At 51.2% G+C, this 230,686-nt stretch carries 213 protein-coding genes, 5 tRNA genes and 6 pseudogenes (2 of these 224 running past the window's edge); 109 read left to right on the top strand and 115 right to left on the bottom strand.

Annotation, left to right across the window (positions count from 1 at the left end; genetic code table 11):
• Positions 1-2,601, bottom strand: the 5' portion of a protein-coding gene (uvrA, locus tag HGD79_RS13755; RefSeq protein ID WP_000357740.1) for an excinuclease ABC subunit UvrA. It extends 222 nt beyond the left edge of the window; 2,601 of the gene's 2,823 nt are visible here — the first part of the coding sequence; its start codon is at positions 2,599-2,601; the stop codon falls past the left edge of the window.
• A gap of 253 nt (positions 2,602-2,854) precedes the next feature.
• Here uvrA and ssb1 point away from each other — a divergent pair, with 253 nt between their 5' ends.
• Positions 2,855-3,391 carry a single-stranded DNA-binding protein SSB1 gene (ssb1, locus tag HGD79_RS13750; protein WP_000168305.1) on the top strand — a complete coding sequence of 179 codons (537 nt, stop codon included), beginning with the start codon at positions 2,855-2,857 and terminating at the stop codon, positions 3,389-3,391.
• Positions 3,392-3,489: 98 nt separating this feature from the next.
• Here ssb1 and HGD79_RS13745 read toward each other — a convergent pair whose 3' ends face one another.
• Entirely contained in the window at positions 3,490-3,771 is a 282-nt protein-coding gene (locus HGD79_RS13745) for a YjcB family protein (RefSeq protein WP_001295689.1), read from the bottom strand.
• Between the two features lie 429 nt (positions 3,772-4,200).
• Here HGD79_RS13745 and pdeC point away from each other — a divergent pair, with 429 nt between their 5' ends.
• Positions 4,201-5,787 carry a c-di-GMP phosphodiesterase PdeC gene (pdeC, locus tag HGD79_RS13740; RefSeq protein WP_000019531.1) on the top strand — a complete coding sequence of 529 codons (1,587 nt, stop codon included), beginning with the start codon at positions 4,201-4,203 and terminating at the stop codon, positions 5,785-5,787.
• Positions 5,788-5,789: 2 nt separating this feature from the next.
• On the opposite strand, the gene soxS is transcribed toward pdeC, so the two are convergent.
• Entirely contained in the window at positions 5,790-6,113 is a 324-nt protein-coding gene (gene soxS / locus HGD79_RS13735) for a superoxide response transcriptional regulator SoxS (RefSeq protein WP_000019358.1), read from the bottom strand.
• An 85-nt stretch (positions 6,114-6,198) separates the two neighbouring features.
• On the opposite strand from soxS, the gene soxR reads away from it, so the two are divergent.
• From soxR to HGD79_RS13720, 3 genes are all read left to right on the top strand, one after another.
• Entirely contained in the window at positions 6,199-6,663 is a 465-nt protein-coding gene (soxR, locus tag HGD79_RS13730) for a redox-sensitive transcriptional activator SoxR (RefSeq protein ID WP_000412428.1), read from the top strand.
• A 545-nt stretch (positions 6,664-7,208) separates the two neighbouring features.
• Complete coding sequence (gene ghxP, locus HGD79_RS13725; RefSeq protein ID WP_000106882.1) at positions 7,209-8,558, top strand: guanine/hypoxanthine transporter GhxP; 1,350 nt, start codon at positions 7,209-7,211, stop codon at positions 8,556-8,558.
• 150 nt (positions 8,559-8,708) lie between these two features.
• Positions 8,709-10,358: a Na+/H+ antiporter gene (locus tag HGD79_RS13720; protein ID WP_000402207.1), complete on the top strand. Its 1,650-nt coding sequence runs from the start codon at positions 8,709-8,711 to the stop codon at positions 10,356-10,358.
• A gap of 153 nt (positions 10,359-10,511) precedes the next feature.
• Here the strand turns inward: HGD79_RS13720 and HGD79_RS13715 are convergent, their stop codons facing one another.
• The 4 genes from HGD79_RS13715 to acs all read right to left on the bottom strand — a co-directional run bounded on the left by HGD79_RS13715 (position 10,512) and on the right by acs (position 16,100).
• Positions 10,512-11,804 carry a pentapeptide repeat-containing protein gene (locus tag HGD79_RS13715; RefSeq protein ID WP_168848423.1) on the bottom strand — a complete coding sequence of 431 codons (1,293 nt, stop codon included), beginning with the start codon at positions 11,802-11,804 and terminating at the stop codon, positions 10,512-10,514.
• Positions 11,805-11,981: 177 nt separating this feature from the next.
• Positions 11,982-13,631, bottom strand: coding sequence for a cation/acetate symporter ActP (gene actP / locus HGD79_RS13710; RefSeq protein WP_000832572.1), 1,650 nt, complete (start codon positions 13,629-13,631; stop codon positions 11,982-11,984).
• Entirely contained in the window at positions 13,628-13,942 is a 315-nt protein-coding gene (locus tag HGD79_RS13705) for a DUF485 domain-containing protein (protein ID WP_001014565.1), read from the bottom strand. Before HGD79_RS13705 ends, actP begins: the two co-directional genes overlap by 4 nt.
• Before the next feature lie 199 nt (positions 13,943-14,141).
• The gene (gene acs / locus HGD79_RS13700) at positions 14,142-16,100 is read right to left on the bottom strand and encodes an acetate--CoA ligase (RefSeq protein WP_000078239.1); all 1,959 of its coding nucleotides are present in this window, start codon (positions 16,098-16,100) and stop codon (positions 14,142-14,144) included.
• A 391-nt stretch (positions 16,101-16,491) separates the two neighbouring features.
• Here acs and nrfA point away from each other — a divergent pair, with 391 nt between their 5' ends.
• The 8 genes from nrfA (at position 16,492) to gltP (ending at position 24,522) form a co-directional block, all read left to right on the top strand.
• Positions 16,492-17,928 carry an ammonia-forming nitrite reductase cytochrome c552 subunit gene (gene nrfA / locus HGD79_RS13695; protein ID WP_168848422.1) on the top strand — a complete coding sequence of 479 codons (1,437 nt, stop codon included), beginning with the start codon at positions 16,492-16,494 and terminating at the stop codon, positions 17,926-17,928.
• Between the two features lie 44 nt (positions 17,929-17,972).
• A complete protein-coding gene (nrfB, locus tag HGD79_RS13690; RefSeq protein WP_001298875.1) occupies positions 17,973-18,539 on the top strand; it encodes a cytochrome c nitrite reductase pentaheme subunit in 567 nt (188 codons plus the stop codon).
• Complete coding sequence (gene nrfC, locus HGD79_RS13685) at positions 18,536-19,207, top strand: cytochrome c nitrite reductase Fe-S protein (RefSeq protein WP_000220268.1); 672 nt, start codon at positions 18,536-18,538, stop codon at positions 19,205-19,207. The genes nrfB and nrfC overlap by 4 nt, the downstream gene beginning before the upstream one ends.
• Entirely contained in the window at positions 19,204-20,160 is a 957-nt protein-coding gene (gene nrfD / locus HGD79_RS13680) for a cytochrome c nitrite reductase subunit NrfD (protein ID WP_000195178.1), read from the top strand. The genes nrfC and nrfD overlap by 4 nt, the downstream gene beginning before the upstream one ends.
• 19 nt (positions 20,161-20,179) lie before the next feature.
• Positions 20,180-21,898, top strand: coding sequence for a heme lyase CcmF/NrfE family subunit (locus HGD79_RS13675; RefSeq protein ID WP_071524619.1), 1,719 nt, complete (start codon positions 20,180-20,182; stop codon positions 21,896-21,898).
• Positions 21,891-22,274 carry a heme lyase NrfEFG subunit NrfF gene (nrfF, locus tag HGD79_RS13670; protein WP_139496412.1) on the top strand — a complete coding sequence of 128 codons (384 nt, stop codon included), beginning with the start codon at positions 21,891-21,893 and terminating at the stop codon, positions 22,272-22,274. Before HGD79_RS13675 ends, nrfF begins: the two co-directional genes overlap by 8 nt.
• On the top strand, positions 22,271-22,867 hold the full coding sequence (gene nrfG / locus HGD79_RS13665) for a heme lyase NrfEFG subunit NrfG (RefSeq protein ID WP_000814373.1): 597 nt from the start codon (positions 22,271-22,273) through the stop codon (positions 22,865-22,867). The genes nrfF and nrfG overlap by 4 nt, the downstream gene beginning before the upstream one ends.
• A gap of 341 nt (positions 22,868-23,208) precedes the next feature.
• The gene (gene gltP, locus HGD79_RS13660) at positions 23,209-24,522 is read left to right on the top strand and encodes a glutamate/aspartate:proton symporter GltP (RefSeq protein ID WP_000789580.1); all 1,314 of its coding nucleotides are present in this window, start codon (positions 23,209-23,211) and stop codon (positions 24,520-24,522) included.
• 77 nt (positions 24,523-24,599) lie between these two features.
• On the opposite strand, the gene yjcO is transcribed toward gltP, so the two are convergent.
• The 13 genes from yjcO to alsR all read right to left on the bottom strand — a co-directional run bounded on the left by yjcO (position 24,600) and on the right by alsR (position 41,155).
• Positions 24,600-25,289, bottom strand: a complete 690-nt coding sequence (yjcO, locus tag HGD79_RS13655; protein WP_000719886.1) for a Sel1 family TPR-like repeat protein YjcO — start codon at positions 25,287-25,289, stop codon at positions 24,600-24,602.
• Between the two features lie 93 nt (positions 25,290-25,382).
• Entirely contained in the window at positions 25,383-27,530 is a 2,148-nt protein-coding gene (gene fdhF / locus HGD79_RS13650) for a formate dehydrogenase subunit alpha (RefSeq protein WP_001300547.1), read from the bottom strand.
• 197 nt (positions 27,531-27,727) lie between these two features.
• Entirely contained in the window at positions 27,728-29,194 is a 1,467-nt protein-coding gene (mdtP, locus tag HGD79_RS13645; RefSeq protein ID WP_000610574.1) for a multidrug efflux transporter outer membrane subunit MdtP, read from the bottom strand.
• Positions 29,191-31,242, bottom strand: a complete 2,052-nt coding sequence (mdtO, locus tag HGD79_RS13640) for a multidrug efflux transporter permease subunit MdtO (protein ID WP_168848421.1) — start codon at positions 31,240-31,242, stop codon at positions 29,191-29,193. Before mdtO ends, mdtP begins: the two co-directional genes overlap by 4 nt.
• Complete coding sequence (gene mdtN / locus HGD79_RS13635; protein WP_000446354.1) at positions 31,242-32,273, bottom strand: multidrug efflux transporter periplasmic adaptor subunit MdtN; 1,032 nt, start codon at positions 32,271-32,273, stop codon at positions 31,242-31,244. Before mdtN ends, mdtO begins: the two co-directional genes overlap by 1 nt.
• Before the next feature lie 18 nt (positions 32,274-32,291).
• On the bottom strand, positions 32,292-32,567 hold the full coding sequence (locus tag HGD79_RS13630) for a YtcA family lipoprotein (protein ID WP_001297587.1): 276 nt from the start codon (positions 32,565-32,567) through the stop codon (positions 32,292-32,294).
• 208 nt (positions 32,568-32,775) lie between these two features.
• The gene (yjcS, locus tag HGD79_RS13625) at positions 32,776-34,761 is read right to left on the bottom strand and encodes an alkyl sulfatase YjcS (protein ID WP_001300040.1); all 1,986 of its coding nucleotides are present in this window, start codon (positions 34,759-34,761) and stop codon (positions 32,776-32,778) included.
• A 272-nt stretch (positions 34,762-35,033) separates the two neighbouring features.
• Complete coding sequence (gene alsK / locus HGD79_RS13620) at positions 35,034-35,963, bottom strand: allose kinase (protein WP_139496411.1); 930 nt, start codon at positions 35,961-35,963, stop codon at positions 35,034-35,036.
• Positions 35,947-36,642, bottom strand: coding sequence for a D-allulose-6-phosphate 3-epimerase (gene alsE / locus HGD79_RS13615; RefSeq protein ID WP_001297586.1), 696 nt, complete (start codon positions 36,640-36,642; stop codon positions 35,947-35,949). The genes alsK and alsE overlap by 17 nt, the downstream gene beginning before the upstream one ends.
• A gap of 10 nt (positions 36,643-36,652) precedes the next feature.
• The gene (gene alsC, locus HGD79_RS13610) at positions 36,653-37,633 is read right to left on the bottom strand and encodes a D-allose ABC transporter permease (protein WP_000507106.1); all 981 of its coding nucleotides are present in this window, start codon (positions 37,631-37,633) and stop codon (positions 36,653-36,655) included.
• Positions 37,612-39,144 carry a D-allose ABC transporter ATP-binding protein AlsA gene (alsA, locus tag HGD79_RS13605; RefSeq protein ID WP_000235261.1) on the bottom strand — a complete coding sequence of 511 codons (1,533 nt, stop codon included), beginning with the start codon at positions 39,142-39,144 and terminating at the stop codon, positions 37,612-37,614. The genes alsC and alsA overlap by 22 nt, the downstream gene beginning before the upstream one ends.
• 126 nt (positions 39,145-39,270) lie before the next feature.
• Entirely contained in the window at positions 39,271-40,206 is a 936-nt protein-coding gene (gene alsB, locus HGD79_RS13600) for a D-allose transporter substrate-binding protein (protein WP_001046186.1), read from the bottom strand.
• 58 nt (positions 40,207-40,264) lie between these two features.
• Positions 40,265-41,155, bottom strand: coding sequence for a D-allose utilization transcriptional regulator AlsR (gene alsR / locus HGD79_RS13595; RefSeq protein WP_000083216.1), 891 nt, complete (start codon positions 41,153-41,155; stop codon positions 40,265-40,267).
• 358 nt (positions 41,156-41,513) lie between these two features.
• Between alsR and rpiB the strand changes: the two genes are divergently transcribed.
• On the top strand, positions 41,514-41,963 hold the full coding sequence (gene rpiB / locus HGD79_RS13590) for a bifunctional allose-6-phosphate isomerase/ribose-5-phosphate isomerase RpiB (protein ID WP_000716795.1): 450 nt from the start codon (positions 41,514-41,516) through the stop codon (positions 41,961-41,963).
• Positions 41,964-42,031: 68 nt separating this feature from the next.
• Complete coding sequence (gene yjdP, locus HGD79_RS13585) at positions 42,032-42,361, top strand: DDRRRQL repeat protein YjdP (protein ID WP_000819746.1); 330 nt, start codon at positions 42,032-42,034, stop codon at positions 42,359-42,361.
• Positions 42,362-42,507: 146 nt separating this feature from the next.
• Here yjdP and phnP read toward each other — a convergent pair whose 3' ends face one another.
• From phnP to HGD79_RS13505, 16 genes are all read right to left on the bottom strand, one after another.
• Positions 42,508-43,266 carry a phosphonate metabolism protein PhnP gene (gene phnP, locus HGD79_RS13580; RefSeq protein WP_000059938.1) on the bottom strand — a complete coding sequence of 253 codons (759 nt, stop codon included), beginning with the start codon at positions 43,264-43,266 and terminating at the stop codon, positions 42,508-42,510.
• Between the two features lies 1 nt (position 43,267).
• Positions 43,268-43,702 carry an aminoalkylphosphonate N-acetyltransferase gene (gene phnO, locus HGD79_RS13575; protein WP_001110490.1) on the bottom strand — a complete coding sequence of 145 codons (435 nt, stop codon included), beginning with the start codon at positions 43,700-43,702 and terminating at the stop codon, positions 43,268-43,270.
• Entirely contained in the window at positions 43,689-44,246 is a 558-nt protein-coding gene (gene phnN / locus HGD79_RS13570; RefSeq protein ID WP_000971883.1) for a ribose 1,5-bisphosphokinase, read from the bottom strand. Before phnN ends, phnO begins: the two co-directional genes overlap by 14 nt.
• Complete coding sequence (phnM, locus tag HGD79_RS13565) at positions 44,246-45,382, bottom strand: alpha-D-ribose 1-methylphosphonate 5-triphosphate diphosphatase (RefSeq protein ID WP_000586289.1); 1,137 nt, start codon at positions 45,380-45,382, stop codon at positions 44,246-44,248. Before phnM ends, phnN begins: the two co-directional genes overlap by 1 nt.
• Positions 45,379-46,059, bottom strand: coding sequence for a phosphonate C-P lyase system protein PhnL (gene phnL / locus HGD79_RS13560; RefSeq protein ID WP_000611405.1), 681 nt, complete (start codon positions 46,057-46,059; stop codon positions 45,379-45,381). The genes phnM and phnL overlap by 4 nt, the downstream gene beginning before the upstream one ends.
• Positions 46,060-46,169: 110 nt before the next feature.
• Positions 46,170-46,928: a phosphonate C-P lyase system protein PhnK gene (gene phnK / locus HGD79_RS13555; protein ID WP_001039799.1), complete on the bottom strand. Its 759-nt coding sequence runs from the start codon at positions 46,926-46,928 to the stop codon at positions 46,170-46,172.
• A complete protein-coding gene (phnJ, locus tag HGD79_RS13550) occupies positions 46,925-47,770 on the bottom strand; it encodes an alpha-D-ribose 1-methylphosphonate 5-phosphate C-P-lyase PhnJ (RefSeq protein ID WP_000002284.1) in 846 nt (281 codons plus the stop codon). The genes phnK and phnJ overlap by 4 nt, the downstream gene beginning before the upstream one ends.
• Positions 47,763-48,827, bottom strand: a complete 1,065-nt coding sequence (phnI, locus tag HGD79_RS13545; protein WP_001298870.1) for an alpha-D-ribose 1-methylphosphonate 5-triphosphate synthase subunit PhnI — start codon at positions 48,825-48,827, stop codon at positions 47,763-47,765. Before phnI ends, phnJ begins: the two co-directional genes overlap by 8 nt.
• The gene (gene phnH, locus HGD79_RS13540) at positions 48,827-49,411 is read right to left on the bottom strand and encodes a phosphonate C-P lyase system protein PhnH (protein ID WP_168848420.1); all 585 of its coding nucleotides are present in this window, start codon (positions 49,409-49,411) and stop codon (positions 48,827-48,829) included. The genes phnI and phnH overlap by 1 nt, the downstream gene beginning before the upstream one ends.
• Positions 49,408-49,860: a phosphonate C-P lyase system protein PhnG gene (phnG, locus tag HGD79_RS13535; protein ID WP_000542768.1), complete on the bottom strand. Its 453-nt coding sequence runs from the start codon at positions 49,858-49,860 to the stop codon at positions 49,408-49,410. The genes phnH and phnG overlap by 4 nt, the downstream gene beginning before the upstream one ends.
• Positions 49,861-50,586: a phosphonate metabolism transcriptional regulator PhnF gene (gene phnF / locus HGD79_RS13530; protein ID WP_001295387.1), complete on the bottom strand. Its 726-nt coding sequence runs from the start codon at positions 50,584-50,586 to the stop codon at positions 49,861-49,863.
• A gap of 20 nt (positions 50,587-50,606) precedes the next feature.
• A complete protein-coding gene (gene phnE / locus HGD79_RS13525; protein ID WP_001193500.1) occupies positions 50,607-51,386 on the bottom strand; it encodes a phosphonate ABC transporter, permease protein PhnE in 780 nt (259 codons plus the stop codon).
• 105 nt (positions 51,387-51,491) lie between these two features.
• A complete protein-coding gene (gene phnD, locus HGD79_RS13520; protein WP_000992002.1) occupies positions 51,492-52,508 on the bottom strand; it encodes a phosphonate ABC transporter substrate-binding protein in 1,017 nt (338 codons plus the stop codon).
• A 24-nt stretch (positions 52,509-52,532) separates the two neighbouring features.
• Positions 52,533-53,321 carry a phosphonate ABC transporter ATP-binding protein gene (gene phnC / locus HGD79_RS13515; RefSeq protein WP_001193391.1) on the bottom strand — a complete coding sequence of 263 codons (789 nt, stop codon included), beginning with the start codon at positions 53,319-53,321 and terminating at the stop codon, positions 52,533-52,535.
• A gap of 132 nt (positions 53,322-53,453) precedes the next feature.
• Entirely contained in the window at positions 53,454-53,897 is a 444-nt protein-coding gene (yjdN, locus tag HGD79_RS13510; protein WP_001131318.1) for a VOC family metalloprotein YjdN, read from the bottom strand.
• 159 nt (positions 53,898-54,056) lie between these two features.
• Entirely contained in the window at positions 54,057-54,392 is a 336-nt protein-coding gene (locus tag HGD79_RS13505) for a zinc ribbon domain-containing protein YjdM (RefSeq protein WP_001300891.1), read from the bottom strand.
• Positions 54,393-54,793: 401 nt separating this feature from the next.
• Here HGD79_RS13505 and crfC point away from each other — a divergent pair, with 401 nt between their 5' ends.
• The 4 genes from crfC (at position 54,794) to pmrR (ending at position 59,864) form a co-directional block, all read left to right on the top strand.
• Positions 54,794-57,022: a clamp-binding protein CrfC gene (gene crfC / locus HGD79_RS13500; protein ID WP_000288588.1), complete on the top strand. Its 2,229-nt coding sequence runs from the start codon at positions 54,794-54,796 to the stop codon at positions 57,020-57,022.
• Positions 57,019-57,897: a YjcZ-like family protein gene (locus tag HGD79_RS13495; protein WP_000169199.1), complete on the top strand. Its 879-nt coding sequence runs from the start codon at positions 57,019-57,021 to the stop codon at positions 57,895-57,897. Before crfC ends, HGD79_RS13495 begins: the two co-directional genes overlap by 4 nt.
• A gap of 263 nt (positions 57,898-58,160) precedes the next feature.
• A complete protein-coding gene (proP, locus tag HGD79_RS13490) occupies positions 58,161-59,663 on the top strand; it encodes a glycine betaine/L-proline transporter ProP (protein ID WP_001296882.1) in 1,503 nt (500 codons plus the stop codon).
• A 111-nt stretch (positions 59,664-59,774) separates the two neighbouring features.
• Entirely contained in the window at positions 59,775-59,864 is a 90-nt protein-coding gene (gene pmrR, locus HGD79_RS13485; RefSeq protein ID WP_000797656.1) for an LpxT activity modulator PmrR, read from the top strand.
• Here the strand turns inward: pmrR and pmrB are convergent.
• From pmrB to melR, 7 genes are all read right to left on the bottom strand, one after another.
• Entirely contained in the window at positions 59,840-60,940 is a 1,101-nt protein-coding gene (gene pmrB, locus HGD79_RS13480; protein WP_001051093.1) for a two-component system sensor histidine kinase PmrB, read from the bottom strand. The two genes, pmrR and pmrB, sit on opposite strands and share 25 nt — an antisense overlap.
• On the bottom strand, positions 60,941-61,609 hold the full coding sequence (gene basR, locus HGD79_RS13475; protein WP_000697915.1) for a two-component system response regulator BasR: 669 nt from the start codon (positions 61,607-61,609) through the stop codon (positions 60,941-60,943).
• Positions 61,606-63,249, bottom strand: coding sequence for a phosphoethanolamine transferase EptA (eptA, locus tag HGD79_RS13470; RefSeq protein ID WP_001298860.1), 1,644 nt, complete (start codon positions 63,247-63,249; stop codon positions 61,606-61,608). Before eptA ends, basR begins: the two co-directional genes overlap by 4 nt.
• A gap of 103 nt (positions 63,250-63,352) precedes the next feature.
• The gene (gene adiC, locus HGD79_RS13465) at positions 63,353-64,690 is read right to left on the bottom strand and encodes an arginine/agmatine antiporter (protein ID WP_000093154.1); all 1,338 of its coding nucleotides are present in this window, start codon (positions 64,688-64,690) and stop codon (positions 63,353-63,355) included.
• Positions 64,691-64,826: 136 nt separating this feature from the next.
• Entirely contained in the window at positions 64,827-65,588 is a 762-nt protein-coding gene (adiY, locus tag HGD79_RS13460; protein ID WP_001217059.1) for a DNA-binding transcriptional activator AdiY, read from the bottom strand.
• Positions 65,589-65,912: 324 nt separating this feature from the next.
• Complete coding sequence (gene adiA, locus HGD79_RS13455) at positions 65,913-68,180, bottom strand: arginine decarboxylase (RefSeq protein WP_168848537.1); 2,268 nt, start codon at positions 68,178-68,180, stop codon at positions 65,913-65,915.
• 198 nt (positions 68,181-68,378) lie between these two features.
• Positions 68,379-69,287: a transcriptional regulator MelR gene (melR, locus tag HGD79_RS13450; protein WP_001090758.1), complete on the bottom strand. Its 909-nt coding sequence runs from the start codon at positions 69,285-69,287 to the stop codon at positions 68,379-68,381.
• Between the two features lie 282 nt (positions 69,288-69,569).
• Here melR and melA point away from each other — a divergent pair, with 282 nt between their 5' ends.
• Both melA and melB read left to right on the top strand, forming a co-directional pair.
• Positions 69,570-70,925: an alpha-galactosidase gene (gene melA / locus HGD79_RS13445; RefSeq protein WP_000988016.1), complete on the top strand. Its 1,356-nt coding sequence runs from the start codon at positions 69,570-69,572 to the stop codon at positions 70,923-70,925.
• 102 nt (positions 70,926-71,027) lie between these two features.
• Entirely contained in the window at positions 71,028-72,449 is a 1,422-nt protein-coding gene (melB, locus tag HGD79_RS13440; protein WP_000028114.1) for a melibiose:sodium transporter MelB, read from the top strand.
• Between the two features lie 138 nt (positions 72,450-72,587).
• Here melB and HGD79_RS13435 read toward each other — a convergent pair whose 3' ends face one another.
• The 5 genes from HGD79_RS13435 to HGD79_RS13415 form a co-directional block, all read right to left on the bottom strand.
• Positions 72,588-73,217 (bottom strand): DUF2238 domain-containing protein, encoded by a 630-nt coding sequence (locus tag HGD79_RS13435; protein WP_000198740.1) that lies wholly within the window; start codon positions 73,215-73,217, stop codon positions 72,588-72,590.
• A 122-nt stretch (positions 73,218-73,339) separates the two neighbouring features.
• The gene (gene fumB / locus HGD79_RS13430) at positions 73,340-74,986 is read right to left on the bottom strand and encodes a class I fumarate hydratase (RefSeq protein ID WP_000066681.1); all 1,647 of its coding nucleotides are present in this window, start codon (positions 74,984-74,986) and stop codon (positions 73,340-73,342) included.
• A gap of 77 nt (positions 74,987-75,063) precedes the next feature.
• Positions 75,064-76,404: an anaerobic C4-dicarboxylate transporter DcuB gene (dcuB, locus tag HGD79_RS13425; RefSeq protein ID WP_000899522.1), complete on the bottom strand. Its 1,341-nt coding sequence runs from the start codon at positions 76,402-76,404 to the stop codon at positions 75,064-75,066.
• Positions 76,405-76,974: 570 nt separating this feature from the next.
• Positions 76,975-77,694, bottom strand: a complete 720-nt coding sequence (gene dcuR / locus HGD79_RS13420) for a two-component system response regulator DcuR (protein WP_000611288.1) — start codon at positions 77,692-77,694, stop codon at positions 76,975-76,977.
• Positions 77,691-79,322 carry a sensor histidine kinase gene (locus HGD79_RS13415; protein WP_001216487.1) on the bottom strand — a complete coding sequence of 544 codons (1,632 nt, stop codon included), beginning with the start codon at positions 79,320-79,322 and terminating at the stop codon, positions 77,691-77,693. Before HGD79_RS13415 ends, dcuR begins: the two co-directional genes overlap by 4 nt.
• A gap of 180 nt (positions 79,323-79,502) precedes the next feature.
• Between HGD79_RS13415 and yjdI the strand changes: the two genes are divergently transcribed.
• The 4 genes from yjdI to ghoT all read left to right on the top strand — a co-directional run bounded on the left by yjdI (position 79,503) and on the right by ghoT (position 80,741).
• A complete protein-coding gene (gene yjdI / locus HGD79_RS13410) occupies positions 79,503-79,733 on the top strand; it encodes a 4Fe-4S mono-cluster protein YjdI (protein ID WP_000371700.1) in 231 nt (76 codons plus the stop codon).
• An 11-nt stretch (positions 79,734-79,744) separates the two neighbouring features.
• A complete protein-coding gene (locus HGD79_RS13405; protein ID WP_000405647.1) occupies positions 79,745-80,017 on the top strand; it encodes a GNAT family N-acetyltransferase in 273 nt (90 codons plus the stop codon).
• Between the two features lie 226 nt (positions 80,018-80,243).
• Positions 80,244-80,540, top strand: a complete 297-nt coding sequence (ghoS, locus tag HGD79_RS13400; RefSeq protein WP_000398619.1) for a type V toxin-antitoxin system endoribonuclease antitoxin GhoS — start codon at positions 80,244-80,246, stop codon at positions 80,538-80,540.
• 27 nt (positions 80,541-80,567) lie between these two features.
• Entirely contained in the window at positions 80,568-80,741 is a 174-nt protein-coding gene (gene ghoT / locus HGD79_RS13395; RefSeq protein WP_001173343.1) for a type V toxin-antitoxin system toxin GhoT, read from the top strand.
• A 118-nt stretch (positions 80,742-80,859) separates the two neighbouring features.
• Here the strand turns inward: ghoT and lysS are convergent, their stop codons facing one another.
• The 12 genes and pseudogenes from lysS to aspA all read right to left on the bottom strand — a co-directional run bounded on the left by lysS (position 80,860) and on the right by aspA (position 95,988).
• On the bottom strand, positions 80,860-82,377 hold the full coding sequence (lysS, locus tag HGD79_RS13390; RefSeq protein WP_001295074.1) for a lysine--tRNA ligase: 1,518 nt from the start codon (positions 82,375-82,377) through the stop codon (positions 80,860-80,862).
• A 236-nt stretch (positions 82,378-82,613) separates the two neighbouring features.
• Complete coding sequence (gene dtpC / locus HGD79_RS13385; RefSeq protein WP_000856841.1) at positions 82,614-84,071, bottom strand: dipeptide/tripeptide permease DtpC; 1,458 nt, start codon at positions 84,069-84,071, stop codon at positions 82,614-82,616.
• A gap of 58 nt (positions 84,072-84,129) precedes the next feature.
• On the bottom strand, positions 84,130-86,277 hold the full coding sequence (gene cadA, locus HGD79_RS13380) for a lysine decarboxylase CadA (protein WP_001295383.1): 2,148 nt from the start codon (positions 86,275-86,277) through the stop codon (positions 84,130-84,132).
• A 79-nt stretch (positions 86,278-86,356) separates the two neighbouring features.
• Positions 86,357-87,691 (bottom strand): cadaverine/lysine antiporter, encoded by a 1,335-nt coding sequence (gene cadB, locus HGD79_RS13375; protein WP_000092909.1) that lies wholly within the window; start codon positions 87,689-87,691, stop codon positions 86,357-86,359.
• A 365-nt stretch (positions 87,692-88,056) separates the two neighbouring features.
• A complete protein-coding gene (gene cadC, locus HGD79_RS13370; RefSeq protein ID WP_001187177.1) occupies positions 88,057-89,595 on the bottom strand; it encodes a lysine decarboxylation/transport transcriptional activator CadC in 1,539 nt (512 codons plus the stop codon).
• A gap of 259 nt (positions 89,596-89,854) precedes the next feature.
• Positions 89,855-89,969 (bottom strand): annotated as a pseudogene (locus HGD79_RS26980) (integrase); the annotation flags it as partial.
• A 242-nt stretch (positions 89,970-90,211) separates the two neighbouring features.
• Positions 90,212-90,287, bottom strand: a tRNA-Phe gene (locus HGD79_RS13365).
• Between the two features lie 106 nt (positions 90,288-90,393).
• A complete protein-coding gene (locus tag HGD79_RS13360) occupies positions 90,394-90,969 on the bottom strand; it encodes a transcriptional regulator (protein ID WP_001188520.1) in 576 nt (191 codons plus the stop codon).
• Between the two features lie 36 nt (positions 90,970-91,005).
• On the bottom strand, positions 91,006-92,703 hold the full coding sequence (gene dsbD, locus HGD79_RS13355) for a protein-disulfide reductase DsbD (protein ID WP_000068978.1): 1,698 nt from the start codon (positions 92,701-92,703) through the stop codon (positions 91,006-91,008).
• The gene (gene cutA / locus HGD79_RS13350) at positions 92,679-93,017 is read right to left on the bottom strand and encodes a divalent cation tolerance protein CutA (protein ID WP_000883400.1); all 339 of its coding nucleotides are present in this window, start codon (positions 93,015-93,017) and stop codon (positions 92,679-92,681) included. Before cutA ends, dsbD begins: the two co-directional genes overlap by 25 nt.
• A gap of 115 nt (positions 93,018-93,132) precedes the next feature.
• Entirely contained in the window at positions 93,133-94,434 is a 1,302-nt protein-coding gene (gene dcuA, locus HGD79_RS13345; RefSeq protein WP_000961959.1) for an anaerobic C4-dicarboxylate transporter DcuA, read from the bottom strand.
• 117 nt (positions 94,435-94,551) lie between these two features.
• Complete coding sequence (gene aspA, locus HGD79_RS13340; RefSeq protein ID WP_000069437.1) at positions 94,552-95,988, bottom strand: aspartate ammonia-lyase; 1,437 nt, start codon at positions 95,986-95,988, stop codon at positions 94,552-94,554.
• 336 nt (positions 95,989-96,324) lie between these two features.
• Between aspA and HGD79_RS13335 the strand changes: the two genes are divergently transcribed.
• The gene (locus HGD79_RS13335) at positions 96,325-96,801 is read left to right on the top strand and encodes an FxsA family protein (RefSeq protein ID WP_001267448.1); all 477 of its coding nucleotides are present in this window, start codon (positions 96,325-96,327) and stop codon (positions 96,799-96,801) included.
• A 15-nt stretch (positions 96,802-96,816) separates the two neighbouring features.
• Here HGD79_RS13335 and yjeH read toward each other — a convergent pair whose 3' ends face one another.
• Positions 96,817-98,073 (bottom strand): L-methionine/branched-chain amino acid transporter, encoded by a 1,257-nt coding sequence (yjeH, locus tag HGD79_RS13330; RefSeq protein WP_000015837.1) that lies wholly within the window; start codon positions 98,071-98,073, stop codon positions 96,817-96,819.
• Between the two features lie 275 nt (positions 98,074-98,348).
• Between yjeH and HGD79_RS13325 the strand changes: the two genes are divergently transcribed.
• The 3 genes from HGD79_RS13325 (at position 98,349) to HGD79_RS13315 (ending at position 100,823) form a co-directional block, all read left to right on the top strand.
• Positions 98,349-98,642 carry a co-chaperone GroES gene (locus HGD79_RS13325; RefSeq protein WP_001026276.1) on the top strand — a complete coding sequence of 98 codons (294 nt, stop codon included), beginning with the start codon at positions 98,349-98,351 and terminating at the stop codon, positions 98,640-98,642.
• A 43-nt stretch (positions 98,643-98,685) separates the two neighbouring features.
• Positions 98,686-100,332 carry a chaperonin GroEL gene (groL, locus tag HGD79_RS13320; RefSeq protein ID WP_000729117.1) on the top strand — a complete coding sequence of 549 codons (1,647 nt, stop codon included), beginning with the start codon at positions 98,686-98,688 and terminating at the stop codon, positions 100,330-100,332.
• A 137-nt stretch (positions 100,333-100,469) separates the two neighbouring features.
• Positions 100,470-100,823: a DUF4156 domain-containing protein gene (locus HGD79_RS13315; RefSeq protein ID WP_000558209.1), complete on the top strand. Its 354-nt coding sequence runs from the start codon at positions 100,470-100,472 to the stop codon at positions 100,821-100,823.
• 202 nt (positions 100,824-101,025) lie between these two features.
• On the opposite strand, the gene HGD79_RS13310 is transcribed toward HGD79_RS13315, so the two are convergent.
• Together HGD79_RS13310 and epmB are read right to left on the bottom strand one after the other, a co-directional pair.
• Positions 101,026-101,895, bottom strand: coding sequence for a YjeJ family protein (locus HGD79_RS13310; protein ID WP_001008073.1), 870 nt, complete (start codon positions 101,893-101,895; stop codon positions 101,026-101,028).
• 389 nt (positions 101,896-102,284) lie between these two features.
• Positions 102,285-103,313: an EF-P beta-lysylation protein EpmB gene (epmB, locus tag HGD79_RS13305; protein WP_000940530.1), complete on the bottom strand. Its 1,029-nt coding sequence runs from the start codon at positions 103,311-103,313 to the stop codon at positions 102,285-102,287.
• Positions 103,314-103,354: 41 nt separating this feature from the next.
• Here epmB and efp point away from each other — a divergent pair, with 41 nt between their 5' ends.
• The 4 genes from efp (at position 103,355) to sugE (ending at position 104,854) form a co-directional block, all read left to right on the top strand.
• Positions 103,355-103,921, top strand: coding sequence for an elongation factor P (gene efp / locus HGD79_RS13300; protein ID WP_000257278.1), 567 nt, complete (start codon positions 103,355-103,357; stop codon positions 103,919-103,921).
• A gap of 51 nt (positions 103,922-103,972) precedes the next feature.
• Entirely contained in the window at positions 103,973-104,098 is a 126-nt protein-coding gene (gene ecnA / locus HGD79_RS13295; protein ID WP_000977757.1) for a lipoprotein antitoxin entericidin A, read from the top strand.
• Positions 104,099-104,208: 110 nt separating this feature from the next.
• On the top strand, positions 104,209-104,355 hold the full coding sequence (ecnB, locus tag HGD79_RS13290; protein WP_000239596.1) for a lipoprotein toxin entericidin B: 147 nt from the start codon (positions 104,209-104,211) through the stop codon (positions 104,353-104,355).
• A 181-nt stretch (positions 104,356-104,536) separates the two neighbouring features.
• Positions 104,537-104,854, top strand: coding sequence for a quaternary ammonium compound efflux SMR transporter SugE (gene sugE, locus HGD79_RS13285; RefSeq protein ID WP_000118482.1), 318 nt, complete (start codon positions 104,537-104,539; stop codon positions 104,852-104,854).
• Here the strand turns inward: sugE and blc are convergent.
• The 6 genes from blc to frdA all read right to left on the bottom strand — a co-directional run bounded on the left by blc (position 104,851) and on the right by frdA (position 109,980).
• A complete protein-coding gene (blc, locus tag HGD79_RS13280; RefSeq protein WP_001238378.1) occupies positions 104,851-105,384 on the bottom strand; it encodes a lipocalin Blc in 534 nt (177 codons plus the stop codon). The two genes, sugE and blc, sit on opposite strands and share 4 nt — an antisense overlap.
• Positions 105,385-105,472: 88 nt before the next feature.
• The gene (locus HGD79_RS13275; protein WP_001299193.1) at positions 105,473-106,606 is read right to left on the bottom strand and encodes a BlaEC family class C beta-lactamase; all 1,134 of its coding nucleotides are present in this window, start codon (positions 106,604-106,606) and stop codon (positions 105,473-105,475) included.
• Between the two features lie 62 nt (positions 106,607-106,668).
• Positions 106,669-107,028: a fumarate reductase subunit FrdD gene (gene frdD / locus HGD79_RS13270; protein ID WP_168848419.1), complete on the bottom strand. Its 360-nt coding sequence runs from the start codon at positions 107,026-107,028 to the stop codon at positions 106,669-106,671.
• A gap of 10 nt (positions 107,029-107,038) precedes the next feature.
• A complete protein-coding gene (frdC, locus tag HGD79_RS13265; RefSeq protein WP_000208757.1) occupies positions 107,039-107,434 on the bottom strand; it encodes a fumarate reductase subunit FrdC in 396 nt (131 codons plus the stop codon).
• A gap of 10 nt (positions 107,435-107,444) precedes the next feature.
• The gene (frdB, locus tag HGD79_RS13260) at positions 107,445-108,179 is read right to left on the bottom strand and encodes a fumarate reductase iron-sulfur protein (RefSeq protein ID WP_000829498.1); all 735 of its coding nucleotides are present in this window, start codon (positions 108,177-108,179) and stop codon (positions 107,445-107,447) included.
• Complete coding sequence (gene frdA / locus HGD79_RS13255) at positions 108,172-109,980, bottom strand: fumarate reductase (quinol) flavoprotein subunit (protein WP_001192973.1); 1,809 nt, start codon at positions 109,978-109,980, stop codon at positions 108,172-108,174. Before frdA ends, frdB begins: the two co-directional genes overlap by 8 nt.
• 324 nt (positions 109,981-110,304) lie before the next feature.
• Here frdA and epmA point away from each other — a divergent pair, with 324 nt between their 5' ends.
• Together epmA and yjeM are read left to right on the top strand one after the other, a co-directional pair.
• Positions 110,305-111,282 (top strand): elongation factor P--(R)-beta-lysine ligase, encoded by a 978-nt coding sequence (gene epmA / locus HGD79_RS13250; RefSeq protein ID WP_000004771.1) that lies wholly within the window; start codon positions 110,305-110,307, stop codon positions 111,280-111,282.
• 218 nt (positions 111,283-111,500) lie between these two features.
• Entirely contained in the window at positions 111,501-113,003 is a 1,503-nt protein-coding gene (gene yjeM / locus HGD79_RS13245) for a glutamate/gamma-aminobutyrate family transporter YjeM (RefSeq protein ID WP_001307536.1), read from the top strand.
• 150 nt (positions 113,004-113,153) lie between these two features.
• On the opposite strand, the gene mscM is transcribed toward yjeM, so the two are convergent.
• From mscM to rsgA, 3 genes are all read right to left on the bottom strand, one after another.
• Positions 113,154-116,477: a miniconductance mechanosensitive channel MscM gene (gene mscM / locus HGD79_RS13240; protein ID WP_001236813.1), complete on the bottom strand. Its 3,324-nt coding sequence runs from the start codon at positions 116,475-116,477 to the stop codon at positions 113,154-113,156.
• A 21-nt stretch (positions 116,478-116,498) separates the two neighbouring features.
• A complete protein-coding gene (asd, locus tag HGD79_RS13235; RefSeq protein WP_000934908.1) occupies positions 116,499-117,467 on the bottom strand; it encodes an archaetidylserine decarboxylase in 969 nt (322 codons plus the stop codon).
• Between the two features lie 96 nt (positions 117,468-117,563).
• Positions 117,564-118,616 carry a small ribosomal subunit biogenesis GTPase RsgA gene (rsgA, locus tag HGD79_RS13230; protein WP_000041970.1) on the bottom strand — a complete coding sequence of 351 codons (1,053 nt, stop codon included), beginning with the start codon at positions 118,614-118,616 and terminating at the stop codon, positions 117,564-117,566.
• A gap of 94 nt (positions 118,617-118,710) precedes the next feature.
• On the opposite strand from rsgA, the gene orn reads away from it, so the two are divergent.
• The 5 genes from orn (at position 118,711) to HGD79_RS13205 (ending at position 120,052) form a co-directional block, all read left to right on the top strand.
• A complete protein-coding gene (orn, locus tag HGD79_RS13225) occupies positions 118,711-119,256 on the top strand; it encodes an oligoribonuclease (protein WP_001295188.1) in 546 nt (181 codons plus the stop codon).
• Between the two features lie 210 nt (positions 119,257-119,466).
• Positions 119,467-119,542: transfer RNA gene (locus tag HGD79_RS13220), tRNA-Gly, on the top strand.
• Between the two features lie 36 nt (positions 119,543-119,578).
• A tRNA-Gly gene (locus HGD79_RS13215) sits at positions 119,579-119,654 on the top strand.
• 35 nt (positions 119,655-119,689) lie between these two features.
• A tRNA-Gly gene (locus HGD79_RS13210) sits at positions 119,690-119,765 on the top strand.
• 233 nt (positions 119,766-119,998) lie between these two features.
• Positions 119,999-120,052: a hypothetical protein gene (locus HGD79_RS13205; RefSeq protein ID WP_010723271.1), complete on the top strand. Its 54-nt coding sequence runs from the start codon at positions 119,999-120,001 to the stop codon at positions 120,050-120,052.
• Here the strand turns inward: HGD79_RS13205 and queG are convergent.
• Positions 120,035-121,174, bottom strand: coding sequence for a tRNA epoxyqueuosine(34) reductase QueG (queG, locus tag HGD79_RS13200; RefSeq protein ID WP_001294219.1), 1,140 nt, complete (start codon positions 121,172-121,174; stop codon positions 120,035-120,037). The two genes, HGD79_RS13205 and queG, sit on opposite strands and share 18 nt — an antisense overlap.
• Between queG and nnr the strand changes: the two genes are divergently transcribed.
• The 21 genes from nnr to HGD79_RS13095 all read left to right on the top strand — a co-directional run bounded on the left by nnr (position 121,173) and on the right by HGD79_RS13095 (position 143,008).
• The gene (nnr, locus tag HGD79_RS13195) at positions 121,173-122,720 is read left to right on the top strand and encodes a bifunctional ADP-dependent NAD(P)H-hydrate dehydratase/NAD(P)H-hydrate epimerase (RefSeq protein WP_001307537.1); all 1,548 of its coding nucleotides are present in this window, start codon (positions 121,173-121,175) and stop codon (positions 122,718-122,720) included. The two genes, queG and nnr, sit on opposite strands and share 2 nt — an antisense overlap.
• Positions 122,692-123,153, top strand: a complete 462-nt coding sequence (gene tsaE / locus HGD79_RS13190; protein ID WP_000981977.1) for a tRNA (adenosine(37)-N6)-threonylcarbamoyltransferase complex ATPase subunit type 1 TsaE — start codon at positions 122,692-122,694, stop codon at positions 123,151-123,153. Before nnr ends, tsaE begins: the two co-directional genes overlap by 29 nt.
• 18 nt (positions 123,154-123,171) lie before the next feature.
• Complete coding sequence (gene amiB / locus HGD79_RS13185; protein WP_000990321.1) at positions 123,172-124,509, top strand: N-acetylmuramoyl-L-alanine amidase AmiB; 1,338 nt, start codon at positions 123,172-123,174, stop codon at positions 124,507-124,509.
• Positions 124,510-124,518: 9 nt separating this feature from the next.
• A complete protein-coding gene (gene mutL, locus HGD79_RS13180) occupies positions 124,519-126,366 on the top strand; it encodes a DNA mismatch repair endonuclease MutL (RefSeq protein ID WP_096147609.1) in 1,848 nt (615 codons plus the stop codon).
• Positions 126,359-127,309: a tRNA (adenosine(37)-N6)-dimethylallyltransferase MiaA gene (miaA, locus tag HGD79_RS13175; RefSeq protein WP_001280345.1), complete on the top strand. Its 951-nt coding sequence runs from the start codon at positions 126,359-126,361 to the stop codon at positions 127,307-127,309. The genes mutL and miaA overlap by 8 nt, the downstream gene beginning before the upstream one ends.
• A gap of 85 nt (positions 127,310-127,394) precedes the next feature.
• Complete coding sequence (hfq, locus tag HGD79_RS13170; RefSeq protein WP_001051883.1) at positions 127,395-127,703, top strand: RNA chaperone Hfq; 309 nt, start codon at positions 127,395-127,397, stop codon at positions 127,701-127,703.
• Between the two features lie 76 nt (positions 127,704-127,779).
• On the top strand, positions 127,780-129,060 hold the full coding sequence (hflX, locus tag HGD79_RS13165) for a ribosome rescue GTPase HflX (protein ID WP_000460360.1): 1,281 nt from the start codon (positions 127,780-127,782) through the stop codon (positions 129,058-129,060).
• A gap of 85 nt (positions 129,061-129,145) precedes the next feature.
• Positions 129,146-130,405: an FtsH protease activity modulator HflK gene (gene hflK, locus HGD79_RS13160; RefSeq protein WP_063115851.1), complete on the top strand. Its 1,260-nt coding sequence runs from the start codon at positions 129,146-129,148 to the stop codon at positions 130,403-130,405.
• 2 nt (positions 130,406-130,407) lie between these two features.
• Complete coding sequence (hflC, locus tag HGD79_RS13155; RefSeq protein WP_001232412.1) at positions 130,408-131,412, top strand: protease modulator HflC; 1,005 nt, start codon at positions 130,408-130,410, stop codon at positions 131,410-131,412.
• Between the two features lie 81 nt (positions 131,413-131,493).
• Entirely contained in the window at positions 131,494-131,691 is a 198-nt protein-coding gene (locus HGD79_RS13150) for a DUF2065 domain-containing protein (protein WP_001089295.1), read from the top strand.
• A 103-nt stretch (positions 131,692-131,794) separates the two neighbouring features.
• Positions 131,795-133,093 carry an adenylosuccinate synthase gene (gene purA, locus HGD79_RS13145; RefSeq protein WP_000527955.1) on the top strand — a complete coding sequence of 433 codons (1,299 nt, stop codon included), beginning with the start codon at positions 131,795-131,797 and terminating at the stop codon, positions 133,091-133,093.
• A gap of 204 nt (positions 133,094-133,297) precedes the next feature.
• Positions 133,298-133,723 carry a nitric oxide-sensing transcriptional repressor NsrR gene (nsrR, locus tag HGD79_RS13140; protein ID WP_001177644.1) on the top strand — a complete coding sequence of 142 codons (426 nt, stop codon included), beginning with the start codon at positions 133,298-133,300 and terminating at the stop codon, positions 133,721-133,723.
• 38 nt (positions 133,724-133,761) lie between these two features.
• Positions 133,762-136,203, top strand: coding sequence for a ribonuclease R (gene rnr, locus HGD79_RS13135; protein ID WP_000076316.1), 2,442 nt, complete (start codon positions 133,762-133,764; stop codon positions 136,201-136,203).
• Positions 136,204-136,382: 179 nt separating this feature from the next.
• A complete protein-coding gene (gene rlmB, locus HGD79_RS13130) occupies positions 136,383-137,114 on the top strand; it encodes a 23S rRNA (guanosine(2251)-2'-O)-methyltransferase RlmB (RefSeq protein ID WP_001293282.1) in 732 nt (243 codons plus the stop codon).
• 126 nt (positions 137,115-137,240) lie between these two features.
• Positions 137,241-137,642 (top strand): DUF2170 family protein, encoded by a 402-nt coding sequence (locus HGD79_RS13125; RefSeq protein ID WP_000220137.1) that lies wholly within the window; start codon positions 137,241-137,243, stop codon positions 137,640-137,642.
• A gap of 18 nt (positions 137,643-137,660) precedes the next feature.
• On the top strand, positions 137,661-138,359 hold the full coding sequence (locus HGD79_RS13120) for a PspA/IM30 family protein (RefSeq protein WP_000511955.1): 699 nt from the start codon (positions 137,661-137,663) through the stop codon (positions 138,357-138,359).
• A gap of 50 nt (positions 138,360-138,409) precedes the next feature.
• On the top strand, positions 138,410-139,069 hold the full coding sequence (locus HGD79_RS13115) for a YjfK family protein (protein ID WP_000012553.1): 660 nt from the start codon (positions 138,410-138,412) through the stop codon (positions 139,067-139,069).
• 17 nt (positions 139,070-139,086) lie between these two features.
• Positions 139,087-139,485 carry a DUF350 domain-containing protein gene (locus HGD79_RS13110; RefSeq protein WP_000547755.1) on the top strand — a complete coding sequence of 133 codons (399 nt, stop codon included), beginning with the start codon at positions 139,087-139,089 and terminating at the stop codon, positions 139,483-139,485.
• A gap of 9 nt (positions 139,486-139,494) precedes the next feature.
• Positions 139,495-140,133 carry a DUF1190 domain-containing protein gene (locus HGD79_RS13105; protein WP_000101649.1) on the top strand — a complete coding sequence of 213 codons (639 nt, stop codon included), beginning with the start codon at positions 139,495-139,497 and terminating at the stop codon, positions 140,131-140,133.
• A 2-nt stretch (positions 140,134-140,135) separates the two neighbouring features.
• The gene (locus HGD79_RS13100; RefSeq protein ID WP_000943992.1) at positions 140,136-141,299 is read left to right on the top strand and encodes a glutathionylspermidine synthase family protein; all 1,164 of its coding nucleotides are present in this window, start codon (positions 140,136-140,138) and stop codon (positions 141,297-141,299) included.
• Between the two features lie 83 nt (positions 141,300-141,382).
• A complete protein-coding gene (locus HGD79_RS13095) occupies positions 141,383-143,008 on the top strand; it encodes an isovaleryl-CoA dehydrogenase (protein ID WP_096147610.1) in 1,626 nt (541 codons plus the stop codon).
• Positions 143,009-143,124: 116 nt separating this feature from the next.
• Here HGD79_RS13095 and yjfN read toward each other — a convergent pair whose 3' ends face one another.
• Together yjfN and bsmA are read right to left on the bottom strand one after the other, a co-directional pair.
• On the bottom strand, positions 143,125-143,400 hold the full coding sequence (gene yjfN / locus HGD79_RS13090) for a DUF1471 family protease activator YjfN (RefSeq protein WP_000811566.1): 276 nt from the start codon (positions 143,398-143,400) through the stop codon (positions 143,125-143,127).
• A gap of 148 nt (positions 143,401-143,548) precedes the next feature.
• Positions 143,549-143,878, bottom strand: a complete 330-nt coding sequence (bsmA, locus tag HGD79_RS13085) for a biofilm peroxide resistance protein BsmA (RefSeq protein WP_000254633.1) — start codon at positions 143,876-143,878, stop codon at positions 143,549-143,551.
• Between the two features lie 181 nt (positions 143,879-144,059).
• Here bsmA and yjfP point away from each other — a divergent pair, with 181 nt between their 5' ends.
• Positions 144,060-144,809, top strand: a complete 750-nt coding sequence (gene yjfP / locus HGD79_RS13080) for an esterase (RefSeq protein ID WP_168848418.1) — start codon at positions 144,060-144,062, stop codon at positions 144,807-144,809.
• Here the strand turns inward: yjfP and ulaR are convergent.
• Both ulaR and ulaG read right to left on the bottom strand, forming a co-directional pair.
• Positions 144,806-145,561: an HTH-type transcriptional regulator UlaR gene (gene ulaR / locus HGD79_RS13075; RefSeq protein WP_000133631.1), complete on the bottom strand. Its 756-nt coding sequence runs from the start codon at positions 145,559-145,561 to the stop codon at positions 144,806-144,808. The two genes, yjfP and ulaR, sit on opposite strands and share 4 nt — an antisense overlap.
• 107 nt (positions 145,562-145,668) lie before the next feature.
• A complete protein-coding gene (ulaG, locus tag HGD79_RS13070) occupies positions 145,669-146,733 on the bottom strand; it encodes an L-ascorbate 6-phosphate lactonase (protein WP_168848417.1) in 1,065 nt (354 codons plus the stop codon).
• A gap of 354 nt (positions 146,734-147,087) precedes the next feature.
• Between ulaG and ulaA the strand changes: the two genes are divergently transcribed.
• The 7 genes from ulaA (at position 147,088) to HGD79_RS13035 (ending at position 152,142) form a co-directional block, all read left to right on the top strand.
• Positions 147,088-148,485, top strand: a complete 1,398-nt coding sequence (ulaA, locus tag HGD79_RS13065) for a PTS ascorbate transporter subunit IIC (RefSeq protein WP_001300695.1) — start codon at positions 147,088-147,090, stop codon at positions 148,483-148,485.
• A 15-nt stretch (positions 148,486-148,500) separates the two neighbouring features.
• Positions 148,501-148,806 carry a PTS ascorbate transporter subunit IIB gene (gene ulaB / locus HGD79_RS13060; protein WP_000218360.1) on the top strand — a complete coding sequence of 102 codons (306 nt, stop codon included), beginning with the start codon at positions 148,501-148,503 and terminating at the stop codon, positions 148,804-148,806.
• A 9-nt stretch (positions 148,807-148,815) separates the two neighbouring features.
• The gene (ulaC, locus tag HGD79_RS13055) at positions 148,816-149,280 is read left to right on the top strand and encodes a PTS ascorbate transporter subunit IIA (protein ID WP_000776505.1); all 465 of its coding nucleotides are present in this window, start codon (positions 148,816-148,818) and stop codon (positions 149,278-149,280) included.
• 13 nt (positions 149,281-149,293) lie between these two features.
• On the top strand, positions 149,294-149,944 hold the full coding sequence (ulaD, locus tag HGD79_RS13050; protein WP_000056760.1) for a 3-keto-L-gulonate-6-phosphate decarboxylase UlaD: 651 nt from the start codon (positions 149,294-149,296) through the stop codon (positions 149,942-149,944).
• Positions 149,945-149,953: 9 nt separating this feature from the next.
• Complete coding sequence (gene ulaE / locus HGD79_RS13045) at positions 149,954-150,808, top strand: L-ribulose-5-phosphate 3-epimerase UlaE (RefSeq protein ID WP_000949539.1); 855 nt, start codon at positions 149,954-149,956, stop codon at positions 150,806-150,808.
• Positions 150,808-151,494: an L-ribulose-5-phosphate 4-epimerase UlaF gene (gene ulaF, locus HGD79_RS13040; protein WP_001170812.1), complete on the top strand. Its 687-nt coding sequence runs from the start codon at positions 150,808-150,810 to the stop codon at positions 151,492-151,494. The genes ulaE and ulaF overlap by 1 nt, the downstream gene beginning before the upstream one ends.
• 96 nt (positions 151,495-151,590) lie before the next feature.
• A complete protein-coding gene (locus HGD79_RS13035) occupies positions 151,591-152,142 on the top strand; it encodes a DUF1440 domain-containing protein (protein ID WP_000996726.1) in 552 nt (183 codons plus the stop codon).
• Positions 152,143-152,216: 74 nt separating this feature from the next.
• Here HGD79_RS13035 and yjfY read toward each other — a convergent pair whose 3' ends face one another.
• The gene (gene yjfY, locus HGD79_RS13030) at positions 152,217-152,492 is read right to left on the bottom strand and encodes a DUF1471 family protein YjfY (protein ID WP_000492914.1); all 276 of its coding nucleotides are present in this window, start codon (positions 152,490-152,492) and stop codon (positions 152,217-152,219) included.
• A 326-nt stretch (positions 152,493-152,818) separates the two neighbouring features.
• On the opposite strand from yjfY, the gene rpsF reads away from it, so the two are divergent.
• The 4 genes from rpsF to rplI are packed head-to-tail and all read left to right on the top strand — an operon-like array spanning position 152,819 to position 154,258.
• On the top strand, positions 152,819-153,214 hold the full coding sequence (rpsF, locus tag HGD79_RS13025; RefSeq protein WP_001216676.1) for a 30S ribosomal protein S6: 396 nt from the start codon (positions 152,819-152,821) through the stop codon (positions 153,212-153,214).
• A 6-nt stretch (positions 153,215-153,220) separates the two neighbouring features.
• On the top strand, positions 153,221-153,535 hold the full coding sequence (gene priB, locus HGD79_RS13020; protein ID WP_001296681.1) for a primosomal replication protein N: 315 nt from the start codon (positions 153,221-153,223) through the stop codon (positions 153,533-153,535).
• 4 nt (positions 153,536-153,539) lie between these two features.
• Positions 153,540-153,767, top strand: a complete 228-nt coding sequence (gene rpsR / locus HGD79_RS13015; protein WP_000135199.1) for a 30S ribosomal protein S18 — start codon at positions 153,540-153,542, stop codon at positions 153,765-153,767.
• 41 nt (positions 153,768-153,808) lie between these two features.
• Positions 153,809-154,258, top strand: coding sequence for a 50S ribosomal protein L9 (gene rplI, locus HGD79_RS13010; RefSeq protein WP_001196062.1), 450 nt, complete (start codon positions 153,809-153,811; stop codon positions 154,256-154,258).
• A gap of 70 nt (positions 154,259-154,328) precedes the next feature.
• Here the strand turns inward: rplI and HGD79_RS13005 are convergent, their stop codons facing one another.
• Positions 154,329-155,123, bottom strand: coding sequence for a DUF2686 family protein (locus HGD79_RS13005; RefSeq protein ID WP_001350063.1), 795 nt, complete (start codon positions 155,121-155,123; stop codon positions 154,329-154,331).
• A gap of 271 nt (positions 155,124-155,394) precedes the next feature.
• Between HGD79_RS13005 and HGD79_RS13000 the strand changes: the two are divergent.
• Positions 155,395-155,688: pseudogene (locus HGD79_RS13000) on the top strand (TetR/AcrR family transcriptional regulator); the annotation flags it as partial.
• 63 nt (positions 155,689-155,751) lie between these two features.
• Here HGD79_RS13000 and tnpA read toward each other — a convergent pair.
• Positions 155,752-156,177: pseudogene (gene tnpA, locus HGD79_RS12995) on the bottom strand (IS200/IS605 family transposase); the annotation flags it as partial.
• 7 nt (positions 156,178-156,184) lie between these two features.
• Here tnpA and HGD79_RS12990 point away from each other — a divergent pair.
• Both HGD79_RS12990 and HGD79_RS12985 read left to right on the top strand, forming a co-directional pair.
• Positions 156,185-157,393, top strand: a complete 1,209-nt coding sequence (locus HGD79_RS12990; RefSeq protein ID WP_168848416.1) for an RNA-guided endonuclease TnpB family protein — start codon at positions 156,185-156,187, stop codon at positions 157,391-157,393.
• Positions 157,394-157,436: 43 nt separating this feature from the next.
• Positions 157,437-157,544 (top strand): annotated as a pseudogene (locus HGD79_RS12985) (TetR/AcrR family transcriptional regulator); the annotation flags it as partial.
• Here the strand turns inward: HGD79_RS12985 and ytfB are convergent.
• Positions 157,528-158,166 carry a cell division protein YtfB gene (gene ytfB / locus HGD79_RS12980; RefSeq protein WP_001119478.1) on the bottom strand — a complete coding sequence of 213 codons (639 nt, stop codon included), beginning with the start codon at positions 158,164-158,166 and terminating at the stop codon, positions 157,528-157,530. The pseudogene HGD79_RS12985 and the gene ytfB overlap by 17 nt on opposite strands.
• Positions 158,167-158,384: 218 nt before the next feature.
• Between ytfB and fklB the strand changes: the two genes are divergently transcribed.
• Positions 158,385-159,005, top strand: coding sequence for an FKBP-type peptidyl-prolyl cis-trans isomerase (gene fklB / locus HGD79_RS12975; protein WP_000211225.1), 621 nt, complete (start codon positions 158,385-158,387; stop codon positions 159,003-159,005).
• A gap of 308 nt (positions 159,006-159,313) precedes the next feature.
• Positions 159,314-160,726, top strand: a complete 1,413-nt coding sequence (gene cycA, locus HGD79_RS12970; protein WP_000228346.1) for a D-serine/D-alanine/glycine transporter — start codon at positions 159,314-159,316, stop codon at positions 160,724-160,726.
• A 44-nt stretch (positions 160,727-160,770) separates the two neighbouring features.
• Here cycA and ytfE read toward each other — a convergent pair whose 3' ends face one another.
• The 3 genes from ytfE to qorB all read right to left on the bottom strand — a co-directional run bounded on the left by ytfE (position 160,771) and on the right by qorB (position 163,474).
• Positions 160,771-161,433: an iron-sulfur cluster repair protein YtfE gene (gene ytfE / locus HGD79_RS12965; RefSeq protein WP_000331456.1), complete on the bottom strand. Its 663-nt coding sequence runs from the start codon at positions 161,431-161,433 to the stop codon at positions 160,771-160,773.
• A 107-nt stretch (positions 161,434-161,540) separates the two neighbouring features.
• The gene (locus HGD79_RS12960; RefSeq protein ID WP_001296686.1) at positions 161,541-162,506 is read right to left on the bottom strand and encodes a DMT family transporter; all 966 of its coding nucleotides are present in this window, start codon (positions 162,504-162,506) and stop codon (positions 161,541-161,543) included.
• 107 nt (positions 162,507-162,613) lie between these two features.
• Positions 162,614-163,474, bottom strand: a complete 861-nt coding sequence (gene qorB, locus HGD79_RS12955) for an NAD(P)H:quinone oxidoreductase (RefSeq protein WP_001461958.1) — start codon at positions 163,472-163,474, stop codon at positions 162,614-162,616.
• A gap of 88 nt (positions 163,475-163,562) precedes the next feature.
• Here qorB and HGD79_RS12950 point away from each other — a divergent pair, with 88 nt between their 5' ends.
• Entirely contained in the window at positions 163,563-163,943 is a 381-nt protein-coding gene (locus HGD79_RS12950) for a helix-turn-helix domain-containing protein (RefSeq protein WP_000084622.1), read from the top strand.
• A 128-nt stretch (positions 163,944-164,071) separates the two neighbouring features.
• On the opposite strand, the gene cpdB is transcribed toward HGD79_RS12950, so the two are convergent.
• Positions 164,072-166,015: a 2',3'-cyclic-nucleotide 2'-phosphodiesterase gene (gene cpdB, locus HGD79_RS12945; RefSeq protein WP_000589440.1), complete on the bottom strand. Its 1,944-nt coding sequence runs from the start codon at positions 166,013-166,015 to the stop codon at positions 164,072-164,074.
• A 189-nt stretch (positions 166,016-166,204) separates the two neighbouring features.
• On the opposite strand from cpdB, the gene cysQ reads away from it, so the two are divergent.
• Positions 166,205-166,945 (top strand): 3'(2'),5'-bisphosphate nucleotidase CysQ, encoded by a 741-nt coding sequence (gene cysQ / locus HGD79_RS12940; RefSeq protein WP_000886909.1) that lies wholly within the window; start codon positions 166,205-166,207, stop codon positions 166,943-166,945.
• Here the strand turns inward: cysQ and HGD79_RS12935 are convergent.
• Positions 166,935-167,492 (bottom strand): YtfJ family protein, encoded by a 558-nt coding sequence (locus HGD79_RS12935; protein ID WP_000175289.1) that lies wholly within the window; start codon positions 167,490-167,492, stop codon positions 166,935-166,937. The genes cysQ and HGD79_RS12935 overlap by 11 nt on opposite strands.
• Positions 167,493-167,816: 324 nt before the next feature.
• Between HGD79_RS12935 and HGD79_RS12930 the strand changes: the two genes are divergently transcribed.
• Positions 167,817-168,023: a DUF1107 domain-containing protein gene (locus HGD79_RS12930; protein WP_000689228.1), complete on the top strand. Its 207-nt coding sequence runs from the start codon at positions 167,817-167,819 to the stop codon at positions 168,021-168,023.
• Positions 168,024-168,084: 61 nt separating this feature from the next.
• Here the strand turns inward: HGD79_RS12930 and HGD79_RS12925 are convergent, their stop codons facing one another.
• Positions 168,085-169,428 (bottom strand): hemolysin family protein, encoded by a 1,344-nt coding sequence (locus tag HGD79_RS12925; RefSeq protein WP_000935042.1) that lies wholly within the window; start codon positions 169,426-169,428, stop codon positions 168,085-168,087.
• Between the two features lie 322 nt (positions 169,429-169,750).
• On the bottom strand, positions 169,751-170,389 hold the full coding sequence (gene msrA, locus HGD79_RS12920) for a peptide-methionine (S)-S-oxide reductase MsrA (protein ID WP_001295196.1): 639 nt from the start codon (positions 170,387-170,389) through the stop codon (positions 169,751-169,753).
• Positions 170,390-170,594: 205 nt separating this feature from the next.
• On the opposite strand from msrA, the gene tamA reads away from it, so the two are divergent.
• The 5 genes from tamA to chpB all read left to right on the top strand — a co-directional run bounded on the left by tamA (position 170,595) and on the right by chpB (position 177,255).
• The gene (gene tamA, locus HGD79_RS12915) at positions 170,595-172,328 is read left to right on the top strand and encodes an autotransporter assembly complex protein TamA (protein WP_001269327.1); all 1,734 of its coding nucleotides are present in this window, start codon (positions 170,595-170,597) and stop codon (positions 172,326-172,328) included.
• Positions 172,325-176,104, top strand: coding sequence for an autotransporter assembly complex protein TamB (tamB, locus tag HGD79_RS12910; protein WP_000060943.1), 3,780 nt, complete (start codon positions 172,325-172,327; stop codon positions 176,102-176,104). Before tamA ends, tamB begins: the two co-directional genes overlap by 4 nt.
• A gap of 2 nt (positions 176,105-176,106) precedes the next feature.
• Entirely contained in the window at positions 176,107-176,448 is a 342-nt protein-coding gene (locus HGD79_RS12905) for a gamma-glutamylcyclotransferase (protein WP_001219160.1), read from the top strand.
• 211 nt (positions 176,449-176,659) lie between these two features.
• On the top strand, positions 176,660-176,911 hold the full coding sequence (gene chpS, locus HGD79_RS12900; RefSeq protein ID WP_001223208.1) for a type II toxin-antitoxin system antitoxin ChpS: 252 nt from the start codon (positions 176,660-176,662) through the stop codon (positions 176,909-176,911).
• Entirely contained in the window at positions 176,905-177,255 is a 351-nt protein-coding gene (chpB, locus tag HGD79_RS12895; protein ID WP_000239579.1) for an endoribonuclease toxin ChpB, read from the top strand. Before chpS ends, chpB begins: the two co-directional genes overlap by 7 nt.
• Positions 177,256-177,334: 79 nt before the next feature.
• Here the strand turns inward: chpB and ppa are convergent, their stop codons facing one another.
• Complete coding sequence (ppa, locus tag HGD79_RS12890; protein WP_000055072.1) at positions 177,335-177,865, bottom strand: inorganic diphosphatase; 531 nt, start codon at positions 177,863-177,865, stop codon at positions 177,335-177,337.
• A 309-nt stretch (positions 177,866-178,174) separates the two neighbouring features.
• On the opposite strand from ppa, the gene ytfQ reads away from it, so the two are divergent.
• The 4 genes from ytfQ to yjfF all read left to right on the top strand — a co-directional run bounded on the left by ytfQ (position 178,175) and on the right by yjfF (position 182,961).
• Positions 178,175-179,131, top strand: coding sequence for a galactofuranose ABC transporter substrate-binding protein YtfQ (gene ytfQ / locus HGD79_RS12885; protein ID WP_000265933.1), 957 nt, complete (start codon positions 178,175-178,177; stop codon positions 179,129-179,131).
• Between the two features lie 309 nt (positions 179,132-179,440).
• The gene (gene ytfR / locus HGD79_RS12880) at positions 179,441-180,943 is read left to right on the top strand and encodes a galactofuranose ABC transporter, ATP-binding protein YtfR (RefSeq protein ID WP_000205791.1); all 1,503 of its coding nucleotides are present in this window, start codon (positions 179,441-179,443) and stop codon (positions 180,941-180,943) included.
• A 13-nt stretch (positions 180,944-180,956) separates the two neighbouring features.
• Positions 180,957-181,979, top strand: a complete 1,023-nt coding sequence (ytfT, locus tag HGD79_RS12875) for a galactofuranose ABC transporter, ATP-binding protein YtfT (RefSeq protein WP_001296689.1) — start codon at positions 180,957-180,959, stop codon at positions 181,977-181,979.
• On the top strand, positions 181,966-182,961 hold the full coding sequence (gene yjfF / locus HGD79_RS12870) for a galactofuranose ABC transporter, permease protein YjfF (RefSeq protein ID WP_168848415.1): 996 nt from the start codon (positions 181,966-181,968) through the stop codon (positions 182,959-182,961). Before ytfT ends, yjfF begins: the two co-directional genes overlap by 14 nt.
• A 32-nt stretch (positions 182,962-182,993) precedes the next feature.
• On the opposite strand, the gene fbp is transcribed toward yjfF, so the two are convergent.
• Complete coding sequence (gene fbp / locus HGD79_RS12865) at positions 182,994-183,992, bottom strand: class 1 fructose-bisphosphatase (protein ID WP_168848414.1); 999 nt, start codon at positions 183,990-183,992, stop codon at positions 182,994-182,996.
• A gap of 175 nt (positions 183,993-184,167) precedes the next feature.
• Here fbp and mpl point away from each other — a divergent pair, with 175 nt between their 5' ends.
• Entirely contained in the window at positions 184,168-185,541 is a 1,374-nt protein-coding gene (mpl, locus tag HGD79_RS12860) for a UDP-N-acetylmuramate:L-alanyl-gamma-D-glutamyl-meso-diaminopimelate ligase (protein WP_001219792.1), read from the top strand.
• 150 nt (positions 185,542-185,691) lie between these two features.
• Here mpl and yjgA read toward each other — a convergent pair whose 3' ends face one another.
• Complete coding sequence (gene yjgA, locus HGD79_RS12855) at positions 185,692-186,243, bottom strand: ribosome biogenesis factor YjgA (RefSeq protein WP_000166270.1); 552 nt, start codon at positions 186,241-186,243, stop codon at positions 185,692-185,694.
• 93 nt (positions 186,244-186,336) lie between these two features.
• Here yjgA and pmbA point away from each other — a divergent pair, with 93 nt between their 5' ends.
• On the top strand, positions 186,337-187,689 hold the full coding sequence (gene pmbA / locus HGD79_RS12850; protein WP_001162171.1) for a metalloprotease PmbA: 1,353 nt from the start codon (positions 186,337-186,339) through the stop codon (positions 187,687-187,689).
• Between the two features lie 182 nt (positions 187,690-187,871).
• On the top strand, positions 187,872-188,258 hold the full coding sequence (gene cybC / locus HGD79_RS12845; protein ID WP_001232240.1) for a cytochrome b562: 387 nt from the start codon (positions 187,872-187,874) through the stop codon (positions 188,256-188,258).
• A gap of 44 nt (positions 188,259-188,302) precedes the next feature.
• Here cybC and nrdG read toward each other — a convergent pair whose 3' ends face one another.
• The 5 genes and pseudogenes from nrdG to treR all read right to left on the bottom strand — a co-directional run bounded on the left by nrdG (position 188,303) and on the right by treR (position 195,648).
• The gene (nrdG, locus tag HGD79_RS12840) at positions 188,303-188,767 is read right to left on the bottom strand and encodes an anaerobic ribonucleoside-triphosphate reductase-activating protein (RefSeq protein ID WP_001106222.1); all 465 of its coding nucleotides are present in this window, start codon (positions 188,765-188,767) and stop codon (positions 188,303-188,305) included.
• 157 nt (positions 188,768-188,924) lie between these two features.
• Entirely contained in the window at positions 188,925-191,063 is a 2,139-nt protein-coding gene (gene nrdD, locus HGD79_RS12835) for an anaerobic ribonucleoside-triphosphate reductase (protein ID WP_000187778.1), read from the bottom strand.
• A gap of 393 nt (positions 191,064-191,456) precedes the next feature.
• Positions 191,457-193,112 carry an alpha,alpha-phosphotrehalase gene (treC, locus tag HGD79_RS12830; protein WP_001368105.1) on the bottom strand — a complete coding sequence of 552 codons (1,656 nt, stop codon included), beginning with the start codon at positions 193,110-193,112 and terminating at the stop codon, positions 191,457-191,459.
• A 49-nt stretch (positions 193,113-193,161) separates the two neighbouring features.
• Positions 193,162-194,579, bottom strand: a pseudogene (gene treB / locus HGD79_RS12825) (PTS trehalose transporter subunit IIBC).
• Between the two features lie 121 nt (positions 194,580-194,700).
• Complete coding sequence (treR, locus tag HGD79_RS12820) at positions 194,701-195,648, bottom strand: trehalose operon repressor TreR (RefSeq protein ID WP_001181332.1); 948 nt, start codon at positions 195,646-195,648, stop codon at positions 194,701-194,703.
• A gap of 184 nt (positions 195,649-195,832) precedes the next feature.
• On the opposite strand from treR, the gene mgtL reads away from it, so the two are divergent.
• Together mgtL and mgtA are read left to right on the top strand one after the other, a co-directional pair.
• Positions 195,833-195,886, top strand: coding sequence for a mgtA regulatory leader peptide MgtL (gene mgtL / locus HGD79_RS12815; protein WP_001387276.1), 54 nt, complete (start codon positions 195,833-195,835; stop codon positions 195,884-195,886).
• Positions 195,887-196,026: 140 nt separating this feature from the next.
• Positions 196,027-198,723: a magnesium-translocating P-type ATPase gene (mgtA, locus tag HGD79_RS12810; protein WP_168848413.1), complete on the top strand. Its 2,697-nt coding sequence runs from the start codon at positions 196,027-196,029 to the stop codon at positions 198,721-198,723.
• Between the two features lie 205 nt (positions 198,724-198,928).
• On the opposite strand, the gene ridA is transcribed toward mgtA, so the two are convergent.
• From ridA to bdcA, 6 genes are all read right to left on the bottom strand, one after another.
• Positions 198,929-199,315, bottom strand: a complete 387-nt coding sequence (gene ridA, locus HGD79_RS12805) for a 2-iminobutanoate/2-iminopropanoate deaminase (RefSeq protein WP_000047539.1) — start codon at positions 199,313-199,315, stop codon at positions 198,929-198,931.
• 72 nt (positions 199,316-199,387) lie between these two features.
• A complete protein-coding gene (pyrI, locus tag HGD79_RS12800; RefSeq protein ID WP_000148581.1) occupies positions 199,388-199,849 on the bottom strand; it encodes an aspartate carbamoyltransferase regulatory subunit in 462 nt (153 codons plus the stop codon).
• A gap of 12 nt (positions 199,850-199,861) precedes the next feature.
• Positions 199,862-200,797: an aspartate carbamoyltransferase gene (gene pyrB / locus HGD79_RS12795; RefSeq protein WP_000013046.1), complete on the bottom strand. Its 936-nt coding sequence runs from the start codon at positions 200,795-200,797 to the stop codon at positions 199,862-199,864.
• Between the two features lie 3 nt (positions 200,798-200,800).
• A complete protein-coding gene (pyrL, locus tag HGD79_RS12790) occupies positions 200,801-200,935 on the bottom strand; it encodes a pyr operon leader peptide (RefSeq protein ID WP_001296693.1) in 135 nt (44 codons plus the stop codon).
• 280 nt (positions 200,936-201,215) lie between these two features.
• The gene (locus HGD79_RS12785; RefSeq protein WP_021534602.1) at positions 201,216-201,611 is read right to left on the bottom strand and encodes a RidA family protein; all 396 of its coding nucleotides are present in this window, start codon (positions 201,609-201,611) and stop codon (positions 201,216-201,218) included.
• Between the two features lie 130 nt (positions 201,612-201,741).
• Positions 201,742-202,455: an SDR family oxidoreductase gene (gene bdcA, locus HGD79_RS12780; protein ID WP_000500727.1), complete on the bottom strand. Its 714-nt coding sequence runs from the start codon at positions 202,453-202,455 to the stop codon at positions 201,742-201,744.
• Positions 202,456-202,525: 70 nt separating this feature from the next.
• On the opposite strand from bdcA, the gene HGD79_RS12775 reads away from it, so the two are divergent.
• The 4 genes and pseudogenes from HGD79_RS12775 (at position 202,526) to HGD79_RS12760 (ending at position 205,399) form a co-directional block, all read left to right on the top strand.
• A complete protein-coding gene (locus tag HGD79_RS12775) occupies positions 202,526-203,119 on the top strand; it encodes a TetR/AcrR family transcriptional regulator (protein ID WP_021534603.1) in 594 nt (197 codons plus the stop codon).
• Positions 203,120-203,263: 144 nt separating this feature from the next.
• Positions 203,264-203,716, top strand: coding sequence for a toxin-antitoxin biofilm protein TabA (gene tabA / locus HGD79_RS12770; RefSeq protein WP_001308227.1), 453 nt, complete (start codon positions 203,264-203,266; stop codon positions 203,714-203,716).
• A 122-nt stretch (positions 203,717-203,838) separates the two neighbouring features.
• A pseudogene (locus HGD79_RS26645) lies at positions 203,839-204,543 on the top strand (DNA-binding protein); the annotation flags it as partial.
• Positions 204,544-205,168: 625 nt separating this feature from the next.
• A complete protein-coding gene (locus HGD79_RS12760) occupies positions 205,169-205,399 on the top strand; it encodes a hypothetical protein (protein WP_001309158.1) in 231 nt (76 codons plus the stop codon).
• 100 nt (positions 205,400-205,499) lie between these two features.
• On the opposite strand, the gene argF is transcribed toward HGD79_RS12760, so the two are convergent.
• Positions 205,500-206,504 carry an ornithine carbamoyltransferase gene (gene argF / locus HGD79_RS12755; protein WP_000086237.1) on the bottom strand — a complete coding sequence of 335 codons (1,005 nt, stop codon included), beginning with the start codon at positions 206,502-206,504 and terminating at the stop codon, positions 205,500-205,502.
• 161 nt (positions 206,505-206,665) lie between these two features.
• Between argF and rraB the strand changes: the two genes are divergently transcribed.
• Complete coding sequence (rraB, locus tag HGD79_RS12750; protein WP_000002953.1) at positions 206,666-207,082, top strand: ribonuclease E inhibitor RraB; 417 nt, start codon at positions 206,666-206,668, stop codon at positions 207,080-207,082.
• 45 nt (positions 207,083-207,127) lie between these two features.
• Here rraB and HGD79_RS12745 read toward each other — a convergent pair whose 3' ends face one another.
• Complete coding sequence (locus tag HGD79_RS12745; RefSeq protein WP_001059422.1) at positions 207,128-207,631, bottom strand: GNAT family N-acetyltransferase; 504 nt, start codon at positions 207,629-207,631, stop codon at positions 207,128-207,130.
• A 192-nt stretch (positions 207,632-207,823) separates the two neighbouring features.
• On the opposite strand from HGD79_RS12745, the gene HGD79_RS12740 reads away from it, so the two are divergent.
• Positions 207,824-209,020, top strand: a complete 1,197-nt coding sequence (locus HGD79_RS12740) for a YjgN family protein (RefSeq protein WP_168848412.1) — start codon at positions 207,824-207,826, stop codon at positions 209,018-209,020.
• Positions 209,021-209,075: 55 nt separating this feature from the next.
• On the opposite strand, the gene valS is transcribed toward HGD79_RS12740, so the two are convergent.
• From valS to pepA, 3 genes are all read right to left on the bottom strand, one after another.
• Complete coding sequence (gene valS / locus HGD79_RS12735) at positions 209,076-211,931, bottom strand: valine--tRNA ligase (protein WP_168848411.1); 2,856 nt, start codon at positions 211,929-211,931, stop codon at positions 209,076-209,078.
• On the bottom strand, positions 211,931-212,374 hold the full coding sequence (gene holC / locus HGD79_RS12730; RefSeq protein WP_000786399.1) for a DNA polymerase III subunit chi: 444 nt from the start codon (positions 212,372-212,374) through the stop codon (positions 211,931-211,933). Before holC ends, valS begins: the two co-directional genes overlap by 1 nt.
• Positions 212,375-212,507: 133 nt before the next feature.
• Positions 212,508-214,019: a leucyl aminopeptidase gene (gene pepA, locus HGD79_RS12725; RefSeq protein ID WP_000397144.1), complete on the bottom strand. Its 1,512-nt coding sequence runs from the start codon at positions 214,017-214,019 to the stop codon at positions 212,508-212,510.
• Between the two features lie 153 nt (positions 214,020-214,172).
• Between pepA and ytgA the strand changes: the two genes are divergently transcribed.
• The 3 genes from ytgA to lptG all read left to right on the top strand — a co-directional run bounded on the left by ytgA (position 214,173) and on the right by lptG (position 216,468).
• Positions 214,173-214,223: a protein YtgA gene (gene ytgA, locus HGD79_RS26640; RefSeq protein ID WP_211180521.1), complete on the top strand. Its 51-nt coding sequence runs from the start codon at positions 214,173-214,175 to the stop codon at positions 214,221-214,223.
• A 62-nt stretch (positions 214,224-214,285) separates the two neighbouring features.
• Positions 214,286-215,386, top strand: coding sequence for an LPS export ABC transporter permease LptF (gene lptF / locus HGD79_RS12720; protein ID WP_000584114.1), 1,101 nt, complete (start codon positions 214,286-214,288; stop codon positions 215,384-215,386).
• Entirely contained in the window at positions 215,386-216,468 is a 1,083-nt protein-coding gene (gene lptG / locus HGD79_RS12715) for an LPS export ABC transporter permease LptG (protein ID WP_001295681.1), read from the top strand. Before lptF ends, lptG begins: the two co-directional genes overlap by 1 nt.
• 118 nt (positions 216,469-216,586) lie before the next feature.
• On the opposite strand, the gene HGD79_RS12710 is transcribed toward lptG, so the two are convergent.
• The 5 genes from HGD79_RS12710 to idnD all read right to left on the bottom strand — a co-directional run bounded on the left by HGD79_RS12710 (position 216,587) and on the right by idnD (position 222,435).
• Entirely contained in the window at positions 216,587-218,089 is a 1,503-nt protein-coding gene (locus tag HGD79_RS12710; protein WP_001315985.1) for a helicase HerA-like C-terminal domain-containing protein, read from the bottom strand.
• A 77-nt stretch (positions 218,090-218,166) separates the two neighbouring features.
• Positions 218,167-219,165, bottom strand: a complete 999-nt coding sequence (gene idnR / locus HGD79_RS12705) for a DNA-binding transcriptional regulator IdnR (RefSeq protein WP_001349989.1) — start codon at positions 219,163-219,165, stop codon at positions 218,167-218,169.
• Positions 219,166-219,231: 66 nt separating this feature from the next.
• Complete coding sequence (idnT, locus tag HGD79_RS12700) at positions 219,232-220,551, bottom strand: gnt-II system L-idonate transporter (protein WP_001128335.1); 1,320 nt, start codon at positions 220,549-220,551, stop codon at positions 219,232-219,234.
• A 64-nt stretch (positions 220,552-220,615) separates the two neighbouring features.
• Positions 220,616-221,380, bottom strand: a complete 765-nt coding sequence (idnO, locus tag HGD79_RS12695; protein WP_000998695.1) for a gluconate 5-dehydrogenase — start codon at positions 221,378-221,380, stop codon at positions 220,616-220,618.
• 23 nt (positions 221,381-221,403) lie between these two features.
• Entirely contained in the window at positions 221,404-222,435 is a 1,032-nt protein-coding gene (gene idnD / locus HGD79_RS12690) for an L-idonate 5-dehydrogenase (RefSeq protein WP_001197416.1), read from the bottom strand.
• A gap of 216 nt (positions 222,436-222,651) precedes the next feature.
• On the opposite strand from idnD, the gene idnK reads away from it, so the two are divergent.
• Positions 222,652-223,215, top strand: a complete 564-nt coding sequence (gene idnK, locus HGD79_RS12685) for a gluconokinase (RefSeq protein ID WP_000896734.1) — start codon at positions 222,652-222,654, stop codon at positions 223,213-223,215.
• A 3-nt stretch (positions 223,216-223,218) separates the two neighbouring features.
• Here the strand turns inward: idnK and ahr are convergent, their stop codons facing one another.
• Complete coding sequence (gene ahr / locus HGD79_RS12680) at positions 223,219-224,238, bottom strand: NADPH-dependent aldehyde reductase Ahr (RefSeq protein ID WP_001349988.1); 1,020 nt, start codon at positions 224,236-224,238, stop codon at positions 223,219-223,221.
• Positions 224,239-224,433: 195 nt separating this feature from the next.
• On the opposite strand from ahr, the gene HGD79_RS12675 reads away from it, so the two are divergent.
• Together HGD79_RS12675 and HGD79_RS12670 are read left to right on the top strand one after the other, a co-directional pair.
• Positions 224,434-224,518 (top strand) — tRNA-Leu (locus HGD79_RS12675).
• 88 nt (positions 224,519-224,606) lie between these two features.
• Positions 224,607-226,556, top strand: coding sequence for a site-specific integrase (locus HGD79_RS12670; protein WP_012137235.1), 1,950 nt, complete (start codon positions 224,607-224,609; stop codon positions 226,554-226,556).
• A gap of 338 nt (positions 226,557-226,894) precedes the next feature.
• On the opposite strand, the gene HGD79_RS12665 is transcribed toward HGD79_RS12670, so the two are convergent.
• Positions 226,895-228,070 carry an HNH endonuclease gene (locus tag HGD79_RS12665; protein WP_012137237.1) on the bottom strand — a complete coding sequence of 392 codons (1,176 nt, stop codon included), beginning with the start codon at positions 228,068-228,070 and terminating at the stop codon, positions 226,895-226,897.
• A 200-nt stretch (positions 228,071-228,270) separates the two neighbouring features.
• On the bottom strand, positions 228,271-228,603 hold the full coding sequence (locus HGD79_RS12660; protein ID WP_001261098.1) for an NIPSNAP family protein: 333 nt from the start codon (positions 228,601-228,603) through the stop codon (positions 228,271-228,273).
• A gap of 1,293 nt (positions 228,604-229,896) precedes the next feature.
• On the opposite strand from HGD79_RS12660, the gene HGD79_RS12655 reads away from it, so the two are divergent.
• Positions 229,897-230,256, top strand: coding sequence for a hypothetical protein (locus HGD79_RS12655; RefSeq protein WP_096942499.1), 360 nt, complete (start codon positions 229,897-229,899; stop codon positions 230,254-230,256).
• Between the two features lie 152 nt (positions 230,257-230,408).
• Positions 230,409-230,686, top strand: partial view of a recombinase family protein gene (locus tag HGD79_RS12650; protein ID WP_000964075.1) — the beginning only. The gene runs 280 nt beyond the window's last position; only the first 278 of its 558 coding nucleotides appear in the window; the start codon lies at positions 230,409-230,411; the stop codon falls past the right edge of the window.

Below are 230,686 nucleotides of genomic sequence, written 5' to 3'. Positions count from 1 at the left end.
ATCGGCGAAGTGCAGACCGGTGGTCGGCTCGTCGAGAATATACAGCGTCTGCCCGGTGCCGCGTTTTGACAGCTCACGCGCCAGCTTCACGCGCTGGGCTTCACCACCAGAAAGTGTGGTTGCGGACTGCCCCAGGCGAATGTACGTCAGACCAACGTCCATCAACGTTTGCAGCTTACGCGCCAGAGCTGGCACCGCATCAAAGAACTCACGCGCCTCTTCGATGGTCATATCCAGCACTTCGTGGATGGTTTTGCCTTTGTACTTAATTTCCAGCGTTTCACGGTTATAGCGTTTACCTTTGCACTGATCGCACGGCACGTAGATATCCGGCAGGAAGTGCATCTCCACTTTGATCACACCGTCGCCCTGACAGGCTTCGCAGCGCCCGCCACGGACGTTAAAGCTGAAACGTCCTGGCGTATAACCACGCGCACGGGATTCCGGTACGCCCGCAAACAGTTCGCGCACAGGTGTAAACACGCCGGTATAGGTCGCCGGGTTAGAACGTGGAGTACGACCAATTGGGCTTTGGTCGATATCGATCACTTTATCGAAATGCTCCAGCCCCTGAATATCGCGATACGGTGCCGGTTCGGCGATGGTCGCACCATTCAACTGGCGTTGGGCAATCGGGAACAGTGTGTCGTTAATCAGCGTCGATTTACCGGAACCTGAAACCCCTGTGATGCAGGTAAACAGACCGACTGGCAGCGTGAGCGTCACGTCCTTCAGGTTGTTGCCGCGTGCGCCTGTCAGCTTCAGCACTTTTTCCGGATTTGCCGGAACGCGTTTCTTCGGCACTTCAATCTTGCGTTTACCGCTCATGTACTGTCCGGTTAACGACTCCGGCACCGCCATAATCGCTTCCAGTGGACCTTCCGCGACCACTTCACCGCCGTGAACACCCGCACCAGGACCGATATCGATCACATGGTCAGCGGCGCGAATTGCGTCTTCGTCATGCTCCACCACAATCACGGTATTACCGAGATCGCGCAGATGGATAAGCGTACCCAACAGGCGCTCGTTATCGCGCTGGTGCAGGCCGATAGACGGCTCGTCCAGTACATACATAACGCCAACCAGGCCCGCACCAATCTGGCTCGCCAGACGGATACGCTGGGCTTCACCGCCGGAAAGTGTTTCTGCCGAGCGGGAAAGTGTCAGGTAATTCAGGCCGACGTTAACGAGGAATTTCAGACGATCGCCGATCTCTTTAAGGATTTTTTCTGCAATCTTCGCCCGCTGACCAGCTAGTTTGAGATTGTTGAAGAATTCCATCGCATGACCGATGCTCATGTCGGAGATAGCAGGCAGCGGCGTATTCTCGACATAAACGTGGCGCGCTTCCCGACGCAGACGCGTCCCTTCGCAGCTGGCGCATGGGCGATTGCTGATAAACTTGGCTAATTCTTCACGTACCGCACTGGATTCTGTCTCTTTATAACGGCGCTCCATATTGTGCAGCACGCCTTCGAACGGATGACGACGGATGGAGGTATCGCCACGATCGTTCATGTATTTGAATTCAATGTTTTCTTTGCCAGAACCGTACAACACCACTTTATGCACGTTCGCGCTCAGGCTGCCCCACGGCGCTTCGACGTCGAACTTATAGTGATCTGCCAGCGATTTCAGCATCTGGAAGTAATAGAAGTTGCGGCGATCCCAGCCACGGATCGCACCGCCAGCCAGTGACAGCTCGGGGTTTTGGATCACGCGGTCAGGATCGAAATATTGCTGTACGCCAAGGCCGTCACAGGTTGGGCAGGCACCTGCCGGGTTGTTAAACGAAAACAGTCGCGGCTCCAGTTCACGCATACTGTAGCCGCAAATTGGGCAGGCGAAGTTGGCGGAGAACAGCAGCTCTTCCGCTTTCGGGTCGTCCATATCCGCCACTACCGCTGTACCACCGGAAAGCTCCAGCGCGGTTTCAAACGACTCCGCAAGACGTTGGGTAAGATCGTCACGCACCTTGAAGCGATCAACCACCACTTCAATAGTGTGTTTCTTTTGCAGTTCCAGTTTCGGCGGATCGGAAAGATCGCAGACTTCGCCATCAATACGAGCACGGATGTAACCCTGGCTTGCCAGGTTCTCCAGCGTTTTGGTGTGTTCGCCTTTGCGCTCTTTAATGATTGGCGCGAGTAGCATCAGACGCTTGCCTTCCGGCTGCGACAGCACGTTATCCACCATCTGGCTGACGGTTTGCGCCGCCAGCGGGACGTCGTGGTCCGGACAGCGCGGTTCGCCGACGCGGGCGAACAACAAACGCAAATAGTCGTGGATTTCGGTGATTGTCCCCACCGTAGAACGCGGGTTATGAGACGTCGATTTCTGCTCAATTGAGATGGCAGGAGAAAGCCCCTCAATATGATCGACGTCCGGCTTTTCCATCAGTGACAGAAACTGCCGCGCGTAGGCGGAAAGGGATTCAACGTAACGGCGCTGCCCTTCGGCATATAAGGTGTCGAAAGCGAGCGAGGATTTGCCAGAACCCGAAAGCCCGGTCACGACAATGAGCTTGTCGCGGGGGATAACGAGGTTGATGTTTTTGAGATTATGGGTGCGGGCGCCCCGAACTTCGATCTTATCCATTCACCTTTCCCGGATTAAACGCTTTTTTGCCCGGTGGCATGGTGCTACCGGCGATCACAAACGGTTAATTATGACACAAATTGACCTGAATGAATATACAGTATTGGAATGCATTATCCGGAGTGTTGTGTAACAATGTCTGGCCAGGTTTGTTTCCCGGAACCGAGGTCACAACATAGTAAAAGCGCTATTGGTAATGGTACAATCGCGCGTTTACACTTATTCAGAACGATTTTTTTCAGGAGACACGAACATGGCCAGCAGAGGCGTAAACAAGGTTATTCTCGTTGGTAATCTGGGTCAGGACCCGGAAGTACGCTACATGCCAAATGGTGGCGCAGTTGCCAACATTACGCTGGCTACTTCCGAATCCTGGCGTGATAAAGCGACCGGCGAGATGAAAGAACAGACTGAATGGCACCGCGTTGTGCTGTTCGGCAAACTGGCAGAAGTGGCCAGCGAATATCTGCGTAAAGGTTCTCAGGTTTATATCGAAGGTCAGCTGCGTACCCGCAAATGGACCGATCAATCCGGCCAGGATCGCTACACCACAGAAGTCGTGGTGAACGTTGGCGGCACCATGCAGATGCTGGGTGGTCGTCAGGGTGGTGGCGCTCCGGCAGGTGGTAATATCGGTGGTGGTCAGCCGCAGGGCGGTTGGGGTCAGCCTCAGCAGCCGCAGGGTGGCAATCAGTTCAGCGGCGGCGCGCAGTCTCGCCCGCAGCAGTCCGCTCCGGCAGCGCCGTCTAACGAGCCGCCGATGGACTTTGATGATGACATTCCGTTCTGATTTGTCATTAAAACAATAGGTTATATTGTTTTAAGGTGGATGATTAAAGCATCTGCCAGCCATAAAAAAGAAGCCTCCGTTATGGAGGCTTCTACGTATCAGGTCAAAATCATTGGCCATTGTGGCGGTGTCTGATTCATCTCTTCTATCATCACCGACTCGATGTTGTGCCAGATAGCGGTGATGTCCGCCATTGTGATGCCAAGCAACCCCATTGCGAACCAACAGGCGGAAACAACGCCCAGACCGCTGCTGATCACCGCAAGCCCGACATAATCAGACCGACGAAAACGGATGTTGAGTGTGCTGGCCAGAAACATCATTACGGCACTAAGAAGTTGCCAGCGAAGAAGAACCACGCCAGTGGTGAGGGTAGCCATCAAACAATTCCTCTGAAAAGAGCCGATGCCCTGGACAGCGCGGCGTTGTTCACGGGAGGCGTGGTACACTCTGGCTATCGCGGGGCTTGCAGAACACAAAAATGAAACACTCTGTTTGTTTCATTAATTTTGTGAACTATATCACAATTGATTGTTTGTTAGCCATATTAGGCCGTGACTTTTATTGCTGTACAGATTATGTGGTTTTTCAGTGGCATTAAGGGCATATCTTCCCGCCGCCTCTGCATTCCTGTAGGAAATTAATTTTGAATATCAATGAATTATTTTCATCCAGGTGACGATTAGAAAGGTATCAATTTCAAATCAGGCAAAAGTGCTATTTATACCGTAAGATTTATCTAAAGACGTCGGTACCCAGGGTTTTCACCTTGCAATGGCCGGGTATAAACAGGCAGGAAATTGATAGCAATGAGTCATCGTGCACGACACCAATTACTGGCGTTGCCGGGCATTATCTTTTTAGTTCTCTTTCCCATCATTCTTTCGCTATGGATTGCCTTCCTTTGGGCAAAATCAGAAGTGAATAATCAGCTCCGAACCTTTGCTCAACTGGCACTGGATAAATCCGAGCTGGTCATTCGCCAGGCAGATTTAGTGAGCGATGCAGCTGAACGCTATCAGGGGCAAGTTTGCACTCCAGCCCATCAAAAGCGAATGTTGAATATTATTCGTGGCTATCTTTATATTAATGAATTGATCTATGCCCGTGATAACCATTTTTTATGCTCATCGCTGATAGCGCCTGTAAACGGCTATACGATTGCACCGGCCGATTATAAGCGTGAACCTAACGTTTCTATCTATTATTACCGCGATACGCCTTTTTTCTCTGGCTATAAAATGACCTATATGCAGCGGGGAAATTATGTGGCGGTTATCAACCCTCTCTTCTGGAGTGAAGTGATGTCTGATGACCCGACATTGCAATGGGGTGTGTATGATACGGTGACGAAAACCTTTTTCTCGTTAAGCAAAGAGGCCTCGGCAGCAACGTTTTCTCCGCTGATTCATTTGAAGGATTTAACCGTACAAAGAAATGGCTATTTATATGCGACAGTTTATTCGACAAAACGCCCAATTGCAGCCATTGTTGCGACTTCATATCAACGTCTTATAACCCATTTTTATAATCATCTTATTTTTGCGTTGCCCGCCGGTATTTTGGGGAGTCTTGTTCTGCTATTACTCTGGCTACGTATTCGACAAAACTATTTATCTCCCAAACGTAAATTGCAACGCGCCCTCGAAAAACATCAACTTTGTCTTTATTACCAGCCAATAATCGATATCAAAACAGAAAAATGTATCGGCGCTGAAGCGTTGTTACGTTGGCTTGGTGAGCAGGGGCAAATAATGAATCCGGCAGAGTTTATTCCGCTGGCAGAAAAGGAGGGGATGATAGAACAGATAACTGATTATGTTATTGATAATGTCTTCCGCGATCTGGGCGCGTACTTGGCAACACATGCCGATCGCTATGTTTCTATTAACCTGTCGGCCTCCGATTTTCATACGTCACGGTTGATAGCGCGAATCAATCAGAAAACAGAGCAATACGCGGTGCGTCCGCAGCAAATTAAATTTGAAGTGACTGAGCATGCATTTCTTGATGTCGAAAAAATGACGCCGATTATTCTGGCTTTCCGCCAGGCTGGTTACGAAGTGGCAATTGATGATTTTGGTATTGGCTACTCTAACTTGCATAACCTTAAATCATTGAATGTCGATATTTTGAAAATCGATAAATCGTTTGTTGAAACGCTGACCACCCACAAAACCAGTCATTTGATTGCGGAACACATCATCGAGCTGGCGCACAGCCTGGGGTTAAAAACGATCGCTGAAGGCGTCGAAACTGAGGAGCAGGTTAACTGGCTGCGCAAACGCGGCGTGCGCTATTGCCAGGGATGGTTTTTTGCGAAGGCGATGCCGCCGCAGGTGTTTATGCAATGGATGGAGCAATTACCCGCGCGGGAGTTAACGCGCGGGCAATAAAACTACAGGCGGTGGCGATAATCGCTGGGAGTGCGATCAAACTGCCGACGGAAAACGCGGGAGAAGGTCTGCTGCGAGACATAACCCAGGTCCATTGCGATATCAAAAATCGGACGCTCGGTGGTGCGCAACTCAACGGCGGCCAGTAACAGGCGACGTTGGCGAATGTAATCGCCAAGCGTCTGATGCGTCACCGTGCGGAACATTCGTTGCAAGTACCACTTTGAATAGCCTGATTTTTTTGCGACTACATCAATGTTAAGCGGCTGGTCAATATGCTCGTCAATCCATGCGATAAGATCCTGAATAATTTTCTGATGGGACATAAATCTGCCTCTTTTCAGTGTTCAGTTCGTTAATTCATCTGTTGGGGAGTATAATTCCTCAAGTTAACTTGAGGTAAAGCGATTTATGGAAAAGAAATTACCCCGCATTAAAGCGCTGCTAACCCCCGGCGAAGTGGCGAAACGCAGCGGTGTGGCGGTATCGGCGCTGCATTTCTATGAAAGTAAAGGGTTGATTACCAGTATCCGTAACAGCGGCAATCAGCGGCGATATAAACGTGATGTGTTGCGATATGTTGCAATTATCAAAATTGCTCAGCGTATTGGCATTCCGCTGGCGACCATTGGTGAAGCGTTTGGCGTGTTGCCCGAAGGGCATACGTTAAGTGCGAAAGAGTGGAAACAGCTTTCGTCCCAATGGCGAGAAGAGTTGGATCGGCGCATTCATACCTTAGTAGCGCTGCGTGACGAACTGGACGGATGTATTGGTTGTGGCTGCCTTTCGCGCAGTGATTGCCCGTTGCGTAACCCGGGCGACCGCTTAGGAGAAGAAGGTACCGGCGCACGCTTGCTGGAAGATGAACAAAACTAAAGCGCCACAAGGGCGCTTTAGTTTGTTTTCCGGTCTTTGTCTTTCTCTCTATCCCGCTGGTACACAGGAGGGTTTCCCCCGACGTCAACACACCCCATTCGAGCACGTGGTGGAGGTTCCGGTTGGTGTTGATGCTTTAATTGTATGTCACCGGCATTTCTTCGCCAGTGTAAAAGTATACTTTTTATCCGCAATATTTTTGTCATCTCAGACGATTTTTTATCGCAATCCTGAACGGTATACGGCTCGATAACGCTGCAATCTTGCGCACCGACGATAACGTTTGCGCATCAATTGCCTGGTTTTTCATCGTCAAGACAATAAAAGAGAAAAAAGCAGCAAACTTCGGTTGAAAAAGCCGCTATGATCGCCGGATAATCGTTTGCTTTTTTTACCACCCGTTTTGTATGCGCGGAGCTAAACGTTTGCTTTTTTGCGACGCAGTAAATTGTCGCAAACCTGGAGCAGGAAGATAACGTTTCGCTGGCAGGGGATTGTCCGCCACGCATCTTGACGAAAATTAAACTCTCAGGGGATGTTTTCTTATGTCTACGCCATCAGCGCGTACCGGCGGTTCACTCGACGCCTGGTTTAAAATTTCACAACGTGGAAGCACTGTCCGTCAGGAAGTGGTTGCCGGGTTAACAACGTTTCTGGCGATGGTCTACTCGGTCATCGTCGTTCCAGGTATGTTGGGTAAAGCAGGCTTCCCGCCTGCGGCAGTTTTCGTTGCAACCTGTCTGGTTGCCGGACTCGGTTCTATCGTGATGGGTCTGTGGGCTAATCTGCCGTTGGCGATTGGTTGCGCCATCTCCCTGACGGCGTTTACCGCATTCAGCCTGGTGCTGGGGCAACATATTAGCGTACCTGTCGCGCTGGGTGCCGTGTTCCTGATGGGTGTGCTGTTTACGGTAATTTCTGCCACGGGTATCCGTAGCTGGATTTTGCGCAACTTGCCGCACGGTGTGGCGCACGGCACGGGGATTGGTATCGGTCTGTTCCTGCTGCTCATTGCCGCTAACGGTGTCGGTCTGGTGATTAAAAACCCGCTTGATGGTCTGCCCGTTGCGCTGGGTGATTTCGCGACCTTCCCGGTGATTATGTCACTGGTAGGTCTGGCGGTGATCATCGGCCTGGAAAAACTGAAAGTCCCTGGTGGCATTCTGCTGACCATTATCGGTATCTCAATTGTCGGTTTGATCTTCGATCCTAACGTCCATTTCTCCGGCGTTTTCGCCATGCCTTCATTGAGCGATGAAAACGGCAACTCACTGATTGGCAGCCTGGACATTATGGGCGCGCTGAATCCTGTAGTCCTGCCAAGCGTTCTGGCGCTGGTAATGACGGCAGTATTTGATGCCACCGGAACTATCCGTGCCGTCGCCGGCCAGGCGAACCTGCTGGATAAAGATGGGCAAATTATCGACGGTGGGAAAGCACTGACCACTGACTCCATGAGCAGCGTTTTCTCTGGCCTGGTGGGTGCAGCTCCGGCAGCGGTATACATCGAGTCTGCGGCGGGTACGGCGGCGGGCGGTAAAACCGGTTTGACGGCTATCACCGTTGGCGTGCTGTTCCTGCTGATTCTGTTCCTCTCTCCGCTCTCTTACCTCGTTCCGGGGTATGCAACGGCTCCGGCGCTGATGTACGTTGGCCTGCTGATGCTGAGCAACGTGGCGAAAATCGACTTTGCTGATTTTGTTGATGCGATGGCGGGTCTGGTTACGGCGGTATTCATCGTGCTGACCTGTAACATCGTAACAGGCATCATGATCGGCTTCGCGACTCTGGTGATTGGTCGTCTGGTTTCCGGCGAATGGCGCAAGTTGAACATCGGTACGGTCGTTATCGCCGTGGCGCTGGTGACCTTCTATGCGGGTGGCTGGGCTATCTAATCTTTCATCGGATTCTGAAAACGGGTGGCAATGGCTGCCCGTTTTTATTTTCTCCGCACATTGTGTGAGCTTTTGCGATATTCTGAAAAAATGAGAATTCAGGCATAACGTCTTTCTCAGATCATAAAAAACATCGCAAACAGGGAACGCATGGAAATCTTCTTCACCATACTGATAATGACCCTCGTGGTCTCGCTGTCCGGGGTGGTCACTCGTGTCATGCCCTTTCAGATCCCGCTTCCGCTTATGCAAATCGCCATCGGTGCGCTACTGGCGTGGCCGACGTTTGGTTTGCATGTGGAGTTTGATCCTGAACTCTTTTTAGTCTTGTTTATCCCGCCGTTGCTGTTCGCTGATGGCTGGAAAACGCCGACCCGTGAATTTCTCGAACATGGTCGAGAGATTTTCGGCCTCGCGCTGGCGCTGGTGGTGGTCACCGTGGTCGGCATTGGCTTCCTTATTTACTGGGTGGTGCCGGGCATTCCGCTGATCCCCGCCTTTGCGCTGGCGGCGGTACTTTCTCCGACCGATGCTGTGGCGCTCTCCGGGATTGTTGGCGAAGGGCGCATCCCGAAAAAAATCATGGGCATTTTGCAGGGCGAAGCGTTGATGAATGACGCTTCCGGCCTGGTGTCGTTGAAGTTTGCCGTGGCAGTGGCGATGGGGACGATGATCTTCACCGTCGGCGGTGCGACGGTCGAATTTATGAAAGTAGCCATTGGCGGTATTCTTGCCGGTTTTGTGGTGAGCTGGCTGTATGGTCGCTCGCTGCGATTCCTCAGCCGCTGGGGCGGTGATGAACCCGCGACGCAGATTGTTCTGCTGTTCTTGCTGCCATTCGCTTCTTATCTGATTGCCGAACATATTGGCGTTTCCGGCATCCTCGCTGCGGTTGCCGCCGGGATGACCATCACCCGCTCCGGTGTGATGCGCCGTGCGCCGCTGGCAATGCGCCTGCGTGCAAACAGCACCTGGGCGATGCTGGAATTTGTCTTTAACGGCATGGTGTTCCTGCTGTTAGGTCTGCAGCTGCCGGGTATTCTGGAGACGTCGCTGATGGCAGCAGAAATCGACCCTAACGTCGAAATCTGGATGCTGTTTACCGATATTATTCTGATATATGCGGCGCTGATGCTGGTCCGTTTCGGCTGGCTGTGGACGATGAAAAAGTTCAGCAACCGCTTCCTGAAGAAGAAGCCGATGGAGTTTGGTTCGTGGACCACACGAGAAATCCTGATCGCGTCTTTCGCCGGGGTGCGTGGGGCGATCACTCTGGCCGGTGTGCTCTCAATCCCGCTGCTCTTGCCGGATGGTAACGTCTTCCCGGCGCGCTATGAGCTGGTGTTCCTGGCGGCTGGCGTCATTCTCTTCTCGCTGTTTGTCGGCGTGGTGATGTTGCCTATTCTGCTACAACACATTGAAGTCGCGGACCATTCGCAACAATTGAAAGAAGAACGTATTGCGCGAGCGGCAACGGCAGAAGTGGCGATTGTGGCGATCCAGAAAATGGAGGAGCGTCTGGCGGCGGATACCGAAGAGAATATCGATAACCAGCTGCTTACGGAGGTCAGTTCTCGCGTCATTGGTAACCTGCGTCGTCGCGCCGATGGACGTAACGACGTTGAAAGTTCCGTGCAGGAAGAGAACCTTGAGCGTCGCTTCCGTCTGGCGGCATTGCGTTCTGAACGTGCTGAACTTTACCACCTGCGCGCCACGCGGGAGATCAGCAACGAAACGCTGCAAAAATTACTGCACGATCTCGATTTGCTTGAAGCGTTGCTAATTGAGGAAAATCAGTAAGCCGAAAGCGACGTAACCAGGCCCGAGGTAATCTGAAAAAGGTGCAATCTTTTGCACCTTTAACAGGTTAGCTCGGGCTAACATTCATGATTCTAAAACAAATAAGTTATCTCTCTTGTAAAGTCAATTCATTGGCTGTTCTTCGACTTAACCTCAATCTGCGTGTTGCATAATATCTGCAGTAATCTTCATAGCGACTGCATTAATATTATCCTCAGTTTGTGACATGCCAGTATGAGAGGTACAATCTTCTTCAAAGAATTTCTGTAGTGTTACCAGGGTATCACTATCAATGGGGATATTTTCCTCCCCACGGAGAATGGAAATGCCCATTCCCTGGACGCTAGCCTCATCAAAATTAACCCGATAGAGACGGGTATTAAACATACAGGCTTTTGTTAAAATAGAACAGTTGAAATGGCAGTTGCTTAAATTGGCATTATTAAAATTAACATTAGCCATATTAGAGCCGGTACATATAACCATTTCGAGGAATGTATTTGTCAGCCACGTACAAAAGAGTTTGCTATCAATTAAGTTTATATTCTGGAGGATTGCTTTGTTCAGATTGACGCGAGACAGATCAGCATATTCAAAGTTAATTAAATCGAGTTTAGAGAAACTAAGGTCGGCTTTAAATAAATTAACATATGGCGCTATTACTTTATAAAGATTTACCTCAGCCATGTACGCCATATAAAAATTTGAATAGTCAAGGAAGGTGTTTTTAATATTGGCTCTATTCATTGCTGCATTGTAGAATTGAACATGCATAGCGGAGCATGCATTTAGAGTTCCGTCGGCCATTTTTATCTGAGCGAAATTTGAGTCATCGAGAATACAATTATCAAAAAGTATTTTTTCCATTATGGCGTAATAAAAATTCGTTTTATACATATTACAGTCCTGGAAAATAGCGTTTTGTAGTCTGCAACCTGCAAAATTCGAATTGGATAAATCTTCATCTTTAATCACGATACCTTTCAGGCTAAGGTGTGAAAAATCGTAACCACCATTTACTGTCTGTGGAATTTCGATAGTATTATTATGGACGGCGACATTATTTATAAAATATACCACCTTAATGGATACTTCCTTTTCTTTACTAAGGTAAACTCTTCTCGTAATTCTATCGTCACATTTATTATTTGCATATAAAGCTATATCTATAAAATGTTTATGTATTTTCCTGTCCGTTTCCTTCGTGATTTTTCCTGATGGTAAACTATCATAAATTCTTTTCATTTTCTGAATCAAACCTATCACTTTTTCATGATCATCCATCTTGAAAAGAGAGAGGGCTTTATTGTCAATTAACGTGTTTTTATGATGTTTGCTGTAATTATATGATTTTGTTTTCTTTGTATGTGATGAACTTGTGAAAGAGTGGTTATCGTTAATCTGGCAAAGAGAGAAAAACATATTATTTAAACCATTATAGCGCATAAAATATCCTTATAATTAACAAGAAAGAAAAGGCATATTCTCTGCATTATCATTTTCTACGACTGTCAAAAATCGCTCATTTTTTAATGAGTTTATTTGTTTAATATTATGGGAAAAGGTGATGCATGCTGGAGAGGAAGAGTATTCCCCGGTCAGGCGACCGGGGAAGGGGAGAGATTAATGTGCGCGGCCTTGCTCAACGCCAAAGCCGGTCTGGGAGCGGATAAACTGTGCACGGAACAGTTCACGCTCGCGCGCACCTTCCGCTGAGTTATCGGTTGCCGAGAAGAACCAGATGCCGAGGAATGCCACGCTGATAGAGAACAGCGCCGGGTATTCATACGGGAAGATGGCTTTTTCGTGACCAAGGATCTGTACCCAAATCGTCGGGCCGAGGATCATCAGTACTACTGCGGTAATCAGCCCCAGCCAGCCACCCATCATCGCGCCACGCGTGGTCAGTTTCGACCAGTACATAGAAAGCAGAATGATCGGGAAGTTACAGCTCGCCGCGATGGCAAACGCCAGCCCCACCATAAAGGCGATGTTCTGATTCTCAAACAGCACGCCGAGGATAATGGCAATCACACCCAAAATCAGCACGGTGATTTTCGATACCCGCAGTTCTTCACGTTCGGTCGCGCCTTTTTTGAAGACGTTAGCGTACAGGTCATGCGAAACCGCTGATGCGCCCGCCAGCGTCAGACCCGCAACCACCGCGAGGATAGTGGCGAAAGCAACCGCTGAAATAAAACCGAGGAACAGGTTGCCGCCCACTGCATTCGCCAGGTGAACGGCCGCCATGTTGTTACCACCAATCAGATGGCCCGCCGCGTCTTTATATTCCGGATTCGCACCAACAAGCATGATCGCGCCGAAGCCGATAATAAAGGTCAGAATATAGAAGTAGCCCATAAATCCGGTGGCGTAGAACACGCTCTTACGTGCTTCGCGGGCATCGCTGACTGTAAAGAAGCGCATCAGAATGTGCGGCAAGCCCGCCGTACCAAACATCAGTCCCAGCCCCAGAGAGAGCGCGGAGATCGGATCTTTCACCAGTCCGCCCGGTTTCATGATGTCGACACCTTTCGGGTGTACCGCCATCGCTTCGCTGAACAGATTGTTGAAGCTAAAGCCGACGTGTTTCATCACCATAAAGGCCATAAAGCTGGCACCGAACAGCAACAGCACGGCTTTGATAATCTGTACCCAAGTGGTCGCCAGCATGCCGCCGAACAGGACGTACATCATCATCAGCACGCCGACCAGCACCACCGCAATGTGATAGTTAAGGCCAAACAGCAGCTCGATCAGTTTACCTGCGCCCACCATCTGGGCGATAAGGTAAAGCGCCACCACCACCAGAGAACCACAGGCCGAAAGAATACGAATCGGCCCTTGTTTCAGACGGTAAGAGGCCACATCGGCAAAGGTGTAGCGCCCCAGGTTACGCAGACGTTCGGCAATCAGGAACAAAATGATCGGCCAGCCCACCAGGAAGCCCAGCGAGTAAATTAAGCCGTCATAGCCGGAGGTAAACACCAGCGCGGAGATCCCCAAGAATGAGGCGGCGGACATATAGTCCCCGGCAATCGCCAGCCCGTTCTGGAAGCCAGTGATATTGCCGCCTGCGGTGTAGTAGTCGCTACGAGAACGTACGCGTTTTGATGCCCAGTAGGTAATGCCGAGCGTAAACACGACGAAAATCAGGAACATAATAATCGCCTGCCAGTTCGTTGGCTGGCGCTCTACGGCCCCGCTAATAGCATCCGCGGCGTTAGCTGCGAAAGGGAGTGTGGCGGCAAGCGCCGTCAGAACTCTTTTCATGATGCTTGTACCTCATGCAGGACTTCATTATTAAGACGGTCGAATTCGCCGTTCGCCCGCCAGATGTAGATACCGGTGAGAACAAAGGAGATCACAATCACTCCAACACCAATTGGAATACCGCGTGTGACGCTGGTGTTCGGATTCAGCGGCGTGCCCAGCCAGCCGGGCGCGAAGGCGATCAGTAAAATAAAGCCGATATAAACTGCCAGCATAATAATCGACAGGATGGTGGCAAACCGTTGCCGTTTTTCGACTAACTCCCTGAAATGCGCATTGTCTTCTATCCGCTGATAAATAGTGCCATTCATCACAGATTCTCCAGAGGTAATGTAGGGATTGTTTTAATTCCCGCTCCCTTATGGGAGAAGGTTAACGCTCGGGTAACCCTTGCCGAATGTAGGCCGGATAAGGCGTTTACGCCGCATCCGGCAATCAATGCCTGATGCGACGCTGTCGCGTCTTATCAGGCCTACAAACCGTTACCGACTCGCATCCGGCAATTGTGGGTTACGATGGCATCGCGATAGCCTGCTTCTCTTCAAGCAGCTTCTCGACTACGCCAGGATCGGCAAGCGTCGAGGTATCGCCCAGGTTGCTGGTATCGCCCGCCGCAATTTTGCGCAGAATACGGCGCATAATTTTGCCGGAGCGGGTTTTAGGCAGGGAGTCGGTCCAGTGCAGCACGTCTGGCGTCGCCAGCGGGCCAATCTCTTTACGCACCCAGTTGCGGACTTCTGCGTACAGTTCTGGTGACGGTTCCTCCCCGTGATTAAGCGTGACGTAGGCGTAGATCGCCTGACCTTTAATATTGTGCGGAATACCTACTACGGCGGCTTCGGCAATCTTCGGATGCGCCACCAGCGCCGACTCAATCTCTGCCGTCCCCAGACGGTGACCGGAGACGTTCAGCACGTCGTCCACACGCCCGGTGATCCAGTAATAGCCATCTTCATCGCGACGCGCGCCGTCGCCGCTGAAATACATATTTTTGAAGGTGGAGAAGTAGGTCTGTTCAAAACGTTCGTGATCGCCAAACAGCGTACGCGCCTGACCCGGCCAGGAGTCGGTGATTACCAGGCTACCTTCGGTGGCCCCCTCCAGCGGGTTACCTTCGTTATCGACCAGCGCCGGTTGCACGCCGAAGAACGGACGTGTTGCCGAACCGGCTTTCAGCTCGGTAGCGCCAGGCAGCGGGGTGATCATGAAACCGCCGGTTTCGGTCTGCCACCAGGTATCGACCACCGGACATTTCTCGTTGCCGATTTTTTTCCAGTACCACTCCCACGCTTCCGGGTTAATTGGCTCGCCCACGGAACCGAGAATGCGCAGCGACGAACGGTCGGTACCCTCGATCGCTTTATCGCCTTCCGCCATCAGCGCGCGGATCGCCGTGGGTGCGGTATAGAGAATATTGACCTGATGCTTGTCCACCACCTGCGCCATACGGGCAGGCGTCGGCCAGTTGGGTACGCCTTCAAACATCAGCGTGGTCGCACCGCAGGCCAGCGGGCCGTACAGCAAGTAACTGTGTCCGGTCACCCAGCCCACATCGGCGGTGCACCAGTAGATATCACCCGGATGATAATCAAAGACATATTTAAAGGTCAGCGCCGCGTACACCAGATAACCGCCGGTAGTATGCAGCACACCTTTTGGCTTACCGGTAGAACCGGAGGTGTAGAGAATAAACAGCGGATCTTCGGCGTTCATCTCTTCCGCCTGGTGCTGATCGCTCGCTTGCTCAACCAGGTCGTGCCACCACAGGTCGCGCCCTTCCTGCCAGTCAATTTTCCCGCCAGTACGCTTCAGTACCACCACATGCTCTACGCTGGTGACGTTCGGGTTTTTCAGCGCGTCATCAACGTTTTTCTTCAGCGGAATACTGCGCCCGGCACGCACACCTTCGTCGGAAGTGATCACCAGTCGTGAGTTGGAATCAATAATGCGCCCGGCAACGGCTTCCGGCGAGAAGCCGCCGAAAATCACCGAATGCACCGCGCCAATGCGGGCGCAGGCCAGCATCGCAACCGCGGCTTCCGGCACCATCGGCATATAAATCGCCACCACATCACCTTTTTTAATGCCCAGCTCGAGCAGGGTATTGGCGAAGCGGCAGACGTCGCGGTGCAGCTCTTTATAGCTGATATGTTTGCTCTGGCTGGCGTCGTCGCCTTCCCAGATGATGGCGGTACGATCGCCGTTTTCTTGCAGATGGCGGTCAAGGCAGTTTGCCGCCAGATTCAGCGTGCCGTCCTCGTACCATTTAATGGACACATTACCGGGGGCAAAGGAGGTGTTTTTCACCTTCTGGTAAGGTTTGATCCAGTCAAGAATTTTTCCCTGTTCGCCCCAGAAGGTATCAGGTACGTTAATAGATTGTTGATACATCGCCTCGTACTGCTGAGGGTTTATCAGGCAACGGTCTGCGATGTTGGCAGGAATGGTGTGTTTGTGAATTTGGCTCATGCTTTTGTTCTCCTTGTAGGATGTTAATAATATGTGGCATAAGCGTTAAATGTAGGGGTATTGGCAGTTTTGTTTAGTATTTGGGCGACAGATCACGCAAAAGTAGAATTGTGCAAATAAACGGCAGGGTAATTTTTGAAGGTCACCAACAAAAGTTGATTAATTCTTTGAGGAACATGCAGTTATGCATGCTGTTGAAAAAGAGGAAGATACTGACTAACTCTAAAGTGGTATTTTACATGCACTTACAATTGATTAAAGACAACATTCACAGTGTGGTTATTTGTTACACATAGGGGCGAGCAATGTCATGACAGTGTAGGTGCGGTTACTGTCGTGAAAACAATAAAAACCGCCATTGCAACAATGGCGCAATTCGGATGAAGCCCCTATGACAAGGATAAAAATAAACGCACGCCGTATCTTCAGCTTATTGATTCCTTTTTTCTTTTTCACTTCTGTTCACGCTGAACAAACGGCAGCTCCCGCAAAACCTGTAACTGTGGAAGCGAAGAATGAAACCTTTGCCCCGCAGCATCCCGATCAATATCTCTCCTGGAAAGCCACCTCGGAACAGTCAGAGCGTGTTGACGCCCTGGCGGAAGATCCACGGCTGGTGATCCTGTGGGCGGGGTATCCCTTCTCGCGCGATTACAACAAGCCGCGTGGACATGCCTTTGCTGTGACCGATGTGCGTGAAACCCTGCGTACCGGTGCGCCGAAAAACGCTGAAGATGGTCCGCTACCGATGGCGTGCTGGAGTTGTAAAAGCCCGGATGTGGCGCGTCTGATCCAGAAAGACGGCGAAGATGGCTACTTCCACGGTAAGTGGGCGCGCGGCGGCCCGGAAATCGTCAACAACTTAGGTTGTGCCGACTGCCATAACACCGCCTCACCAGAGTTCGCCAAAGGCAAACCGGAGTTAACCCTTTCCCGTCCGTATGCGGCTCGCGCGATGGAAGCCATTGGTAAACCTTTTGAGAAAGCCGGACGTTTCGACCAGCAATCGATGGTTTGCGGTCAGTGCCATGTGGAGTATTACTTCGACGGCAAAAACAAAGCGGTTAAATTCCCGTGGGATGACGGCATGAAAGTCGAAAATATGGAGCAGTATTACGACAAAATTGCCTTCTCTGACTGGACTAACTCCCTGTCGAAAACGCCAATGCTGAAAGCGCAGCACCCGGAATATGAAACCTGGACAGCGGGCATTCACGGTAAAAACAACGTGACCTGTATCGACTGCCATATGCCAAAAGTGCAGAACGCCGAAGGCAAACTCTACACCGACCATAAAATTGGTAATCCGTTTGATAACTTCGCCCAGACTTGTGCGAACTGCCATACCCAGGACAAAGCTGCCTTGCAAAAAGTGGTCGCGGAACGTAAGCAGTCGATTAACGACCTGAAAATCAAGGTTGAAGATCAACTGGTTCACGCTCACTTCGAAGCGAAAGCAGCGCTGGATGCAGGCGCGACGGAAGCCGAAATGAAGCCGATTCAGGACGATGTCCGTCATGCCCAGTGGCGTTGGGATCTGGCGATCGCTTCCCACGGCATTCATATGCACGCACCGGAAGAAGGTTTACGGATGCTCGGTACTGCGATGGATAAAGCGGCGGATGCACGCACCAAACTGGCGCGCCTGCTGGCGACCAAAGGCATCACCCATGAAATCGAGATCCCGGATATCTCGACCAAAGAGAAAGCCCAGCAGGCCATTGGCCTGAACATGGAACAAATCAAGGCCGAGAAGCAGGACTTCATCAAAACGGTGATCCCGCAGTGGGAAGAACAGGCACGTAAAAATGGTCTGTTAAGCCAATAACCCCGTTCCGACTCGCAAGGGGCGGAAAACACAATGGAGTGAATATGAGCGTATTACGTTCGTTATTAACTGCTGGGGTGCTGGCGTCGGGCCTGTTGTGGAGCCTGAACGGAATTACCGCTACCCCTGCGGCGCAGGCATCTGGTGATCGCTACGAAGTTACCCAGCAGCGTAACCCGGATGCCGCCTGTCTGGACTGTCATAAGCCAGATATCGAAGGTATGCATGGCAAACATGCTTCCGTTATCAACCCGAATAACAAACTGCCGGTCACCTGCACCAACTGTCACGGCCAGCCATCACCGCAACACCGCGAAGGGGTGAAAGATGTGATGCGCTTTAACGAGCCGATGTACAAGGTCGGAGAGCAGAACAGCGTCTGTATGTCCTGTCATCTGCCGGAACAGTTGCAAAAAGCGTTCTGGCCGCACGATGTCCACGTAACCAAAGTGGCGTGCGCCAGCTGCCATTCCCTGCATCCACAGCAAGATACGATGCAGACGTTAAGTGACAAAGGACGGATTAAGATTTGCGTCGATTGCCACAGCGATCAGCGCACCAATCCGAACTTTAACCCGGCGTCTGTTCCGTTGCTTAAGGAGCAGCCATGACCTGGTCTCGTCGCCAGTTTCTCACCGGCGTCGGCGTGCTGGCAGCCGTCAGCGGCACCGCAGGGCGCGTGGTGGCGAAAACGTTGAATATCAATGGGGTGCGTTACGGCATGGTGCATGACGAGTCGTTATGCATCGGCTGTACCGCCTGTATGGATGCTTGTCGGGAAGTGAACAAGGTGCCGGAAGGCGTCTCGCGCCTGATGATTATTCGTAGCGAGCCGCAGGGCGAATTTCCTGATGTGAAATATCGCTTCTTCCGTAAGTCTTGCCAGCACTGCGATCATGCGCCGTGCGTTGACGTCTGCCCGACCGGTGCGTCTTTTCGTGATGCCGCTAGCGGGATTGTCGATGTTAATCCTGATCTCTGCGTCGGTTGTCAGTACTGCATCGCCGCCTGTCCGTACCGCGTGCGCTTTATCCATCCGGTCACGAAGACGGCGGACAAATGCGATTTCTGCCGTAAGACCAATTTGCAGGCCGGTAAGCTGCCCGCGTGCGTTGAGGCTTGCCCGACGAAGGCGCTGACGTTTGGCAATCTGGACGATCCTAACAGTGAGATTTCGCAACTGCTGCGCCAGAAGCCTACTTACCGCTACAAGCTGGCGCTGGGAACCAAACCGAAGCTGTACCGCGTACCGTTTAAATACGGGGAGGTGAGCCAATGACGCAGACTTCCGCATTTCATTTTGAATCGCTGGTGTGGGACTGGCCGATTGCCATCTACCTGTTTTTGATTGGTATTTCTGCCGGTCTGGTGACGCTGGCCGTGCTGTTACGTCGCTTCTACCCGCAGGCGGGCGGTGCAGACAGCACGTTGCTGCGCACCACGCTGATTGTCGGACCTGGCGCGGTGATCCTCGGTCTGTTGATCCTCGTCTTCCACCTGACAAGACCGTGGACCTTCTGGAAGCTGATGTTCCACTACAGTTTTACCTCGGTGATGTCGATGGGGGTGATGCTGTTTCAGCTCTACATGGTGGTGCTGGTGCTGTGGCTGGCGAAAATCTTTGAACATGATTTGCTTGCCCTGCAACAACGCTGGTTGCCGAAGCTGGGGATCGTGCAAAAGGTTCTGAGCCTGCTGACGCCCGTTCATCGCGGACTGGAAACGCTGATGCTGGTGTTGGCGGTGCTGCTGGGGGCTTATACCGGCTTTCTGCTGTCGGCGCTGAAATCGTATCCGTTCCTCAATAACCCGATCCTGCCGGTGCTGTTCCTCTTCTCCGGCATCTCGTCCGGTGTGGCGGTAGCGCTGATCGCCATGGCGATACGCCAACGCAAAAATCCGCATTCCACGGAAGCGCACTTTGTTCACCGTATGGAAATCCCCGTGGTATGGGGTGAAATCTTCCTGCTGGTGGCGTTTTTTGTCGGTCTGGCGCTGGGCGATGACGGTAAAGTGCGTGCGCTGGTGGCGGCATTAGGTGGCGGTTTCTGGACGTGGTGGTTCTGGCTTGGTGTCGCCGGGCTGGGGCTGATTGTGCCAATGTTGCTCAAACCGTGGGTCAATCGCAGTTCCGGCATTCCTGCCGTGTTGGCGGCGTGTGGGGCCAGTCTGGTCGGCGTGTTGATGCTGCGCTTTTTCATTCTCTACGCCGGACAGTTGACGGTGGCGTAAGCCAGAAAAGAGGTGGTTTCTGGACGTATTCCTTCCTGAAGTCGGTTTTCTGGCGTTGTTGTTAAGTCTCGGGGTCAACGTGTTGACCCCGTTGACGGCCTTTGCGGGAGTGCGGTTGCGCTGGCCTGCCATGATGCGACTCACTTGCATCGGCATTCTGGCGCAGTTCGCGCTCCTGCTGCTCGCCTTTGGCGTACTGACGTATTGTTTTCTCATCAGCGATTTCTCGGTCATTTATGTCGCGCAACATAGCTATAGCCTGCTGTCGTGGGAACTCAAGCTGGCAGCGGTGTGGGGCGGCCATGAAGGTTCGCTGCTGCTTTGGGTGCTGCTGCTTTCCGCCTGGAGCGCGCTGTTTGCCTGGCATTATCGGCAGCAAACCGATCCGCTATTTCCGCTGACGTTAGCCGTTTTATCTCTCATGCTCGCCGCACTGCTACTGTTTGTGGTGCTGTGGTCCGATCCCTTCGTGCGGATATTTCCACCAGCAATCGAAGGCCGCGATCTCAATCCGATGCTGCAACATCCCGGTCTTATCTTTCATCCACCGCTGCTTTACCTTGGCTATGGCGGTTTGATGGTAGCGGCGAGCGTGGCGCTGGCGAGTTTACTGCGCGGCGAGTTTGATGGTGCCTGCGCCAGAATTTGTTGGCGCTGGGCACTACCTGGCTGGAGCGCATTAACGGCGGGGATCATCCTCGGTTCCTGGTGGGCCTATTGCGAACTGGGCTGGGGCGGCTGGTGGTTCTGGGATCCGGTGGAAAACGCCTCTTTATTACCCTGGCTTTCTGCCACTGCGCTGCTGCACAGTTTGTCCCTGACACGCCAGCGGGAGATTTTCCGCCACTGGTCGCTGTTGCTGGCGATAGTAACTCTGATGCTGTCGCTACTGGGTACCTTAATTGTCCGTTCTGGCATTCTGGTTTCGGTTCATGCGTTCGCACTGGATAACGTCCGCGCCGTGCCGTTGTTCAGCCTGTTTGCACTGATTAGCCTTGCGTCTCTGGCTCTGTATGGCTGGCGAGCGCGGGACGGTGGCCCGGTGGTGCGTTTTTCGGGGTTATCGCGGGAAATGTTAATCCTCGCTACGCTGTTGCTGTTTTGCGCAGTGCTACTGATCGTGCTGGTGGGAACGCTTTATCCGATGATTTACGGTCTGCTGGGCTGGGGACGCCTCTCCGTTGGCGCGCCGTATTTTAACCGCGCGACGTTACCGTTTGGCCTGTTGATGCTGGTGGTGATTGTGCTGGCGACGTTTGTCTCTGGCAAACGCGTGCAGCTTCCGGCGCTGGTAGCTCATGCGGGCGTGCTGTTATTTGCCGCTGGGATCGTGGTTTCCAGCGTCAGCCGTCAGGAGATCAGCCTGAATTTACAGCCGGGTCAGCAGGTGACGCTGGCAGGATACACCTTCCGTTTTGAGCGCCTCGATCTGCAAGCCAAAGGCAATTACACCAGCGAAAAAGCGATAGTGGCACTGTTTGACCATCAGCAACGCATTGGTGAACTGATGCCGGAGCGGCGTTTTTACGAAGCACGTCGTCAGCAAATGATGGAACCGTCAATTCGCTGGAACGGCATCCATGACTGGTATGCGGTCATGGGTGAAAAAACCGGAGCGGATCGTTACGCTTTTCGCTTGTATGTACAAAGCGGTGTGCGCTGGATCTGGGGGGGAGGATTGTTGATGATTGCGGGCGCATTATTAAGCGGATGGCGGGGGAGGAAGCGCGATGAATAAAGGACTTCTCACGCTACTGCTGTTATTTACCTGTTTTGCGCGCGCTCAGGTTGTAGACACCTGGCAATTCGCCAATCCGCAACAACAGCAACAGGCGTTAAATATTGCCAGCCAGTTACGTTGTCCGCAGTGCCAGAATCAGAACTTACTGGAATCCAATGCACCGGTGGCGGTCAGTATGCGCCATCAGGTTTACAGCATGGTGGCGGAGGGGAAGAACGAAGTCGAAATCATTGGCTGGATGACCGAACGCTACGGAGATTTTGTTCGCTATAACCCACCGTTAACGGGTCAGACGCTGGTGTTATGGGCGCTGCCAGTGGTGTTGTTACTGCTGATGGCACTGATCTTCTGGCGAGTGAGGGCGAAGCGGTGAAACAGTCACAAATACCGGTGAAAATGCTGACAACACTCACGATTTTGATGGTATTTCTCTGTGTCGGCAGTTATCTGTTAAGCCCAAAATGGCAGGCGGTACGTGCGCAATATCAGCGTCAGCGCGATCCGCTACATCAGTTTGCCAGCCAGCAAACCCCGGAAGCGCAGCTTCAGGTATTGCAGGATAAAATCCGCGCTAATCCACAAAACAGCGAACAGTGGGCGTTACTGGGCGAGTACTATCTGTGGCAAAACGATTACAGTAATTCGCTGCTGGCGTATCGTCAGGCGTTGCAACTACGTGGTGAGAACGCTGAACTGTATGCGGCGCTGGCGACGGTGCTTTATTACCAGGCCAGCCAGCATATGACCGCCCAGACTCGCGCAATGATCGACAAAGCCCTCGCGCTGGACTCTAACGAAATCACCGCTCTGATGCTGCTGGCTTCCGATGCGTTTATGCAGGCGAATTACGCGCAAGCCATCGAACTATGGCAAAAAGTGATGGATCTCAACTCACCCCGGATCAACCGGACACAGCTGGTCGAGTCGATTAATATGGCGAAATTGTTGCAGCGGAGATCGGATTAATCATCTGGTGATGAAGATTATGTTATTGAGCTGCATAAAAAATAATCGAATGAACATATGCCAAAAATAATCACCAATCAGTATTATTGCAGATTAAACAAATAAAAATCTTTCCATAACAAATGGTTATTCATTAATCCTGCCATAAACTCGCGTTATTATGCATTAATGCAGCGAAAAGCTCTGTTGTTAAAGGGTTGCGCAACATACCGCGCAAATGATACTGATCATAAGCGTTAAAAAAATCTACAAACCAACGCAACACAATTCATGCCCTGGCAGTATGTCACGTTCTCGCGTTTCTGAACGGGGAACGGCGCTCCATTGAGGAAGTTATTCTGATGAAAAATATAAAATTCAGCCTGGCCTGGCAGATTCTGTTTGCTATGGTGCTGGGCATTCTCCTGGGAAGCTACCTGCACTACCATAGCGACAGCCGCGACTGGCTGGTCGTCAATTTGCTCTCTCCGGCGGGTGATATCTTCATCCATCTGATTAAAATGATTGTTGTGCCGATTGTGATCTCCACGCTGGTGGTGGGTATCGCGGGTGTTGGTGATGCCAAACAGCTCGGGCGTATTGGCGCGAAAACCATTATCTACTTCGAGGTGATCACCACCATCGCTATCATTTTGGGGATCACTCTGGCGAACGTCTTCCAGCCCGGTGCCGGGGTGGATATGTCGCAGCTGGCGACCGTCGATATCTCGAAATATCAGAGCACTACGGAAGCGGTACAAAGCAGTTCCCACGGCATTATGGGCACGATTTTGTCGCTGGTGCCGACGAACATTGTGGCGTCGATGGCGAAAGGCGAAATGCTGCCGATCATCTTCTTCTCGGTGCTGTTTGGTCTGGGGCTTTCCTCCCTGCCCGCGACGCATCGTGAACCGCTGGTGACCGTGTTCCGCTCCATCTCTGAAACCATGTTTAAAGTGACTCACATGGTGATGCGTTATGCACCGGTGGGTGTGTTTGCGCTGATTGCGGTGACGGTGGCTAACTTTGGTTTCTCTTCTCTGTGGCCACTGGCGAAACTGGTGCTGCTGGTGCATTTCGCCATTCTGTTCTTCGCGCTGGTAGTGCTGGGAATTGTGGCGCGCCTGTGCGGGTTAAGCGTCTGGATCCTGATTCGTATTCTGAAAGATGAGCTGATTCTGGCGTACTCCACTGCCAGCTCTGAAAGCGTACTGCCGCGAATTATTGAGAAGATGGAAGCCTACGGAGCACCGGCGTCGATCACCAGCTTCGTGGTGCCGACCGGTTACTCTTTTAACCTTGATGGTTCGACGCTGTATCAAAGTATTGCCGCTATTTTCATCGCTCAGCTGTATGGCATTGACCTGTCCATCTGGCAGGAAATCATTCTGGTGCTGACGCTGATGGTGACCTCGAAAGGGATTGCTGGCGTGCCGGGCGTGTCGTTTGTGGTGTTGCTGGCAACGCTGGGTAGCGTAGGTATTCCGCTGGAAGGCCTGGCGTTTATTGCTGGTGTTGACCGTATCCTCGACATGGCGCGTACTGCGCTGAACGTGGTGGGTAATGCGCTGGCGGTGCTGGTGATTGCCAAGTGGGAACACAAATTTGACCGCAAAAAGGCGCTGGCTTATGAGCGTGAAGTGCTGGGCAAATTTGATAAAACTGCGGATCAATAATTGAAGATTGCCGGGGTTATCCACCCGGCAATGTGTGGATGCCTGATGCGACGCTGGTGCGTCTTATCAGGCCTACCTTAACCGTTGGTTAATTTTTCAAACTCTTCACACCCGGTATCAAACCCTTCCATACAGCTCAGGTTCAACCAGTGCAGCGCCTTTTGTTTGTTCTTCTCGATAAAACCTTCCTCACCGTTTAAGAACATCATTCCCGCCCAGTACTCGGAATAACCGGTTCGGGAAATTGCAGAGCTGCGTTTGAAATACCAGGTTGCCTTGTCATCGTCGGCCTTAATGCCCACGCCGTTGGCGTAAATCAAACCAAGCAGCATTTGGGCATCGACGGCAGAGTCGTTCTCCAGATCTTCCGAGGCGTTTTCTAACAGCGAAATCGCCTTTGGATAATCCGGTTTACCCGCTTGAGTATTTACCAGAATATGCGCCAGCGTTACTTCACCTTCTTTACTGCCCGCTTGCGCCGCTTTCTCTGCAAGAACTTTTGCTTGTGGATAGTCCAGACTGACCGGATTGGTGATTTTGATCTGCGCCAGCAGCGCGCAGGCATCAGCATCACCGCTGTCGGCGGCTTTCTGTGCCCAATATTCGGCTTTGCTCAAATCGCCGGAGCTAAACCAGCTGTCGGCAAGAAAATATTGTGCGCGTCGGTCCCCGGCCTCTGCTGCCTTTAAATACTGGCTGCCAGGCTCGGAGTCGTTCGCGTGGGCAAAGAATGTCAAAAACAACATCAATGCGATAATTTTTTTCATTTTGATAATACGATTGGGTAGGGAGTAACCAGTATAAAGAGTTCGAATGGATAAAAAAACAGCCTCCGAAAGGAGGCTGTAGAAAGGACTGTATTACGCCAGTGCCGCTTCGCGCAGGCGAGTTTTCAACTTGTTGTACTCGTCAATCACGTACTGCTCGGCGGCGCGCTGATCGGCGATCGGCTCGACGCGCACGGCGCAGTATTTGTATTCCGGCGTTTTCGTAATCGGGCTTAAGTTTTCGGTAACCAGCTCGTTACAGGCACCAATCCACCACTGGTAGGTCATGTAAATCGCCCCTTTGTTCGGACGATCGCTGACCTGCGCACGGGTGATAATTTTGCCTTTACGCGAGTGCACCCAAACCAATGCCTCATCTTCAATACCCAGACGTTTGGCGTCTTCGGTATTGATTTGTGCGTAGCCAGGTTCATCAGCCAGCGCCGCCAGTGCCGCACAGTTACCGGTCATCGAACGGCAAGAGTAGTGACCAACTTCACGCACCGTTGACAGTACCATCGGGTACTCGTCGGTGAGTTTGTCGATTGGCGCTACCCAGTCGCAGGTGAAGAACTGCGCCAGACCGTTCGGGGTATCAAACTTCTCTTTAAACAGATAAGAAGTCCCCTGATCGGCATCTGAAGTATCGCGGCAAGGCCACTGAATGAAGCCCAGTTCGCCCATTTTCTCGTAAGTCGCACCGTAGAAATCCGGGCACAGATGACGCAACTCATCCCAGATCTCCTGGGTGTTGTTGTAGTGCATCGGATAACCCATACGGGTGGCGATTTCACTGATGATTTGCCAGTCCGTTTTCAGATCCCATTTCGGTTCAACTGCTTTGAAGAAACGCTGGAAGCCACGGTCAGCCGCAGTAAACACGCCTTCATGCTCGCCCCACGACGTTGACGGTAAAATAACATCCGCCGCCGACGCGGTTTTGGTCATAAAGATGTCCTGAACGATAACCAGTTCCAGATCTTCAAAGGCTTTACGTACTGCCGACAGCTCCGCGTCAGTTTGCAGCGGATCTTCGCCCATAATGTACGCGGCACGCACTTCGCCATGCGCTGCGCGGTGCGGCAGCTCGCTGATGCGATAACCGGTATGAGCAGGCAGGCTTTCCACGCCCCAGGCTTTGGCGAATTTCTCGCGGTTAGCCGGATCTTTCACGTACTGGTATCCCGGATACGTATCCGGCAGCGCGCCCATATCGCAGGCACCCTGCACGTTGTTCTGACCACGAACCGGGTTTACACCCGCATGCGGCTTACCGAGGTTACCGGTCAGCATCGCGAGGCTGGTCAGAGAACGCACGGTTTCCACGCCCTGGTAGAACTGGGTTACACCCATGCCCCACAGGATGGCGGCGCTTTTCGCCTGGGCATACATCCGTGCCGCCTGACGAATCTCACTGGCGCTGACGCCGGTGATATCTTCAACCGACTCCGGCGTGTAGCCTTCAACGATTTTACGATACTCTTCAAAGCCTTCTGTACGGGAAGCGACGAACGCTTTGTCGTACAGATTTTCTTCAATAATGACATGGCCCATCGCATTCAACAGCGCGATGTTCGAGCCGTTTTTCAGTGCAATGTGCATGTCAGCAATGCGCGCGGTTTCAATTTTGCGCGGATCGCAGACGATAATTTTCGCCCCGTTACGTTTAGCGTTAATTACGTGATTCGCCACGATTGGGTGGGAATCCGCCGGGTTGTACCCGAAAACGAACACTAAATCGGTATTATCAATTTCGTTAATAGCATTGCTCATTGCGCCATTACCGACCGATTGGTGCAGACCTGCAACCGATGGGCCGTGTCAGACACGAGCGCAGCAGTCAACGTTATTGGTACCAATAACGGCGCGCGCAAATTTTTGCATTACATAGTTGGTTTCGTTACCCGTACCACGCGAGGAGCCGGTCGTCTGGATGGCATCCGGACCGTACTTCTCTTTGATGGCGCTCAGGCGCTCGGCAACGTAATTCAGTGCCTCATCCCAGGAAACAGGTTCGAGTTTGCCGCCACGCTGGCGACGGATCATGGGGGTTTTCAGGCGCGGGGTCAGGATCTGGGTATCGTTAATGAAATCCCAGCCATAATAACCCTTCAGACACAGGGTACCCTGGTTGGTTTTCCCCTGCGCTGCCTCCGCCCGGACGATTTTGCCGTTATCGACGACCAGGTTGATTTTGCAACCTGATGCGCAATAGGGGCAAACCGTGACGACTTTTTTCATCGGTCTCGCTCCAGTTAATCAAATCACGCATACGCGCTCTCGACTACAGTATGCATCTTTTATGCCACATTTTATTTGGGGTCATTCCCTGATATTACGGGCACTATTTATTCAAAACTCTGACGAAAAACAGGCTGTCGTCAGTTTTGACGTGACGAAACGAAATACCGCGTGACAGCCATCACGCGGCAGACATTTTATTTTTTCTCGACGACGGGAGCCGCCTGATACCCGCCGCCCAGCGATTTCATCAACTGAATGCTTTGGATCACCCGGCGGCTGTCCAGCATCAGTAATGACATCTCTTCGGCAAGTACTGGCAACCGGGCTTCAGTGGCCTGTAAGCGGCTGGTTAAGCCGCGCTGATAGGCGGCCTCGGCAGCGCGCTGGGTGAAGCGCGTTGCTTCCACGCGTTCAGCCTGCATTTCTCGCTCGTCGTTGAGCGTTTGCAGACGCGTGCCGTTGACGGCAACGTCACGCACCGCGTTCAGTACTGACTGGTTGTAACGTTCAATCATCATGTTGCTGGCGGCGCGCGTGCCTTCGAGATTGGCATTCAACCGTCCACCGTCAAACAGCGGCAATTTCAGACCCGGGATGAAGTTGAACTGGCGACTGGTTTTTTTGAATAAGGTATCCAGGTGGATGGCATCAAGGCCGAAAAACGCTTTGATATCAAAGCTCGGGTAGAACAGCGCCCGCGCGGAATCCACCTGATCTAATGACGCCTGAACATACCAGCGCATGGCTTGCAGATCCGGGCGTCTGGCGAGCAACTCATAAGAGAGTGTCGCCGGAATGCCGGTCTGGACTCGTGGTAATGCCACCGGTTTGATCTCCGGCATATCGCTGGCCCCCGCGCCAATCAATGCACGCAGAGATTCTCGCGTTTCGGTGATTTGCCCTTTGACGGCAGCAATTTGTTTATCGACCGCCAGAATCTGTGCCCGCGCGCCGTGGAAAGGCACTTGTGCTTCCAGACCGTGCGCCACTTTACTCTGGTGCGCTTTCACCGCGTAATCAATCACATCGCGAGTTTGTTCTAACAGATCGAGCATCTGATAGCTGGCCTGCATACTGTAATAAAGCTGCGCTACGCCCGTGGTCAGCGATAGCTCTACTGCTGCGGTTTCTGCCAGCGCGGCATTATGCGCGCCAATGGCGGCGGCAACCGCTGAGCGATGCACACCCCACAAATCAAGATCCAGTCCGGCAAACAAACCTACTGTGGCTTCCGTATAGTACGGCCCGTCCATACCCAGTGCGGGCGCATCCATCGCATAAGGGCTTAAAAAGCCGTTCGCCGAGACGCGTTGGCGGTTGAGCATCCCTAACGCTGCGACCTGTAATTGTGAACCGGCATCTAACAAATCGGCCTGGGACTGCGCTTTTTCTTCCCGCAGTTTCGCTTCGGCGAGGGTGTGTGAACCACTTAGCGTCCGTTGGATCAGCGCATCCAGCTGCGGGTCATTGAGTTGTTTCCACCACTGCGCCTGCGGCCAGCCGGAGCTGGCAAGATGAATATCGTCGGCCAGTTTGATTTGTTCCGGTTTGAGCTGTTGATGAGGTGCAGAATCCTTACGTACCAGGGCACAGCCGGAAATCAGCGTCGTGCTGCCGAGAATGCTGCACAACAGCAGACGTGAAAGTTGACGATTGATCATTGCGTGGCTCCTTGTGCCTGTTCCGTGGCGGGCGTTAATGCCGGGGCTGTCCAGTCTGGCAAGCGGGCGAAAAGCTGGCAGACGTGTTGCTCCTGTTTTAATAAGGTGGGCAGGATGGCCTGCGAGGCGGGTGTCTCTTCAAGCGTTATTTGAGGAGAACGGCTGAGTGCGGTTGCCAGACCGGCAGCGTATTTCTCCAGGGCGTCGGCAAACTGAGCTGCTCTGTCCGGCTGTAGTGCGTTATCCAGCGCCTGCGCCGAGTTCCAGGTGGCATCCCAGGCGTGAAGAATATCGCGGCCCTGACGAATAACCGTTTGCGAACGTTCAATCAGTAAGGCGCGTTCTTCGCTGTCCAGTTGACGCTCCAGCGCCACGCGTTGGCACATCTCTTCACAGGCATTAAACGCCGCATGCAGACCGATACGAATTTGCAGATAAGTGCGCAGAGCCGTGACTTCCTGCTGGCGTGGGATCCGCATTACTTTACTTAACATACCCAGCGTGCCAGCCAGTTTTTGCGGCAGTGTGCGCGCTTCACTTTCAGGCCAGACAAAGGTGTAAATCACCGCGGACACCACGGAACCAATGATGATACCCATGGCGCGATCGCGAATTTCCACCAGGTCGTACACCGGGCCAAAAACGTTTTCGAGCGTGGCGAGCGCGAAGGTGACCACCATCTGTGTGCCGATATAAGAAGAGCGTTCAGAGCTGGTGGCAATCCATGCGCCCAACAGGAAAATCGGTGCCAGCACAAACAGCAATTCGACAATATTGTCCAGCCAGGGCATGACCAGTAGCGTGAATAACAGCGCCAGAATCGCGCCGCAAAAGGCCCCGCCAAAACGCAGCACCATCTTCTGGTACGACGAACCGACATTTGGGTTAGCGACGATCACGCATGTCAGCATACAGGTGTGAATGCCTTCCCAGTCCACGCCGCTGTAGAAGGTGTAACAGATCAAACAGGCGAGCAGTGTTTTTACCGCGTAGCGCATATAGTCTGGATTGGTAAAAGCATCGGCGACCATTGATGGCGGTTTGGCGGCGGGCGTTGGCGGCGTATTCGGGTCCATCTGACCCAGTTGTAACAACGTCTGGCAGATATTCTCCAGGTTACATTCCCGTGCCGCCATCGCTTCACTTTCAGTGATCCGCCAGTCGCTTTGCCAGCACTGACCTTCAGCAACGGCATGCTGCAGCTTATTGATTTCTGAGGCTAATTTTTGCCGAAATTCAATAATTGCCTGAGAATCAGCAAAAGAGGTGGGATCGTAGCGATTCAGCGTCGAGTAAATGTAGGTTACCGTTGCCACGCAGCTTTGCCACCATGCGCTTTGAGTTCGCCAGTTGGCATCGTCCGCGAGACAAAAGACATTCAGTTTTTGCAGCGCCAGCGCCTCTCTTTCAATCCGCGTTTCGGGTAGCGGTGCGAGGCTGTCCGTCAGGTGACTAATGGCATCATCAAGCCGATCATTAAGCGCTTGATGCATTTGCGTAATGGCACGACTGGGAAACCACAGCACGCCGATTAACGTCATCAGCAAGGTTGGATAGAGGCCAACAACGATACACCACAGCGTTAAGCGCACGACCACTTCCGGATAGTCGAGCATGGCGGGGAAGGTTTGCCCGTAAATGGCGACAATGGCGACAGCGAAAAAGACCAGTCCCAGCCGATGGGTGCGCATCAAAAACATACAGCCCATCAGGATCGGCCCGGCGATGATCAATCGGATCAACGGTTCGCCGTATGACCATTTGTAGATCAAAAACAGGCTGCCGATCTCCAGCACCGTGGCAACCACAAACAAGATCGCGACAAATTTGGTGTAAAACGCGTTCGACTGAATACCGTAAAACAGCACTGCCAGCGATAACGCCACAAAAGGGATCTCAAAAGTCATCGAGATCAGAATCACCAGCAGGCAGCCTACCCAGAGTTGCACGATCTGCGGCACGCGGCCGGGTCGCCGCTCGCTTAACTCTTCATGAAAGAACGCCAGCAGCCTGACCACCGGTAATGGCAGGGAGTTGAGCGCGCTCATTATTGCGGCTCAAGATTAGCGACTGCCGAAGCGCCGATGCGGAACATTTCCGGGTCAGGTTTATCGACCATGATTTTGACCGGAAAACGCTGGGCAACGCGGACCCAGTTAATAGAGCGAGAAACTTTCGGCAGGCCGCCCAGCACCAGGCCGCCGTCATCCGGTAGCACGCCGTAGCCAATCGAATCCACTTTACCCTCGAAGGTTTTGCCGCTGTCACTCATCAGGCGAATCGTTGCGGGTGTACCTGAGCGAATATTTTTCAGATCGGTTTCGCGGAAGTTGGCGATCACGTACCAGTGACGAGTGTCGATTAGGGTAAAAATAGGGCGCATGGCAGAAGCAAATTGCCCGACGGAGGTTTTGAGGGAAATGACCCGGCCATCAAACGGCGCGCGAACGGTCGCCATTTCCAGATGAAGTTTGGTCAGGGCAATATCCGCTTCGACCGCCGCACGTTGCGCCACCAGCGCATCGACGCCGCTGACGGCGCTGGCGGCTGACTGCGCCTGTAACAATACGGCATTAAGATCGGCTTCTGCGGCGCGCTGCGCAGTTCTTGCACGGTCAACGTCTTCCGCTGAGACAAAACCCTCTTTCAGTAATGGCTCGGTGCGGCGTAATGTATCTGTGGCCTGTTTCGCGGCGGCACGGGCTTTTTCTACCGTGGCATTAATCGAGTCGGCACCAAACTGTTGCGCATCAACGCTACGCTGGGTGAGCATAATTTGCTTATCCAGCGCCGCGAGGGAGGCTTCAGCTTTCGCCAGATTGGCTTCGTACGGGCGCGGGTCAATGCGGAACAGCAAATCGCCCTGTTTGACTGCCTGGTTGTCGGTGACCGCCAGTTCTACAATGCGGCCGCTGACTTCCGGCACCACATCAATGGTATCTGCTGACGCGTAAGCGTCATTAGTTGATGGCGCACTGTCTACGCGCCAGATAACGAAAACAAGGGCAACCAGCGCCAATGCAACCACTAACAGAGCAGGGAATTTACTGCGAGGAGCTTTTTTCGGCGTACTTTCCATGAGCGCGTCTCAAATAGATTAGAAAAATGCCAGCCAGAACAGCATGGCGTAGAGAGCAAAAAGGGCGGTATAAATAATTCCGACAAATGCCAGATTGATATTTGCCCGCTGAATAACTCGCCTCGTGATGAGCATCAAAATAAGGCTGGCAATGGCGCAGAAAAACCAGCTGGGATAATAAGCACCGATCACCGGGATTGCCGGAGATAATGAGCATCCCGAAACCATGAAGACGGGAATTATCCAGGCTGTTTTTTTGAGTTGCATCGCCATGCGAGAGAGAACTGTTGGCATATTAAATACATCCTGTCTGCTGCGAACAATATCTGTAGTGAATATCAATATCCATTGAAGGCGTCAGTATGGCTATTTTCTCGATGAATAAAAATAGCTTTATTCAGCCACCGCATTCATAACTTATATATTTTATTTATTAATTGGCTGTATATATTTTTAAAATAAATGCTTTTGGGGGCTTCAGCGCCCCCAAAAGCGAGTGACATTAATTTGGGGTTACGATATTCACCCACAAATCGAAATTATCCAGACAGGCGATAATTTCTTCCAGTTTCGCGCCATTGCCAATAATTTTGGCTTTCTTCGCTTTTACCAGATCCGCCATTTTGGCTTGCCCGGTCAGCACGGCGTGCAGATCTTCACGGCTGATGTAGAAAGAGGCGTCAGCTTGGGATTGCAGTGTTTTACGGTAGTTAAGCACGCTATCGTTCAGCGTCAGGTTGAGGTTATCGCCATTGCTCATATTGAAGTTCAGGCTGATATTTTTACCCGCGGCTTTCGCGCTATCGAGGCGAACGGACATAAAGTCGAACAGCATTTCGACCGACATCCCGCGAATGGTGTCCGGGGAACCGGTGGTGCCGTGGCTGAACTTATGCACCCCTTCGCGCAGCTCTTTCGCGCCGGTCAGGTAGAAACCGCGCCAGGTGGCGGACTCGGCCTGATAGCCCAGCTGTTCAAAGTTATTCGCTTGCAGATTCTTCGCGACCTGGTCACCCGGGTTGGCGGCAATCACCTGTTTCAGCAGTTCTGCCGACCAGCGGTAATCACCTTGCTTGTTCGCTTCTTGCGCCAGGTTGATGACACGGGCAGAACCGCCCAGCGCCTGCACGTAACGTTTACCCATCTCCACCTGACCATACGGATGCAGGTTAGCCGGGTTACCGTCGTAATAGCCAAGATAGAAGTTATACACCGCGCGGGCGTTGTGGCTGACAGAACCGTAATAGCCACGGCTGGCCCAGTTATTGGCAAGTGCAGGCGGCAGTTTAATCATGTCGCCGATTTCATTCATGGTGTAGCCCTGGTTCGCCAGGTGCAGGGTCTGGTCGTGAATGTACTTGATAGTATCGCGATATTTACCAATATAATCATTGATATGCTTATTGCCCCAGACCGGCCAGGTGTGCGGCATAAACAGGACTTCCGCGTCGTTACCCCACATATCCAGCGTTTCGTTCAGATACTCGGTCCACTTGCTGGTGTCGCGGGTTTTCGCGCCGCGTAGAGTGTAGAAGTTGTGCAGGGTATGCGTGGCGTTCTCGGCGGTACACAGCGCTTTCAGGGCCGGAATATAGAAGTGCATTTCGGCTGGTGCTTCGCTACCTGGGGTCATCAGGAAGTCAAACTCCAGGCCGTCGATAATCATCTTCTCACCGGTTTTGGTGATGGTTTTGTTCGGTGCGATGATGCTCGGGTAGCCCGATGCCAGCGTTACGCCAAGACCATTGCCGATGTTACCCTGAGGGTTATGCGCCAGCAGCAGGCCGTAGGAGTAAAGTGCACGGCGGCTCATAATATTACCCGCCAGTACGTTTTCGCTGATGGCTTCGTCCATAAAGCCAGCAGGGGCGATAACCTGCACTTTACCGGATTTCACATCGGCTTCAGAGATAATGCCTTTCACGCCGCCATAGTGGTCGGTATGGCTGTGGGTATAAATAACCGCAACAATCGGTTTTTGCGGGCGATTTTGGAAGTAAAGGTCAAGGGCGGCTTTTGCGCTCGGTGGCGTCACCAGCGGGTCGATGACAATAATCCCGGTATCACCTTCGATAAAGGTGATGTTGGAGATATCCTGACCGCGAACCTGGTACATTCTGTCGGTGACTTTAAACAGGCCGGAAATACCGTTTAACTGCGACTGACGCCACAGGCTAGGGTTAACGGTTTCGGGCGCGGGCGCATTGATATCAAATTTATAATCTTCCCCGCGATAATATGGTTTGCCATTAGCATCGCGCAGAATACCTTCATCCAGCAGCGGAGCGATAAATCCACGCTGAGCGTCGTCAAAATCCTGACGATCGCTAAACGGTAATGATTTGGCGTAATTCTGATTAACCTGTTGGGTATATTGAGTGGCGGCTTTCGCTTCATCTGTTGCGTAAGCGGTATTTACCATCATGCCGCTGGCGGCAGTTAACGCAATAATAATTCTGCTCAAACGGAATAACCGAGAGTTATTCATATAAATCTCCATTTATCATTTATGTCGTAAATATGTAATCCATGCAAAATACGTCATTTAAAGCTGGGGTTATCATAATTGGGAATTTGCGACTTTAATAAGTGGAAGTGTGAGCTGAACGATCCATTTTATTAGGCATTTGTGCTGAAGAGGAAAAGTTACAGTAAAACTATCATTGCAGAAAATAATATGAGCCGTTTTATGTGTTTATTATATATATTGTACCTGTCGTTGGCACAGCGGGACATTGCGCTACTGTGCCAACGCTTTACTCATGGGGCTTTAGCACAGGACTGTGGCAAAAAATGTTGATGCGCCAATATTGCTGCACCCTGAGCGCCATTAAAGTCAGAAGATGAGGCGGCAATAAAGCGCACGACCTGATGCGGCAGTGGACGGCGCAGGTACTTTTGGATCATGGCAATGAGAGTCTCGCGTGGGAAGGCGGGCATATCCATCACGCCACCGCCCAGAATCACCGCATCGGGATCGAACAGATTAATGCTGGTGGCAATGGCCCGTGCCGCGTTTTCAAGCAGACTCTGGACGAAAGGGGCGTTTTCCGCATGGACGAAAAGGTCGCTCAATGGGTAATTTCGGGGCTGTTGTTCGTACCAGCGTCTTAGCGCCATTCCAGAGCAATTGGTTTCCAGGCACCCAGGATTGCCACACGCGCAGTGTTGGGTCATATCTCCCAGGGGGATATGACCCAGTTCGCCTGCCACACCGTGTGCACCCGTCCACGGCGCACCGTTCATCCACACTGCGAACCCCATCCCCGTACCGAGATAGGCCGCCAGAACCAGTTGTTGCGTAAGGCGGTTTTCTACTACGTCCCAGGAGAGTTGCAGGTTAACGTCGCGGGAAAACTCAACCGGACAATTCAGCGTATTTTCGAGCTTATCGGCGAGATCATATAAATCCGCCGCTGTTAACGGCAGGTTAGGCGTAGAAATTATGGTGCGTTTATCTTTACTGACCAGCGCCGGAAATCCCATCACCAGACCATGACAGCGAGCGTTAAAGCGCCTGAGTTGCTCGTCAATCATTTCGCCGATACCCGACACCAGGCCGGGAGCAATGACTTCTGCGGTCCGCTTTTTTTCGCAGTGTAGCGTTTCACCTTCTGCTGTCCGCAGACAAAAGCGGATATGCGTTGCCCCCATATCCACGCCCGCTACGACGTTATGCTGTTTTTGCATGAGGCTGTACCTCGCTTTTTGCAGCCAGAATCTGCGTGGTCATAATTCTCCATGCTTCGTCGATATTTTCCGCATGATTAAACAGGCCGGAAGTGCCGACGATAAAGACATCCGCCCCTGCCGCCATCAGTTTTTCGTAAGTTGCCTGGTTGCAGGAACCGTCCACCTCAATTTCGTACTCCAGACCTTCTCGTTCACGCCATGCCTTCAGTTCGGCAAGTTTATCCAGCATTTCAGGAATGAACGGTTGTCCGGCAAAGCCGGGATCGACAGTCATGACCGTAATTTTATCGGCCTTATGGATATAGTATTTCATGGCCTCAACTGGTGTCTCCGGGTTAAGGATCAGCCCCACTTTCATGTCATGACAGCGGATTTCATCAATCAGGCGGAACGCCTGACCGTTGATAGTTTCCGGATGCAAAGTGATGAAATCAGCTCCCGCACGCGCCAGTTGAGCAATGTAATCCTGCGGCCGCGTCACCATCAGATGACAGTCGAGCGGTTTAGTTGCCAGTTTTTTAACCTGACTTACGAAGAACGGTGAGAGTGTCAGATTGGGGACAAAGTGACCATCCATGATATCGATGTGAAAGTAATCGGCATGGCTGTCGATAAATTCGATCTGTTCTTTAAATTTCAGCAGATCCATACACATTAACGAGGGGGAGATTTTCATGTTCAATTCCTTACTTACTGATAAGACGGTCAAGGGCGACAGCCGCGATAATTAATCCGCCCATCACCACCAGTTGGTAATAGGTTTGTACCTGCAAAATATTCAGACCGTTGTTGATGGTGCCGATGATCAACCCGCCAATCACCACAGAGAAAATGCGCCCCTTGCCGCCGAAGAAACTGGTGCCGCCAATGATGGCGCTGGCAATGGCATAGGTTTCAAAACCCATACCGGCAAGCGGTTCTGCGGCACCGAGTCGTGCAGTTGAGACGACGCCTGCCAGACCTGCACAAACACCGGAGATGATAAACACCACCAGGATGTGGAATTTCACGTCAATCCCGGAATAGAACGCCGAATTTTTGTTGCCGCCCAGTGCGTAGATGTTGCGCCCGAGCCGCATACGCGTTGTCAGAAACCAAAGGATGAGCGCGACAATTAGCGAGAAGATAACGGGGACAGGTATCCCAATTACGCTGGCGGCAAAGAAGTTCACGAAGTCAAAGGAGAAGCCGTATACCGAGTTGGCATCGGAGATCACCAGCGTGATCCCACGGAAAATCGCGTTGGTGCCAAGGGTGATGATGAACGGGTGTAGCCCCGTCCAGTTGACCAGGCAGCCGTTGATCGCCCCCAGTGCGCCGCCAACCAGTACACCGCCAATCATCGCTGCGAGAAACGGGTCAACACCTGCCAACATCAGTTTGGCGGTCACCATACCGGAAAGCGCCAGAATCGCGCCAACCGAGAGGTCGATACCAGCGACCAGGATAGCGAAAAACTCGCCCATGCCGATCAATACCGTCACGGAGCTTTGAACAAAAATCTGGGTAATATTATTGGTGGTCAGAAAATATTCTGGCGACAGCGAACCAAAAATGGCGACGATGATCGCCAGGATAAAAAAGGTGCCGTATTTATCCCAGAACAGCGCAAAGTTGAACGGTTTCTTCTCGCTCGCTTCGCTTTTTACTCTTGTGGTAAAGCCCATGCCATAATCTCCTCTTCGCTCATGTCATCGCGATTCGTCAGGATTTGCGTCAGTCGTCCTTCGCAGAACACGGCGATGCGGTCGCAGACGGTGATAATTTCAGGTAGTTCAGATGACACCATCAGGATGACTTTTCCGTCGTCCGCCAGTTGGCGCATCACTTTGTAAATTTCGGCTTTCGCGCCAACGTCGATGCCGCGGGTAGGTTCATCGAAAATAATCACTTCCGGGCAACAGCACAGCCATTTGGAGATCAGGACTTTCTGCTGATTTCCCCCGGAGAGTTCGGTGATATTCTGGTTTACCGAATGACATTTCAGCGCCAGCAGTTCGCGTTGATTTTCAGCGGTACGTTGCTCGTCAACTTCATGAAACAAGCCCATCGCGCCTTTATAGCCGCCGTCTTTCAGACTGCGGCTGATCGCCATGTTCTGAGCGATGGAAAAGTTGGGAAAAAAACCGTTATCCCGGCGGCTTTCAGTGATGTAAGCCATCCCTTTTTTCACTGCATCCAGGGGGGAACGTGGAGAGATATCTTTGCCATTAAGACGGATTTCTCCGCCAGCGCGTTTATCAACGCCAAACAGACAATTCATCAGTTCAGTACGTCCGGAACCGACCAGCCCGGCAAAGCCTAATATTTCTCCCCGGCAGACGCTAAATGAGATATCCCGGACCTTTTTTCTGTCACGGCTGGTGACGTTGCGCACCTCAAAAACCGTATCGTGCACAAGGTTGCTGACATTCTCCTTCATCGCGTTAAAACGGTTTTGCAGTTCGCGGCCTACCATCAGACGGACGATATCGTCATTTGACACATCGCTTACCATGCCGCTGCAAACGCTGCTGCCGTCTTTCATCACCGTATAGCGGTCGCAAATACGGCGAATTTCCGCCAACTTATGCGAGATATAGACGATGGCCGTACCCTCTTTACGCAACTGATTCATGATCAGAAACAGATAGTCCACCTCTTTATTGGTGAGTGAGGAGGTGGGTTCATCCATGATGATGACTTTGGCATCGAGCATCAGCGTTTTGGCAATTTCCAGCATCTGCTTGTGGCTGATAGATAGATTCGCCACTTTCTCATCTAAATCAACTTTCAAGCCCACGCGTAATAACATCATGGCGGCGCGGACACGCATTTCTCGCCAGTCGATAATATTGACGCCACAGATTTTTTTCGTCAGATGACGACCAATATATAAATTTTCCAGTACGGTTAATTCATCAATAACGCTGAGTTCCTGATAAATAATCCCGATACCGAGTTGTGCCGCTAATTTATGATCCAGCTTGTTATAGCTAATGTTATTAATGGTAATGGTGCCTTTGGTCGGCTCATGTATTCCGGATAAAACCTTCATTAGCGTGGATTTACCCGCGCCATTTTCTCCTAGTAATGCATGTATTTCACCAGGATAAACCGTTAAATTAACCGACTTTAATGCGTGAACCGGACCAAAGGACTTGCCGATCCCCGCCATCGATATATATGGCGTGGCCATAAATAACCTCTCTGCACGAAATATCGTATTATTGCCTGATGGCTACATTTATCAGGTCTACGTTCAGGTTATTTTGTTGGCCGGATAAGACACTTCATTAGCATCATCATCCGGCATCATTCAGTTTTATTGAGTGACCAGGATTGAATCGACCAGTTTAAATTCCGGTGCTTTATCCAGCGGGATAACCTTGCCGGATTTCTCAGCGTTAACCATCAGCTTCAGACCCGTTGCGCCAATATCTGCCGGGTTCTGCGCAACCGTCGCGGTCATTTGTCCGGCTTCCACCATTTTGCGGGCTTCCGGAATTCCATCTGTACCGACGACCAATATTTTGCCCGTTTTTCCGGCGTTTGCGACTGCCTGAGCAACACCCATTGCCATCGTGTCATTCGCGCAATAGATCGCTTTAATATTCGGATTACGTTGCAACACGTTAGTGGCGACATCCAGTGCTTTAATGCGGTCCCAGTCAGCGGGCTGGCTGGCGACAAGCTTGATCTGGCTTGCTTTTTTGAAGGCTTCGGTGGCACCATTACGACGCGCTTCACCGGAGGCGTTACCGGCTTTACCCTCAATGATTGCGACTTCACCACCTTCAGCGCCCAATTTGTCAATAATGAACGACGCGCCTTTCGCCCCGACAGCAACGTTATCGGTGGTGACAAAAGCTTCCACATTGCCGCCAGCTTTTTTCAGATTATCCATGTCGATTTTTTCATCGAGATTAACCAGATAAATGCCTTTTTTCCATGCGCGGGCGACAGGCATGACCAGATTCACTGAGGATAATGGAGCGAAGGCGATACCTTTGTAATTTTTATTACTGAGATCTTCAAATAACTGCAATTGAGATTGAAAATCGCCTTCTGAAGGAGAGGCAAAAATATCAACGCTGACGCCCAGTGTTTTTGCTTCATCTTCAATGCCTTTTTTCATATCTACCCAAAATGGGTTGGAGAGGGTTTTCAATACGACAGCATATTCGGCGGCAGCAAAAGCGCTGGTTGACAACATTAAGCCCACGAGTGTGCCGCTGAAATATTTCAGATATTTATTCATAATAATGTTCTCACGGTAAGGGGACAGGTAACTCCGCGATGGCGGAATTACCTTTTTCTTATTTCAGCGCGCCTGGTGAGAAGAAATCAACAATTGCGCCGGTTTTTTGCATATTAATATTAGCTTGTTCAATGTTGAGCTGGGCGACAGAGACAAAAAAAGCGTCCAGCAAAGTTAGTTGTAATATTCTTGCCGAGGCATTACGACCTAATAACGGCGTTTCCGGGGCTGGTGAGCAAATAATATAATCGGCCAGTTTCGCTATCGGTGAATGGTAGCTATGGGTTATACAAATAATCTTTGCCCCGTTCTTTTTTGCCAGTTCTACGGCCGCTTTTACATCACTGGTTCGCCCGGAATGGGTCACTACCAGCACAACATCTCCTTCCTGTAACAACGAAGCGGACATCATCATGATGTGAGCATCAGGATAGGCCTGACAGCGTACGCCAATGCGCAAGAACTTGTGCTGTACATCAGCACAGATAGCATTTGATCCTCCGGCACCGTACAAATCCCGCTGTCTGGCCTGATAGAAAAAGCGGGCGGCACGGTGGATCTCATCAACGTTGACGATCGACTGACCTTCCATAATGGTGCGTAAAGTGATGTTAAATACCTTATTCACCACATCCTGCGGCGCTTCATCAAAAGCCAACTCGGAAGGCAATACCTGTTCTGACTGAGAAAAATAATCTTCCAGCGCACTGCGTAAGTTACGAAAGCCGCTAAACCCCAGCAGCTTTGATACCTTAACTATCATCGCTTCAGATACCGCCAGAGCTTCTGCGACATCTTTAATTGCGGGTGCACAACTCAGGTTACCGGGTTTGAGTAACCACTCTACGATGCGGCTTTCATTTTCTGTCATTCCTTCCTGCTTCATTCGCAGGTAAGGCGCTAACCCTATACCGTTCGGAAGCGCTGAATCAAACTCTGACTGGCTCATCACGTTCTCTTGTCCTTGAATTGAAGACGCCACTATATCACCACAGCAAGAACAGAAAAGATGCTGGCGACTTCACAAAAAAATAAAATTTATAAAGTTTATTTTATTGTGAACAATGGCGAGTGGCTTAAAATTTTATTTCATTTAATTAGTTTAAAAACATGATGTTATTTGTTTTTCTGGTTTTTTAGATGATAGATGTTGCTGGATGGTGAGTGTCTTTAACGCTATTGCGCTGTCAGATGTAACTCTGTAAAACAGATCAGGAAGGCGTAATTCATCGATTTTGGGTGTTTTTAATTCATTAACATCACAAATGTTTTTTGATTGTGAAGTTTTGCACGGACGGGGAAGATGAATGAAAAAGATTGCATTTGGCTGTGATCATGTCGGTTTCATTTTAAAACATGAAATAGTGGCACATTTAGTTGAGCGTGGCGTTGAAGTGATTGATAAAGGAACCTGGTCGTCAGAGCGTACTGATTATCCACATTACGCCAGTCAAGTCGCACTGGCTGTTGCTGGCGGAGAGGTTGATGGCGGGATTTTGATTTGTGGTACTGGCGTCGGTATTTCGATAGCGGCGAACAAGTTTGCCGGAATTCGCGCGGTCGTCTGTAGCGAACCTTATTCCGCGCAACTTTCGCGGCAGCATAACGACACCAACGTGCTGGCTTTTGGTTCACGAGTGGTTGGCCTCGAACTGGCAAAAATGATTGTGGATGCGTGGCTGGGCGCACAGTACGAAGGCGGTCGTCATCAACAACGCGTGGAGGCGATTACGGCAATAGAGCAGTGGAGAAATTGAGATTCATCCACTACTTGCATGGATGAGTAATGACTAATGTGGATAGAGTTTCTTTTTGAGGTTGGCTAATGAAACGCTTTCCGCTATTTCTTTTATTCACCCTGCTCACGCTGTCCACCGTTCCGGCCCAGGCCGATATTATCGACGACACCATTGGCAATATTCAGCAGGCGATTAACGACGCTTATAACCCTGACCGTGGGCGAGACTATGAAGATTCGCGCGACGACGGCTGGCAGCGTGAAGTGAGCGACGATCGGCGCAGACAATATGACGACCGCCGCCGCCAGTTTGAAGATCGCCGCAGGCAGCTGGACGATCGCCAGCGCCAGCTTGATCAGGAGCGTCGGCAGCTAGAAGATGAAGAGCGGAGAATGGAAGATGAGTATGGGCGATGAGGTTGGGTATGGAGCAGGCATCGCCCCTCACCCCAATGGGGAGAGGGAGAAAACCAGCGCAATATTCAATATCGAGCACAATCGGTCCCCTCGCCCCTCTGGGGAGAGGGTTAGGGTGAGGGGGCCAGCGCGCACATTCCCTCTCATCACGCCACCCCAATCTCCATCCCATCAAACCCCGCCTCAAAACCCGGCGGCAGCGCATTCTCCATCAGCCACGCATCAAACTGGTGGCTGATATGGGTCAGAATCACCCGTGGCGAGTGGATAACCTGATTGAGCGCAAGCACGGTATTTAAATCACAGTGATTACGCGGCGCATCCTCGCGCGGCGGGTGGCTGCAATCAATCACCATCACCTGCGGATGATTATTGAGTAAAAATTTCTGTGTTTTTTCCGGCAGGCCAGCGGTGTCAGATAGCCACGCCACCCGGCTATGTGCCGTTTCCAGCAGATAACCGAAGGTCAGTTTTGAGTGGTTAAGCGGCAGCGGCGTGACCTGCAACCCCTGCAAATCAAATACCACAAACGGTTCCACTGTGTGGCTGAAATCAAGCAGGCCCGGATGTTTAAACAGATCGTCGCAACCCTGGTCATCCGGCGGGCCGTAAACCGGGATCGGATCGCCAACGCCCCAGCGCAGCGGAAACAGCCCCTGGACGTGATCCATATGATAATGCGTCAGCAAAAACTGCTGGAACGATCCGGGCGACCAGCGATCGGCGAGATCGTGCAGCCCGGCGTCGATCAGGGTGATTGCGTCGTTAAACTTCACTACGCCGCTGCATGGCTGGCGGCGATACTGCGGTGAGCGCCGCGCTCGGTCGCAGGCCGCGCACTCGCAGCCCCATGCCGGAACGCCCTGTGCGCCGCCGGTGCCGGTGAGCGTGAGGGTCAGACTCATGTTACAGCGCCTTGGTGAAGCGGAAGTGACTCTGCTCGTAGCCTTCTCGCAGATAGAAACGGTGCGCGTCGTGGCGCTTCACGTTGGTCGAAAGTTCGGTCATTTCGGCCCCGGCCTGGCGGGCTTCTTCTTCTGCCCACGCCAGTAACTTACTGCCGACGTTCAGACCGCGCGCCTGCGGCATTACCACCAACTCCTGAATTTCGCCGATCCAGTTGACATGATGCAGATGAAACTGCAAATGCAGGCCGATCATACCGACAACTTCGCCATCCAGCAGCGCCAGATGGTAGCGCATGTTCGGGTCGCGCAGGTTGGCGTTAAAGCCCACGCGAAACGCGTGGTGGTCAAACTCCGCCTGTTTTAGCTCGCAAATCAACGCGTAAACCGCGTCGGTGTCGTACTGCGTGGCCGGGCGAAGCTCACAAGCAGGCATGGTGTTTCTCCTTCTGATGGATTAGCGTCAGCAGCGTGTCGACCGACTGGCGCAGGCTGCCGTCATTATTGAGCGTATGGCAATCCTGTGGAGTATAGCGGGCGGCGCGCGCCAGCCGGGCGTTAATTTCACTGGCGTTTTCGCGGCCACGGTTTTCCAGGCGCTGGCGCAGGATCTCTGGCGAAACCTGTAAGCAAATGGGCAGCAGCGCCGATTGATAGCGCGCCCGCGCCTGCGGCAGATGGGCGCGTGAGCCGTTGACCAGCACGTCGAATCCAGCGTGCAGCCAGAGGTCAATCTCGACGCCGACGCCATAATACAGACCGTTAGCGTGCCAGCTTAAGGCCAGCAGATTTTGCCCCGCGCGGGTAAAAAACTCCTGCTCGCTCAGGGCGATATGGTTTTCGCTTCCAGCGCTGGCGTCGCGCGTGATGTAGCGATGCGCCACCAGTAGCTGAGTTTGTTCCCGCAGGCGGAGTTCCGCCAGCAGGCTATCTTTCCCGGAGCCGGACGGCCCCATTAACCAAATCAGTTTTCCCATCATCAGAACACCCTTTTACCCTGACGCCAGACGTGGTCGATATGAATGTGGTTGCCCTTGCGATGCGCCAGCACCAGGTCGGCGCGTTTACCCTCGCCAATCACCCCGCGATCCTGGAGATTAAGCGCTTGCGCCGGATTTTTGGTCACCAGCTTCACCGCCTGCGGCAGCGTAAAGCGGTTGCTCTCGTCATCGGCGACGCGGAACGCCGCATCCAGCAGGCTGGCGGGGTAGTAGTCGGAAGAGAGGATATCCAGCAGGCCAAGCTGCGCCAGTTCACTGGCCGCCACGTTGCCGGAGTGCGAACCGCCACGCACGATATTTGGCGCGCCCATCAGCACGTTCATGCCATGCTTGCGCGAGGCTTCCGCTGCTTCGAACGTAGTGGGAAATTCGGCGATCACGCTGCCAAGCTGGTGGGATTCGGCAACGTGGGCGTGCGTGGCGTCATCGTGGCTGGCGAGGGCAATTTGTCTTACGCGGCACAGGGCGGCGATAGTTTCGCGATTCGGCTGCGACCAGCGTGCGGCGAGCGCCAGTTGCTCTTCTTCGTACTGCTGCATCTGCGCATCGGTGAGCGAGTATTTGCCCTGATAATACTCGCGATACTTCTCGCGGTTGGCGAACTGGCGCTGGCCCGGCGAGTGATCCATCAGCGACACCAGCGTCACCGGCTCGCGCTGCACCAGTTTTTCAAACAGCGGCAGCGTAGTGTGATGCGGCAGTTCGCAGCGCAGATGCAGGCGGTGCTCGGCGCGGTTGACGCCGCGTTTCTGCGTCTCTTCGATGGCGTTGATCATCTTCTCCAGATTTTCCAGCCGATCGCCGCCGTCGCGCACGTCGCCAATTGCTACGGCATCCAGTACGGTGGTGATGCCGCTCGCCACCATCAGCGCGTCGTGGCTGCTCATCGCCGAATGGGCGGGCCAGTCGACTTTCGGGCGCGGGGTGAAGAATTTATCGAGGTTGTCGGTATGCAGCTCAATCAGGCCGGGTAGTAGCCAGCCACCTTCGCCGTCCATCGCTTCTGGCAGGCGGCTCTGGCTTTCGGCAAAGGCGCGGATTTCGCCATCCTGCACCTCCAGCGAACCGTGCACCACCTCGTTTTCCAGCACCAGCTTAACGTTATTGATAATCATGAAGAGGCTCCCATTGGGTGCAGGCGGTCGGCGACGTCATTACGTACAGCTTCGTCATGGAAGATGCCTACGATGGCTGCGCCACGGGTTTTGGCTTCGCGAATCAGTTCCACCACCGCGGCGCTGTTTTTGGCGTCCAGCGAGGCGGTAGGTTCGTCAAGCAGCAGAATGGGGTAGTCGACGATAAAGCCGCGGGCGATGTTGACGCGCTGCTGTTCGCCACCGGAAAATGTCGATGGTGCCAGGTGCCACAGGCGTTCCGGCACGTTCAGGCGGGTGAGAAGACGCGCGGCTTTAGCGGCGCAGGCTTCACGCGGAACGCCGGTATCGAGCAGCGGCTGCATCACCACTTCCAGTGCTGAGATACGCGGGATGACGCGCAGAAACTGGCTCACCCAGCCGACGGTGGTTTTGCGGATTTCCACCACTTTGCGCGCTGGCGCGGTGACCAGGTCTACCCACTCGTCACCGTGTTTGATCTGGATTTGACCTTCGTCGGGTAGATAGTTGGCGTACAGCGAGCGTAGCAGAGTTGATTTGCCGCTGCCGGAATGGCCGTGGAGCACCACGCATTCGCCCGCGTTGACGGTGAGCGAGGCGCGATTGAGGACGGGCAGGCGCACGCCGTTTTGCTGGTGCAGGATGAAGGTTTTACTGACGTTTTGTACGTTAATCATTTTTCGCCTCGTGGTTCGGGTGTCGGATGCGACGCTGACGCGTCTTATCCGACCTACGGGGAGCGCATTTGTAGGCCGGATAAGGCGTTTACGCCGCATCCGGCACCGGCTCAATTCTGCAAAACCGATGACACCAGCAGCTGTGTATACGGATGATGCGGGTCGTCGAGCACGCGGTCGGTTAACCCACTCTCCACCACTTGCCCCTGCTTCATCACCAGCAAACGGTCCGCCAGCAGGCGGGCGACGCCTAAATCATGGGTGACAATCACCACCGCGAGGTTCAGCTCCACCACCAGGCCGCGCAGCAGGTCGAGCAGGCGGGCCTGCACCGACACATCCAGCCCGCCGGTCGGTTCATCCATAAACACCAGCTTCGGATGCGTCACCAGGTTGCGGGCAATCTGCAAACGCTGCTGCATACCGCCGGAAAAGGTGGTCGGCAGGTCGTCGATCCGGTTGGCGGGAATCTCCACCTCTTCCAGCCACTTCTGCGCGGTGGCGCGAATGTCGCCGTAATGACGCGCCCCGGTCGCCATCAACCGCTCGCCGATATTGCCGCCTGCCGAGACCTGACGGCGCAGGCCGTCGAGTGGATGCTGATGCACTACGCCCCATTCGGTGCGCAGCAGGCGACGGCGGTCGGCCTCGCTCATTGCATACAGCGAACGGTTCTCGTAGTGAATCTCCCCCTGCTGCGGCGTCAGACGCGCGGAGATCGACTTCAGCAGCGTGGTCTTCCCGGAGCCGGATTCTCCGACAATGCCCAGCACTTCTCCCGGCCATAAATCAAAAGAGACATCGCTAAAGCCTTTGCCCGGCGCGTAAAGGTGGGTCAGGTTATTGACCGAAAGTAACGGTTTATTCATTGGCTTTTCGCCTCGCTCTGTTGGCGGCAATAATCGGTATCGGAGCAGACAAACATGCGGTTTCCGGCGTCATCCAGCACCACTTCATCAAGATAGCTGTGGGTCGATCCGCAGATGGCGCATGGCTCATCCCACTGCTGAACGGTGAACGGGTGATCGTCGAAATCGAGACTTTCCACGCGGGTAAACGGCGGCACCGCATAGATGCGCTTCTCGCGCCCTGCTCCGAACAGCTGCAGGGCGGGCATCATGTCCATTTTCGGGTTATCGAATTTCGGGATCGGCGACGGGTCCATCACGTAGCGCCCGTTCACCTTCACCGGATAAGCATAGGTGGTGGCGATATGACCGAAGCGGGCGATATCTTCATACAGTTTCACCTGCATCACGCCGTACTCCTCCAGCGCGTGCATAGTGCGGGTCTCCGTTTCGCGCGGCTCGATAAAGCGCAGCGGTTCCGGGATTGGCACCTGGAAGATAATGATCTGATCTTCGGTCAGCGGCGTTTCGGGGATGCGGTGACGCGTCTGGATAAGCGTCGCATCGTCCGTACGTTCAGTGGTGTTTACCCCGGTCACGCGCTTAAAGAAGTTGCGAATCGACACGGCGTTGGTGGTGTCATCCGCACCCTGGTCAATCACCTTCAACACGTCGCTTTCGCCAATCACGCTGGCGGTGAGCTGAATGCCGCCGGTTCCCCAGCCGTAGGGCATCGGCATCTCGCGCCCGCCAAACGGCACCTGATAACCGGGGATAGCCACCGCTTTTAAGATGGCGCGGCGGATCATGCGTTTGGTCTGCTCGTCGAGGTAGGCAAAGTTGTAGCCGCTCAGATTAGCCATGGTTCTGCTCCTGTTGCAGACGTTTGAGTAGCTCCAGTTCGGCCTGGAAATCGACGTAGTGCGGGAGTTTGAGGTGCGAGACAAAGCCTGCGGCTTCGACGTTGTCGGCATGCGCCAGCACGAACTCTTCATCCTGCGCCGGGCCTGTCGCGTGCTCGCCGTATTCCGGGGCTTGCAACGCACGGTCAACCAGCGCCATTGCCATCGCTTTGCGCTCGCTCATGCCGAATACCAGCCCGTAGCCGCGCGTGAAGTGCGGCGGCTCATCCGGCGGGTCGATAAAACCGTTGACCATTTCACATTCGGTCATCAGCAGTTCGCCGACGTTCACCGCAAATCCCAGCTCTTCCGGCACAATCGACACGTCGATGTAACCACTGCGGATCTCGCCCGCGAACGGGTGATTGCGCCCGTAACCGCGTTGGGTGGAGTAGGCCAGCGCCAGCAAATAGCCTTCGTCGCCGCGCATCAACTGCTGCAAACGGGAAGAACGTGAGCAGGGGTAAACCGGCGGCGTGCGGGTGATATCATCCGGCTGTGCGCCGCTATCCTCTTCAAACTTCGCCAGCCCCTGACGCGCCAGCAGGCTGAAAACGTGCGGCGACGGCTGTTGTTCGCTGTCGGCGGTGGTCAGCGTCGGCGCTTCACCGTTTGCCAGCAGGGTGAAATCGAGCAGGCGATGGGTGTAGTCGTAGGTTGGGCCAAGCAGCTGGCCGCCGGGAATGTCTTTATAAACCGCCGAAATACGCCGTTCGAGACGCATCTCTGTGGTGTCGAGCGGCTCGCTTACCGCGAGCTTCGCCAGCGTGGTGCGGTAGGCGCGCAGCAGGAAAATTGCTTCGACGTTATCGCCGCTGGCCTGTTTCAGCGCCAGCGCCGCCAGTTCGCGGTCGGCAATGCCGCCTTCGGTCATCACGCGATCCACCGCAAGATTAAGCTGCTGTTCAATCTGGGCGACGCTCAGTTCAGGCAAATCGGTATCGCCCCGGCGTCGGCTCTCTTGCAGGGCGTGAGCGGCGTCGATCGCCTTCTCGCCCCCTTTCACGGCAACGTACATCAGCACACCTCCACATGAGTGGTTCGCGGAATAGCCAGCAGGCGCTCGCCGCAGGTCAGGATCAGGTCGATGCCGAGCGGGAACGGGTGCGGGCGCTCGGTGAGTTCGTGCAGAATGCACTCCGGCAGCTGCGGAGCGATCATTCGTTCTTCGGCAATGCCCGCGCCGGTGAGACGTAACATGCGCCCGCCGCTCAGGCTGGCGACCTGTAAAATCAGCGTTGCACCCGCTTCCGGCGCAACGGCGGTGCCGGTGGGAAGGGCGTTAAGCTGTTCGCTGGAAATCGCCTCATCCGTCACCGCGAAGGTCGCCTGTTCCGGCTGGCTGACCAGCGGCGCGTTGGTATGAAAACGCAGGCTCTGGCTGACGATATCGTTACTCAATGGCGCGGCAAGCCACACCGGCGTGTCGTTATCGGCCAGCGTCAGCAGCACGCTGGTGGTGGCGATATTCAGCGGCTGCCAGCCGCGCTTGAGCTGATGCAGGGCGACAATCACGCCCGGCTCGCTCATGGCCTTTAACAGGCGACGAAAACTGTGCTGGGCATCCTGCACGGGAAGCATAAAAGCGGTTTCCAGGGTCATGCGTTGTCTCCGCGAACCATCGTAAAGAAGTCGACCCGGCTGGCGTTCACTTCGGCCTGGCGTGCGGCAATGCGTGCCATACGGTCAGCGTCCAGCGGGGCAATAAGGGTTTCTGATAAGTTTTGAAAATAGCGAGATTGCTGCATCAGCGCGTCAATCAGCGCGCAGCGTTCGGCGTGCTGTTTGTCGCGCCCCAGCACCCAGCTGTAGCCGAGCGTGCCGTCAGTCAGGCGTACGGCGGCGCGGGTGAGCGTGGCGTCGCCGGCAAAAAAGCGTTCGCCGGTGCCGCCCATCCGCGCCTGAATCTGCACCAGGCCGGTTTCGGCGGCGCGGATAACCTCATAGTCGGCGGTGATGTTCAGTGCTTTCAGGCGGGCTGCCAGTTCAGCCGGTTGGCTGTGCGCCAGTACGGACATCCAGTGCTGGCGGGTCGCGGTATCTGCGTGCATTCAGTGCTCCATAGTGAATTCAATCATGTCGGCGCGCGTCAGGCTGACGGAGTACTCCGCCGGGCTGCTTTCACCGTCACGGTGGTTAAGGGTGCGCACGCACAGCAGCGGCGACATATTCGGAATTTCAAGACGCTGGCACTCTTTGGCCTGGGCGCGACGGGCGCTGATCCGCGTCTGGCTGCGGCGCAGCGCAATTCCGGTTTGCTCGCGCAGAAAATCGTGCAGCGAACCGCTGTCGAAGCGTTGCAGCGTCGGCCAAAGGGTGAGGTCCGCAAAGTAGTGGTCGATTAAACAGAGCGCGACGCCGTTGACGCGACGCAGGGTGCGCAAATGGATAACGTTCTCGCCCTCGGTAATCCCCAGCGCGTCAGCGACGTGACCGGACGCGGGGCGCAATACCGACAGCAGTTTTTCGCTGGTGGGATGGCTACCCTGGTCCAGCAGGTTCTGGCTAAAACGCGCCTGGGCGTTGAGCGGGTAATCGAACGGGCGCATCAGCACCAGCACGCCGACGCCCTGACGGCGCTGTACCCAGCCTTTTTCCACCAGTTGGTCGATGGCGCGGCGCAGGGTGTGGCGGTTCACCTCAAAGCGCGCCGCCAGTTGCTGCTCGGCGGGAAGATAGTCGCCGCAGCGGTAGTGTTGACGAAGCTCCTGCTCAAGTTTTGCGGCTATCTCCTGATAGCGTGTTGGGTAGCTGGTCGGATGTGTAGACAAGTGCATAGATATCAATGCCTCGCTTATCAGATAAAGTGCTTACGCAACCGTTGAGAGAGGAAATCCAGCAGGCTGACCGTGACGATGATAAGCACCATCAGGGCGCAGGTTTGTTGGAACTGGAAACCGCGAATCGCTTCCCACAGGGTGACGCCGATCCCGCCTGCACCGACCATGCCGACGACGGTCGCCGAGCGGACGTTGGATTCGAAGCGATAGAGGGAGTAGGAGATCAGCAGCGGCATCACCTGCGGCAGCACGCCGTAGAGGATCTCTTCGAGCTTGTTGGCGCCGGTGGCGCGAATGCCTTCCACCGGGCCGGGTTCAATCGCTTCCACCGCTTCGGAAAGCAGTTTGGAGAGCACGCCGGTGGTGTGGATAAACAGCGCCAGCACGCCAGCGAACGGGCCGAGGCCGACGGCGACCACGAACAGCATGGCGAAGACCATTTCGTTAATGGCGCGGCAGGCGTCCATCAGGCGGCGAACGGGCTGGTAAACCCACCACGGCACCAGGTTTTCGGCGCTCATCAGGCCGAAGGGGATGGAGAGAACCACCGCCAGCGCCGTGCCCCAGACGGCGATTTGCAGCGTGACGGCCATTTCGGTGAGGTAATCCTGCCACTGGCTGAAATCGGGCGGGAAGAAGTCGGCGGCGAACGTCGCCATGTTGCCGCCGTCTTTAATCAGCGTGAGCGGGGCCATTTCCGCGCCCTGCCACGAGACGACCAACACGGCGAGAACAACGGCCCAGCTCAGAAGCGAGAACCAGCTGCGCTTGGGTGGGGCGATGGTGATGGTTTGCATGTTTGGCTCCGGTCTGTAGGCCGGATAAGGTGCTTGCACCGCATCCGGCATCAACGCCTGCACATTGTCGGATGCGACGCCGGGGCGTCTTATCCGACCTACGATTTACTGCACCGCTTTACTCACCGAACTCATCGCGCTTAACGCGTTGTTCAGGCGGTCCAGGTCATCCAGCTGCGCCTGAATCTCGGTGGTTTTTGCCAGCTTGTCCTGCTCATTCAGTCCTTTATTGCTTTTCACGCCCTGCATCTCTTTAAACAGCGCGAGCTGGCGAATCGGCACCAGTTGCAGGTCGCTGGAAGCGCGGAACGGCGCCCAGCCCAGGCGTTCCAGCACCGCTTTTTCTTCCGGCGTTTTGCCGTAGTTCATAAAGAAGTCGTAGATCTTGTCTTTGGTGGTTTCGGAAAGGTTTTTACGCCAGACGATCGGATCGCCTGGGATCAGCGGCGACTTCCAGATCACCTTCAGTTCTTTCAGCTTCTCTGGCGCGGAGGTTTTCAGCTTGTCGAGGTTTTCGGTGTTGTTGGTGGCAACATCCACCTGCTTGTTGGCGACGGCCAGCGCGTTGGTTTCATGCCCAGCGTTGACGGTGCGCTTAAAGTCGCTGGCGGAGATATTGTTTTTGGCAAAGACGTAGTAACCGGGGACGAGGAAGCCAGAGGTGGAGTTAGGATCGCCATTGCCGAAGGTGAGATCTTTCCGCTTCGCCAGCAGATCGTTCAGGTTGTTGATCGGACTATCTTTGTTGACGATCAACACGCTCCAGTAACCTGGCGATCCATCCGCCGCGACCGTCTGGGCGAAGACCTGGCCGTTGGCGCGATCCACCGCTTCCATTGCCGACAGGTTGCCGTACCAGGCGATATCCACTTTATTGAAGCGCATTCCCTGGATAATGCCTGCGTAGTCTGGGGCAAAGAAGGCGTTCACCTTCACGCCCAGCTTCTTCTCCATATCCTGTAAGAATGGCGTCCATTGCGGTTTCAGGTTTTGCTGTGATTCCGTTGAAATAATGCCGAAATTCAGCGCCTTTTCCTGCTCTTCGGCGTGTGCCGGGCTTAACAGGGTGCTGAGGCTGAACATGCTGGTGAAGGCCAGCGAGGCAATTATCTTAGCGTTCATTCGTTTTCCTCAATGATGGGGATGTCAGGCAGCTTTCGCGTTCTCTTCGATGCGATTAATGCTGCGGTAGAGATGGTCAAAACGTTCGTTATCAAACTGTTGGCTGCTGCCGTCGTAGAAAACGTGCCCCTGGCGCAGGGCGACGATGCGTTCGCAGTAGCGCAGGGCGTAATCCACCTGATGCAGCGTGACGACCACGGTGATGCCGTCGTTCTGATTGATGTCGCGCAGGGTGTCCATCACGATGCGGGCGGATTCCGGGTCCAGCGAGGCGATGGGTTCATCGGCCAGAATCACCTTCGCCTGCTGCATCAGCGCGCGGGCAATCGCCACACGCTGCTGCTGTCCGCCGGAGAGGGTGGAAACGCGCTGATGGGCAAAATGCACCATGCCAACGCGGGTCAGCGCCTGTAACGCGCGCTGTTTCTGCTCGCCGGTGAACCAGCTAAAACAGGTGCGCCAGAACGGCGTGCTGCCGAGCGCGCCAATCAGCACGTTCTCCAGTACGCTCAGGCGGTTCACCAGGTTGAATTGTTGGAAGATGTAGCCGGTGTTGGCGCGGCTTTTGCGGATATCGCGCGCCAGACGGCCTTCGCGCTGGACTGTGCGGCCCAGCAGCTCGATATGGCTGCCGGCGGATTTATCGCCGGTAATCAAACCGCTTAAGTGACGTAAAAGGGTGGATTTGCCGGAACCCGACGGCCCAAGCAGAGCCACCATTTCACCGTGATGAATGTTCAGATCAACCGCATGCAGCGCCTGATGCTGATTGAAGGTTTTGGCGAGCTTCTCGACACGGATAATCGTTTGCATGATGCAGCCTCCCTAAAAAAGTGGCTCCATCGTGGCGGATTATTGTGACGATTTGGTTAATTAAAAGTGACTAACAGATGAAGAGTTAACGGGAATTCGATGACAGTGCGGGAGGGCGGGCCTCCCGGCGGGTTATTGCGTTGGTTGTTGTTTGACGACATTAATCATCCACGGTACGCCAAATTTATCGGTGACTTTGCCAAAGCCATGCGCCCAGAAAGTTTCCTGCCAGGCCATTTCGATTTTTCCGTTAGCGGCAAGATTGTCAAACCAGCGTTTTCCTTCTTCGACCTGTTGCGAATCGAGCACCAGCGTAAAGCCGGAGTAGCTGGCTTTTCCTGACGGTATAGCATCGCTCATCATGATGTCGCTTCCGGCAATGCGCACGTTGGCGTGGGCGATGGCGGTATCGGGAAATTGCATTCCGGAAGGGCAGTTCTCGGCGCTGTCCTGCGCTGATTTTGGCATTTCGCCGAAGCTGATTTTATAGAGCAGTTCAGCGCCCAACGTACGTTGATAATAAGCAATTGCGTCGGCACAGTTACCGGCAAAAGAGAGGTAGGGACTTAACGGCATGATGGTGACCTCAGTTAAGAGAAGCCAGTTAAGTGTAGTTCGAAATTTATACAGATGAGAGAGAAGCCTGATAAGACGCGGTCAGCGTCGCATCAGGCAGTCGGCATCGTTGCCGGATGCGGCGCGAGCGCCTTATCCGGCTTACCGATCACAATACAATCAGTTCTTTTTCACAAACTCAGATTTCAGTTTCATCGGACCAAAACCGTCGATTTTGCAATCGATGTTATGGTCGCCTTCAACCAGGCGGATGTTTTTCACTTTGGTGCCAATTTTCAGCATCGAAGAGCTACCTTTCACCTTCAGATCTTTAATGATGGTAACGCTGTCGCCGTCAGCCAGCAGATTGCCGTTAGCATCTTTAACGATCAGCTCGTCGCTTTCCTGTGCAGGTTCTGCGTCGTTCCATTCGTAGGCACATTCCGGGCAGATGTACATGCCGTTATCTTCGTAAGTGTATTCGGAGTTGCATTTTGGGCAGTGTGGTAATGACATGTGGATTTCCTCAAAAGTCAGCAGGGCAAAAGCGCCAAAAAACGGCAGATTGCCGAAAAAGGCCGCAATTATACACAAAATCCCTGAGTTTGTCGGGGGTACTGCTGATTTTAGACGACGATCGTTTTCATTTGAAAGGAAACGCAAAAAGAAAATAATCTTTTTGCCTCTATTTATTATTTAAGATAATGTTAATGCTCTACTTGTTCTTTTTTTTATTCACATGATATTTTTATCTTTCTGACGTTTTAAACGTATCAGAAGACGTTATTTATTCTGATAAAAAACAACACACTAAATATAAAATTATTTCTTGCAGTAATTATAAAAGCCGAAAACAGAACTCAAAAACAATCTGGCTAAATAAAAGTAACAAAATTTGCTTTAAGGAAGAATTTTCTATGTACACACAGACCCTGTATGAGTTAAGTCAGGAGGCTGAACGCCTGTTACAGCTTTCTCGCCAACAGTTGCAGTTACTGGAAAAAATGCCTCTCTCTGTACCCGGAGACGACGCGCCACAACTGGCTTTACCCTGGAGTCAGCCTAATATCGCCGAACGTCACGCGATGCTGAATAATGAGTTGCGTAAAATTTCCCGACTGGAAATGGTGCTGGCAATTGTCGGTACCATGAAAGCAGGGAAATCAACCACCATTAATGCCATTGTTGGTACGGAGGTTCTGCCTAATCGTAATCGCCCAATGACTGCGCTGCCGACGCTTATTCGCCATACGCCCGGGCAAAAGGAACCGGTACTGCATTTTTCACATGTCGCGCCAATCGATTGTTTAATTCAACAATTACAACAGCGCCTGCGTGATTGCGATATTAAGCATCTGACCGATGTGCTGGAAATAGATAAAGATATGCGTGCGCTTATGCAGCGGATCGAAAATGGCGTCGCTTTCGAAAAATATTATCTGGGTGCCCAGCCTATTTTTCATTGTCTGAAAAGTTTGAATGATTTAGTGCGACTGGCGAAGGCGCTGGACGTCGATTTTCCTTTTTCTGCTTACGCCGCCATTGAGCATATTCCCGTGATTGAAGTGGAGTTTGTCCATCTGGCGGGGCTGGAGAGTTATCCCGGTCAGTTGACGTTACTGGATACCCCCGGGCCAAATGAAGCCGGGCAACCGCATCTGCAAAAAATGCTTAACCAGCAGCTGGCACGCGCCTCGGCGGTACTGGCGGTGCTGGATTATACGCAACTGAAATCGATCTCCGATGAAGAGGTCCGTGAGGCGATTTTGGCGGTGGGGCAATCGGTGCCGCTGTATGTGCTGGTCAATAAGTTCGATCAACAGGATCGTAACAGTGACGACGCCGACCAGGTGCGGGCACTGATTTCCGGGACGCTGATGAAAGGCTGTATTACGCCACAGCAGATATTTCCGGTGTCGTCGATGTGGGGCTACCTGGCGAATCGGGCGCGCCATGAGTTAGCCAACAACGGTAAGTTACCAGCGCCAGAGCAACAACGCTGGGTGGAAGATTTTGCCCATGCCGCGCTCGGCAGGCGCTGGCGTCATGCCGATCTGGCGGACCTCGAACATATTCGTCATGCTGCCGATCAGTTGTGGGAAGATTCGCTGTTCGCCCAGCCAATTCAGGCGTTGCTTCATGCCGCTTACGCTAACGCCTCGTTGTATGCTTTGCGATCTGCTGCGCATAAACTGTTGAATTACGCGCAGCAGGCGCGGGAATACCTGGATTTTCGTGCGCACGGGTTAAACGTCGCTTGTGAACAATTGCGGCAAAATATCCATCAGGTCGAAGAAAGTTTGCAGCTATTGCAACTCAATCAGGCGCAGGTGAGCGGCGAGATTAAACATGAAATCGAGCTGGCCCTGACCTCCGCCAACCACTTTCTGCGTCAACAACAAGATGCGCTGAATGCGCAGTTAGCCGCCTTGTTTCAGGATGATTCGGAGCCGTTAAGCGAGATGCGTACCCGCTGTGAGACACTGTTACAGACGGCGCAGAACACCATCAGTCGCGACTTTACGCTGCGTTTTGCCGAGCTGGAATCCACCCTTTGCCGGGTGTTAACCGATGTTATTCGCCCCATTGAGCAACAAGTCAAAATGGAATTGAGCGAGTCAGGGTTTCGTCCTGGGTTTCATTTTCCTGTTTTTCACGGCGTAGTTCCCCACTTCAACACTCGCCAGCTGTTCAGTGCAGTCATTTCGCGCCAGGATGCAACGGACGAGCAGAGCACGCGTTTAGGCGTTGTGCGTGAGACTTTTTCGCGCTGGTTGAATCAGCCCGACTGGGGACGGGGAAATGAGAAATCCCCGACAGAAACGGTTGATTACAGTGTGTTGCAACGAGCATTAAGCGCAGAAGTCGATCTTTATTGCCAACAAATGGCTAAAGTTCTGGCAGAGCAGGTCGATGAATCTGTTACGGCAGGCATGAATACTTTTTTCGCTGAGTTCGCTTCATGTTTGACGGAATTACAGACGCGTTTACGCGAAAGCCTGGCTCTGCGTCAACAAAATGAATCGGTGGTCAGGCTGATGCAGCAGCAATTGCAGCAGACTGTGATGACTCACGGCTGGATTTACACCGACGCCCAGCTGTTACGCGATGATATTCAAACACTTTTCACGGCAGAACGATATTGACCAAGACGTTACTGGACGGCCCCGGTCGCGTGCTGGAGTCGGTTTATCCCCGCTTTTTAGTGGATCTGGCGCAGGGCGATGATGCCCGCCTTCCACAAGCCCATCAGCAGCAGTTTCGTGAACGACTGATGCAGGAACTTCTTTCGCGTGTGCAGCTTCAGACATGGACGAACGGCGGCATGTTAAATGCGCCGCTTAGCCTGCGACTGACAATGGTGGAAAAACTGGCGTCGATGCTGGATCCCGGTCATCTGGCGCTGACGCAGATCGCGCAGCATCTGGCGCTGCTGCAAAAAATGGATCACCGCCAGCACTCTGCTTTCCCGGAGCTCCCCCAGCAAATTGCCGCCTTGTATGAGTGGTTTTCAGCCCGTTGTCGCTGGAAGGAAAAGGCATTAACGCAACGAGGCCTACTGGTGCAGGCGGGTGAACAGAGCGAGCAAATTTTTACCCGCTGGCGTGCTGGGGCGTATAACGCCTGGTCGTTGCCTGGGCGCTGTTTTATCGTTCTCGAAGAGTTGCGTTGGGGGGTATTTGGCGATGCCTGTCGTCTGGGAAGCCCGCAAGCGGTGGCGTTGTTGCTGGGTGATTTGCGCGTGAAAGCGACACAACATCTGGCAGAGAGTATCAATGCGGCCCCGACCACGCGTCACTATTACCATCAGTGGTTTGCCTCTTCGACCGTTCCGACGGGCGGGGATCATGCTGATTTTTTAAGTTGGCTGGGAAAGTGGACCACGGCAGATAAACAACCCGTTTGCTGGTCAGTGACCCAACGCTGGCAAACTGTCGCGCTGGGGATGCCACGACTCTGTTCAGCGCAGCGTCTGGCGGGGGCAATGGTCGAGGAAATCTTCTCTGTAAATTTGGCGTAAATAATCAGTTACATCAATGAGTCCTAAACGAAATCCATGTGTGAAGTTGATCACAAATTTAAACACTGGTAGGGTAAAAAGGTCATTAACTGCCCAATTCAGGCGTCAACTGGTTTGATTGTACATTCCTTAACCGGAGGGTGTAAGCAAACCCGCTACGCTTGTTACAGAGATTGCATCCTGCAATTCCCGCTCCCCTTTTGCGGCCGTCGCGCTGATTTTTCTGGCGTTTGCGGAAATGGGCCAACTCTGCGAGGAAAGCTATGCTGAAAAGGAAAAAAGTAAAACCGATTACCCTTCGTGATGTCACCATTATTGATGACGGTAAACTGCGTAAAGCCATTACCGCAGCATCACTGGGTAATGCAATGGAATGGTTTGATTTTGGTGTTTATGGTTTTGTTGCTTACGCATTAGGTAAAGTTTTTTTCCCGGGGGCTGACCCCAGCGTGCAGATGGTTGCTGCACTTGCCACGTTCTCCGTTCCCTTTCTGATTCGACCGCTTGGCGGGCTCTTCTTTGGTATGTTGGGCGATAAATATGGTCGCCAGAAGATCCTCGCTATCACTATTGTGATTATGTCGATCAGTACGTTCTGTATTGGCTTAATACCGTCCTACGACACGATTGGTATTTGGGCACCGATTCTGCTGTTGATCTGTAAGATGGCACAAGGTTTCTCGGTCGGCGGTGAATATACCGGGGCGTCGATATTTGTTGCGGAATACTCACCTGACCGTAAACGTGGCTTTATGGGCAGCTGGCTGGACTTCGGTTCTATTGCCGGGTTTGTGCTGGGTGCTGGCGTAGTGGTGTTAATTTCGACCATTGTCGGCGAAGCGAACTTCCTCGACTGGGGCTGGCGTATTCCGTTCTTTATTGCTCTGCCGTTAGGGATTATCGGGCTTTACCTGCGCCATGCGCTGGAAGAAACTCCGGCGTTCCAGCAGCATGTCGATAAACTGGAACAGGGCGACCGCGAAGGTTTGCAGGATGGCCCGAAAGTCTCGTTTAAAGAGATTGCCACCAAACACTGGCGCAGCCTGTTGACATGTATTGGTCTGGTAATTGCCACCAACGTGACTTACTACATGTTGCTGACCTATATGCCGAGTTATTTGTCGCATAACCTGCATTACTCCGAAGACCACGGGGTGCTGATTATTATCGCCATTATGATCGGTATGCTGTTTGTCCAGCCGGTGATGGGCTTGCTGAGTGACCGTTTTGGCCGTCGTCCGTTTGTGCTACTTGGTAGTGTTGCCCTGTTTGTGTTGGCGATCCCGGCGTTTATTCTGATTAACAGTAACGTCATCGGCCTGATTTTTGCCGGGTTACTGATGCTGGCGGTGATCCTTAACTGCTTTACGGGCGTTATGGCTTCTACCTTGCCAGCGATGTTCCCGACGCATATCCGTTACAGCGCGCTGGCGGCGGCATTTAATATTTCGGTGCTGGTTGCCGGTCTGACGCCAACACTGGCGGCCTGGCTGGTCGAAAGCTCGCAGAATCTGATGATGCCTGCCTATTACCTGATGGTAGTGGCGGTGATTGGTTTAATCACCGGCGTAACCATGAAAGAGACGGCAAATCGTCCGTTGAAAGGTGCGACACCGGCGGCGTCAGATATACAGGAAGCGAAGGAAATTCTCGTCGAGCATTACGATAATATCGAGCAGAAAATCGATAATATTGACCACGAGATTGCCGATTTGCAGGCGAAACGTACCCGCCTGGTGCAGCAACATCCGCGAATTGATGAATAAGCTGAAACGGATGGCCTGATGTGACGCTGTCTTATCAGGCCAATTGAACTCTTAAGGTTCACTTAATCTCTGACGCGCATACTCTCCTCCAGGTTAACGGAGGAGAGTGCAATGAAAAACCGTGTTTATGAAAGTTTAACTACCGTGTTCAGCGTGCTGGTGGTCAGCAGCTTTCTTTATATCTGGTTTGCCACGTTCTGATCTTTCTTCAGCCGTACCCAGGCCCGCGTGCCGGAAGTCTCTTGCCGGTTTTGCAGGAAAAACTGCCCGTGATGCAACTGTGTAATGCGGCTGACAATACTTAACCCCAGACCAATCCCGCCATAACGGCTGTCCATACGTACAAACGCTTTACTCAACTCCCCGCATTTACTCTCATCAATACCTGGTCCTTCATCTTCAACTGCCATGACCGCTCCGCCATCTTCTTGCAGCTTAATCATAATGTTGCTGCCTTGCGGGCTGTAACGATGGGCGTTTTCTACCAGGTTTCGCAATAACATCCGCAGCAGGGTTGCATCACCCTGAACGGTGATGTCGGCGGCGCTCTCTGGCAATAGCAGGGTTTGCTGTCGCTGGTCGAGCATGGTACTGAGTTCGTCATACGAGGGGAGAATGACATCTTCCAGCAGTTTTACATGTTGATAATTACCGGAAGAAAATGACTGTCCGGCACGCGCCAGTTGCAGCAGCTGGGAGACGCTCTCCATCATCTGATCAAGCCGTGCCACTAACGGTGCTACATCAATGTGATGCGTTTTCGCCAGCAGTTCCAGATGCAAACGCACCCCAGCCAGTGGCGTTCGCAGTTCGTGCGCGACGTCAGCGGTAAACAACCTTTCGTTATCCAGCGTGCTGGTCAGGCGACTGACCAGATCGTTCAACGCCGAAACCACCGCTTCGATTTCGAGGGTGGCGCTGTGAATGGCAATGGGCGTTAAGTTGTCGGCGGTGCGCGCTTCCAGCTCTTTTTGCAGCTCCGCCAGCGGGCGGGTGATGCGGCGCACCGCCTGATAGCAGATAAATAGCGTCAGGCTGACCATAAAGACGCCGGGGACAATCAGGCTGGCGACCGCCTCGCGGATCTCACGCATGATGTGGCGATCGTTGTTGCGATTGTCGCGTAGCGCCTGCTCAAACAGCTGAATCTGCTCGGTACTTTCATGCCATAGCCAGAAGACGCTGATCAGCTCAAACACCAACAAAATGGCCCCGATGGTCAATATCAGCCGTTGGCGCAGCGATATTGGTCGGCGCAGAAAATGCATCAGATTCAATTAGTTTTCCTCATTCGCGACCAGCATATAGCCAAAGCCGCGCACGGTGCGGATACGGGCTTTGCCCACTTTGTCGCGCAGATTGTGGATATGCACTTCCAGGGTGTTGGTCGAGGGTTCATTGTCCCAGTTATAGATGTCGTTGTAGAGAATTTCCCGATGTACCGGACTGCCTGCTTTGAGCATTAACCGTGACAGCAGAGCATATTCTTTGGGCGTCAGAATCAACTCTTCACCGCCCATCCATACCTGACGGCGACCCATATTCAGCGTCAGATTGCCAACAATCAGCTCACTTTCGCCCTGATTATTATGGCGTCGTAGCAGGGCGCGGATACGGGCGTGTAACTCTTCCAGCGCAAAAGGCTTCACCAGATAGTCATCGGCACCGACATCCAGCCCGGCGATTTTGTCGGTCAGCGTATCGCGAGCGGTGAGGATCAGTACTGGCAGGGTGTATTTTTTCTGCCGGATACGGGCGAGAAAATGCAGTCCATCTTCGTCGGGTAACCCTAAATCCAGTACCACCAGGCTGTAATGACCGGCCTCAAGGCTTTGTTCCGCCATCCGCGCGGTTGTCACGCCATCGCACGCGTAGCCTTCGGTTTGCGCCGCCAGAATCAATCCCTGCAATAACAGCGTATCGTCTTCAACAATCAGAATTTTCATTCACTCACTCTCCTGCAAGTTTGCAGAATATCATCCGCAGCCTGGTAATACTTCGTCTCAACGCCAGTTAATCCCAATAGCGTGGAGAATAAATTGTCTTGTGAATAGTGTTGCGTTTGCGCCTGTTTTTGCAGGCAGTTCTGGTCAACCTGATACCGTTTTTGATAATCCTCCGACAGCCACAGCAGCATTGGCACCTGTTTTTGGCTATCCGGGGCGATGGCATAAGGCAGACCGTGCAGATAGATGCCATTTTCACCTAACGATTCACCGTGGTCAGAAAGATAAACCAGGCTGGTGGTAAATTTATCCTGATGTTCTTTCAGCAGATTAATCGCTTTATCAACAATATAGTCGACGTAAACCAGCGTGTTGTCGTAAGTGTTCACCAGTTGCTCTTTGCTACAGGTCTGGATCTCATTGGTGTCGCAGGTTGGGGTAAATTTCCTGAACTGCGGCGGATAGCGGTTGTAATAGGTCGGACCGTGGCTGCCGATGGTGTGTAAGACAATCACGCCATCACCCTGCAGGTTATTGATGTACTCTTCCAGCCCGTGGAACAGCACTTCGTCATAGCATTCGCCGTTGATGCACTGACCAGGCAGATTCAGCGCGGTGACGTTCTGGTGAGGCACGCGGTCGCAGGCACCTTTACAGCCGCCATCGTTGTCATTCCACAGCACGTTGATGCCCGCTCGCTGAATGATATCCAGCACGCCTTCCTGGTGCTGTGCCAGCTCTTCTTTGTAATGCTCACGCGGCATATCCGAGAACATGCACGGTACTGAAACTGCCGTTGCCGTGCCGCAAGATGCGGTATTAGGGAAATAGACCACGTTATCTTTCGCCAGCCGCGGGTTAGTTTCACGCGGGTAGCCGTTGAGGGAGAAGTTCTCCGCCCGCGAGGTTTCGCCGACAATCAGGATGGTCAAATTTTTACGTTTTTCGTTCTGCATTAACGGGTTGCGGTGGGCGTCTTCACCAATTCGCACCAGCGGTAGATTTGCTAGTCGCTGATGGGAGTACCATGACCAGCTGGCAACAATGCTGTTAGAGGGGCTTAAGGATTTCACCAGCTCTTTGTTATTGCGGAACAACGAGGCGTAGTCTTTATAAAACAGTGCGGCGACCAGCAAAATCAGTAGTACAGAAACCAGAATATTGGCTCCACGGAAAAGAACACTGCGCAGACGCGAGGTGGCAGGTTTGATTTTTATCCAGCAGGCAATCAGCGCAGCAAGCACGCCGCTGAATCCCAGCGTTAATAACATTTGCGGTGTCATCAGCGCATAACTTTCTGCCGGAGTGGTATCAATAATATTGGCAATCATCGAGCGGTCGATGACGATGCCGTAAGTCATTATGAAATATTGTGCAGCCGCGCCAACCAGAATAAACAGGCAGGCCAGTGGTCGATTAAGCCATAAGAAAGAGCTTAGTGTCAGGACAATATTAATCACGCTGAAAGCGACGACCGGCATCGACAAGAAAACCAGTACGTTATGCAGCGAATCCAGCGGCAGCGCCTGCAACACCTGTTTAAAAAAGGCAATATTCAGGCAGATAGAGATATAAAAAGCGGCCAACAATAGCCAGGCGAGTAAATTCAAAGAGGGTCTTTTTAGTAGGCGCTTCAACATCACGGTGTTTCCATCGAACAAAGTGCGCATATGCTCGCAAAGCAAAATTAAGCCAACCTTAAGTTCTTAAGGTTGGCTTTTATGTTTGCTGGATTAAGGGGAATTAATCTTTGCTTATTGGTGCATCTAAGGGATACGGGTTTTTATGTAGCCGGTTGTAATTCAGCGCATACATGGCGGTGATGACCATCAGGGTGACAAATGACCACATAACCTCTTTCGCTCCGGACCCCACCACGGCCCAGATGCAGTAGAGGAAGGCAATGGTAGTAACTGCCAGATATGCCGGGCGTGCTTTACCAAAGTGACCGTGTCCGAGCAGCAGTAACGCCGCACAGGTGTAAAGATATGGCACCAGTGTAAAGATGACCGAGACGGAAGAAACCAGACCGAACTCTTTGGTCGCGTTTGGTGAAATGCTGCTGAGCTGGAAGATGGTCATCAAAATACCGACGATAATCAGCCCCGCCACTGGCGTACCCGCTTTATTTACACGGGCAAAAATTGGTGGGAACAGTCCGTCATCGGCAGCGGCTTTCGCCGTTTGACCCGCCAGCAACGTCCAGCCGCCCAGTGAACCTAAGCAACCCGCAGCTGCGCAGAAGGAAACAATGGCCCCGGCGGTGTCACCCAACGCCATCCGTGCGGCATCACCGAATGGCGAAGCAGAAACGCGCAGTGCGGCATTAGGGATCATCCCCATAATCGCGGTGGTAGAAAGTACATAGCAAACGGCGGCAATCAATACCCCACCAATGGTGGCGATAGGGACATTGCGTTTCGGGTTTTTCACCACACCTGCGGCAACGGAGGCACTTTCCACACCGATGAACGACCACAGCGTAACGTTAAGGGTACTTTGAATTGCACCGAAGGTGCCCAGGCCGCTGACGTTCCATGCCGCCATATAGGTTTCACCACGGAACCAGAACCAGCCAAATACGGCAATCCCGACGATGGGGATCAGCGCCAGCACGGTGGCAACTGCCTGCACACGGGTGATCATTTTCGGACCGACAATGTTCAGCAGGACGAAGATCCACAGCACCACGACGCAGGTGATGGTTAATACCAATGGATCTTTCAGAATCGGGAAGAAGTAACTTAAATATCCTACGCCAATGACCACCATGGCGATATTGCCGATCCAGCAGGCCAGCCAGTAGAGGACGTTGGTTTGATAACCGAGAAACGGGCCAAAGCAGCGGCGGGCGTAAGCGTAAGAACCACCAGGACTTGGGTCGAGGAACGACATTTTGGCGTATACCATCGAGAGCCCCAGTGCACCGATAATCGTCACCAACCATCCATAAATGGCAATCCCGCCAGTAGAGGCCAGGTTTGCAGGTAACAGAAAAACACCTGACCCCATAATATTCCCCGACACCATCAGGGTGACGGGGATTAAGCCCACTTTGTGAGCATCAGCATCCGAAGACATAATTAAACTCCTGCGAAGGCGAGCTTCGTGACAATAAATTACGTCATATCATACGCCTGCATTCGATAGTTGAATTATTATCGACCGGGTTATCGCTGATGCCGTTATTAATATAGCTCTTCGTTAAGGTTAAAAATCAGGCGACAGTGCGTTCTCTGTGCTGACTAACATAATGCAGCGGCGTCATACCGTAGAAGTCTTTAAAGACAGAAATAAAGTACGACGTACTGTTGTAGCCGCAGGACTGTGATACCTGAGAGATATTTTTACCGTCCATCATTAATTCATTTACGGCATAACGCATGCGGCAGGTGGTGATTATTTGGCTATAACTGGTGTTTTCGCTTTTCAACTTTTTCTTTAACAGACTTGGGCTAAGACATAAACAACTGGCTACCATACTAAGATTCCAGTCTTTGTGAATATCGCTTTCAATAATTTGATAAACGCTGTCACTTACACAATTACGTAACATATACATCATTAATGAAAGGAATTTTTTACTGTCGAGAAAACGGGATAGCACCGTGAATAATAATGCGCGTGTTCGTTCCTTTTCTGACTCAGTTTCTGCGGGCATCATGCTGTGTTGCGCGGCAACGCGAAAGACGTCTGGCGTCAGGCATGGCAGGGTGAGTATGGGCGTAGCGCTACGTTGCCATACTGGTATTTGCGAGAGATCTTTATTCAGAAACCGGAGGTAATCTTTGATGATGTCGTGACTAATATGAGCAACCAAAGTGTTGTTAAGAGAGGAGACGTCGATAATATTATTTTCACAATTTAATAACGCCATATGGTTAGCTTTAAGGCTAATAGGTTCTTTCCCATTCACCCTTATCCAGACATCTTTTTCAGTCAATAAAACAATACAAGGTTGGTCGCTGCAAATCCTCATACATGTACTCCTGAGTGCAAATAAAAGACCAGTTCTCGCTAAAGCAAAGCGATACCGGGAAATGGTTATATAATTGTATGATGAATATAAACATGCATAAAAATAACGAGTTTTACTAATATTACAAATTTTTATAGTAATTTCTCATGTACATATTTTTTTACAGGATAAATAACAGGCAAAAAAAAGCGCGGGGTGGGGCCGCGCAAAAAGTATGACATTTTTGTTTGCAGCAATTTTTATGAAAACGTTGCCATACTCAAAAGGCCTAAGGCCAGGCGGCGTAATGTTATTTAAACAATTACGCCTTCAGCGGAATAGTGGTTACGCTTTCACGCACATAACGTGGTAAATACCGTCAATAATTTCAGTCCCTTCAGTTTCGTGTTCAAATCCAGGGAAATGGTGGTCCCAGGATTGCAGCGAGCGTAAATAACTTACTTGCGGACTGTTTTTATCGCCGAAGTTTTCACCAGACAGCAGCATCGGGATTCCTGGCGGATACGGGATAACTGAGTTTGCCGCGATGCGTCCTGGCAGATTTTCAATGGATACCAGTTCGACATTGTTGTCGACAATCGCGTTGTACGCTTCACGCGGGGTGATTTCCGCCATCGGCAGGCCGGAATAGGCTTCGTTCAACCGTGCGCCAGGGTTGTTTTCTTTCAGCCAGGCAAACATGGTGTCACCCAGATCGTGAATCCCCATGTTCGCGTAAGTGTCAGGATATTGTTCAACAAGTTCCGGCATCACCTGCGCCAGCGGTGTGTTGGCGTCATAGTGGCGTTTGAAGGAGCAAAGGGTGTTAACCAGAGTCCCCCATTTCCCACGGGTTACGCCCATAGAGAACAGGAACATAATTTGGAAGTCAGTGGTGCGGGTAGGCACAATGCCGTGGCGACCAAGCCAGGCAGTGACCAGCGCCGCCGGAACACCGGTTTCTTCCAGTTCACCATCTTCACCCATTCCCGGAGCAAGGATGCTGACTTTAATTGGGTCGAGCATACTCCAGTTATCCGGAATATCTTTGAAGCCGTGCCAGCTTTCGCCCGGATGCATTACCCAGCAGTCCTGAACGGTGGTCAGCAGTTTGGTTGGTGCGTCAGCAAAGTCATAGGTTTTGCCGGTTTGTGGGTCGGTGACGACTTCTTTGTTCCACGGTTTGAAGAACCAGCTACCGTCAGCGGTGAACTCTTTATATAGCCGCGCCATCGCCTGACGGAAATCAACCGCTTCGTCAATCACTTCCTGTGTCAGTGACAGGCCGCTGTTGCCGTCCATCATCGACACCGCCACGTCGTTGGATGCGCAGATGGCATACAGCGGGGAGGTGGTGGCATGCATCATGTAGGCCTGGTTGAAGCGGGAGAAGTTAATCGCCCCACGACCTTCACGTACATGAATATAAGAAGCCTGTGACAGCGCATTCAGCAGTTTGTGGGTGGAGTGGGTGGCGAAAACGGTAGGACCGTTGTGATCGCCTGGTTCGCCGCGCATGGCATAGTGATCGGCATAGATCGGGTTGAAACGTGCATAGCCGTACCAGGCTTCGTCAAAGTGCAGACGATCGGAGGTTTTTTCCAGCAGATCCTGCGCTTCTTTAGCGTTATAACACACGCCGTCATAGGTGCAGTTGGTCACCACGCAGTAAGACGGTTTTTGCCCGGCTTTGTCTTTGGTCAGCGGGCTTTCACTGATTTTCTTCTGCAAGGTTTCAGGTTGCATTTCCTGCGGATAGATTGGCCCGATAATGCCGTAGCGGTTGCGGCTTGGCACCATATAGACCGGTTTCGCGCCTGTCAGCATCAAACCTTGTTCGATGGATTTATGGCAGTTACGGTCAACGACCACGACATCGTTATCGGTCATGCAAGCCTGCATGATGGTGCGGTTAGAGCCGGAAGTACCGACGACTACCGACCAGGAGCGATCGGCACCAAATACGCGTGCGGCATATTTTTCGCTTTCGCCAAATGCGCCAGTATGGTCAAGCAAAGAACCGAGGGAAGTTCGTTCGATGCCCATGTCGGTGCGGAACAGATTTTCACCATAGTAGTCATGGTAGAAACGTCCGGCGGGTGTTTTGGTAAAACCAACGCCGCCCTGGTGGCCTGGCGCTGCCCAGGAATATTCATGGATGTCACTATATTTCATCAGCGCGCTGAACAGTGGCGGCAACAGCTGCTGGCGGTAGCGGGTCATCGCGGCAACGGCGCGTCCGGCGATAAAGTCGGCGGTATCTTCCAGAATCCAGGCGAATTCATCGACAAGCTCCAGCAGATCCCGGTCCATTGCGGCGAGGGCTTTTTCCCGATCGCCCAACAGGAAGACCGGCACGTTTTGTTGGCGCTCATGAAGCTTACCGATCAATTGTCTGAGGTTTTGATGTTCGTCCGGATGTTCCATTTGATAGCTGAACATCAGGCAGTCAATGGCTTCGTTTGAAGAGAGAATGGCAAAACCATCATCAAAGGAGGTGGATTTAATCACGGTAACATTTTGCTGGCTTAAAGCATCTGCCAGACGCTCAACGGCGTTACCGACCCAGGTGTCTTGATGGAGAAACTCGCTTTCAACAATTAATACTTTCATCATTGCTTACCCGGTTATGAAGGAATCTTCGTTGCGGGCAAGTATCTTCCGGCCTTTTCGGGCTGTAAAGCGCGTGAAAAACAAACATTTTTGAAATATTTAGTTTTATAAACAATACGTTATGTGATTATTTTAAATTATTTTCACTGCTTATTATCGACGGCTAAACTATTTTTTTGGCTGATACTGATATCGTCTTTAGCCGGGAAACGTCTGGCGGCGCTGTTGGCTAAGTTTGCGGTATTGTTGCGGCGACATGCCGACATATTTGCCGAACGTGCTGTAAAAACGACTACTTGAACGAAAGCCTGCCGTCAGGGCAATATCGAGAATACTTTTATCGGTATCGCTCAGTAACGCGCGAACGTGGTTGATGCGCATCGCGGTAATGTACTGTTTCATCGTCAATTGCATGACCCGCTGGAATATCCCCATTGCATAGTTGGCGTTAAGTTTGACGTGCTCAGCCACATCGTTGATGGTCAGCGCCTGATCATAGTTTTCGGCAATAAAGCCCAGCATCTGGCTAACATAAAATTGCGCATGGCGCGAGACGCTGTTTTTGTGTGTGCGCGAGGTTTTATTGACCAGAATCGGTTCCCAGCCAGAGAGGCTAAATCGCTTGAGCATCAGGCCAATTTCATCAATGGCGAGCTGGCGAATTTGCTCGTTCGGACTGTTTAATTCCTGCTGCCAGCGGCGCACTTCAAACGGGCTAAGTTGCTGTGTGGCCAGTGATTTGATCACCATGCCGTGAGTGACGTGGTTAATCAGGTCTTTATCCAGCGGCCAGGAGAGAAACAGATGCATCGGCAGATTAAAAATCGCCATGCTCTGACAGGTTCCGGTATCTGTTAGTTGGTGCGGTGTACAGGCCCAGAACAGCGTGATATGACCCTGATTGATATTCACTTTTTCATTGTTGATCAGGTATTCCACATCGCCATCGAAAGGCACATTCACTTCGACCTGACCATGCCAGTGGCTGGTGGGCATGATATGCGGTGCGCGAAACTCAATCTCCATCCGCTGGTATTCCGAATACAGCGACAGCGGGCTGCGGGTCTGTTTTTCGTCGCTGCTGCACATAAACGTATCTGTATTCATGGATGGCTCTCTTTCCTGGAATATCAGAATTATGGCAGGAGTGAGGGAGGATGACTGCGAGTGGGAGCACGGTTTTCACCCTCTTCCCAGAGAGGCGAGGGGAGCGTCCGAGCATCATGAGGCCGAAAACTCTGCTTTTCAGGTAACTTATTACCATAAACTCAGATTTACTGCTGCTTCACGCAGGATCTGAGTTTATGGGAATGCTCAACCTGGAAGCCGGAGGTTTTCTGCAGATTCGCCTGCCATGATGAAGTTATTCAAGCAAGCCAGGAGATCTGCATGATGACTGCACCCAAAATTACATTTATCGGCGCTGGTTCGACGATTTTCGTTAAAAATATTCTTGGTGATGTGTTCCATCGCGAGGCGCTGAAAACGGCGCATATTGCCCTGATGGACATTGATCCCACCCGCCTGGAAGAGTCGCATATTGTGGTGCGTAAGCTGATGGATTCAGCAGGGGCCAGCGGCAAAATCACCTGCCACACCCAACAGAAAGAAGCCTTAGAGGATGCCGATTTTGTCGTGGTGGCATTTCAGATTGGCGGTTATGAACCTTGCACGGTGACTGATTTCGAGGTCTGTAAGCGGCATGGTCTGGAACAAACCATTGCCGATACGTTGGGGCCGGGCGGTATTATGCGCGCGCTACGTACCATTCCGCATCTGTGGCAAATTTGCGAGGACATGACGGAAGTCTGCCCCGATGCCACCATGCTCAACTATGTTAACCCCATGGCGATGAATACCTGGGCGATGTATGCCCGTTATCCGCATATCAAACAGGTCGGGCTGTGCCATTCGGTGCAGGGAACGGCGGAAGAGCTGGCGCGTGATCTCAATATCGACCCAGCTACGCTGCGTTACCGCTGCGCAGGTATCAACCATATGGCGTTTTACCTGGAGCTGGAGCGCAAAACCGCCGACGGCAGTTACGTGAATCTCTACCCGGAACTGCTGGCGGCTTATGAAGCAGGGCAGGCACCGAAGCCAAATATTCATGGTAATACTCGCTGCCAGAATATTGTGCGCTATGAAATGTTCAAAAAGCTGGGCTACTTCGTCACGGAATCGTCAGAACATTTTGCCGAATATACGCCGTGGTTTATTAAGCCAGGTCGTGAGGATTTGATTGAGCGTTATAAAGTACCGCTGGATGAGTACCCGAAACGCTGCGTCGAGCAGCTGGCGAACTGGCATAAAGAGCTGGAGGAGTATAAAAACGCCTCCCGGATTGATATTAAACCGTCACGGGAATATGCCAGCACAATCATGAACGCTATCTGGACTGGCGAGCCGAGTGTGATTTACGGCAACGTCCGTAACGATGGTTTGATTGATAACCTGCCACAAGGATGTTGCGTGGAAGTAGCCTGTCTGGTTGATGCTAATGGCATTCAGCCAACCAAAGTCGGTACGCTACCTTCGCATCTGGCCGCCCTGATGCAAACCAACATCAACGTACAGACGCTGCTGACCGAAGCTATTCTTACGGAAAATCGCGACCGTGTTTACCACGCCGCGATGATGGACCCGCATACTGCCGCCGTGCTGGGCATTGACGAAATATATGCTCTTGTTGACGACCTGATTGCCGCCCACGGCGACTGGCTGCCAGGCTGGTTGCACCGTTAAAACGCGACTAAACGCTACTGCGCCGGGGGATTTATTCCGGCGCACACCTCTGACGATACCAATAACAGAAGGCGGGCGTTGGTAACAGCGACCCGATACCCTATGAGCATTTCAATGACTACAAAACTCAGTTATGGATTTGGAGCGTTCGGGAAGGATTTTGCGATCGGCATTGTGTATATGTACCTCATGTATTACTACACCGATGTCGTCGGGCTGTCTGTGGGTTTGGTCGGTACTTTGTTTCTGGTGGCGAGGATCTGGGATGCTATTAACGATCCGATTATGGGATGGATTGTAAATGCTACGCGATCGCGATGGGGTAAGTTCAAACCCTGGATCCTGATCGGTACGTTGGCAAACTCTGTAATCTTATTTCTCCTCTTTAGTGCGCATCTGTTTGAAGGTACTACTCAGATTGTCTTTGTTTGCGTGACCTACATCCTCTGGGGCATGACTTACACCATTATGGATATTCCCTTCTGGTCGCTGGTTCCAACCATCACGCTCGATAAACGTGAGCGCGAACAACTGGTTCCTTATCCGCGTTTTTTTGCCAGTCTGGCAGGCTTTGTTACGGCAGGTGTGACGCTACCATTTGTTAATTATGTCGGCGGTGGCGATCGGGGATTTGGCTTTCAGATGTTCACTCTGGTACTGATCGCCTTTTTTATTGTTTCAACCATCATCACTCTGCGCAATGTGCATGAAGTCTTTTCGTCAGACAATCAACCGTCTGCTGAAGGAAGCCATCTGACACTTAAAGCCATCGTTGCGCTAATTTATAAAAACGATCAGCTTTCATGCCTCTTGGGTATGGCTCTTGCTTATAATGTAGCCAGCAACATTATTACCGGATTTGCTATCTATTATTTCTCATATGTTATCGGTGATGCGGATTTGTTCCCCTATTATCTGTCGTATGCGGGAGCTGCTAACCTGGTGACGTTAGTATTCTTCCCACGCTTAGTTAAATCATTATCCCGACGCATTTTATGGGCCGGAGCATCTATTCTTCCGGTGTTAAGCTGTGGTGTTCTCCTGTTAATGGCATTAATGAGCTATCACAACGTCGTCCTCATTGTGATTGCGGGTATTTTGCTGAATGTGGGAACGGCGCTTTTCTGGGTATTACAGGTCATCATGGTGGCAGATACCGTTGATTACGGTGAATATAAACTGCACGTACGCTGTGAAAGTATCGCTTACTCCGTGCAGACTATGGTGGTGAAGGGCGGTTCAGCCTTTGCGGCTTTTTTCATTGCGGTTGTGTTAGGGATGATTGGCTATGTACCGAATGTTGAACAGTCTACGCAAGCCCTATTAGGTATGCAGTTTATTATGATTGCTCTACCAACTCTGTTTTTCATGGTAACGCTGATTCTCTACTTCCGTTTCTATCGCCTCAATGGCGACACGCTGCGCAGGATCCAGATTCATCTGCTGGATAAATATCGCAAAGTACCGCCCGAGCCTGTTCATGCTGATATTCCGGTCGGTGCAGTGAGTGATGTGAAAGCCTGACGTGGACAATAGCTAACGAAAATGGCCTGATGCGATATGTTTATCAGGCCACGTCTTAATGTAATGCTTTGGATTTGCAAATTTTGTAGACCGGATAAGGAATTCACGCCGCATCCGGCATCAACAAAGCGCACGTTGTTATCCGGTTATCAAGCCAAAGCGCCGTAGCTGGCGGCAATGAAAGCGAGCGAGGAATATCACCGTCGTTAATGCGCCAAGCAGCGCGCAGAACATATCGGATTGCGTGTCCCACTGGTCGCCCTGGGTGCCGAGAAAATCATCCGCTCCCTGGCCCATTGCCAGCGCCGCCCACCACTCGATTAATTCATACATCGCGCTTATCGCCAGCGCCACGCAGCAGACCAGGAACGCCACCATTTTACGTCCGCGCACGTACATCCCGCGAACGAGAATTTCTCGTGCCACCAGTGCAGGCACCAGCCCCTGGAAAAAATGCCCCAGCTTGTCATACGGATTACGGCTCAACCCTAACCATTCCTGCACCTCAAAACCAACGGGGACTTTCGCGTAGGTGTATTGTCCGCCGACCATCAGGATGATGGCGTGAAAGAAAATGAGCGTATAGAGCAGCGGCGTTAACGGATAACGTTTCGCGGTGGCAAGGAGTAGCGGCACGACAATAATCACCGGTGTCACTTCCATCAGCCAGGTGAGTTTGTCATGGGCCGAAATGCCGGTATAAATCAGGATTAACGTTAGCGCCAGTGCGCCGGTGTTAAGAATTAACGGCTTGAGTGTGCGGGTCATGGTGAGTTCGCAAGTCAGGGAAAATACTGACTATTCACCAGCAAGCGTGAAATTACAATCGCAAAAGAGGTGGCCCAGGGGGATCACCTGGCAGCATGCTGCCAGGCGCTGGGCCGAAGAGGTTACTTAGTGCAGTTCGCGCACTGTTTGTTGACGATCTGCTGGAAGAAGTCGTTACCTTTGTCATCGACCAGGATAAACGCCGGGAAATCTTCTACTTCGATTTTCCAGATAGCTTCCATACCCAGCTCCGGATAAGCGACGCATTCCAGATGCTTGATGCTCTGCTGCGCCAGTACCGCCGCCGGACCGCCGATGCTACCGAGGTAGAAGCCGCCGTGTTTATGACACGCGTCGGTAACCTGCTGACTGCGGTTACCTTTCGCTAGCATGATCATGCTGCCGCCGTGGGATTGCAGCAGATCCACGTAGGAGTCCATACGACCTGCGGTGGTTGGGCCAAGTGAACCTGATGGATAACCGGCAGGGGTTTTCGCCGGACCCGCGTAGTAGATCGGGTGATCTTTGATGTACTGCGGAAGTTCTTTACCGGCGTCAATCAGCTCTTTCAGCTTGGCGTGTGCAATATCTCGGCCCACGATAATGGTGCCGGTGAGCGACAAACGAGTGGATACCGGGTATTGCGAAAGCTGGGCGAGGATCTCTTTCATCGGGCGGTTAAGGTCAACTTTCACCGCTTCGCCTTCACCGGCCTGGCGCAGTTCTTGTGGAATGTACTGGCCTGGGTTGTGTTCCAGTTTTTCGATCCAGATACCTTCGCGGTTGATTTTCGCTTTAATGTTACGGTCAGCGGAGCAGGAGACGCCCATGCCGACCGGGCAGGATGCGCCGTGACGTGGCAGACGGATAACGCGAATGTCGTGCGCGAAGTATTTACCGCCAAACTGCGCGCCAAGACCGAGTTTCTGGGCCTCTTCCAGCAGTTCCTGTTCCAGCTGGACATCGCGGAACGCCTGACCATGTTCGTTCCCTTCCGTCGGCAGTTCATCGTAATAGTGAGCGCTTGCTAACTTGACGGTTTTCAGGTTGGTTTCCGCAGACGTACCGCCAATCACAAACGCGATATGGTACGGCGGGCAGGCTGCAGTACCGAGGGTACGCATTTTCTCGACGAGGAAGTTTTTCAGTTTGCCGGGAGTCAGCAGGGCTTTGGTTTCCTGGTAGAGATACGTTTTGTTGGCAGAGCCGCCGCCTTTCGCAACGCAAAGGAATTTGTACTCATCGCCATCTACCGCGTACAGGTCGATTTGCGCAGGCAGGTTAGTGCCGGTGTTGACCTCTTTGTACATGTCCAGCGCCGCATTCTGTGAATAGCGCAGGTTATCTTCGATATAGGTGTTATAGACGCCTTTCGACAGCGCTTCTTCATCACCGCCACCGGTCCACACGCGCTGGCCTTTTTTACCGACGATGATCGCGGTGCCGGTATCCTGGCAGGTCGGCAGCACGCCTTTGGCGGCGATTTCGGAGTTTCTTAAGAATTGCAGCGCCACGTACTTGTCGTTTTCGCTGGCTTCTGGATCGTGAAGAATAGCCGCAACCTGTTTCTGGTGTGCCGGACGGAGCATGAAAGAAGCGTCGTGAAAGGCTTGCTGCGCCAGTAGGGTCAGGGCTTCTGGTTCCACTTTCAGGATGGTTTCGCCGTCGAAGTCGGCAACGCTAACGTAATCGGAAGTGAGTAGATAGTATTCGGTATTGTCTTTCCCCATCGGGAAAGGTGCCTGGTAGATAAAGGGTTTGTTTGACATAGCTTCCAGCCTGTAACTCTGTATTTGTTATTCGAAAATGGCGTGCCGCGTAGTCACGGGCGGCACGCAAAGTGCATTTATAAGAACCCGTACATCGCGGCGAAGATCCAGCCGAAGACGCACGATACGCTAACACCAATCAACCCCGGCAGAATAAAACTGTGGTTGATGACGAAGCGACCGATGTGGGTGGTGCCGGAACGGTCAAACTGAATCGCTGCCAGATCGCTCGGATAAGTCGGCAGGATGTAATAACCGTAGCAAGCCGGTGCTGAAGCCACGATGTATGCCGGATCAACGCCGATCGCCAGCGCGACCGGAACAATCGCCGCCAGCGCCGCAGCCTGAGAGTTTACAAACTTGGAAACCAGCAGCAGAACAATGGCATACGCCCACGGATACTCTTTCACCATTTCACCCAGTACGCCCTGAATTTCAGACATATGCGCACCGAACATGGTTTCTGCCATCCATGCGATACCGTACACCGCCACGATGGCGATCATACCGGAACGGAAGACTTCGTTTTTTGAGATAGACGCGGGATTGGTTTTGGTCAGGATAATAATCAGCGCCCCGGTCAGCAGCATAAACATCTGAATAACCAGTACCATCGACAGCGGTTTGCCGCCGAAGGATGGACGCAGGTCCGAATCAGCACCAAGAAGGGCGACTACAGCGATTGCCCCGAGGAAAATCCACATTGCCAGCCAGTTGCTTTTCGGCAGTTTTTTATCGAGCAGCGTCGCGGTATCACCGTAAACATACTCACGGTTTTCCGGTACGGAGATGAATTTCTGGAACTCTTCGTCTTTATCCAGATCTTTACCGCGGAACCAGCTGAAGATACCGATCGCCAGGATACCGATTAACGTCGATGGAATGGTGATTGCCAGCAGGTCGAGGAACTCAAGATGGCGACCATCAAAGGTGACATTACCCAGCATTGCAACCAGAGACACGACCGCAACCGACACCGGACTGGCGATAATCCCCATCTGTGCACCGATAGAACTTGCCGCCATCGGACGTTCCGGACGGATGTTGTTCTTAATGGCGACGTCGTAGATGATCGGCAGAATGGTGTAAACCACATGACCCGTACCGCAAAGAATGGTCAGTGTACAGGTCACAAACGGCGCGACAATTGAGACATATTTCGGGTTGCGGCGCAGCAGCTTCTCGGCAATTTGCAGCATGACATCAAGACCGCCCGAAGCTTGCAAGGTCGCCGATGCCGCCACCACCGCAATGATAACCAGCATGACATCAACCGGTGGTTTACCTGGCTGAAGGTGGAAGACGAAGACCAGAATGACCAGACCGATACCGCCTAATAAACCCAGCGCGATACCACCCTTTCTGGCACCATAAAACAGACATATCAGTATTATGATAAGTTGGATAGTAAATAACATGTGTGAACCCTCGCGATAATCCTATTTAAATTTTTGCTGAATAGATCACAGTCACGTTCTGTTTTGTATGAACTGTTTTCAGAGCCTGACTAAATATCCGTTTGGTCGTTACCGGCTTTAGCAAATACCTCACAGTAAATATTGGCTGATTAAAGCAGCGGCAAATTTATGCACTGTGATAAGCGGCTTTTTCAGAGAGAAAAACTCTCTGGCGATGGGTTTATAGTTTGTACTGCGCAGATGTTAATGTTTTGTTTGCTGTTATCTTATTGATATTTATCGGTCTATTTTTTGTTCTCAGGGCAGATATCATTAGGTTTAAAGATTAATCTGATCTACCCATTTGTGGGTAAAAATACACATAATGCGGGTGACATAATAGTTAATTAACTTTTGTTATCGTTTTGAAATTAAAAACACCGTTCACCTGAAGAGATATTAATTTTTAGCGATGATGGAGGGATAATTATATTTGATCTGGCACAAGTTTTACTGATGAAGGATGTAACTTGTGCCAGGGGTATTTTGTATTACGGTAATAATTATTACTTACAGATAACCAGCGATCCGTTATTGGCAATATTGTTTCAGTAGTGAGTAGTGTTCTGCCTGAATACGGTAACGGTAAACCGGACGCCCCGTGACGCCATAATGGATACTGGTGAACAAGATGTGGCAGTTGACCAGCCAGATGAGGTATTTACGGCAGGAAACACGCGAGATGTTAACCTCGTTAGCCAGCTCGTCGGTTGAAAACTCATAGTCCTGATGCGCGTCAATCCACTGGCACAGCGTGCGTAACGTCTGCGGCGTTAAGCCTTTTGGCAAGCGACGAGGATCCTGTTCGTTGGAGCTGCTGCCGTGGATTAGCTGATCAAGCTCGGCCTGGTCATAATACTGATGTTTTTCCAGCGCCATTTTCTTTTGCCGCCAGCCGGTGAGCGCCTCTTCAAAGCGGGAAGCCTGGAAGGGTTTGATCAGGTAATCCACGACACCGTAATGCAGCGAATCTTTAATGGTTGCCGCATCGGCTGCGGAGGAGATGACAATCACATCACTTTTGCAACGCGCGTTATGCAGGACAGGCAGTAAATCGAGCCCGTTCTCTTTTTGCATATAGATATCGAGCAATATCAGGTCGATAGGCGTATCGCTATTGAAGATAATCTCTTTGGCTTTCTCCAGCGTCGAGGCTGTTCCACAGCATTGAAAGCCTGGGATTTGTGCTACGTATCGGCGATTCAGCTCCGCGACCATTGCGTCGTCATCGATAATTAATACATTGATCATCTGTTCGACCTCTCCCCGTCCCAGGGTATCTGGACAAAAAATTGTGTGAAAATCCCGGGTTCCGATTCCACGGCGATGCTGCCGCCGAGATTTTCTACCTGTTGTTTGACAAGTGCTAAACCGACGCCTCGCTCGCTTCCTTTTGTCGAGACACCTTTGTCAAAAATGTGATCGATTTTGTCGGGTGCGATCCCCGGTCCATCATCGTTAACTTCGCAGTGCAGCCAGCCGTGACGGTAGTGCAATGTTACGCTAATTTCGCCACCGGGTTCCGGCCCTAATGCTTCCAGCGCGTTTTCTATCAGATTTCCCAATGTGGTAATCAGCGTCGCGACCTGGTCCTCACTGCCGCTGTCTGGCAGCTGGCTTTCACTGTTTAAAATCAGCGTATGGCCTAAATCGGTCGCGCGGTTAATCTTGCTGATTAAAAAACCAGCGATAACCGGAGATTTGATCTTACCCAGCAGAGAGCCAATCTCTTCCTGATAGTTATTGGCTGTTTTGAGAATGTAATCTTCCAACTGCTTATAACTCTTCAGATGCAATAATCCGAGAATCACATGCAATTTATTCATAAATTCGTGGGATCGTTCACGAAGTGCGTCAGCATAGTTGACCAGACCATCGAGTCGCTGCATCAGTTTACGTACTTCAGTTTTGTCCCTGAAGGTTGAAATGGCACCGATGATAACGCCATTACTGCGCACCGGAACGGTGTTGATCAGTAATAGCCGATCTTTAATCGTAATCTCTTCGTCGCGGCGCGGCGTACCGTCGCGTAACACTTCCGAGACATCTACCACCTGTGACCATGAGTGGCTGAGCGTCGACAGTTTCTCATCGTCCTGCGACTTACGGTAATTCAGCAATTCTTGTGCGGCATCGTTGATCAGCGTGACCTCGCCGCGATCGTCCACGGCAACGACGCCTTCTTTGATAGACTGCAACATGGCCTGGCGCTGCTCAAACAGCGTGGAGATTTCGTAGGGTTCCAGGCCGAAAAGGATTTTTTTCAGTACCTTAACCAGAATGCAGGTGCCAATCAGTCCGACCAGCATGCCAAATAATACCGACCAGATAATGCTCCAGCGACTGTCATTGATTTGTTGGGTCACGCGGCTTAACTCAAGGCCGATCGCCACCACGCCAATTTGTTTATGATTTTCATCGTAGATGGGGGTAAATACGCGTAAAGCCTGCGCCAGAAAACCGCGATTGATAGCGACATTTTCTTTGCCATTCAGCGCTTTAAGGATGTCATCACCTTTAAATGGCTGACCAATACGCTGGGCTTCAGGATGCGAGTAGCGAAGACTTTGCATATCGGTAACGACAATAAACAGCAGATCGTTGCGTTTGCGCACGGCTTCCGCGATGGCCTGGATTCCGCTCTCCTGCGGTTTTTTCTGCAAGCCCTGACGGATTTCCGGCGAGTCGGCGAGGGTACGCGCCACTGCCAGTGCCTTGTTGGCTAGCCCGTCTCGCGTCATATCACTGATTTGCGAGAAGTAAATCAGATGCACCACCAATAGCACCGAGAACAGTACCGCACTGACCATTAAGATCACTGTGGTACTCAATTTCATCGGACGTTTGCGTAACATGCGGTAGGGCAATGAATGTCTCATCAGCTTCCTTGTGTGACAAATTTCTTAAGCATTATCTCTGATGAGGCGGGTAATTCAAAGGGAGTAAGAATGATTGGCTATATAGGGGAAGAGACTCTGGCAACGGAAACTGCCAGTGCTGTATGAAGATTCCAGGGCTATGCTTATAGCGATAATCATACTGATGAGAGAGGGAAAGTCATGGATCAGGCGCTACTGGACGAGGGTTATCGCTGTTATACCGGCGAAAAGATCGATGTCTATTTCAACACTGCGATATGTCAGCATTCTGGCAATTGCGTACGTGGCAACGGCAAGTTATTTAATCTCAAACGAAAGCCGTGGATCATGCCGGATGAAGTCGACGTCGTCACTGTGGTTAAAGTGATTGATACGTGCCCGAGCGGCGCGCTGAAATACCGTCATAAATAAGCGAGGGTAAAATGGAAATACGCGAAGGCCACAATAAATTTTACATTAATGACGAACAAGGCAAGCAAATCGCTGAAATTGTCTTTGTGCCGACCGGAGAGAATTTAGCGATTATCGAACATACCGATGTCGATGAAAGCCTGAAAGGGCAAGGGATTGGTAAACAGCTGGTTGCGAAAGTCGTGGAAAAAATGCGTCGGGAAAAACGAAAAATTATCCCATTATGTCCATTTGCGAAACACGAATTTGATAAAACGCGGGAGTATGATGATATTCGCAGTTGATGGGAGAGTACAGAGTCACGATATTTTTCTTGCTCTCCGCGGAGTGATGCAGGAGAGCATCTGAAGGGTAGGGGGATGCACAAAGAATGGGCAGAGAGCGCGTTTTTTTGTCCCAAGTCATCCCCTTTACTGAGCAAAAAAAAGAATATCTCCTATATGAGAATCATCAATCGGGGTTAATAAGTTTTGCGTCCCCAGAGCATTCAATATTGATAGGAGTCATATTATGGAAGGTAAAAACAAGTTCAATACTTATGTTGTTTCTTTTGATTATCCATCATCTTATTCCTCAGTGTTCTTAAGGTTAAGATCATTGATGTATGATATGAATTTCTCCTCTATCGTGGCTGATGAATATGGGATACCACGACAATTGAATGAAAACTCCTTCGCAATAACGACATCGTTAGCCGCAAGTGAAATCGAAGATTTAATCAGGCTTAAATGCTTAGACTTACCGGATATTGATTTTGACCTCAACATTATGACAGTTGATGACTATTTCCGTCAGTTTTACAAGTAGCCAGGAAGGATAAGAAGAACATAAAAAATGGCACTATTCTCTAAAATATTAATTTTTTATGTGATTGGTGTGAACATATCCTTTGTCATTATCTGGTTTATCTCACATGAGAAAACACATATTCGTTTACTTAGTGCATTCCTGGTCGGAATAACCTGGCCAATGAGTCTGCCTGTGGCATTACTTTTTTCTCTCTTTTAGGAGCTGTAGTTGAGTGGACCCGCTGGTTATCGTGAAACGAAGCGTCTCTCCTCAAAACTGGATTTGCGGAACGACGAACGAAGCAGTCGCCTGACTGCTTCGTTCATTAAAGTGAAATTTATTTCTGTGGGCGCATCGCCGGGAAGAGAATAACGTCGCGAATAGTATGACTGTTTGTAAACAGCATAATCATTCGGTCGATACCAATACCCAGACCAGCGGTTGGCGGCAGACCATATTCCAGCGCAGTCACGTAATCTTCGTCATAGAACATGGCTTCGTCGTCACCTGCAGCTTTAGCGTTAACCTGTTCCTGGAAACGTTCAGCCTGATCTTCTGCGTCGTTTAATTCGCTAAAACCATTACCGATTTCACGACCACCGATGAAGAATTCAAAACGGTCGGTGATTTCCGGGTTAACATCATTACGGCGCGCCAGCGGTGACACTTCTGCCGGATATTCCGTAATAAAGGTTGGCTGAATCAGATGTGCTTCTGCCACTTCATCAAAGATCTCCGTGACAATACGTCCCAGCCCCCAGCTTTTCTCTACCGTAATTCCGATAGATTCAGCTAATGCTTTAGCAGCATCAAAATTATCCAGGTCGGCCATATCGGTTTCTGGACGATATTTTTTGATTGCTTCGCGCATGGTGAGTTTTTCAAACGGTTTGCCGAAATCAAACACATGCTCGCCATAAGTGACTTTAGTGGTACCCAGAACCTCTTGTGCCAGGGTGCGGAACAGGGACTCTGTCAGTTCAATCAAATCGTGGTAATCCGCATACGCCATGTAGAGTTCCATCATTGTGAACTCAGGATTATGGCGAACAGAAATACCTTCATTACGGAAGTTACGGTTGATTTCGAATACCCGTTCAAAACCGCCTACAACCAGACGTTTCAGATACAGCTCCGGCGCGATACGCAGGTACATATCTAAATCCAGAGCGTTATGATGGGTAATAAACGGGCGAGCAGATGCCCCACCTGGAATTACCTGCATCATCGGGGTTTCTACTTCCATAAAGCCGCGCGCGACCATGAACTGGCGGATAGCGGCCAGAATTTTTGAACGGACAACAAACGTTTGACGGGATTTATCGTTAGCGATGAGGTCCAGATAACGTTGACGATAACGGACTTCCTGATCCTGCAGACCATGGAATTTATCTGGTAAAGGACGTAGTGCTTTTGTCAGCAGGCGCAACTCAGTACAGTGAATGGAAAGCTCACCGGTTTGCGTCTTAAACAGCGTACCGCGGGCACCGATAATGTCACCCAGATCCCATTTTTTAAACTGATCGTTATAAACACCTTCTGGCAGGCTATCTCTTGCAACGTACAGTTGAATACGGCCACCGACATCCTGCAACGTTACAAAGGAGGCTTTCCCCATGATACGACGGGTCATCATTCGGCCAGCAACCGAGACTTCAATGTTTAAGGATTCCAGTTCCTGGTTATCCTTCGCATCAAACTCTTCGTGCAGCTGGTCAGAGGTATGGTCGCGGCGAAAATCATTGGGAAACGCCACACCTTGCTGACGTAGTGCCGCCAGTTTTTCGCGGCGATTTCTCAGTTCATCGTTAAAATCAATAGCCTCATTGGCTCCCCGTGTTTCTTGTTCAGACATTTTGGTTCCTCTAAATCCAGCTTTCAATTTAGCGTAGATAAAGAGACAGATCGGTACACTGTATTATCTGCCTCGACTATTAATAACTCAGTTTATCTTATCGAAACTAACGCTTACCTCAAGTTGATATCACTAATAAATAACCATCAAAATGGTTTAAATGACTTATTAATCTAGATTTGCTAGTGTTATAAACTGAAAGTTAATTTATTCATAACCAATTGTTTTTACGACAGTTAATCGTTGCTCTCCTGTATCATATTCGTCGGCGTGCTAAACAGAAAACGGGTAGCAAAGGCCAATACGACGATGATCGCGACACAAGCCAACGTCCACTCTCCCATCTGAGAAAAGAATCGCTGGTAAGCTGCAATTGCCATACCGCTAATTTGCGACTCTGTCGTCTGCTGTGCCACGACGCCTGCCAGCCAGTTGGCGACCGCGCCTGTTGCCAGCATATAAATACCGGTTAATACGCCAGACATTTTCAGACGCGTGATTTGCGCAATCGCCACCGGGTCAATAAAGAGTTCGGCAAAGCCCATTAGCGCCAACCCGGATATCATCACGCCCATTGACGCTTGACCGTCAGCCGCTGCATGTCGGGCATCAAATGCCAACAACATAAAGCCACAAGCCATCAGCAGTAAGCCAAAGGCAAACTTCAGCCAGACGCGCAATGTTGAGTTGCCGCGGCTTTCTGGCGACGCCAGCCAGGCCAGTACAACCCCAGCGAGCATCACCGCAATTGCATTCACCGACTGGAATAGTGCTGTAGGTACTTCAATATTGAATGCCTGACGATTCACAAAGCGATCGATAAACAAGCTGATGGTACTGCCGCCCTGTTGTGCCAGTACCCAGAACAATGTCCCGACAAACATCAACAATACAATTTGCCAAAGAGCACGGCGGTGTTCGGGGAATTTGACCATCATGCGGGCAATGATTTGTGCGGCAATGAGGCAAACGATCGCCAGCAAATATCCGGACCAGTCGTTCTCCAGCAGCAGGGTAAAAAATACTGGGGCTAAACAGAGCATCACCACTAACCAGCTCCATACCGGTAAGGCAAATTTGACGCTAGTGAGCGCTTTTTTATCCATACTACGCGTGGACTGGAAATGACGATGCCCGCTTAAGAAAATCAACAAACCGATAAACATGCCGCCACCCGCAAGGGCAAAGCCAACATGCCATCCATACCACTGAGCAGCCAGGCCGCAGGCGATTGGGGCGGCGATAGAACCGATATTGCCTGCAGCATACAGCAGCGAAAAACCGCCATCACGTCGATGATCGTTCTCGTCGTAAAGCTCGCCAAGCAAACAGCTGATGTTTGATTTGAATAAACCGTAGCCACAAATAATGATTGCCAGCGCCAGATACAGGCTAAAGGTTGAATTTGTATCAATGCCCAGCACCACATGGCCAAGGGTCATTAACAGCGCGCCGGCAATCACTGCAGTGCGGTTGCCGAGCAGGCGGTCGGCAAGCCAGCCGCCGAGAATAGGGGTAACGTAAACCAGAGAAGCATATGCGCTGAACAGGCTGATGGCATGGTTATCATCAAAACCAAGCTGATGGGTGAGATAGAGAATGAGTAAGGCACGCATGCCGTAAAAACTGAAGTACTCCCAGATTTGGATCGCCACGATATAGTATATCGCGCGCGGCTGTGAGGGTGTTTTCATGTGTTCTCCTTATGAGCAAAAAAGGGAAGTGGCAAGCCACTTCCCTTGTACGAGCTAATTATTTTTTGCTTTCTTCTTTCAATACCTTAACGGTATAGCGGCCATCAGCCTGACGGTATGCACCGTGAATATCGGTTTCAAAGCCCGGATAGTGAGCGCCGATTTCACACAGCATCTGCAGGAACTCCAGAACCGGACGGCTTTCTTCGGTGATCATTTCACCCGGCATTACCAGAGGAACTCCCGGCGGATATGGAAGGATCATATTGGCGTTAATACGACCTACCATTTCGTCGAGGTAAACTTCTTCGGTCATACCGTGCAGCTCTTTCTGGAACGCAGCATACGGAGTCATTACCATCGTCGGCAGCACTTCAAATGCGCGATACATCAGATCCGGCAGATTGTGGTGAACAATCAGTTTGTGGATATTCTGAGCCAGTTCCTGAATACGCATGTTTTCATAGAATTCAGGATCTTCACGATACAGAGACGGCAGCATGTTTTTCACACGCAGGTTCAGGTCGAACGCACGTTTGAAGTCAGTCAGAGCACGCAGCAGGCTCAGTGCTTTGGTCTTATCGATACCGATGCTGAACAGGAACAGCAGGTTATACGGACCGGTTTTCTCAACAACGATGCCATGTTCGTCGAGGTATTTCGCCACGATGCTGGCCGGAATACCAAAGTCGCTCATGGTGCCGTCTTTTTCCATCCCCGGAGTCAGCAGGGTGACTTTGATCGGGTCAAGATACATGTGCTCGTTATCGATGTTTTTGAAGCCGTGCCAGGTGCTGTCAGAACGCAGCGGCCAGCATTCAGTCGTATCGATATGATCCGGCTGCCATACATCAAAGAACCAGCCATCAGATTCCGTTCTCAGACGTTTGATCTCTTTACGGAATTTGATCGCACGTTCAATGGAACCGTTGATCAGACGTTTACCTGCATTGCCTTTCATCATCGCCGCAGCGGTTTCAGTGGACGCCACGATACCGTAGTGCGGAGAAGTGGTGGTGTGCATCATGTAGGCTTCGTTAAAGGTTTCTTCGTTTACGTCACCTTTAACGTGGATCATGGAAGCCTGAGAGAACGCCGCCAGCAGTTTGTGAGTGGACTGGGTTTCGTAAATCACTTTCCCTTCTACACGGCCACCGCTCATACCGCATTTACCTTCGTAAATCGGTGAGAAGTTGGTGTAAGGCACCCACGCGGAGTCAAAGTGGATGGATTTCACATCCAGTGTTTTCTTGATGAAGTCGGTGTTGTACAGCAGACCATCATAGGTAGAGTTGGTAATTACAGCATGTACCGGCCAGGTTGCGTTTGGTGTTTCTTTCACGCGCTTAGCAATGGTAGCGTGCTGGAATTCACTCTGTGGGATACCACCAAGAATACCGTAAGCGTTACGGGTCGGGCGGAAATAGATTGGCGTAACATCGCTCATCATCATCAGGTGGGTCAGCGATTTGTGGCAGTTACGGTCAATCAGAATGGTGCTGCCTGCCGGAGCAGAGTACATGCCAACAATTTTGTTCGCAGTGGAAGTACCGTTGGTCACCATGTAGCTGCGGTCTGCGTTAAAGACGCGAGCGATATACTGTTCTGCTTCTTTGTGTGGACCACTGTGATCCAGCAGAGAACCCAGTTCAGATACTGAAATGGAAATATCAGATTTCATGGTATTCGGACCAAAGAAATCATAGAACAGGCTACCTACCGGGCTTTTCTGGAATGCAGTACCGCCCATGTGACCAGGAGTACAGAAAGTATATTTACCTTCACGAACATATTTAAACAGTGCTTTAGTCAGCGGAGGCAGAATAGTGTTGATATATTCGTCAGTGGTCTGCTTGATCTTATTAGCAATATCTTCAGCAGCACCCAGCGCATATTCAAAGAAGCTAATCTGTAAACGCAGGTCATTCAGGCTTACATCGAGAGTGGAATACGTATTAGCGAACGCGTACAACGGCAGGTTCTCGTTCATTTTGCTAATTTCTTCGCACAGCTCGAGATTATATTTATCCCAGTCAAAAATAACGCCGCACAGACGCGCATTGTTTTCGATCAGTTTTAATAAGTCGTCACGGTCGTTCGGGTAAACAATCTGGAAGTTCAGACGTTCAAGCGCGCGATGAAGTTCACGGATGGGTTCTTCTTTAAAATAAACCCCCATGTGATTCAATATTGCAATAACGTTCATAGTCATATCTCCAGGTAAAAAAGGCCCCTCCCAACACATGGGACAAAATGAAAGGAGGAGCCTCGGAAAATACTTTTAATTAATGTGCGTTAGACGCGGTGTGGTTATCCATTGAGTGGCTCTGGCGCTCGTGCATTTTGCGAGCGTAGAACATCAGGATAATCAGGCTGACGATGAAGGTACCTGCCAGCTCGAAGGAGCTTGCGCCCATCAGCGCGATGAAGCAGAACACGCAACCCAGTACAGAGCAGATCAGGCTGACAAAGTTGCGGATGTTAACGCCTTCAAAACGAATCAGGTCAACGCAAGAGTAGAAGTACGGCAGCATAGTCAGCAGTACTGCGATACCGGTCAGTTCACCGAACAGGTCAGATGCTTTACCACCGGCAGAGTTCATCAGAGTGATGAGGATCATCAGGGCAGTCATTTTCACTGCAGCCAGCAGCAGACCTTTTTTCGGAATACCGTTGCTGTCGACTTCACCATAAACTTTCGGGAAGTTACCGTCGTTAGCGGCACGTACACCTGCCTGGCCTACCAACATCATCCAGGAGCCCAGAGAAGTCAGGCACGCAAAGGCGGTGAATGCAGAAACCAGCGGCGCAGCCCAGTTACCGAGGATAGTTGAAGCACTGATTGCAAACGGAGCACCGGAAGCCGCCATTACAGAAGACGGATACATACCGGAAAGCACCTGAGTCGCAGCGATATAAACAATACCTGCTAAACCAGTACCCAGCATGGTTGCCAGCGGAACGGTACGTTTCGGGTTTTTAACCATACCAGTACTTACTGCTGCGGATTCAACACCCACGAAGGCCCACAGGCAGAGCAGAATACTTTTAATGATCGCATGACCATCAGTGGTATCCGCAGTATTCCAGTTAGCTGCATAAGTTGCCGCATCAAACCAATGCCAGCCAACAATAGCAGTCATCACCACAGGAATAAGAACCAGCACCAGACCAATAGTGGTTAAACGGCTTACCCAGGTACCGCCGAGCATATTTACAAAGGTAAATACCCAGACGATAGCAATACAGGCGATACCCGCCGGAACAGGATCATTTAATACTGGGAAGAAGGTGGAAAGATAAGATACAGCGGTAATACCAATCGCCAGGTTACCAATCCAGTTAGCATGGTAATAAAGAACACCTGTCTGAAAACCAAATGCAGGGGAAATTTCTCCGGCATAAGCAATTGGGCCACCTTGTTGCGGGTTTTTTGTTGCCAGTCGGGCATATACATACGCCAGCGACATTGCACCAATAATAGAGATAATCCAACCCCAGATAGCAATACCACCGATACTTGCTAGGTTCGCAGGTAATAATGCAATACCGCTCCCCATCATATTACCGGCAACAACACCGGTACAGGCAAATAGCCCGATCTTCTTGGCAGAACTCATGCTCTTCTCCTAATTTCATTTTTGAATTTGGAGTCCGGGTCATGATGTATAACTATTTCCTGACCAGACCAAACTGGCGCTAAGAATACTCACGAAAAAAGGATTAATCCTAAAGATTAGGTGAAATAACACAAAAGTTTCTGTAAGTGAGAACTTGAGGTTTTTTATTAACACATCAGGATCGCAAGTTGATATCATGAAAAGATAAACATTCAATGTTTACAATAGATTGCGTGACGTCTTCTGGTTAAATTTATGTAATAAAAATTATGCGGCAAATAAATTGCCGCAACATATTATACCAACAGGAACATACAAAAACTCAACAACAAATATTCCCGAGCATGAATCAACCCGGGGGTTACTTATTCTGAAGCGAGAAATTTGTCGAGATAAGGTACAACATAAGGAACAGAAGTCTGGAATATACCATTTTCAATCCAGTAAAGGGTGTTTGCCCCTGGGCGTAAATTAAAGGCGGTGAGATATGCATCAGCCGCTTCCCGGTTCATCCCCTTCATTTCATAAACCTTGCCAAGCAATACATAATTTAGCCAGGACATTTCAAGATCAATGCCAGTATTTATCGCCTGGTAAGACTCATCTGTTTTACCTTTTACCAGAGCACTGACCGCTTTTATTTGATATATAATGGACAGGTTATTCAATTCCGGTAGTGTAACAATGTTATCTATTTCTGTGTTCAGTGCTGCTAATTGTTTTTCATCTAAAGGATGTTGAGAATGGCGCACGATATCAACTAATGCTTTTTCTGCTCTCGCGTAGGTAAATTCTGGGGATGATTGAACAATCTCACCTAATAATTCACTGGCACGGTTCAATGATTTATCATCGCCATGCAGTAAATAATCATGTGCCTGATAAAAATTAGTTAATAACGCACCACGATGAGGCAAAATTTGCTGGAGCGTCTCCTGCATTCGTTGTGGCCACGGTTGGTTTAACGCTTTTGATAAACTCTCCAGTAAATCATTTTGAATCGCCAGCTGATTACCGTTAGTGATGACATAACGTTTATCCAGCATGGTTGAACCATCTGCATTGTCTACCAATTTTATCGACATAAAGCATTGTTGAGCACGGTATTGGCGCTGATTAACAAACGCAATAGATAATGTTTTACCGGAACTGCTCGGTTCATCAATGTTGTAGTTGATTTTGTCATGCACCATAAAGGTGGAGAAGGTGTTAAGTGATGTCGCCACCAAATCACCCACTCCTATCGCGTAAGAGAGCTGATACGGGGAACTCCAGCTATTACAACTTTTATTTACCATATTAATGTCAATATCGCGTGGATTGAGCAAAATACGCGATTTGCTCATCGGAAGACGTGTATCAAGACTTGAAAACGCTACCAGTGCTACACAGATACCTAAGGACAACAGGAAAAAAAACCATACCCAAAAGGTAGTGAATCGTTTGCTTTTAACTGGGGATTGTTCAGGTGGCGTTGCGGTGTTTTGAATGTTAAGACTGTGGGAGGGAGAATCTGTGGCAGGAACCGCCTCTGGTATAGGGGGAGGCGAAGATAGCATTATTTCCTCTCCCTCTTCTTCGCTGTACCAGATAACCGGCACCATTAATTTATAGCCGCGCTTTGGTACAGTAGCGATATAGACAGGACTATCTTCATCATTATCTTTTAATGACTTACGTAGTTCTGAGATACTCTGCGTCACAACATGATTGGTGACAATACTTCTCTTCCAGACATTATCGATAAGTTCATCCCTGCTAAGTACTTCGCCACTGTGTTGAGCAAAGAAAACCAGAAGGTCGATTAATCTCGGCTCAAGGGTAAGTTGACGCCCATTGCGGCTAATTTGGTTTATGGACGGAGTAACAAGCCATTCGCCAACGCGAACTACAGGTTGTTGCATAATAGAAACTCATTCGAAAAGGGAATGATGCAATGATAATTGCCACAACCTATTTTTACCATCTATAGATGGGTTTATTTACATATTATTGGTGAATGCAAGACGTTATTTTTACCAGCCATAAACTTCTTGATTACATGGTATTAAGAAAGGATTTTACTGAGAACCAGAAGTAATATTCCTTACCATCAAAATTCATCATCTTTGCCAAAGAAAAATGTTCAGAAAATAATCCATGGAAAATTGTCCGGAGCGCTTACTATTTTAATGGATTGTTAGTCTTTGCATGAGCAAGCGGACTGATACATTTCTCTTTGTTCTCATTCAGAAAATCTCATCAGTCGGCGTTCAGACCGGTGTTGTGCTTTATGGATGCGTTACGCTCCTGATGACGTCATTTGACGTTCAACAACATCACGGGGCCGCACGACATTTCACGTCAGTTAGTGCTATCGCTCAGGAACAAATTTTCCCGAATTGGGATATGCCCGCAAATTGCTGGTGATGTGGGGAGAATCTGGTTGAGTTCGGGAGAATTGATTTGGAGGCAGAACGCTTAAATCGTGGCGTCCTGAAACGAAAAACGGACCTCCGTGGAGGTCCGTTTATATGAATTTGGTGCCCGGACTCGGAATCGAACCAAGGACACGGGGATTTTCAATCCCCTGCTCTACCGACTGAGCTATCCGGGCAACGGGGCGCATTAAACCGTAATCTGTACATCTCGTCAACCTAATTTCAGTAAAAGCGATTCAACTGCTTAAGATTGCGGCAAATCGCTTCTTTTCTGTGTTTCTGTCAGGTCAATGCACCACCCTGGCGGCAGCGGGCGAAGCGCAGGATATCTTCCGCCAGCCGATGTGCAGTGTCGACATCCGCCTGGCTACGATTCACCAGCATTCGGCTTAAACAGCCTTCCAGCACCAGTTCCATCTGCTTTGCTACCATCGCCGGATCGTCAACTTCCAGTGTGGTTAACAGTTCGTGGGTGAAATCGTAGGCCGCGCTTTTTTGCTGATCGGCCAGTTGATGAATAGGGTGGCCAGGATCGGGATAAAACGTACAGGCAGCGATAAATAGACAGCCCGGATAGCGGTTGTTTTTAACGCACTCCGATAACGCCTGATAACGTGCCAGCAGCTTTTGTTCGGCGGTTTGCGTTTCGTCCAGCATCAGCTGACGACGCCAGACATCTATCTGTTGGCTAAGATAACGCAGCGCATCGTAGAGGATTGCCTCTTTGTCTGGCCAGAAGCGGCGTAGCTCGTCCAGTGGATAATCCACACGTTCAGCAACCATCTCCAGCGTGGTGTTGGCAATCCCTTGTAATTCTAATAATTTCAGGGCTTCTCCCAGTACATCTTCACGTTGCACGCTATTTTCCTCCGTCTTTCCCACTGCAAGTGTCGTTCACGGTTGGCGATCGCGCAAATGTGCGCTGAAGGTTTCAGCATCCATAAAGCCCGTGACGCGTGCTTGTGGATGCTCCTGGCCTTGTCCGTCAAAAAAGAGAATTGTCGGTAGGCCAAGGACATTAAGATGCTTTAACAGCGCCACATCTTGTGCGTCGTTGGCCGTGACGTTGGCCTGAAGTAAGACCGTGTCTGCTAACGCTTTTTGCACCTGCGGGTCGCTGAAGGTGTATTTCTCAAACTCTTTACAGGCGACGCACCAGTCGGCATAAAGATCTAACATCACCGGTTTGCCTTTGGCTTCAACGAGCGCCTGATTTAACTCATCTACCGTTTTGATTTGTGTAAAGTTGAGATGCGTCTGAGTTTGCGCGGTATGCGTCGCACCAAATGCCCAATCCTGAAGTGGGCGCACGCTAACCAATGCCGCTGCAAGCAGGATTATTTGCACCACGCGCATCCAGCCGCGTTTGGCCTGTAGGCTGGTGATAAAGGCCCAGCCAAAGAATGCGACACCCAGCGCCGACCACAAGCGTAATCCCCATACATCACCAATCACTCGCTCCAGCAGGAAGACCGGCAGTGCGAGGATCACAAAACCAAACGCGGTTTTGACTTGTTCCATCCACGGGCCGCTTTTCGGCAGCAAGCGGTTACCAAAGACGGTAATTAGCATCAGCGGCAGGCCCATGCCCAACGCATAGAGATAAAGCGTGCCGCCGCCCAGCCACATGTTCCCGCTTTGGGCGATATACAGCAGAATCGCGCTAAGCGGTGCGGTGGTGCATGGTGAACAGATCAGTCCGGCAATCGCCCCCATAACAAACACACCGCCAGGTGAGCCGCCCTGTTGGCGATTGCTCATCAACGTGAGACGTGTTTGCAGCGAAGAGGGGAGTTGTAGAGTAAACAAGCCAAACATTGACATCGCCAGCAAGGTAAAGACGATGGCGAGGCCAATGAGCACGTATGGGTGCTGTAGCGCCGCCTGGAACTGTAACCCTGCGGCGGCAACTACCAGACCCAGCGCCGTGTAAGTCAGTGCCATCCCCTGCACATAAATAAAGGTCAGCAACAATGCTCTGGCAGTGGAGAGCCGCTGTTTACCACCTAGCACGATGCCAGAAATCAGTGGGTACATTGGCAGCACGCATGGCGTAAAGGCGATACCAATACCGATCAACAACGCCCAGAGCGCGGAAAAGGGCAATTGCGCGGTGTGCTGCTCTTGCTGCGAAACAGACACAGGCTGTGACGCTGCGTTGTTGGCGACCACTTCGCTTAACGGAACGGTTTTGGTTTCTGGCGGATAACAGAAACCGGCATCAGCACAGCCCTGGTAGGTGACAGTTAACGTCGCTCCCGCACTCGCCTGGTTGATGGTTACGGGAAGCGTCAGCCGATCGCGGTAAATCTCGCTTTTGCCGTAAAACTCATCTTCATGCCAGACGCCTTGTGGCAGCTGCACGTCGGCAATTTTCGCGTGTTCCGGCGTAATGCGGATCTGTTTACGGTAGAGGTAGTAACCGTCTTTGATCTGCCAGGTCAGATTAAGGTCATGTTGGTTTTGCTGAAAATCAAAAGTAAAGGCTTGATCCGCGGGGACAAATTGTGAACGTCCCGGCGCGTCGAATAATCCGGCAAAAACGGAAGTGCTGCAAAGTAGCAGGATCAGCGTAAAGATGCGTTGAGCCATGAGAGGTAATCTGTGTCTCCGTGTGTAACAGGTAAAACCAGAAGTTCCGGGGTTTGATATGGATGATGAGACTTCAGGCATTCCAGCAGTGCCTGCTGGTGAGATACGGTAGTTTTTAAAATCATCTGCACTTCGTATTCTTGCTCCAGCTTACCTTCCCAGTAATAGAGAGAGGTAGCGCCGGGGATCAAGGTCGCGCAGGCCGCCAGTTTTTCCGCCAGCACTTTGGCGGCTAAATCCTGGGCTGTCGCTTCATCCGGTGCGGTACATAGCACCACGACAGACGCGGTATTCGAACTTTTTTCATCAAGCATAAACACCTCGCAAGAACAGATGGAACCGCAAGAGAGAGGTCACTATACAACGGACGGGGGAAGGATGTTAGTCGGCGGGAAAGAAAGCGGGGCGTGAACGCCCCGCGATTGGTCATTACAGCATGAAGCTACCCAGCACGAAGCCGAAGCAAACGGCCAGGGCAACACCCAGAGTACCCGGGATGAAGAACGGATGGTTGAAGACGAATTTACCGATACGGGTTGTACCCGTGTCATCCATCTGTACCGCAGCAACCAGCGTCGGGTAGGTCGGCAGAATGAACAGACCAGACACCGCAGCGAAAGAAGCAACAGCGGTCAGCGGTGAAACGTTCAGTGCCAGGGCCATCGGCATCAGTGCTTTTGCGGTTGCAGCCTGAGAGTACAGCAGAGCAGAAGCAAAGAAGAAGATGACGGCCAGCAGCCACGGATGACCCTGAATCACTTCACCAGCGGTATCTTTGATCCAGTCGATGTTGTTGGAAACGAAAGTATCGCCCAGCCACGCAACACCCAGGATACAAATACAGGCGCTCATACCTGCTTTGAAGGTGCTGGAGTTGAGGATGTTGTCGGTATCGACTTTACAGATAACGGTGGTCAGAGTTGCAACGCTGAGCATGATGATCAGGATTGCGTTGGTGGTGTTCATCAGCGGTTTTTCAACCAGACCCATGCTTGGGCTGTTGATGATTGCATAGATAACCACGCCAACTACGCCCAGCAGGAACAGCCAGACGGACGTTTTTGCACCGGATTTGATTTCAATCTGCTTTTCACCGCGCAGTTCAACCAGGCCCTCTTCCAGACGCTTGCGATAAATCGGATCGTCAGAGAGTTTGGAGTTGAATAGCATAGTGACCAGAAAGGACATCACCAGAACCGCCAGCAGGGTGGACGGGATGACCACGGAGAGCAGATGGAGGTAGCTGATGCCATGACCTTCCATCACGGAAGACATGTAAACCACTGCCGCTGAGATTGGCGATGCGGTGATCGCAATCTGCGCGGATACCACTGCAGTAGACAGCGGACGGCAAGGTTTGACGCCTTGTTCCTTCGCAACTTCAGCGATAACTGGCAGTGTCGCCAGAGATATGTTGCCAGTACCAGCAAAGATAGTCAGGAAATAGGTCACGATCGGTGCGAGGATCGTGATGTATTTCGGGTTACGGCGCAGCAGCTTTTCTGTCTGATGAACCAGATAGTCCAGACCGCCAGCAACCTGCATGGCAGAAATAGCGGCGATAACCGCCATGATAATGGAAATGACATCGAACGGGATGTTACCGGGTTTAACGCCAATAGCGGCAAGAACCAGCACCCCCAATCCGCCTGCAAAACCAATACCTATTCCCCCCAATCTGGCGCCCAAGAAGATCGCCAGCAAAACTATGATGAGTTCTACAACTAGCATATTAGCCTTCCTTGTTTTTTAACAAGTTGATATTAGGTTGTTATTTTTAAGTTACTGCTCACAAGAAAAAAGGCACGTCATCTGACGTGCCTTCTTTATTTGTACTACCCTGTACGATTACTGTTCGCTTTCATCAGTATAGCGTTTTGCTTTGTAAGCCGGGTGCATCAGATTCTGTACGGAGAAAATATCGTCAAGTTCCGCTTCAGTCAACAGACCGCGTTCCAGAACGACTTCACGTACACTCTTACCGGTTTCGGCACAGATTTTACCCACGATGTCACCGTTGTGGTGACCGATGAACGGGTTCAGGTAAGTAACGATACCGATAGAGTTGTAAACGTAACCTTCGCACACTTCTTTGTTAGCAGTGATGCCGTTAATGCATTTTTCCAGCAGGTTGTAGCAAGCGTTGGTCAGAATGTGAACGGATTCGAACATGGCCTGGCCAATGACCGGCTCCATAACGTTCAACTGCAGCTGACCTGCTTCTGCTGCCATGGTAACAGTGGTGTCGTTACCGATGACTTTGAAGCATACCTGGTTAACCACTTCCGGAACAACCGGGTTTACTTTAGCTGGCATGATGGAAGAGCCCGCCTGCAGTTCCGGCAGGTTGATCTCGTTCAGGCCGGCACGTGGACCAGAAGAGAGCAAGCGCAGGTCGTTACAGATTTTGGACATCTTCACAGCCAGGCGTTTCAGCGCGCCGTGAACCATAACATAAGCGCCGCAGTCAGAGGTCGCTTCGATCAGGTCTTCAGCCGGTACGCATGGGAAGCCAGTGACTTCAGCCAGTTTTTTCACTGCCAGCGGAGAGTACTCTTTCGGCGTGTTCAGACCAGTACCGATTGCTGTTGCGCCAAGGTTAACTTCCAGCAGCAGTTCAGCGGTACGTTGGATATTTTTCACTTCTTCTTTCAGCAGGATGCTGAAAGCGCGGAATTCCTGACCGAGGGTCATCGGTACTGCGTCCTGCAGCTGGGTACGACCCATTTTCAGGATGTCCTGGAATTCGACAGCTTTACGTTCAAAGCCTTCACGCAGTTGGTTAATCGCATCTACCAGCTTAATCAGGGAAGAGTAAACTGCGATACGGAAACCGGTCGGGTAGGCGTCGTTAGTGGACTGACATTTGTTAACATGGTCGTTCGGGTTCAGGTACTGATATTCACCTTTCTGGTGACCCATCAGTTCCAGACCGATATTGGCCAGCACTTCGTTGGTGTTCATGTTTACGGAAGTACCTGCGCCGCCCTGGTAGACGTCTACCGGGAACTGATCCATGCATTTTCCGTTGTTCAGGACTTCATCACATGCGGCAATGATGGCATTCGCTACACTTTTAGGAATGGTTTGCAGCTCTTTGTTTGCCATAGCTGCGGCTTTTTTAACCATTACCATACCGCGAACAAATTCAGGAATATCACTGATTTTGTTGTTGCTGATATAGAAGTTTTCAATCGCTCTCAGAGTGTGAACACCATAGTAGGCATCAGCTGGAACTTCCCTGGTACCCAACAGATCTTCTTCGATACGAATGTTGTTTGACATGTGAACCTTCTTTTTCAAGCTGCCAATGATTTGCTTTAAACACACAGAATATATGTGGTTTCGAATGTTTTTCGACCGACGATTATCCCCTGCATCGACCGAATACCCGAGATCATATGCTGCTTGAGGATTTCTACCGTAATCTGGATCACTTTAAGTGTCGGTTTTTACCCCTTAATTATTAATTTGTGAAATAGATCACCGCTTTGGGATTACTACCAAAAATAGTTGCGCAAACATCTTGAAATTTTGCTAATGACCACAATATAAGCTGAACGCGATTCGCAACCCATTCAGGTAGCCGGGTTTTACCGGCTGCTATTACAGGAGAAACCTTTGCGCTGGTTACCTTTTATTGCCATTTTCCTTTATGTCTATATTGAGATTTCAATCTTTATTCAGGTTGCCCATGTATTGGGGGTATTGCTGACCCTCGTGCTGGTTATATTCACGTCAGTTATCGGGATGTCACTGGTACGTAACCAGGGCTTTAAGAATTTCGTGCTGATGCAGCAAAAAATGGCGGCGGGTGAAAACCCAGCGGCGGAGATGATTAAAAGTGTTTCGCTGATCATTGCCGGTTTGCTGCTTTTATTACCGGGCTTTTTCACCGACTTCCTCGGTCTTCTGCTTTTATTACCGCCGGTGCAAAAGCATCTGACAGTGAAGTTGATGCCGCATTTGCGCTTTTCTCGTATGCCAGGCGGCGGTTTTAGCGCCGGGACCGGTGGCGGTAATACTTTTGATGGTGAGTACCAGCGAAAGGATGATGAGCGCGACCGCCTTGATCATAAAGACGATCGCCAGGATTAATGTCGAAACGCCGGATTATGTGGTTATGCCATTTTCCGGCGTTTTTCGTTTTGGCAGCAACAGCCATAACCCCGCCAGCATGATCAGCGCATAGAGACTTTTCCAGCCGACCATTGCCAGTAACAGAACGCATAACAGCCCGCCAACCACCGCCAGTAGTCGATAACGTCCTTGCAATAATTTACAGCCTGCCAGCATGCATAACAGATAAATCATAATAAAGATGCCATTGGCATAAATAATAAGAGCGTCCAGATTGATCTCTAAAGCATGAATCACCAACGTGCTCACCACACAGCAGCCGAGCACCGCATTGAGGGCATTATTCGGGATATGGCGAGAAGAGAGGCGTGCCAGGTAGTGGTCAGGATTATGTTGCGCCTGCGACCAGACCAGGCGGGCGAAGCTCTGTATATAAATGTTGAGACTGGCAAAGCAGGCCAGATAGCCAATCACGCAGGCAATCCATAACGCTCCTACACCGAACAACTGCACTACAATTTTTGGAAGCGATGCTGCCGCCGCCATTTTTTCACCATAGGCGTCGAAGTGTAAGACGACTACCGTACAGCCCCAGTAGACTAATCCTGCCAGCAGCAGACCAATCATCAATGCGCGAGGAAAATCACGCTCTGGATTTTTAAATTCCGAGGCAAGATGGGCAAATGCTTCCAGACCGACAAAACACCAGAACATCACTGATAACGCAGCAAATAACCCGGTAAGTTCGATATTACCAGGTGCCGGGAAGGGGATATTCGCAGGTTTGATATCGCCCGCCCACCAGATAGCGACAATCAGCGCGACGATAAGTCCGGCAATAACGGTTTGTAGATTAGCACTGGAACTGGCACCGCGAGTACCGATATACCACACCAGCGCCAGCGTACCGAGTTCTGCCAACAACAGTTGCCAGCTATGCCAGCCAAACATTGCCTGGCCGAACCCGGCGGCAATTTGTAGCGCGGCAGGCAAACCCACGGGAATGACCGATAAAAACAACCAGCCGGTGACTCGCTCAAGTCGCGAACCAAACGCCATACCGACGAAGTGCGCGACACCGCCTGCGCTGGGATAGTGGCGACCCAGAATCGCAAACACAATCGCAATCGGGAACACTAAGATAATCAAAACGGGCCACGCCCACAGGCTGTTATTGCCCGCTACCAGCGCAGCTAACGCAGGAACGGCAAACACGCCAGTGCCTAATAATGACGTCGATAGCAGGCCAATGCCTTGGGCCAGCCCCAGTTCTTGTTTGAGTCCACTCATGGGTTGATATCCGATTGCGCCCAAATTTTGGGCAACTGCGTAGATTTTCGATGGTAGCACAATCAGATTCGCTTATGACGGCGATGAAGAAATTGCGATGAAATGTGAGGTGAATCAGGGTTTTCACCCGATTTTGTGCTGATCAGAATTTTTTTTCTTTTTCCCCCTTGAAGGGGCGAAGCCTCATCCCCATTTCTCTGGTCACCAGCCGGGAAACCACGTAAGCTCCGGCGTCACCCATAACAGATACGGACTTTCTCAAAGGAGAGTTATCAATGAATATTCGTCCATTGCATGATCGCGTGATCGTCAAGCGTAAAGAAGTTGAAACTAAATCTGCTGGCGGCATCGTTCTGACCGGCTCTGCAGCGGCTAAATCCACCCGCGGCGAAGTGCTGGCTGTCGGCAATGGCCGTATCCTTGAAAATGGCGAAGTGAAGCCGCTGGATGTGAAAGTTGGCGACATCGTTATTTTCAACGATGGCTACGGTGTGAAATCTGAGAAGATCGACAATGAAGAAGTGTTGATCATGTCCGAAAGCGACATTCTGGCAATTGTTGAAGCGTAATCCTCGCACGACACTGAACATACGAATTTAAGGAATAAAGATAATGGCAGCTAAAGACGTAAAATTCGGTAACGACGCTCGTGTGAAAATGCTGCGCGGCGTAAACGTACTGGCAGATGCAGTGAAAGTTACCCTCGGTCCGAAAGGCCGTAACGTAGTTCTGGATAAATCTTTCGGTGCACCGACCATCACCAAAGATGGTGTTTCCGTTGCTCGTGAAATCGAACTGGAAGACAAGTTCGAAAATATGGGGGCGCAGATGGTGAAAGAAGTTGCCTCTAAAGCGAACGACGCTGCAGGCGACGGTACCACCACTGCAACTGTACTGGCTCAGGCTATCATCACTGAGGGTCTGAAAGCTGTTGCTGCGGGCATGAACCCGATGGACCTGAAACGTGGTATCGACAAAGCCGTTACCGCTGCAGTTGAAGAACTGAAAGCGCTGTCCGTACCGTGCTCTGACTCTAAAGCGATTGCTCAGGTTGGTACCATCTCCGCTAACTCCGACGAAACCGTAGGTAAACTGATCGCTGAAGCGATGGACAAAGTCGGTAAAGAAGGCGTTATCACCGTTGAAGACGGTACCGGTCTGCAGGACGAACTGGACGTGGTTGAAGGTATGCAGTTCGACCGTGGCTACCTGTCTCCTTACTTCATCAACAAGCCGGAAACTGGCGCAGTAGAACTGGAAAGCCCGTTCATCCTGCTGGCTGACAAGAAAATCTCTAACATCCGCGAAATGCTGCCGGTTCTGGAAGCTGTTGCCAAAGCAGGCAAACCGCTGCTGATCATCGCTGAAGATGTTGAAGGCGAAGCGCTGGCAACTCTGGTTGTTAACACCATGCGTGGCATCGTGAAAGTTGCTGCGGTTAAAGCTCCGGGCTTCGGCGATCGTCGTAAAGCTATGCTGCAGGATATCGCAACCCTGACTGGCGGTACCGTAATCTCTGAAGAGATCGGTATGGAGCTGGAAAAAGCAACCCTGGAAGACCTGGGTCAGGCTAAACGTGTTGTGATCAACAAAGACACCACCACTATCATCGATGGCGTGGGTGAAGAAGCTGCAATCCAGGGCCGTGTTGCTCAGATCCGTCAGCAGATTGAAGAAGCAACTTCTGACTACGACCGTGAAAAACTGCAGGAACGCGTAGCGAAACTGGCAGGCGGCGTTGCAGTTATCAAAGTAGGTGCTGCTACCGAAGTTGAAATGAAAGAGAAAAAAGCACGCGTTGAAGACGCCCTGCACGCGACCCGTGCTGCGGTAGAAGAAGGCGTGGTTGCTGGTGGTGGTGTTGCGCTGATCCGCGTAGCGTCTAAACTGGCTGACCTGCGTGGTCAGAACGAAGACCAGAACGTGGGTATCAAAGTTGCACTGCGTGCAATGGAAGCTCCGCTGCGTCAGATCGTCCTGAACTGCGGCGAAGAACCGTCTGTTGTTGCTAACACCGTTAAAGGCGGCGACGGCAACTACGGTTACAACGCAGCAACCGAAGAATACGGCAACATGATCGACATGGGTATCCTGGACCCAACCAAAGTAACCCGTTCTGCTCTGCAGTACGCGGCTTCTGTGGCTGGCCTGATGATCACCACCGAGTGCATGGTTACCGACCTGCCGAAAAATGATGCAGCTGACTTAGGCGCTGCTGGCGGTATGGGCGGCATGGGTGGCATGGGCGGCATGATGTAATTGCCCTGCACCTCGCAGAAATAAACAAACCCCCGGGCAGAAATGTCTGGGGGTTTTTCTTTTGGTCATCTTTCTAGTATAAGATTCAGACACGGACGACGCGAGTGGCGTCCAGCTCATTGATTATGGGGAATAACATGCACGTAAAATACTTAGCAGGGATTGTCGGTGCCGCGCTACTGATGGCGGGTTGTAGCTCCAGCAACGAATTGAGTGCTGCCGGTCAGAGTGTACGCATTGTGGACGAGCAGCCAGGCGCAGAGTGCCAGCTGATTGGTACTGCGACAGGTAAGCAAAGCAACTGGCTTTCCGGGCAACACGGAGAAGAGGGCGGTTCTATGCGCGGCGCAGCAAACGATCTGCGCAACCAGGCGGCTGCAATGGGCGGTAACGTGATTTATGGCATCAGCAGCCCGTCGCAGGGAATGTTGTCCAGTTTTGTCCCGACGGATAGCCAGATTATCGGTCAGGTTTATAAGTGCCCGAACTGATGTGATCCAGAGGCTGGGTGACAAACGTATCATTGCCTGATGCGCTTCGCTTATCAGGCCTACAGCAGGCATTGCAACTGATTGAATGCTTGAGAATTTGTAGGCCGGATAAGGCGTTTACGCCGCATCCGGCATGACCAACGATCACGTTATCAGTCATTTCAGGCTGGATGGCTCCAGCCTCGCATTAGCAAAGATGAGATTATTTCGCCTGTGGTGCAGTTTTGCTGGTGGATTGAACACGTAAGTGATGCAGCGCGCGTAAGCATTGATCCTGGGTTAGCGGTTGGGCGTTATTCGCCGCTACGGTGCGAACATAGACCTGACATGGCACACCCGCGAGTTTTTTCAGTCGTTGGCTGAAATCAAGCATTCGGCGAGTGATCGCCTCTATTTCTTTACCCGGCGTTGCTTCACGCGTTTTCACCACTGCGCCGCTAAATTGTTCTTTGCCACTTTCATCTTTAAAGCGGTAAAGCACCGCCAGATAATGGTCGAACAGGTTATGTTTCCATTCCGGTTGGGAATAGGTGTCATATTCCAGATTGCCATTTTCCTGGCAGTCAACGTCATATAACGGCAGGAAATCTAACAGTGAGGTAATACGTAATGCCAGTTCACGCATTTCCGCATTATTAATTGCATGAATGATTGCTCGCGCCAGCATTTCAATCTGCAACTCATTGACGACTAACTCACATTTGCTACCGTCATGTAGCGTTAATACGAAGGTAAGATTTTCGCCTTGATTATCGGTAAGTTCCAGCGTGTTAACCCGACGATTAATATCGGCATTTTTAAGCTCATCAACCAGAATTTCTGGGATGTTTTCTGCCATTTTCTTAATGACTTTATCGCGAGCTTGCTCATACTGAAGGCGTGCAGCAGCATCCAGTTTATGCTTTTGATGCATACGACTTTCCAGCGCAATCAGCAGGTCGCGCAGTTCCATGACAGACATAAAGAACAACGATTCTTTATTGCGAGGTTCTTTAATTTTCAGCGCCAGTGCAATGAAATTATTACTCTTGCGAATAACACCGGTATTAACACCCTTGATGCTTATGGCCATGTAGGTTCTCCCTAACCATTTCTCAATTAAATAATTAATTTTAATTTATAAGCCAGATAAATGGGCTTGGTAGTAATAGTTGTTAAAATAACATAAATAGCCGTACTCACTCTATATAAACAGAAAAGAAAGGTTAATTATTGGTGTTGGCTATATAAAGAGTAACAACAGCAATGTATATGAATAATTAAAGGTTATGCAACGGGCAAAGATTAAATTTCCCAGTTTAATGACAGGTTGCTGTACTTGCGTTTGTTGCTCTTGCCGGATGCGGCGTAAACGCCTTATCCGGCCTACAGTTCATTGCAAATCCATTCAATTTCAATGCACAATGTAGGCCTGATAAGCGTAGCGCATCAGGCTAATGTTTAACTTCCCTGTTTAATCAGTTACTGCTGGCGTAGCTGGAGATCCAGCGGCGTTTTGCTGGGTTCGCCGCCGATTTCTCGCGCCAGTTTCGGCACCAGATAACCCGACACCAGTGTCAGCAACTCACGCATAATCTGCCGTGCTTCGTCATCACTCACCATAAAATGCGCCGCGCCCTGTACTTTATCGAGCACATGCAGGTAATACGGCATTACGCCGGCATCGAACAACGCATTACTCAGGTTTGCCAGCGTTTGTGCGTTATCGTTCACACCACGTAACAGAACGCTCTGGTTAAGCAGGGTGACACCGACACGGCGCAATTTAGCCATCGCCTGACGGAACGTTTCATCTACCTCATTGGCATGATTGATGTGATTCACCAGCAAGATTTGCAGCGTAGAACGGGCAAAGCGTTCAACCAGCGCCTCGGTGATACGTGCCGGGATCACAATCGGCAGACGGCTGTGAATCCGCAGACGTTTGATATGCGGGATGGCTTCCAGTTGTGTGAGCAACCAGTCCAGCTCGTGATCTTTCGCCATCAGCGGATCGCCGCCGGAGAAAATCATCTCGTCCAGTTCCGGATGCGCAGCAACATACTCAAGAGCAGTCTGCCAGTTACGCTTGTTGCCCTGATTTTCGGCATAGGGGAAGTGGCGACGGAAGCAATAGCGGCAATTTACCGCGCAGCCGCCTTTGACCAGCAAAAGCGCCCGGTTGTGGTATTTATGCAACAAACCAGGCACTACGCTGTGCTGTTCTTCCAGCGGGTCGGTGGAGAATCCGGACGCGACGACAAACTCATCTTGCGAGGTAAGTACCTGACGCAAAAGAGGATCGTCCGGATTGCCTTTCTCCATGCGATCGATAAATGAGCGGGGCACACGCAGGGCAAACAGCTTTTTGGCGCTGCGTCCGGCCAACAGTTTTTCGTCCGCGTCTATATTCAAAAGACGCAGAAGTTCATCAGGATCGGTCACAACATCGGCAAGTTGCGTTAACCAATCTTCTCTGGATGGGGTATTTAGGGTTACAATATGCGCCATTTTGTGGCTTAGCTACCAATTAACAAATTTCAGAGGGCCTTATGGCAACGTACTATAGCAACGATTTTCGTGCTGGTCTTAAAATCATGTTAGACGGCGAACCTTACGCGGTTGAAGCGAGTGAATTCGTAAAACCGGGTAAAGGCCAGGCATTTGCTCGCGTTAAACTGCGTCGTCTGCTGACCGGTACTCGCGTAGAAAAAACCTTCAAATCTACTGATTCCGCTGAAGGCGCTGATGTTGTCGATATGAACCTGACTTACCTGTACAACGACGGTGAGTTCTGGCACTTCATGAACAACGAAACTTTCGAGCAGCTGTCTGCTGATGCAAAAGCAATTGGCGACAACGCTAAATGGCTGCTGGATCAGGCAGAGTGTATCGTAACTCTGTGGAATGGTCAGCCGATCTCCGTTACTCCGCCGAACTTCGTTGAACTGGAAATCGTTGATACCGATCCGGGCCTGAAAGGTGATACCGCAGGTACTGGCGGCAAACCGGCTACCCTGTCTACTGGCGCTGTGGTTAAGGTTCCGCTGTTCGTACAAATCGGCGAAGTCATCAAAGTGGATACCCGCTCTGGTGAATACGTCTCTCGCGTGAAGTAATGCGGTTGTGGTGCGGCCTGCAGGCTGCACCATCACTTATTCAGGTCAGAGATGATGAAACGCCTTATCGTTCTTGTTTTGCTTGCCAGCACGCTGCTCACGGGCTGTAACACCGCTCGCGGTTTCGGCGAAGACATCAAACATCTCGGCAACTCCATCTCTCGCGCTGCCAGCTAATTTTTCTTCTCTTCCGAAAAATCATCAGATTTCCGTCATTTTTGGCGATGTTGTCTATTATTAATTTGCTATAGGCAAACATAAATAACATTACCTAAAAGGAAGACGTTATGGTGAAGAAGACAATTGCAGCGATCTTTTCTGTTCTGGTGCTTTCAACAGTATTAACTGCCTGCAACACCACGCGTGGCGTTGGTGAAGACATTTCTGATGGCGGTAACGCGATTTCTGGCGCAGCAACGAAAGCGCAGCAATAGCAATAAGCAATAACGGTACGACAGGTATGTCGTGCCGTTTGTTTTTTCTGCGATAGTCACTAAGGTAATAGTTGAAATTCCCCTGCCACCTGGCAAAATATCCGTTCAACCATCAGCTTTGCAGGACGACCTGCAAACGCCTCTTTTCACCGGGGACGGCCCCAATTCTCCGGAGCCTGATATGTCCTGGATTATCTTAGTTATTGCTGGTCTGCTGGAAGTGGTATGGGCCGTTGGCCTGAAATATACCCACGGCTTTAGTCGTTTGACGCCGAGTGTTATTACCGTGACGGCGATGATTGTCAGTATGGCGCTACTTGCCTGGGCGATGAAATCGTTACCAGTAGGGACGGCTTATGCCGTGTGGACGGGTATTGGCGCAGTCGGCGCGGCTATCACTGGCATTGTGCTGCTCGGTGAGTCCGCTAACCCGATGCGCCTGGCGAGTCTGGCGTTAATCGTATTGGGGATTATTGGTCTGAAACTCAGCACTCACTAACTACCGGGCTGCTGTACCCAAATAAACTTACTGACATCAAACCCTTCCCGGGTCGCGACTGCCAGCATCTCCTGTTTCACTTCGTCAGAAATGGTTGGCGTGCGGGAGAGTATCCACAGGTAGTCGCGGTCCGGGCCGCAAACCAGCGCATGGCGGTATTCCCGATCGAGTGCAATAACGTTATAACCGCCATAGAAAGGACCAAAGAATGACACTTTCAGCGCAGCGCGAGTTGGTGCGCCGGTAAAGTACGCTTTCCCTTCACTCTGCTGCCACATTCCTCTGTCAGGGTTATAGCCTTTATTAATGACATTCAGGCCGCCGTCATCACGCAGGCTGTATGTTGCGGTGACTTTTTCCAGTCCACGTTCAAAACGGTGATCAAAACGGGCAATCTCATACCAGGTACCGAGATAACGTTTGGCGTCGAAATTATTCACTACTGTTACGCCACGCGGCGGCGTAGGAGAACTGCAGGCAACGACCAGAAATGCAGCTGTCGCTGCGGCAACGAGAGGGAGCAGGCGCATAAATGTTTCCTTACTGGTTTTTTTCTAAGTGTAGATGACAGCAAGGAAAAGCGCAGAAAAGGTCCGAAAATTCGGACCCGATGAAATTTTACTGTAGAGCGTTGAGAATCTGCCAGGCGGCGGCGACTCTCGCTGGATTGGGATAGTTTTTGTTAGCCAGCATCACTATACCCAGCTCTTTTTCTGGAATAAACGCGACATAGCTACCAAATCCGCCGGTTGCCCCTGTTTTATGTACCCATGATGCGCGTACTGCAGGAGTTGGGGGCGTAATCGCTTTTACGGGGTGTGCTGCCAGTGCAATTTTATTGCCACTGCCGTTAATGATGCTGTCAGGATTTACCGGCCAGTCCAGCATTTCCCAGCCCAGGCCCTGATACATATCGCCGGTTTGCCAGTAGCGAGATTGTGCCAGTTGTATCCCTTGCTGAAGTGTTTTGTCGTTGATATCACGGGGATTCATATTGCTTCGTACCCAGCAGGCCATATCTTCAATGGTCGACTTCACACCATAAGTTTCAGCATCTAACGCCCCTGGCGAAACATGAACTGCCTTGCCTTCGCGATATCCCCAGGCGTAATTCTTTTCTTCTGCGGGCGGTACATTAATCCACGTATGGTTGAGTTTGAGTGGCTGGAAGACACGTGTTTGCATCGCCTGCTCAAAACTCAAACCAGACGGCTTCACAGCCAGTGCGCCGAACAAACCGATACTGGAGTTGGCATACAGACGTTGTGTTCCTGGCGCCCATGCAGGCTGCCAGTTTTGATAGAAGCGCAGCAAGTCGCTTGAGGATTTCACCTCATCCGGCACCTGCAATGGCAGGCCGCCAGCAGTGTAGGTTGCGAGATGTAATAGTGTGATCCCATTCCACTGTTTAGCGGTAAGTTCAGGCCAGTATTTTGTTGTGGGATCGCTTAACTTGATTTCCCCTCGAGCAATAGCGTCGCCACCAAGCACGCCCGTAAATGTTTTGCTGACCGAACCTAACTCAAACAACGTTTGCTGTGTGACGGGCTGCTTTTTGGCGATGTCCGCATAGCCCCAGGTAAAGTAATAAGGTTTACCCTGATAAATTACCGCCACCGCCATACCGGGGATCTTTTGTTGCTCTATAAGCGGGGTAATTGTGCGATGCACAATATCGTTGATTTGTTGAGGGGCAGCAAATGTGGAGCAAGAGGCGGTAATTAATAAGGCGCAGAGCGTCGTTTTGAACATAAGGTCTGGTTTCCATACAAAACGGCCCGCCATAGGCGGGCCGGATTTACATTGGCGATACGTTAGATTGTAACGATACCAATCAGCGTGACAACTGTCAGGATAGCAGCCAGACCGTAGAAAAACCATTTGCCCGCAGGCACGTGAATTTTCAGATCGTGCATCGCGTGGTGCATACGGTGTAAACCACACCACAGCGGCAGAACGATCATCAGGAACAGGAATACGCGACCAATGAAGCTCTGCGCGAACGCCAGAACGCGCTCGTAGCTCAGCGCATCACCCGGAAACAGCCCCAGTGGCAGCAGAATACCCACCAGCAGGATCATCACCGGCGCAATAATTGCGCTCCACATACCACCGGCCCCGAAGAGGCCCCAGAATACCGGTTCGTCAGAACGCTTTGGATTTGGATTAATCATCTCAGGCTCCTTACCAGTACAGGGCAACAAACAGGATTACGATGGTGGCAACCACAGTTACCGCCCAGAGACTTTTGATAATTGGCTCTGGTCCCATTTTTTCGTCTTTTACAATGATATTGGCCGCTTTCGGTGCCAGTTCAAACCAGGTTTTGGTGTGCAGCAGAGCTGCCGCCAGAGTGATCAGGTTAATGATCACGATAACCGGGTTTTGTAAAAAGTCGACGAATCCCGCCCAGGCTTCCGGGCCATTTTTCAGGGCAAACAGCCCGAAAATCAGTTCAATGCTGAACCACACAGCCGGAACCGCCGTGCCTTCGCGCAGCATGTAAAAGCGATAAAACGGCAATTTTTTCCACCAGGTGGACGTCATTGGCCGTACATACGGTTTACGTTTAGTCGTCATGTTGCACTCCTTAGCGTGGTTTCAGGGTCGCGATAAGAAAGTCTTTCGAACTTTCTACTTTGCCCTGCTGAATGGCCGCAGCCGGATCGACGTGTTTCGGGCAGACTTCGGAGCAATAGCCCACGAAAGTACAGCTCCATACGCCGTTCTGGCTGTTCAACTGCGCCATACGCTCCTTCTTACCGTGGTCGCGGCTATCTTCGTTATAACGATGCGCCAGCGTAATGGCAGCCGGACCGATGAACTCTGGGTTCAGGCCAAACTGCGGGCACGCGGCGTAGCACAGACCACAGTTGATGCAACCGGAGAACTGGTGATACTTTGCCATCTGCGCCGGGGTCTGGATGTTAGTACCCTGATCCGCGGTGCGGGAGTTGCCGATGATGTACGGTTTGATCGCTTCCAGACTTTCGATGAAGTGGGTCATATCGACCACCAGATCGCGTTCAATCGGGAAGTTAGCTAACGCTTCAACCTTCATACCGTCGGTGTAATCACGCAGGAAGGTTTTACATGCCAGTTTTGGCACGTTGTTAACCATCATGCCGCAGGAACCACAAATCGCCATACGGCAGGACCAGCGGTAACTCAGGTCCGGTGCCAGGTTGTCTTTGATGTAGCCCAGCGCATCCAGTAATGAGGTAGTTGCGTCATAAGGCACTTCATAGAATGCGCTATGCGGTGCGGTATCGACTTCCGGGTTATAGCGCACCACCTCAATTTTCAGGTTTTTCATCTCAGCCATTCGCCTTCTCCTTCTTATTGGCTGCTTCCGCCTTATCGGCTGCATCCGCTTCGCCACCGTAAACGCGTTTAGCTGGCGGCAGCGTAGTAATCTTCACGTCGCTGTACTCCAGGCGAGTCGTGCCATCAGCATCGCGGAAGGCGAGGGTGTGTTTGAGGAAGTTGACGTCGTCACGCTCGGTGCAACCTTCGTCCAGACGCTGGTGTGCGCCGCGGGACTCTTTACGTGCCATTGCGGAGTGCGCCATACATTCAGCAACGTTCAGACCGTGGCCCAGTTCAATGGTGTAGAGCAGGTCGGTGTTGAACACGCTGGAGGTGTCGGTGATGCGCACGCGCTTGAAGCGTTCCTGCAGCTCTGCCAGCTTGTCGATGGTTTTCTGCATCAGTTCCGGCGTACGGTAGATACCGCAACCTTCTTCCATTGCCAGGCCCATTTCGTCGCGGATCTTCGCCCAGTTTTCGCCGCCATCCTGGTTAACCAGATCTTTCAGACGTTGTTCAACGCCAGCTGCCTGCGCTTCAATTGCCGCTTCGTTGCCATTACCGGCAGTTGCTGCACGCTCTGTCGCTTGTTCACCGGCCAGACGGCCGAAGACCACCAGTTCCGCCAGGGAGTTAGAACCCAGACGGTTTGCACCGTGCAGACCAACAGAGGAACATTCACCCACGGCGAACAGACCTTTAATGCGGGTTTCACAGTTCTGATCGGTTTCGATACCGCCCATGGTGTAGTGTGCGGTCGGACGTACCGGAATCGGTTCTTTAACCGGATCGACGCCAACGTACGCTTTCGCCAGTTCGCAGATGAACGGCAGACGTTCATGCAGTTTTTTCTCGCCGAGGTGACGCAGGTCGAGATAAACCACATCGCCACGCGGCGTGGAGATGGTGTTGCCTTTACGCCATTCGTGCCAGAAGGCCTGAGAAACTTTGTCGCGTGGACCCAGTTCCATATATTTGTTTTTCGGCTCGCCCAGCGGAGTTTCCGGGCCCATGCCGTAATCTTGCAGATAACGGTAGCCATTTTTGTTGACCAGAATACCGCCTTCACCGCGGCAGCCTTCGGTCATCAGGATACCGGAACCTGGCAGACCGGTTGGGTGATACTGAACGAATTCCATGTCACGCAGCGGAACGCCGTGGCTTAGCGCCATACCCATACCGTCACCGGTAACGATGCCGCCGTTGGTGTTGTAACGATAAACGCGACCCGCACCGCCAGTAGCCATAACGACCGCGTTAGCACGGATCTGCACCAGCGTGCCTTCCATCATGTTCATTGCTACCAGGCCGCGAACATGACCATCATCAACCAGAATATCCAGCACGAAATGTTCGTCAAAACGCTGGATCTGCGGGAATTGCAGAGAGGTCTGGAACAGCGTGTGCAGCATATGGAAGCCGGTCTTATCGGCGGCGAACCAGGTGCGCTCGATTTTCATGCCGCCGAAGCGACGTACGTTGACGCTACCATCCGGGCGACGGCTCCATGGGCACCCCCACAGTTCCAGTTGGGTCATTTCGGTTGGGCAGTGGTGGACGAAATAATCCACGACATCCTGCTCACACAACCAGTCGCCACCCGCTACTGTATCGTGAAAGTGATATTCGAAGCTGTCATGATCCTGCGCGACAGCGGCGGAGCCCCCTTCTGCAGCAACGGTATGGCTACGCATCGGGTATACTTTTGAGATTAGTGCGATTTTTGCATTTGGATTTGCCTGCGCGGCAGCAATTGCAGCACGTAATCCCGCGCCACCGGCGCCTACAATGGCAAGATCGGCTTGAAAGGTTTGCACGACATTCCTCCAGATTGTTTTTATCCCACAGCCCCGTACTTCAGGGTAAGTGCCTGAAAGTTACGGTCTGCGAACGCTATTCCACTGCTCCTTTATAGGTACAACAGTATAGTCTGATGGATAAGTCTGAAATTTGACGAGATCGATTTTTTTAGTGCGCAAGAGGGCTAAATTATCACTGAAGATGATTAATTTAATTACTAAACCATCAGATCGTGCTTTTTTTAGTCACTGCCCACCGCTGTTTGATTCCTGCGTAAAATTTGTCTCGCCGTCGCGTTGCGAGTAGACTTCGTGCCCTTGTCAAAAACTGGAGATTTAACTATGAGCGAAACGGCATCCTGGCAGCCGAGCGCATCCATTCCTAACTTATTAAAACGCGCGGCGATTATGGCGGAGATCCGTCGTTTCTTTGCCGATCGTGGAGTGCTGGAGGTGGAGACGCCTTGCATGAGCCAGGCGACGGTAACCGATATTCATTTGGTCCCGTTTGAGACACGTTTCGTTGGCCCCGGGCATTCGCAGGGGATGAATCTCTGGTTAATGACCAGCCCGGAATACCATATGAAACGCCTGCTGGTTGCCGGTTGTGGGCCGGTATTCCAGCTGTGCCGCAGCTTCCGTAATGAAGAGATGGGGCGTTATCACAACCCTGAGTTCACTATGCTGGAGTGGTATCGACCGCACTATGATATGTACCGGTTGATGAACGAGGTGGACGATCTCTTACAACAGGTGCTGGACTGTCCGGCAGCAGAAAGCCTTTCTTATCAACAAGCTTTCTTGCGTTATCTGGAAATTGACCCGCTCTCTGCCGACAAAACGCAACTGCGGGAAGTCGCAGCGAAACTGGATTTGAGCAATGTTGCTGATACCGAAGAAGACCGCGACACGCTGCTACAATTGCTGTTTACCTTTGGCGTAGAGCCAAATATTGGCAAAGAAAAACCGACCTTTGTGTACCACTTTCCAGCCAGCCAGGCATCACTGGCGCAAATCAGTACCGAAGATCATCGGGTCGCTGAACGCTTTGAGGTTTATTATAAAGGTATTGAGCTGGCGAATGGTTTCCATGAATTGACGGATGCCCGTGAGCAGCAACAACGCTTTGAACAAGATAACCGTAAGCGCGCGGCGCGCGGTTTGCCGCAGCACCCCATTGACCAGAATCTGATTGAAGCCTTGAAAGTCGGTATGCCTGACTGTTCCGGCGTGGCATTAGGTGTTGATCGTCTGGTGATGTTGGCGCTGGGCGCGGAGACACTGGCTGAAGTCATCGCCTTTAGCGTTGACCGGGCATAATTCTGAAAAATTACTGAATTAACAGCGAAGAATGGCGTGATAAGCGCCATTCTGTAGCATATGTTTTCATTTTTCCGTTAAAGGCCACAATTTAAGACTGGATATTTGATATCATCCAGGTATCAATTCTGTATTGGTTTTTACGCTGCCTGCTCAATGTTGCGCAGTGCAGTTCAGTGGGCACGTGTTATACACGCGCTGAAATGAAGGATGGTTTCATGCCTCACACGATAAAAAAGATGAGTCTGATAGGACTCATATTGATGATCTTTACTTCCGTATTTGGATTTGCCAATAGCCCATCGGCTTATTACTTAATGGGTTATAGTGCGATTCCCTTTTATATATTTTCTGCATTGTTATTCTTTATTCCATTCGCCTTAATGATGGCTGAAATGGGAGCTGCTTATCGCAAAGAAGAAGGCGGTATCTATTCCTGGATGAATAATAGTGTCGGACCACGTTTTGCCTTCATTGGTACGTTTATGTGGTTTTCCTCTTATATCATCTGGATGGTGAGTACCTCCGCGAAAGTTTGGGTACCGTTCTCAACATTCCTCTATGGTAGCGACATGACCCAGCACTGGCGTATTGCTGGACTGGAGCCTACGCAGGTGGTTGGTCTGCTGGCAGTGGCATGGATGATTCTGGTCACCGTCGTTGCTTCAAAGGGGATTAATAAAATTGCCCGCATTACTGCGGTGGGCGGTATTGCAGTAATGTGTCTGAATTTAGTATTGCTGTTAGTAAGCATTACTATTTTGTTATTAAATGGTGGGCATTTCGCGCAGGATATTAATTTCCTTGCATCACCGAACCCAGGTTATCAGTCCGGTCTGGCAATGCTATCGTTTGTGGTATTTGCTATTTTTGCCTATGGCGGAATTGAAGCGGTTGGTGGTCTGGTCGATAAAACGGAAAATCCAGAAAAGAACTTTGCCAAAGGTATTGTTTTTGCCGCTATTGTTATTTCAATCGGTTATTCGCTGGCAATATTTTTATGGGGTGTCAGCACAAACTGGCAGCAGGTATTAAGTAATGGTTCCGTTAACCTCGGCAATATTACCTATGTGCTGATGAAGAGCCTCGGGGTGACGCTGGGTAACGCACTGCATTTGTCACCTGAAGCGTCATTGTCGCTGGGTGTATGGTTTGCGCGTATTACCGGACTTTCGATGTTCCTCGCTTATACCGGGGCGTTCTTTACGCTTTGCTATTCACCGCTGAAAGCCATCATCCAGGGGACGCCGAAAGCGTTGTGGCCGGAACCGATGACGCGCCTGAATGCGATGGGGATGCCTTCTATCGCCATGTGGATGCAGTGCGGGTTGGTTACTGTCTTCATCCTGCTGGTTTCGTTTGGTGGCGGTACCGCATCGGCGTTCTTTAACAAGCTGACGCTGATGGCGAACGTGTCTATGACGCTTCCTTACCTGTTCCTCGCGCTGGCTTTCCCGTTCTTTAAAGCACGTCAGGATCTCGACAGACCGTTTGTGATTTTCAAAACGCATTTGTCGGCAATGATTGCGACAGTGGTTGTCGTACTGGTGGTGACATTTGCGAACGTCTTCACCATCATTCAACCTGTGGTTGAAGCCGGAGACTGGGACAGCACATTGTGGATGATTGGCGGCCCTGTCTTCTTCTCGCTGTTAGCGATGGCGATTTACCAGAACTATTGCAGTCGCATGGCGAATAAACCTGAGTTAGCTCTCGACTGATCATATGAAATCCTGCAACTCATCGTCTCTCCGGCGATGAGTTGTCAGGAAGTAATGCGTATGGATGATACTCTCCAGGGCCGGTGATAACTGAAGATGATGTTAAGCTGCTAAATGAGCCACGTTGACATCATTTGGCAGCTTCATGCATTACAAACTTCCCGCCTGACGACCTTTGCCCGCAGAAGTTAATGTTCTCCCCGTTTGCTTACCGTTGAGGCTTTCCAGACGCATCTGGAAGGGCGGGAATGGCATATCGATACCGTGGGCATGGAAGCCTGCCAGAATTAGCTGGTGGATCTCATGGCGTAGCGGCATACGGTGACCCATCTCAGCGGCGTAAATACGCAGCTCGAAAATCTGAATCCCTTGTTGCAGATCCACCAGGAAGACTTCCGGTGCCGGGTTGTCGATCACCAGCGAGCAGCGACGCGCTGCGGTGAGCAGGATTTCCGTCACTTCTTCACTGTTGGCATCAGCAGGGGCCGGAATCGTCAACACTACGCGCGTGACCGAGTCAGAGAGCGACCAGTTGATAAACTGCTCGGTAATAAACGCCTTGTTCGGCACGATTATCTCTTTACGGTCCCAGTCGCTGATGGTGGTGGCGCGGGTGTTAATTTTCGTCACGCTACCGGTGAGATCGCGAATTGTCACCGTATCGCCAATGCGAATCGGTTTTTCGAACAGGATAATCAGACCAGAGATAAAGTTGGCGAAAATTTCCTGCAAACCAAAACCGAGACCAACACCGAGCGCGGCGACCAGCCACTGCAATTTCGACCACTCAATACCAATCATCGAGAAGCCGACCAGCCCGCCAATCAGCATCAGCAGATATTTGGTGATGGTGGTGATGGCGTAGCCCGTACCCGGCGTTAAATCCAGGTGCTGCAAAATCGCCAGTTCCAGCAGCGCGGGCAGGTTGCGCACCAGCTGCGTGGTGATGATAAACACCAGAATGGCAATCAGCACCGCACCGAGGGTAATTGGCTCCAGACTTTCTACGCCCTGTACCGTGGAGGTGACATCCCACAGCGAAATATTTTCGAGGAAGCCGAAAGCGGAATGGATTTCTGACCACAGCACAATGACAGAAAGCAGGGCGATCAACATCAAAATTGAGCGCACCAGCCGCAAGGATTGCGCACTGATGGCATCGAGATCGACTTCGCTTTCATCGACTTCAATTGCCCCTTCCGGGCTACTGTGATGATGCGCTTCCTCTTCGCCACGCGCGCGTTGCGCTAACATCTCTGCCCGGCGATGCTTCGCCCGGTCAAACGCCAGCCTGCGACGCTGGATCAGCATCCAGCGGCGGATAACGTGATAAACCACCAGTAGCAGGAACCAGATGGCAACCGAGGTTTCAAGCCTCGCTAACAGTGCCTGCGCCGTTGCCAGATAACCCACCGCTGACGCCAGAATGGCAACCAGTGGTGCGCCAATCATCATGTTCCACAGCATATGGTTGGTAATGTTGTCGCCGCTGCCCTCTTTGTTGAGGTACAGCGGGATCCCGGCCTTTTTCAGGCTGAGGGTGACCACCGCCAGCGCACCGCAAATGAGGATAAAGCAAAGCCGTCCCAGCGAACCGGAGAATTCACGGTCGTCGAGGTTATCGAACATCATCAGCGCCATAATCAGCGGCACAATAAGCCCGATGCTCATCAGGTAGTAGCGCATCCCACGGGAAACACGTTCGCGCGGCCAGCCAAAATGAGCGATAAACAAGCCGTTCGGGCGGGCAAAGGTGGCGCAAATCATCACTACCCACAGCAGCGGCACGGTGGCCGTTACGCCATCGCCAATCGCGACCGCCAGCGGATAAGGCCACGCCTCGCGCAAGCCGTAACCCAGCGTCATCCACAGCACCGGCAGCGGTGACGCGACGAGAATCGACCAGAAAAGAGTGCGCAACGTCAGCCAGAAGTGATCCTGAGTCACTTTGCCGACTTTCGCCGCCGAACGTTCAAGAAAACGGGTGAAATAGCGGCGCGAGTAAATACTGCAACCGACCAGAATCAACGCGCCAAACAGCGGCAAAATCGTCTCTTTGCTGGTCAGCATCATCACACTGGCTTTGCCCAACTGACTGAAGGTGTCCAGCGAAATGAGACGACGCAGATCCTGGGCGATTTCCAGCGGCCAGGCGATGGTCATCGGGCGCACGTCAGAGGTCCAGAACAGATAGCGGTGCGTTGCTTCGTTCACCTCTTTCAGCGCATCCTCCAGTTGCCCGTTGGAGACTTTCAGCTTGGTCAGTTCCAGTAGTAGCGTGTCGCCACCCTGCAACAATGAGTTCAGCAACTCACGCTGAGTGCGCAGTTGTGCTTCCAGAATACGGTTTTGCTCGGCGGTCAGCGGCTGACCGTCGGCCTGATGGATTTGCCGTAGCAGCGGCTGTTTATTAAGCAGATCCTCATAACGTAACCGTTGCACACGCAACTGCGCCATTTCGGTATCAAGCTGTTGTGGTTTTGGCATTTCTGGTAGCCGTGCCACCTGCGCCCGCAGCGCTTCACCGAGCAGGTTGGACGATCCCAGCCATTGCGACTGTTCACGCAGCGTATTCAACGCCTGCCGGACCTGTAACGTCTGGCTGGCAGCCTGACGCTGTTGCGAGGCAACGAGATCCATCCGCTGCGCCTGTTGATTCAGTGCCGCCGATAGTTCGCGGTTAATTTTGAATTGCGCGACGATATCTTTCGGCAAATCGGCACTGTTTTCTGCCAGTAATTCGGTACTTTCCAGCGCCCGCTCCGCCTCAAGCTGACGTTGGCTATTCAACTGATTACGTAAGGCCTGCAAATACGCATCCAGTTGCTGGCTCTCTTTTTCCGCCAGCTCTGAGCGCAAGCGCGCTAATTCCTGACGGTTATTGGCAGACAGCTGCGCCAGTTCCAGTTCATCAACGAGCGCTTTCAGGCGTGCGGAGTCAGACTGCAACGCGAAATTTTGTGCCTGATTGAGCGGAGTATTGCCGGTAAGCGTTCCCAGGCGGCGCTCGATCTCATTTAACTGACGGCGGGCATCGGTTTGCTGTTGCGGCAGTTGATTCAGTGAATCGGCAATCTCGCGGGCGCGCTCCTGCTCTTGCTGGGCCTGACGGCTCTTATCCAGCAACTGACTGCTGACCTGGAGAATTTCCTGATTCAGCGCATCGGTAGACATTCCCGGCGACACGCTGCGCGGCTCGTCACGCATGTTGTTTAATTGTGCGCGCAGAGTAGCGGAGAGTTTCGGGTAATTATCGATAACTTGCTGATATTGTTTGATGCGCTCAAGGGAACCTTTTCGTTCCTCAAGCGCATTTAAGGCAGACTGGAGTGCCTCTATGACTTCTGGCTGCGCGGGTTTCGCCGCTTTTGCCTGCTCCAGTTCCTGGGTGATTTGTTTGCTATCGGGGGCCGTCGCGGCGTACGCCCCCCAACTGAGGCACCAGGCCATCAGAAAAGTGATAATCAGGCGCACGTCAGCGTTTCCTTTGATGGATTAGACCTGGTCTTTTTTGTCGTCAACCAATGGGCTGGCGTCGTGTTCTGCTTCGATCTCTTCAGCAGGAAGCGGGGCAGGTTCAGCGTCTGGCGTAACAAAGGTTTCGGTAGATACTGCCAGCGGCTGGCCAATTTTCGTGACAGACAGGCTTTCCAGTTGCTCAACCAGATTCACTTTACCCGGTGCAAACAGGTTGATAACGGTGGAACCGAGTTTAAAGCGACCCATTTCCTGGCCTTTAAGCAGTGCCACAGAACCGTCGTTTTCCCCGGCAGGCCAGGTCCAGCGCTTGATGATACCTTCGCGCGGCGGCGTAATGGTGCCCGCCCAGACCGTCTCAATGCTGCCAACAATCGTCGCTCCGACCAGAATCTGCGCCATTGGGCCAAATTCGGTATCGAAAAGGCAAATCACGCGTTCGTTACGGGCAAACAGATTCGGCACGTTCTGAGCGGTGAGATGGTTAACGGAGAAGAGATCGCCCGGCACGTAGATTATCTCACGCAGAATACCGTTGCACGGCATGTGTACGCGGTGGTAGTCACGCGGGGAGAGGTAAGTGGTCACAAACGTACCGTTGCGGAACAGGTCCGCCATCAGATAGTTGCCTGCCAGCAAGGCTTCGAGGCTGTAGTTGTGGCCTTTGGCTTGCAGGATTTTATCTTCTTCGATTTTACCCAACTGGCTGATAACGCCATCGGCAGGCATGACCAGGACATTCGGATCGGTATCGATTGGGCGTACTTCGTCACGCAGCGGACGGACAAAGAATTCGTTAAAGGTGCGGTAGCTGGCGGTGTCCGGCTTTTGCGCCTCTTTCATGTCGACCTTGTAGTATTTAACGAACAGATCGATAACCAGTTTTGTCAGCCATCCTGCCCGCTTGCTTGCGCCCCAACCCGCCAGGCGAGTAAGCCATAGTTTCGGCAGAATGTACTGTAGCGAAAGTTTAAATGAATTTAACAAGGTAGCCTCCAGGCCATTGTTTTGTCGTTCCTGATCCGGCCTACATGCCGGATCCTGAAAAAAAGGGGACGATTCTAACGACGGTTAGCTTAATTGTCAGTCATCCGTATCAGAAAAGTTTTTACGCGTTTTTACCTGCGCCATGCTTTCCAGAATACGGTGATAGTTTTCGAAACGGGTTTCCGCGATTTTTCCTTCCTCAACCGCTTCCCGGATAGCGCAGCCCGGATCGGTATCGTGTTTGCAATCGCGATATTTACACAGACCTAAATAGTCATGGAATTCGACAAAGCCCTGAGTGATTTGTTCCGGCTCCAGGTGCCAGAGGCCGAACTCACGCACACCAGGGGAATCAATCACATCACCGCCGTGCGGGAAGTGATACAGTCGTGCGGCGGTCGTGGTGTGCTGACCGAGACCCGAGTTGTCAGAGACATCGTTGGTCAGGATCTCTTTTTGCAGCCCCAGCAACGCGTTCAGCAGGCTGGATTTGCCGACGCCAGACTGGCCGGCAAAAATGCTGATGCGCCCGGTCAACGCCTCTTCCAGCGGTTTTAGCCCATCCTGAGTATGGCTGGAAACCATCAATACGCGATAACCAATGTTGCGGTAGATATCCATCTGCTCGTTGACGAACGCCATGCCTTCGTCGTCCAGCAGGTCTATCTTATTGAGCACAATAATCGGCTCAATCTGCAAGGTTTCGCAGGCCACCAGGTAACGGTCGATAATATTGAGCGACAGCTCCGGCAAAATGGCGGAGACAATGACAATCTGGTCGATGTTGGCGGCAATAGGTTTCACGCCGTCGTAGAAATCCGGACGCGTCAACACTGAGGTGCGCTCATGCACCGCTTCCACGATCCCTTTGACATTTACGCCTTCCGCCGCCGGTTTACCCGGACGCCAGACTACGCGGTCGCCGGTTACCAGCGAACGGATGGTACGGCGAATATTGCAGCGGTGAACGTCGCCATCGGCGGATTCCACATCAGCGTGCATACCAAAGCGGCTGATGACGATACCTTCATCAGGCTCGCCAAACAGATTGTCGTCGTAGTCGGGCTTCTCCTTAGACGTTTTAAGACGACGCTGGTGATTGGCGTTCACGCGGCGCTGCTGGCCTTTGGAGAGTTTATTTTTACTCAATCGTACAGACTCCTGGTCGCCCCTGATGGGCAAAACATCTATGATACACGCAATTGTGGATCAATATAGTCACTGTGAATGGGTGGAAAATAGCATGAGTGCCAATGAAAACAACCTGATTTGGATCGATCTTGAGATGACCGGTCTGGATCCCGAGCGCGATCGCATTATTGAGATTGCCACGCTGGTGACCGATGCCAACCTGAATATTCTGGCAGAAGGGCCGACCATTGCAGTACACCAGTCTGATGAACAGCTGGCGCTGATGGATGACTGGAACGTGCGCACCCATACCGCCAGCGGGCTGGTAGAGCGCGTGAAAGCGAGCACGATGGGCGATCGGGAAGCTGAACTGGCAACGCTCGAATTTTTAAAACAGTGGGTGCCTGCGGGAAAATCGCCGATTTGCGGTAACAGCATCGGTCAGGACCGTCGTTTCCTGTTTAAATACATGCCGGAGCTGGAAGCCTACTTCCACTACCGTTATCTCGATGTCAGCACCCTGAAAGAGCTGGCGCGCCGCTGGAAGCCGGAAATTCTGGATGGTTTTACCAAGCAGGGGACGCATCAGGCGATGGATGATATCCGTGAATCGGTGGCGGAGCTGGCTTACTACCGCGAGCATTTTATCAAGCTGTAAAATTTTTCCTGGTCACGTAAGCGCCGGAATCCACTTGCGGCGGCGTGATTTTGACGCTAAATTGAACGTCTTGCTGATAATTTCAGCACTTGAGATAAAAACGCAAAAAAAACTTTTTTGGGGGGTTGCAGAGGGAAAGATTTCTCGTATAATGCGCCTCCCGTAACGACGCAGAAATGCGAAAATTACGAAAGCAAAATTAAGTAGTACGCGGGAATAGCTCAGTTGGTAGAGCACGACCTTGCCAAGGTCGGGGTCGCGAGTTCGAGTCTCGTTTCCCGCTCCAAAATTTGAAAAGTGCTGCAAAGCACAGACCACCCAAGCGGGAATAGCTCAGTTGGTAGAGCACGACCTTGCCAAGGTCGGGGTCGCGAGTTCGAGTCTCGTTTCCCGCTCCAAAATTTGAAAGTGCTGTAAGGCACAGACCACCCAAGCGGGAATAGCTCAGTTGGTAGAGCACGACCTTGCCAAGGTCGGGGTCGCGAGTTCGAGTCTCGTTTCCCGCTCCAAATTCTTCTCTCAATAAAATATCCACAGCGATGCGATGCGTTATTGCTGGTTTTCGTTGTCTCTGACAAACTCTTGTAAACAGAGTTATCCACAGCCTCAGGCTGTAATCTTAATTTCAAAGAAACTTCGCACGGTGAATAGTATTTTTTTAACCTATTGATAGATAAGTTAAAAATTAAGATTCCGTTTTGTCGAGTCGATCACTTGACGATTTTATTCGTCTTGAATTGCAATGCGTTTTTATTTTTATTCACAAGCTGTGGATGAATCAGGCGTCACGCGGTAACCCTTTTTCAATCACCCGAACCAGACGCTGTTTTTTCGGCAATTGCACTTCGACTATGCACGCATTTCGTCTCTCTATTTGCTGCGCAATCGCCCACGCTATGTGCTCATCGAGAAGTGGGTGCTCACCTTTACGACTTTCCAGCGCTGTCAAAATCGTTTCATCCCAAGGGGCATTGCCTAATGCTACGGCGATATTACGCAGCCAACGCAGGTGACCAATACGACGAATCGCCGATCCTTCCGTGACTTTTAAAAACTTCTCTTCGCTCCAGGCGAATAACTCAATGAGTTCCGGTGCGTGTAGCGGCTTACGCGGGCTGAAATCCTCTTCTGTGGTGAGTTGTGAATAGCGATTCCACGGGCAGATAAGCTGGCAGTCATCGCAACCGTAAATACGGTTTCCCATTAACGGTCGCAACTCTTCCGGGATCGCCCCTTCAAGTTCGATGGTGAGATAAGAGATACAGCGGCGAGCATCGACGGTATATGGCTCGACGATGGCACCGGTCGGGCAAATCGTCATACAGGCCACGCATTTACCGCATCCTTCCTCGACTGGTTGATCCACGGGCAGCGGAATATCGACCAGCAATTCGCCTAAAAAGAAGAAAGAACCGGCCTCGCGATTGAGGATAAGTGAGTGCTTACCTGTCCAGCCGAGCCCAGCTTTTTCAGCTAACGGGCGCTCGAGAATAGGCGCAGAATCGACAAACGGTCTAAAATTCAGCGAAACACAATGTTGCTGAATCATCTCGCCCAGCTTTTTGAGTCGGTTGCGCAGAAGTTTGTGATAGTCACGGCCCAGCGCATAACGGCTAACATAGCCGAGTTTGGGGTTTTTCAGCGTGCTGGCAAATGCGGCGTTAGCAGGAAGGTAATTCATCCGCACGCTGATCACGCGCAGCGTACCGGGCAATAACTCATGGGGGCGAGCGCGCAGCATACCGTGACGTGCCATCCAGTCCATTTCGCCGTGGTATTGTTTGTCCAGCCATGCTTGCAGTTTGGGCTCGGACTCGCTGAGATCGGTATCGGTAATACCTACCTGCTGAAAGCCCAGTTCCAGCCCCCACTGTTTAATTTTTTGCGCTAACTGATTGAGATCGAGGGGCTCTGACATGACGGACCATACAATGAAGAAAAACCCCGTAAGTATACCACACACCGTCTGGCACGCCGACGATATCCGCCGCGGAGAACGTGAGGCGGCAGATGCGCTGGGGCTTACACTCTATGAGCTGATGCTTCGCGCTGGCGAAGCCGCATTCCAGGTGTGTCGTTCGGCGTATCCTGACGCCCGCCATTGGCTGGTGCTGTGCGGTCATGGTAATAACGGCGGCGATGGCTACGTGGTCGCGCGGCTGGCCACAGCGGTCGGCATTGAGGTCACGCTGCTGGCCCAGGAGAGCGACAAACCGTTGCCGGAAGAGGCCGCGCTGGCACGCGAAGCATGGTTAAACGCGGGAGGCGAGATCCATGCTTCGAATATTGTCTGGCCCGAATCGGTAGATCTGATTGTTGATGCGCTGCTCGGTACCGGCTTGCAGCAAGCGCCCCGCGAATCCATTAGCCAGTTAATCGACCACGCTAATTCCCATCCTGCGCCGATTGCGGCGGTTGATATCCCTTCCGGCCTGCTGGCTGAAACCGGCGCTACGCCAGGCGCAGTGATCAACGCCGATCACACCATCACTTTTATTGCGCTGAAACCAGGCTTGCTCACTGGAAAAGCGCGGGATGTTACCGGACAACTGCATTTTGACTCACTGGGGCTGGATAGTTGGCTGGCAGGTCAGGAGACGAAAATTCAGCGGTTTTCGGCAGAACAACTTTCTCACTGGCTAAAACCGCGTCGCCCGACTTCGCATAAAGGCGATCACGGGCGGCTGGTAATTATCGGTGGCGATCACGGCACGGCGGGGGCTATTCGTATGACGGGGGAAGCGGCGCTACGTGCTGGTGCTGGTTTAGTCCGAGTACTGACCCGCAGTGAAAACATTGCGCCGCTGCTGACTGCACGACCGGAATTGATGGTGCATGAACTGACGATGGACTCTCTTACCGAAAGCCTGGAATGGGCCGATGTGGTGGTGATTGGTCCCGGTCTGGGCCAGCAAGAGTGGGGGAAAAAAGCACTGCAAAAAGTTGAGAATTTTCGCAAACCGATGTTGTGGGATGCCGATGCATTGAACCTGCTGGCAATCAATCCCGATAAGCGTCACAATCGCGTGATCACGCCGCATCCTGGCGAGGCCGCACGGTTGTTAGGCTGTTCCGTCGCTGAAATTGAAAGTGACCGCTTACATTGCGCCAAACGTCTGGTACAACGTTATGGCGGCGTAGCGGTGCTGAAAGGTGCCGGAACCGTGGTCGCCGCCCATCCTGACGCTTTAGGCATTATTGATGCCGGAAATGCAGGCATGGCGAGCGGCGGCATGGGCGATGTGCTCTCTGGTATTATTGGCGCATTGCTTGGGCAAAAACTGTCGCCGTATGATGCCGCCTGTGCGGGCTGTGTCGCGCACGGTGCTGCAGCTGACGTACTGGCGGCGCGTTTTGGAACGCGCGGGATGCTGGCAACCGATCTCTTTTCCACGCTACAGCGTATTGTTAACCCGGAAGTGACTGATAAAAACCATGATGAATCGAGTAATTCCGCTCCCTGATGAGCAGGCAACATTAGACCTGGGCGAGCGGGTAGCGAAAGCCTGCGATGGCGCAACCGTAATCTATCTGTATGGCGATTTAGGCGCAGGTAAAACCACCTTTAGCCGGGGCTTTTTACAAGCTCTGGGTCATCAGGGTAATGTCAAAAGCCCCACTTATACGCTGGTCGAACCCTATACGCTCGACAATTTAATGGTTTATCACTTTGATTTGTACCGCCTTGCCGATCCCGAGGAGCTGGAGTTTATGGGGATTCGCGATTATTTTGCCAACGATGCCATCTGCCTGGTGGAGTGGCCACAACAAGGTACTGGTGTTCTTCCTGACCCGGATGTCGAAATACACATTGATTATCAGGCACAAGGCCGTGAGGCGCGCGTGAGTGCGGTTTCCTCTGCGGGTGAATTGTTGCTGGCGCGTTTAGCCGGTTAACCTTTGAAAGGTGGCGGGATGATGTATCGCATCAGAAATTGGTTGGTAGCGACGCTGCTGCTGCTGTGCACGCCGGTGGGTGCCGCGACGCTCTCTGATATTCAGGTTTCTAACGGTAATCAACAGGCGCGGATAACGTTGAGTTTTATTGGCGATCCTGATTATGCGTTTAGCCATCAAAGCAAACGCACCGTGGCGCTCGATATCAAACAAACGGGCGTGATTCAGGGACTGCCGTTGTTGTTCAGCGGCAATAATCTGGTGAAGGCGATTCGCTCTGGAACGCCTAAAGATGCACAAACGCTACGGCTGGTGGTCGATCTTACCGAAAACGGTAAAACCGAAGCGGTGAAGCGGCAGAATGGCAGCAATTACACTGTCGTCTTTACGATTAACGCCGATGCGCCGCCACCTCCTCCTCCGCCGCCCGTGGTTGCGAAACGCGTTGAAACGCCTGCGGTTGTCGCACCGCGCGTCAGCGAACCGGCGCGCAATCCGTTTAAAACGGAAAGTAACCGCACTACGGGTGTTATCAGCAGTAATACGGTAACGCGTCCGGCAGCGCGCGCGACGGCTAACACTGGCGATAAAATTATCATCGCTATTGATGCCGGACACGGCGGTCAGGACCCTGGCGCTATCGGCCCCGGTGGTACGCGGGAGAAAAATGTCACCATCGCCATCGCGCGTAAATTGCGTACTTTGCTCAATGACGATCCGATGTTTAAGGGCGTTTTAACCCGTGACGGGGATTACTTTATCTCGGTGATGGGGCGCAGTGATGTGGCACGTAAGCAAAACGCCAATTTCCTCGTGTCGATTCACGCTGATGCCGCACCGAACCGCAGTGCGACTGGCGCTTCCGTATGGGTGCTCTCTAACCGTCGCGCCAACAGCGAAATGGCCAGCTGGCTGGAGCAGCACGAGAAACAGTCGGAGCTGCTGGGTGGGGCGGGTGATGTGCTGGCGAACAGTCAGTCTGACCCCTATTTAAGCCAGGCGGTGCTGGATTTACAGTTCGGTCATTCCCAACGGGTAGGGTATGATGTAGCGACCAGTATGATCAGTCAGTTGCAACGCATTGGCGAAATACATAAACGCCGACCAGAACACGCGAGTCTCGGCGTTCTGCGTTCGCCGGATATCCCATCAGTACTGGTCGAAACCGGTTTTATCAGCAACAACAGCGAAGAACGTTTGCTGGCGAGCGACGATTACCAACAACAGCTGGCAGAAGCCATTTACAAAGGCCTGCGCAATTATTTCCTTGCGCATCCGATGCAATCTGCGCCGCAGGGGGCAACGGCACAAACGGCCAGTACGGTGACGACGCCAGATCGCACGCTGCCAAACTAAGGACGATTGATGCCAATTCAGGTCTTACCGCCACAACTGGCGAACCAGATTGCCGCAGGTGAGGTGGTCGAGCGACCTGCGTCGGTAGTCAAAGAACTGGTGGAAAACAGCCTCGATGCAGGTGCGACACGTATCGATATTGATATCGAACGCGGTGGGGCGAAACTTATCCGCATTCGTGATAACGGCTGCGGTATCAAAAAAGACGAGCTGGCGCTGGCGCTGGCGCGTCATGCCACCAGTAAAATCGCCTCTCTGGACGATCTCGAGGCCATTATCAGCCTGGGCTTTCGCGGTGAGGCGCTGGCGAGTATCAGTTCGGTTTCCCGCCTGACGCTCACTTCACGCACCGCAGAACAGCAGGAAGCCTGGCAGGCCTATGCCGAAGGGCGCGATATGAACGTGACGGTAAAACCGGCGGCGCATCCTGTGGGGACGACGCTGGAGGTGCTGGATCTGTTCTACAACACCCCGGCGCGGCGCAAATTCCTGCGCACCGAGAAAACCGAATTTAACCACATTGATGAGATCATCCGCCGCATTGCGCTGGCGCGTTTCGACGTCACGATCAACCTGTCGCATAACGGTAAAATTGTGCGTCAGTACCGCGCAGTGCCGGAAGGCGGGCAAAAAGAACGGCGCTTAGGCGCGATTTGCGGCACCGCTTTTCTTGAACAAGCGCTGGCGATTGAATGGCAACACGGCGATCTCACGCTACGCGGCTGGGTGGCCGATCCAAATCACACCACGCCCGCACTGGCAGAAATTCAGTATTGCTACGTGAACGGTCGCATGATGCGCGATCGCCTGATCAATCACGCGATCCGCCAGGCCTGCGAAGACAAACTGGGGGCCGATCAGCAACCGGCATTTGTGCTGTATCTGGAGATCGATCCGCATCAGGTGGACGTCAACGTGCACCCCGCCAAACACGAAGTGCGTTTCCATCAGTCGCGTCTGGTGCATGATTTTATCTATCAGGGCGTGCTGAGCGTGCTACAACAGCAACTGGAAACGCCGCTACCGCTGGACGATGAACCCCAACCTGCACCGCGTTCCATTCCGGAAAACCGCGTGGCGGCGGGGCGCAATCACTTTGCAGAACCGGCAGCTCGTGAGCCGGTAGCTCCGCGCTACACTCCTGCGCCAGCATCAGGCAGTCGTCCGGCTGCCCCCTGGCCGAATGCGCAGCCAGGCTACCAGAAACAGCAAGGTGAAGTGTATCACCAGCTTTTGCAAACGCCCGCGCCGATGCAAAAACCAAAAGCGCCGGAACCGCAGGAACCTGCACTTGCGGCGAACAGTCAGAGTTTTGGTCGGGTACTGACTATCGTCCATTCCGACTGTGCGTTGCTGGAGCGCGATGGCAACATTTCACTTTTATCCTTGCCAGTGGCAGAACGTTGGCTACGTCAGGCACAATTGACGCCGGGTGAAGCGCCCGTTTGCGCCCAGCCGCTGCTGATTCCGTTGCGGCTAAAAGTTTCTGCCGAAGAAAAATCGGCATTAGAAAAAGCGCAGTCTGCCCTGGCGGAATTGGGTATTGATTTCCAGTCAGATGCACAGCATGTGACCATCAGGGCCGTGCCTTTACCCTTACGCCAACAAAATTTACAAATCTTGATTCCTGAACTGATAGGCTACCTGGCGAAGCAGTCCGTATTCGAACCTGGCAATATTGCGCAGTGGATTGCACGAAATCTGATGAGCGAACATGCGCAGTGGTCAATGGCACAGGCCATAACCCTGCTGGCGGACGTGGAACGGTTATGTCCGCAACTTGTGAAAACGCCGCCGGGTGGTCTGTTACAATCTGTTGATTTACATCCGGCGATAAAAGCCCTGAAAGATGAGTGATATCAGTAAGGCGAGCCTGCCTAAGGCGATTTTTTTGATGGGGCCGACGGCCTCCGGTAAAACGGCGTTAGCCATTGAGCTGCGTAAAATTTTACCAGTAGAGTTGATAAGCGTTGATTCTGCCCTTATTTACAAAGGGATGGATATCGGGACGGCGAAGCCGAACGCTGAAGAGTTACTCGCCGCGCCGCACCGATTGCTGGATATTCGCGATCCGTCGCAGGCTTACTCGGCTGCTGATTTTCGCCGCGATGCGCTGGCGGAAATGGCCGATATCACCGCGGCGGGGCGGATCCCACTGTTAGTGGGCGGTACGATGTTGTATTTCAAGGCATTGCTGGAAGGGTTGTCGCCGCTACCGTCGGCAGACCCGGAAGTGCGGGCCAGAATTGAGCAACAGGCGGCAGAGCAAGGTTGGGAGTCATTGCATCGTCAACTTCAGGAGGTAGATCCGGTTGCGGCAGCAAGGATTCATCCAAATGATCCACAAAGGCTTTCCCGGGCACTGGAAGTTTTTTTCATTTCGGGTAAAACTTTAACGGAACTGACGCAAACGTCAGGAGACGCTCTACCGTATCAGGTGCATCAGTTCGCCATCGCCCCGGCGAGCCGTGAACTGCTCCATCAACGCATTGAGCAGCGTTTTCATCAGATGTTGGCTTCAGGTTTTGAAGCAGAAGTCCGGGCGCTTTTTGCCCGAGGAGATTTGCATACGGACTTGCCTTCCATTCGTTGCGTGGGTTATCGCCAGATGTGGTCTTACCTTGAAGGCGAAATCTCATACGATGAAATGGTTTATCGAGGTGTTTGCGCCACGAGACAGTTGGCGAAGCGGCAGATAACCTGGCTGCGTGGTTGGGAAGGGGTTCACTGGCTTGACAGTGAAAAACCAGAACAGGCGCGCGACGAAGTATTACAGGTTGTTGGTGCTATCGCAGGCTGAATGTGTACAATTGAGACGTATCGTGCGCAATTTTTTCAGAATCGAAAGGTTCAAAGTACAAATAAGCATATAAGGAAAAGAGAGAATGGCTAAGGGGCAATCTTTACAAGATCCGTTCCTGAACGCACTGCGTCGGGAACGTGTTCCAGTTTCTATTTATTTGGTGAATGGTATTAAGCTGCAAGGGCAAATCGAGTCTTTTGATCAATTCGTGATCCTGTTGAAAAACACGGTCAGCCAGATGGTTTACAAGCACGCGATTTCTACTGTTGTCCCGTCTCGCCCGGTTTCTCATCACAGTAACAACGCCGGTGGCGGTACCAGCAGTAACTACCATCATGGTAGCAGCGCGCAGAATACTTCCGCGCAACAGGACAGCGAAGAAACCGAATAAGGTTTCGGGCTGTTTTTTTTACACGGGGAGCCAGCGATCCTGCGTTCCCCGCTGATCTATTTAGAGGGTTATACGCTTGTTTGACCGTTATGATGCTGGTGAGCAGGCGGTACTGGTACACATCTATTTTACGCAAGACAAAGATATGGAAGACCTCCAGGAGTTTGAATCTCTGGTCTCTTCCGCCGGTGTCGAAGCATTGCAGGTGATTACCGGTAGCCGTAAAGCGCCGCACCCAAAGTATTTTGTAGGTGAAGGTAAAGCAGTTGAAATTGCGGAAGCTGTCAAAGCGACGGGTGCTTCGGTCGTTCTTTTTGACCATGCCCTGAGCCCGGCGCAAGAGCGTAACCTGGAGCGTTTGTGCGAGTGTCGTGTTATCGACCGCACCGGCCTTATTTTAGATATTTTCGCCCAACGTGCGCGTACCCATGAGGGTAAGTTGCAGGTTGAGCTGGCGCAGCTGCGCCATCTGGCTACGCGCCTGGTGCGTGGCTGGACCCACCTTGAAAGACAGAAAGGCGGGATAGGTTTGCGTGGTCCGGGTGAAACCCAGCTCGAAACCGACCGTCGTTTGTTGCGTAATCGCATCGTGCAGATACAGTCACGCCTGGAAAGAGTTGAAAAGCAGCGTGAGCAGGGGCGGCAATCGCGTATCAAAGCCGACGTTCCTACTGTTTCGCTGGTGGGATATACCAACGCCGGTAAATCTACCCTTTTCAATCGCATCACCGAAGCGCGGGTCTACGCGGCAGACCAGTTGTTTGCCACCCTCGACCCGACGTTGCGGCGTATTGACGTTGCAGATGTCGGTGAAACCGTACTTGCAGATACCGTAGGGTTTATTCGCCACCTGCCGCACGATCTGGTGGCGGCATTTAAAGCCACGTTACAAGAGACGCGGCAAGCCACATTACTGCTGCACGTCATTGATGCGGCGGATGTGCGTGTACAAGAAAACATCGAAGCGGTGAATACGGTTCTTGAAGAGATCGACGCTCACGAGATCCCAACCCTGCTGGTGATGAACAAGATCGATATGCTGGAAGATTTCGAACCGCGTATTGATCGGGACGAAGAGAACAAACCGATCCGTGTCTGGCTTTCCGCACAGACCGGAGCGGGGATACCACAGCTTTTTCAGGCTTTGACGGAGCGGCTTTCCGGCGAGGTGGCGCAGCATACATTGCGTTTGCCGCCGCAGGAAGGGCGTCTGAGAAGTCGTTTTTATCAGCTTCAGGCAATAGAAAAAGAGTGGATGGAGGAGGACGGCAGCGTAAGTCTGCAAGTTCGTATGCCGATCGTTGACTGGCGTCGCCTCTGTAAACAAGAACCGGCGTTGATCGATTACCTGATCTAACGGCGTAGCGTCTGAAGCGTGGAGTCATATCCTCTGGCGTCGAAAGACAACAGGGATCACCGCATAACAAATATGGAGCACAAACATGGCGTGGAATCAGCCCGGTAATAACGGACAAGACCGCGACCCGTGGGGAAGCAGCAAACCTGGCGGCAACTCTGAGGGAAATGGAAACAAAGGCGGTCGCGATCAAGGGCCACCTGATTTAGATGATATCTTCCGCAAACTGAGCAAAAAGCTCGGTGGTCTGGGCGGCGGTAAAGGCACCGGATCTGGCGGTGGCAGTTCATCGCAAGGCCCGCGCCCGCAGCTTGGCGGTCGTGTCGTTACCATCGCAGCGGCAGCGATTGTCATTATCTGGGCGGCCAGTGGTTTCTATACCATTAAAGAAGCCGAACGCGGCGTGGTAACACGCTTTGGTAAATTCAGCCATCTGGTTGAGCCGGGTCTGAACTGGAAACCGACGTTTATCGACGAAGTCAAACCGGTAAACGTGGAAGCCGTGCGTGAACTGGCCGCTTCCGGTGTGATGTTGACGTCGGACGAGAACGTAGTGCGCGTTGAGATGAACGTGCAGTACCGCGTTACCAATCCGGAAAAATATCTGTATAGCGTGACCAGCCCGGATGACAGTCTGCGTCAGGCTACCGACAGCGCCCTGCGCGGGGTTATCGGTAAATACACCATGGACCGCATTCTGACGGAAGGTCGTACCGTGATTCGTAGCGATACTCAGCGCGAACTGGAAGAGACTATCCGTCCGTATGACATGGGCATCACTCTGCTGGACGTCAACTTCCAGGCTGCTCGTCCGCCGGAAGAAGTAAAAGCGGCGTTTGACGATGCGATTGCCGCGCGTGAAAACGAACAGCAATACATTCGTGAAGCAGAAGCGTATACCAACGAAGTTCAGCCGCGTGCGAACGGTCAGGCGCAACGTATCCTCGAAGAGGCGCGTGCGTACAAGGCCCAGACCATCCTGGAAGCTCAGGGTGAAGTGGCGCGCTTTGCTAAACTTCTGCCGGAATATAAAGCCGCGCCGGAAATTACTCGCGAGCGTCTGTATATCGAGACGATGGAAAAAGTGTTGGGTAACACCCGCAAAGTGCTGGTTAACGATAAAGGTGGCAACCTGATGGTTCTGCCGTTAGACCAGATGCTGAAAGGTGGTAACGCCCCTGCGGCGAAGAGCGATAACGGTGCCAGAAATCTGCTGCGTTTGCCGCCAGCCTCTTCCTCCACAACCAGTGGAGCAAGCAACACGTCGTCCACCAGTCAGGGCGATATTATGGACCAACGCCGCGCCAACGCGCAGCGTAACGACTACCAGCGTCAGGGGGAATAACGATGCGTAAGTCAGTTATCGCGATTATCATCATCGTGCTGGTAGTGCTTTACATGTCTGTCTTTGTCGTCAAAGAAGGTGAGCGCGGTATTACGCTGCGTTTTGGTAAGGTACTGCGTGACGATGACAACAAACCTTTGGTTTATGAGCCTGGTCTGCATTTCAAGATACCGTTCATTGAAACGGTGAAAATGCTCGACGCACGTATTCAGACCATGGACAACCAGGCCGACCGCTTTGTGACCAAAGAGAAGAAAGACCTGATCGTCGATTCTTACATCAAATGGCGCATCAGCGATTTCAGCCGTTACTACCTGGCAACGGGTGGTGGCGACATTTCGCAAGCGGAAGTGCTGTTGAAACGTAAGTTCTCTGACCGTCTGCGTTCTGAAATTGGTCGCCTGGACGTGAAAGACATCGTCACCGATTCCCGTGGTCGTCTGACCCTCGAAGTACGTGACGCGCTGAACTCCGGTTCTGCGGGTACAGAAGATGAAGTTACTACCCCGGCAGCGGATAACGCCATTGCCGAAGCGGCAGAGCGCGTAACGGCTGAGACGAAGGGCAAAGTTCCGGTCATCAACCCGAACAGTATGGCGGCGCTGGGTATTGAGGTTGTCGATGTGCGAATTAAGCAGATCAACCTGCCGACAGAAGTGTCTGAAGCGATCTACAACCGTATGCGCGCCGAGCGTGAAGCGGTAGCGCGTCGTCACCGTTCACAAGGTCAGGAAGAAGCGGAAAAACTGCGCGCGACTGCCGACTATGAAGTGACCAGAACGCTGGCAGAAGCTGAGCGTCAGGGCCGCATCATGCGTGGTGAAGGCGATGCCGAAGCAGCCAAACTGTTTGCTGATGCATTCAGTAAAGATCCGGACTTCTACGCATTCATCCGTAGCCTGCGTGCTTATGAGAACAGCTTCTCTGGCAATCAGGACGTGATGGTCATGAGCCCGGATAGCGATTTCTTCCGCTACATGAAGACGCCGACTTCCGCAACGCGTTAATATAACGACTGCGGTACAGGTCATTAAAGCCACCGCATCCTCAGGGATGTCGGTGGTTTTCTTTTTCTATAAGGATAATGAATGAATTCGACAATCTGGCTGGCGCTTGCCCTGGTTTTGGTACTAGAGGGTTTAGGGCCGATGCTTTACCCGAAGGCATGGAAGAAGATGATCTCTGCGATGACCAATTTGCCCGATAATATTTTACGTCGTTTTGGCGGTGGACTTGTGGTTGCGGGCGTTGTGGTCTACTACATGTTGAGGAAAACGATTGGCTGAACAAAAAACAGACTGATCGAGGTCATTTTTGAGTGCAAAAAGTGCTGTAACTCTGAAAAAGCGATGGTAGAATCCATTTTTAAGCAAACGGTGATTTTGAAAAATGGGTAACAACGTCGTCGTACTGGGCACCCAATGGGGTGACGAAGGTAAAGGTAAGATCGTCGATCTTCTGACTGAACGGGCTAAATATGTTGTACGCTACCAGGGCGGTCACAACGCAGGCCATACTCTCGTAATCAACGGTGAAAAAACCGTTCTCCATCTTATTCCATCAGGTATTCTCCGCGAGAATGTAACCAGCATCATCGGTAACGGTGTTGTGCTGTCTCCGGCCGCGCTGATGAAAGAGATGAAAGAACTGGAAGACCGTGGCATCCCCGTTCGTGAGCGTCTGCTGCTGTCTGAAGCATGTCCGCTGATCCTTGATTATCACGTTGCGCTGGATAACGCGCGTGAGAAAGCGCGTGGCGCGAAAGCGATCGGCACCACCGGTCGTGGTATCGGGCCTGCTTATGAAGATAAAGTAGCACGTCGCGGTCTGCGTGTTGGCGACCTTTTCGACAAAGAAACCTTCGCTGAAAAACTGAAAGAAGTGATGGAATATCACAACTTCCAGTTGGTTAACTACTACAAAGCTGAAGCGGTTGATTACCAGAAAGTTCTGGATGATACGATGGCTGTTGCCGACATCCTGACTTCTATGGTGGTTGACGTTTCTGACCTGCTCGACCAGGCGCGTCAGCGTGGCGATTTCGTCATGTTTGAAGGTGCGCAGGGTACGCTGCTGGATATCGACCACGGTACTTATCCGTACGTAACTTCTTCCAACACCACTGCTGGTGGCGTGGCGACCGGTTCCGGCCTGGGCCCGCGTTATGTTGATTACGTTCTGGGTATCCTCAAAGCTTACTCAACTCGTGTAGGTGCAGGTCCTTTCCCGACCGAACTGTTTGATGAAACTGGCGAGTTCCTCTGCAAGCAGGGTAACGAATTCGGCGCAACTACGGGTCGTCGTCGTCGTACCGGCTGGCTGGACACCGTTGCCGTTCGTCGTGCGGTACAGCTGAACTCCCTGTCTGGCTTCTGCCTGACTAAACTGGACGTTCTGGATGGCCTGAAAGAGGTTAAACTCTGCGTGGCTTACCGTATGCCGGATGGTCGCGAAGTGACTACCACTCCGCTGGCAGCTGACGACTGGAAAGGTGTAGAGCCGATTTACGAAACCATGCCGGGCTGGTCTGAATCCACCTTCGGCGTGAAAGATCGTAGCGGTCTGCCGCAGGCGGCGCTGAACTACATCAAGCGTATTGAAGAGCTGACTGGTGTGCCGATCGATATCATCTCTACCGGTCCGGATCGTACTGAAACCATGATTCTGCGCGATCCGTTCGACGCGTAATTCTGGTACGCCTGGCAGATATTTTGCCTGCCGGGCTAACAGTGTGATACATTGCTGTGTCGGTTAAGCCATTACGCTATCCGACACAGTGTTAAATCCTCGCTTTTTTCCTTCCCCGAACTGAAATAAATTAGCGACACAGCTTGTGGCTGGTTTATCATCAATATAAATGTATTTTTTCCCGATTTCCCTTTTGAGGTTGATGTGCAGTTAACGAGTTTCACTGATTACGGATTACGTGCGCTGATCTACATGGCGTCATTGCCAGAAGGGCGGATGACCAGTATTTCTGAAGTGACTGACGTCTACGGCGTCTCCCGTAATCATATGGTCAAAATAATCAATCAACTTAGTCGTGCCGGCTACGTGACTGCTGTTCGTGGAAAAAATGGCGGCATTCGCCTGGGTAAATCGGCGAGTGCGATACGTATTGGTGATGTGGTGCGCGAGCTGGAGCCCTTATCGCTGGTGAATTGCAGCAGTGAGTTTTGCCACATTACACCTGCCTGTCGGTTGAAACAGGCGCTTTCTAAGGCCGTGCAAAGTTTTCTTACGGAACTGGATAACTACACGCTTGCCGATTTGGTTGAAGAGAATCAACCGCTTTATAAATTATTGCTGGTGGAGTGACGAAAATCTTCATCAGAGATGACAACGGAGGAACCGAGATGTCACAAGATCCTTTCCAGGAACGCGAAGCTGAAAAATACGCGAATCCCATCCCTAGTCGGGAATTTATCCTCGAACATTTAACCAAACGTGAAAAACCGGCCAGCCGTGATGAGCTGGCGGTAGAACTGCACATTGAAGGCGAAGAGCAGCTTGAAGGCCTGCGTCGCCGCCTGCGCGCGATGGAGCGCGATGGTCAACTGGTCTTCACTCGTCGTCAGTGCTATGCGCTGCCGGAACGCCTCGACCTGGTGAAAGGTACCGTTATTGGCCACCGTGATGGCTACGGCTTTCTGCGGGTTGAAGGGCGTAAAGATGATTTGTATCTCTCCAGCGAGCAGATGAAAACCTGCATTCATGGCGATCAGGTGCTGGCGCAGCCGCTGGGCGCTGACCGTAAAGGTCGTCGTGAAGCGCGTATTGTCCGCGTACTGGTGCCAAAAACCAGCCAGATTGTTGGTCGCTACTTTACTGAAGCGGGCGTCGGCTTTGTGGTTCCTGACGATAGCCGTCTGAGCTTCGATATCTTAATCCCGCCCGATCAGATCATGGGCGCGCGGATGGGCTTTGTGGTCGTAGTCGAACTGACTCAGCGTCCGACTCGCCGCACCAAAGCGGTGGGTAAAATCGTCGAAGTGCTGGGCGACAATATGGGCACCGGCATGGCGGTTGATATCGCTCTGCGTACCCATGAAATTCCGTACATCTGGCCGCAGGCTGTTGAGCAACAGGTTGCCGGGCTGAAAGAAGAAGTGCCGGAAGAAGCAAAAGCGGGCCGTGTCGATTTGCGCGATTTACCGCTGGTCACCATTGATGGCGAAGACGCCCGTGACTTTGACGATGCAGTTTACTGCGAGAAAAAACGCGGCGGCGGCTGGCGTTTATGGGTCGCGATTGCCGACGTCAGCTACTATGTGCGTCCGCCAACGCCGCTGGACAGAGAAGCGCGTAACCGTGGTACGTCGGTGTACTTCCCTTCGCAGGTTATCCCGATGCTGCCGGAAGTGCTCTCTAACGGCCTGTGCTCGCTCAACCCGCAGGTAGACCGCCTGTGTATGGTGTGCGAGATGACGGTTTCGTCGAAAGGCCGCCTGACGGGCTACAAATTCTACGAAGCGGTGATGAGCTCTCACGCGCGTCTGACCTACACCAAAGTCTGGCATATTCTGCAGGGCGATCAGGATCTGCGCGAGCAGTACGCCCCGCTGGTTAAGCATCTCGAAGAGTTGCATAACCTCTATAAAGTGCTGGATAAAGCCCGTGAAGAACGCGGTGGGATCTCATTTGAGAGCGAAGAAGCGAAGTTCATTTTCAACGCTGAACGCCGTATTGAACGTATCGAACAGACCCAGCGTAACGACGCGCACAAATTAATTGAAGAGTGCATGATTCTGGCGAATATCTCGGCGGCGCGTTTCGTTGAGAAAGCGAAAGAACCGGCACTGTTCCGTATTCACGACAAGCCGAGCACCGAAGCGATTACCTCTTTCCGTTCAGTGCTGGCGGAGCTGGGGCTGGAGCTGCCGGGTGGTAACAAGCCGGAACCGCGTGACTACGCGGAACTGCTGGAGTCGGTTGCCGACCGTCCTGATGCAGAAATGCTGCAAACCATGCTGCTACGCTCGATGAAACAGGCGATTTACGATCCAGAAAACCGTGGTCACTTCGGTCTGGCATTGCAGTCCTATGCGCACTTTACTTCGCCGATTCGTCGTTATCCTGACCTGACGCTGCACCGCGCCATTAAATATCTGCTGGCGAAAGAGCAGGGGCATCAGGGCAACACCACTGAAACCGGCGGCTACCATTATTCGATGGAAGAGATGTTGCAACTGGGTCAGCACTGTTCGATGGCGGAACGTCGTGCCGACGAAGCAACGCGCGATGTCGCTGACTGGCTGAAGTGTGACTTCATGCTCGACCAGGTAGGTAACGTCTTTAAAGGCGTAATTTCCAGCGTCACTGGCTTTGGCTTCTTCGTCCGTCTGGACGACTTGTTCATTGATGGTCTGGTCCATGTCTCTTCGCTGGACAATGACTACTATCGCTTTGACCAGGTAGGGCAACGCCTGATGGGGGAATCCAGCGGCCAGACTTATCGCCTGGGCGATCGCGTGGAAGTTCGCGTCGAAGCGGTTAATATGGACGAGCGCAAAATCGACTTTAGTCTGATCTCCAGTGAACGCGCACCGCGCAACGTCGGTAAAACGGCGCGCGAGAAAGCGAAAAAAGGCGATGCAGGCAAAAAAGGCGGCAAGCGTCGTCAGGTCGGTAAAAAGGTAAACTTTGAGCCAGACAGCGCCTTCCGCGGTGAGAAAAAAACGAAGCCGAAAGCGGCGAAGAAAGACGCGAGAAAAGCGAAAAAACCATCGGCGAAAACGCAGAAAATAGCCGCAGCGACCAAAGCGAAGCGTGCGGCGAAGAAAAAAGTGGCAGAGTGATCAATACCCTCTTTAAAAGAAGAGGGTTAGATTGCTGACAAAATGCGCTTTGTTCATGCCGGATGCGGCGTGAACGCCTTATCCGGCCTACATAATCACGCAAATTCAATATATTGCAGAGATCATGTAGGCCGGATAAACGTAGTGCATCAGGCAAAACGTAAACAACGAGTACATTAATGAGCGAAATGATTTACGGCATCCACGCAGTGCAGGCCCTGCTGGAGCGCGCCCCTGAACGTTTTCAGGAAGTCTTTATTTTAAAAGGCCGTGAAGATAAACGTCTGTTACCGCTGATTCACGCCCTTGAGTCTCAGGGCGTGGTTATCCAGTTGGCAAACCGCCAATATCTCGACGAGAAAAGCGACGGTGCCGTGCATCAGGGCATTATCGCCCGCGTGAAGCCAGGACGTCAGTATCAGGAAAATGATCTGCCGGATCTGATCGCTTCGCTCGATCAACCGTTCCTGCTGATCCTCGACGGTGTAACCGATCCGCACAACCTCGGCGCGTGCCTGCGTAGCGCGGACGCTGCTGGCGTTCACGCGGTGATTGTGCCGAAAGATCGCTCCGCACAGCTCAACGCTACGGCGAAAAAAGTAGCCTGCGGCGCGGCAGAAAGCGTTCCACTGATTCGGGTGACTAACCTTGCGCGCACCATGCGTATGTTGCAGGAAGAGAATATCTGGATCGTCGGTACGGCAGGCGAGGCGGATCATACACTCTATCAGAGCAAAATGACCGGACGCCTGGCGCTGGTGATGGGCGCGGAAGGTGAAGGTATGCGTCGCCTGACCCGTGAACATTGCGATGAGTTGATCAGCATCCCAATGGCAGGAAGTGTTTCTTCCCTGAACGTTTCGGTTGCAACCGGAATTTGCTTATTTGAAGCGGTTCGTCAGCGCAGCTAGTTCGTCTGAATTATGAAAAGCCATCCAGATTTGGATGGTTTTTTTTTGTCTATAGCTGGTAAGATAATTACGTACTGCAAATATTCATTTTATTAATATTTAAACTAAATCTATATGGAATAATATATGACATGGAATCCGTTGGCGCTGGCGACGGCGCTGCAAACTGTACCTGAACAAAATATTGATGTGACAAATAGCGAGAGCGCATTAATTATTAAAATGAATGATTATGGCGATTTGCAAATCAATATTCTTTTTACTTCCCGCCAAATGATTATCGAAACCTTTATTTGTCCGGTAAGTAGTATCAGCAATCCAGATGAATTTAATACCTTCTTATTAAGAAATCAGAAGATGATGCCGTTGTCATCGGTAGGAATCTCCAGCGTGCAACAGGAAGAGTATTACATTGTTTTCGGGGCGTTATCGCTTAAATCTTCTCTTGAAGATATCCTGCTTGAGATAACCTCGCTGGTAGATAACGCATTGGATCTGGCTGAAATTACAGAAGAATATTCACACTAATTACAAGGACGGGTATTTATGGGAATTTTAAAAAGTTTATTTACGCTGGGGAAATCGTTTATCTCCCAGGCGGAAGAATCCATTGAAGAAACCCAGGGCGTGCGCATGCTGGAACAGCATATTCGTGACGCTAAAGCTGAACTCGATAAAGCCGGAAAATCTCGCGTTGATCTGCTGGCGCGGGTGAAATTAAGTCACGATAAGCTGAAAGATTTACGTGAGCGCAAAGCCAGTCTGGAAGCCCGTGCGCTGGAAGCGTTAAGCAAGAACGTTAATCCGTCGTTGATTAACGAAGTTGCTGAAGAAATCGCGCGCCTTGAGAATCTCATTACCGCTGAAGAGCAAGTGTTGTCGAATCTGGAAGTCTCCCGTGATGGCGTGGAAAAAGCAGTTACAGCGACAGCGCAGCGTATCGCTCAGTTTGAGCAGCAAATGGAAGTCGTTAAAGCCACTGAAGCCATGCAGCGTGCACAACAGGCTGTAACAACCTCTACCGTTGGCGCATCTTCCAGCGTTTCGACAGCGGCAGAATCCTTAAAACGCCTGCAAACGCGTCAGGCCGAACGTCAGGCTCGCCTGGATGCTGCTGCACAGTTGGAAAAAGTCGCAGACGGTCGCGATCTTGATGAAAAGCTGGCGGAAGCCGGAATTGGCGGTAGCAATAAAAGTAGCGCCCAGGATGTATTAGCAAGACTGCAACGCCAACAGGGCGAGTAATTTTTTTGCCAGCCTCGCTAAAAGGCTGGCAACTATTTTAAGGATAAAATATGTCTGGTTTTTTCCAGCGTCTGTTTGGCAAGGATAATAAGCCTGCTATCGCTCGCGGTCCGCTGGGACTTCATCTCAATAGTGGCTTTACGCTCGACACGTTAGCGTTTCGTTTGCTGGAAGATGAATTGCTGATTGCGCTGCCGGGTGAGGAATTTACGGTAGCCGCTGTCAGCCACATCGATCTGGGCGGCGGTAGTCAGATTTTCCGCTACTACACTTCAGGCGATGAATTTCTGCAAATCAATACCACCGGCGGCGAAGATATTGATGACATTGATGATATCAAGCTCTTTGTCTATGAAGAGAGCTACGGTATCAGTAAAGAGAGTCACTGGCGCGAGGCGATCAACGCCAAAGTGATGGGGGCAATGATCTTAAACTGGCAGGAAAAACGCTGGCAGCGATTTTTTAACAGCGAAGAACCGGGAAATATCGAACCCGTCTACATGCTGGAAAAAGTAGAAAATCAAAACCATGCCAAATGGGAGGTCCATAATTTTACCATGGGCTACCAACGCCAAGTAACCGAAGATACTTACGAATATTTGCTGTTAAATGGTGAGGAATCTTTTAACGATCTCGGCGAGCCAGAGTGGTTATTTTCGCGCGCGTTGGGTGTCGATATCCCGCTGACATCACTTCATATTATTGGTTAATTACAAGGACGTTTACAATGCATATACTGGATTCACTTCTTGCCTTTAGTGCCTATTTTTTTATTGGCGTGGCTATGGTGATTATTTTTCTGTTTATCTACTCCAAAATTACACCGCACAACGAATGGCAATTAATCAAAAACAATAATACCGCGGCGTCACTGGCATTCAGCGGTACATTGTTCGGTTACGTGATCCCCTTATCCAGTGCGGCAATCAATGCGGTGAGTATTCCAGACTATTTCGCCTGGGGCGGGATTGCACTGGTGATTCAGTTACTCGTTTTTGCTGGTGTCAGACTTTATATGCCCGCATTAAGCGAAAAAATTATTAATCACAATACCGCAGCAGGAATGTTTATGGGAACCGCCGCACTGGCTGGTGGTATTTTTAACGCAGCTTGTATGACATGGTAATGGACGATCATGGCCAGAAAACGCAAATCAAGAAATAACAGTAAAATTGGTCACGGAGCGATCAGTCGCATTGGAAGACCGCATAATCCTTTTGAGCCGCGCCGCAATCGCTACGCACAAAAATACTTAACGTTGGTGCTAATGGGCGGTGCCGTTTTTTTAATAGTCAAAGGATGGAGTGAAAGTGGCGATGTCGATAACGACGGCGACGGAACGTTTTATTCGACAGTGCAGGATTGTATTGATGACGGTAATAATGCCGACATTTGCGCGCGTGGCTGGAACAACGCCAAAGCGGCATTTTATGCCGATGTTCCGAAGAATATGACTCAGCAGAACTGTCAGTCTAAGTACGAAAATTGCTACTACGACAATGTTGAACAGAGTTGGATCCCGGTCGTTTCTGGATTTTTGTTAAGCCGAGTTATTCGTAAAGATCGCGATGAGCCGTTCGTCTATAACAGCGGCGGATCCTCATTTGCTTCCCGCCCCGTCTGGCGCAACACTTCCGGTGATTACTCCTGGCGCTCCGGTTCTGGCAAAAAAGAGTCTTACTCTTCAGGCGGCTTTACCACCAAAAAAGCGTCAACCGTTTCGCGCGGCGGCTATGGTCGTTCTTCCAGCGCCCGTGGGCATTGGGGAGGCTAATCATGCTGAGACACAACGTTCCTGTGCGACGGGATCTGGACCAGATCGCCGCTAACAACGGTTTCGACTTTCATATCATCGACAATGAAATCTATTGGGACGAGAGTCGGGCTTACCGTTTTACTCTGCGCCAGATTGAAGAGCAGATCGAAAAACCGACTGCGGAACTGCATCAGATGTGCCTTGAGGTGGTGGATCGCGCGGTTAAAGACGAAGAGATCCTGACGCAACTGGCGATCCCGCCGTTGTACTGGGATGTGATCGCCGAAAGCTGGCGCGCACGCGATCCTTCGCTGTATGGCCGGATGGATTTTGCCTGGTGTGGCAATGCGCCGGTGAAGCTGCTGGAGTACAACGCCGATACGCCGACCTCGTTGTATGAGTCGGCTTATTTCCAGTGGCTGTGGCTGGAGGATGCCCGGCGCAGCGGCATTATTCCGCGTGATGCCGATCAGTACAATGCCATTCAGGAACGCCTGATTTCGCGCTTTAGTGAGCTTTACAGTCGGGAACCGTTTTATTTTTGCTGCTGTCAGGACACCGATGAAGACAGGACTACCGTGCTGTACTTGCAGGACTGCGCCCAGCAGGCAGGGCAGGAGTCGCGGTTTATCTACATTGAAGATCTCGGTTTGGGCGTCGGCGGCGTACTGACCGATCTTGATGATAATGTCATCCAGCGTGCATTTAAGCTGTATCCGCTGGAGTGGATGATGCGTGACGATAACGGTCCGCTGCTGCGCAAGCGTCGCGAGCAATGGGTGGAGCCGTTATGGAAAAGTATCTTGAGTAATAAAGGGCTAATGCCGCTGCTTTGGCGCTTCTTCCCTGGTCATCCTAACCTTCTTGCATCCTGGTTTGAGGGTGAAAAATCGCAGATTGCCGCTGGCGAAAGCTATGTGCGTAAACCGATCTACTCGCGCGAAGGCGGAAACGTCACCATTTTCGACGGTCAGAATAACGTCGTTGACCACGCTGATGGTGATTACGCCGATGAACCGATGATCTACCAGGCGTTTCAACCTCTGCCGCGATTTGGCGATAGCTACACACTCATCGGTAGCTGGATTGTCGATGATGAAGCGTGCGGAATGGGGATCCGTGAAGATAACACGCTGATCACCAAAGACACCTCTCGTTTCGTTCCGCATTACATTGCTGGCTAAGAATGTTTTAGCAATCTCTTTCTGTCAGGAATCCATGGCAGTGACCATACTAATGGTGACTGCCATTGATGGAGGGAGACACAGTGCACTGGCAAACTCACACCGTTTTTAATCAACCTATACCATTAAATAACAGCAACTTATACCTGTCTGATGGCGCGCTCTGCGAAGCGGTAACGCGTGAAGGTGCTGGCTGGGATAGCGATTTTCTAGCCAGTATTGGTCAGCAGTTAGGAACGGCTGAATCCCTTGAACTGGGGCGGCTGGCGAATGTGAATCCGCCTGAATTATTGCGCTACGATGCGCAAGGACGCCGTCTGGACGATGTGCGTTTTCACCCCGCCTGGCACCTGCTGATGCAGGCGCTATGTACCAATCGGGTGCACAATCTTGCCTGGGAAGAAGACGCTCGCTCCGGCGCATTTGTGGCGCGCGCGGCGCGTTTTATGTTACATGCGCAGGTTGAGGCAGGGTCGTTATGTCCGATAACCATGACCTTTGCCGCCACGCCATTGTTGTTACAGATGTTACCCGCGCCGTTTCAGGACTGGACCACGCCGCTATTGAGCGATCGCTACGATTCTCACTTATTGCCAGGTGGGCAAAAACGCGGTTTGTTGATTGGCATGGGAATGACGGAAAAGCAGGGCGGTTCCGATGTTATGAGCAACACCACCCGTGCAGAGCGTCTGGAAGATGGCTCTTATCGGCTGGTGGGGCATAAATGGTTTTTCTCGGTTCCGCAAAGCGATGCGCATCTGGTGCTGGCGCAGACCGCGGGTGGTCTGTCCTGCTTTTTTGTGCCGCGCTTTTTGCCTGACGGGCAACGCAACGCGATTCGCCTCGAGCGGCTGAAAGATAAGCTGGGTAATCGCTCTAACGCCAGTTGCGAAGTGGAGTTTCAGGATGCCATTGGCTGGTTGTTGGGGCAGGAAGGGGAAGGAATTCGTCTGATCCTGAAAATGGGTGGGATGACGCGTTTTGATTGCGCCCTGGGTAGCCATGCCATGATGCGCCGTGCGTTCTCGCTGGCGATTTATCATGCGCATCAACGCCATGTTTTTGGTAATCCATTGATCCAACAGCCCCTTATGCGTCATGTCTTAAGTCGCATGGCACTTCAGCTTGAAGGGCAAACGGCGTTGCTGTTTCGTCTTGCGCGAGCGTGGGACCGGCGCGCCGATGCCAAAGAAGCTCTGTGGGCGCGTTTATTTACGCCTGCGGCAAAATTTGTGATCTGCAAACGAGGTATGCCGTTTGTGGCCGAAGCGATGGAGGTGCTGGGCGGCATTGGTTATTGCGAGGAGAGCGAGCTGCCGCGGCTTTACCGGGAGATGCCGGTAAACAGCATTTGGGAAGGTTCCGGCAATATTATGTGCCTGGATGTGTTGCGCGTTCTCAATAAGCAAGCGGGCGTATACGACTTATTGTCGGAAGCATTTGTGGAAGTGAAAGGGCAGGATCGCTATTTTGATCGCGCGGTTCGTCGTTTACAGCAGCAGCTGCGCAAGCCAGCTGAAGAACTGGGGCGAGAGATTACTCATCAGCTATTCCTGCTGGGCTGCGGTGCGCAAATGTTGAAATATGCCTCTCCGCCAATGGCGCAGGCGTGGTGTCAGGTGATGTTAGATACGCGCGGCGGCATACGGCTGTCAGAGCAGATCCAGAATGATTTATTGCTGCGGGCGACGGGGGGAGTGTGTGTGTAAGCGTATACGACTGATGCGACGCTGGTTTCGATTAACTCAATGAAATATGCGAAAATTGTAGGCCGGACAAGGCGCTCGCGCCGCATCCGGCATTGTTCATTTGCTGTAGATAACACTCATGCATACAGTATCGCCTGTACGCGCCAGTTATCAGGCTGCTGGTCTTCGTACATGGTAATAATGCGGTACCATGACGCACCTTGTTCATCGGCCTTTAACGCCACGATACGTTCCACGTCCTGCGGATCCCCTGAAATATTGCTAACTGAGATCTGACCTATTTCATTCAGGCCCGTCACGCAGTCAGCACTGGCGAATTCTGCAGACTGTGCCGTGGCGCTCGCAGGATAAGTCACTAATTGCAGCGAGGGTGAGGCAAGTAATTGTTTCATCGTCAGCTCCATTTTTCGTTTCCCCACATGTTGCAGGGCATTCCATCGCGGTAATAAACGCCCAGGCTTCCAGCCGGTAATTTATTGTGCACAGGTAAACGCATAGGGACGCAAAGCAATGTAAAGCTGACTATGTAAGTTGTCTGATTTATTTACGGTACAAAATGGCTTGTGAATACCACTGTCCTGTCACGATGGTTTCGTCCACCATGACGACAACGTAATAATCAGCTTTTGCAGCGACAGCTTTCGCTTTGATTTCTGCTAATGCGTCATCCGGAGAACCCCGAACCATCGTGCTTACGCTACCTATTCGCTGTAACCCTTGCGTCTGGTCGCGGCGAATCTCTTGCGGATGGTCCGTTACTGGCGGTGCTGGCTGTGGCGTACCTTGCAGTGCGCTACAGGCACTTAACATCAACACCAATAATAAACTGGCAAACCGGTAAATAACGCTATTACGTTTCCTGCTAACCATAGTGTAGTGCCTTATTAATTTAACTTTGGGGGAATGTTCCCGAATTGTTACCTGGTACGCGATTTTCGAATGAAAACGTGACGAAAGCGTAACCCACATCTCAACATTATGAACTAATACCGCCAGCAGAAACTTGTGCTAAGGATTTCTTCATGTCATACCAGACAAAAAGGAGAGACAGATGATTGAAATAGAATCACGCGAGCTGACAGATATTCCCGTTCTTCATGCTTATCCTGTCGGGCAAAAAGATACCCCGTTACCGTGCGTAATTTTTTATCACGGCTTTACTTCATCCAGTCTGGTGTATAGCTATTTTGCCGTTGCGCTGGCGCAGGCTGGTTTGCGGGTGATCATGCCGGATGCGCCCGATCACGGTAGCCGTTTTAGTGGTGACGCAGCGCGGCGGTTAAATCAATTCTGGCAAATCTTGCTACAAAGTATGCAGGAATTCACTACTTTACGTGCGGCAATAGCCGAAGAAAACTGGCTGCTTGATGACCGTCTGGCAGTCGGTGGCGCGTCGATGGGCGCGATGACGGCACTGGGAATTACCGCTCGCCACCCCACGGTGAAATGTACCGCCAGCATGATGGGATCGGGCTATTTTACATCGCTCGCCCGTTCACTGTTTCCACCGCTGATACCTGAAACGGCAGCACAGCAGAATGAATTCAATAACATTGTCGCGCCGCTGGCAGAGTGGGAAGCGACAAACCACCTGGAACAACTTGGTGACAGACCTCTACTGCTGTGGCATGGCCTCGACGATGACGTTGTGCCTGCCGATGAATCACTACGTTTGCAGCAGGCCTTAAGCGAGACGGGACGGGATAAACTGCTAACCTGTTCATGGCAGCCAGGCGTGCGTCACCGCATTACGCCTGAGGCGTTAGATGCTGCCGTGACATTTTTCCGCCAGCATCTTTAAACTCGCAGAATGCTGACCCCTTGCGCTTCCAGTTGTTGCAGGATTTCCGGGTTAGCATTTTTGCCGGTGATAAGCATATCGATTTGATCGGCACGGCTAAAAAGCATTCCCGCGCGTTCGCCAATCTTACTGCTATCAACCAGTACCACCAGTTTCCCTACCACGCTCAGCATCTTCTGCTCTGCCATTGCCGTCAGCATATCGGTTTTATACAACCCTTCTGCGGTCAGTCCTTTGCCGCTGGTAAACATCCAGTGCCCGGCATAGAGACTGTTTTCGCTGCCCTGCGGGCTTAAAGTGATGGACTGACTTTTGTTGTACTGTCCGCCCATAATGATCACGCTGTCATGTTCTTGATCGATCAGGTAATTTGCCAGCGGTAGATAATTAGTGATGATTTGCACTGGCTTGCCACACATTTCCCGCCCAAGCAGAAACGCGGTGGAGCCGCAGTTGATGACTACGCTTTCGCCCGGATTAACCAGCTGCGAGGCCGCTTTAGCAATACGTACTTTTTCATCGTGATTCTGCGCCTGATGCAGATTCATCGGCGTCCAGCGCGGGCGCTGCTGGGTAATAGCTTCTGCGCCATTGCGCACTTTTTTCAGTTTGCCGCTTTCGTCAAGTTTATTGATATCGCGTCGCGCAGTGGCAGGCGAAATTCCCAGACGCTCAACGACTTTCTCAACGGTCACAAAGCCCAATTGTGCGAGCATTTCCAGGAGGATTTGATGTCTTTGTGCTTCAGTCATGAGCTATTCCGATAAAATTTGATTTTTTTAGATGATATTTGAAATAGCCAGGAAATACTACGCCGGATAGCGCGAACTTCTCCACGCTATCCGGTATAAACGACAGATTACAGGAATGACTTGAACGGCAGATCCGGTTCAATAGTGAAGCAATCATCGAAACCGCGCGGATAGTGGTACTCGAAGTTGTCTTTATCCAGCGGCCAGGTAAATTTGCCGCCAACCTGCCAGATAAACGGCTTGAAGCCATACTTCAGACGATCTTTTTTCATCTCCCACAGCACGCGGATCTCTTGCGGATCGGCCTGGAAGTTTGACCAGATGTCGTGGTGGAACGGGATAACCACTTTCGCATTCAGGGCTTCACCCATACGCAGCATATCGGCGCTGGTCATTTTGTCGGTAATACCGCGCGGGTTCTCACCATACGATCCTAACGCCACATCGATCTGATGTTCGTTACCGTGCTTCGCATAATAGTTAGAGTAGTGGGAGTCGCCGCTGTGATACAGGGAGCCGCCAGGCGTTTTGAACAGATAGTTCACCGCGCGATCGTCCATGCCGTCCGGCAGTACGCCAGCCGCTTTTTGATCGGCAGGCAGGGTGATCAGTGCAGTACGGTCGAAAGCGTCAAGCGCATGAATTTCAATGTCTTTCACTTTTACAACATCGCCCGGTTTGACCACGATGCAACGCTCTTTCGGTACGCCCCAGCCAATCCACAAATCAACGCAGGTTTTCGGTCCAATGAATGGTACGTCATCAGCACAGTTCTGCATCACGGCAGCAGCGACGTTAACGTCGATATGATCGTTGTGATCGTGAGTCGCCAGTACCGCGTCGATCTGGCGAATCGCAAACGGATCAAGAACAAACGGGGTGGTGCGTAGGTTTGGCTGCAGTTTTTTCACGCCAGCCATGCGCTGCATCTGGTGACCCTGTTTCATTAACGGGTTACCGTGATTTTGTTTGCCAGTGCCGCACCAGAAATCAACGCAAACGTTGGTGCCACCTTCTGATTTCAACCAGATCCCGGTGCAGCCTAGCCACCACATCGCAAATGTGCCAGGGGCGACCTGCTCTTGTTCAATTTCTTCATTCAGCCAGCTACCCCACTCCGGGAAAGTGCTCAGGATCCAGGATTCTCGGGTGATACTTTTCACTTTACTCATCGCCATTTACCTTCATGATAGTTCAATTCGAATCAATATGTGATTGGTTTTGATTAATCCTGACACTATTTTTTCAGGAAGGCAATGACCATTTTTTGACTTTTTGCCAGGGAAGTGGTTGTTGATTTTGAGTGTGGAAAGATTTAATGGAATGTGTAATTCAATTAACTAAATGAATTTAAATGAATAGTTGTTTCGTTGTGTGAATCCCATTCTATCCATGTGGAATTATTTGCGGGTCGCGTCACATTTAATCATAAATAATCTTGTTGTGATTACTTTTGAAAATTAGAGTGAGTGCACAACATTCCGGGTGTGTGGAATACCCGGTTACCTCTTCTTCAGGAGATCGTTATGGAGATCCTCTACAACATCTTTACCGTGTTTTTTAACCAGGTCATGACCAATGCCCCGTTGTTGCTGGGTATTGTGACCTGTCTGGGCTACATCCTACTGCGCAAAAGTGTCAGCGTTATTATTAAAGGCACGATTAAAACCATAATTGGTTTCATGTTGTTGCAGGCAGGGTCCGGCATCCTCACCAGCACCTTCAAACCGGTGGTGGCGAAAATGTCCGAAGTCTACGGCATTAACGGCGCAATTTCCGATACTTACGCGTCGATGATGGCAACCATCGACCGCATGGGTGATGCCTATAGCTGGGTAGGTTACGCGGTGTTGTTAGCGCTGGCGCTGAACATCTGTTACGTGCTGCTGCGTCGCATTACCGGTATTCGTACCATCATGCTGACTGGTCATATCATGTTCCAGCAGGCGGGGCTGATTGCCGTTACGTTGTTTATTTTCGGCTACTCCATGTGGACAACCATTATCTGCACGGCGATTCTGGTTTCGCTCTACTGGGGCATTACCTCCAACATGATGTACAAGCCGACTCAGGAAGTGACGGACGGCTGCGGTTTCTCCATCGGTCACCAGCAACAGTTTGCATCATGGATTGCCTATAAAGTTGCGCCGTTCCTCGGCAAAAAAGAGGAAAGCGTTGAAGACCTCAAACTGCCAGGCTGGCTGAATATTTTCCACGACAACATCGTCTCCACGGCGATTGTGATGACCATCTTCTTTGGTGCCATTCTGCTCTCCTTCGGTATCGACACCGTGCAGGCGATGGCAGGCAAAGTGAACTGGACGGTGTACATCCTGCAAACTGGTTTCTCCTTCGCGGTGGCGATCTTCATCATCACTCAGGGCGTGCGCATGTTTGTGGCGGAACTCTCTGAAGCATTTAACGGTATCTCCCAGCGCCTGATCCCTGGTGCGGTTCTGGCGATTGACTGTGCGGCTATCTATAGCTTCGCGCCGAACGCCGTGGTTTGGGGCTTTATGTGGGGCACCATCGGTCAGCTGATTGCGGTTGGCATCCTGGTCGCCTGCGGTTCCTCGATCCTGATTATTCCCGGCTTTATCCCGATGTTCTTCTCCAACGCCACCATCGGCGTGTTCGCTAACCACTTCGGCGGCTGGCGTGCGGCGCTGAAGATATGTCTGGTGATGGGGATGATTGAAATCTTTGGCTGCGTCTGGGCGGTGAAACTCACCGGTATGAGCGCCTGGATGGGCATGGCGGACTGGTCGATTCTGGCACCGCCGATGATGCAGGGCTTCTTCTCCATCGGTATCGCCTTTATGGCCGTCATCATTGTAATTGCACTGGCTTATATGTTCTTCGCTGGCCGCGCACTGCGCGCAGAAGAAGATGCAGAAAAACAACTGGCAGAACAGTCTGCTTAATAAGGAGTTTTGATTATGACCGTACGTATTCTGGCTGTGTGTGGCAACGGACAAGGCAGTTCCATGATCATGAAGATGAAAGTGGACCAGTTTTTAACCCAATCAAACATTGACCACACGGTAAATAGCTGCGCGGTTGGCGAATACAAAAGCGAGTTGAGCGGCGCGGATATCATCATCGCTTCTACGCACATTGCGGGCGAAATCACCGTGACCGGCAACAAATACGTGGTTGGCGTGCGCAACATGCTCTCTCCTGCCGACTTTGGCCCGAAACTGCTGGAAGTGATCAAAGCGCATTTCCCGCAGGATGTGAAGTAAGGACGCGCCATGAAATTACGTGATTCGCTGGCGGAGAATAAATCCATCCGCCTGCAGGCTGAAGCTGAGACATGGCAGGACGCAGTAAAAATCGGCGTTGACCTGCTGGTGGCGGCGGATGTTGTCGAGCCGCGTTACTACCAGGCGATTCTGGATGCGGTTGAACAGCACGGTCCGTACTTTGTGCTCGCACCAGGCCTGGCAATGCCGCACGGTCGCCCGGAAGAGGGCGTTAAGAAAACCGGTTTTGCGCTGGTGACGCTGAAAAAGCCGCTGGAGTTCAACCACGAAGATAACGACCCGGTGGATATCCTCATCACCATGGCGGCGGTCGATGCCAACACGCACCAGGAAGTGGGCATCATGCAGATCGTCAACCTGTTTGAAGATGAAGAAAATTTCGACCGTTTACGTGCCTGCCGTACCGAGCAGGAAGTACTGGATCTCATTGACCGCACCAACGCGGCAGCTTAAGAAGGAATTGAAGATGTCATTACCGATGTTGCAAGTCGCGCTGGACAACCAGACTATGGATAGCGCCTACGAAACCACTCGCCTGATTGCCGAAGAAGTCGACATTATCGAAGTGGGTACCATTCTGTGCGTGGGCGAAGGCGTGCGTGCGGTTCGTGACCTGAAAGCGCTCTACCCGCACAAAATCGTACTGGCAGACGCTAAAATTGCTGATGCGGGCAAAATCCTTTCGCGTATGTGCTTCGAAGCCAACGCTGACTGGGTGACGGTAATTTGCTGTGCGGATATCAACACCGCCAAAGGCGCGCTGGACGTAGCAAAAGAGTTTAACGGCGACGTGCAGATCGAATTGACCGGCTACTGGACCTGGGAACAGGCGCAGCAGTGGCGTGACGCAGGCATTCAGCAGGTGGTTTATCACCGCAGCCGTGACGCGCAGGCCGCAGGCGTAGCGTGGGGCGAAGCGGACATTACCGCGATCAAACGTCTTTCCGATATGGGCTTCAAAGTCACCGTCACCGGTGGCCTGGCGCTGGAAGATCTGCCGCTGTTCAAAGGTATTCCGATTCATGTGTTTATCGCCGGTCGCAGCATCCGTGATGCCGCTTCTCCGGTTGAAGCCGCGCGTCAGTTCAAACGTTCCATCGCCGAACTGTGGGGCTAAGGAGCGGATATGTTGTCCAAACAAATCCCGCTTGGCATCTATGAAAAAGCGCTCCCCGCCGGGGAGTGCTGGCTGGAACGCCTGCGACTGGCAAAAACGTTGGGCTTCGATTTTGTCGAGATGTCGGTAGATGAAACTGACGAGCGCCTGTCGCGCCTCGACTGGAGCCGCGAGCAGCGTCTGGCGCTGGTGAATGCGATTGTTGAAACCGGCGTGCGCGTGCCGTCCATGTGCCTTTCTGCTCATCGTCGTTTCCCGCTGGGCAGTGAAGATGACGCGGTGCGGGCGCAGGGGCTGGAGATTATGCGTAAAGCTATCCAGTTCGCCCAGGACGTCGGCATTCGTGTGATCCAGCTGGCGGGCTATGACGTTTACTATCAGGAAGCCAATAACGAAACGCGTCGTCGTTTCCGTGACGGCCTGAAAGAGAGCGTTGAGATGGCGAGCCGCGCGCAGGTGACGCTGGCGATGGAGATCATGGATTATCCGTTGATGAACTCCATCAGCAAGGCGCTGGGTTACGCGCACTATCTCAACAACCCGTGGTTCCAGCTCTACCCGGATATCGGCAACCTGTCGGCGTGGGACAACGATGTGCAGATGGAGTTGCAGGCCGGAATCGGGCATATCGTCGCGGTACATGTGAAAGACACCAAACCTGGCGTCTTCAAAAACGTGCCGTTTGGCGAAGGTGTAGTGGATTTCGAACGTTGTTTCGAAACGCTCAAACAGAGTGGCTATTGCGGGCCGTACCTGATTGAGATGTGGAGCGAAACGGCGGAAGACCCGGCGGCAGAAGTGGCGAAAGCGCGTGATTGGGTGAAAGCGCGCATGGCGAAAGCGGGCATGGTGGAGGCGGCATAATGCAAAAGCTAAAACAGCAGGTATTTGAAGCCAACATGGATCTGCCGCGCTATGGGCTGGTGACCTTTACCTGGGGCAACGTCAGCGCTATCGACCGCGAACGCGGGCTGGTGGTGATCAAGCCCAGCGGCGTCGCCTACGAAACCATGAAAGCAGACGATATGGTGGTGGTCGATATGAGCGGTAAGGTGGTGGAAGGGGAGTATCGCCCATCTTCCGACACCGCGACGCATCTTGAACTCTACCGTCGTTATCCGTCGCTTGGCGGCATTGTCCATACCCACTCCACTCATGCTACCGCATGGGCGCAGGCGGGGCTGGCGATCCCGGCGTTAGGCACCACGCACGCTGACTACTTCTTTGGTGACATCCCGTGTACGCGTGGATTAAGCGAAGAAGAGGTGCAGGGTGAGTATGAACTGAACACTGGCAAAGTGATTATCGAAACGCTGGGCAACGCCGAGCCGCTGCATACGCCGGGAATTGTGGTGTATCAGCACGGACCGTTCGCCTGGGGGAAAGATGCCCACGACGCGGTGCATAACGCGGTAGTGATGGAAGAAGTGGCGAAAATGGCGTGGATTGCGCGCAGTATTAATCCACAACTCAATCACATCGACAGCTTCCTCATGAATAAACACTTCATGCGTAAGCACGGTCCTAACGCCTATTACGGGCAGAAGTAAGCAGTGCGCCCCGGAATTATTACCTCCTGCGGGATGTAATTGGTCTGATTCCGGGGCCGCTTCAGTTAAAAAATCGTATAAACAACAGGTGTTTTTATGGCTATCAATGGATTGTTTGTCAGAACGGATCCGCAACGTCGCCGCTATGGCGTTGCGTTACTTGTGGGTGTACTTTCAGGAATTATTTCAGCATTTGTTAAATGGGGAGCGGAAGTCCCCTTGCCACCGCGCACATTTTCCGGTGGTCGCGATGAATTTAACCCGCCGTATATCTTTCTACGGGATTATTTAGGTATCGACCCAACCCAAACTGTGTATACATTCTCGGAACATATTATCAACCCGGTGATGGTGACGCATATCATCTTCTCACTGGTTTTTGCGATAGGGTATTGTATTGTCGCGGAAATTTTCCCGAAAGTGAAATTATGGCAGGGGATATTAGCAGGGCTTATTGTGACAGTGGCAGTCCACGGTATATTTTGCCCGGCGCTGAATTTAACGCCGCCGCTCACTCAATTGCCTTTTGACGAATATGCCTCTGAAATCCTGGGGCATATTTTCTGGTTCTGGATAATAGAAATTATGCGCCGCGACTTACGTAATCGCATTACTCATGAGCCAGATCCGGAAGTCGCAATCCGGTGAATAACCGTATAAAAAAGCCCCCTGCGAAGGGGGCAAAGCAAACTATGGCAATGTTTCGTTGGTTATACCTGGTGCTAGCGATAAATATCCGCGCTGGCGTGCATATTGCCGTTACTCCCCGGTTCCCGCATCAGAATTACGTGGTAGTACGTTGCGCCCTGCGCATCTGTCTCTTCATTTAATGCCTGACGTGCTTCGCTTTCAGTGGCGAAATTATGATTGATATAAATCACGCCTAAGCTTTGCACATCGTCCATATTTCTGGCCTGGTGGTTATTGATTTCAATGGCTGCCCATGTATTTGCACTTAGCAAAAGCACAGCCAGAAGGGCTAAAACTCGACTGAACATAGATACCTCCTCGACGGCTGACTTTGTGTGCTCTCCTCTGTGATGATCTTCTGATTTAATTTTAATCAATGATAAAGAAGTTGATGGTGACCATTTCTGATGCAGTTGTTCAAAAAAACACCATGATGAAGTGTGATGAACTCCAAATCAGCGGTTTAGAGGTTAATTGCGAAAGGGGAGATTTATTTCGGCTCTGCCCTTGAGTTTAGCGGGGCATACAAGTACTATAACGCGTCATTTTTCAGCCGACCTTTAACACGTTCCTTGCCTCCCCGGGATTCGGCTGACCCAGACAGGAGGCTGAATAATCCGTAAGGAGCAATTCGATGCGTCATTACGAAATCGTTTTTATGGTCCATCCTGACCAGAGCGAACAGGTTCCGGGCATGATCGAGCGCTACACTGCTGCCATCACTGGTGCAGAAGGCAAGATCCACCGTCTGGAAGACTGGGGCCGCCGTCAGCTGGCTTACCCGATCAACAAACTGCACAAAGCACACTACGTTCTGATGAACGTTGAAGCTCCGCAGGAAGTGATCGATGAGCTGGAAACTACCTTCCGCTTCAACGATGCCGTTATCCGCAGCATGGTTATGCGTACCAAGCACGCTGTTACCGAAGCATCTCCGATGGTTAAAGCGAAAGACGAGCGCCGTGAGCGTCGCGATGATTTCGCAAACGAAACCGCTGATGATGCTGAAGCTGGGGATTCTGAAGAGTAATTTCTGATGACCAACCGTCTGGTGTTGTCCGGCACCGTGTGCAGGACTCCCCTTCGAAAGGTCAGTCCATCAGGAATTCCTCACTGCCAGTTCGTGCTTGAGCATCGTTCTGTGCAGGAGGAAGCCGGCTTTCACCGGCAGGCATGGTGTCAAATGCCCGTTATTGTTAGCGGACACGAAAACCAGGCCATTACTCACAGTATAACGGTCGGCAGTCGCATAACCGTTCAGGGGTTCATTTCATGCCACAAGGCAAAGAACGGACTGAGCAAAATGGTTTTGCATGCCGAGCAGATTGAATTGATAGATTCTGGAGACTAGCCATATGGCACGTTATTTCCGTCGTCGCAAGTTCTGCCGTTTCACCGCGGAAGGCGTTCAAGAGATCGACTATAAAGATATCGCTACGCTGAAAAACTACATCACCGAAAGCGGTAAGATTGTCCCAAGCCGTATCACCGGTACCCGTGCAAAATACCAGCGTCAGCTGGCTCGCGCTATCAAACGCGCTCGCTACCTGTCCCTGCTGCCGTACACTGATCGCCATCAGTAATCGGTCACGGTCCATTAATACGACTTTGAGAGGATAAGGTAATGCAAGTTATTCTGCTTGATAAAGTAGCAAACCTGGGTAGCCTGGGTGATCAGGTAAACGTTAAAGCGGGCTATGCTCGTAACTTCCTGGTACCGCAGGGTAAAGCTGTTCCAGCTACCAAGAAAAACATTGAATTCTTCGAAGCACGTCGCGCTGAACTGGAAGCTAAACTGGCTGAAGTTCTGGCAGCTGCTAATGCTCGCGCTGAGAAAATCAATGCACTGGAAACTGTTACCATCGCGTCTAAAGCTGGCGACGAAGGTAAACTGTTCGGTTCCATCGGTACTCGCGACATCGCTGACGCTGTAACTGCAGCTGGCGTTGAAGTGGCTAAGAGCGAAGTTCGTCTGCCGAACGGCGTTCTGCGTACCACTGGTGAGCACGAAGTGAGCTTCCAGGTTCACAGCGAAGTATTCGCGAAAGTGATCGTAAACGTAGTAGCTGAATAATTCGTTATTCAACGAGACGTAAAAACGCCGACCATTGGTCGGCGTTTTGCTTTCTATTTTTCGTCAGGTATTAGTTTCGCAAGTAGATCCATTCACCATTCTCTTGTGTCCATAAGTCAGGATGGTTTGCTGGCGTTAGATGCATACGATCACTCCTTATGTCTCGGTCCTGCGGAACTCGCTCGAAACCTAAACCCGAGTAGATTGCTGCTGAATTTGATAAGGAACGTAGACCAATTTTCAAATCATGGGGTAAATCAGAATACGCGTTTAGCAATGCAGCAATGATGAATCCGAGGGCATTAGAAACGCCTGTAACAGTGCGAAGTTGGTCGATATAAAGATCGATTGTTGGTAGTTCAGATGACCAGCAATTAGGCATTTGGGCAGGAAGGGTTACAACGTATCCTATCGTTTGGCCGGTATAGTCTGGAGTACCATAACCAGGTCCCAAAACCACTTCGTGTATTGTGTATTTACTGTTGGGTTCGAAGGATTCGACATCTTGCAATAAATATTTCAGTTCTGCGGTTAACCTCGCACCCGCGTGAGCTTTATTGTATTTCTGGGCGTGAATATTATCTAATGTAGCTTCATGGTTCCATCCAAAAGAATTATCACCATTCATTGTTACTCCATCGTAAGCATTACACTTCGTTGCTAACTTATTGAATGCTTGCCAGTCAGAGAGATCTAGTTTGTGGATCTCAACAGTACGTCTGCCATCGCAATTATGATCTCTTCCACGATTTGGCAGTAATGTAGCACGTGCATATTGATGAAATTTTAATTTTACTGGTTTGTCGGTGGACGAAAAATGGGGTGAATATGCAGGAAATGAATAAATAGTCGTTGGTAATGTCATTGTAATGTTACCTGTTTAATGTTTTTATAAATATCGCAGCTGATGTTCACAGAAAAAGAATCGATATTAATAAAAATAAGTTTGTTTTCTGAAGTAGTGAAAATAGCGGATGGTGAAAGATATTAATATCAAAAATCGCTCATTATGGATATAACGATGCCCCCGGGGAGAAAATGACTTCCACGCCTTCCACCATACATTCTTGTTGTGCGGTATGTAATTATTCTACGCTGTTGGTATCGGTGCGTTTGTTAATCATCTGGTTAACCAGCCACAAAAAGCCATTGAGAAAATTATTGATTTTACATGGGATTATTATATTGCTAACCCTTGGTTTTTAAAAATTGTGCATAGTGAAAATCAAAGTAAAGGTGTGCATTATGCAAAATCACAGCGTCTCTTAGAAATTAACCATGCGCACTTGCAGTTAATGGAATCCTTATTGGATGAAGGGAAGAAATACAATATTTTTAAGCCAGGTATCGACCCATTGCAGGTGAATATTAATATTGCTGCGCTTGGGGGATATTATTTGATCAACCAGCATACGCTTGGCCTGGTTTATCTGGTGCGCCGTAAAACCCCGTCCTTCAGGGCGGGGATATAAGGCGCGGTTTTCCACCTGACCAGGTGTTTGCTGTTGTTCAATGTATTGGCGGATGACGGATATTGGCGCACCTCCGCAGCTATTGGCAAAATAGCCAGGACTCCACAAAACGCCTTTGTAGTAATACCTGACTGCAATATCTGGTCGATCTCGTCGCAGTAACCTACCCGATACGCCTTTGAGGCTGTTTACCAGACTGGATATCGCCAGTTTGGGAGGATAGTTAATTAACAAATGGACGTGATCTGGTTCGCCATCCATTTCAACCAGTTCAGCTTCAAAATCAGCACATACATTTGAAAAGTAAGTGCGTAGTTTTTCTGTCGCGTCATGGTCAAAAATCTGGCGTCGGTATTTGGTGACAAAGACCAGGTGAACATGCATCAGGAAAACACAATGCCTTCCACGCCGGATATCGGTTTCTTTTTTCACAGACCAAAATATAATTTGACCTGTGGAACGACTACAGGCATTTAAATTCCAGTTAAGACCCGGTGGTCAACAGGAGCGTGAAATGAGGCGCTTCGCAGGCGCATGTCGTTTCGTTTTCAATCGTGCTCTGGCACGTCAGAATGAGAATCATGAGGCCGGTAATAAATACATCCCTTACGGGAAAATGGCTTCCTGGCTGGTTGAGTGGAAAAACGCCACTGAAACGCAATGGCTTAAAGATTCGCCCTCACAGCCATTGCAACAGTCACTGAAAGACCTTGAGCGGGCTTACAAAAACTTCTTCCAGAATCGGGCTGCTTTTCCCCGATTCAAAAAGCGGGGACAGAATGATGCATTCCGCTACCCGCAGGGCGTTAAGCTCGATCAGGAAAACAGCCGTATTTTTCTGCCGAAACTTGGCTGGATGCGCTACCGGAATAGCCGTCAGGTCACGGGAGTTGTGAAAAATGTCACTGTCAGCCAGTCCTGCGGTAAGTGGTACATCAGTATTCAGACAGAAAGTGAAGTATCCACTCCGGTTCACCCTTCAGCATCAATGGTCGGGCTGGATGCTGGCGTGGCTAAACTCGCCACACTGTCAGATGGCACAGTCTTTGAGCCTGTAAACAGTTTTCAGAAAAACCAGAAGACGCTGGCGAGACTTCAGCGACAGTTAAGCCGCAGGGTCAAATTCAGCAACAACTGGCAGAAGCAGAAACGCAAAATACAGCGACTGCATTCCCGTATCGCAAATATCCGCAGGGACTACCTTCATAAAGTCACAACGACCGTCAGCAAAAACCACGCAATGATAGTCATTGAGGATTTGAAGGTCAGCAACATGTCAAAGTCAGCAGCGGGTACGGTCAGCCAGCCGGGGCGCAATGTCCGGGCAAAATCAGGTTTAAACCGTTCGATACTGGATCAGGGCTGGTATGAAATGCGCCGCCAGCTTGAGTACAAGCAGCTCTGGCGTGGCGGTCAGGTGCTTGCTGTTCCGCCAGCGTACACAAGCCAGCGTTGCGCGTGCTGTGGTCATACAGCGAAAGAAAATCGCCTGTCACAAAGTAAATTCAGATGCCAGGTATGTGGATATACAGCGAACGCCGATGTAAACGGCGCTCGTAACATTTTAGCGGCGGGGCACGCCGTTCTTGCCTGTGGAGAGATGGTGCAGTCAGGCCGCTTGTTGAAGCAGGAACCCACCGAAATGATTCAGGCGACAGCCTGAACGAAGCAGGGATCCACGTCCTTCAGGGCGTGGAGGATGTCAACATATCAGTATGGTTTCCTCCCAGGCACTGGAAGCCAGACGTAAGGTCATCAAAGAGACAATCCTTAGCTGGCTTTTGGTTGACCCTTCATCTACCGCGCACGAATAAAACTGCCATCCGGCTGGCGGGTAAACAGGACCTGTTGATTATTCCCCGTATCAATGGTTAAGCCCGTCACCACGCCGCTGGCGTTCTGGCGGATTTTCACCATTTGCCCGTTTTGCAAATTACTCAGCGGCTTACCCGCGCCTTCTACCTGCGCCATTGCATAGACATCGGTAGCGGGCAGTCCGTGGTCGCGGAACAGCTGCGCCATCGTTTTACCGGGTTCGACACGGTAAGAGCGCCATTGATTATCAATTCCGCTATCTGGCTGGAATGGTTGCGTTTGGGTAGTTTGCGGCTGCTCTTCTGGCTGGCCTTCCTGTATAGGTTCTGGAGCGACCGGAGCCACCTGATCAGGATCATTTTGTGGGGTGACTAATTGCGCCCGCAGCTGTTCTTCTGTCGGCGGTTGTGATTGCGACTGAATATCTAACTGCGCTTCACGCGTCACCACCGGCGCGTTGGGCGTATCATCAGATGGAAGCAGAAATCCGACCACCAATACAATGGCGGCAATAATGATCCCCCGACGATGCATCGGCGGCAGCGGGTCCATGAAGCGAAAATTGTCCGGCGCGTGCCAGACTTTCTCCAGGGTTGGTTTTAGTTCAAAGCGCCCGGGCATGGTTTCCTCCTGCTCCGCGTCTTGTTCCTCAATCATAGCCTATGAATAAGCTAACGCTATGATGTCCGTGGTAAACCCGCCTTTATTATATTCATACGGGATATTGCTATTGTTTCTTTTTCCCCGGGATTTGTCATCATTCCTGCGACAAAGTTTTACCCAAAGAAGTGTGGCTGATATGCTGCCCGCTACTTTTATACCCTAAGAAAGGAAATACGATGACCACCCCAACTTTTGACACCATCGAAGCGCAAGCAAGCTACGGCATTGGTTTGCAGGTAGGGCAACAACTGAGTGAATCTGGCCTGGAAGGGCTGCTGCCAGAAGCACTGGTTGCAGGTATTGCCGATGCGCTGGAAGGCAAACATCCGGCTGTTCCGGTTGATGTGGTGCATCGCGCGCTGCGTGAAATCCACGAGCGCGCCGATGCCGTTCGTCGTCAGCGTTTCCAGGCGATGGCTGCTGAAGGTGTGAAATACCTGGAAGAAAACGCCAAAAAAGAAGGTGTGAATAGCACCGAATCTGGCCTGCAATTCCGCGTGATCAACCAGGGTGAAGGCGCAATTCCGGCACGTACCGACCGCGTTCGTGTTCATTACACCGGTAAACTGATCGACGGCACCGTGTTTGACAGCTCCGTTGCTCGTGGTGAACCCGCTGAATTTCCGGTTAATGGCGTGATCCCTGGCTGGATTGAAGCACTGACTCTGATGCCGGTAGGTTCTAAATGGGAACTGACTATCCCGCAGGAACTGGCATATGGCGAGCGCGGCGCAGGCGCATCCATCCCTCCGTTCAGCACCCTGGTGTTTGAAGTCGAACTGCTGGAAATCCTCTAAGCAGCGCATTCTGTTCCCCTCGAACCAGAGGGGAGCAGGCATTCAGCAATAAACCCTTCAGTTTGCCAAACGGCGCTATTTTGTGTTGCAAAGACCCCGTAAGCGTGTATTTTTGTGAGCTGTTTCGCGTTATCACCGTGATATGACACTCACTTTAAACATAAAATTAACATTAGATCTAAATCTTAGTATTCATCCCGCGTATTGTTACCTAATATCGATGAGTCCCGATACAGATTCGTCGTATCATAGACTGACTAAAGGCCGTAGAGCCTGAACAACACAGACAGGTACAGGAAGAAAAAAACATGGTAGATCAGGTAAAAGTCGTTGCCGATGATCAGGCTCCGGCTGAACAGTCGCTACGGCGCAATCTCACAAACCGACATATTCAGCTTATTGCCATTGGCGGTGCCATTGGTACGGGGTTGTTTATGGGGTCTGGCAAAACGATTAGCCTTGCCGGGCCGTCGATCATTTTCGTTTATATGATCATTGGTTTTATGCTCTTTTTCGTGATGCGGGCAATGGGGGAATTGCTGCTTTCGAATCTGGAATACAAATCTTTTAGTGACTTCGCTTCCGATTTACTCGGGCCGTGGGCAGGATATTTCACTGGCTGGACTTACTGGTTCTGCTGGGTTGTAACCGGTATGGCAGACGTGGTGGCGATCACGGCTTATGCTCAGTTCTGGTTCCCCGATCTCTCCGACTGGGTCGCCTCGCTGGCGGTGATAGTGCTGCTGCTGACGCTCAACCTTGCCACCGTGAAAATGTTCGGTGAGATGGAGTTCTGGTTTGCGATGATCAAAATCGTCGCCATCGTGTCGCTGATTGTCGTCGGCCTGGTCATGGTGGCGATGCACTTTCAGTCACCGACCGGTGTGGAAGCGTCATTCGCGCATTTGTGGAATGACGGCGGCTGGTTCCCGAAAGGTTTAAGTGGCTTCTTTGCCGGATTCCAGATAGCGGTTTTCGCTTTCGTGGGGATTGAGCTGGTAGGTACAACAGCTGCGGAAACCAAAGATCCGGAGAAATCACTGCCACGCGCGATTAACTCCATTCCGATCCGTATCATTATGTTCTACGTCTTCGCGCTGATTGTGATTATGTCCGTGACGCCGTGGAGTTCGGTAGTCCCGGAGAAGAGCCCGTTTGTTGAACTGTTTGTGTTGGTAGGTTTGCCTGCGGCTGCCAGCGTGATCAACTTTGTGGTGCTGACCTCTGCGGCGTCTTCCGCTAACAGCGGCGTCTTCTCTACCAGCCGTATGCTGTTTGGTCTGGCGCAGGAAGGTGTGGCACCGAAAGCGTTCGCTAAACTTTCTAAGCGCGCAGTACCCGCGAAAGGGTTGACCTTCTCGTGTATCTGTCTGCTCGGCGGCGTGGTGATGCTGTATGTGAATCCCAGCGTGATTGGCGCGTTCACGATGATCACGACCGTTTCCGCGATTCTGTTTATGTTCGTCTGGACGATTATCCTTTGCTCGTACCTGGTGTACCGCAAACAGCGTCCTCATCTGCATGAGAAGTCGATCTATAAGATGCCGCTCGGCAAGCTGATGTGCTGGGTATGTATGGCGTTCTTTGTGTTCGTGGTCGTGTTGCTGACACTGGAAGATGACACTCGCCAGGCGCTGTTGGTCACCCCGCTGTGGTTTATCGCACTGGGGCTGGGCTGGTTGTTTATTGGTAAGAAGCGGGCTGCTGAACTGCGGAAATAACCGCATTATCATGCTGGATGGCGCAATGCCATCCAGCTTTTAGATTACTCACCCGCCAGCGCGCGTGGGAACAGTACATTGTTTTCCAGGCTGATGTGATCCATCAGGTCATCAATCAGTTCATTAATGCCGTTATACATCGCTTTCCAGGTGGTGCAGGCTTCTGGCGGCGGTGTGACGTTATTGGTAGTGTGTTTGATCACTTCCAGCAGTTCGCCCGCTTCATCGTGCTCGCTTTCCATTACGCTGATTGGCCCCATTGCCTGGCTGCCCATGCCTTGTTTGATCATCGGGAAGAGGATCTGCTCTTCTTTCATCATGTGGCTGGAAAGCTCTTCATGCAGCATAGTCAGGTATTTTGTCAGCCCTTTTGGCACGCTCGGTTTGTCGGCGTGAACGCGCTCGACTTTAGTCGCTTGCAGGATCAGCTCCGGCAGCTGCTCGCGGTGACGATCGTGGTAGCGCACGATGATATGGTCAATGATTTCTGCCAGCGGGGCGCTACGCCAGTCTTTCTCAATCGGTTGTTCAGCAAGCTTTGCCAGTTCAGCTTCAATGACCTCAACATCCAGTTCTTTACGTGCCGCCGCGCGCGCCAGCGTCTGCTTACCGCCACAGCAGTAATCCATATCATATTTACGAAACAGAGCCGAAGCGCGAGGGATAGAGAGCGCCAGTTCACCTAAAGGTTGGTCGCGATAAGCCATAGCTGATACCTCATTCTTAATAAGATAAGATGTATTTTAAATGCATCTTTAAGGCAAAAGCTATAACCCTTACGTAGCAGAGGCTTATTTAACTCACTGCCAGCGTGTCAACTTTCTGAGACAGATTCAGTTAAAGGTTTTTCTGGTTTTGCTCTGACCGCAATGACCACGCCAATCACTAACAGCGCGATACCGCTCAGCGTCATTAGCGGCGGCATTTGCTGGCGGAGTAAAAAGGTGTACAGCAAACCTGCCAGCGTTTCGAAAACAATCAGCGGCCCGAGAATCACTGTCGGTAATCGCTGGCTGGCGACGTTCCAGCAGAGTGCGCCAACCCATGAGCAAAGCACGGCTATCGCAACCATCAGACTAATAAACACCAGCGGACGGGGGCCAAAAGGTAAGGAGAAGTCCGGCGTTTGTATATTCAGCCAGTAACAGGCGACGAGATAGCCGATGAGAGAAACCGGCAGCGTGACCAGCGCCTGCGCCGTCGCCCACATCATCGGATGTTTGTCGGGATTTTCCCGCAGCCAGCGGGCGTTGCGCAGGGCATACCATGCCCAGCAGACCACGGAAACTAACGCTAGCACGATGCCAGAGGTATAACGTGCCCAGTCAAAATCGGGGAGTCCGTGGTTTAACTCAGCAATATTCACACTCGCCAGGCCGATGCCAATACAAATCAGTGCCGGGGCGAGTTTTCCCCACGCGAGTTTGCCGTCGCGCTGGCTATAAAGCAGATTGGCAAAGACAGGAATGACCACCGGCAGGGTGCCGATAATCATCGTGGAAACAGGCGCGCCAGTACGTTGAATGGCACTGGCAAGGCAGAAGTAATAAATGAGGTTGCCCATCATAGTGAGCATCAAGGCGGTAAGCCAGTCCCGACGCGCCAACTGACGCAGACGCACGCGTCCCAGCCAGGCAATGGGCAGCGCAATTAACCCTAACGCCAGATAACGCCCCATCGACTGCAACATCGCCGGGTATTCCGGTACGATCAACGGCCCGACAAAAATAAGCCCCCACATCAACCCTGCTAACAGGGCGTACAGTACGCCGCTAATCATTACTGGCATCCATTGGTCTGTCGGAAGAAAGTTCAGGAAGCAGACATGATTGCTCCCGGCATCCCGTCATTATCAGAGAGGATGCGGGAGGATGCCACTTTAATTAACTAGTTATTAACATTAAAAAGATGGCTTACGCTTTCGGCTAACGTTGTCGTTGGGCGGCCAATCAATTTGCTAAGCGTTTTGCTGTTATCAAACAGACCACCTTTCGATGCGCCAACGTCAGAATCCGCCAGCATATCCGCCAGTCCGTCGGGCAGTCCGACGCTTTTCAGTGCCGCGGCGAAATCGGCTTCGCTCAGATTTTGATAGGTAACGGATTTTCCGCTCTGTTTGGTCAGCTCTGCCGCTAACTGTGTCAACGTCCAGGCACTATCGCCCGCCAGTTCGTAAACCTTGCCTTCGTGACCGGCTTCGCTAATCACGCGTGCCGCAGCTGCCGCATAATCTGCCCGCGTTGCTGAGGCGATTTTGCCATCGCCCGCCGCACCGATAAATACGCCGTGTTCCAGTGCTGCCGGGGCGCTGGCGAGGTAGTTTTCGGTGTACCAGCCGTTGCGCAGCAGGGTGTAAACGATGCCAGAATCAGCCAGCATTTTCTCCGTCTCGATGTGCTCATCGGCGAGGCCGAGCGGGGAGGTATCTGCATGTAGCAGGCTGGTATAAGCGATAAATTTCACACCAGCCGCCTTTGCGGCATTAATAACATTACGATGCTGCGGGGCACGTTGACCCACTTCGCTGGAAGAGATCAGCAGTAGTTTTTCCACTCCCTGAAGTGCAGATGTCAGTGCGGCTTCATCGCCGTAGTCAGCCTGACGCACGGTAATGCCTTGTGCTGCCAGAGCCTGGGCTTTTGCCGGATTACGAACGATAGCCACTATTTGGCTGACAGGAACCATTTTCTTCAAGGATTCAATAACATAGTGACCAAGTTGGCCAGTGGCACCAGTAATAGCGATCATGGGAAGTCTCCATCGTTTTGTCTTGTGTTTAAATACGCTAACACCTAAACTTACTTTTAGTAAGTACGCACAAAAAGGTAAGTATGAAATGAGTCAGGTTAGCCTGTCGCAACAACTGAAAGAGGGTAATCTCTTTGCGGAACAGTGCCCGTCGCGCGAGGTGTTGAAACACGTCACCAGCCGTTGGGGGGTATTGATTCTGGTGGCGCTACGCGAAGGTACTCATCGCTTTAGCGACCTGCGGCGCAAAATCGGTGGGGTGAGTGAAAAGATGCTTGCGCAGTCGTTACAGGCGTTAGAACAGGATGGTTTTCTTAACCGTATCGCGTATCCGGTGGTGCCGCCGCATGTGGAATACAGCCTCACGCCGCTGGGCGAGCAGGTGAGCGAAAAGGTTGCTGCACTGGCGGACTGGATTGAGTTGAATTTGCCCGAGGTGTTGGCGGTGCGGGATGAACGTGCGGCATAACTGCCGGATGCGCTGAGCTTATCTGGTCTACGGTGCATGGCTTGTAGGGCGGATAAGATGCGCCAGCATCGCATCCGCCAATAAATGCCGGATGCGGTTGATGATTTATAGGCCGAAAAAGAAGTGTTTTACTTACTCAAATCCACCTGATAAATCGCAAACCCGATATCATCGGTCGCGACTTTATTCATCGGATATTGCCCTTTCTCTTTAATAAACGCTGCGGCTTTATCTGACGGGGAAGTTTCGAAACGGATATCCAGTTTCTTATCGCCAGCAATCGGTGCTAAACGCCAGTTGTTATCTGCCGCCGGGTGAATTTCCCCCGCACGTTTCGACTCATCAGCAATCCACGCTGCCAGCACCGAGCGGTTCTCATCCGGTGAAGCAAAAGCGATATGGCTGTCGCCCGTACCGGCAAATTTGCCGCCGTAAGCGCGATAGTTATTGGTGGCAACGAGGAACATGGCGTTCGGATCAATCGGCTTGCCATTAAAGGTCAGGTTCTTAATCCTTTCCGCATTGGCATTAATCATCTGGCACTCGCCGTCATAACGGGCAGGCTGGGTAACATCAATCTGATAATTCACACCATCAATCACATCAAAGTTATAGGTGCGGAAACCATCCCAGTTGATGAGTGATTGCGGTTTCGTGCTGTTAGGATCAATCTGGTTAAACTGTCCGGCGGAGCACTCCAGCCACTCTTTCACCTCTTTACCGCTGGCTTTCACTACAATCAGCGTATTGGGGTAGAGATAAAGATCGGCGGCATTACGGAAGGTCAACTGGCCTTTTTCCACCTCCACATAGCTTGCCGGGTCATTTTTGCGACCACCAACTTTAAACGGTGCGGCAGCTGAAAGCACCGGCAGTTTTGCCAGATCCGGATCGCCCTGAATGTAATGTTCGACATACGCTTTTTGCGCGTTGTTCACTACTTGCACGGTCGGATCGTCCTGCACCAGCGCCAGATAGCTATACATATTGTCGGCAGATTTACCGATTGGCTTGCTGACGAACTGGCGTGTGGCATCGTGATCGGCTTTGAGTGTTTCTACCAGCTTGCTGTCTTCCGCCGCGAGGGATTTTTTATTGGCGATGTCGTAAATCGGCCGAGCTTCCGCTTTCGCCTGCGTCACCTGCCATTTACCGCTGTCATTACTGAGTTGTAAGTCGACCACCCCAAGATGATCGCCCCACATGCCCGGCATTACCGCCGGAACACCATTCAGCGTGCCTTTGGTGATATCAGCCCCTTCGATATCAGCAAAATCTTTACCCGGGAAAACGGCGTGAGCATGACCAAACATAATGGCGTTAACGCCCGGAATTTCACTGAGGTAATAAACTGAGTTTTCCGCCATCACTTTATACGGATCGGCAGACAGCCCGGAATGTGCCAGAACGACAACGACATCGGCACCTTTCTCGCGCATTTCAGGCACGTATTTGCGCACGGTTTCGGTAATATCATTCACCGTCACTTTCCCGGATAAATTAGCTTTATCCCAGCCCATGATTTGCGGCGGTACGACGCCAATATAGCCAATCTTCAGCGTCTGTTTTTTTCCGTCTTTATCGACCACTTCGGTGTCTTTAATTAAATACGGTGTAAACATTGGCTGTTTGGTTCTGGCGTCAATGACGTTGGCATTTACATAAGGGAATTTCGCTCCCGCCAGCGCATTTTTCAGGTAATCCAGACCGTAGTTAAACTCATGGTTGCCAAGCGTGCCGACGGTATAGTCCAGCGTATTTAATGCCTTATACACTGGGTGAATATCACCTGCTTTTAATCCTTTCGCCGACATGTAATCGGCCAGCGGACTCCCCTGAATCAAATCGCCGTTATCGACCAGTACGCTGTTTTTCACTTCATTGCGGGCATCGTTAATCAGGCTTGCCGTACGTACCAGTCCGAATTTTTCCGTGGCGGTGTCTTTGTAATAATCGAAATCCATCATGTTGCTATGCAGATCAGTGGTTTCCATGATACGCAGATCGACCGTCGCTGCATTCACACTGGCGGCAATCAGCGTGGCCAGGAGCGTTGCGCTAAACTTAATCATCAGGGACATCCTTTTATCATCGGGAATACGAAAGAAGAGGGAGAATAAACGTCTTACTTATAGAACAGTGAAGAATGCCACAATTTTACGCTTTGAAAATGATGACACTATCACAGTTGGCGCATTCATTAACGATAGGGTATAAGTAAAACAATAAGTTAACACCGCTCACAGAGACGAGGTGGAGAAATGTTAGATCAAGTATGCCAGCTTGCACGGAATGCAGGCGATGCCATTATGCAGGTCTACGACGGGACGAAACCGATGGACGTCGTCAGCAAAGCGGACAATTCTCCGGTAACGGCAGCGGATATTGCCGCACACACCGTTATCATGGACGGTTTACGTACGCTGACACCGGATATTCCGGTCCTTTCTGAAGAAGATCCTCCCGGTTGGGAAGTCCGTCAGCACTGGCAGCGTTACTGGCTGGTAGACCCGCTGGATGGTACTAAAGAGTTTATTAAACGTAATGGCGAATTCACCGTTAACATTGCGCTCATTGACCATGGCAAACCGATTTTAGGTGTGGTGTATGCGCCGGTAATGAACGTAATGTACAGCGCGGCAGAAGGCAAAGCGTGGAAAGAAGAGTGCGGTGTGCGCAAGCAGATTCAGGTCCGCGATGCGCGCCCGCCGCTGGTGGTTATCAGCCGTTCCCATGCAGATGCGGAGCTGAAAGAGTATCTGCAACAGCTTGGCGAACATCAGACCACGTCCATCGGCTCTTCGCTGAAATTCTGCCTGGTGGCGGAAGGACAGGCGCAGCTGTACCCGCGTTTCGGGCCAACGAATATTTGGGATACCGCCGCTGGTCATGCTGTGGCTGCGGCTGCCGGAGCGCACGTTCACGACTGGCAGGGTAAACCGCTGGATTACACTCCGCGCGAGTCGTTCCTGAATCCGGGGTTCAGAGTGTCTATTTATTAATTAATTTATGCAGCAGGTCCATCACTTGCTGCACCTCTTCCTGTGTGAGCGCCCCGTCTTTGGCCCATTGCACGCGACCGTCTTTATCCAGCACCACTACAGCGGAACTTTTTTCATCCAGCTGCCAGGCACCGCGTGCGACGCCATTGCTATCAACAATAAACTGCGACCAGGGATAAAGCTTTTTATTACTCTCCAGACTGCTGCGCACAAACATGCCGGAACCCGGAATTGCGTCGTCGGTGTTAACAATGGTGGTGGTCTGGTAACGATCGTGCGGTAACTTCGCTGATTTAATCGCTTCAATCAGCGTCGCGTTTTTCTCTTTTGCAGAGGTGCGACCAGCAATATGTTGCAGTACTCGCACTTTTCCCACTAACTGCGCGCTGTTCCAGGTTTTGTAGCTAAACTGATCTTTATCAAGCACCAACTCGCCACGATCGGTGATGCCAATCGGCGGCACTCGCTGACCGGTTTCGAACTGATGTGCGGAAGCCATCATCGGCAACAGCAGGCAGGTGAGTGCCAGAATCTTGCGTAGGGTCATGGTGTTTCCTTCTTATGATATGCAGGTGATCCGACCACTTGGGTCTGAGTTTTAATCATATGTGCTATTTATCGAATTTCCCGCAAGTGTGATGCCAGTTTGCGGTCAAGCGCACAAATCATATGAAAAATGAATGCTTATACTGAAGACCGCGCTTCGGTAAAAAGATAATTCTGAATAATTGTAACCTTTAGGTAAAAAAAGTTATACGCGGTGGAAACATTGCCCGGATAGTCTATAGTCACTAGGCATTAAAATTTGCGCCTCATAATAGTTGGGCCGATTGTGGCACCGCACAGGCGTAATACTCAGCAGGAGATAACAATGAAAATTTTCCAACGGTACAACCCACTTCAGGTGGCGAAGTACGTAAAGATCCTGTTCCGTGGACGGTTATACATCAAGGACGTTGGCGCTTTTGAATTTGATAAGGGTAAGATTCTTATCCCAAAAGTGAAGGATAAGCTGCATTTGTCAGTGATGTCCGAAGTTAACCGTCAGGTTATGCGTCTGCAAACAGAGATGGCTTAACCAAAGTGCTATGCAGTAATAAGACGGCTCCTGATTCAGGAGCCGTTGATGTTTCTGGGGGTTACGCGACGCTTTCTTCTTTATCTTTAGCGTCAGGCAGTTTTGGCGAAAGGGCGGTGGCCTTGCTGTCGATCCGGGTCACCAGCAGCTGGTCGATGCGGTAGTTATCGATATCCACCACTTCAAATTTGTAGCCGGCGAATTTCACCGAATCGGTGCGTTTCGGGATCTTACGCAGCATAAACATCATAAAGCCTCCGATGGTTTCGTAGTTGCCCGACTGCGGGAACTCGTCAATATCCAGCACGCGCATGACGTCGTCAATTGGGGTGCCGCCGTCAATCAGCCATGAGTTCTCATCACGGGCGACAATCTGCTCTTCCAGCCCCTGACCGACCAGATCGCCCATCAGCGTGGTCATCACGTCGTTGAGGGTGATGATCCCCACCACCAGCGCGTACTCGTTCATGATCACCGCGAAGTCTTCACCTGCGGTTTTAAAACTTTCCAACGCCTCTGAAAGGGTTAACGTATCCGGCACAATCAGCGTGTTGCGAATTTGTACGCCGCTGTTCAGTGCCAGGCTTTGGTTAGCCAGCACGCGGTTCAGCAGGTCTTTAGAATCGACATAACCGATGATGTGGTCAATATCTTCATTACAGACGAGGAACTTAGAGTGCGGATGTTCCGCCACCTTATTCTTCAGGCTTTGCTCATCTTCGTGGAGATCAAACCAAATCACGTTTTCACGCGGTGTCATTGAAGACGGAACGGTACGGGATTCCAGCTCAAAGACGTTTTCAATCAGCTCGTGTTCCTGTTTACGTAACACGCCCGCCAGCGCACCGGCTTCCACTACCGCGTAGATGTCATCAGAAGTGATGTCATCTTTACGTACCATTGGCAGTTTGAAAATACGGAAGATCATGTTCGCCAGGCCGTTGAAGAACCACACCAGCGGGGTGCAAACGTACAGGCAGAAGCGCATCGGGTTGATGATACGCAAAGCCACCGCTTCTGGCGCAATCATACCGATGCGTTTCGGGGTTAAATCCGCAAACAGGATAAACATGCCAGTCACTAACGAGAAAGAGAGAATAAAGCTCAGTTGCTCAGAGAGTTCTGCCGACATATAGCGGGAGAACAGGCTGTGAAAAGCTGGAGAAAATGCCGCATCACCGACGATACCGCCGAGAATCGCAACTGCGTTCAGACCGATTTGGACCACCGTAAAGAACATGCCGGGATTTTCCTGCATATTCAGAACGCGTTGGGCATTTATATTGCCTTCATCAGCCAGCAGTTTAAGTTTGATTTTGCGTGAGGCGGCAAGTGAGATCTCAGACATCGAGAAGAACGCACTTACAGCGATCAAGCAGAGTATGACTAAAATACTGTTTAACATATCTTATCCGACCTTTCAGGCCAGATCCTCGGAAGGGGAAGTTGATTAATTTGTGTGAAATACACATTGAAAGCCGATTCGAAGAAAGTGAACCGGCATTTTCAGTGGCTAGTATAGCGTAAGGTACTGTAAAGTCGCCAGAGGGTTAAAATTCAGACTGCTGATAAATGCAATACTGCCTGATGCGCTATGCCGATCAGGCCTACGCAGTCCCTGCAATATATTGAATTTGGACGATTTTGTAGGCCTGGTAAGGCATTCACGCCGCATCTGGCATAAATAAAGCGCACTTTATCAACAATCTACATTTGTACCCGTAACGCTATGCTTCCGGTGGCAGACAGACGCCAATTCCGCCAATTCCACAGTAACCATACGGGTTTTTATGCAGATATTGCTGGTGGTCATCTTCGGCATAATAAAACGGTGTGGCGTTAGCGATTTCCGTGGTGATGTGACGATCGTCATCGGCGGCAAGCATCGCCGCCTGAAAACGTTCCAGACTGGCGCGAGCTGCGGCATCCTGTTCTGGGGTCAGCGGATAAATCGCTGAACGATACTGCGTGCCGTGGTCATTGCCCTGACGCATTCCCTGGGCGGGATCGTGATTCTCCCAAAATACCTGTAGCAACTGCTCATAGCTGATGACGGAAGGATCGTAAACAATGCGTACCGCTTCGGCATGACCCGTATCACCGGAGCACACTTCCCGATAAGTCGGATTTGGCGTATAGCCTCCGGTATAGCCTGCGGCGGTGCTGTAAACGCCGGGTAACTGCCAGAACAGACGCTCCACTCCCCAGAAACAACCCATCGCAAAAATGGCAATCTCCATTCCGTCAGGTACATTGGTCATTGAGTGACCGTTGACCGCATGCAGCGTGGCTACGGGCATCGGGGTGTTACGTCCAGGCAGGGCATCGGCGGGGGAAACCAGATGCTTTTTATCAAATAAACTCATGGTGTCGCTCTCCCGAAAATCGGTCATTGGGGTTAAGGTTGTAACAAGAGGCGTATTTGCACACAATAACCACCGTGAATAGGTCTAAAGTAAAACATAAGAAATATTTGGGGTTTAGTCTGCTTTTTAATCCATATTACTGGATTTTTGTTAAGCCGTTTAACGGCGTTCCAGGGGCAGGAAAAAAGGATATTCAGGAGAAAATGTGCGCTATATCCGACAGTTATGCTGTGTAAGCTTACTCTGCTTAAGCGGATCTGCCGTCGCCGCGAACGTCCGTCTACAGGTCGAGGGGTTATCGGGACAGCTGGAAAAGAACGTTCGTGCGCAGCTTTCTACGATTGAAAGTGATGAAGTGACGCCAGACCGTCGCTTTCGCGCACGCGTCGATGATGCCATCCGCGAAGGTCTGAAAGCGCTGGGTTATTACCAGCCGACCATTGAATTTGATCTCCGTCCACCGCCAAAGAAAGGGCGGCAGGTATTGATCGCCAAAGTCACGCCAGGTGTGCCGGTGTTAATTGGCGGCACCGATGTGGTATTGCGCGGCGGCGCGCGGACCGATAAAGACTATTTGAAATTGCTCGATACTCGCCCGGCTATTGGCACGGTGCTGAACCAGGGCGATTATGAAAATTTCAAAAAGTCCTTAACCAGCATTGCGTTGCGTAAAGGTTATTTCGATAGCGAATTTACCAAAGCGCAGCTGGGCATTGCGCTCGGCCTGCATAAAGCCTTCTGGGATATTGATTATAACAGTGGCGAACGTTACCGCTTTGGGCATGTGACCTTTGAAGGATCACAAATCCGCGATGAATACCTGCAAAATCTGGTGCCGTTTAAAGAGGGCGATGAGTACGAATCGAAAGATCTGGCGGAACTGAACCGCCGACTTTCTGCTACCGGCTGGTTTAACTCGGTGGTGGTGGCTCCACAATTTGATAAAGCGCGCGAAACGAAAGTATTACCCTTGACGGGCGTGGTTTCGCCGCGAACTGAAAACACCATCGAAACCGGGGTCGGTTACTCTACGGACGTGGGACCGCGCGTGAAAGCGACGTGGAAAAAGCCGTGGATGAACTCTTATGGTCACAGTCTGACCACCAGTACCAGTATTTCCGCGCCGGAACAGACCCTCGACTTCAGCTATAAAATGCCGCTGCTGAAGAATCCACTGGAACAATATTATTTGGTGCAGGGCGGTTTTAAGCGCACTGACCTGAACGATACCGAATCTGACTCCACTACGCTGGTGGCTTCTCGCTACTGGGATCTCTCCAGCGGCTGGCAGCGTGCCATTAACCTGCGCTGGAGCCTCGACCACTTTACCCAGGGTGAAATTACCAACACCACGATGCTGTTTTATCCTGGGGTGATGATTAGCCGCACGCGTTCTCGTGGTGGCCTGATGCCAACCTGGGGCGACTCGCAACGCTACTCTATCGACTACTCCAACACGGCCTGGGGTTCAGATGTCGATTTCTCCGTTTTCCAGGCGCAGAACGTCTGGATCCGCACACTGTACGATCGCCATCGTTTCGTTACACGCGGCACGCTGGGCTGGATTGAAACCGGTGATTTCGACAAAGTACCGCCGGATCTGCGTTTCTTCGCCGGGGGCGATCGCAGTATTCGCGGCTACAAATACAAATCTATCGCCCCGAAATACGCCAACGGTGACCTGAAAGGGGCCTCGAAGTTGATAACCGGATCGCTGGAATACCAGTACAACGTGACCGGAAAATGGTGGGGCGCGGTGTTTGTCGATAGTGGCGAAGCGGTAAGCGATATTCGCCGCAGCGACTTTAAAACCGGTACCGGGGTCGGCGTGCGCTGGGAATCGCCGGTCGGGCCAATCAAACTCGATTTTGCCGTACCGGTCGCGGATAAAGACGAACACGGGTTACAGTTTTACATCGGTCTGGGGCCAGAATTATGAGTTTATGGAAAAAAATCAGCCTCGGCGTGGTTATCGTTATCTTACTGTTGCTGGGATCGGTGGCGTTTCTGGTGGGCACCACCAGCGGCCTGCATCTTGTATTTAAAGCGGCGGATCGCTGGGTGCCAGGACTGGATATTGGCAAGGTCACCGGCGGCTGGCGCGATCTCACCTTGTCTGACGTTCGTTATGAGCAGCCAGGCGTGGCGGTAAAAGCGGGTAATCTGCATCTGGCGGTCGGTCTTGAGTGCCTGTGGAACAGTAGCGTTTGTATTAATGACCTGGCGCTGAAAGACATTCAGGTCAACATCGACAGTAAAAAAATGCCTCCTTCTGAACAGGTTGAAGAAGAGGAAGATAGCGGTCCGCTGGATCTCTCCACGCCGTATCCCATCACCCTGACACGGGTGGCGCTGGACAACGTCAACATCAAGATTGATGACACCACGGTGTCGGTGATGGACTTCACCTCCGGCCTGAACTGGCAGGAGAAAACCCTGACCCTGAAACCGACGTCGCTGAAAGGCCTGCTGATTGCTCTGCCGAAAGTGGCGGAAGTGGCGCAGGAAGAAGTGGTCGAACCGAAAATTGAAAATCCGCAGCCGGAGGAAAAGCCGCTCGGCGAAACGCTGAAAGATCTCTTTTCTCGCCCGGTATTGCCGGAAATGACCGACGTGCATTTGCCGCTTAACCTGAACATTGAAGAGTTTAAAGGCGAGCAGTTACGCGTGACGGGCGACACGGACATCACCGTGCGCACCATGCTGCTGAAAGTGAGCAGCATTGACGGCAATACTAAACTGGACGCCCTGGATATCGATTCCAGTCAAGGGATCGTCAACGCCAGCGGCACGGCGCAGCTGTCAGACAACTGGCCGGTGGATATCACCCTCAACAGCACACTAAACGTGGAGCCGTTGAAAGGAGAAAAACTGAAGCTGAAAGTGGGCGGTGCGCTGCGCGAACAGCTGGAGATTGGCGTTAACCTTTCCGGTCCGGTGGATATGGATTTACGCGCCCAGACGCGACTGGCGGAAGCCGGATTGCCACTCAACGTGGAAGTGAACAGCAAACAGCTTTACTGGCCGTTCACCGGTGAGAAGCAGTATCAGGCGGATGATCTGAAACTGAAACTTACCGGCAAAATGACCGATTACACGCTCTCTATGCGTACGGCAGTGAAGGGACTGGAGATCCCGCCAGCCACCATTACCCTTGATGCCAAAGGTAATGAACAGCAGGTCAATCTCGACAAACTCACCGTCGCGGCGCTGGAAGGGAAAACTGAACTCAAGGCGTTGCTCGACTGGCAGCAGGCCATTAGTTGGCGCGGTGAGCTAACGCTTAACGGCATTAACACCGCCAAAGAGATCCCAGAGTGGCCGTCGAAACTCAATGGCTTGATTAAAACCCGCGGTAGCCTGTACGGCGGCACCTGGCAGATGGAGGTGCCAGAACTGAAGCTGACCGGTAACGTCAAACAGAACAAAGTGAACGTTGACGGCACGCTGAAAGGCAACAGTTATATGCAGTGGATGATCCCAGGGCTTCATCTGGAACTGGGGCCAAACAGTGCCGAAGTGAAAGGCGAGCTGGGGGTAAAAGATCTCAATCTTGATGCCACCATCAACGCGCCGGGGCTGGATAACGCGCTGCCGGGGCTTGGCGGTACAGCGAAAGGGCTGGTGAAAGTACGCGGCACGGTGGAAGCGCCACAACTACTGGCAGATATCACCGCGCGCGGCCTGCGCTGGCAGGAACTTTCCGTGACGCAGGTTCGCGTGGAAGGCGACATTAAATCCACCGATCAGATCGCCGGGAAACTCGACGTACGCGTTGAGCAAATTTCGCAGCCGGATGTAAATATCAACCTCGTCACCCTGAATGCCAAAGGCAGCGAAAAGCAGCACGAGCTACAGTTGCGGATTCAGGGCGAGCCGGTTTCCGGGCAGCTTAATCTGGCAGGAAGTTTTGATCGCAAAGAAGAACGCTGGAAGGGAACTCTTAGCAATACCCGCTTCCAGACGCCGGTCGGCCCGTGGTCGCTGACCCGCGATATTGCGCTGGATTACCGCAATAAGGAGCAAAAAATCAGCATCGGGCCACACTGCTGGCTTAACCCGAATGCGGAACTGTGCGTGCCGCAAACTATCGATGCGGGTGCCGAAGGGCGTGCGGTGGTGAATCTCAACCGCTTCGACCTCGCCATGCTGAAACCGTTTATGCCAGAAACCACTCAGGCCAGCGGTATCTTCACGGGTAAAGCGGATGTTGCCTGGGACACCACGAAAGAGGGGCTGCCGCAGGGCAGTATCACCCTTTCGGGGCGTAACGTGCAGGTAACGCAAACCGTCAACGATGCGGCGCTGCCGGTGGCGTTTCAGACACTGAATCTGACGGCGGAATTGCGTAACAACCGTGCCGAATTGGGCTGGACCATCCGCCTGACCAATAACGGCCAGTTTGATGGACAGGTGCAGGTGACCGATCCGCAAGGCCGCCGTAATCTTGGTGGCAACGTCAATATCCGTAACTTCAACCTTGCGATGATAAACCCCATCTTTACCCGTGGGGAAAAAGCAGCGGGGATGGTGAGTGCCAACTTGCGTCTGGGTGGTGATGTGCAAAGCCCGCAGTTGTTTGGTCAGCTTCAGGTTACGGGTGTGGATATCGACGGCAACTTTATGCCGTTTGATATGCAGCCGAGCCAGCTTGCGGTCAACTTTAACGGTATGCGCTCGACGCTTGCCGGTACAGTACGGACCCAGCAGGGTGAAATCTACCTGAACGGTGATGCCGACTGGAGCCAAATTGAAAACTGGCGGGCACGAGTAACGGCGAAAGGCAGTAAAGTGCGGATCACCGTGCCGCCGATGGTACGAATGGATGTATCGCCAGATGTTGTATTCGAGGCTACACCAAACCTGTTTACCCTCGATGGTCGCGTGGATGTCCCGTGGGCGCGCATCGTGGTGCACGATCTGCCGGAAAGCGCAGTAGGCGTCTCCAGCGATGTGGTGATGCTTAACGATAACCTGCAACCGGAAGAGCCGAAAACGGCGTCGATTCCGATTAACAGTAACCTGATTGTCCACGTTGGCAACAATGTGCGCATTGACGCCTTTGGCCTGAAAGCGCGGCTGACGGGCGATCTTAACGTCGTACAGGACAAACAAGGGCTGGGCCTGAACGGGCAGATCAACATCCCTGAAGGGCGCTTCCATGCCTATGGTCAGGATCTGATTGTGCGTAAGGGTGAGTTACTGTTCTCTGGTCCGCCGGATCAACCGTATCTTAATATTGAAGCTATTCGTAACCCGGATGCTACAGAAGACGACGTAATCGCCGGAGTTCGCGTCACTGGTCTGGCGGACGAACCGAAAGCGGAGATCTTCTCTGACCCGGCGATGTCGCAACAAGCTGCATTGTCTTATTTGCTACGTGGACAAGGGCTGGAGAGCGATCAGAGCGACAGTGCGGCAATGACCTCGATGCTGATTGGTCTGGGGGTTGCGCAAAGTGGCCAGATTGTGGGTAAAATCGGCGAGACGTTTGGCGTAAGCAATTTAGCGCTCGACACCCAGGGAGTAGGCGACTCCTCCCAGGTAGTAGTCAGCGGCTATGTATTGCCAGGTCTGCAAGTGAAATACGGCGTGGGTATATTTGACTCTATAGCAACACTCACGTTACGTTATCGCCTGATGCCTAAGCTATATCTGGAAGCCGTGTCTGGTGTAGACCAGGCACTGGATTTGCTCTATCAGTTCGAGTTTTAGCAATGCGAATATTTGTCTACGGCAGTTTACGCCACAAACAAGGCAACAGTCACTGGATGACCAATGCCCAGTTACTGGGCGATTTCAGTATCGATAACTACCAGTTGTATAGCCTGGGCCACTATCCAGGCGCAGTTCCGGGGAACGGAACAGTACACGGTGAAGTTTATCGTATTGACAACGCCACGCTGGCCGAACTTGATGCCTTGCGCACCAGGGGCGGTGAATACGCGCGCCAGTTGATTCAGACGCCGTACGGGAGTGCATGGATGTACGTTTATCAACGACCCGTCGATGGATTAAAGCTAATTGAAAGCGGCGACTGGTTAGACAGGGATAAGTAACCATATGCATACGCCACCTTCGGGTGGCGTTGTTTTTTGCGAGACGACTCGCATTCTGTTTTGTAATTCCCTCACCCTTTGCTTTTCTCTCCGAGCCGCTTTCCATATCTGTTAACGCATAAAAAACTCTGCTGGCGTTCACAAATGCGCAGGGGTAAAACGTTTCCTGTAGCACCGTGAGTTATACTTTGTATAACTTAAGGAGGTGCAGATGCGTATTACCATAAAAAGATGGGGGAACAGTGCAGGTATGGTCATTCCCAATATCGTAATGAAAGAACTTAACTTACAGCCGGGGCAGAGCGTGGAAGCGCAGGTGAGCAACAACCAACTGATTCTGACACCCATCTCCAGGCGCTACTCGCTTGATGAACTGCTGGCACAGTGTGACATGAACGCCGCGGAACTTAGCGAGCAGGATGTCTGGGGTAAATCCACCCCTGCGGGTGACGAAATATGGTAAAGAAAAGTGAATTTGAACGGGGAGACATTGTGCTGGTTGGCTTTGATCCAGCAAGCGGCCATGAACAGCAAGGTGCTGGTCGACCTGCGCTTGTGCTCTCCGTTCAAGCCTTTAATCAACTGGGAATGACGCTGGTGGCCCCCATTACGCAGGGCGGAAATTTTGCCCGTTATGCCGGATTTAGCGTTCCTTTACATTGCGAAGAAGGCGATGTGCACGGCGTGGTGCTGGTGAATCAGGTGCGGATGATGGATCTACGCGCCCGGCTGGCAAAGCGTATTGGTCTGGCTGCGGATGAGGTGGTGGAAGAGGCGTTATTACGCTTGCAGGCGGTGGTGGAATAAGGTGTGTTTATTTATCGCGGGCATAAAAAAACCCTTACTAACCGAAGCCCGGTGTTCAGGGTTATTGCGCCAGAAGAACTTATTTATTCTTTGCGCGCTCGAAGGAGGCAACGATTTCAGCTTTAGCGGCTTCTGCGTTTTCCCAACCTTCAACTTTCACCCACTTGCCTTTTTCGAGGTCTTTGTAGTGCTCGAAGAAGTGAGCGATCTGCGCTTTCAGCAGCTCTGGCAGATCGTTAACGTCTTTAATGTGATCGTATTCTTTGCTCAGCTTGGTGTGCGGAACAGCAATCAGTTTCGCATCTTCACCGGCTTCGTCGGTCATTTTCAGAACGCCAACCGGACGGCAACGGATCACAGAACCCGGCTGCAGCGGGTACGGAGTCGGGACCAGTACGTCAACCGGGTCACCGTCCAGAGACAGGGTGTGGTTGATGTAACCGTAGTTGCACGGATAGAACATCGCGGTGGACATGAAGCGGTCAACGAACAGTGCGCCGCTCTCTTTGTCGATTTCGTATTTGATCGGATCTGCGTTAGCCGGGATCTCAATAACCACGTAGATGTCTTCCGGCAGATCTTTACCCGCAGGGACGTTGAGTAAGCTCATGTCTGTTTCCTTTAAAAATATGTGGCAAACAAGTGCCGAGTATTATAGCCAACTCGCGCCGAATGTCTTCGCTTGTTTTCGTCTTCATTTTCCTTTTTCGCCAGTTTTAAGACGGTATGCAGAGCAGGAAAATCCATAACCGTAGCCGCATTTTTCATAGTGAGATGAAAGCGATTACAAACTTGTGATTAACGTTTTATTTACTTTTTTGAAGTGTGATGTAACGCAATCCGTTACATAACGAATTGTCTATAGTTTTTTCGCGAACATCTTTTCACCAATAATAATTACCCCGACGAGGACAACCCTATGTGGAAACGCTTACTTGTAGTCTCTGCAGTCTCGGCAGCCATGTCGTCTATGGCGTTGGCCGCTCCATTAACCGTAGGATTTTCGCAGGTCGGATCGGAATCCGGCTGGCGTGCCGCAGAAACCAATGTGGCGAAAAGTGAGGCCGAAAAACGCGGAATTACGTTGAAAATTGCCGATGGTCAACAAAAGCAGGAAAACCAGATTAAAGCGGTACGTTCCTTCGTTGCACAAGGGGTGGATGCGATCTTTATCGCTCCAGTGGTAGCGACGGGTTGGGAGCCGGTATTAAAAGAGGCGAAAGATGCCGAAATCCCGGTCTTCTTGCTTGACCGTTCCATCGATGTGAAAGACAAATCTCTCTATATGACCACTGTCACCGCCGACAACATCCTCGAAGGCAAGTTGATTGGTGACTGGCTGGTAAAAGAAGTGAATGGCAAACCATGCAACGTGGTGGAGCTGCAGGGCACCGTTGGGGCCAGCGTCGCCATTGACCGTAAGAAAGGCTTTGCCGAAGCCATTAAGAATGCGCCAAATATCAAAATTATCCGCTCGCAGTCAGGTGACTTCACCCGCAGTAAAGGCAAAGAAGTCATGGAGAGCTTTATCAAAGCGGAAAACAACGGCAAAAACATCTGCATGGTTTACGCCCATAACGATGACATGGTGATTGGTGCAATTCAGGCAATTAAAGAAGCGGGCCTGAAGCCGGGTAAAGATATCCTCACGGGTTCCATTGATGGCGTACCGGATATCTACAAAGCGATGATTGATGGCGAAGCGAACGCCAGTGTTGAACTGACGCCGAATATGGCAGGTCCCGCCTTCGACGCGCTGGAGAAATACAAAAAAGACGGCACCATGCCTGAAAAGCTAACGCTGACCAAATCCACCCTTTATCTGCCTGATACCGCAAAAGAAGAGTTAGAGAAGAAGAAAAATATGGGGTATTGAGGGTATCAATGCCTGATGCCGATTCGTAGGCCTGATAAGGCGCTCGCGCCGCATCCGGCGGTGGTGCGCTGAAGCCTGATGCGACGCTTACCGCGTCTTATCATGCCTACGAGTTCGGTGCTCTGTGTAGGCCGGATAAGGCGTTCACGCCGCATCCGGCAGTGGTGCAACACCGGACTTAACACCGTGCACAATCTGTCCCCTCGCCCCTTCGGGGAGAGGGTTAGGGTGAGGGGGACAAACGGCGCAGCTCTTAACATCAGGCACGATCTATTCCCAGACTTTTAGAGCGTGGCTAAGGAGGAAACCATGACGACCGACCAACACCAGGAAATCCTCCGCACCGAAGGATTAAGTAAATTTTTCCCCGGCGTCAAAGCGTTAGACAACGTTGATTTCAGCCTGCGCCGTGGCGAAATCATGGCGCTGCTCGGTGAAAACGGGGCGGGAAAATCGACGCTAATCAAAGCATTAACCGGTGTATACCACGCCGATCGCGGCACCATCTGGCTGGAAGGCCAGGCTATCTCACCGAAAAATACCGCCCATGCACAACAACTCGGCATCGGAACCGTTTATCAGGAAGTCAACCTGCTACCCAATATGTCGGTCGCTGATAATCTATTCATAGGTCGCGAACCCAAACGTTTCGGCTTTCTACGCCGCAAAGAGATGGAAAAGCGTGCCACCGAACTGATGACATCTTACGGTTTCTCCCTCGACGTGCGTGAACCGCTTAACCGTTTTTCGGTGGCGATGCAGCAAATCGTCGCCATTTGCCGGGCTATCGATCTCTCCGCCAAAGTGCTGATCCTCGATGAACCCACCGCCAGCCTCGACACCCAGGAAGTAGAGTTACTGTTTGGCCTGATGCGTCAGTTGCGCGATCGCGGCGTCAGCCTGATCTTTGTCACTCACTTTCTCGATCAGGTCTATCAGGTCAGCGATCGGATCACCGTCTTACGCAACGGCAGTTTCGTAGGCTGTCGGGAAACGCGCGAGCTACCGCAGATCGAACTGGTAAAAATGATGCTGGGGCGCGAGCTGGATACCCACGCGCTACAGCGTGCCGGGCGAACATTGTTGAGCGACAAACCCGTTGCCGCGTTCAAAAATTACGGCAAAAAAGGAACGATCGCACCGTTTGATCTCGAAGTACGCCCCGGCGAGATCGTCGGCCTGGCAGGCTTGCTGGGATCCGGACGTACCGAAACCGCCGAAGTGATCTTCGGTATCAAACCTGCTGACAGCGGCACGGCGTTGATCAAAGGCAAACCGCAAAACCTGCGATCGCCACATCAGGCTTCGGTACTGGGCATCGGCTTCTGCCCGGAAGACAGGAAAACCGATGGCATCATCGCCGCCGCCTCGGTACGGGAAAATATCATCCTCGCTCTCCAGGCCCAGCGCGGCTGGCTACGACCCATTTCCCGCAAAGAGCAGCAAGAGATTGCCGAACGCTTTATCCGCCAGCTTGGCATTCGCACACCTTCAACTGAACAACCGATTGAATTTCTCTCTGGCGGCAATCAGCAAAAAGTGTTGCTTTCACGTTGGCTACTGACCCGACCGCAATTTCTGATCCTCGACGAGCCAACCCGCGGCATTGATGTTGGTGCCCACGCCGAGATCATCCGCCTGATTGAAACGCTGTGTGCTGACGGTCTGGCGCTGTTGGTGATCTCCTCCGAACTGGAAGAGCTGGTGGGCTATGCCGATCGGGTGATTATCATGCGCGATCGCAAACAGGTGGCGGAGATCCCGCTGGCAGAGCTTTCCGTTCCGGCGATCATGAACGCCATTGCGGCGTAAGGAGAACAGTGTGATGCCTCAATCTCTCCCGGACACTACGCCGCCGAAAAGGCGCTTTCGCTGGCCAACGGGAATGCCGCAGCTGGCGGCGCTATTGCTGGTGCTGCTGGTCGATAGCCTGGTAGCCCCGCATTTCTGGCAGGTGGTGCTTCAGGATGGGCGTTTGTTCGGTAGCCCTATCGACATTCTTAACCGTGCAGCTCCCGTTGCGTTACTGGCGATTGGTATGACGCTGGTGATCGCCACCGGTGGGATTGATCTCTCCGTAGGGGCGGTGATGGCTATCGCCGGAGCCACAACGGCTGCGATGACGGTCGCGGGATTCAGCCTGCCGATTGTTTTGTTAAGCGCCCTGGGCACCGGCATCCTGGCGGGATTGTGGAACGGCATACTGGTAGCGATCCTCAAAATTCAGCCGTTTGTCGCCACCCTGATCCTGATGGTCGCCGGGCGCGGCGTGGCGCAACTGATCACCGCCGGGCAGATCGTCACGTTTAACTCGCCGGATCTCTCATGGTTTGGCAGCGGATCGCTGTTGTTCCTGCCAACGCCGGTCATTATCGCGGTGCTGACGCTTCTCCTGTTCTGGCTGTTGACCCGCAAAACGGCGCTGGGGATGTTTATCGAAGCCGTTGGTATCAACATTCGGGCGGCAAAAAATGCCGGGGTAAACACGCGGATCATCGTCATGCTCACCTACGTGTTGAGCGGGCTGTGTGCGGCGATTGCGGGCATTATCGTGGCGGCGGATATTCGCGGTGCCGATGCCAATAACGCCGGGTTATGGCTGGAGCTGGACGCCATTCTTGCGGTGGTGATTGGCGGCGGATCGCTGATGGGCGGGCGCTTTAACCTGCTGCTCTCAGTCGTGGGGGCGCTGATTATTCAGGGGATGAACACCGGAATTTTACTTTCTGGCTTTCCGCCGGAGATGAACCAGGTCGTAAAAGCGGTGGTGGTGCTTTGTGTGCTGATTGTTCAGTCGCAACGCTTTATCAGTCTGATTAAAGGAGTACGTAGCCATGATAAAACGTAATTTGCCACTGATGATCACCATCGGCGTCTTTGTGCTGGGCTATTTCTACTGCCTGACGCAGTTTCCCGGTTTTGCTTCCACAAGAGTGATCTGCAATATCCTGACAGATAACGCCTTTCTTGGGATAATCGCCGTTGGCATGACCTTTGTGATCCTCTCTGGCGGTATCGATCTCTCCGTCGGTTCGGTGATCGCCTTTACTGGCGTGTTTCTGGCAAAAGTGGTTGGCGATTTCGGCCTCTCGCCGCTGCTGGCGTTTCCGCTAGTGCTGGTGATGGGCTGTGCCTTCGGCGCATTTATGGGGCTTCTGATCGACGCCCTGAAGATCCCGGCATTTATCATTACGCTTGCGGGGATGTTCTTTTTGCGCGGCGTCAGCTATCTCGTTTCGGAAGAGTCGATTCCGATAAACCATCCCATTTATGACACGCTCTCAAGCCTTGCGTGGAAAATCCCCGGCGGCGGTCGCCTTAGTGCGATGGGGCTGTTGATGCTGGCGGTGGTGGTTATCGGTATTTTCCTTGCGCATCGTACCCGTTTTGACAATCAGGTGTACGCTATTGGCGGCAACGCGACGTCGGCGAACCTGATGGGGATTTCTACTCGCAGCACCACTATTCGCATTTATATGCTCTCCACCGGACTGGCAACACTGGCGGGGATTGTCTTCTCGATTTATACCCAGGCCGGATATGCACTGGCGGGCGTAGGTGTGGAACTGGACGCCATCGCGTCGGTGGTGATTGGCGGTACGTTGTTAAGTGGTGGCGTCGGGACGGTGCTTGGGACGCTTTTTGGCGTGGCAATTCAGGGACTGATCCAGACTTACATCAACTTTGACGGCACGCTGAGTTCCTGGTGGACGAAAATCGCCATCGGTATTTTGTTGTTTATTTTTATAGCATTACAGCGTGGGTTAACGGTGCTGTGGGAGAATCGTCAGAGTTCGCCAGTGACAAGAGTCAACATTGCGCAGCGATAAAAACGCCTCTCCGTGTGGAGAGGCGCAGGAGATTACGCGTCCGGGAACTCACGGATAAAGCGTTCGACATCTTCAACCATATGGTCGTTGCCGACAAAGAATGAACGGCGCTGGTGCAGGGTTTCCGGGATGATATCCAGAATACGCTCTTTGCCATCGCTCGCTTTACCGCCCGCTTGTTCCGCCAGGAATGCCATCGGGTTGCACTCATACAGCAAACGCAGTTTGCCGTCCGGGTGGCTGGCGGTGCTTGGGTAGAGATAAATACCGCCTTTCAGCAGGTTACGGTGGAAATCCGCGACCAGTGAACCGATATAACGTGAGGTATACGGGCGGTTGGTGGATTTATCTTCTTCCTGGCAGAATTTAATGTACTTCTTCACCCCGTTCGGAAACTTAATGTAGTTTCCTTCGTTGATGGAGTAGGTTTTGCCTTTCTCCGGAAAGCGCATCCGTTCCTGGCACAGGCAGAAAACGCCGAGCGAAGGATCGTAAGTAAAGGCGTGAACACCGCATCCGGTGGTGTAAACCAGCATGGTAGAGGAGCCGTATACCACGTAACCTGCCGCAACCTGTTTGTTACCAGGCTGGAGGAAATCTTCTTCCGTTACCGGCGTGCCGACGGGCGTAACGCGGCGGTAGATGGAGAAAATGGTACCGACAGAGACGTTAACATCGATGTTGGACGAGCCATCCAGTGGGTCCATCAGCACCACGTATTTTGCATGTTCACAGCCTTCAAAGACGACAATCTCATCTTCTTCTTCAGAGGCAATGCCCGCAACGATATCGCGTGCTTTCAGTGCGGATTTCAGTTTTTCATTAGCGAACAAGTCGAGTTTCTGCTGAACCTCGCCCTGCACGTTCTCAGCACCGCTGGCACCCAGGATATCAACCAGTCCTGCTTTGTTGATATCGCGATGGATAATCTTGGCGCCCAGTTTTATTGCCGACAGCAAAGCAGTGAGCTCACCGGTAGCATGAGAAAACTCGTGCTGCTTTTCGACAATAAATTCACCTAACGTTTTCATAAAACTTTCCCTGCAATGTTTATGGAGTAAAGCGACCGCAACAATCTTAACAAATAATCTCAATGTTGCGCTCAGGTGAATCGCGCCAGCAAATTGCGGATTATCCTGAAATGCGTTTCTCACTTGCCCGACATATGCGTAAAATGAGCGGCAGATTAAAAAAGGATAGTGACGTATGCGCATTCATATTTTAGGAATTTGTGGCACATTTATGGGCGGTCTGGCGATGCTGGCGCGCCAGTTAGGCCATGAAGTAACGGGTTCGGACGCCAATGTGTATCCGCCGATGAGCACCTTACTTGAGAAGCAAGGCATTGAGCTGATTCAGGGTTACGATGCCAGCCAGCTCGATCCGCAGCCGGATCTGGTGATTATTGGCAACGCCATGACCCGTGGAAATCCGTGTGTGGAAGCGGTACTGGAAAAAAACATCCCTTATATGTCAGGTCCACAGTGGCTGCACGATTTTGTGCTGCGCGACCGCTGGGTGCTGGCCGTTGCCGGTACACACGGCAAAACTACCACCGCGGGAATGGCGACCTGGATTCTGGAACAGTGCGGTTACAAACCGGGATTTGTGATCGGCGGTGTGCCGGGGAACTTTGAGGTTTCGGCGCGTCTGGGCGAAAGCGACTTCTTTGTTATCGAAGCGGATGAGTATGACTGCGCCTTCTTCGACAAACGCTCTAAATTTGTCCATTACTGCCCGCGTACGCTGATCCTCAACAACCTTGAGTTCGATCACGCCGATATCTTTGACGACCTGAAAGCGATCCAGAAACAGTTCCACCATCTGGTGCGTATCGTTCCGGGGCAGGGCCGTATTATCTGGCCGGAAAATGACATCAACCTGAAACAGACCATGGCGATGGGCTGCTGGAGCGAGCAGGAGCTGGTGGGTGAGCAGGGTCACTGGCAGGCGAAAAAGCTGACCACTGACGCTTCTGAATGGGAAGTCTTGCTGGATGGCGAAAAAGTGGGCGAAGTGAAATGGTCGCTGGTAGGCGAACATAATATGCACAATGGCCTGATGGCGATTGCAGCGGCTCGCCATGTTGGTGTAGCGCCGGCAGATGCCGCTAACGCGCTGGGTTCGTTTATTAATGCTCGTCGCCGTCTGGAGTTGCGTGGTGAAGCGAATGGCGTCACGGTATATGACGATTTTGCCCATCACCCGACGGCGATTCTGGCAACGCTGGCGGCGCTGCGTGGCAAAGTTGGTGGTACGGCGCGCATTATTGCTGTGCTGGAACCGCGCTCGAATACCATGAAAATGGGGATCTGCAAAGACGATCTGGCACCTTCATTAGGTCGTGCCGATGAAGTCTTCCTGCTGCAACCGGCGCATATTCCGTGGCAGGTGGCAGAAGTGGCAGAAGCCTGCGTTCAGCCTGCACACTGGAGTGGCGATGTGGATACGCTGGCAGATATGGTGGTGAAAACCGCTCAGCCTGGCGACCATATTCTGGTGATGAGCAACGGCGGTTTTGGTGGGATCCATCAGAAACTGCTGGATGGTCTGGCGAAGAAGGCGGAAGCTGCGCAGTAATTCGGCTTCAGCCTGATATAGCATTGCCGGATAAGGCGTTTACGCCGCATCCGGCATTTGAGCATAGTGCCTGATGCGACGCTTGATGCGTCTTATCCGGCCTACAGGTGCACCGCATCCGGCAAACCATACTCACATCAACAACGAAAATTACCCTTCATTCTCCGCCAGTTCGCGCAGATACTGGAAAATCTGGCGTGCGGATTTCGGCGGCTTATTCCCTTCTTTCTCTTTCTTCGCGTTACGGATCAGAGTACGCAGCTGCTGACGATCGGCATCGGGCCACAGATTCAATACTTCAGCGATGGCGTCATCACCTTGATCGATCAGACGATCGCGCAGGTTTTCCAGTTTATGGAACAGCACCACCTGCTGGTTGTGACGGTTTTTCAGCTTATCCAGCGCCTGACGAATAGGCTCTACGTCGCGCTGGCGCAGCATCTTACCGATGAGCTGCAACTGGCGGCGGCGACCTTCCATCTTAATACGCTGGGCGAGCTCAATAGCCGCGCGCAGATCCGCATCTAACGGGATCTTATCCAGCGCGTTTTTCCCCAGATCAACAATTTCCGCGCCAAGGCGTTTTAGCTCCTCGGCATCACGTTTAATTTCACTTTTACTGACCCAGATAATTTCATCGTCTTCGTCTTCGATGTCATCACCGGGAACGTCGTCGAGCCAGTCTTCGGGCTGCTTAGTCATCTCAGGCTCCTTAAAAAAAGAGGCTAATGTTACCAGTTAAGATGCGCACTGAAAAACGGTTCTCTGTTAGACTTCAGAGAAACTCTCTACATTATGGCACTTGCAATGAAAGTAATCTCTCAAGTTGAAGCGCAGCGCAAGATTCTGGAAGAAGCAGTTTCCACTGCGCTGGAGTTGGCCTCAGGCAAATCGGACGGTGCGGAAGTTGCCGTCAGCAAGACCACCGGCATTAGCGTAAGCACGCGTTATGGTGAAGTGGAGAATGTTGAATTCAATAGCGATGGCGCGCTGGGGATCACTGTTTATCACCAGAACCGCAAAGGTAGCGCATCATCCACCGATTTAAGCCCGCAGGCCATTGCCCGCACCGTACAGGCGGCGCTGGATATTGCCCGTTATACCTCGCCAGATCCCTGTGCCGGTGTGGCAGACAAAGAGCTGCTGGCCTTTGACGCACCAGATCTCGACTTGTTCCACCCTGCGGAAGTTTCCCCGGATGAAGCCATTGAACTGGCGGCCCGCGCAGAACAGGCGGCATTGCAGGCGGACAAACGCATTACCAATACCGAAGGCGGCAGTTTTAACAGCCACTACGGTGTCAAAGTTTTTGGCAACAGCCACGGCATGTTGCAGGGTTACTGCTCTACGCGTCATTCACTCTCCAGCTGTGTAATTGCCGAAGAAAATGGCGATATGGAGCGTGATTACGCCTACACCATTGGTCGTGCGATGAGCGATCTGCAAACGCCAGAGTGGGTTGGGGCCGACTGTGCTCGCCGTACTTTATCGCGCCTGTCACCGCGTAAACTCTCCACCATGAAAGCGCCAGTCATTTTTGCCAATGAAGTGGCAACCGGGCTTTTTGGCCATCTGGTGGGGGCGATAGCGGGTGGCTCGGTTTACCGTAAATCTACCTTTCTGCTGGATTCGCTGGGTAAACAAATTCTGCCGGACTGGCTGACCATTGAAGAGCATCCGCATCTGCTGAAAGGGCTGGCGTCGACGCCATTCGACAGCGAAGGTGTGCGCACCGAGCGTCGCGATATTATTAAAGATGGCATCCTGACTCAGTGGCTGCTGACCAGCTACTCGGCGCGGAAACTGGGGCTGAAAAGCACCGGACATGCGGGCGGTATTCACAACTGGCGGATTGCCGGACAAGGGCTAAGCTTCGAACAAATGCTCAAAGAGATGGGCACCGGGCTGGTGGTGACGGAGCTGATGGGCCAGGGCGTGAGTGCCATTACCGGTGATTATTCCCGTGGTGCAGCGGGCTTCTGGGTAGAGAATGGCGAAATTCAGTATCCCGTTAGTGAAATCACCATCGCAGGTAATTTAAAAGATATGTGGCGCAATATTGTCACCGTCGGTAACGATATTGAAACACGCAGTAATATACAGTGTGGTTCTGTGCTGTTGCCGGAGATGAAAATCGCCGGGCAGTAAAAAACTGGCGCGACCTGCCGCGCTATAAACTAAAAAATTACACAAAATCATTCGCACTGCATCGAGACGGAAAGTGAATGAGGGCCGGGGAGCGTACTCGCAGTACGTGACCCGGGCGAATGAGCGTAGCCGTCGATGAGGCAGTGTGAAGGATGAAGTGTAAATAAAAAAGGAAGTGAGCAATGCGTAAAAGCCTGTTAGCTATTCTTGCAGTCTCCTCGTTGGTATTCAGTTCTGCGTCGTTTGCCGCTGATCTTGAAGACAATATGGAAACCCTCAACGACAATTTAAAAGTGATCGAAAAAGCGGATAACGCGGCGCAAGTCAAAGACGCGTTAACGAAGATGCGCGCCGCAGCGCTGGATGCGCAAAAAGCAACGCCGCCGAAGCTCGAAGATAAATCACCGGACAGCCCGGAAATGAAAGATTTCCGCCACGGTTTCGACATTCTGGTCGGTCAGATTGACGACGCGCTGAAGCTGGCAAATGAAGGTAAAGTAAAAGAAGCGCAGGCTGCTGCAGAGCAACTGAAAACGACCCGCAACGCCTATCACCAGAAGTATCGTTAATTCCTCATTTCCCTGTTGCCTGCACTCAGGTAACAGGGAACTTATCATCGCAAATGATGCACCACCTGATTGCTGCTGCCGCGCCAGATCAGGGAAGGGTCTTTTAAATCCTGCACAAATTTGCCGTCGACCAGCACGTTAATCAAATCAACAACCTGCATTTGCGCAGCGTTGAGTTCGTCGAGTTTATAGCCTGTCCACACCCAGATGTCTTTACCCGGACACTCGGCGCGGATGCGTTTTACCAGTTTCAGAATATCCGGCACGTTTTGCGGATGCAGCGGATCGCCGCCGGAGAGGGAAATCCCCTGGCGTTTGATACGAGTGTCATTCAGATCTTTAATGATCTTGTCTTCCATTGCTTTGGTAAATGGCTGACCAGAATTTACCCGCCATGTGCTTTTGTTATAGCAACCGGGGCATTCATGAACACACCCGGAGACAAACAGGGTGCAGCGAGTGCCGGGGCCGTTGACGATGTCGACAGGATAGTACTGATGATAATTCATTATTTCGCCTGGCTTATCAGTCCGCGTGTAGGCTGCATCCGGTAATCAATGCCTGATGCGACGCTGTCGCGTCTTATCAGGCCTACAGCCGTTGCCAAATGTAGGCCGGATAAGGCGTTTACGCCGCATCCGGCATTTGCTTAGCGCAGAGTGAAGATTAACCTATCTGCCCATTCCCCAAATGTTTAACGCGGCGCTTAACTTCTTCCTGCTTACCAGCGTTAAATGGACGTGCATCCGGGCTACCTAAATATCCGCACACGCGGCGAGTCACCGACACACGGGAGGCGTCATGGTTACCACATTTCGGGCAAGTGAAGCCTTTGCTGGTGCACTCGAACTCACCGGTAAAGCCACACTCGTAGCACTCATCAATCGGTGTATTGGTGCCGTAATACGGTACATGCTGATAGCTGTAATCCCAGACATCTTCCAGCGCCTTCAGGTTGTGCTGAATGTTTGGATACTCGCCGTAGCAAATGAAACCACCGTTCGCCAGCGGCGGGTAAGGCGCTTCAAAGTCGATCTTGTCGTACGGGTTCACCTTCTTCTCCACATCGAGGTGGAAACTGTTGGTGTAGTAACCTTTATCGGTCACGCCCGGCACCACGCCAAACTCAGCAGTATCGAGACGGCAGAAGCGGTCGCACAGGTTTTCACTCGGCGTGCTGTAGAGACTGAAACCATAACCCGTTTCTTCTTTCCACTGATCCACTGCCTGGCGCAGACGTTCAACAATGGCGATACCTTTCGCGCGAAGCTGCTCGTTGTCGTAAACATGCTCGCCGCCGAACAGCGCGTTAATGGTTTCGTGGATGCCGATGTAACCCAGCGAAATAGACGCACGACCGTTTTTGAAGATTTCAGAAACATCATCGTCAGCATTCAGACGTACGCCACAAGCACCTTCCATATAGAGGATCGGGGCGACGCGCGCTTTCACGCCTTCGAGACGAGCGATACGGGTCATCAGTGCCTTACGTGCCAGCACCAGACGTTCATCCAGCAGCTTCCAGAAGGTGGCTTCATCGCCTTTTGCTTCCAGAGCAATACGCGGCAGGTTCAGGCTGATCACGCCGAGGTTGTTACGACCATCGTGGATCTGCTCGCCGTTTTCATTTTCCCACACGCCGAGGAAGCTGCGGCAGCCCATCGGGGTTTTAAACGAACCGGTGACTTTCACTACCTGATCGTAGTTCAGGATATCCGGATACATGCGCTTGCTTGCGCACTCCAGCGCCAGCTGTTTGATGTCGTAGTTCGGATCGCCTTTTTTATGGTTCAGGCCATCGCGAATCGCAAACACCAGTTTCGGGAACACCGCAGTTTTACGGTTTTTACCGAGGCCTGCGATACGGTTACGCAGGATCGATTCCTGAATCAGGCGCGATTCCCAGCTGGTGCCCAGACCAAAACCAAAGGTTACAAACGGCGTCTGACCGTTGGCGGTGTGCAGGGTGTTTACTTCGTACTCCAGCGACTGGAAGGCATCGTAGCACTCTTTGATGGTACGAGAGTTAGCGTAGCCTTCGGCGTCCGGGATGTTCCACTCTTCTGCGGTCTTGCGATGTTTGTTGTAGCTGGCGGTAACAAACGGCGCCAGCACTTCATCGATACGGTTAATGGTGGTGCCGCCATAAATATGGCTGGCGACCTGAGCAATAATCTGCGCAGTTACCGCGGTTGCCGTAGAGATCGACTTCGGCGGTTCAATCTCGGCGTTCCCCATTTTAAAGCCCTGGGTCAGCATGCCTTTCAGGTCGATCAACATGCAGTTGAACATCGGGAAGAACGGCGAGTAATCGAGATCGTGATAGTGAATATCGCCACGCTCATGTGCCTGCACCACGTCACGCGGCAGCAGGTGCTGGCGTGCATAGTGTTTAGCCACGATCCCGGCCAGCAGGTCGCGCTGGGTTGGAATCACCTTGCTGTCTTTGTTGGCGTTTTCGTTGAGTAACGAGGCGTTGGTCTGCTCGACCAGACCACGGATCTCCTGGTTCAGGCGACCGCGTTTTTCACGTTCAATGTCGCGATCGTGACGGTACTCGATGTAAGCACGAGCCAGTTGTTTGTATGGACCCGACATCAGCTGGTTTTCAACTGCGGTCTGGATCTCGTTGATATCCACCTGGTTGCGGCCCTGCATCTGCTCGCTGACAACCGCGGCAACAGTGGCGCAATAATCGGCATCATCGACTTCCGCTGCTTTAGCTGCACGCAGAATCGCTTCTTTGATGCGCTCTGATTTAAACGGCACTTTGCAGCCGTCTCGTTTCATCACATGCGGTGTCATGATCGCTCCATATTTTTAAGAACAGGTTATCCACAGAAATTGGGAAAGGCGTTTTCCGGTTTTTTCGTTTCGTTTTCCGGTGCTTTCCGCAATCGCCATCCGCTTATCCACAACGCCGCACCTTTTTCGTGGGGAGCTGTAGTAGCAATTATAGTCGATTAATACAACATATTGGGTTGGGACGCATTTTAAAGTCTATATATAGTGCTTTGCATCAAGGATGTTTGAACTTTTTTTGATGTAGCTCAAAGTAAAAAGCAGAGCGTACGGATGACGGGCGCTACAGCGTTATGTAAATTTTTTAATGAATTTGCTGGTTGAAAAATCAACAAAAACAACATGCTGACAGACAAAACCCCGGAATGACCGGCATTACCGGGGCTTAGGGAAGATTTACTTCTGTAACCACCAGACAGCCTCAAAAGGCCGTAAATTCATGGCACAGGGTTGTGGTGAGGCTTCTTCGTAGTTATGCATCACAAGCTGCCAGTTGCCGCGCATTTGCCCTGGCTGCCAGGGTTGGATCTCACGGCTAAGGTTGGCAATGACCAGCAAGGTTTGCCCCTTCCATTCACGGCGATAGCACCACAATACAGGGCTGTTTGGCAGCAGATCCTGGTAATTGCCCCATGTCAGGATGGCTTCTTGCTTACGCAGTGCGATTAACTTTTGGTAGGTGTAAAACACCGAGGACTCATCGGCCAGCGCGGCTTCTACGTTGATTTGTTGATAGTTATCGCCCAGGCCAATCCACGGTTCGCCAGCCGTAAACCCGGCATTATCGCCGTTGCTCCATTGCATGGGCGTGCGGCTGTTGTCACGGGATTTACTGGCGAGGATTGCCAATAACTCGTCGGCATCACGACCATCGTTGCGCAGCTCGGCAAACATATTGAGGCTCTCCACGTCGCGATAGTCAGTAATGCGCGTGAAATGCGGGTTGGTCATGCCAATCTCTTCGCCCTGGTAGATATACGGCGTTCCCTGCATGCCATGCAGCACCATCGCCAGCATTTTTGCCGCAGGCACGCGGTATTCACCTTCATCACCAAAGCGAGAAACAATGCGCGGCTGATCGTGGTTACACCAGAACAAGGCATTCCATGCCACGTTGTGCATTCCTTGTTGCCAGTGGCGGAACAATGTTTTCAACGCCACAAAGTCAGGTTTAGCCAGCGTCCATTTTTCACCACCGGGATAATCGACCTTCAGGTGATGAAAATTAAAGGTCATCGACAATTCACTGCCTGTCAGTGCCGCGTATCGCTGGCAATGCTCAAGGCTGGTGGAGGACATTTCACCTACGGTCATTAACCCGCGTGGCGTAAACACATCGCGGTTCATCTCGTGCAAAAACTCGTGTGCTCGTGGCCCGTCGGTGTAGAAGCGACGCCCGTCGCCATCCAGGTCTTCAGGGAAACGCGGGTCTTTGGAGATCAGATTCACCACATCCAGGCGCAACCCGTCGACCCCACGATCGGCCCAGAATTCACAGACTTTTTTCAGCTCTGCGCGTACCGCTGGATTCTCCCAGTTGAGATCCGCCTGTTCTGGTGCAAAGAGATGCAAATAGTACTGTTCGCTTTCCGCATGCCAGCGCCACGCACTACCGCCAAATTTTGAACGCCAGTTGTTCGGTGGCGTTTCTGGTTCGCCATCGCGCCAGATATAAAACTGGCGGTAAGGGCTTTCTTTGTTCAGCGCCTCGCGAAACCAGGCATGTTGGGTAGAGGTATGGTTAAACACCATATCGAGAATGATACGAATCCCGCGCGATTTTGCCTGCGTCACCAGTTCGTCAAAATCGTCCAGCGTGCCGTAGATGGGATCAATCGCCGTATAGTTCGCTACGTCGTAACCGTTATCGACCTGGGGAGAGATATAAAAGGGGGTTAGCCAGATGGCATCAACGCCCAGTTTATGCAGATAGTCCAGGCGTTGGATAACGCCACGTAAATCGCCGGTGCCGCTACCCGTGGTGTCCTGAAAACTCTTTGGATAAATCTGGTAGATAACGCCGTTTTGCCACCAGTGGGGAAGATTAGTCATTACGTTATTCCTGCAAATGCGAGGGGGCGCAATTGCGCCCCGAAGAAAATTAAACAATATCCAGCGTGCCCAGGCGGTATTTCCGCTGATAGATAAACGAGGTGAGTACAATCGGGATGATGATGGCGATAACCATTGCCAGCGCAAATACCTGCCAGTAGCTCGGTTGAATCGAGAGAATTCCCGGCAGGCCGCCTACGCCGATACCATTCGCCATAACGCCGTTCAGGCCGCATAGTAATCCTGCCAGACCAGAACCAATCATCGCGCACAGCATCGGGAAGCGATATTTCAGGTTGATGCCGTACATTGCAGGCTCAGTGACCCCAAGCCAGGCGGAGATAGCGGCAGGCACGGAGATCTCGCGTTCATTGTGCTTGCGGCTGGAAATGATAATGCCTATCACGGCGGAGCCCTGAGCGATATTCGACAGCGCAATCAGCGGCCACACTGGCGTGCCACCCATGCTTTGAATCATCTGCAAATCAATAGCAAGGGTGGTCTGGTGTACACCGGTGATCACCAGCGGGGCGTACAGGAAGCCAAACAATGCTGCGCCAATCGGAGCAAAGCTGCCGGTCATCAGGTGACGTACCGCAAAGGCAACGCCATCGCCAATCATGCGACCAAACGGACCAATCAGCGCATGGGCGAGGAACACCGCGAGGATCAGCGAACAGACGGGCACCACCACCAGATAGAGGTAATCCGGCACGATGCGTTTAAGGCGAGTTTCAATAACGCCCAGCGCCAGCCCGGCTAACAGTGCCGGGATCACCTGCGCCTGATAGCCTACTTTGGCGATGCTGAACATGCCAAAGTCCCACACTTCCGGCAGCTGCTGCCCGAGCAGATAAGCGTTCATCAGCTGGGGAGAAACCAGTGTCACGCCAAGCACGATACCAAGGATCGGCGTGCCGCCCATTTTTTCACCGCTGACCAGCAAATCCCGACCGGCAGGTAGAAGAAGATCGCTTCACCGATCAACCACAGAAAATCGTAGATCGTTTGCAGGGAAGGGTACATTTGCGCCAGCGTTTGACCGTTGCTCATGGGCAAATCGCCGATCACATTGCGAAAACCGAGGATCAAACCGCCGCTAATCAACGCGGGCAGCAACGGGAAGAAGATCTCCGCGAAATGAGAGATCAACTGCTCATGCCATTTCATATTCTGCCGGGCGGCTTTTTTTACCTGCTCTTTATCAACCTGCGCCTGTCCGGTTGACGCTATTAGTGCTTGATAGTAATCACCCACGTTGGTGCCAATCACCACCTGAAATTGCCCGGCATTGGTGAAACAGCCTTTCACCATGGGGAGTTGCTCAATTTCTTTCGGTCTGGCATTGGCCGGTTGGTTGAGGACAAAGCGCAGGCGAGTAATACAGTGGCTCACCGTCGCAATATTGCCGCGCCCGCCGACCAGTTCAATCAACCGATCGATATCCGTTTGGTTTATTTTGCTCATCATAAAGCCCCATGGCAGATGACATTTTTGGTTGGCTGCAGAATATATTGCGCGGAAAAATTTAAAAACGGGAACGTTCCCGAAACGCAGCGAAGATCACAATTTATCGTTCAGGAAACGATCAGGACAGGGTGGCGGGGATGATGATTTGTTGCGGTTCGCTGCGCCCGGTTACCTGTGCGATCAATTGGCAGGCCGCCTGGCGTCCAGCTTCGGCGTAACCAGGATCTACGGTGACGATCTCCGGATGAAGGAATTTCATTAATGGCGTATTACCGACGCTCGCCAGTTGCAAGGTGTCGATGCGTTGCTCTTGCAGGTATTTACTTGCGCCAAGTGCCAGCGTGTCGGTTGCGCACAGTAAGGCGGTAGTTTCAGGCGTAATCACTTTTGCTACGTTCTCATAGCCTTGCTTCATAGCAAGGCCTGGCAGAGCGGCAACGGGATTCAGTTTATGCGCTTTGCAGAACGCCAGGTAGGCTTCGTGACGTCGCTTCCCGGTCGTCACGTCACTATGCGGCACGCCGAGATAACTGATATTACGATGCCCCTGGTCATACAGCCGTTGCATCAGGATCTTGATTGCCCCTTCGTCGTCATAACAGACCGAAGCAAAACCTTTTGCGTCACGCGCCAGCAGAACCAGCGATGACTGCCAGTGGGCTAACATTTCTTCTGTTATGCCAGTAAAACCGAACAGCACTACGCCGTCGATATTACGCCGTTTCAGCACCCCCAAATGTTCGGCAACTAATTGCGGGGAAAACTGACTTTCCATCATGATTGGGTCGTAACCTTGTTCATAGAACGCTGGCAGCATGGTTTGAACGGCGAGATTTTCTGACAACGAATCCAGGCGGGTAACAATGATGGCGACCACTTTATCGCTTTGCCCACGCATAGCGCGCGCAGAGCGGGAAGGGGAAAATCCATGCTGATTCATCACTGCTTCAACACGCTCGCGGGTGCGCTGGCTCACGCCGCTTTCGTTATTCAGCACCCGGGAAACTGTAGATTTCCCCACGCCGCTTAAGCGTGCGATGTCTTTGATGGTCAGCCGATTTTGCATCCTGTTGTCCTGTAACGTGTTGTTTAATTATTTGAGCCTAACTTTACCCGTGCATTCAGCAATGGGTAAAGTCTGGTTTATCGTTGGTTTAGTTGCCAGCAGGTATTATATCGCCATAGATGCTACGAATATTATTGGATTCTCCTTATTATTTGCGGCGCTTTTTTCACTTACCGGAGGTTATATGGAACCTGATCCCACGCCTCTCCCTCGACGGAGATTAAAACTTTTCCGGTAAGCCCGTCTTTTCACGGCGTTACCGGATGCGTAAGGCCGTGACGTTTTAACGTCCCTGCTCAGCTTTATTACCTTCAGGTAAGGCTTCGCCACGCCTGAAGACATTTCTGTACTGTTTCAGACAGTGCGGAGGGACTCCTTATGTTTAAAGAAATTTTTACCCGGCTCATTCGCCATTTACCTTCCCGTCTGGTTCATCGCGATCCATTGCCTGGCGCGCAGCAGACAGTGAATACGGCGGTCCCGCCGTCCTTAAGTGCGCATTGCCTGAAAATGGCGATGATGCCCGAAGAAGAATTATGGAAAACGTTCGACACCCATCCGGAAGGGTTAAATCAGGCGGAAGTGGAATCTGCCCGCGAACAACATGGTGAAAATAAATTACCCGCACAACAACCGTCGCCGTGGTGGGTACATTTATGGGTCTGCTATCGCAACCCCTTTAATATTTTACTCACCATTCTCGGCGCTATTTCTTACGCCACGGAAGATTTATTTGCCGCGGGCGTTATCGCGCTAATGGTCGCTATTTCTACGTTGCTGAACTTTATTCAGGAAGCACGTTCCACTAAAGCGGCAGATGCCCTGAAAGCGATGGTCAGCAATACAGCGACGGTTCTGCGCGTAATTAACGACAAAGGCGAAAATGGCTGGCTGGAGATCCCGATCGACCAGCTGGTGCCCGGCGATATAATAAAACTGGCGGCGGGGGATATGATCCCGGCAGATTTACGTATCTTGCAGGCGCGGGATCTGTTCGTCGCTCAGGCGTCGTTAACCGGTGAGTCTCTGCCCGTAGAAAAAGCCGCTACCACTCGCCAGCCGGAGCACAGCAATCCGCTGGAGTGTGACACCCTGTGTTTTATGGGCACCACCGTGGTGAGCGGCACGGCACAAGCAATGGTGATTGCTACAGGTGCCAATACCTGGTTTGGTCAACTGGCGGGGCGTGTTAGTGAGCAGGAAAGCGAGCCGAATGCCTTTCAGCAAGGGATCAGCCGCGTCAGTATGCTGCTGATTCGCTTTATGCTGGTGATGGCTCCGGTGGTGCTGTTAATCAATGGTTACACCAAAGGCGACTGGTGGGAAGCGGCACTGTTTGCGCTTTCGGTCGCGGTAGGCTTAACGCCGGAAATGTTGCCGATGATTGTTACCTCGACGCTGGCGCGCGGCGCAGTAAAGCTGTCGAAACAGAAAGTGATCGTCAAACATCTGGATGCTATTCAGAACTTTGGCGCAATGGATATTCTGTGCACTGATAAAACTGGCACCCTGACACAGGATAAAATTGTGCTGGAGAATCATACCGATATCTCCGGTAAAACCAGCGAACGCGTGCTGCATAGCGCGTGGTTGAACAGTCATTATCAGACCGGACTTAAAAACCTGCTCGATACAGCGGTGCTCGAAGGTACGGATGAAGAGTCAGCGCGCTCGCTGGCCAGTCGTTGGCAAAAAATTGATGAGATTCCGTTTGATTTCGAGCGTCGCCGGATGTCGGTGGTAGTGGCAGAAAATACCGAGCACCATCAGCTGGTTTGCAAAGGTGCATTGCAGGAAATCCTCAATGTGTGTTCGCAGGTGCGTCACAATGGCGAGATTGTGCCGCTCGATGACATCATGCTGCGTAAGATTAAGCGGGTTACTGATACGCTTAATCGTCAGGGGCTGCGCGTGGTTGCGGTGGCGACGAAATACCTGCCAGCGCGTGAAGGAGATTACCAGCGGGCGGATGAATCCGACCTGATCCTCGAAGGATATATTGCTTTCCTTGATCCGCCAAAAGAGACAACCGCTCCGGCACTGAAGGCATTAAAAGCGAGTGGAATCACCGTAAAAATCCTTACTGGCGACAGTGAGTTAGTTGCAGCGAAAGTGTGCCATGAAGTGGGGCTGGACGCGGGAGAGGTGGTCATTGGTAGTGATATTGAAACGCTATCTGACGACGAACTGGCAAATCTCGCACAGCGCACCACGCTGTTTGCCCGCCTGACGCCGATGCATAAAGAACGCATTGTGACCTTACTGAAGCGCGAAGGGCATGTGGTTGGCTTTATGGGCGATGGTATTAATGATGCGCCCGCCTTACGCGCTGCGGATATCGGCATTTCTGTGGACGGCGCGGTAGATATTGCCCGTGAAGCGGCTGATATCATCCTGCTGGAAAAAAGCCTGATGGTGCTGGAAGAGGGGGTTATTGAAGGACGTCGCACTTTCGCCAACATGCTGAAATACATCAAAATGACGGCGAGCTCCAACTTCGGTAATGTGTTCAGCGTGCTGGTGGCGAGTGCTTTCTTGCCCTTCCTGCCGATGTTGCCGTTACACTTGCTTATTCAGAACCTGCTGTATGATGTGTCACAGGTGGCGATCCCGTTTGATAACGTCGACGACGAGCAAATTCAAAAGCCGCAGCGTTGGAATCCGGCGGATCTGGGGCGCTTTATGATCTTCTTCGGACCGATCAGCTCGATCTTCGATATTCTGACGTTTTGCCTGATGTGGTGGGTATTCCATGCCAACACGCCGGAAACGCAAACGCTGTTCCAGTCGGGATGGTTTGTGGTGGGCTTACTGTCGCAAACGCTGATTGTGCATATGATCCGCACCCGCCGTGTGCCGTTTATTCAGAGCTGTGCATCGTGGCCGTTAATGATCATGACCGTGATCGTGATGATTGTCGGGATCGCATTGCCGTTTTCACCGCTGGCCAGTTATCTGCAGCTGCAGGCGCTGCCGTTAAGCTATTTCCCGTGGCTGGTTGCGATTCTGGCAGGGTATATGACATTAACTCAGTTGGTGAAAGGATTTTATAGCCGTCGTTACGGCTGGCAGTAAAGAATAAACTGGGCACGATAGCCCCGATTCAGATTGCAGACAAAGTAAGCTTTGTTCATGCCGGATGCGGCGTAAATGCCTTATCCGGCCAACAAATTCAATAAATTGCAGGAATCACGTAGGCCTGATAAGCGTAGCGCATCAGGCGATTTTGCGTTTGTCATCAGACTTAATCCGGGCATGATAGCCCGGATTTCCATCAAGATTAGCGACGAACAGCGATCGCTTCGATCTCAATCTTCACGTCTTTCGGCAGACGGGCAACTTCAACGCAAGAACGTGCCGGGAAGGTGGCGTTGTGTTCGGTGAAGAAGGCTTCGTAAGTGGCGTTTACGGTTGCGAAGTCGTTCAGATCTTTCACAAACACGGTGGTTTTAACGATGTCGCCCACTTTCAGGCCTGCGGCTTCGACGATCGCTTTTACGTTATCCAGCGACTGACGTGCCTGTGCAGCGACGTCTGCCGGTACTTCACCCGTTTTCGGATTTACCGGGATCTGACCGGAGGTGATGATCATATTGCCCAGATCAACGCCCTGTACGTAAGGACCGATAGCTGCCGGTGCATTTTCCGTCGCGATAGTTTTGCTCATGATTTCTCCTTTATTACAGCGGTAAAAAGTCTGGCTCATTATAGGGAGCCAGACTTTTATTACCAACCGCAATTAATTGGCCAGCACCACATTATGGGAAAACTCTTTTTCACAGTATTTGCATTTGAGCGCGATGTCATTGGCGCGTTTTCGCACGGCAAAGCTGGAAGAAACCGGTTCGGCATGGCTGATACAGTTGCTGTTCGGGCAGACCAGCACATTGTCGATGCGCTCTGGCAGACTGGGGCGCGATTTACCCACCACTTCATAGTTGTCGATACGGTTAACCGTGGCTTGCGGCGCATACAATGCCAGTTGATCTACCTGATCTTCACTCAAAAAGGTATTTTCGATTTTGATCAGATCTTTGCGGCCCATCTCGCCAGAAGGCAAGTTCAGACCGATGGTGATGCGCTGATCCGTTTCGGTCAGCTTGAACAGACTCAACAGCTTAAAACCGATCTGGGCGGGGATATGGTCAATTACCGTGCCGCGTTTAATAGCTTCAACCTGCAATTTATTATCGTGTGTCATCTCTATTTCCCCTTACAGTACCAGATCGCGATTCAGAACCAGTGCCAGTAACGCCTGGCGAGCGAAAATCCCGTTGCCTGCCTGCTGGAAGTACCAGGCGTGTGGCGTTTTATCAACATCTGTCGCAATCTCATCAACACGCGGCAGCGGATGCAGCACTTTCATATTGGCTTTGGCGTTGTGGAGATCGCTGGCGCGAAGAACAAACTGCGCTTTCACGTTGGCGTACTCGGACGGGTCCAGACGCTCTTTTTGCACGCGGGTCATGTACAGGATGTCTACTTCCGCCATCACTTCTTCAATAGAGCTGTGCAGACTCCATGCGATCCCTTTTTCATCGAGCATATCCAGAATGTATTGCGGCATTGCCAGCGCGTCCGGCGCGATGAAGTAAAAACGGTTGCCGTCGAACTTCGCTAACGCCTGAGTCAGGGAGTGAACGGTGCGGCCATATTTCAGGTCACCAACCATTGCGACGTGGAGATTGTCCAGACGCCCCTGGGTTTCCTGAATAGTGAATAAGTCCAGCAAGGTTTGCGTCGGATGTTGGTTGGAGCCATCACCGGCATTCAGTACCGGTACATTGCCGGAAAACTCGGTGGCCAGGCGCGCCGCACCTTCCTGCGGATGACGCATCACTATCGCATCGACGTAAGTGCTGATAACCGAAATGGTATCGGCCAGCGTTTCGCCCTTTTTACCCAGTGATGTATTGGCGCTGTCGGAGAAGCCCACCACGCTGGCACCCAGGCGGTGCATAGATGTTTCGAAAGAGAGGCGGGTACGGGTAGAGGCTTCGAAGAAACAGCTGGCAATGACTTTGTGCTTCAACAGCTCTGGTTGCGGGTTTGCTTTCAGTTTCGCCGCTGTCGCCAGCACCAGATTAAGGTCATCGCGACTAAGGTCGTTTATGGAAATGATATGTTTCTGATATAGCGGATTAGCCATCTTTTATCTCCTGACGCCTGGGCAAAAAAAAGCCCCTCGATTGAGGGGCTGGGAATGGGTGATCAACGGGAAGAAAAACGGCAGGCCAGCGTCTTTTTTCAGACGCGGTAAGACAAAATGTCGAACACACTGAACCATACATCCTCCCGGCAAATTGTCCGGCATTATACTCATCGTCAGAAGCGGTGCAAGCATTTGATGCAATATTTTGTCAGCGCAAACGGTTTATTTGAATTAAAAGTCAAGGTATATGCATTTTTATTTGATGTGATTCTGCAGGGGAACTGTCCTTCGGTATCAATAATTGCAGACATTCCCTGCTTTTTCCTTTTTCACTTTCACGCAATCAGATATGCATTTTATTCCATTCATCCGACTTATAGGGCGGAGTGTGAAAACGAACGGCTAACACTATTGCTTACTGCTCAGGGATGCGCGCTATCACTTTAATTTCAAAATCAAAGCCTGCCAGCCATGTAACACCCACCGCCGTCCAGTTTGGATAAGGTGGGGCGCTAAATATTTCATTTTTCACCGTCATGATGTCTTCGAATTGTTTTTCTGGATCGGTATGAAAGCTCGTAACATCAATGATATCGTCAAAAGTGCATCCCGCAGCAGCCAGGGTCGCATGCAAATTATCAAATGCCAGTCTGACTTGTTGCTGAAAATCGGGTTCTGGTGTTCCGTCCTCTCGACTTCCTACTTGCCCGGAAACAAACAGCAAATCGCCGGAACGAATAGCCGCAGAATAACGATGCTCAGCATACAGTGAATGTCGGCTAGCAGGGAAAACAGCGGTTCTTTCTACCATTTGGTTATCCTCAAGATTTACGACATGAACAGAAGATTTCTCTTTACCGGGAGCCGCTTTTAGCGGACGACGTGAGTAAACAAAACCCAGACATCATGGATAATGGCTGGGCTTAATTGAGCGTAGTCGGTTATGCGCCAAACGCGCCATCAATGGTATGCATCGCGCCGGTAACAAAACTGGCTTCTGGCCCTGCTAACCATGCGACCATACCAGCGACCTCTTCCGGTTGCCCATGTCTTTTGATAGCCATCAAACTATGCAACATATCGCGCATTGGCCCGTTGGCGGGATTAGCGTCGGTATCAATTGGCCCTGGCTGGACGACGTTAATGGTGATCCCACGCGGTCCAAAATCACGGGCCAGCCCGCGCGCCATGCCTTGCAGGGCAGATTTGCTGGCGGCATAAGCAGCCATGCCTGCAACAGGCATACGATCGCCATTCACGGAGCCGATGATTAAGATGCGCCCGCCTTCGGGCATCTGCCGGGCGGCTTCAACAGAGGCATGATAAGGAGCATGAATATTGATTTTGAAAAGGCGATCAATATCGTCGGCATTTAATTCCAGGGCCTCGCCAAAGACGCCAATACCTGCATTTACCACCAGGATATCCAATGCGCCGCTCTTACGAACGACATCAATGACAGCGTCTCTGTCAGCACTATCTGTGAATACTGCTGTCGCTCCAGTCTCTTGTGCCAGGCGTTTAGCGGCATCTTTCGACCCCGCATAGGTGAATCGTACATTGGCCCCATCGGTGACGAAACGACGTACGATAGCGGCACCGATACCACGACTGCCACCGAGGATGAGAACTGTCTTACCTGTAAAAGCGCCCATAAGGACTCCTTGATTTATTATGTAACATGCATTACAAAACTGTTTTAACTTTCTGTCAACAGGTTTTGTAATGGTCACTAAAAAACAATCTCGCGTTCCAGGTCGTCCCAGACGTTTCGCTCCTGAGCAGGCAGTCTCTGCGGCAAAAGTGCTTTTTCACCAAAAAGGTTTCGATGCTGTCAGTGTTGCTGAAGTTACTGATTATCTTGGTATTAACCCCCCGAGCCTCTACGCGGCTTTTGGCAGTAAAGCTGGGTTATTTAGCCGTGTACTCAATGAATACGTCGGTACGGAAGCTATTCCGCTTGCCGATATTCTTCGTGATGATCGTCCAGTAGGCGAGTGCCTGGTTGAGGTATTAAAAGAAGCGGCGCGCAGATATAGCCAAAATGGCGGCTGCGCTGGCTGTATGGTTCTTGAAGGTATTCATAGTCATGATCCACTAGCGCGTGATATTGCCGTTCAATATTATCACGCCGCAGAAACGACCATTTATGACTATATCGCCAGGCGGCATCCACAAAGCGCACAATGTGTGACTGATTTTATGAGTACCGTGATGTCAGGGCTTTCTGCGAAGGCACGAGAGGGGCACTCCCTCGAACAACTCTGTGCAACAGCTGCACTGGCGGGGGGAGCGATAAAAACTATTCTCAAGGAGTGATGCGGGCCTTGACCCGAAAGGCGGGAACGCGCCTGCCGATAAGTTGTGATAAGACAATAATTCACGCGTTAAGGCTAGCGGAATTGATCATCTTTTCGTATAACGATAGAAATGAAACGTTGTTTTAATTAAGGAGTGGAAAAGATGATCATCGGAAATATTCATAATCTTCAGCCGTGGCTACCCCAGGAGTTACGCCAGGCGATTGAGCATATCAAAGCACACGTTACGGTAGAAACGCCAAAGGGCAAGCACGATATCGAAGGCAATCGTCTGTTTTATCTTATCTCGGAAGATATGACCGAGCCGTACGAAGCTCGCCGTGCGGAGTATCATGCCCGCTATCTCGACATTCAGATTGTGTTAAAAGGTCAGGAAGGCATGACCTTCAGCACGCAACCTGCAGGCACGCCGGATACCGACTGGTTAGCTGATAAAGACATCGCATTTTTGCCGGAAGGCGTTGATGAGAAAACAGTTATCCTTAATGAAGGTGATTTTGTTGTGTTTTATCCGGGGGAAGTGCATAAACCGCTGTGCGCAGTGGGCGCGCCAGCCCAGGTTCGCAAAGCAGTAGTGAAGATGCTGATGGCGTGATGACTTTTCGCCGTAAATAACTCCAGGTTTACGGCGAGTTTGTGAAAAGAGCGTTTTTTGATATTTTTTTGTGAGTAGAATTTGTAATGCTTAGACGTTCTTATTAACTCAAGGAGTCCGTCATGAGCAAAATATCAGGTTGGAATTTTTCTCAAAACATTACATCAGCCGACAATTGTAAACAAAAAAATGAAGACTTAGATACCTGGTATGTGGGAATGAATGATTTTGCCCGAATTGCCGGAGGGCAGAATAGCAGAAGCAATATTCTTTCTCCCAGAGCATTTTTGGAGTTTTTGGCTAAGATATTTACCCTGGGTTATGTGGATTTTAGCAAACGCTCCAACGAAGCGGGTAGAAATATGATGGCTCATATTAAGTCCTCATCTTATATCAAAAATAATGATGGTAGTGAGATAATGAAGTTTGTTATGAATAATCCTGAAGGGGAGCGAGCGGATTTATCTAAGGTGGAAATAGAAATTACACTTGCCTCAGCTTTTAATAATGGGATTCGTGAAGGACATACAGTCATTATATTTCCACAACCTGATGGTTCGACTAATCGTTATGAAGGGAAGTCCTTTGAAAGAAAAGATGAGAGTTCATTACACCTGATTACTAACAAGATTCTGGCGTGTTACCAACGCGAAGCTAACAAGGAAATAGCTCGTCTATTAAATATTCCGCAGGAGTTAAATAATTCTCAGGACTTGAATAACTCGCAGGTGAGTTGTAAAGATTCAGTTGATTCTACGATTACGGATTTATTAGAAAAACCATTGAATAATGCATTATTAGCAATAAGGAAAGAACATCTGCTATTAATGCCTTATGTATGTAATGAATCGATTTCATACTTGCTTGGTGAAAAAGGGATACTGAAAGAAATAGATGACCTTAACGCAGTAAATAATTATCTTCTTAATAATAAGAAAGCTACTGACAATGAAATTAATGACATCAAAGTTAACCTGTCTCATATTCTTATTGCTTCCTTAGATGATGCAAAAGTTAACCTTACACCGGTCATCGATTCGATTCTGGAGATTTTTTTAAAATTCCCATATATTAATGATGTAAGAATACTGGATTGGTGTTTTAATAAAAGAATGCAATATTTTGGTGATTCTGAAAAGATAAAGTATGCATGCTCCGTGATAAATCATATTGATTTTAGCCGCGATCAATCTAAAGATTTTAGCTGCGATCAATCTAAAATTAAAATAGCTGAGACCTTATTTTTCAATCTCGATAAAGAACACTATAAAAATAGCCGTAAATTACAGGAATTGATTTGGGATAAGTTGGTTGCATATGTCAATGATTTTAACTTAAGCAATCAAGAAAAATCACGCTTAATACTAAGGTTATTTGATGATGTTAAGTTGCTATTTAATGAAGTGCCTGTCAGCATTTTAGTAAATGATATTTTTTTTGAAGGATTTTTTCATGAAGCAACCTGATTTTGCTAAGTGGTATTTCTATCAATTACTTAAAGATTATGAGGGCGAACAGCTGTATCTTAATGAGTTAGGATATGTTTATGGTAATGAAGAAAAAACAAATGAAATTGTAAAAAACAATCCGGGTTATGTCGTTAAGATTTTTGAAGAAAAGATGGTTAATGAATTAAAAATTAGAACAAGAATGATGAAAATCCTCCGGAAGATTTACGTATAGCAATAGAAAAATATGGATGGAATAATTGAACTATTACTGCATAAAATAATGTGATGCCGGGATGTTTTTGTATTTCCCGGCATCTTTATAGCGATATCAATTATTTACTGAGCGTCGCGACCATCACCGCTTTGATGGTATGCATGCGGTTTTCCGCCTGATCAAAAACAATGCTGGCGGCAGATTCGAAGACCTCATCAGTCACTTCCATTCCGCCATGTAGGCCAAACTCTTCCGCCATTTTCTTACCAAGCGTCGTCTGGTCGTCATGAAACGCGGGCAGGCAATGGAGGAATTTGACCTCCGGGTTACCGGTCAACTGCATCATCTTGCTGTTCACCTGATAATCACGCAGTAATGCAATCCGTTCTGCCCATTTCTCTTTTGCTTCCCCCATCGACACCCATACATCGGTATAGATAAAGTCAGCACCTTCAACTCCTTTGGCTACATCTTCCGTCAGCGTAATATTCCCGCCATTTTGCTGTGCCAGGGCGCGGCATTCCGTAACCAGCGCAGCTTCCGGCCAGCATGCCTGTGGCGCGACCAGACGCAAATCCAGACCGGTAAGCGCCGCAGCTTCGAGCATCGAATTGCCCATGTTGTTACGTGCGTCACCTGCATAGACCAGCGTCATTTCGTTGAATGCTTTACCGGGTAAATGCTCCTGCATGGTGAGGAGATCCGCCAGCAACTGCGTGGGGTGAAACTCATTGGTCAGGCCGTTCCATACCGGCACGCCAGCGTATTCCGCCAGTGTTTCGACAATCTCCTGACCATAGCCGCGATACTGAATACCGTCATACATGCGACCCAGCACGCGGGCAGTGTCTTTAATCGACTCTTTATGACCAATCTGACTGCCGCTTGGGCCGAGATAAGTAACGCGAGCACCCTGGTCATATGCGGCAACTTCGAAAGAGCATCGGGTACGGGTCGAGTCTTTTTCGAAGATGAGCGCGATGTTTTTACCAGTGAGTTTGGCTTCTTCTTTGCCGCTTTTCTTATCGGCTTTCAGTTTCGCGGCTAACTGCAGCAGGCTGTTGAGTTCAGCTGGCGTGAAATCGAGTAATTTCAGGAAATGCTTATGATAAAACCTGGACATAGATCCCTCCTGTGGCTAACGCCTCAATGAATTAAAATTCAATTTATATGGATGATTATTCATTTGCAAGTCTAAAGCATAAATCTTTGTCACAAAGGTGGAGGCAATGTCAGTGGTGTGTGACAATAAGAGTATCGGCAGGACATTAAGAGGAATGAGCCATGGCAAACCCGGAACAACTGGAAGAACAGCGTGAAGAAACACGTTTGATTATTGAAGAATTACTGGAAGATGGCAGCGATCCGGACGCGCTGTACACCATCGAACACCATCTTTCCGCAGACGATCTGGAAACCCTGGAAAAAGCAGCAGTTGAAGCGTTTAAACTCGGTTACGAAGTGACCGATCCAGAAGAGCTGGAAGTTGAAGATGGTGATATCGTGATTTGCTGCGACATCCTCAGCGAGTGCGCGTTGAATGCCGATCTGATCGATGCCCAGGTTGAACAACTGATGACGCTGGCGGAGAAATTTGACGTTGAGTACGACGGTTGGGGCACTTACTTTGAAGATCCTAACGGCGAAGACGGCGACGATGAAGATTTTGTCGATGAAGACGATGACGGGGTTCGCCACTAATTAATTGATTAAAATGCCCGATAGCACACACTAGCGGGCATTTTTTTAGAGTTCGCGTAGCATCCGCACTTCACAATCTACATGGCCCGTGCAGCCAAGTGCATAGTCGATATGTTGAAAACCTAAATGTTCATACAAACCAATCGCTTCTTTCAAAAAAGCGGTCGTTTCCAGATAGCAGCGTTTGAAGCCCATCTCTCGTGCCTGCTCCATCGCCATTAAGGCCAGTTTTTTCGCCAGCCCTTTACCGCGAATAGCCGGAAGAAAATACATCTTCTGCAGTTCGCAAATGTCCGACTCACTCCCGGTTAATGGCGCAATCCCACCGCCGCCGACCACTTCACCATCGTACTCAACCACCCAATATGCATGACCCGGCTGACTATACACTTGATACAACTCGTCCAGGTTCGGATCGGCGACGGTGTAGCCTTTATCAGCGGTAAGACCGTATTCGGCGGATACCTGACGAATGACGCGGGCGATGGCGGGATTATCCTGCTGCGTCAGGCGACGCATTACAGGTGATTGCGGCGCAATGTTATTCATAGTTTAACCCAATAAAAATAAAGTAATTATACATTTGTTTAATACCACTCTCTTCTTACGTGCGCAAGCGACTTATAAAGTAATAAAGTTTTTGCCAGCCTATTACTGATAAGAGTATTGTAACGTGGCAGAACATTTTGCTGTCTGTATATATAAATTATATCAATGGATTTTTTAATTCAGGGAATTTTTATGGCTCAAGTTATTAATAAAATGGATGTTCCGTCCCATTCGTTTGTTTTTCATGGTACAGGTGAGAGATATTTTATTATTTGTGTGGTGAATGTGTTGTTAACGATTATAACGCTAGGTATCTATTTGCCATGGGCATTAATGAAATGTAAGCGTTATCTCTATGCTAATATGGAAGTTAACGGACAACGATTTTCTTATGGAATTACTGGTGGGAATGTTTTTGTTAGTTGTCTTGTTTTTGTTTTTTGCTATTTCGCAATCTTAATGACAGTGTCAGCAGATATGCCACTTGTTGGCTGTGTTTTGACTTTGTTACTGTTGGTTTTGCTTATATTTATGGCAGCAAAAGGACTGCGTTATCAGGCCTTGATGACCAGTCTCAACGGCGTAAGATTTAGTTTTAATTGCTCTATGAAAGGGTTCTGGTGGGTAACCTTTTTCTTGCCGATTTTAATGGCCATTGGGATGGGGACTGTTTTCTTTATCTCGACAAAGATGCTACATGCCAATAGTTCAAGTAGTGTTATTATATCTGTGGTTCTGATGGCAATAGTTGGTATTGTTTCCATTGGTATTTTTAATGGTACTTTATATAGCCTGGTAATGAGTTTTCTCTGGAGCAATACCAGTTTCGGTATACATCGTTTCAAGGTGAAATTAGATACTACGTATTGTATAAAATATGCCATTCTCGCATTTTTAGCTTTATTACCTTTTCTCGCTGTTGCTGGTTATATTATCTTCGATCAAATATTAAATGCGTATGATAGTTCTGTGTATGCAAATGATGATATTGAGAATTTACAGCAATTTATGGAAATGCAACGTAAAATGATAATCGCGCAGTTAATCTATTATTTTGGGATTGCTGTTAGCACCAGTTATTTAACGGTGTCGTTGCGAAATCATTTTATGAGCAACCTGTCACTGAATGATGGGCGTATTCGTTTTCGCTCAACTTTAACGTACCACGGTATGCTTTATCGCATGTGTGCGTTGGTGGTGATATCCGGGATTACGGGCGGTCTGGCTTATCCACTGCTGAAAATATGGATGATTGACTGGCAGGCAAAAAATACGTATTTGCTGGGCGATTTGGATGACCTTCCTTTAATCAATAAAGAAGAACAACCAGATAAAGGCTTCTTAGCCAGGATTTCACGGGGAATTATGCCTTCTTTACCATTTCTGTAAGAGATAAAAAAGGCCGGAGCATGCTCCGGCCTTCGTTTTCATTACTGTGTTTTGATTACAGCGCGGCAATAACAGCCTGCTGTTCAATCAGCTTCGCTTTCGCTTCTGCATAGCCTTCCAGCTTCTCACGCTCTTTCGCGATGACCGCTTCCGGTGCGCGGGCGACAAAGCCTTCATTCGCCAGCTTGTTCTCGATACGGCTGATTTCGCCTTCGATCTTCGCCACTTCTTTCGCCAGACGCGCCAGCTCATCTTCTTTGTTGATGAGGCCAGCCATCGGGATCAGCAGCTCTGCGCCGTCGATGATCTTAGTAACGGAAACCGGACCTTTGTCATCGGCAGGCAGCACGGTGATGCTTTCCAGACGCGCCAGGGTTTGCAGGAAGCCACGGTTTTCATTTACGCGACGTTCTGCATCCGCGCTGCAACCACGCAGCAGCAGCTCCAGCGGTTTGCCCGGCGCGATGTTCATTTCTGCACGGATGTTACGTACCGCAACGATCGCCTGCTTCAACCACTCTGTGTCGGCCAGTGCGGCTTTATCAACCTGAGATGCATCGTACTGCGGGAACGGCTGCAGCATGATGGTGTCGGCAGTGATACCGCAAAGTACTTTCACACGCTGCCAGATGGTTTCGGTGATGAACGGAATGATCGGATGCGCGAGGCGCAGCAGACCTTCCAGCACGGTCACCAGCGTATGGCGAGTACCGCGCAGTTCGGCTTCGGTGCCACCGTTCATTACCGGCTTAGTCAGCTCCAGATACCAGTCACAGAACTGGTTCCAGGTGAACTCATACAGAATGCCTGCGGCGATATCGAAGCGGAAGCTGTCCAGCGCTTCGCGGTACGCTTTGATGGTCTGGTTGAACTCCGCCAGAATCCAGCGATCCGCCAGCGACAGCGTCATCTCGCCGCCGTTGAAGCCGCAATCCTGACCTTCTGTGTTCATCAGCACAAAGCGGCTGGCGTTCCACAGCTTGTTACAGAAGTTACGGTAACCTTCCAGGCGCTTCATATCCCAGTTGATGTCACGACCGGTAGACGCCAGTGCCGCCAGGGTGAAGCGCAGCGCGTCAGTACCGTGCGGTTCAATACCGTTCGGGAACTGCTTCTCGGTGCGCTTACGGATTTTGTCCGCCAGCTGTGGCTGCATCATATTGCCGGTGCGTTTTTCCAGCAGTTCTGGCAGCGAAATACCGTCAACCATATCCAGTGGGTCGATAACGTTACCCTTGGATTTGGACATCTTCTGGCCTTCGTCGTCACGAATCAGACCGGTCATGTAAACAGTGTGGAACGGCACCTGCGGTTTGCCATTTTCATCTTTGATGAAGTGCATGGTCATCATGATCATGCGGGCAATCCAGAAGAAGATGATGTCGAAACCAGATACCATCACGCTGGTTGGGTGGAACTGACGCAGGGCGTCGGTGTTTTCCGGCCAGCCTAGGGTAGAGAAGGTCCACAGCGCAGAAGAGAACCAGGTGTCGAGAACGTCTTCGTCCTGACGCAGGACAACATCAGCACCGAGGTTATTTTCTTTACGCACTTCGTCTTCGTTGCGGCCAACATAAACGTTACCCGCTTCGTCATACCATGCCGGGATACGGTGACCCCACCACAACTGACGAGAGATACACCAGTCCTGAATATCGCGCATCCAGGAGAAGTACATGTTTTCGTACTGCTTCGGTACGAACTGAATGTCGCCGTTCTCAACCGCTTCAACTGCCGGTTTCGCCAGGACATCGGCACGCACGTACCACTGGTCGGTCAGCATCGGTTCGATGACCACGCCACCACGGTCGCCATAAGGAACGGTCAGGTCATGTGGTTTAATTTCTTCCAGCAGGCCGAGTGCGTCAACCGCAGCAACGACCGCTTTACGTGCAGCAAAACGCTCCAGTTTCTGGAATTCTGCGGGGATCTCGCTGGAATAAACGTCAGATTCGTTACCTTTGGTATCGAACACCTGGGCACTTTCACGGATATCGCCGTCAAAGGTCAGGATGTTGATCATCGGCAGCGCGTGACGTTTACCCACTTCATAGTCGTTAAAGTCGTGCGCCGGAGTGATTTTCACGCAGCCGGTGCCTTTTTCCATGTCGGCGTGTTCGTCGCCAACGATCGGAATACGACGGTTAACCAGCGGCAGAATGACATATTTGCCAATCAGATCTTTGTAACGCGGATCTTCCGGGTTAACGGCTACGCCAGTATCGCCCAGCAGGGTTTCCGGACGGGTAGTCGCAACCACCAGATAATCTTTACCGTCTGCGGTTTTCGCGCCGTCAGCCAGCGGATAGCGGATGTGCCACATCGAACCTTTCGATTCGCGGTTTTCCACTTCCAGGTCAGAGATAGCGGTGCGCAGTTTCGGGTCCCAGTTTACCAGGCGCTTGCCACGGTAAATCAGGTCTTCTTTATACAGACGAACGAAAACTTCTTTCACCGCATTGGACAGGCCTTCGTCCATGGTGAAGCGTTCACGCTCCCAGTCCACGGAGTTGCCGAGACGGCGCATCTGACGGGTAATGGTGCCGCCGGATTCCGCTTTCCATTCCCAGATTTTGTCGATGAAAGCTTCGCGGCCGTAGTCGTGACGGGTTTTACCTTCTTCTGCGGCAATCTTGCGCTCAACGACCATCTGGGTAGCGATCCCGGCGTGGTCAGTACCGACCTGCCACAGGGTGTTTTTGCCCTGCATGCGCTGATAGCGGATCATGGTATCCATGATGGTTTGCTGGAAGGCGTGACCCATATGCAAACTGCCGGTGACGTTCGGCGGCGGGATCATGATGCAGAAACTTTCCTGGCTTTCATCGCCATTAGGCTTAAAGTAGCCCTGCTTTTCCCAGTGCTCGTAAAGCGGCTGTTCGATATCTTGTGGGTTATATGTCTTTTCCATTATTTCCAGGTTGCCGTATTCAGGTTGAAACCAGCCACGCGGTAGGCTTTATAGCGTTCGCGCGCCAGTTGTTTCAGAGAATCTTCATAAGGAACGAAGTCTACCACTTCTGTGAAAGCGGTGGCAAAATCTGCAAAGCTTGTTCGCAGACTAATCAATATATCGCGCGGGCTGCTGCTGCGTTTTTGCGGCCAGGCGATCTCCACCGGCGCACCGCCGCGCGGTCCTTCTCCCGCTAAATTATGCGGAACAAAGCTTTCTGCCGGACGCGCCCACAGGGCTTCATCCAGCCGGTAAGCCTGCTTTTCATCTTCACAGGCGATGAGCACGCGCTTACCACTGCGCCAACGTTCTGCGGCAATTTCACACACCAGCTGCTCAACGGCGCTTAAGCCATCGACGGTGGTGTCATTGTCCAGAAGGTAGAACGTCGCGTTTTTCATAAATGGGGCTTCTTGTGGTGGATTTAAATATTGCTGCATTCCTCACCCTAAAAGATGAGCAATGAATTTCTATTGCGCTCGATCGGTTCCCTCTCCCTTAGGGAGAGGGTTAGGGTGAGGGTAAAACGCAAACTTACTCTTCGCCGTTAAACCCGGCGCGGTTTAACAGGAACTGTGCCAGCAACGCTACCGGACGACCGGTTGCGCCTTTCGCTTTACCAGAACGCCAGGCGGTACCGGCGATATCCAGGTGCGCCCAGTTGTACTTACGGGTAAAGCGTGACAGGAAGCAACCTGCGGTAATCGCCCCACCAGGACGACCGCCAATGTTCGCCATATCGGCAAAATTGGACTCCAGTTGTTCCTGATACTCGTCACCCAGCGGTAAGCGCCATGCGCGGTCACCGGATTGTTCAGACGCGGCAATCAGTTCATGGGCCAGCGGATTGTGGTTCGCCATCAGACCAGTAATGTGATGACCCAGCGCGATCACGCAGGCACCGGTCAGCGTCGCCACGTCAATCACCGCTTCCGGCTCAAAACGCTCAACGTAAGTTAACACGTCGCACAGTACCAGGCGGCCTTCAGCGTCAGTATTCAGCACTTCAACGGTTTGACCGGACATGGTGGTTAACACATCGCCCGGACGATAGGCTCGTCCGCCAGGCATGTTTTCGCAGCCTGCCAACACGCCGATAACGTTAATCGGCAGTTGTAGCTCCGCGACCATCCGCATCACGCCGTAAACCGCCGCCGCGCCGCACATATCGTACTTCATCTCATCCATGCCTTCTGAAGGCTTGATGGAGATACCGCCGGAGTCGAAGGTTAAACCTTTACCCACCAACACGATTGGGCGTGCATCTTCCGACGCGTTGCCTTTGTACTCAATCACCGACATCAGTGATTCGTTTTGCGAACCCTGACCGACCGCCAGATAGGAATGCATCCCCAGCTCTTTCATCTGCTGTTCGCCGATAACGCGGGTGATGACATTCTTGCTGTAGCTGTCAGCCAGCTGGCGCGCTTGTGAAGCGAGGTAAGCGGCGTTACAGATATTCGGCGGCATATTGCCGAGATCTTTTGCTGCTTTAATCCCGGCGGCAATCGCCAGACCGTGCTGGATCGCGCGCTCACCGCTGGTCAGTTCACGGCGGGTCGGCACGTTGAACACCATTTTACGCAGCGGACGACGCGGTTCGCTCTTGTTCGTTTTCAGCTGATCGAAACTGTAGAGCGTCTCTTTTGCTGTCTCGACAGCCTGACGCACTTTCCAGTAGTTGTTACGGCCTTTAACGTGCAGTTCAGTCAGAAAGCAGACCGCTTCCATTGAGCCAGTATCATTCAGCGTATTAATGGTTTTCTGAATAACCTGCTTGTACTGACGCTCATCCAGCTCACGTTCTTTGCCGCAACCAATAAGGAGAATTCGCTCGGAAAGTACATTCGGAACATGGTGCAGCAACAATGTCTGCCCCGGTTTTCCTTCCAGTTCGCCCCGACGTAGCAGGGCGCTGATGTACCCATCGCTGATTTTATCGAGCTGTTCTGCAATCGGAGAAAGGCGACGTGGTTCGAAGACGCCCACGACGATGCAGGCACTCCGCTGTTTCTCCGGGCTACCGCTTTTTACACTAAACTCCATGCACTACGCTCCTGAATCTTAAAGACAACGGCGGTGGCTACAGATAGAATTGCAAGCTTTCGTAACTCATGTCCGCTGTTGCGATGACTTCGTGTTAATCTTAACGTTATTACGGCATTGGCACGTCAGAACAAAATCTGAGAGGTGAATCCGTTGAGTATAATTATCTTAGCGACGATTTCGACGACTCAAGAGAATAAATGACGTTTAAGCCATGAAACAAGCTAAAATCCTGCAAAAGACGAGTTTTTACGGGCGTATTTAAAGTGATAATCATAAGATATCTGGTGCGGGAGACGCTCAAAAGCCAGCTGGCGATACTCTTCATCTTGCTTTTGATCTTCTTCTGTCAAAAGTTAGTGAGGATCCTCGGCGCAGCGGTTGACGGCGATATTCCGGCGAATCTGGTGCTCTCCCTTCTCGGGTTGGGCGTGCCGGAAATGGCGCAGCTTATCCTGCCATTAAGCCTGTTCCTCGGGCTGCTGATGACGCTGGGCAAACTGTATACCGAAAGTGAAATTACGGTAATGCATGCCTGCGGCCTGAGCAAAGCGGTTCTGGTGAAAGCGGCAATGATCCTTGCGGTATTCACGGCAATCGTCGCGGCGGTTAACGTGATGTGGGCGGGACCGTGGTCATCGCGTCATCAGGATGAAGTGTTAGCAGAAGCGAAAGCGAACCCTGGCATGGCGGCGCTGGCGCAAGGGCAATTCCAGCAAGCGACTAATGGCAGTTCGGTGCTGTTCATCGAAAGCGTTGACGGCAGCGATTTCAAAGATGTGTTCCTCGCGCAAATTCGACCAAAAGGTAATGCACGTCCTTCTGTGGTGGTGGCCGATTCCGGACATTTAACCCAGCTGCGCGACGGCTCCCAGGTCGTCACTCTCAACCAGGGAACGCGCTTCGAAGGCACTGCACTGTTACGTGATTTCCGCATTACGGATTTCCAGGATTATCAGGCGATCATTGGTCACCAGGCGGTGGCGCTCGACCCGAACGATACCGACCAGATGGACATGCGCACATTGTGGAACACTGACACCGATCGTGCTCGCGCAGAACTGAACTGGCGTATCACGTTGGTGTTCACCGTGTTTATGATGGCACTTATGGTCGTACCGCTGAGCGTGGTTAACCCGCGTCAGGGGCGCGTACTATCGATGCTGCCAGCCATGCTGCTGTATCTGTTGTTCTTCCTGATCCAGACCTCCCTGAAATCGAACGGCGGTAAAGGTAAGCTGGACCCGACGCTGTGGATGTGGACCGTTAACCTGATTTATCTGGCTTTGGCGATTGTTCTCAACCTTTGGGACACCGTGCCGGTCCGCCGCCTGCGCGCCAGTTTTTCGCGTAAAGGAGCGGTGTGATGCAACCTTTTGGCGTACTTGACCGCTATATCGGTAAAACTATTTTCACCACCATCATGATGACGCTGTTCATGCTGGTGTCGCTGTCGGGCATTATCAAGTTTGTCGATCAGCTGAAAAAAGCCGGGCAGGGGAGTTACGACGCGTTAGGCGCAGGAATGTATACCTTGCTGAGCGTGCCGAAAGATGTGCAAATCTTCTTCCCGATGGCAGCTCTGCTTGGGGCGTTGCTTGGTCTTGGGATGCTGGCGCAGCGCAGCGAACTGGTGGTGATGCAGGCTTCTGGTTTTACCCGTATGCAGGTGGCGCTGTCGGTGATGAAAACCGCCATTCCGCTGGTCTTGCTGACGATGGCGATTGGCGAATGGGTCGCGCCGCAGGGCGAACAGATGGCGCGTAACTACCGTGCGCAGGCGATGTACGGCGGCTCGTTGCTCTCTACCCAGCAAGGCTTATGGGCGAAAGATGGCAACAACTTCGTCTACATTGAGCGGGTTAAAGGTGACGAAGAGTTAGGTGGCATCAGCATTTATGCCTTTAACGAGAATCGTCGTCTGCAATCCGTACGCTATGCCGCTACCGCGAAGTTTGACCCGGAACATAAAGTCTGGCGTCTGTCGCAGGTTGATGAATCTGATTTGACCAATCCGAAACAGATTACCGGTTCGCAGACGGTGAGCGGCACCTGGAAAACCAACCTCACGCCAGACAAACTGGGCGTGGTGGCGCTGGACCCGGATGCACTCTCAATCAGCGGTTTGCACAACTACGTGAAGTATCTGAAGTCGAGTGGTCAGGATGCCGGACGTTATCAGCTCAACATGTGGAGCAAAATCTTCCAGCCGCTATCCGTGGCGGTGATGATGCTGATGGCGCTGTCGTTCATCTTTGGCCCACTGCGTAGCGTACCGATGGGCGTGCGTGTGGTCACCGGTATCAGCTTCGGTTTTGTCTTCTACGTACTGGACCAGATCTTCGGCCCGCTGACGTTGGTTTACGGCATCCCGCCGATTATCGGCGCACTGTTGCCAAGCGCCAGCTTCTTCTTAATCAGCCTGTGGCTGTTAATGAGAAAATCGTAACCAAGCAAGGGAGCGAAAGCTCCCTTTCACATTGTTGATAAAGTCAAATACGAGTTCGATCGGTCCCCTCGCCCCTTTGGGGAGAGGGTTAGGGTGAGGGGGACAGATCGCGCCTGACTTACCTTCTTCTCCCCCCCAGCAAACTCCCCAACATCCCGCGTACAATCTGATTCGTCACCTGGCGGGCGGCGCTTTTCGCCATTGTTTGCACCACACCATCTTTCTTACCGCCGCGTGGTCCGGTAGTGCCGAACAAAATATCCTTCAATCCACCAAGAATGCCGTCATCCACCGCTACCTCTTTCCCTTTCGCGGGGGGATTATTTTGCTGCTCGGTACTGGCCTGAAAGCCTTTTTGCAACATCTCATAGGCGGATTCCCGGTCCACCTCATCCTCGTACTTGCCATACACCGGAGAGTGATTAATCAAGCCATTACGCTCATCTTCCGTCACCGGTCCCATCCGCGAACAAGGCGCAATCACCATCGCCCGTTCCACCACTGAAGGACTTCCTTTCACATCAAGAAACGAGATTAACGCCTCGCCGGTCCCCAGTTCCTGGATTGCCTTTTCGGTATCAAATGCCGGATTGGCCCGCATGGTTTGCGCCGCAGCTTTTACCGCTTTCTGATCTTTGGGCGTAAAAGCACGCAAAGCGTGTTGAACGCGATTACCGAGCTGCCCGAGCACATTATCCGGAATATCAGACGGGTTTTGCGAAACGAACCAGACGCCTACGCCTTTTGAGCGAATAAGCCGTATCACCTGCTCAATCTTATCCAGCAGTACCTGCGGTGCATCGTTAAACAGCAGATGTGCCTCGTCGAAGAAAAACACCAGTTTTGGTTTCTCCAGATCGCCTGCTTCCGGCAATTGTTCATACAACTCTGAAAGCATCCACAGCAGGCTGGCGGCGTACAGTTTCGGCATCTGATAAAGCTTCTCGGCGCTGAGGATATTGATAACGCCTTTACCGTTGGTATCGGTGCGCATCCAGTCTTTGATATCCAGCATCGGCTCGCCAAAGAAGTGTGCTGCGCCTTGCTGTTCCAGCGACAACAGTCCGCGCTGGATGGCACCAACCGATGCGCTACTGATATTACCGTACTGATTCTGGAAAGATTTGGCGTTATCGCCGATGTACTGGGTAATCGCCCGCAGATCTTTAAAGTCGAGCAGCAACAATCCCTGATCGTCAGCAATACGGAAGATGATATTCAGCACGCCAGATTGCACATCGTTGAGATTCAACAGCCGCGCCAGCAACAGCGGCCCCAGATCCGAAACCGTCGCCCGCACCGGATGGCCTTTCTCGCCAAAGATATCCCACACCACCACCGGATTAGCATGCGGTTGCCAGTCATTGACGCCGATATTTTTAAGCCTTGCGAGTAGTTTTTCCGATGCCGTTCCTGCCTGCGCGATGCCGGTCAGATCACCTTTCACATCGGCCATAAACACCGGAACACCGATTTCCGATAGAGACTCCGCCAGTTTTTGCAGCGTGACAGTTTTACCCGTCCCCGTTGCGCCAGTAATCAGCCCGTGACGGTTAGCCATTCCCGGCAGTAAAAACAGTTCTGTGTCCGGCGTGCGGGCAATTAACAGGGGTTCGCTCATGAGATATCCTCCAGTTTCCTGCCTGGAGTATAGGCAACGTCCGGCAAAGAGAATACGTGTAATGAAGAGAAAATAACCTAAAGCGTGTTGCCTTGATAAATCTGATACCCGAGGTCAACAGTGTTGTGGTTGTGATCGTTATTTTTAATTTTGCTCAGCAACATTTGGGCGGCCATCCGACCAATATCAAAACGGGGAGTAATTACGCTGGCGAGGCTTGGGATCATTTGCCTGCCAATCTCCAGCCCATGAAAACCCGCAATGGAAATTTGTTCTGGCACGGCGAGGTTTCGCTCGCGGCACAGCAGAAGCGCACCCATCGCAATATCGTCATTGGTGCAAAATACACCGTCTAAATCCGGGTTTGCGCTAAGGGCATCACGCATTAACTGCATTCCTAAATGAATGGATGAGATGGCGCGTGGATTCATGCGTAATGGGGAAAGATTATGCAGCATCATCGCATCGCAATACCCCTGATAACGCTGTTCATCGCGGGTGTCATCTTTGGAACCGAGATACAGAATTTTGTGCCTGACTCGCTTCTCCAGCATGGTACACACCATGTCAAAAGCGGCCTGCCGATTATCAAAACCGACCTCCATATCCAGCCGTTCTCCCTGTACATCCATCAATTCCACGACCGGAATGGTGGCTGAACGCAGAAATTTCACCGTCCTGATGGTGTGATATTTTTCCGAAAGTATAATCCCGTCAATGTTATAAGAGAGCAGGTTAATCACCGACTCTTCTTCGGAATCGCGATCGTAATTGTAATTAGCAATAAGGGTCTGATAATTATGCTCAGAGGTGACGGATTCTATTCCCGCGAGAATGTCAGCGAAGAGTTGATTTTGAAATGACGGAATCAAGATACCAAGGGTATAACTTTGTGCATTCAACAACATGCCGGGAGCGCGATTAGGGATATAATTGATCTCTTCCATAATTTTGGCGATGCGCTCGCCTGTTTCCTTTGCCACCTTTTTCGGCGAGCGGATATAACGACTCACGGTCATTTTTGTTACGCCAGCCAGCGTAGCGATATCCTGTAAAGAAATTCTGTGATTGCGCATAACTTCTCCCAACGTCGGGGGAATCTTCAATCTTCCCCCGAAACTACATCACAATATTTTATTCTTTCAGTGCAATACGGCGTTAATGGCTAACACGCCCAGCAAACCCATAATAGAAATAAGGGTTTCCATCACCGTCCAGGTACGCAACGTTTCACCAACCGTCAGATTAAAATACCCTTTAAATAGCCAGAAGCCAGGGTCGTTTACGTGTGACGCGATCACGCTGCCCGCACCGGTTGCCAGTACCATTAAAGCGGGATCGGCATGGGTAACGTTGATAATCGGCAACACCACACCCGCGGTGGTAATGGCCGCGACGGTGGCAGAGCCCAGAGCGATACGCAACAGCGCCGCAACAGTCCAGCACATCAATAACGGCGAAAGCGTAGTTCCGGTCATTAAGTGTGAAATATAGTGCCCGACACCGCTATCTACTAATACCTGCTTAAACGCGCCGCCGCCAGCGATAATAAACACAATCATCGCGATAGCGCCTATAGAATCCCCAATGATATCCATGATTTGCTCGATGGTGCGTCCATTACGTCGGCCCAGTGTGAAAATCGCAATAACAATGGCAATAAACAGCGCAACGGCAGGGTTACCGACAAATTCAAAGAAGAGGCGCACGGTGTTAGTTTTCGGTAACGTAATTTCACAAACGGCGGCGATAGCCATCAGGATGACCGGGATCACGGCAGCGAAAATACTGTTCCAGAAGGAGGGCATCTCCTCTTCGCTAAACAGATGAGGATTAAATAAGCCTTCCGGTGGTGCTTTCTCAAAGCGAGTTAGCAGTTTAGAAAACAGCGGTCCTGCGACAATAACTGTCGGAATGGTAATGATAAATCCATACAGTAAAGTCGTTCCGAGATTAGCCTCAAAGATAGTCGCGATGGCAGTAGGCCCTGGATGTGGCGGCAGAAAACAGTGGGTTACAGAGAGCGCTGCTACCATTGGTACGCCAACATACAACAGGGGTAATCCTGATGATGCTACGATGGTAAATACCAACGGCAACAGCAGGACAAAACCCACTTCAAAAAACATGGCGAGGCCCACAACCAGACCGGTGATCACTAGCGCCCATTGCACGCGTTTTTTACCAAAAGTAGCAATCAGCGTAGTGGCGATACGTTGTGCCGCACCCGTATCAGAAATCAGCTTGCCTAACATGGCCCCGAAACCGAGAATCATTGCCAGCCCGCCGAGCGTGCTGCCGATACCATTTTGTATAGAGTGCAGGACGGCCTGTGCATCCATCCCTTCGGCAAATCCGACGACGGCAGCTACCAGAACGAGGGCAATAAAGCCGTTAACTTTAAAGCCGATCATCAGGATAAGAAGCAGCGCGACGCCTGCCGCAATAATGATTAATGGCATAGTCTTTATCTCTTATTAGTGCCAGAAAAGCAGCGCTTTCGCGCTGCACGTAGGGTAGTAGGTGTTAAACAGCCACTAACATGCCGCCATCAACAAACAACAGGTGGCCGTTTACGAAATCAGAGGCTTTTGAAGAAAGGAACACCGCAGCACCAATCAGTTCCTGCGGATCTCCCCAGCGTGCGGCGGGGGTCCGTTTGCACAACCAGGCGGTGAAGGCTTCGTCCTCAACCAGTGCTTTAGTCATTTCTGTTTTGAAATAGCCCGGCGCAATACCGTTGACCTGAATATTGTGGCGCGCCAGCTCGACGCACATGCCGCGGGTGAGCATTTTTACCGCCCCTTTCGATGCGGCATAAGGGGTGATGGTGTCACGTCCCAGTTCGCTTTGCATCGAGCAAATATTAATAACTTTACCTGCCTTGCGTTCAACCATGTGACGAGTTACCGCTTGCGATACCAGGAACACGGCGGTCTGGTTTACTGCGATCACATCATTCCACTCTTGTTCAGGGAACTCAGTAAAAGGATGACGGCGCTGGATACCGGCGTTATTCACCAGCACATCAATGGGGCCGATGTCCTTTTCGATATGTTCAACGGCGGCATCAATTTCATGTTTATGAGTAACATTAAAAGGTGCGGCAACGGCCTGAATACCCTCCTGGTGGAGTTTTTCTACAGCAAGTTCTGCGCGTTCGGCAGTAATATCATTAATAATTATTTGTGCGCCATATTTACCCAGGCCGGTTGCCAGTAAAAAGCCAATGCCCTGTGCTGAACCGGTAATCAAGATATTTTTTCCTGCCAGTGAAAATAGATCGTTCATTGTATTATTCCTTTATTTATCTCTTAGAAAACAAGCTGGACTTTTGCTGCCTGGGTTTTATCACCGGCGAAACGTAGCGCCTCTTCCAGGTCAGTGAAGGGATATTCAGCACTCAGTAAAGGCAGTGGATTGATAACGCCATTCGCCAGCCATGACACTGCGGTATTAAATTCGCTGGTAAAACGGAAAGAGCCTCTGAGTGAAATCTCCTTACCAATCAACGTCATCATTGGGAATTCTGCCATCGCGCCTCCCATACCTACCTGCACCATTACGCCGCGTGCACGAGTGACCTCCAGACAGGTATTCACTGATGAAGGATGACCGGACACTTCAAAGCTGACATCGAAATAGCCTTTTTCCGCTTTCCAGTGATCCATGTCGTCGTTTTGTGGGTTTACGAGCACATCCGCCCCCATCTCTTTGCCCAGCGAAAGGGAACGGGGACTCACATCAGCACAGACAATTTCCGCGGCCCCCAGTGTTTTCACTGCACTGACAATCAGGCAGCCAATGGGTCCAACACCGGAAATAAATACTCGCTTGCCCTGTAACTCGCCGGCCTGATGTGCGGCATGAATCGCGACGGCTAAAGGTTCGGCAAAAGCCATAACCTTTTCGTCAGCTTTGGCCGGATAAGGGACACATTGCGACGTTTCGACCATTTTATAACGGGTAAAACCACCATCAACATGAGGGAAATACATGGCACTGCCAAAAAAACGCATCTCTGTACACTGATTCTCGTTATGTTCAATGCAGTATTTGCAGTGACCGCACGGTTTAGACGGATTAATGGCTACCGTTTGCCCTTCATGTAATTCTGATGAGTCGCTATGAATAACTTTACCGATAACTTCATGACCTAACACCATCGGTGCCTTTATCATGAAATTACCTACTTTTCCTTCCTGATAATAATGTAAATCGGAACCGCAAATTCCACCTCGGGTTATTTGTACTAATGTTCCATTATTATTCCAATCTATCGTCTGCTCGGTAACGGCAACAGTTTTCTTGCCCGCAACAACGCAGGACTGTGTTTTCACTTGCATAAATTCCTCACTGGTCAGGTAGACACCTCGGAAGCATTTAAGCGGTTTTAATTGTCATTATTTGTGATGAAGATCACGTCAGAAAATTGTTACATTACTATGTTACGCATAACGTGATGTGCCTTGTAATTCTTATCAGCAGAAATAAAAAAACGTGAAATTATTATGCCACCAGGCGTAGTATCGCAGCAGGTAAGATGATTCAGGAGATTTTAAATGGCGGGTGAAAGCTTTATTTTGATGGGCGTTTCAGGGAGTGGTAAAACATTAATTGGTAGCAAGGTTGCCGCGTTATTATCTGCTAAATTTATTGATGGTGACGATCTTCATCCAGCCAAAAATATAGATAAAATGTCGCAGGGTATTCCATTATCTGATGAAGATCGACTTCCCTGGCTGGAACGCTTAAATGATGCTTCATACAGTCTTTATAAAAAGAATGAAACAGGATTTATTGTCTGTTCATCATTAAAAAAACATTATCGTGATATTTTACGCAAGGGTAGCCCCCATGTTCATTTCCTCTGGTTAGATGGCGACTATGAAACTATCCTCGCGCGAATGCAGCGTCGGGCTGGGCATTTTATGCCGGTAGCGTTACTAAAAAGTCAGTTTGAGGCGCTGGAGCGTCCACAAGCAGATGAACAGGATATTGTGCGCATTGATATCAACCATGATATTGCCAATGTCACCGAACAATGTCGGCAGGCTGTGCTGGCGATACGACAAAACAGAATATGTGCGAAAGAGGGCAGCGCCTCAGATCAGCGCTGCGAATGATTTTCAAAAATCGGCTTTCAACACCACGCGGTAACGCGCCTTACCGTCGCGCACATGCTGGATGGCGTCGTTAATTTTCGACATCGGGAACAGTTCGGTTGTCGGCGCAACCTTGCTGCGGGCGGCAAAGCGCATCAGCTTACGCAGTTCATAAGGCGTGCCGGTAGCAGAGCCAGAGACGCTGCGATCGCCCGCAATTAACGTAAAGGCCGGAACAGACAGCGGCGTGAGAACCGCACCGACAGTGTGGAAATTACCGCCGTACGTCAGCGCCTCAAAATAAGGCTGCCAGTCGAGGCTGACGTTCACGGTATTGATAATGAGATCAAACTGCCCCGCCAGTGCTTTCAGTGCCTGCGGATCGCGGCTATTCACCACTTTATCGGCACCCATCGCCAGCAATTCCTGCTCTTTCGCCGGATTAGAACTAAAGGCCGTCACCTCACATCCCATTGCGTGCAGAAGTTTTATAGCGATATGCCCCAGCCCGCCAATACCAATTACCCCAACGCGGCTGGTAGCAGTGATATGGTGCATCAACAGTGGTTTAAAGACCGTGATACCGCCGCACAACAGCGGCCCGGCAGATTCAATGTCGATATTTTCCGGCAGTGGAATAACCCATTGCCAGTCTACACGCAACTTCTCGGCAAAACCTCCGCGATTCATAATTGTTGGCACCGCACCTTGCTCACAGTTGATCTGATTTCCGCTAATACAGGCGTCGCAGTGACCACAGCTACGCGCTGTCCAGCCAATCCCGACACGCTGACCGACCTGCAAACCTTTATCCTGCGCGGCACTCCCGAGCGCCACCACGCGACCAATCACCTCATGCCCGGCAACCAGCGGATATTGTGAAAATCCCCATTCGTTATCGATCATCGACAGATCGGAATGGCAGATCCCGCAGTAATCCACCTGCACTTCAACATCTTGTGGCTTCAGCTCACCGGGATCGTACTCATAAACTTCCAGTTCGCCGCCCGCTTCTTTTGCGGCATAGCTTTTTATCATTGACATTTTTTGGTCCTTCTCTGGTGTGGTCTGGGAAGTGTAGAGCATGGCAGGGCGGGGTGCATGGAGTGTGACAAAGGTTACACATCGCTGTACGCAATGCTGAAAATTTCAGCACTTAGCGAGATGCGAGCAAGCTGGCGCTTGCATGGTGGCGTGCGACAGGTATAATCCACAACGTTTTCCGCATACCTCTTCAGTGCCGAAGTGGCGAAATCGGTAGACGCAGTTGATTCAAAATCAACCGTAGAAATACGTGCCGGTTCGAGTCCGGCCTTCGGCACCAAGACTCAATTAAATCCTTCTTTTTTAAGGATTTTTTGTTTCTAGACCTTAATATCGCGTTGCCCTACTACAAAAGGGTATACGAGGCGATGTCCCAGCGTTATAACCTCTATCGTCGAACCAGCGGCATTTATGTTGTCCGCATTAGCGTTCCCCAACGTTTTCGTCGATACGCAGGACAGTGTGAGATTCACACTTCAACAGGCACTCATGATCTTCATGAAGCAAAGCAGAAGTCCGCGCTCCTGTTGGCTGTCTGGTATCAGACCTTACAAGAGTATGAACAATTGGATTACCGAACTTTAAGTGACTGCGCCCCGCTGCTTGCTGGTGAGGGGATGATCTCGCTTTCTAACTTTGCTCAGTCAATCGAGTTGCCTATATCGCAATTGATTCGAGAGGTGATTAATCGTAACCTCCCGGTATTCTGGCTGGCGACTGGTCAGTTCGGTTTCTATGTTGATGAATTTAATGCAGTAGAGCGGGAACCCGGTGCAAAACGAGAAAAACAGTCTGATGATGAAAAGGATCAACCTAAAGAAGTCATCATTCTCAATAGCGCGTTTGAGCTGGGTATCGAGAGCTTCGCAAATGGTTATCTCCGCCCCTTCAATCCCCGGCATACTTTAGATTGTCTGTTGAGCGCTGGAGTATCCGAAGGAGAGGCTGCATTTCGAACTAGTGGTGATAACCAAAGTGGAGGTTGGTTCTTCGATTTACCCGGCGTAGATATAACTGCTGATAGCCTCTTGATTAGCAAAGTTCATGCTGAAGGCCTTCGACTTACATGGCTGGTTAAGACCACGCCACCAGCAGTTAGCATTCACCCTGCCGTGCCTCTTGTCGCCCCTGTTATCGCTAACGAATATGTTCACCGCAAACATTACAATGAAAACTTGTCATGGCTTCGTGAAGAGTATTTGAAACATCGGCGTAAGGGCAAGGTATCAGAAGCGGCGCTCCGCGATATTCGCTATTACTTCGATTTGATGATCGAAGTGATGGGGGATATTCAGTTGGAAGATTTCGACCGTGATTTCCTCCGGGCTTATGAGAGCAAGTTGCGCACAATTCCTGCTAACCGTAATTTGATGAAAGGTAAGCACGGGGTTAAGACGCTGGATGAGTTAATCGCCAAAGCGGCAGAATGTGGCGATAAACTGATGACAGAAGAGTCTGTCAAAAAGTATATCAACGGCCTTTATGGTGCAATGGAGTGGGCTGTTGATGACGGTAAGTTTCTGAAATCGCCATGCGACAACTTTTTCCCTCCCGATGACAAAGGTGAGCGAGAGCAGGATCACACTGACATATTTGAACCGCATGAAATTAAGGCAATTTTTTCGCAACCGTGGTTTGTGGCTGGAACTGTTGAACGTAATGCGCAAGGGCGATTCCATCAATATTGCCCGTTTCACTATTGGGCGCCGTTGTTGGGCTTGATGACGGGGGCAAGGGTTAACGAGATTGCACAGTTAATGCTGGACGATGTTCTGGCAGATGACGGCGTTTATTACCTGAACCTTGAAAGCGATAGCGAAAACGGAAAGAAACTAAAAAACGCCCAATCCCGCCGCAAGATTCCGGTTCATTCTACGCTGATTGAACTCGGTTTTATCGAGTATGTGGATGCGTTGAAAGCTGCCGGGTATGACCGTCTTTTTCCCGAGCTTAAACCACATAAAACTAAAGGCTATGGTAGGCCGGTTTCCGCATGGTTCAATGAATCATTGCTTGCGGGTCGATTAAAACTTGAAAGAGACAGAAGCAAATCTTTCCACTCTTTCCGGCATTCTGTTTCAACTTTGCTTAAAGAGAAGGGTGTTAGTTCGGAACTGCGTGGGCAGCTACTTGGGCATGTGCGCGGCAAAACAGAAACTGAAGTGCGATACAGCAAAGATTTAAAACCGGTTCACATGGTTGAGGTTGTCGAAAAGATTGATTTTTCTTTGCCCGAGATAGCGAGATTCAACATTCCTGATGGGCTGGATGCTGTAAGTGATGCGCTGCGAAGAAAGCGTGGCAAACAAACAGGTTGAGTCAGTTACTATTCAGTTGAGTGATGCTCCTGAATGCGCTGGGACGCTTCCTAGCGCATTTTTTATTAAAGATCGTGGATTTAATAGTGCCAAATTTGGAGACGCTTAAAATGCGTCTGGTGAGACTTGATTTGCATTAGCTCAGAATTGATCTGACAGTTTTCTCTGACAGCATACAATCAAGTCTATCAGTCCGCCTTGAGCGAGGAGCGGAAACTAAGCGCTTCGATAGGGCCGTAGCATGTTATGAAGGAGAAAGCTGCTTTACAGAAAGAATCTATCAAGCATTCTTTCTCAGCAACAATAACTGAATAAATTTTACTTCGAAGGAGCCAATATTATTCAATATTAATTTCTTCTTCCCACGCCAATCCATTTTCTATATGAGCAAGCTTCTCTGAAAATGATCTGATTATTTCAGATATGTCAGAGTCAACGGATGCAGTTTGAACAGAAATCATTAACTCTTGGCTGAGGCTTCTAATATATTCTTCGGTCGATAAACTTTGACAGTGCTCTACTATAGAACTCATTGCTAACTGAACATGTTTCCTAACGGATTCATGTTCAATTTTGAATGAGTCAATATTTTTAGGTATGTAACTTAATGGCGGGTTAAATAAAACGTTAAACCTTGAGGATTTTCCTGCTGTAGGATTTAAGCACAAGCATTTAGGTGATATACTCGAATGATTACCTAAAATAATAGAGAAATTAAATGCACCAAAAAGCTTTATATAAGCAACCAATTGGTGATTTACATTAGTTATAAATACAGTGTGTTCAAAACCACATTGAATGGCGTCTGGGGTTTTTTCGTGTGGGTGTAAATTTGTAATGACAGGAAAATCATTTGTATAGTCCCATCCGCAATATTTTGTAATGTCAGGTTCTCCACTTCGTATGGATCCCCTAAGGCTCTGATAGATATCGGTTCTTGCTCGCGAATTGCCATACAAAACAACATAGGAGACTACAGCAATTTTCGCTATAGCACGAAAAATCTTATTTCCTTCAAACTTAATGCTAGCTCTTATAACAGGAGCCTTAGTTGTAACATATTTTGCATTAATATCCCCTATATTAAGGCCGCGCTTCTTAAGAATTCCTACAATCCTATTAGCATCACCTACATCTTGAGCAACGAAATCAAAGACTGTATTGCTATCAGTTTCATCTTTTGAGGGTATTCTTGACTTAGACACAATAGGTGTCAAGTTTGGTGCGAGATCATACTTGATGCCATCATCAAACTGACCTGCTTCCTTTATTGTTGGTGGTGGGTTTCCTCTTCCAGACCAAACATTCAAAGCATTCCTGATATAAATAAAGTTATCAGCCAGAGCGATCTCAACCGCATCTGAACTCGCTTCTGAAAATAAATTGTTGCAACTTTTGCATGTCGCATGTGTTGTGGTAATTCTTCCACCTAACGCACTAGGGAATACATGCTCTAGGCTACCTTTATCAAAGGGAATATCACAAAAAATACACTTCTCTGGGTTTGTTTGCATGTTTATTTAACTTTTCTATTAAAATAAGAATGTTTTAACTTACCATCATTGAACTAATTTGCATCATTTTTTGTCGTTAATCCTAGCAACACAACTTGATACATGAAGGACCGTTCTTGGCACAAAGCTGCCTGTCAGATTAGGTTTGGCTATCTGCCTTAGCTGTTTTAGGTCAAATCTAAGCTAATACACTTGATTACCTACGATTGCACACGCAGCCCTTTCACGCTTTCTGATGGTAGGCTAATCACTGTTTTAATGCAGTTCTCTATGCTGCCAACGATGTCTTCGCGTGGGCCGCTGCGCCAGTCTGCGCTTGCGTAAAAAGCATTGAGAACCGCAGTCATGCTTTCAGCGCTGTCAAAGGCGCGAATCAAGTAGTAGCAATCCAGGTCATGAAGCGAGTTGCCAAACGAAACAACATCGATCCCGTTGCTTTGGTGTAGGGGAACACTGATTTCCTGCATTATGGCGTGAAAAGCGGCACCGCTGCCTTTGCGTAAGGTGTATTGCAGTATTTCGACGGTTCTCAAGCGTTATCTCCGTGTTGCCCTTGGGCGGCTCCTAGTTGATAGCAATAAAGTAAACCGGACTGGGCCATGAAGCTATTGCTAATCAGACAGTCATCCGTAAGCAGAAGCTGCGATATGCGGTTCAAACGCGCTGTAAGGCTCTCTGGCGAGTTTTTATAATGGGGTGTAAGTTTCACTGTTCAAAAGTTGCGGCGCTCTCTCTGCTTGACCGCTTGAGCTGGCATTAAACTTTTGCATACTGCCACCTGCTGAATATGTGGCATCGTGCTGAACAATATCAACCAGATGAGTATGGATGTTAATGGCGACCTACCGACAAATTGCTGATGATGTTAAATCCCGAACGGGGAAAGCAGTTAAAACATGCTGGATCGCTCATGTTAAATCATTGCATGGGCTGACCCGTCGCGTATCACCGAACCGGATCAGCACCGAAAGCCGAGTTTACCCTTGTCCTGAAAAATGGGTAGCGGAGATCGAGCAATCAATGAGAAATCTGGGTGAGCTTTAGCTTGACCGCGTTGCTTAACTTTGGAGACTGTTTGCCTCTATAAGGATAAGCCTGCCACATCCGAAGTTTTTGAACGCAATGCCTGATAGGAGGGCTGGCAAACCTAGGACATCCACTTTTCGACGCGACCAATTTTTGCGGTAGCTTTTGTCGTATTGGTTGGGGATTTGTGGGAGCTAAGCTGAAACTTAAAAACCACAAGAACATGGTTCTTGTGTTGTCTTTCTTTTTAACTTCTTGTTTTGTTTTATATGTTTTATAAACCTCTTTTCTGGGGAGCAAAACTAGCCCTAAGGACCAATGCGATGATTTGCAGTGAGGCCCTTGGCTAATCAGGCTTCCAGAGTTGTAACCTCTTTTCTGGGTCCCTGCTTGGATCGGCGATGTGAGCTACTCTGCTTTAAAAAAGGCTCACGACGTAAGCCCTTTGAAAAACATGATAACTCGCTATTCTTATTGGCTGTGCAAGTCCAAGACTCAGCACCTTACACAACCTCACGCACCCTGGCATACGCCGCCTTTCGGAACCAGACCAGTGGGTAACGGTGCGCCCGCTTTAAACCCCGGCTCCGCTAGCGGCAGAGCCTTGTTGATACGCCATTTTGGGTAAGCGTCTGTATACCAAAACCCCAGAATGTATACTGATAGTAACATTTTGAGGCTTTAATTCAAGTTGCTGTCATTGAAGACTGGGAGTAAAAAGTAATCTAGGTGAAGTAGGTTACATTAACCTTATGAAACCAATAGAGTTCATTAAAATAATACCTCAGGAGGAAGAAGTTATGTCGCTAAAGATTATTCGTGTTAGTGATGCTGGCGATGATCAAAGTGAACGGCTAGTTATGAAAGTGACTGATGAGTGTAATTTGAAAGACTTTATGGTAATGGATTGCACTTATGAAAATGGACAAGTATCTAATAAACATCGGCATGTCTACTTTTTCCCGGACAAAAGCGTTAAAAAAGGAGAGTATGTTATTTTGTTTACACGCTCAGGGAAAAATAAGACTGGAACATGGAATGATGATGATGACACTGTGACTCATCGTTTTTACTGGGGCTTGGATACTACAGTCTGGAATGAGGATGGAGATGAAGCCTTGGTTCTGAAATACCGAATAGTTGATAGGAAGAAGGTTTAATATCCACCAAATTGACTTTTGCCGGAAATCGACCGTTTTCCGGCACCCCTTCGCAGGTATCTTCCGGGATGTTGAAAAATTAGCCTTGGCAATTGTTGGCAGGCGTCCTATTGTTGACACCGTTTTCTGACAGGTATTGAGAGGTGTTGAGAATGGCGATTTTTGGCTACGGGCGTGTCTCTACCGCTCAGCAAGATACGGAGAACCAGAGGTTGGAGCTTGAGCAAGCTGGTTGGACGTTTGACTTTTGGTTTGCCGATATTGTTAGCGGGAAAGCTCAGGCAATTCAGCGTAAGGCGTTTGCTGAAATGCTTGGCAAAATTCGAACCGGTGAAACGCTGGTAGTGGCAAAACTCGACCGTTTGGGGCGTGATGCTATCGACGTGCTCCAGACAGTCCGATTGTTATCTGATCGCGGCATCAAGGTGAT

The sequence above is a fragment of the Escherichia sp. SCLE84 genome, assembly GCF_012584495.1.
Lineage (GTDB): Bacteria > Pseudomonadota > Gammaproteobacteria > Enterobacterales > Enterobacteriaceae > ECMA0423.
This window is presented reverse-complemented; position numbering and strand designations above follow the sequence as displayed.

Coding starts and splice junctions, on each gene's coding strand:
- ulaR (WP_000133631.1), bottom strand. CDS start 145,561: ATGACTGAAGCACAAAGACATCAAATCCTCCTGGAAATGCTCGCACAA.
- proP (WP_001296882.1), top strand. CDS start 58,161: ATGCTGAAAAGGAAAAAAGTAAAACCGATTACCCTTCGTGATGTCACC.
- HGD79_RS13125 (WP_000220137.1), top strand. CDS start 137,241: ATGACATGGAATCCGTTGGCGCTGGCGACGGCGCTGCAAACTGTACCT.
- phnH (WP_168848420.1), bottom strand. CDS start 49,411: ATGACCCTGGAAACCGCTTTTATGCTTCCCGTGCAGGATGCCCAGCAC.
- chpB (WP_000239579.1), top strand. CDS start 176,905: ATGGTAAAGAAAAGTGAATTTGAACGGGGAGACATTGTGCTGGTTGGC.
- ytfB (WP_001119478.1), bottom strand. CDS start 158,166: ATGCCCGGGCGCTTTGAACTAAAACCAACCCTGGAGAAAGTCTGGCAC.
- HGD79_RS13505 (WP_001300891.1), bottom strand. CDS start 54,392: ATGTCATTACCACACTGCCCAAAATGCAACTCCGAATACACTTACGAA.
- HGD79_RS13035 (WP_000996726.1), top strand. CDS start 151,591: ATGGCTATCAATGGATTGTTTGTCAGAACGGATCCGCAACGTCGCCGC.
- adiC (WP_000093154.1), bottom strand. CDS start 64,690: ATGTCTTCGGATGCTGATGCTCACAAAGTGGGCTTAATCCCCGTCACC.
- ecnB (WP_000239596.1), top strand. CDS start 104,209: ATGGTGAAGAAGACAATTGCAGCGATCTTTTCTGTTCTGGTGCTTTCA.
- holC (WP_000786399.1), bottom strand. CDS start 212,374: ATGAAAAACGCGACGTTCTACCTTCTGGACAATGACACCACCGTCGAT.
- phnD (WP_000992002.1), bottom strand. CDS start 52,508: ATGAACGCTAAGATAATTGCCTCGCTGGCCTTCACCAGCATGTTCAGC.
- HGD79_RS12775 (WP_021534603.1), top strand. CDS start 202,526: ATGGTCACTAAAAAACAATCTCGCGTTCCAGGTCGTCCCAGACGTTTC.
- sugE (WP_000118482.1), top strand. CDS start 104,537: ATGTCCTGGATTATCTTAGTTATTGCTGGTCTGCTGGAAGTGGTATGG.
- soxR (WP_000412428.1), top strand. CDS start 6,199: ATGGAAAAGAAATTACCCCGCATTAAAGCGCTGCTAACCCCCGGCGAA.
- hflK (WP_063115851.1), top strand. CDS start 129,146: ATGGCGTGGAATCAGCCCGGTAATAACGGACAAGACCGCGACCCGTGG.
- epmA (WP_000004771.1), top strand. CDS start 110,305: ATGAGCGAAACGGCATCCTGGCAGCCGAGCGCATCCATTCCTAACTTA.
- ahr (WP_001349988.1), bottom strand. CDS start 224,238: ATGTCAATGATAAAAAGCTATGCCGCAAAAGAAGCGGGCGGCGAACTG.
- queG (WP_001294219.1), bottom strand. CDS start 121,174: ATGTCAGAGCCCCTCGATCTCAATCAGTTAGCGCAAAAAATTAAACAG.
- HGD79_RS12960 (WP_001296686.1), bottom strand. CDS start 162,506: ATGATTAGCGGCGTACTGTACGCCCTGTTAGCAGGGTTGATGTGGGGG.
- nrdD (WP_000187778.1), bottom strand. CDS start 191,063: ATGACACCGCATGTGATGAAACGAGACGGCTGCAAAGTGCCGTTTAAA.
- idnO (WP_000998695.1), bottom strand. CDS start 221,380: ATGAACGATCTATTTTCACTGGCAGGAAAAAATATCTTGATTACCGGT.
- nrfA (WP_168848422.1), top strand. CDS start 16,492: ATGACAAGGATAAAAATAAACGCACGCCGTATCTTCAGCTTATTGATT.
- mgtA (WP_168848413.1), top strand. CDS start 196,027: ATGTTTAAAGAAATTTTTACCCGGCTCATTCGCCATTTACCTTCCCGT.
- HGD79_RS12710 (WP_001315985.1), bottom strand. CDS start 218,089: ATGAGCGAACCCCTGTTAATTGCCCGCACGCCGGACACAGAACTGTTT.
- yjfP (WP_168848418.1), top strand. CDS start 144,060: ATGATTGAAATAGAATCACGCGAGCTGACAGATATTCCCGTTCTTCAT.
- idnK (WP_000896734.1), top strand. CDS start 222,652: ATGGCGGGTGAAAGCTTTATTTTGATGGGCGTTTCAGGGAGTGGTAAA.
- HGD79_RS12745 (WP_001059422.1), bottom strand. CDS start 207,631: ATGAATAACATTGCGCCGCAATCACCTGTAATGCGTCGCCTGACGCAG.
- yjeH (WP_000015837.1), bottom strand. CDS start 98,073: ATGAGTGGACTCAAACAAGAACTGGGGCTGGCCCAAGGCATTGGCCTG.
- ecnA (WP_000977757.1), top strand. CDS start 103,973: ATGATGAAACGCCTTATCGTTCTTGTTTTGCTTGCCAGCACGCTGCTC.
- groL (WP_000729117.1), top strand. CDS start 98,686: ATGGCAGCTAAAGACGTAAAATTCGGTAACGACGCTCGTGTGAAAATG.
- ghxP (WP_000106882.1), top strand. CDS start 7,209: ATGTCTACGCCATCAGCGCGTACCGGCGGTTCACTCGACGCCTGGTTT.
- ytfT (WP_001296689.1), top strand. CDS start 180,957: ATGCCTCAATCTCTCCCGGACACTACGCCGCCGAAAAGGCGCTTTCGC.
- HGD79_RS13630 (WP_001297587.1), bottom strand. CDS start 32,567: ATGCCAACAGTTCTCTCTCGCATGGCGATGCAACTCAAAAAAACAGCC.
- cysQ (WP_000886909.1), top strand. CDS start 166,205: ATGTTAGATCAAGTATGCCAGCTTGCACGGAATGCAGGCGATGCCATT.
- dsbD (WP_000068978.1), bottom strand. CDS start 92,703: ATGGCTCAACGCATCTTTACGCTGATCCTGCTACTTTGCAGCACTTCC.
- acs (WP_000078239.1), bottom strand. CDS start 16,100: ATGAGCCAAATTCACAAACACACCATTCCTGCCAACATCGCAGACCGT.
- treR (WP_001181332.1), bottom strand. CDS start 195,648: ATGCAAAATCGGCTGACCATCAAAGACATCGCACGCTTAAGCGGCGTG.
- ulaG (WP_168848417.1), bottom strand. CDS start 146,733: ATGAGTAAAGTGAAAAGTATCACCCGAGAATCCTGGATCCTGAGCACT.
- HGD79_RS13715 (WP_168848423.1), bottom strand. CDS start 11,804: ATGCGCTATAATGGTTTAAATAATATGTTTTTCTCTCTTTGCCAGATT.
- nrfF (WP_139496412.1), top strand. CDS start 21,891: ATGAATAAAGGACTTCTCACGCTACTGCTGTTATTTACCTGTTTTGCG.
- ytfR (WP_000205791.1), top strand. CDS start 179,441: ATGACGACCGACCAACACCAGGAAATCCTCCGCACCGAAGGATTAAGT.
- ridA (WP_000047539.1), bottom strand. CDS start 199,315: ATGAGCAAAACTATCGCGACGGAAAATGCACCGGCAGCTATCGGTCCT.
- pyrB (WP_000013046.1), bottom strand. CDS start 200,797: ATGGCTAATCCGCTATATCAGAAACATATCATTTCCATAAACGACCTT.
- phnE (WP_001193500.1), bottom strand. CDS start 51,386: ATGCAAACCATCACCATCGCCCCACCCAAGCGCAGCTGGTTCTCGCTT.
- ytfQ (WP_000265933.1), top strand. CDS start 178,175: ATGTGGAAACGCTTACTTGTAGTCTCTGCAGTCTCGGCAGCCATGTCG.
- yjfF (WP_168848415.1), top strand. CDS start 181,966: ATGATAAAACGTAATTTGCCACTGATGATCACCATCGGCGTCTTTGTG.
- treC (WP_001368105.1), bottom strand. CDS start 193,112: ATGACTAATCTTCCCCACTGGTGGCAAAACGGCGTTATCTACCAGATT.
- pyrI (WP_000148581.1), bottom strand. CDS start 199,849: ATGACACACGATAATAAATTGCAGGTTGAAGCTATTAAACGCGGCACG.
- purA (WP_000527955.1), top strand. CDS start 131,795: ATGGGTAACAACGTCGTCGTACTGGGCACCCAATGGGGTGACGAAGGT.
- ulaC (WP_000776505.1), top strand. CDS start 148,816: ATGAAATTACGTGATTCGCTGGCGGAGAATAAATCCATCCGCCTGCAG.
- HGD79_RS13275 (WP_001299193.1), bottom strand. CDS start 106,606: ATGTTCAAAACGACGCTCTGCGCCTTATTAATTACCGCCTCTTGCTCC.
- yjcS (WP_001300040.1), bottom strand. CDS start 34,761: ATGAATAACTCTCGGTTATTCCGTTTGAGCAGAATTATTATTGCGTTA.
- melA (WP_000988016.1), top strand. CDS start 69,570: ATGATGACTGCACCCAAAATTACATTTATCGGCGCTGGTTCGACGATT.
- gltP (WP_000789580.1), top strand. CDS start 23,209: ATGAAAAATATAAAATTCAGCCTGGCCTGGCAGATTCTGTTTGCTATG.
- dtpC (WP_000856841.1), bottom strand. CDS start 84,071: ATGAAAACACCCTCACAGCCGCGCGCGATATACTATATCGTGGCGATC.
- nrfD (WP_000195178.1), top strand. CDS start 19,204: ATGACGCAGACTTCCGCATTTCATTTTGAATCGCTGGTGTGGGACTGG.
- mpl (WP_001219792.1), top strand. CDS start 184,168: ATGCGCATTCATATTTTAGGAATTTGTGGCACATTTATGGGCGGTCTG.
- HGD79_RS13415 (WP_001216487.1), bottom strand. CDS start 79,322: ATGAGACATTCATTGCCCTACCGCATGTTACGCAAACGTCCGATGAAA.
- pdeC (WP_000019531.1), top strand. CDS start 4,201: ATGAGTCATCGTGCACGACACCAATTACTGGCGTTGCCGGGCATTATC.
- valS (WP_168848411.1), bottom strand. CDS start 211,931: ATGGAAAAGACATATAACCCACAAGATATCGAACAGCCGCTTTACGAG.
- ppa (WP_000055072.1), bottom strand. CDS start 177,865: ATGAGCTTACTCAACGTCCCTGCGGGTAAAGATCTGCCGGAAGACATC.
- cadB (WP_000092909.1), bottom strand. CDS start 87,691: ATGAGTTCTGCCAAGAAGATCGGGCTATTTGCCTGTACCGGTGTTGTT.
- alsB (WP_001046186.1), bottom strand. CDS start 40,206: ATGAATAAATATCTGAAATATTTCAGCGGCACACTCGTGGGCTTAATG.
- nrdG (WP_001106222.1), bottom strand. CDS start 188,767: ATGAATTATCATCAGTACTATCCTGTCGACATCGTCAACGGCCCCGGC.
- ghoT (WP_001173343.1), top strand. CDS start 80,568: ATGGCACTATTCTCTAAAATATTAATTTTTTATGTGATTGGTGTGAAC.
- rnr (WP_000076316.1), top strand. CDS start 133,762: ATGTCACAAGATCCTTTCCAGGAACGCGAAGCTGAAAAATACGCGAAT.
- phnM (WP_000586289.1), bottom strand. CDS start 45,382: ATGATTATCAATAACGTTAAGCTGGTGCTGGAAAACGAGGTGGTGCAC.
- ulaF (WP_001170812.1), top strand. CDS start 150,808: ATGCAAAAGCTAAAACAGCAGGTATTTGAAGCCAACATGGATCTGCCG.
- HGD79_RS12935 (WP_000175289.1), bottom strand. CDS start 167,492: ATGACCCTACGCAAGATTCTGGCACTCACCTGCCTGCTGTTGCCGATG.
- HGD79_RS12930 (WP_000689228.1), top strand. CDS start 167,817: ATGAAAATTTTCCAACGGTACAACCCACTTCAGGTGGCGAAGTACGTA.
- HGD79_RS12655 (WP_096942499.1), top strand. CDS start 229,897: ATGTCGCTAAAGATTATTCGTGTTAGTGATGCTGGCGATGATCAAAGT.
- HGD79_RS13705 (WP_001014565.1), bottom strand. CDS start 13,942: ATGAATGGCACTATTTATCAGCGGATAGAAGACAATGCGCATTTCAGG.
- HGD79_RS12925 (WP_000935042.1), bottom strand. CDS start 169,428: ATGTTAAACAGTATTTTAGTCATACTCTGCTTGATCGCTGTAAGTGCG.
- rlmB (WP_001293282.1), top strand. CDS start 136,383: ATGAGCGAAATGATTTACGGCATCCACGCAGTGCAGGCCCTGCTGGAG.
- mdtP (WP_000610574.1), bottom strand. CDS start 29,194: ATGATCAATCGTCAACTTTCACGTCTGCTGTTGTGCAGCATTCTCGGC.
- lysS (WP_001295074.1), bottom strand. CDS start 82,377: ATGTCTGAACAAGAAACACGGGGAGCCAATGAGGCTATTGATTTTAAC.
- blc (WP_001238378.1), bottom strand. CDS start 105,384: ATGCGCCTGCTCCCTCTCGTTGCCGCAGCGACAGCTGCATTTCTGGTC.
- idnR (WP_001349989.1), bottom strand. CDS start 219,165: ATGCGCAATCACAGAATTTCTTTACAGGATATCGCTACGCTGGCTGGC.
- rpsR (WP_000135199.1), top strand. CDS start 153,540: ATGGCACGTTATTTCCGTCGTCGCAAGTTCTGCCGTTTCACCGCGGAA.
- basR (WP_000697915.1), bottom strand. CDS start 61,609: ATGAAAATTCTGATTGTTGAAGACGATACGCTGTTATTGCAGGGATTG.
- phnK (WP_001039799.1), bottom strand. CDS start 46,928: ATGAATAAACCGTTACTTTCGGTCAATAACCTGACCCACCTTTACGCG.
- amiB (WP_000990321.1), top strand. CDS start 123,172: ATGATGTATCGCATCAGAAATTGGTTGGTAGCGACGCTGCTGCTGCTG.
- phnO (WP_001110490.1), bottom strand. CDS start 43,702: ATGCCTGCTTGTGAGCTTCGCCCGGCCACGCAGTACGACACCGACGCG.
- HGD79_RS13105 (WP_000101649.1), top strand. CDS start 139,495: ATGGCCAGAAAACGCAAATCAAGAAATAACAGTAAAATTGGTCACGGA.
- fbp (WP_168848414.1), bottom strand. CDS start 183,992: ATGAAAACGTTAGGTGAATTTATTGTCGAAAAGCAGCACGAGTTTTCT.
- alsE (WP_001297586.1), bottom strand. CDS start 36,642: ATGAAAATCTCCCCCTCGTTAATGTGTATGGATCTGCTGAAATTTAAA.
- HGD79_RS13325 (WP_001026276.1), top strand. CDS start 98,349: ATGAATATTCGTCCATTGCATGATCGCGTGATCGTCAAGCGTAAAGAA.
- HGD79_RS13310 (WP_001008073.1), bottom strand. CDS start 101,895: ATGGCCATAAGCATCAAGGGTGTTAATACCGGTGTTATTCGCAAGAGT.
- cadA (WP_001295383.1), bottom strand. CDS start 86,277: ATGAACGTTATTGCAATATTGAATCACATGGGGGTTTATTTTAAAGAA.
- argF (WP_000086237.1), bottom strand. CDS start 206,504: ATGTCCAGGTTTTATCATAAGCATTTCCTGAAATTACTCGATTTCACG.
- eptA (WP_001298860.1), bottom strand. CDS start 63,249: ATGTTGAAGCGCCTACTAAAAAGACCCTCTTTGAATTTACTCGCCTGG.
- HGD79_RS12740 (WP_168848412.1), top strand. CDS start 207,824: ATGGCTCAAGTTATTAATAAAATGGATGTTCCGTCCCATTCGTTTGTT.
- idnT (WP_001128335.1), bottom strand. CDS start 220,551: ATGCCATTAATCATTATTGCGGCAGGCGTCGCGCTGCTTCTTATCCTG.
- HGD79_RS12665 (WP_012137237.1), bottom strand. CDS start 228,070: ATGCAAACAAACCCAGAGAAGTGTATTTTTTGTGATATTCCCTTTGAT.
- tamB (WP_000060943.1), top strand. CDS start 172,325: ATGAGTTTATGGAAAAAAATCAGCCTCGGCGTGGTTATCGTTATCTTA.
- fumB (WP_000066681.1), bottom strand. CDS start 74,986: ATGTCAAACAAACCCTTTATCTACCAGGCACCTTTCCCGATGGGGAAA.
- dcuB (WP_000899522.1), bottom strand. CDS start 76,404: ATGTTATTTACTATCCAACTTATCATAATACTGATATGTCTGTTTTAT.
- HGD79_RS12785 (WP_021534602.1), bottom strand. CDS start 201,611: ATGGTAGAAAGAACCGCTGTTTTCCCTGCTAGCCGACATTCACTGTAT.
- alsK (WP_139496411.1), bottom strand. CDS start 35,963: ATGCAAAAACAGCATAACGTCGTAGCGGGCGTGGATATGGGGGCAACG.
- rraB (WP_000002953.1), top strand. CDS start 206,666: ATGGCAAACCCGGAACAACTGGAAGAACAGCGTGAAGAAACACGTTTG.
- HGD79_RS13110 (WP_000547755.1), top strand. CDS start 139,087: ATGCATATACTGGATTCACTTCTTGCCTTTAGTGCCTATTTTTTTATT.
- nrfC (WP_000220268.1), top strand. CDS start 18,536: ATGACCTGGTCTCGTCGCCAGTTTCTCACCGGCGTCGGCGTGCTGGCA.
- crfC (WP_000288588.1), top strand. CDS start 54,794: ATGTACACACAGACCCTGTATGAGTTAAGTCAGGAGGCTGAACGCCTG.
- fklB (WP_000211225.1), top strand. CDS start 158,385: ATGACCACCCCAACTTTTGACACCATCGAAGCGCAAGCAAGCTACGGC.
- melR (WP_001090758.1), bottom strand. CDS start 69,287: ATGAATACAGATACGTTTATGTGCAGCAGCGACGAAAAACAGACCCGC.
- phnI (WP_001298870.1), bottom strand. CDS start 48,827: ATGTACGTTGCCGTGAAAGGGGGCGAGAAGGCGATCGACGCCGCTCAC.
- alsA (WP_000235261.1), bottom strand. CDS start 39,144: ATGGCCACGCCATATATATCGATGGCGGGGATCGGCAAGTCCTTTGGT.
- alsC (WP_000507106.1), bottom strand. CDS start 37,633: ATGGGCTTTACCACAAGAGTAAAAAGCGAAGCGAGCGAGAAGAAACCG.
- ulaE (WP_000949539.1), top strand. CDS start 149,954: ATGTTGTCCAAACAAATCCCGCTTGGCATCTATGAAAAAGCGCTCCCC.
- yjdI (WP_000371700.1), top strand. CDS start 79,503: ATGGATCAGGCGCTACTGGACGAGGGTTATCGCTGTTATACCGGCGAA.
- qorB (WP_001461958.1), bottom strand. CDS start 163,474: ATGATCGCTATTACTGGTGCCACTGGCCAACTTGGTCACTATGTTATT.
- HGD79_RS12760 (WP_001309158.1), top strand. CDS start 205,169: ATGAAGCAACCTGATTTTGCTAAGTGGTATTTCTATCAATTACTTAAA.
- phnN (WP_000971883.1), bottom strand. CDS start 44,246: ATGATGGGAAAACTGATTTGGTTAATGGGGCCGTCCGGCTCCGGGAAA.
- phnL (WP_000611405.1), bottom strand. CDS start 46,059: ATGATTAACGTACAAAACGTCAGTAAAACCTTCATCCTGCACCAGCAA.
- tabA (WP_001308227.1), top strand. CDS start 203,264: ATGATCATCGGAAATATTCATAATCTTCAGCCGTGGCTACCCCAGGAG.
- cpdB (WP_000589440.1), bottom strand. CDS start 166,015: ATGATTAAGTTTAGCGCAACGCTCCTGGCCACGCTGATTGCCGCCAGT.
- hfq (WP_001051883.1), top strand. CDS start 127,395: ATGGCTAAGGGGCAATCTTTACAAGATCCGTTCCTGAACGCACTGCGT.
- yjgA (WP_000166270.1), bottom strand. CDS start 186,243: ATGACTAAGCAGCCCGAAGACTGGCTCGACGACGTTCCCGGTGATGAC.
- ulaB (WP_000218360.1), top strand. CDS start 148,501: ATGACCGTACGTATTCTGGCTGTGTGTGGCAACGGACAAGGCAGTTCC.
- pmrR (WP_000797656.1), top strand. CDS start 59,775: ATGAAAAACCGTGTTTATGAAAGTTTAACTACCGTGTTCAGCGTGCTG.
- phnC (WP_001193391.1), bottom strand. CDS start 53,321: ATGCAAACGATTATCCGTGTCGAGAAGCTCGCCAAAACCTTCAATCAG.
- rpiB (WP_000716795.1), top strand. CDS start 41,514: ATGAAAAAGATTGCATTTGGCTGTGATCATGTCGGTTTCATTTTAAAA.
- pyrL (WP_001296693.1), bottom strand. CDS start 200,935: ATGGTTCAGTGTGTTCGACATTTTGTCTTACCGCGTCTGAAAAAAGAC.
- priB (WP_001296681.1), top strand. CDS start 153,221: ATGACCAACCGTCTGGTGTTGTCCGGCACCGTGTGCAGGACTCCCCTT.
- HGD79_RS13315 (WP_000558209.1), top strand. CDS start 100,470: ATGCACGTAAAATACTTAGCAGGGATTGTCGGTGCCGCGCTACTGATG.
- cutA (WP_000883400.1), bottom strand. CDS start 93,017: ATGCTTGATGAAAAAAGTTCGAATACCGCGTCTGTCGTGGTGCTATGT.
- msrA (WP_001295196.1), bottom strand. CDS start 170,389: ATGAGTTTATTTGATAAAAAGCATCTGGTTTCCCCCGCCGATGCCCTG.
- HGD79_RS13720 (WP_000402207.1), top strand. CDS start 8,709: ATGGAAATCTTCTTCACCATACTGATAATGACCCTCGTGGTCTCGCTG.
- mdtN (WP_000446354.1), bottom strand. CDS start 32,273: ATGGAAAGTACGCCGAAAAAAGCTCCTCGCAGTAAATTCCCTGCTCTG.
- cadC (WP_001187177.1), bottom strand. CDS start 89,595: ATGCAACAACCTGTAGTTCGCGTTGGCGAATGGCTTGTTACTCCGTCC.
- HGD79_RS13405 (WP_000405647.1), top strand. CDS start 79,745: ATGGAAATACGCGAAGGCCACAATAAATTTTACATTAATGACGAACAA.
- dcuA (WP_000961959.1), bottom strand. CDS start 94,434: ATGCTAGTTGTAGAACTCATCATAGTTTTGCTGGCGATCTTCTTGGGC.
- HGD79_RS13115 (WP_000012553.1), top strand. CDS start 138,410: ATGTCTGGTTTTTTCCAGCGTCTGTTTGGCAAGGATAATAAGCCTGCT.
- HGD79_RS13005 (WP_001350063.1), bottom strand. CDS start 155,123: ATGACATTACCAACGACTATTTATTCATTTCCTGCATATTCACCCCAT.
- frdB (WP_000829498.1), bottom strand. CDS start 108,179: ATGGCTGAGATGAAAAACCTGAAAATTGAGGTGGTGCGCTATAACCCG.
- phnP (WP_000059938.1), bottom strand. CDS start 43,266: ATGAGTCTGACCCTCACGCTCACCGGCACCGGCGGCGCACAGGGCGTT.
- mutL (WP_096147609.1), top strand. CDS start 124,519: ATGCCAATTCAGGTCTTACCGCCACAACTGGCGAACCAGATTGCCGCA.
- chpS (WP_001223208.1), top strand. CDS start 176,660: ATGCGTATTACCATAAAAAGATGGGGGAACAGTGCAGGTATGGTCATT.
- aspA (WP_000069437.1), bottom strand. CDS start 95,988: ATGTCAAACAACATTCGTATCGAAGAAGATCTGTTGGGTACCAGGGAA.
- soxS (WP_000019358.1), bottom strand. CDS start 6,113: ATGTCCCATCAGAAAATTATTCAGGATCTTATCGCATGGATTGACGAG.
- miaA (WP_001280345.1), top strand. CDS start 126,359: ATGAGTGATATCAGTAAGGCGAGCCTGCCTAAGGCGATTTTTTTGATG.
- rpsF (WP_001216676.1), top strand. CDS start 152,819: ATGCGTCATTACGAAATCGTTTTTATGGTCCATCCTGACCAGAGCGAA.
- lptG (WP_001295681.1), top strand. CDS start 215,386: ATGCAACCTTTTGGCGTACTTGACCGCTATATCGGTAAAACTATTTTC.
- ytfE (WP_000331456.1), bottom strand. CDS start 161,433: ATGGCTTATCGCGACCAACCTTTAGGTGAACTGGCGCTCTCTATCCCT.
- ulaD (WP_000056760.1), top strand. CDS start 149,294: ATGTCATTACCGATGTTGCAAGTCGCGCTGGACAACCAGACTATGGAT.
- HGD79_RS13150 (WP_001089295.1), top strand. CDS start 131,494: ATGAATTCGACAATCTGGCTGGCGCTTGCCCTGGTTTTGGTACTAGAG.
- pepA (WP_000397144.1), bottom strand. CDS start 214,019: ATGGAGTTTAGTGTAAAAAGCGGTAGCCCGGAGAAACAGCGGAGTGCC.
- nrfB (WP_001298875.1), top strand. CDS start 17,973: ATGAGCGTATTACGTTCGTTATTAACTGCTGGGGTGCTGGCGTCGGGC.
- frdC (WP_000208757.1), bottom strand. CDS start 107,434: ATGACGACTAAACGTAAACCGTATGTACGGCCAATGACGTCCACCTGG.
- yjfY (WP_000492914.1), bottom strand. CDS start 152,492: ATGTTCAGTCGAGTTTTAGCCCTTCTGGCTGTGCTTTTGCTAAGTGCA.
- rplI (WP_001196062.1), top strand. CDS start 153,809: ATGCAAGTTATTCTGCTTGATAAAGTAGCAAACCTGGGTAGCCTGGGT.
- bdcA (WP_000500727.1), bottom strand. CDS start 202,455: ATGGGCGCTTTTACAGGTAAGACAGTTCTCATCCTCGGTGGCAGTCGT.
- HGD79_RS12670 (WP_012137235.1), top strand. CDS start 224,607: ATGTCCCAGCGTTATAACCTCTATCGTCGAACCAGCGGCATTTATGTT.
- HGD79_RS12950 (WP_000084622.1), top strand. CDS start 163,563: ATGAGTCAGGTTAGCCTGTCGCAACAACTGAAAGAGGGTAATCTCTTT.
- adiY (WP_001217059.1), bottom strand. CDS start 65,588: ATGAGGATTTGCAGCGACCAACCTTGTATTGTTTTATTGACTGAAAAA.
- dcuR (WP_000611288.1), bottom strand. CDS start 77,694: ATGATCAATGTATTAATTATCGATGACGACGCAATGGTCGCGGAGCTG.
- orn (WP_001295188.1), top strand. CDS start 118,711: ATGAGTGCCAATGAAAACAACCTGATTTGGATCGATCTTGAGATGACC.
- HGD79_RS13435 (WP_000198740.1), bottom strand. CDS start 73,217: ATGACCCGCACACTCAAGCCGTTAATTCTTAACACCGGCGCACTGGCG.
- yjeM (WP_001307536.1), top strand. CDS start 111,501: ATGCCTCACACGATAAAAAAGATGAGTCTGATAGGACTCATATTGATG.
- yjdP (WP_000819746.1), top strand. CDS start 42,032: ATGAAACGCTTTCCGCTATTTCTTTTATTCACCCTGCTCACGCTGTCC.
- epmB (WP_000940530.1), bottom strand. CDS start 103,313: ATGGCGCATATTGTAACCCTAAATACCCCATCCAGAGAAGATTGGTTA.
- HGD79_RS13745 (WP_001295689.1), bottom strand. CDS start 3,771: ATGGCTACCCTCACCACTGGCGTGGTTCTTCTTCGCTGGCAACTTCTT.
- alsR (WP_000083216.1), bottom strand. CDS start 41,155: ATGAGCCAGTCAGAGTTTGATTCAGCGCTTCCGAACGGTATAGGGTTA.
- yjcO (WP_000719886.1), bottom strand. CDS start 25,289: ATGAAAAAAATTATCGCATTGATGTTGTTTTTGACATTCTTTGCCCAC.
- nnr (WP_001307537.1), top strand. CDS start 121,173: ATGACGGACCATACAATGAAGAAAAACCCCGTAAGTATACCACACACC.
- yjdN (WP_001131318.1), bottom strand. CDS start 53,897: ATGCCGTTAAGTCCCTACCTCTCTTTTGCCGGTAACTGTGCCGACGCA.
- phnG (WP_000542768.1), bottom strand. CDS start 49,860: ATGCACGCAGATACCGCGACCCGCCAGCACTGGATGTCCGTACTGGCG.
- phnF (WP_001295387.1), bottom strand. CDS start 50,586: ATGCACTTGTCTACACATCCGACCAGCTACCCAACACGCTATCAGGAG.
- ssb1 (WP_000168305.1), top strand. CDS start 2,855: ATGGCCAGCAGAGGCGTAAACAAGGTTATTCTCGTTGGTAATCTGGGT.
- HGD79_RS12905 (WP_001219160.1), top strand. CDS start 176,107: ATGCGAATATTTGTCTACGGCAGTTTACGCCACAAACAAGGCAACAGT.
- frdD (WP_168848419.1), bottom strand. CDS start 107,028: ATGATTAATCCAAATCCAAAGCGTTCTGACGAACCGGTATTCTGGGGC.
- actP (WP_000832572.1), bottom strand. CDS start 13,631: ATGAAAAGAGTTCTGACGGCGCTTGCCGCCACACTCCCTTTCGCAGCT.
- pmbA (WP_001162171.1), top strand. CDS start 186,337: ATGGCACTTGCAATGAAAGTAATCTCTCAAGTTGAAGCGCAGCGCAAG.
- tsaE (WP_000981977.1), top strand. CDS start 122,692: ATGATGAATCGAGTAATTCCGCTCCCTGATGAGCAGGCAACATTAGAC.
- cycA (WP_000228346.1), top strand. CDS start 159,314: ATGGTAGATCAGGTAAAAGTCGTTGCCGATGATCAGGCTCCGGCTGAA.
- yjfN (WP_000811566.1), bottom strand. CDS start 143,400: ATGAAACAATTACTTGCCTCACCCTCGCTGCAATTAGTGACTTATCCT.
- cybC (WP_001232240.1), top strand. CDS start 187,872: ATGCGTAAAAGCCTGTTAGCTATTCTTGCAGTCTCCTCGTTGGTATTC.
- ulaA (WP_001300695.1), top strand. CDS start 147,088: ATGGAGATCCTCTACAACATCTTTACCGTGTTTTTTAACCAGGTCATG.
- efp (WP_000257278.1), top strand. CDS start 103,355: ATGGCAACGTACTATAGCAACGATTTTCGTGCTGGTCTTAAAATCATG.
- mdtO (WP_168848421.1), bottom strand. CDS start 31,242: ATGAGCGCGCTCAACTCCCTGCCATTACCGGTGGTCAGGCTGCTGGCG.
- adiA (WP_168848537.1), bottom strand. CDS start 68,180: ATGAAAGTATTAATTGTTGAAAGCGAGTTTCTCCATCAAGACACCTGG.
- HGD79_RS13100 (WP_000943992.1), top strand. CDS start 140,136: ATGCTGAGACACAACGTTCCTGTGCGACGGGATCTGGACCAGATCGCC.
- HGD79_RS13120 (WP_000511955.1), top strand. CDS start 137,661: ATGGGAATTTTAAAAAGTTTATTTACGCTGGGGAAATCGTTTATCTCC.
- ghoS (WP_000398619.1), top strand. CDS start 80,244: ATGGAAGGTAAAAACAAGTTCAATACTTATGTTGTTTCTTTTGATTAT.
- idnD (WP_001197416.1), bottom strand. CDS start 222,435: ATGCAAGTGAAAACACAGTCCTGCGTTGTTGCGGGCAAGAAAACTGTT.
- melB (WP_000028114.1), top strand. CDS start 71,028: ATGAGCATTTCAATGACTACAAAACTCAGTTATGGATTTGGAGCGTTC.
- hflC (WP_001232412.1), top strand. CDS start 130,408: ATGCGTAAGTCAGTTATCGCGATTATCATCATCGTGCTGGTAGTGCTT.
- phnJ (WP_000002284.1), bottom strand. CDS start 47,770: ATGGCTAATCTGAGCGGCTACAACTTTGCCTACCTCGACGAGCAGACC.
- bsmA (WP_000254633.1), bottom strand. CDS start 143,878: ATGGTTAGCAGGAAACGTAATAGCGTTATTTACCGGTTTGCCAGTTTA.